This window comes from Vibrio sp. A11, from assembly GCF_013048705.1.
Classification (GTDB): Bacteria; Pseudomonadota; Gammaproteobacteria; order Enterobacterales; family Vibrionaceae; genus Vibrio; species Vibrio metschnikovii.
In genome coordinates this window covers 1-230,686 of record NZ_VHSI01000004.1, presented here as the reverse complement: position 1 = coordinate 230,686, position 230,686 = coordinate 1, and the positions used below count along the sequence as shown (strand labels likewise).

Here is a 230,686-nt window from a genome sequence, read left to right as displayed (position 1 = left end):
AGATAACGGTAAACACGAGCTACTTGCCACTTGTCCAAAGAAAAACGATTAACATCACGCTTTACATAACGTTAAACAGAGTATCAATAAATAAGCCCCATCAACCGATGGGGCGATGGGGCTTATTGTTTAATACGGCTGATATATCTCAATCTCTTGGAACTACGACTTACAATGGGAAAAGTGTACCCATGTTCGACATTTATTCGATAAGTTTACGCACCGCCGCTAAATCCTCAGGCGTATCAACACCGGCTGGCGGCGCTTCGAGCGCAACAGCCACATGAATTTTTTCGCCGTACCACAGTACACGCAGTTGCTCTAGATTTTCGATTTTCTCTAACACACTGGGCGACCAGTGTATGTAGGTATTGATAAACCCGGCTCGGTAAGCATAAATACCAATATGGCGCATTAATGGCTGAGTAATCGCCTTCGGTTCAAGAATAAAGTTATCGCGGTCCCATGGAATAGTCGCGCGACTAAAGTACAACGCATACCCATGTTGATCAGTCACTACTTTAACGGCGTTAGGATTGAAAACCTCTTGTGGATCATCAATTTCAACCGCTAAAGTCGCCATTGGCGCTTGGCTTGACGCTAAGTTTTCCGCGACTTGACGAATAATCACTGGCGGGATGAGGGGTTCATCCCCTTGTACATTAACGATGATATGATCATCGTCAATCCCCATTAAAGCAATCACTTCGGCTAAACGTTCCGTACCAGATTGATGTTCGGTTGACGTCATGCATACTGATCCGCCAAAACTGAGGACCGCTTGCTCGACTCGACTATCATCGGTAGCAACAATTACCCGCTCAGCGCCTGCTTGCTGCGCTTGCTCATAAACCCACTGAATCATTGGCTTACCGCCAATATCAGCCAACGGCTTACCTGGCAAGCGAGTTGATTGGTAGCGGGCCGGAATGATAACCGTAAAAGACATTAGCGTCCCTCATCCATGGTCATACTTCTCGCTTCAGGTTCGAGCAGTACTGGAATACCTTCTTTTATTGGATAAGCCAGACGATCTAATTTACAAATCAGCTCTTGGTTACTTTTATCGTAAGTCAACTTCCCCTTGCATACGGGACAAGCCACAATTTCAAGCAGACGGTGGTCCATAATGTTCCATAACCTCTTTAATTTTATCTAATATGCACTGTTGATCAGTTGGTGAAATCTCGGCCGATACGGGTAAATACCACCAGTTTTTTGCTGCAAAATCTGTACACTTAACGGCATCTTTCTCTGTCATGATCACGTTATCACCTTGGCTGGCTAATTCGCGCAATGTCGTTTCATCAAATGCTTGATGATCAGCAAAATCATGGGTAAGAATCAGTGATGCACCGAGTTGATGTAACGTATTAAAAAAGCGAGCCGGATGGCCAATGCCAGCCCAAGCCACTAAACGGCTCAGGGCAGCAACATCAATGCGCTCTCCGCTGATGACATTAACCGCTAAGCTGGGTTTGAGTGTCATGGCAAGTTCACCCATAACCGGTTCTCCGCCATTATTGATCACAAAGTCGACTTGCTGTAAACGCTCGACAGGTTCACGTAATGGCCCCAACGGAAGCAGTTGTTGGTTACCAAAGCGACGGACTCCATCAACAACCGCAAATTCAATATCTCGTTCCAACGCATAGTGCTGTAAACCATCATCGGTAACAATAAGATCAACCCCTTGGCTGAGCAATGCTTGAACCGCATGCGCACGTATTGGGTCAACGGCCACTGGAGCACCTGTACGTTGATAAATCAGCTTAGGCTCATCACCACATTCGGTCGGTAAGGTATGGTCAGTAACCAATAACGGATATTGAGCCGCCTTACCTCCGTATCCTCTTGAAACCACGCCCGGTCGATAGCCTTGACGTTGCAGTAACTCAACGAGCCAAACCACAACGGGAGTTTTACCATTACCACCAGCGGTAATGTTACCGACGACGAGCACTGGCACTGGCGCTCGGTAACGCGCTTTTTTACCGGACAAAAAGGCATGCCGGCGACGAGTACTGATCAGATAAAACAGTCGACTCAATGGCCACAAAAGTGGCCAAAGCAAAAAATAGAGCGGATGGCGTCCAAACCACAATTTGTCTATCACGGATTAATCGCCAAACTGAATACGATGCAATTGCGCATAAGCACCATTTTGTTTGATGAGATCAGCATGATTTCCGCGCTCAATGATCTCACCGTCATCAACCACTAAAATTTGATCAGCTTGTTCAATCGTTGAAAGTCGGTGAGCAATCACTAATACGGTTTTATTTTTCTGTAATTCGTCAAGCGCGGCTTGAATAGCTCTTTCTGATTCAGTATCCAATGCTGAAGTTGCTTCATCCAAAATAAGGACCGGAGCATCACGCAGCAGAGCGCGAGCAATCGCAATACGCTGACGTTGGCCACCAGAGAGACTGGCTCCGTTCTCGCCAATTATCGTATCTAAACCTTGTGGTAAATGTTGTATAAAGTCCATCGCATGGGCTAAGCGAGCAGCCTCTTCTATTTGCTCACGGCTGTATTGCTCTTGTGCAGCGTAAGCGATGTTATTGGCGATGGTGTCATTAAATAAATGAACATTTTGCGAGACTAAAGCAAAATGTTGCCGCAAATTGCTCAGCGTGTAATCACGAATATCGTGGTCATCAAGGTAGATGGCACCGGAATCGACGTCATAAAAACGGGTAAATAAATTAGCAATGGTTGATTTGCCCGAACCAGAACGTCCGACGAGTGCAACGGTTTTGCCTTGAGGAATGGTAAAACTCACATGCGATAATGCCGGTTTTTCTTTACCTTGATAAGTGAAAGAGACATCTTTTACGGCAATATCACCACGCACTTTATCTGTCACAAACTTACCATTATCGCGCTCAGTTTCCAGGTCCATTAACGCAAATAACGTTTGTGTTGCGGCCATACCTCGTTGAAACTCTGAAGTTACGTTGGTCAAAGCCTTTAAAGGGCGCATCAAACCAAACATCGCCGAGAAAATAACCGTGAAGGTACCAGGCGTTAAATCTGCACGAATAGAATCAACGCTAGCTAAGAATAAGACCGTCACCAAGGCTAATGAAGCAATCATTTGAATCACAGGGTCGGCTACTGCTTGAGCCGAGACTAACTTCATGGTCTGTTGGCGCATTTGATTGCTAACTTTATCAAAGCGTTTACGCTCAACCTCTTGTCCACCATAGCTTAAAACCACCTTATGGCCTTTAAGCATCTGTTCTGCCGACGAAGTGACATGGCCCATGGTTGTTTGCATATTTTTGGAGATTTTTCGAAAGCGTTTAGAGACCACTCGAATGCCAATCGCAACAATCGGAGCAACCACAATTAAAACTAGAGAGAGTTGCCAACTGTTCCAGAACATCAAGGTTAATAAACCAATGATACTGGCCCCTTCACGAACAATACTGACCATTGCTCGACTCGTCGCTCCTGCAACCTGTTCAGAATCATAAGTAATTCGCGATAATAAACCACCGGTTGACTCACGATCGAAAAAACTCACCGGCATATGCATAAACTGATTAAAAATCCGCCTACGCATCAGCATCACTACATTGCCAGATACCCAACTTAAACAGTAAGCAGAAACGAAGCCGCTACAGCCACGAATAAACATCAGACCAAGAATAATGAAGGGTAAGATCTGCAAAAAATTAGAGTCTGTACCACCAAAGCCTTCATCTAATAGCGGCTTTAGTAAGGAGATCATGTAGGTATCAGAGATCGCATTGATCACTAAAGCGATGGTCGCCAGCACCAATCCGACTTTATAAAGACGGATGTAAGTCCAAAGACGTTTAAAGGTTTGCCAAGTTGTTTCGTCAGAATTGAGTGACATAAAGCTGCTTTATCGATATTACAAAATTGACCTTATTCTACCTCTTTACGTAGCATCTGCCTATACCAAGGCGTGATTCGACCACCGCGTAAAGTGAAAAGCTGACGTTGAGATCCTTGGTAACGGAGTGTTATTTGTCCGACTTCTCCCGTATCAAGCCACGGAATGTCTAAAGATTGATAACGTGCGAGAACATCTGGATGAGGTAATTGCCATCGATGACCTTTCGCCAATGAGGCAATCGCCAACTGTGGATTGACCTTTGCTATAAACGCTTGTGTAGAAGACGTTTGACTCCCGTGATGAGGAACCACCAAAACATCACTTTCTAATAACGCATCCCGACTGAGTAACCACTCACCAATCGCCGTTACATCACCGGTCAACAACACACTATGCCCATATTGCTGATCAACCATACGAACCACACAAGAATGAGGGTTATCAGCGCGATCAACTAAACGGGGTGGCCACACAACTTCAAAAGTCAATTCTTGCCATTGCCAGAATTCACCTTGAATACACGGAGAGAAATGTTCATTGCGGTAACTAGCGCGAATCCAAGCTGGTTTTAGCCGCGAGTGAATATCGACTAATCCTCCCGCATGATCATTATCACTATGGCTAATGATCACGCCATCAAGAGCATGTACTCCTCCACGTCGAGTTAATAACGGAATAATCAGTGATGTCGCTACACTGCCCTCATCCCAACTACTCCCTGTATCGTATAAAACATAACGTCCGTTACGCTCAATGATCATCGCCAAGCCATGCCCAACATCCAACATATCCACTTGCCAGTAGGCCTTCGGTTGTATTGTTAGCCAAGTGGCGCTAAAGAGTAACCCAATCGCAATAAGAGATCGCGCTGTCAACAGTGACCGTAACATCATCACTAAAAATAAGGCCAACAAACTATATTGCCACGTTTGGTTAACCGGTAACCAGCTATGTTCAGCAAAGCCTAACGACCAGCTAAACGGCATTAAAGCCGCCTCAACCCAAGTCCAAAGCCACTGGACCTGATCGGCCATCAACACATTGCCGCACAAGACAATAAACAGTAAGGGAACAACCACAAAGCTGAACCAAGGAATAAACACGAGATTATAAAGCGCGGAATAAAGGCTAACGCCAGAGAAGAAGTAAGCCGTCACCGGAGCCATTAACATCACTAACAATAGATGGCCAGCAAGCACTTTCTTCCATAGCGGCCATCGACTATCGATGACGGAGACTTGGTAAATGACAAAGCTGACCGCTAAAAAAGACAACCAAAAACTTGTGCTTAATGAAGCGAAGGGATCCAAAGCCAATATCACAGCTAACGTTAATAATACCCGTTGAATAGCGGTCACTCGAACATTAAACATTACTAATAGAATATTTAACCAACACATCATCAATGCTCGCTGAGTCGGTAGCGTAAAACCTGCCAGCCAAGCATAACCAAGTGCAAACAATCCACCGCAAACAAAAGGTAGCCATAAGCCCTTTCTCAAAAGGCGGCTACACATCCCCCCCAACAAATAGCCAAAACCAAATGCCATACCGATGTGTAATCCCGAGATCGCAGTGAGATGGATTAAACCGCTATTACGTAATTCCAACCACTGCTGTTCAGTAATCCCGCTACGCTCACCAAAAGTGAGGGCTAAAATAAAGCCTTGAACCTCGCTGGATCGCGTTCGTTGCTCAATCTGTTGAAAAAATATCGCCCGCAAACTTGAACTGGGGATGATTTGATAAGCTGTATTGGGACGAACGGTCGCTTGTGCGCTCCAGCCTTGACTCAGAAAAAAGGCTTCTTGATCAAACCCGACTTCATTCAATCGCCCATAAATCGGCTTCGCCTGTACCACAAATTGAGCATGATCACCCAATTGTAAGGCGATCGGGGAATTTAAACGTACCGTGGGAGACAAAAATCGGGGTAAAGATTGACCATTGATTGATCTCACTACAAAAGAACCACTAAAACCGTAGCGATGAGCAGTAAAAAAGCTGTCAGCGACACCTTTTATGGTAATATCTGTCGCAAATTGTAAGATATTATTGGACTGTGCGGTTACTTTATTTCCGTGTGTTATTATCAACACTAAGGCCAGTGTAATTCCGATGCATCCCCTGCCTCGGCGTGTCACGAGACTCATCATCAACACAACAACAATGCCAATGATAATAGGCCATTTGGGCATCCAAGGCCAAAATGGGGCAGAGAGTATCGTTAACGAGAACGAAGCCAACGTCCAGTAATTCGATAAGAGAGCCATGTTTCCTTATGCCAAGAAAGTTTATTAAACGTTTTATGCCTGATCACGCTGTTATTAAGCGTCAAAAGGCATTACAAATTTTTGGCTCTGTCCTCTACAACCCGAATCTGTGGTGTTTAAATCGACGCTCTGCTGCTGGTGCGTTTGCTGTCGGTTTATTTATGGCCTTCGTACCACTACCTAGCCAAATGATCATGTCTGCTGGCGTAGCGATTATTTGTGGCGTGAACTTACCCCTTGCTGTTGCCTTGGTGTGGATAACCAACCCGATCACTATGCCATTTATCTTTTATTTCTCTTATAAAGTTGGCGCTTGGTTAATGAGTACTCCGCCGCAACCTTTTCATTTTGAATTAACGTGGGAATTTCTTCACCATCAGATGCACACCATTGGTCCACCCTTTTTGTTGGGTAGTTTAGTCTGTGGTATTGTCGCTGGCTTATTAGGTTACTTTGGTATTCGAGGTTTATGGCGCTATTCCGTTGTACGGAGCTGGCAAAAACGTCGCGTGACCAATACGATAAAATAAACCATATTGATTTTGTTCGTGACTGTGCAGCTCTAGCGAATCATCGTGCGAGTGATACAACATTTTTCTAGGTAACCAGCAGTATACAAAAGATGAAAAAGGACCATTAGGTCCTTTTTCTTTTTATTAACGAAGAGAATAACGGGGTTATTTACTGCTTAGAACCGCCGCAGGATGCAAACGGCTGGCGCGAGAAGCTGGATACCACGTCGCCAGTAAACTCAAAATAATCGCGGTACTCGAAACCAGTAATACATCTGACCATTCAAGTTGAGAAGGAAGGAAATCGACAAAATAAATATCCCCTGAAAGAAATTGATGGCCTAACAAAGTTTCTAAACTATGAATAATCGGTGTCAAATTTAGTGCCATAAACACCCCAACAATGCTGCCCAATAGACTGCCCATAACACCAGAAAATACCCCTTGCCAGACGAAAATGCGTTTAATTAAGCGATCATTCGCACCCATCGTGCGCAAAATGGCAATATCGGCAGCGCGATCTTTAACGGCCATCATTAAGGTAGAAACAATATTAAAGCTCGCGACCCCAATCACCAATACCATGACTAGATACATGATGGTTCGCACCATTTCAATATCACGATATAAAAAGCCATATTTTTGCTGCCAACTACGCAAATAGACATACTCTTCTAGTGTATTACCCACTTCACGAACAATTTGATTGGCTTTGAGGACATCGGAAACTTTAATCGACACCCCCGTGACTTTGTCGTTTAAATTGCTGTATTGCTGAGCGTCTTCTAAAGGTAACAGCGCGAGGTTATGATCAATTTGACCATTTAATTCCAGCAACCCCGCAACCTTTACCCGCACTCTTTTCGGGGCTTGGACCGCTTGCCCAGTATGACTACTTGGGATCAGCAAAGTGATCCAATCCCCCACTGCGGCTTGTAGTTGATCGGCAACACCTTTGCCTAAAATGACTTGCTGTTGAGCCGGAACAAAAGCTTCCCATACTCCTGGGGTAACATAATCAGCCAGTCGAGATACGGCACGCTCTCTTTGCGTATCCACCCCTCGTACTTCTATGGCTTTTAACTGCGCACCTCGCTCGACCAATGCGGTAAACTTCACGTATGGTGCCGCCGCTTGGACTTGAGGATGCTGAGTCGATTTTTGGACGATATCTGGCCAGTGTTCGATTGGCCCACGTACCCCTTCAAACTCGCCATGAGGAATAACCGACAATACACGTTGTTGCAGCTCTCTCTCGAAGCCATTCATCGCCGATAAACCAATAATGATCACCGCAACCCCAACGGCAATACCGAGTGTCGAAGATAAAGCGATAAACGACACCAGCTTATTACGCTGCTTAGCACGACTAAACCGTGCGCCAATCACTAGCGCCAAATCTGCAAACATTATGCCTCCGCAACGTTGAGCAATAGGCCATCTTGCATATGCAGTTGTCGATCCATTTTCGCTGCCAATTCGCCATCATGAGTCACCACTAAAAAAGCCGTATTAAACTCACGATTCAATTCACGCATCAAATCATAAATCGCCAGTGCCGTAGTGTGGTCTAAATTGCCAGTAGGCTCATCTGCGAGCACTAAATCCGGTCGATTGACCAACGCTCTAGCAATCGCAACACGCTGCCGCTCTCCACCCGATAACTCTGAAGGACGATGTTGCAAACGGTGACCGAGGCCGACTCGCGCCAACAAAGCCTGAGCCGAGCGTTTTGCTTCGCTGGCTTTTTTACCACCAATTAATAGTGGCATCGCTACGTTTTCGAGCGCGGTAAAATCAGCAAGTAAATGATGAAATTGATACACAAACCCGAGATGTTGATTACGTATTTTGGCTTGTTTATTCGAACTCATTTGATGTAATGGCTGGCCAAGAAATTCAACTTCGCCACTACTCGCTTCATCCAGCGCGCCAAGGATATGCAATAAAGTACTTTTTCCTGAACCAGAAGAGCCAATGATCGAGACCAGATCACCAGGTTGCATCGAAAAACTTACCCCTTTCAAGACTTGAGTCTGCAACTCACCTTCTTGATAGATTTTATAAAGCTGCTGACAGCGTAAAAGATCATTCATAACGTAAAGCCTCAGCGGGTTTAACTCTAGATGCGCGATAAGAAGGAAATAAGGTGGCTAAAAAGCTAAGCAATATTGCCAGCAATACGACAACCACAATTTGTATCGGGTTGATCAACACGGGCAACTCTCCGCCTAATGAAAACAGTGCGACGCCTAACGTGTTCATGATGCTATTCAAGTTCGCTGCCAGCAGAGCGCCCAACACTCCACCGACAACCGATCCAATTACACCACTGCTCGCGCCTTGCACCATAAAAATGGCCAAAACTTGTTGATCGGTCATGCCTTGGGTTTTTAAAATCGCAACTTCCGCCTGCTTTTCCATCACCACCATGATTAGGGCGGCGATAATATTAAACGCCGCGACTCCAACAATCAGTCCCAGCATTAGGCCCATGATGTTTTTTTCCATTCTGACCGCCTGAAATAACTCACCACGTTGTTCACGCCAATCGCTCCAATACCAACCATCCGGCAAAGAAGTCGTTGACAACGTCGCCACATCAAAAGGATCGGCCATAAAGAGTCGCCAGCCAGAAATCGTCTGATCGTCGAAACGCAGTAAGCGACCCGCATCTCGTAGATGAGTGATCATCAGTTGCCCATCAACATCTGAGCCAGTATTAAACAGTCCGGCCACCGTGAAATTGCGTTGGCTAGGAATACGTCCTAAAGGCGTAAATTGACTGGCGCGAGTCACCATTAAGCGAACCGTATCGCCAACGGAAACATTGAGATCACGAGCCAGAGTGTGACCTAAGAAAATATGATAGGCACCAGGTTGTAAATCGCTTAATCGACCAGCAATCAGATAATCGGCGATCGGGTCGTCAGCTTGCGGCGCAATACCGACCAATAAACCCGCCGATAATTGCCACGAGCTTTGCACCACCGCTTCGCTTCTTACCATCGGTTGTGGCGCTTTGTAAGTGGATAACTCTCTAATAAAATCGGGGGCTTGTGCTTGCCATTGGGTTTTTTCCTGCGCTTGTCCGATCACCGCTTGCGGCAAAACCCCCAAAATACGGTTTTTCAACTGCGATTCAAAACCATTCATCACCGACAATACCGTCACTAAAGCCATCACACCAATCGTGATCCCAGCGGTCGACATATAAGAGACAAATCGACTAAACCGATCACCTGAACGTCCGCGTAAATAACGTAAACCGATAAATATCGAAATAGGATGAAACATAATACAAACCAAAGCCATAATAGGCCGCTACTGTAACGAGAATCTGTCCAAGGTTGTAGTTTTTCTTTGCCAAATCTTTGTTAAACACCGTTATCACTCAAAGGTAATGGCGATAATTTATTCGTAATCACTCTGATTGATTTACAACAAAACTCTCACTTTGCTTGATTACTGATTCTTTATGACGATAATCAACAAAGGTGAGAAGGAAACCCAATATGACTGACCAAGACTTTTTTTCGGTATACCACGCACTGACAATTAACATCGAGCCGTTAGCGGCTAACTTTCGTTTGCCTTCTCAGATCGATTTTGAGGCGGAAATCCCCGCACCTTTTGTTGTGGCCAGTGAGTTTAGTCAACTTGATCAATTAAATGATGCTGCGCGGCTCGAACTCAAAAACAGCGATTTTAAACACGTTATCCAACTGCTAGAAACGCAGAATTCTAAGCTGAATCTATTACTGAGCTTTATGCTCGCCCAACAAGATGATCCCGCTCAACGTGCCTCAACCTTGTCGTTCGGTGCCAGTCAATTTACTTATCGAGCCAGAGACGCGCTCGTACTAGGTACACCACTACGCATTAAATTATTCCTAGAGCATCCCGCAGCAGCGATTTATTGTTATGGCGAAGTTATCGATTGTGAAACGGATCCCGACTCCACGATTATTAGCGTCAGATACACTCTCCTGCGTGATAATGACCAAGACCTACTCATTAAAGCTGCGCTTCATTGCCAACAGAAACTGTTGCGTCAACGCTCTTTAGATCGAGAAAAACCATAACGACCCACTCAATAATGATGACAAAAACTGTATTAACACTCCCACATCTGCGTGGTGCTGGGGATAAGAAACAACTGGGCAATTTACCCGGTGCCAGTCTCGCGCTAACCATCGCTGAATTCGCTAATCGTCACTCAAGCCACACCTTGTTGGCAGTACCCGATCCACAGACAGCATTAAAACTGGTTCAAGAGCTAGAGCAATTCAGTCAAGCTCCGGTCGGCTTATTTCCTGATTGGGAAACCTTACCCTACGATAATTTTTCACCTCATCAAGAGATTATTTCTGATCGCATCGCTCGCTTATATCAGTTGCCCTCTTTAGGAACTGGGATCACTGTTGTCCCGGTCAGTACCTTGTTACAACGCCAGACGCCACGTGATTTCTTACTTCAACACACCTTGATGGTCAAACAAGGGGATCGGTTCTCTTTAGCCAAATTACGCGTTCAGTTAGAAAACTCCGGTTATCGTCATGTAGATCAGGTGTTTGGGCCGGGAGAATACGCCAGTCGTGGGTCGATCCTGGATCTCTTCCCTATGGGCAGTGATTCCCCTTATCGAATTGATTTTTTTGATGATGAAATTGACACGATTCGAATTTTTGACCCAGAAAATCAACGTTCTATTCAGCAAATCGATCAAATTCGTCTACTTCCTGCTCATGAATTTCCGACCACCGAGCAAGCCATAGAAGCATTTCGTGCCCGTTTTCGGCAACGATTTGATGCCCGTCGTGAGCCTGAATCTATCTATATGCAGGTTTCTAAAGGCACATGGCCTGCGGGGATTGAATATTGGCAACCGCTATTTTTTGAACATACCGAAACACTGTTTGATTATCTCCCGGATCATAGTCAATTAATTTTATTAGGTCAGGTTGAAAGCGCCATTGACCAATTTCTCGCTGATGTCGCGTATCGTTATGATCAACGGAATATAGATCCGTTACGCCCATTGCTAGCGCCTGACGAATTGTGGTTAAAAAAAGACGATTTATTCGCACGCGCCAAAGATTTTGCTCAGTTACAACTGTCCATCGACCCGATTCAAGAAAAGGCTGGTAGAAGTAACTTAGCCATTACCGCACTGCCTGATTTAGCGATTCAACAGCAAAATAAAGAACCCCTCGCCGCCTTACGTCAATTTAGCGAGCAATTTACCGGTAAGATTATTTTCTCGGTTGAGTCTGAAGGACGACGCGAAGCGCTACTCGAGCTATTACAGCGAATTAAGTTACGCCCTACCGCATTCGCTTCTTTTGATGACGCTTGGCAAAGTTCAGAGCGATTGGCTTTGGTGATCGGCGCTGCCGAACGTGGTGCGATTTTCACTGATCCATCTCTCGCCTTGATTTGTGAAGCCGATTTACTCGGAGCACGGGTGGTTCAACGTCGAAAGAAAGAACGTAAATCCACCAATAGTGATGCGGTGATCCGCCATCTTGCCGAGTTAAAACCGGGACAGCCCGTAGTGCATATCGACCATGGTATTGGACGTTACTTAGGCTTACAAACCCTCGAAGCAGGAGGCATTACTACCGAATACGTTACGCTTGAATATCAAAATGAAGCCAAGCTGTATGTTCCCGTTTCATCACTGAACTTAATTAGCCGTTATTCCGGAGGTGCAGAAGAATCCGCGCCACTCCATAAACTGGGAGGAGAAAGCTGGGTTAAAGCACGCAAGAAAGCGGCGGAAAAAGTCCGCGATGTCGCTGCCGAACTGCTTGATGTCTACGCTAAACGCGAACTGAAACCAGGGTATCGCTTCCGTTTGGATCGTGACCAATACGCCACCTTTAAAGCCACCTTTCCCTTTGAAGAAACCGACGATCAAGCCATGGCGATCAATGCGGTACTGTCGGACATGTGTCAAGCCAAAGCGATGGATAGACTTGTGTGCGGCGATGTTGGTTTCGGTAAAACTGAGGTCGCGATGCGCGCCGCTTTTGTTTGTACCGATAACAATAAACAAGTGGCTATTTTAGTACCCACAACTTTATTGGCTCAGCAACATTTTGAAAATTTCCGCGACCGTTTTGCCAATTTACCGATCCGTGTCGAGGTGCTATCACGCTTTAAATCAGCCAAAGAGCAAAAGCAGATCATGCAAGATGTCGCCGAAGGGAAAGTCGATATTGTCGTGGGAACACACAAGCTCCTCTCCAGTGATCTCATCTTTGCCGATTTAGGGCTATTAATCGTTGATGAAGAACACCGCTTTGGGGTTCGTCAGAAAGAAAAAGTCAAAGCCATGCGTGCCGATGTAGATATTTTAACGTTAACGGCCACACCGATTCCACGCACACTGAATATGGCAATGAGTGGTATGCGCGATTTATCGATCATTGCAACACCGCCTGCTCGACGCTTAGCGATTAAAACCTTTGTCCGTCAACATGAAGACAGTGTTGTTCGAGAATCGGTTCTAAGGGAGATCATGCGTGGTGGTCAAGTTTACTTTTTACACAACCAAGTCGAAAGCATCGAGAAAGTTGCTGCCGATTTGGAAGCGCTTATCCCTGAAGCTCGTGTCACCGTCGCCCACGGACAATTACGTGAGCGTGAACTCGAACAAATCATGAATGATTTTTATCATCAGCGTTACAACGTACTGGTGTGTACCACTATCATTGAAACGGGGATAGATGTACCCACCGCCAATACCATTATCATTAATCGCGCCGATACTCTTGGATTGGCTCAATTACACCAATTACGCGGACGAGTAGGTCGCTCTCACCACCAGGCGTATGCTTATTTATTAACACCGCATCCTAAAGCGATGACCAAAGATGCGATTAAACGCTTAGAGGCCATTGCTTCGCTTGAAGATCTCGGCGCAGGATTTACCTTAGCAACCCACGACTTAGAAATTCGCGGAGCGGGTGAGTTACTCGGCGATGAGCAGAGTGGTCAGATCCAATCGATTGGTTTTAGCTTATATATGGAGATGCTAGAACAAGCGGTTGAAGCCTTAAAATCGGGTAAAGAGCCATCATTGGATGATCTACTGCGTGAACAAAGTGAAGTCGAGCTACGAATCCCAGCTCTGCTGCCTGATGATTATATCCCTGATATCAACAGCCGTTTATCACTCTATAAACAAATCGCCAGTGTCGCCGATGATACTGAATTGGCTGAACTTAAAGTCGAATTAATCGATCGATTTGGTAAACTGCCGGATGCGGCCTTGAATCTGTTGACTATTGCCCAACTGAAGCTCAACGCCGCCGCACTGAAAATTCGTAAAATCGAAGCGCATGAAAAAGGCGGGTATATTGAGTTCTACCCTAACGCTGACATTAACCCGATGTTTTTGGTTAAACTACTTCATGCACAACCGAAACAATTTGCGATGGAAGGTCCGACTAAATTGAAGTTTATCCTTCCACTGGTTGATAGAAGAGAAAGAATTCAATTTGTTACAGACATGCTGCAAGAATTCCAGCACAATCTACTACCTGCTGCCTAATATGGTAGGCTCAATAGAATCAAATACGTGCCCAGCACATTGACGGAGTCATAATGAAAAAACTGATCCCACTACTGCTTTTGCTCGTTGCCATGCCCAGCCTAGCGCAGCGACAATTCGATATTGAAGTGATCATCTTCCAGCGTGCGATTGATGCCGAGAAAACTCAAGAGTCATGGCCAAATAGTTTACCGGAGATTAATCTCTCTCGTGCCGGTAGCCTGAGTGATGCCCAATATCGGCAAAGTAAAGGCGTACGTATGCTCTCTCAAACGGACTATCAATTAACCGAGCAAGCTCAGCGCTTACGCAATCATGCTGGCTTTCAAGTGTTATTACATACCGCTTGGCGTCAAGGCGATCAAGGGAGAGCATCCGCTCCCGTCTTTCATATTCAAGCAGGGAAAGACTACTCGACCCAGTTTAATCCTAACGGCAGTGAACGAGTCGCACAAACCGAACAATACCGTCCCATTGATGGTGTTGTTGAACAGACCGTTACTCCACCGCTGTATGAGCTTGATGGCACCTTACAAATTTATGTCCAGCATTTTCTGTTTGCCGAAGCTAATTTTGACTTAAAAAAACCGAGTGTGCGTGAAGTTATCCTTCAAGATCCCTCTCTGGACTTAGATGAACTCGACCAAGATACACGCACCAATGTACAAGATGGACACCTCATCGCCATATCACCAACGATGGAAAAACAATCTTTTTTGAAAAGTTATCGCCTCGATCAAAAACGCCGCATGCGCAGTGGAGAAACCCATTATTTGGACCACCCTCTTATGGGCATGATTATCCAAGTTCGCCGAGTTCAATAATCCTATCCAACGCCCTATATGGGCGTTGAGTTGTTATATGGCACGATAGAGAATTCAACGGCAAAGACACACAGTGAAAATGAGGCAATCTGTCATGAGCCCAGAATTTTTAATCAATACTCAGCGTTTGCAATTACGCCTTTTATCGGTTGATGAAGCGGTCGAATTTGCAAGACTTATTCAACACTCGCCCTCCTTACATCGATGGATTGATTGGTGTCATGCCCACTTTAACCAACAAGAGGCTGAACGATTTATTCTGGCAACACGATTAAACTGGATAAAAGCTGACGCCTATGGCTTTGCGGTGATCGATAAAGCAACGCAGCAAATCGTTGGTATGGTCGCGATTAATGAATTTTCTACCACGTTTAATATGGCGAGTTTAGGCTATTGGATAGGAGACGATCATCAACAACAAGGGTTCGGGAAAGAAGCACTAGCTGCGTTGATAGAGTGGAGTTTTGCCCAGCTCAAACTGACTCGCTTAGAAATTATCTGTGACCCTAGCAATATTCCTAGTCAACAGCTCGCTCAAGCGTGCGAAGCGAAGCAAGAATGCCTTGCCCAAAATCGGTTTATTTTTCATGGTCAACCAAAAGCAGGACTGGTTTTTTCAATTATTCCAGAGCCAATCTCAAGTGGTTCACATCAGTACAGTAATCAATATCAGTTAAAACAATAAAATAAGTCCTGCTAAGCATACTCTCTATCTCAATGATATAGATTGACTCTGTAGCATAAGCCACCGATCACCAGATACTTTAAAAGCACCAACGTAATCAACATGACTGACTCAGTTATAATGTTATTGAAAATTGATCGATGTCAATCACACATCAATAAAAATAACCATGCGATGTTAATATGACATCTAACTGTTAGCATATTGAGCTCGATGATTAAACAGAGCTACTTATGTCCAAAGCGATCGATCAAGTTGTGCTTAACATAGCATTGAACTTAAGTTCCAACCTATCTAGTCAGCAACAATATCAATGTATGATTGATGGCGTCGCTTGCGTTTTTCCTTGCGACGCGGCCGCACTATTTGTTTTTGATCACGATGGATTTTTAACACCTGTCGCGGTAAAAGGCTTATCAACGAGTGTCTTGGGTCAACGCTATTTTCCTAAAGTGCACCCTCGTTTAGAACAAATTCTACATAGCCAACAAACCGTCCGCTTTGATGCCAATTGTCCATTACCCGATCCTTTTGATGGTGCTTTACTCAATGAACAGCCCTCACTCACCGTGCATGATTGCTTAGGGCGTAGCCTTTATGTTGATGGCCAGTTAGTCGGAGCGTTAACGATGGACTCACTGACCATCGGCGCTTTTGATCATCTTGACCCTATAATGATCGACACCTTCGCGGCACTGACCGCGGCCACCTTACGCAACATCGCTCAATTAAAAGCACTTAAAGCACAGAATAAAAAACAAAGCACCATCACCCAAACGTTGATTCAGCAAGCCCGCTCACAACAAGGTGAGATGGTCGGTCTTAGCCCACAAATCCAGCAACTTCGTCAGCAAATCGCTATCGTCGCCCCCTCAGACTATGCAGTATTGATTTTGGGTGAGACAGGAACCGGTAAAGAATTAGTCGCCCATCAAGTGCACGCTCAATCTCATCGTCGTGACCATCCGATGATTTATGTCAATTGCGCAGCATTACCCGAAAGCCTAGCGGAAAGTGAGTTGTTTGGTCATGTCAAAGGCGCCTTCACTGGTGCAAATCAGCACCGAGCGGGTAAATTTGAACTTGCAGATGGGGGAACACTGTTTCTCGACGAAGTCGGCGAATTGCCGTTAATCCTGCAAGCCAAATTGCTCCGTGTGATTCAGCAAGGAGAACTACAACGTGTTGGCAGTGATAAACACCTTTTGGTTAATGTCCGGATCATTGCAGCCAGCAACCGTAATTTAGCTCAAGAAGTCGCAGAGGGGCATTTTCGTGCGGATTTATTTCACCGCCTCAATGTTTTTCCCATAACGGTCCCCCCATTGAGAATACGTGAAGGGGATATTCCTGTACTGGCTGGTTACTTACTCGAAAAAGTACGTCACCAATTCAATACCCCAAATTTACATGTTCACCCCAGGCTGCTCAGTCAATTAGAAAGCTTGCCTTGGTATGGTAACGTGCGTGAACTGGAACATGCACTAACGCGAGCAGCACTTCATGCTATTCAGCAAGCTCATACGACGATTAATATCGACCATTTTGATATTTTACCCCACCGTTCGGATGTGAAAACAACATCAAGCTTTTTTCCTCTCCATCCAAAATCGATGCGCGAGCTGGTAGAAGTGCATCAAAAGCTCTTAATTGAACATGCATTAAGACAATCGGATGGAGTTTGGTCAAAGGCCGCCGATTTTCTGCATATGGATCGCGGTAATCTGTACCGAATGGGGAAAAAACTCGGTGTAGGCTCAAAATAGACCACTAAGCAGATGTCAATATCACATCCTGTCGGTGTCTTTTTTACATCAACCACAGTCCACTAGTTTGATTTTCCACTTTAAAATCAATAAATTACAAGTTGGCATAAATTCTGCTTTTCGGTAAAGGATTCTACCTTTAGCCCTTCCCTAGACATGAACTGTTTAGGGTTAACACACCGGAGATTTATTATGTTCTGTATTCAATGTGAACAGACTATCCAGACGCCAACCATAAAAGGCTGCTCATTTACGCAAGGTATGTGTGGCAAGACCGCGGAAGTTTCTGACTTACAAGACATCTTGGTCTATACATTGCAAGGCGTTTCATTTTGGGCAAACCAAGCCTACTCGTTCAATATCATTGACGATGAGATCAATCAATGGGCTCCTAAAGCTTTCTTTGCTACCTTAACCAATGTCAATTTCGATCCACAGCGTATTCTTGAGCTGACTCATCTAGCTGCAGAATATCAAGTGCGCTTAAAGGCACAAGTGCTGGCGGCCAGCCAACTCACTAACCAACCTATCACACCTCTACCCGCCGTTGCCCAATTTGAATTACCTGATTCGGTTGAGGCAATTTTAACTCTCGCACCACAAGTGGCGGTTAATCGGGGTAAAGAGATGCTTCACGAGGATGTGATTGGCTTACGTTTATTGTGTTTATATGGCTTAAAAGGCGCAGCTGCCTACATGGAGCATGCGCGTGTACTTGGTCAAACCAGCAACGATATCTACGCCCAATATCATGACATTATGGCTTGGCTTGGTACCGAACCTGACGACCTCTCAGAGCTACTCGATTGTTCAATGAAGATTGGCTTGATGAATTATAAAGTCATGGAGATGCTTGATCTCGGTGAAACGGACACATTCGGCCATCCACAGCCAACCGCTGTTAATGTTAAACCTATCAAGGGGAAGTGTATTCTAGTCTCTGGTCACGATTTACATGATCTAGAAAAAATCCTGCAACAAACGGTCGGTAAAGGCATTAATATTTATACCAATGGTGAAATGCTGCCTGCCCACGGCTACCCTGAGCTTAATAAATACCCTCACTTGGTTGGCAACTATGGCAGTGCTTGGCAAAACCAACAAAAAGAATTCGCTAATTTCCCTGGAGCGATTGTTATGACCTCCAACTGTTTACTCAACCCAAATGTAGGCCAATACGCTGAGCGCTTATTCACCCGCAGTATCGTTGGCTGGCCGGATGTTGCACATATCGAAGGTGACGATTTTAATCAGGTAATTGAGTGTGCATTAAACCAATCTGGTTTCCTGCATGACGAGATAGAGCAGATGATCACCGTTGGCTTTGGTCGCAATGCGCTCATGAATGCGGCTCCAGCCGTCATCGATCAAGTTAAACAGGGTAATATCAAACACTTTTTCCTAGTCGGTGGTTGTGATGGCGATAAAGCCGAACGCAGCTACTATAGCGACTTCACCGCTGCAGCGCCTGACGATACTTTAATCCTCACTCTTGCCTGCGGTAAATTCCGTTTTAATAAAAACCAGTTTGGCGACATCAATGGTATCCCTCGTTTATTGGATGTGGGCCAATGTAATGATGCTTACTCAGCCATTCAGTTGGCCTTGGCACTGGCAAAAGAGTTTGATTGCGATATCAACGAACTGCCTCTAACACTCGTGCTTTCTTGGTTTGAGCAAAAAGCGATAGTGATCCTATTGACCTTGTTCGCACTCGGTGTGAAAGGGATCTACACCGGTCCAACAGCCCCTGCATTTTTAACCGATAATCTACTCACTATTCTTCAAGATAAGTTCGATATGCGTAGCATTGGCAACGTAGCAGAAGACTTAAAAACGATTTTGGCCGCTTAAAATTTAATGCCCTCTTATGAGGGCATTAAATTTGATGATAGTAGGAGAGAATATTATGTATTTTAAATGGCAGGGTCAAACGCCAGTCACACTGCACTGCATCGATAAATTCTTTGAAACTGAAGATACGGTTTCTCTTCGCTTCGGTGAACCGAGCGAATCGTTACTGTTTGATTTTAAACCGGGACAATTTATCAATCTTGGAGTTAAGATAGCAGGAAAGATGGAATTTAGAGCTTATTCAATCAGTTCGTTGAACGCAGAGAATTACCTCAAAATTACCGTTAAACGTGTAGATGGCGGTAAAGTATCGAATTTTTTGATTGATCAATTACAGGTGACAGGTACTGTCCAAGCACTTCCTCCGACAGGTGATTTTAATTGTATTGATCATCCACCGAAAATTCACGATGGGCAAAGTAAAGTGCTACTTATCAGTGCAGGATGTGGGATCACCCCTGTCATGGCTATGATAAAATATTGGCTTCATCATGCGATGGAGATTGATATTGAGTTTTTGCACATTGCTCGTTCCCCCGAACAAACCCTCTACTTTGATACATTGGCAACCTATCACACCTTGTACGACAATTTTCATCTGAAATTGTTGTTAAAAGACGCAAAGAACAGTGGCTATCCGCAAGGAAAAATTGATATACACTGGCTGAAAACCCTAGTGCCAGATATGCATTCACGTAATATCTATTTGTGTGGCCCCGATAAATTCATGCGAGATATTGAAGGTTACTTACTCAAACTCGGCTTTGATATGGCTAATTTTTATCAAGAAAGTTTTAGTCCAATTCAAACTCAAAAACCTCTGATCTCAGACACCGAGGTCAAGGTTGGCGTGGCTAACTTTGCTCAAACCATCAAGGCTCAGAAAGGACAATTGCTTGCTGATGTACTTGAAAATGCAGGAGTCCCTCTGCTCATCGCTTGCCGCAGCGGTATTTGTGGCTCTTGTAAATGTAAAATTAGTAAAGGTCGTGTAACGACTTTGAATCAAACTGCATTAACCGCGAAAGAAATCGAGGAAGGTTATATTTTGACTTGTTCTTCTACCATAGAGTCAGATATAGAAATCAATCTTAATTAAAAATAAATTATTCATAACTGAAGTGAAAAAAGTCGCGTACTTAGCCATATCAATGGCAGATAAATCACCTAAATGTTCTTATCCTTATAAAAACAAACCGCTCACGGTTAAGTGAGCGGTATTCAGAGTTTTATGCTTCGGTTTTTTATTTAATTAGTGCAGTTTAAGATTCGGCCTAAGCACTCTGTTGATTCGTCCAACCAACATCATTAGCCCAGTTTTAAAAATACCATGCAAGGCCATTTGATGCATACGGTATAAAGAAATGTACACCACACGCGCAATACGCCCTTCAACCATCATTGAGCCTTTGGTTAAGTTGCCCATTAAGCTGCCTACAGTAGAAAAACGGCTTAGTGACACTAAAGAGCCATGATCTTTGTAGATGTAAGGCTTTAATTCTCGGCCATTCAGTTTAGCAACAATATTTTTGAACGCTTGTGACGCCATTTGATGGGCGGCTTGAGCGCGTGGCGGAACAAACTTACCATCCGCCTGTGTACACTGGGCCAAATCACCAATCACAAAAATATCATCATCACGAGTCGTCTGAAGGGTATCCTTGACGACTAACTGGTTAATACGGTTGGTTTCTAAGCCTGCGATGTCTTTCATAAAATCAGGCGCTTTAATGCCTGCAGCCCAAACCATGATCGTCGCCAAGATTTTTTCGCCCTCTTTGGTGGTTAAGCCATCTTTCTCAGCTTTAGTAACCATCGTCGTGGTGCGAACATTGACCCCTAATTTAGTCAGCTCGCTATGCGCGGCGGCAGAAATGCGCGGTGGCAATGCAGGCAAAATACGCTCGCCCGCTTCGATTAAATTAACATTGAGCTTGCTCGAGTCTAAATCACCAAAGCCGTAGCTGTGTAACTCTTTCACCGCATTATGCAATTCAGCGGATAATTCTACACCTGTCGCTCCAGCCCCCACAATCGCAATATCAACCGTTCCCTGACCATTTTTAGCATGTAGCTTTAAAAATTCATTATTCATTTCGGTACGGAAACGATGTGCTTGCTCTGGGCTATCTAGGAAAATACAGTGTTCTTTTACTCCAGGCGTGTTGAAATCATTAGATTTAGAGCCAATCGCTAAGACTAGAAGATCATATTCCAGTTCTCGTTTTGGCATCAATAACTCATCATGTTCATCTCTCAGTTCACTCAGCGTGATCCGCTTTGTCTCACGGTCAATTGCTTCTAGACTACCAAGTTGAAACTCAAAACAGTGATTTTTAGCATGGGCACGGTAACTCAATGCATCAACGCCTTCATCTAAAGAGCCAGTGGCGACTTCATGGAGCAATGGCTTCCATAGATGACTAGAATTACGATCCACTAAGGTGATGTTAGCGCGATTCTTTCGCCCTAACGTTCGACCGAGCTTAGTGGCTAGCTCTAGTCCACCGGCACCTCCACCGACAACAATAATACGTGTCACAATAACTATCCTCAAACAAATGGTAATAATCAGGGATCAGCACGACGAGTCACACTGAGAAAATTAGTCATACAGTTGTAAAGTCTATAGAGGTTTGCTGTTTATCACTTTTGAATAAAGGCGATGAATCAAATTGAGCTCTATTGGCAAGTTATTTATCTTGCTCTTCGTTTTTTGATGCTCATCAAGCTTTCTGAGCTGAAGGCCATTATATAGCGCTAAAATGGTGACGCAACCCTAGATTTTCATCGTTGTCGTCACCGCTATCGCTCAGTTAATCAGTCGCTATCTTGATTATTGATCGGAGTAATCATTTACAAAATTTCCCAACATAGCCATCAAAAAAAAGACCCTACCATAACTTATGGTAGGGTCTCGATTCGATTAGAGAAGCATCGTGCTAGCGAAAACCTCTCATTAATTCAGCTTACTTTTTCTTTGCTGGCTTTTGGTCATCTTTTTTCTTGATAACGGTCGTCCCTTCGAAGGTTTCACCTTCAACGAAAGCTTTACCGTAATAAGCACAAAGAAGGACTTCTTTAAGCTCAGAAATCAGTGGGTAACGTGGGTTCGCGCCTGTACATTGGTCATCGAACGAACGAACTGACAAATCATCAATTTTAGCTAGGAAGTCAGCTTCATTAACGCCCGCAGCTTGAATCGATAATGGAATATCGAGTTCTTTCTTCAGCTCTTCTAACCAAGTTAATAAACGCTCAATTTTCTGTGCTGTACGGTCGCCTGCTTGGCTTAAACCAAGATGGTCAGCAACTTCTGCGTAACGACGGCGAGCCTGTGGACGGTCGTATTGAGAGAATGCTGTTTGCTTAGTTGGGTTATCGTTCGCGTTATAACGTACAACGTTAGAAATCAATAGCGCGTTAGCAAGGCCATGTGGTAAATGGAACTCAGCGCCAATGTTGTGAGCCATTGAGTGACATACCCCAAGGAAGGCGTTAGCAAAAGCAATACCAGCAATCGTTGCAGCGTTGTGCACTTTTTCACGAGCGATTGGGTCTGCAGCGCCATTTTTGTAGCTTGATGGTAGATACTCTTTCAGCATCTTCAGTGCTTGCAGAGCTTGACCGTCTGAGTACTCATTCGCCAATACAGAAACATAAGCTTCTAGAGCGTGAGTTACCGCATCGTAACCACCAAAGGCTGTTAGTGATTTTGGCATATTCATCACTAGGTTAGCATCAACGATCGCCATATGAGGGGTCAATTCGTAATCCGCTAGTGGGTACTTAGCACCCGTTTTGTCATCGGTTACTACCGCAAATGGTGTAACTTCTGAACCTGTACCAGACGTTGTAGTGATACACACTAACTCTGCTTTTTTGCCCATTTTCGGGAACTTGTAAATACGTTTACGGATGTCCATAAAGCGCATAGCAAGCTCTTCGAAGTGAGTTTCTGGATGCTCGTACATCACCCACATGATCTTCGCAGCATCCATTGGTGAACCACCACCAAGAGCAAGAATCACATCAGGTTGGAAGCTTTGCATCGCTTCGGCACCTTTCTTAACTACAGATAGCGTTGGATCTGCTTCCACGTCAAAGAACGTTTGTACTTCCATACCCAATGCTTTGAGCATGCTAACCAATTCGTCAGTGTAACCGTTATTGAATAGGAAACGGTCTGTTACTAAGAAGGCACGTTTTTTACCTTCAAGATCGCTCAGTGCGATTGGCAAGCTACCACGACGGAAGTAGATTGATTTAGGGAGTTTGTGCCACAACATATTTTCAGCTCGCTTAGCAACAGTTTTCTTGTTGATTAGGTGCTTAGGACCCACGTTCTCAGAGATAGAGTTACCACCCCAAGAACCACAGCCCAGAGTCAAAGACGGTGCTACGTTAAAGTTGTACAAATCACCAATACCACCGTGAGTGGTTGGAATATTGATCAAAATACGAGCCGTTTTCATTTTGTCACCGAAGTAACGAATACGGTCTGCATTAATATCTTGGTTGGTGTATAAACCTGAGGTATGACCGATACCACCAATCTCAACCATTCGAACCGCTTGCTCTACGGCATTTTCGAAAGAAGAAGCACGGAACATGCCTAGTGTTGGCGATAGTTTCTCATGAGCAAACTCGTCATCGTAAGACACTTCACCGATACCTTCACCGACTAGAATTTTGGTATCCGCTGGTACTTTAACACCCGCCATTTCAGCAATCGCTGTCGCTGGTTGACCAACGATTTTCGCGTTTAACGCACCATCGATCAGGAGGACTTTGCGTACTTTATCTGCATCGGCTTTACTTAATACGTGAGCTTTATGAGTCGCGAAACGCTCTTTCACTTCATCGTAAACTTCATCCATAACGATAACCGCTTGCTCAGAAGCACAAACCACACCGTTATCAAACGTTTTTGACATTAAAACTGAAGCGACTGCGCGTTTAATATCCGCAGTTTCATCGATTACAACAGGCACGTTACCGGCACCAACACCGATAGCTGGTTTACCAGAAGAGTAAGCCGCTTTCACCATGCCTGGACCACCAGTAGCAAGGATTAGCGCAATACCATCGTGCTTCATTAAGGCGTTAGAAAGCTCAACTGAAGGTTGGTCAATCCAACCGATAATGTCTTTCGGTGCACCAGCAGCTACCGCTGCATCAAGAACGAGTTTCGCTGCGTCATTGGTTGAATTTTTCGCACGTGGGTGTGGCGAGAAGATAATACCGTTACGCGTTTTTAAAGAGATGAGTGATTTGAAAATCGCGGTTGAAGTCGGGTTAGTCGTTGGGACAATACCACAGATGATACCAACAGGCTCAGCAATCGTCATCGTGCCTAGACTTTCGTCTTCTTCAAGGACACCACAGGTTTTTTCATCTTTGTATTTGTTATAGATAAACTCTGAAGCAAAGTGGTTTTTAATCACTTTATCTTCAACAATACCCATGCCTGATTCTGCTACCGCTTGTTGCGCGAGAGGAATACGGGCTTGGTTTGCGGCTAAAGATGCTGCACGGAAAATTTTATCAACTTGCTCTTGAGAGTAAGTTGCAAATTCTGCTTGTGCCGCTTTAACGCGAGCCACAAGAGCATCAAGTTCAGCCAAATTAGTTACCGGCATAGTGAATCTCCTAAAATAGAAAAATGTTAAAAACTCTTTATTAAGCTTGCTGTCTCTCAGTTTTATTTTGGTCTCACAATAGCTTAAGTAACGACAGACTTAGTAAATTGCTTTCAGAACTGAGTATAATCTTTCACGGTTTGAAAAAAATTGACTCAGATCAGTTCTCAAAAACTAAATAGCACCGCCCAAGAAACACAGCCAGAAAAAAACACATAAGAAGTTGAATTAACAAAGAAAAACAACAAATTAACACATGATTAAAAAAGAGGCTATCAAACACAATAAACTAGAAAAAGTACAACATTTTGTAAAAAAGTTTCATTTTTGTACAACATTACCATTTGTAGCCAATGTTTTATGTGCCAGTTTGAGTATATAGACTCTTCAGCAACTCTCCAACCCCTGGGCTTTTTTTTACAGAAACTGTGTGGATGTTAACAAATCATCATTAAAAACCTATCTCGACCACATTATTTGTAACAGTGCATTATCACAATGATCCCATGATTAGTTTTTCTTAATCATGATGAGAGCCATGAACTAGTTTTTTTCATTCGTGATTTTGTTTCGATTAACATACATTATCTTAGCCTATCTACTTTACTCATCGTCAGAGACTGTTTTAATGCATTTTGAACTCGCCATTTTCCTGCAATTTTTTCTAGGACTGGTTGCCGCGGTTAACCCGGTTGGCATCATGCCTATTTTTGTGTCTTTAACCAGCCATATGACATTGGAAGAAAAGAACAAAACTGCAGCCACGGCCAATATTGCTGTCGCCGTGATCTTAATTACCGCCTTACTTGCAGGGCAAGTTCTACTCGATATGTTCAGTATCTCACTGGATTCATTCCGAGTGGCAGGTGGTTTGCTGTTACTGAGCATTGCTTTTTCAATGATGAGCGGAAAACTGGGTGAGGATAAACAAAACAAGCAAGAAAAATCAGAATACATCAGTCGAGAACAGATTGGTGTTGTTCCACTGGCGATGCCTTTAATGGCGGGACCTGGTGCAATCAGTTCAACCATCGTCTATAGCTCACGCTATCCAAGTATGTTTGATACGATAGGCATTGCCTTAACTATTGTGGTTTTTAGTCTGGGTTCTTGGTTGCTGTTTCGCTCCGCTCCTTACATCGTGCGTTTACTTGGCCAAACGGGTATTAACGTCATTACTCGGATCATGGGACTGATTCTTGGCGCACTTGGTATAGAGTTTATTGCTAACGGTTTGCGTAATTTATTCCCTGGTTTGGCCTAACGGGAATCACTGAACATCAATCAAAAAACATAAAAAAAGCGAAAGCACATAGGCGCTTTCGCTTGACGAAGTATGGTTTGATGACTTAACGCTGGCTTATTGTTTCTCTGCCAGAATAATTCGTAATGTACGACGAAGTGGCTCGGCCGCTCCCCATAACAACTGATCGCCAACGGTAAAGGCATTCAAGAAATCATCCCCCATCGACATTTTGCGCAAACGTCCAACCGGGATCGATAGCGTTCCGGTGACTTTCGCCGGGCTCAAATCACGCGCAGTGATATCGCGTTCATTAGGAACAACTTTCACCCATTGGTTATGAGAGGCAATAATCTCTTCAATTTCATCAAGTGGGATATTTTGTTTCAATTTAATCGTCAGCGCTTGTGAGTGACAACGCATCGCACCAATGCGCACACAAGTACCATCAATTGGGATCGGGGTATTCTGTAAGCCCAAAATTTTGTTGGCTTCAACGCCAGCTTTCCACTCTTCTTTACTTTGTCCGTTGTCACGTTTGACATCAATCCATGGAATCAATGAACCTGCGAGAGGTACACCAAATTGATCAGTGGGAAACGACGCTGAACGCATGGTTTCTGCTACTTTTTGATCAATATCTAGAATCGAGCTCGAAGGATTGGCTAATTCCGAACTAACCGCATCGTTAATCACACCCATTTGTGAAATTAATTCACGCATGTTTTGTGCACCTGCCCCAGAGGCTGCCTGATAAGTCATTGCACTGGTCCATTCAACCAAGCCTTTTTCATACAAGCCACCCAATCCCATGAGCATTAAACTAACCGTGCAGTTACCACCCACAAATGTGGTTGTTCCTTGATGAATACCTTGCTGAATCTGCGCTAAATTGACAGGATCGAGGGTGATAATCGCTTCAGGATCCATTCGTAGCGTAGAAGCCGCATCAATCCAATACCCTTTCCATCCCGCTTGGCGCAAAGCAGGATAAACCTTTTCCGTATAGGCACCACCTTGACAAGTGATGATGGCATCTAACTGCTTCAAACTGTCAATATCATAGGCATCTTGCAGCATTCCAGCGTCTTTCCCCAAGTTAGGGGCTGCAATACCAATTTGTGACGTACTGTAGAATACTGGCTCAATGACATCGAAATCTCTTTCTTCGACCATGCGCTGCATTAATACAGAGCCAACCATGCCACGCCAACCGACTAAACCTACTCTCATCGCACTACTTCTCCGTGTGTTCAAATAAAAACCTCATCTATCACTCCTAGCGGCAATGATAGAATGTCATGTTATCTACTGTGCTTTATCGTCGATTTAAGTTCAACCCCTGAAAAAGTCTAACTTGGCGTTTTTTAGTGTTTATTAATTAAAACTTCACTTAATCACTCACACCTTGCAACACAATAATTTCATGCTACAAACTGTTTCATTTCATTAATTTTTCGAAAAAACAACATTTAACACTACAGTAATGTTTTTAACTGATACAAATCACAACAACTCGCTTTAAGTTCGATATGTGACAACATTTCATGTAAAGTCGCAGCCAAATAATAAGGATGCTTACCTCTCCTTGGTAATATCATCGAACTCGAGGTTCTAAACATGACACAAGCCCCCACACGCTTACCCAGTTTGTTACAAGTTATTGTCGCACTGGGGCTGTTTTTATTATTAGCATTTTCTTTTACCGCTCAACTTGATTTACCCATTCAACTAGCACTTTATATTGGCTGGTTTATCATTATGGGATTAGGGGTTCGCCTAGGACACCAGTATAAAGAGCTAGAAAAAGCCGCGTTGACCGGTATCTCTAACGGCTTAGGAGCGGTATTAATTCTGCTTGCCGTCGGCGCTTTAGTCGGTACTTGGATTGCTGGCGGCATCGTACCAACCATTATCTATTATGGCCTACAGGCCATTCACCCTTCTATTTTCCTGCTTGCCACGATGGTGATCTGCTCTTTAACAGCATTGGCTACAGGGACATCTTGGGGGGCAGCGGGTACAGCTGGGATTGCGATGATGGGCATCGGTCAGGGTCTTGGCGTTCCTGCTCCCGTCACCGCTGGCGCAGTATTATCGGGCTGTTATTTTGGCGATAAAATGTCGCCACTGTCTGATTCGGTGATTCTGGCGTCTTCAATGTCGAACGTCGAAGTGATGGAACACATTAAAGGCATGCTACCGATTGCTCTGATCAGTTATGTGATTACCGGCATCATGTTTACCCTATTTGGTTTTCATTACGCGGGTAACGTCGATATGTCACAAGTGCAGTCGGTCATCACCGCAATGGAAACCCAGTTTTATATTACCCCTTACTCTTTCATTCCTGTACTGATTGTCCTTGGTTTACTCGCCTTGCGTATGCCTTCGTTTCCTGTGATTAGCTTTGGTTCATTGTTAGGTATTATCTGGGCAGTCATGATCCAAGAAGTCGATTTCTTACCCGCCTTTAATACTGCTTGGGCTCCATTTAGCATTACCTCGGGAGTTGATTTTATTGACTCAATTCTCAACCGAGGCGGTATGTCTTCGATGTTGGGATCCGTTGCAGTGATCATCTTTGGTCTCGGCTTTGGTGGCTTATTGGATAAAGTCGGCGTACTCGAAACGATTGCCAAATTATTTGAGCGCCGCGTCACCAATAGCGGTTCATTAGCAACCAGTACCATTGGTACGGCTTTTATGGGCAACGTATTTGGTTCCGCGATGTATGTTTCACTTATCCTGACACCAAAAATTTGTGCCAAAAATTATGACCGATTAGGCTATCAACGTAAAAATTTGTCACGTAATGCCGAGTTTGGTGGCACGCTAACGTCTGGAATGGTGCCTTGGAGTGATAATGGTATCTATATGGCCAGTATCTTAGGCGTCGCAACCTTATCTTATGCGCCATTCATGTGGCTAAGCTTTGTTTGCATTATTGTCACAATTTTTACCTCTTATATGGGATGGTTTGTCGACAAATGTGAGCCAACTGCGACGGCGAATGAGGTGTTAACTGACGAAGAGGTTGTGGTTCAACATCAATCGGTTTAAGGCTGCTGTCACTAATGCCCCAAAAAAACAAGGAGCACATTATGTGCTCCTTGTTTTTAGCGGTATCGACAGCTCACTCTATCAATACATAAGCAAACCAATACTCATCAGATGGTTAACCCTTTCGGGTTAGCTGATCGCGTAAATTTGGTGGCGTACCTTTAATGGTTAATGTATCCGTTTCCGGATCATAAAAGACACGTTCCCCCATTAACAAGCTATCAAAGCTGATGTTCAATCCACCACCCGCTCCTACATACTTGGTGAGTTTGCGTACCGTTGCGCGATCACCAGGAAAGCTTTCTTCCAGTTGGTAACCATGCTCACGAGTAAATTCCAAGAAGCTGGTCCCTTCATGACTGGCAGGTAATTCACTGGATAGCTCTTTAACTTGAACTTCATCGCCGGATTTGATCTGATCATTGCAGTAGTCATAGACCTGTTTTTTGTAGCTAATCGCTTCTTCTTTTTCAAGTTTGGCATCACTACAAAAGTCTTCTACCGCTTGCATCAATACTTGATTTTGCTGTTTCGGATCAAGTCCGACTTCCGCTTGTAAAAAATCCAAGAAAAAATCAGACACTTTACGCCCGACTCGCCCTTTAATATAAGACAGATAGCGATTAGAAGATTTATCCGTTTCAAAGCTCGACAAGTCGACCCGCGCAGCAATATCCATTTTATTGATATCAAGGTAATCGGTAGCGCTGATGTCTAAACCCTCTGTCACTTTTAAGCTTTGATTGAGCGGTAATAAACCAATAAACAAATAGTGAGTCGCTAAAGATTGGTATTCCGCCAACACCAAAATACCTTCGTCAGCAAAAGGATACTTAATCAACTCTTGTTTAAGACGCTCGGCGCTTTGTTGTGAGAAAGTGTAAAAGTCTTGTTCTCCTTTTCGCAACGCCTGTAACCAGCGTTGTACATCACTGTCCGCTTTAAAAGAGCCAAAGCCCTTTCCCGCTTTTGCATTAAACACGCGATGTAACTCAGAAACTAAGTTTTCGGTTGAGGTATCATTATCAAGCGATTGAGTTCGGTAATTAACCATTAACTCATCGTTATCGTTTTTGCATAATTGATGCAAAATGACATTGGAAAGGTGCAAACTCATAGTGAAATAATCATCGTACTGGTTTCAGTTGTCAGGCATAGTAGGTTATCATAAGCCGCTTTTACTATCATCTATAGAGTCTTTATGCCTATTACATCGAAATACAGTAACGAACAAGTTGAAACTATCCTAACCGAAATCGCTGCCGTGCTTGATAAACATAATGCGTCTTCGGAACTCACATTAATGATTGCCGGCAATATGGCGACTAATGTGCTTAACCAACATGTGGCAGCGGCCCAACGTAAAGTGATCGCAGAGAAGTTTGCTCAAGCTTTGACCTCTTCTCTAGAAAAATAATTTTACTGACCGAGCGGATAATAGAAAAATTCATGGTAGATAGCGGAAATACATATGGTGAACGAGTCTCACGTTTAGTGAGCTGGGGGCATTGGTTTGCTTTCTTCAATATCATTGCAGCGATGCTGATTGGTACCCGTTACATCACTCAAACACCTTGGCCAGATACTTTTTTGGGACAACTCTATTTAACTGTCTCTTGGGTAGGCCATTTCAGTTTTCTGGTTTTTGCTCTCTATTTACTGATTCTTTTTCCGCTCACCTTTTTAATCCCATCACGGCGACTGTTTCGTTTTTTTGCGGTCTGTTTTGCTGCCTTGGGATTAACCGTACTATTGATCGACACTCAGACTTATCAAACCATTAATCTACACCTAACACCTGTTGTCTGGGAGCTGATGTTCAGTGACGAAAGTACGGTTAGCGCTGATCTACAACATCTTTTTGTCGTGCTACCCCTAATTTTCCTCGTGCAATTGGCGCTCTCTGAATGGGTATGGCGTAAACAACGTAAACTGTCGCATAAACGAATTGGTCGCCCAATTGCAGCCGTCTTCTTTTTCAGCTTTATTGCTAGCCATTTAATTTATGTCTGGTCGGACGCTTATTTCTATTCTCCGGTCACCAGCCAAAAGTCAAACTTCCCTCTTTCTTATCCGATGACAGCAAAGTCATTCATGGAAAAACATGGCCTGTTGGATAGAGACGAATATTTAAAACGGCTACAAGAAAGCCAATACAACGTCGATTTAGTGCGCTACCCATTAGAAAAAATTGAGTTTGGTCGTCGTCCTAATCAACTCAATATCCTAGTAGTGAGTGTCGATAACTTACGTGCCGATGTGCTAAATGAATCGCTGATGCCAAACACTCATCAGTTTGCGGAAAAAGCATTAACCTTTAGCAATCATTACAGCTCAAGTAACGACATGTATGGTATTTTTGGGCTCTTTTATGGTCTACCAAGCAGTTATGCCAGTAGCATTAAAGTGCAAGGCACCTTACCAGTACTGATTGATGTATTAAAAAATCAAAACTATCAGTTTGGTCTATTTAGTAGCGATAACTTCTCTGAACCTCTGTTTCAAGAGTCGGTTTTCCGTGGACTCCCGTTAGTGAAAATACCGTTTGCAGAGACACCAAGCGTTGATCAACAAACGATTAGTCATTGGTCTCAATGGGCGCAGCAAACTCATTCACCTTGGTTTAGCTTCATTGAACTGACCACGGTTGATAAATTTAATCAGTTGCTTCCGCACGATAAACAAGCCACTACAACCGATAGATTTCGTCACAGCTACCATCATTCAGTCACTCAAGCTGATCTTGAGTTAGCGACTTTGTTTAACGAGCTGAAAACCTTAGCTTTACTCGATAATACTATTGTGGTCATCACGTCTAATCACGGCACCGAGTTTAATGAGACCAGAAGTAACAGCTGGGGCGCTAACAGCAATTTCAGTCGTTACCAACTTCAAGTACCCATGGTTATCTATTGGCCTGGTAAAGTACCGGCTGTCTTTACTCATCGTACTAGCCACTTAGATTTTTCCGTCACTTTACTGCAAGATCTACTCGGGGTATCGTCTAATCCCAGTGATTTTAGTAGCGGCAAAAACTTGTTTAACGAGAATAAAAGACGTTGGATTTTAGCCGGAGATACTCGCGAGCTTGCTCTCATTTCTGATCAGCAAACGACGGTCATCGATAAATTCGGTAACTTTAAACTCTATGATGAACACTATCAAAGACTGACTAACGAGAATCCTACGCTACCCATTTTGATGCAAGGTTTAACCGAATTGCAGCGTTTTTATTCAAAAGATAATTAAATCATGGCGTTAAACGTTTTTATGCTTGACGCTGTAATCAAAAGTCAGTAAATTACGCGCATCGGACTGTAGCGCAGCTTGGTAGCGCACCGTCATGGGGTGTCGGGGGTCGGAGGTTCAAATCCTCTCAGTCCGACCAAACACCTAGAAAAAGAGAGCTTCGGCTCTCTTTTTTGTTTTTACTGCTGAATACACCTGAGCTTAAGATCCTCCCTCAATTTTAGACCTTAGCCGTATCCTACATTACTGTTTTATCCGCCTATTGATTCACCGACATATTTGCCTCTTCTCATCGTTGCAATCACTAAAAGCTATCCAAGATAAATAACTGACCGACTAAAAAACCTGATTTTCATACATATCCATACAAACGATGACGCATTCAGACGGTGTCTGATCATAAAAACCTGTAGATTCCACTATTGATAAAACAAATGGCAAAACAACAACTATTTGTGAATCATTTCAACTTTTCTCATCAATTCGCAAGACTTGATCGGCATTAGAGCCGTCTTAAGGCTTGTCAAAAACTCTTTATCCTTAATGAGTTAACTTTATATAGGCTGCTTATTGTGAAACCTGGAAAAACTGGCCTCTCACGCCTCATTGACGCGACGGGCTATTCGATAAAAGGGCTAAAAGCCGCATGGCTTTACGAAGCGGCTTTTCGTCAAGAACTACTCGCCTGTGTTGTATTGATAATGAGCACTTTCTTCATGTCTGTTTCAAATATTGAACGAATCTTACTTATTTCTAGCTTACTTCTGGTACTGACAGTTGAGCTGATAAATTCAGCAATTGAAGCTGTCGTTGATCGTATTGGAGATGAGTGGCATGAATTAAGCGGACGAGCCAAAGATATTGGTTCTGCTGCCGTCTTTATCAGTTTATTACTGGCTGGTTTCGTCTGGCTTTCTATTTTAGTGAAATAATCATGAATAACATCAAGTCTCTGCTTAAAAAACAAATCTCGTACCATACTTTTACTTTATTTATTGCACTTTACTTTGCAACGATAATTAATCTTCCAGTTTATAAATCGTTATTTACTATCATTAATAATCTTGAAAGCGTTAAAATAGGTTTTATTATTTCTATTCCACTGTTTTTCTTGGCAGTTTTAAATTTTCTCTTTCAATTGTTTAGTTGGCCTTGGTTGAGTAAACCTTTTTTCATCATTCTATTATTGCTGTCATCGCTAGTCAGCTATGCAGGATACAATTACGGCACCATATTTGATACAACGATGATCGCCAATATTATAGAAACAGATAGTAGTGAAGCAGGATCTTATCTTAGTGGTTACTCTATCTTATGGACACTCATTATTGGCGTAATACCAGCCATTATTATTGCCAAAATCCGCTTAACGCTAGGCGGCTCATTCTTTAATCTGATAATAAAGAAACTAATCAGTTTATTAGTTTCGCTTTGTATTATTTCTCTTATCGCTGTATTTTATTATCAAGATTATGTTTCTGTTGGTAGAAACAATTCCTATCTCAATAAAATTATTATTCCGACACATTTTATTTATAGTACAGTAAAGTATTTAAATAATAATTACTTTATTACCCCCCTACCGTATCGAGAAATAGGCCAAGATGCGCAACAATCTGCTCAGGCTATAAAAAGTGCCGAGACTAAACCGACTCTTGTTGTTTTCATCATGGGTGAAACGGCGCGATCTCAAAACTATCAATTAAATGGTTATCCACGAAAAACCAACGCCTATACCGATGAACTGCCTATCATTTCATTCCAAGATGTTAGTTCATGCGGTACTGCGACCGCAGTATCTGTTCCTTGTTTATTCTCTTCAATGACACGCTCCAATTTTGACCGTCAAAAAGCGGATAACCAAGATAATGCTCTCGATATTTTAAAACGTGCAGGCATATCATTATTATGGAAAGAGAATGATGGTGGTGATAAAGAGGTGGCTAAAAACATTGACATTATCACTATTGATAGAACAGAAAACAACGAACTCTGTAATGGTAAAACCTGCTACGATATGGCTCTTCTGGAAAACTTTGAACAAGATTTAGAAAACATGCAGGGTAATCGATTAATCTCATTACATCTCATTGGAAGTCATGGACCAACTTATTTTCAACGCTATCCTGATGACAAAGCGGCATTTATGCCTGACTGCCCACGCGCTGATATTGAAAACTGTTCAGTAGAGCAAATCGTTAATTCTTATGATAATACGATTTTATACACCGATTATGTTTTACGCCAAACCATTGATAAGCTTAAAGCATTAGAAAAAAGCTATCATACTGCATTAATCTATGTTTCTGATCATGGTGAATCATTAGGAGAAAATGGGATATTTTTACATGGAATGCCTTATCGTTTAGCGCCTGAATATCAAACTAAAGTTCCACTAATGGTATGGATGTCACCTAGTTTTCAACACATTAAAAATATTAATTATGATTGTCTTCAAGAATCAGCAAATAAAATTGGAATGTACTCTCATGATAATATATTCCATTCTCTATTGGGAATTATGGATGTTAACACCGAAGTCTATCAGCCAGAACTCGACATATTTGAATCATGTAGAACATCACTTTGAATAATTTAGTAAAAAATAATATTCATATTCAAACTACTGGTTTTTTAACTGGCGATTTAATCGAAAGATATTAAATTTTCATACAAACCCCTATCATCATATCTATGACTAGATGATAGGGGTTTTTAATAATTAAGCTAACTGAGGCAAAGTTAATTTTGCAATTTCAAAATAGATAATCAAACCAGTTCCATCCACTAATGTTGCAATAAAAGGGGCAGATACAACCGCTGGATCAATATTCAAGCGACGTAATACCATTGGAATAATTGAAGAAACTAAAGCACTCCATAGTACAATCGCTAAAATAGTTAGCGTTACAACTAAACCTATTTCAAAACCGACGCCAAGTGACCAAGCACGGATCCAAGCGGCAACGGCCATTGCTGCGGCAATTAAAGTTCCTGTTGATAATTCTTTCCGTAATACTGTCCCTAAATTACGTAAACTGACTTCACCAACCGCCATTGCGCGAATAATAGTTGTAGTAATTTGTGTTCCACTATTACCACCAGTACCAATTAATAATGGAATAAAAAAGGCTAACGCAATTGCCGCTTCAAGTTGTTCTTCAAACGCTCGTAGCACCGTTCCGGTATAGGCTTCAGCAACAAAAAGTACTAATAACCATACAATACGTTTTTTCCATAACTCCCAAGGTGTAGTGTCTAAATAGCTACCATCAAGAGGAATCGTACCGCCTTGCATTTCAGCATCTTCTGTTGTTTCTTTTTCCAGAATCGCAGCAGCATCTTCTAGATAGAAAAAACCCACTAATTTGCCTTCATAAACGACAGGAAGTACTGGAACATTATGTTCAAGAAGCAAACGGGCTGCATTCTCTTGATCAACCATCGCATCAATCACGAGCTTATTTTGTTCAACCATCATCATTAGCGACTGTTCTGATGAAGCAACCAATAATGCTTTAGGACTAATTTCTCCTAATAATGCCCCTTGTTCGTTCACAACGTACATGTTGTGTAATAAGTTTGGCATATCCCAAGCTTCATAAAGGGTTTGCTTGGCTTGCTCTACCGTTTGAGTAATTTGTAAAGTGATGACATCTGAACGCATATGTCGGCCAACCGATTCATCAGGCCAAAACAAGGCTTCACGATGGTATTTTAAATCGTCTATTGGCATCGCTTCGAGCACAATCTCACGCTCCTGCTCATCGAGGGTACGCATTGCATTCTCAATAAACTTTGGTGCAACTAAAGGCAGTATTTCTTTTAGTTGCTGTGGTGTAATGCACAGTAATAATTCTCCTGTGGCATTGGCCGAAATCGTACTAAATAATTCAGAAACTTCATGATTAGATAATGATTCTAATACAAATTTAATTTCTGAATCAGAAAGTTTAACGAGTTTCTCAACCCATTTTTCACGGTAACGTGGCTGAATTAATTTTCTTGAAAATTCATTCAGTTGCTTAACTTGTGCGGTCTCAATAATTGAGTGGGTGTTTTTCATTACATTTACATTCATCACATTAACCTCATGTGACTCAGGAATATCCTGAATTGATTGATCTATGATGTAAGAAAACAGCCGTTATTTGACGAGCGAAAGGAAATGGTAGGATAATTCATCCCCGAGTCCCAGCTTCAGCACTATACAACGTATTCGCAAACGCGAAAGCCACTTGGGTTAACACCTTAATCCGATGAAAACTGTCCTGATCTTGGGCATCTCTGGATGTCGTGAGATCAGTGGCCTATGTTTGTACAGGAGCCTCGCCTAACGAGATGCTGTAATTACACAGTCTGTTCATTAACTGAACGGCGCGGATTATAGGAGGGTTAGTTAAAAAAGGTCAATGTAAATATGCTTAATCTTCAATAAAAAATAAAACATAGGACAATAAATATTTTTTATTAAAAATAAAAAATACAAATTATGAATACATTAAAAATACAGAAAAAGGAAAATATATTAGTTTTGCTGTGAATACTTATATTATTGATGCCTATAGGAAATAACTAATCCAGACTAGAACACATAATTCATTAACTATTAAAATAATAAAACCAATAAAAACACATCGACAATAACTAACTAAGTGCATATTTTAAAGATATCAATGATGATTGTTAACAGCTCTTAATCTATTTCGATTTGGTGTTATTAAGCCATCAGTGTAGCCTATATAAAAATCCTAACCACCGCTAACAATGGTGGCAAAGCAGCGATTAATAAGATAAGAGATTGAAAAATCTTAATACCGCTAGTTTCTGTTAGGATGGTTTATAATGTGATCTTCCCAATCAATAACATCGATTTCATAAACAACCTGATTACGGACACTTTGCCCTGCCGCATGCATCGCTGCTTTCGACCCCGTGATCAAAGGATGCCATTCAGGTAACGGCTGCTGATCCGCGAGTAACCGATAAGCACAGGTATCAGGTAGCCAATGAAATTCCGCTATCTTGTCTCGCGTAAGTTTTAAACACTCTTCGCCAGATTGAAAACGGTTAGGATAGTCTTTGCATGAACAGGTATCGCTATTGAGCCAACTGCAAGCAACATTGGTGTAATAGACTTCATCACTGTCTTCATCCATGAGTTTATGCAAACAACATTTACCACAACCATCGCATAGCGATTCCCACTCCGCTTCGGTCATTTGTTCTAAAGATTTACGTTGCCAAAATGGGATATTCATGAGGGTTTACTGCCTAGTTACGATTTCAGCCGGGTGTTATACCTTTCCCGTTTATAAACTGCAAGGTCACAAGGTAATAATTTCGCTGCTGAGAAAGAAAAGATCTGCTAGGATCAGCGCCCGCATTAAACGGGTAATCATCGAAAGGTATAAAATGGACTGTCGTCTCGGTTGTGGCGCATGTTGTATTGCACCCAGTATTTCTTCAGCTATCCCAGGTATGCCCAGCGGTAAGCCTGCAGGAGTGCGTTGTATTCAGCTTAATGAGGACAATCTATGCAAACTCTTTGGTAAACCAGAAAGGCCAACCGTCTGCCACCACTTCAAACCTTGCCCTGTCGTTTGCGGTGACAGCAATCAACAAGCTTTACAAAATCTAATCGAGCTAGAGCAACTAACCTGAATAACAACAAAGAAAAGAGTGAAAAGATAAAAACCTCAAAACAAAGCTAATCGGTCTGTTTCGAGGTTCTCAAAGGTAGGCAGTGGGAACTAAAAGGTCGTATTAAACTTTTGTCTTCCCAGTAGCGAGTGGGATAATGTTGTTCCATCGACCAATTCTAATTCTCCACCAACAGGAACACCGTGTGCAATGCGACTGGCACTGACCTGATGCTCATGACATAACTCTGCAATATAATGTGCCGTCGCTTCCCCTTCTACCGTAGGGTTGGTAGCGAGAATGACTTCAGAAATACCACCTTTTTGCAGTCGAAAATCCAGCGTATCAAGACCGATATCACTAGGACCAATACCATCTAACGGCGATAAATGTCCCATCAGTACAAAATAACGCCCTGAGAATTGTCCCGTGGCTTCTAATGCTGCAATATCCGCAGGACTTTCAACGACGCAAAGTTGGCCATTTTCTTGTCGTTTCGGATTACGACAAATATCGCACACTTCTTGTTCAGTGAACGTTCGACACTCAGCACAATGTCCCACTTCGACCATGGCTTGATTCAGCGCTTCCGCTAACTGCAAGCCACCTTTTCTATCTCGCTGTAACAAATGAAAGGCCATACGTTGCGCTGACTTGGGGCCAACCCCAGGTAAACAACGTAAGGCCTCCATCAAATGCTCCAGCATATGACTGGTTCGCATTACTAACCTACTTATTGATTAGAATGGCATTTTCATACCTGGTGGTAATTGCATACCCCCAGTGACAGCGGCCATTTTATCTTTTTGTGTTTCTTCCACACGACGAGCGGCATCATTGAACGCAGCTGCAATCAAATCTTCCAGCATCTCTTTGTCATCTTCCATTAAACTTTGATCAATCTCAACGCGACGTACGTTATGACTGCCAGTAATGGTCACTTTTACTAATCCAGCGCCAGATTCACCGACCACTTCCATACTAGCGATTTCTTCTTGTAGCTTTTGCATACGATCTTGCATTTGCTGGGCTTGTTTCATTAAGTTGCCCATACCGCCTTTACCAAACATAGATTATCTCTCTGGTTTTATTCAATTGTTCTACGATAAGTGGGGGTGAAAATAGAAAATCTCAACCCCACTGGTTAAACTGGCCTCACGCTGTCATGATCAAGCTGAGCATGAAAACGTCGCTCAATAAATTGTACATTGGTATCTTGTTTCAAACTTTCTAGCGCCTGAGTGAGCTTTGCTTGATAAAGACGTTCTCTCAGCTCAAGCGGTGTTTCACCGGATTCACCAATATGAATACTTAAATGACACTCTTCTTGTAATTGGTCATTGAGGGCTTGTAAAAGTTCACTCTGAGCCTTATCGGTATTCAAATGAGCATGAGAAGGACGAAGCGTCAGCTCAATATGGGTTCCCTGCTTATGAAATGTTGAATTCAAGGCAAGTTGTTCCACTAATTTAGCAGTCTCTAACTGAGAGATCAGCTTGGCCCATGAGTCCTGCTCCGCGGCTTCAATGATCAATTTCTCGATCATCTCTGGTGTTTTTTCGTGCTCTAACGCTCGCTTGATTTGTGTGGGCGTCAATTCATTGTGAGTGGATTGACTGGCACTCTCTACCGTACTGGTTGATGGCCGCCATTGATAAACGGACTCTTGCTCGGTTGGCTCTTGATGAGATATCAAAGACTCATTCGGCGGTATCGGCGTTGAAGTCGATTGAGCTCGCTGTGCTACACGATCTAAAATCGAAGTCGGCTTTGCAGATACCGCATCAGGCTTTTTTACTGGCGTACTTTTCGGAGTCAGCCCTTGCCGCTGAGAGCGCAACTGATGACGTAACCCGGCGACAGGTGGAACAACAACCGCTTGTTCTTGTGCTCGCGTCTCTGGCTGAACAACTGGCGGCTCTGGCTCTTTCATCGCGGGTTGAACATTCACTACCTGAGGTTGAGGTGATGTTGCCGGTGCAGTCACTGGACCCTGCATTTGAGCAACCGAACGCTGAGCTGTGTTATCAGAAACCGGTTCGGCGGTTGGCATTACTAAGCTATGACTCACCGTAACCGACGTTGGTCGAAACGCCATCATACGTAGTGCAACCATTTCAATACCAATTCGCGCCGTTGGAGCCAACGGAAGATCCGCCCGCCCTTTTAATACAATTTGATAATAGAGTTGCACGTCTTGTGGGGCTAGTATTTTAGCTAAATGTTCAATAGCATCGGCATCAGGCTGAGCTTTATCAACGCTACTGGGTAAGGCTTGGCACATAGCAATACGATGCAACTGGGTTGCTAATTGCTGGAGCAATCCATCCCATTCAACCCCATTACTGGCTAATTGTTCAATACACGCCATCATGCTCTGCGGTTGCTGGCTACTGATCGCTTGTAATAAATGCAATGCTTGATCGGTATCCAGTGTACCGAGCATATGCGAAACCACGCTGTGTTCGATAACACCGTTACCGAGCGCAATAGCCTGATCGGTTAAACTTAACGCATCGCGCATACTGCCATCCGCGGCATGCGCGATCATGGCGAGTGACTTACTATCGCTGTTTACATTTTCGGCTTGCAATACATGTTCAAGCTGTTGCCGAATATTCTCAACACTGATCGGCTTAAGATGAAATTGTAGACAGCGTGATAAAATCGTAACCGGTAATTTCTGTGGATCCGTCGTCGCCAGCAAAAATTTGACGTACTCTGGTGGCTCTTCTAATGTCTTCAGCAAAGCATTAAAGCTATGCCGAGAAAGCATATGAACTTCATCGATCAAGTAGACTTTAAAGCGTCCGCGCGCCGGCTTGTATTGGACGTTATCAAGCAGCTCACGAGTATCTTCAACTTTGGTGCGCGATGCGGCGTCAATTTCTAATAAATCAACAAAACGCCCCTGATCGATCTCTTTGCAGGTCGCACATTGACCGCAAGGGGTAGCGGTAATGCCTGTTTCACAGTTTAAGCCCTTGGCAAATAAACGCCCAATCGTGGTTTTTCCCACGCCACGAGTACCACTAAATAAATACGCATGATGCAAACGATTCTGCGTTAGTGCATTTTCTAAAGCGGTTAATACGTGAGCTTGCCCTACCACCGCTTTAAATGTGTTAGGACGCCATTTTCGTGCTAAAGCAAGATAACTCATGAAACCTTCCGTTATGGATATTTAGTGACCGTCAAACTCACAAATGCTGTACACATCTAACCCTAAAGCTTCAAGACGTTTATCACCACCGATTTCCGGCAGGTTAATCACAAATGCAGCGTGTTGAACAACACCACCTAATTGACGAATAAGCTGTGTTGTCGCCTCAATCGTGCCACCAGTAGCCAGTAAATCGTCGACAACTAACACTTTATCGCCTGGTTTGATGGCATCGACGTGAATTTCTAACGTATCCGTGCCATATTCTAAATCGTACGATTGGGCGAGCGTTTTACGCGGCAGCTTTCCAGGTTTACGAACAGGAACAAACCCTACCCCAAGCTCTAAAGCCAATGGCGCTCCAAACAAAAATCCACGCGCTTCCGTACCCACCACTTTGTTGAACCCCATGGCTTGATATTTTTCAACCAACAAACGAATGGTGGCTTGATAAGCGACAGCGTCTTCCAACAAACTGGTGACATCGCGAAAGAGAATCCCTGGCTTTGGATAGTCAGCAATGGTTTTAATGCTAGATTTGATAAGAGTAAGAGTTTCGGTTGTCATAGCTACATTAACTTCGATTGATTGACCATGATAAATATCACCATGATCTAGAATGAGAATTTATACGTGCACATCAAACTGCACGTCGATTAAAAAGCAAAAGCCCACTCGAAGAGCGGGCACACTTCCCAGTAATGCTAGTGATTTTCTTGTTGGTTAGCAACCAACTCATACGTAGGTAAGCGAAGAAACCAACTAAGCAGTATCACTAATAATCCCAAAAGCATTATTTTTAACCACATTAGAGGAACAATAGCAATAGACAAAGCAAAGCTCGCCATCATGCATAAAGCACCTCGCCATTTTACTCGTTTCGAGATGGCGCGATTCTGTTGCCAATTAAGTAACATTGGCCCTAGTGTAGCATGCCGATGTAACCATAAGTGAAACCTAGGGCTACTACGCACAAAACAAGCGCTAGCGAGCAATAAAAATGGCGTGGTTGGCAGCAGGGGTAATACCACACCCAGAAGGCCAAGTGCTACGCTAAGGCCACCAACAACATTGAGTAAAACATGACGAATATTGATGATGGGCCTCGCTGAACATTGAGTGAATATACCATCGGTAGAGGCTGTTAACTCTTATTACCTTGATAAATATCTAATGTAAAACTACTGGAACCAAGACAACTGATCGATACTTGACAAGCACTTTGGATAGGTAAGTCTTTGGTAATGAAGTTCTTTAAGCAATTATCCCCTAATTTCACACCGGGAGCAATTGACTGAGAGAGATAACCATTAGACCAATGGCATGCTAATCCCGCAGGTAAAATGGACAAAGTCTTATCGGTCAAATCAGCAATACCAAATAAGGCACAAACAGGCACGCCACCTTCAGAGCACTCGATACCTCGTTCAAAGATTTCGGCCAGATCTTTTAAATCAGCGCTGAAACTACGCAAGTTACGCAAATAGTCATTAAATAAAGCGCGGATCAATAATGTACTCGCGACCCCTAGTTGCTGATCACTCGACGAATCAACGATGTAAAAAGCAAACTGTCCATTGATTAACCAAGCGTAATCAAACACTAATGGCATGGCTTCTGTCGACTGTAATAATCGGTAGCTGCACTTCCAAGCACCTTGTGAAGTGTCATTATCGGGCAACAGTGCTTGTAGTAACTCTCTGGCCGTATTGGGGTTTTCTCGTAAATGCTCAAGATGCCAATGCAACTCTTGCTCTTCAGGAAGCTCGCCGCCACCGTCGACTCGAAACCACTGGCTCGAAAAGTCACGTTGATCATTAAGATGATGCATCGCATCTTCTAATGTATTTTCAATCGCGCAACTGAGATTTTCATGATTACCAATCGGTTTGGGTAAAAAATCTTTGATGCCATAGCGAAGCACTTTGGCCACATCCGACATTTCTCCCGTGGCTGACACGACAATCATTGGCAACGATGGATACTCCAAACTTACCTCTTCAACAAACTCAATACCGTTTAATACAGGCATAGAAAGGTCGCACAGTAATAAATCTGGCTCGTTTGAACGTAGCTTTTTCAATCCATCTAAGCCATCTTTAGCTTCAACGACTTTATACCCTTTAGCGGCCAGATAACCACTGGTCACTCGCCTGAAAATAGGGTCATCATCAACCAGCATGATCATTTTCTCTTGGCCAGCATTACCGTCCGATAGATTCCTAGCTTTAATGTAATCTTTATACATAGCACCTACTCCACTATGTGCTCACGATTCGTATGATTAGCTCATCAATCTCCATCAATGCTCAGGCTACCTAGCACCCATTTAAGCTACCTGATTGATTAGCCATGACTCACCGACGTTACCTGATTCATCTTCTACCAAACCCTACGAATAACATCGTGTACTTGCTCATTAAAAATAGTCTTGAAACGACATTTATACAAATATTCCACTTTTTATCTGCATCACATACTATATGTATGATTTACGAGATTTTACTGGTAAAAATAACCAGCCAGATACCATGCATAAATACGATAATTTACAAAATTAGTTACCATAACGCTAATCAATCTATCATTAGATGAACAAAAAAATAGAGCGAGTCGACAAATCGTTCTACAAGTTGATATGACTCAAGCCTTACTTGCTGATATCCGTATAAATTAACTAAAACGGTAAAATAATGTGTCAGGAACAATGAAATTAGATGACTTAAACCTTTTTCGACTGGTTGTTGAACACGGCAGCTATACCGCGACCTCGCGTAAAACCATGATCCCGGTTGCGACAATTACCCGACGCATTCAAGCTTTGGAGGATTCCTTAAATTTAAGATTGCTCAATCGGCACGCTCGAAAGCTGACTTTAACTGAAGCTGGGGAACGTTTTTTCAGAGATTGTTCACCGTTACTACAACGTTTAGCCAGCATGGCGGAAGCGATCACTGATGAATGTCGTGGAGCATCAGGCACAATTCGACTTTCCGCACCAGAGAATTTAACCAAGCGGATGATGATGCCGATGTTTAACGCCTTTATGCATCAGTATCCAGATATTAATCTTGAATTAACGACCAGTAATCATGCCGTTCAACTCGACCCTACCGAATGGGACGTTATTTTCCGAGTCGGGCCACAACGTGATTCCAGTTTGATCGCCAGAAAAATCAGTGAAGTTAAAGACATTTTAGTCGCCAGCCCTCTCTATCTAGCCAAACATCCCACACCCACTCACGCTGAACAACTCAGCCAATATTCCCTATTGAAAGGCGATCCATTACTCAAATGGCAACTGTGTAATGATAAAGGGGAAACGTGCATCAATAACGATGTGGGAAGGTTTCAAGCCAGTACCCTCAACGTGGTGCGCAGCGCTTGTTCGGATGGATTAGGTATTACTTTAATGCCTGATGTGATGTTAAAAGAATTTCTTGCAGATGGTAGTTTGGTGCGCGTCTTACCCGACTGGAGTGCTAACCCGCGAGACATTTATATGCTGTACAATCATAAAGATCATTTACCAGAAAAAGTCCGTCTATTTATTGATTTTGTTATTGCTTATCACATCCACTGATCGATGGTTAGAAATAAAGAGGAGAGTGGCGATTGACCACTCTCCTCTTTTTTCAGTTGTTAATCGAGCATCGCTTATGAGTAGAAACGCTTACCTACACTCGCTCGAGTAATTAACGCATCGCACGGTGCGAAATGGTCACCGTATTTTTGAGCGTGTTGCTTCATTTGCTCAATCAGTTTATCCAAACCAATTTGATCCATATAGCGGAAAGGGCCACCAAGGAAAGGAGGGAAACCAATCCCAAAAATCGCCCCGATATCGCCGTCACGTGGCGAGTGGATAATCCCCTCATCCAAACAACGAACCGCTTCATTGAGCATCGGTAACACACAACGCATGGCAATCTCTTGCTCATCCCACTTTGATTCTGGAGTTAGATTCAACAATTTGTAAACTGACTTATCGACCTCTTTTTTCTTGCTGCCTTTTTTGTAACTGTAGAAGCCTTTGCCTGTTTTTCGTCCTTTACGATTATCGTTTAATAAAACCTCAAATACGTCCGGTCCCTTAAAACGCGGCCCAAGCTCATTAACCAAAATAGGCATAATTTTTGAGCCAACATCGATCCCTACTTCATCCAATAACGTAATTGGCCCAACGGGGAAACCAAAGTTCAGTAACGCTTTATCGATTTTTTCTATCGTTTCTCCAGCCATCAGTACATTAGCCGCTTCATTCATATAAGGAGCTAGAATACGGTTAACATAAAAACCAGCGCGATCTTTGACTACGATCGGGGTTTTGCCCTGTTTTTTCGCTAACGCCACCACGGTCGCTATCGTTTCAGATGACGTCGTGCTATGTGGGATCACTTCGACTAATGGCATCTTTTCAACCGGACTAAAATAATGTAGGCCGACGATATTTTCTGGCCGAGTGGCTTTTTCGGCAATCTGCCCAATCGGTAAAGAAGAAGTATTGGTTGCAAAAATAGTACTAGGCTGAGCGTGTTGCTCGACATCGGCCACCATCTGCTGTTTAAGCGCCAAATCTTCAAAGACCGCTTCGATAACCACGTCCGTTTGCTGAAAACCTCTAAAATCGGTACCACCAGCCAATTGCATCATGCTATTTTGCAGTTGCGCTTTACTGATGATTTTGCGTTTACGCTGCTTCTCAAATAGACCGTAGTTATAGCTCAAAGCATTAAGAATGCCGTCGTTAGAAACATCTTTAATTCTGACCGGCAGTTTTGCTTTAGCCACGCTAACATGGCTGATCCCCGCCCCCATTAAGCCGCCACCTAACACGCTAACGTGTTTGACTGACTTAGGCTCAGCATCACTACCGTGCTCTTTTTTCATTTCCGTGGTAGCAAAAAATATCGAACGTAATGCTTTAGATTCATTGGTCATCACCAACTCACCAAAGCGTTTCGCTTCTTGCTCCAAACCTGCTTTCAACCCTTTATTCAGTCCATGCTCAATGACTTCTAAAATGGCCTTAGCCGCTGGATAATTGCCGCGCGTTTTCTGTTCGGTTTTTTTGCTCGCTTGGTCAAAAATAATTTTGCGGCCAAGGCCCGTATTAGCAAGCAGTTTTTCTTTTAAAGATGGTTTAGCTTGGCGACGTTTCTTACTATTGTCACCGACAAAACGTAACGCCACTTCTAATAAGACACTCTGAGGCACGCAAGCATCAACGACGCCTAGTTTATAAGCCTTTTTAGCGCGCAGTTGTTTACCGGTCAAAATTAAATCTAACGAAGGAAGTAGACCTATCAAACGAGGTAAACGCTGCGTTCCCCCCGATCCGGGCAGTAAACCCAACATCACCTCAGGTAAACCTAAACGTGTTTTATCATCATCCGTACACACACGATAATCACACGCCAGTGCCAGCTCTAATCCTCCGCCTAAGCAAGGGCCATGAATCGCAGCCACAACAGGGAATGGTAAGTCTTCTAGCTGTTGGAACATCTGCTGTCCTCGCGTGGCTAAGGCCTGTGCTTCTTGAGCAGAAGTGCAGGCATCCAGCATTCGAACATCCGCACCGGCAATAAAGTTATCTGGCTTTAACGAATGGATGACTAAGCCTTTAAGCTGTTTTTTCTGTTCATTAAGCTGCTTAAATACCGCCAACATCTCATCGGCAAATGCGGCCTGAAGAGTGTTCATTTTTTCACCGGGAACATCAATCGCGAGCCAAGCAATGTGCTGCTCATCAATCGTTAAGTGAAATGCTTTTGCCTCGCTCATTATTCAACCTCCAAAATCATTGCCGCACCTAAGCCACCAGCGGCACAAGCAGTATTCAATGCTAGCCCACCACCACGACGTTGTAATTCACGCAAGGTTTGCGTGATCATTCGCGCTCCCGTCGCCGCAAAAGGGTGACCATAAGCAATCGAACCACCAAGCACATTGAATTTATCCATATCAATTTCACCAATCGCTTTACTGCGGCCCAAGTATTGCTGAGCAAAACTATCGCTAGCGAACATTTTCACATTGGCTAAGGTCTGCGCCGCAAACGCTTCGTGCATATCGATTAATGTTAAATCTTTCAGTTCGATCCCAGCTCGCTCTAGCGCTAATGGCGTCGCGAAGGAAGGCCCCATCAACATATCTTTTTCAACGCCAATCGCCGAAAATGCATAAGAGCGAATGTAGCCAAGAATATCCAAGCCCAGCTCTTTGGCTCGCCCTTCACGCATTAACAGAATGGCCGCCGCACCATCAGTGAGCGGCGTACTGTTAGCCGCGGTCACACTGCCATATTGGCGATCAAAAGCGGGGCGAAGCTTAGCGTAACCTTCTAAAGTAGAATCAAAACGCACATTATTGTCTTTATCGAGCCACTTTTTATAAGGCTCAGGGAAAGCGGTCATCACCTCACCGGCTATCTTGCCTTCATTCCATGCTTGGGCAGCCAAGGTGTGAGAACGATGCGCTAAAGCATCTTGATCCGCGCGTGAGATACCATGCGACTTCGCCATTTGCTCGGCGGTCTGTCCCATCGATAACCCTGTCGAATATTCGGCAACGGCAGGCGGAACTGGCATTAAATCTTTAACCGATAATGACTTTAATACGTTGAATTTTTGGCTGAGTGTTTTCGTTTTACTGAGCGCTAATAAGCTTGCTGCCAGTTTTTTAGAAACGCCAATCGGTAAAACGGAAGAGGAATCCGCGCCACCAGCGATGCCAATATCGATAGTACCAGCCATAATGCTTTCAGCGACGTTAACCGCAGATTGAAAACTGGTTGCGCAAGCACGCGTCACACTGTAAGCGTCCGTATGAATATTCATCCCCGTGCCTAGCACAATTTCCCGAGCAATATTGGGTGCTTCTGGCATCTGAACCACTTGGCCAAAAACCAACTGTTCGATGAGTTGTGGATCAATGTCGGTTCGAGTGAGCAGTTCATTAACCACCATCTTGCCTAAATCTATCGCGGGTACTTGCGCAAACTCCGTACTTTGACGTGCAAAAGGGGTACGAATACCTGCAACAATAGCAACACGCTCTCCTGAGCGTGTTCTGACTTCCTGCTTGCCCATTATTTCTCCTTAGAATAAGAGGTCTGACCTGAGAAGCATTGTAATCAAATTGTTACATCAATCAAACAACTGTTTAAATAAACGTGATTGCGGCAGCGAAAGCAAGCAAAAAAAAACCACACAAAGCTGTGTGGTTGGAATGTTATACAAAGCAATTAACCTAAGCCAATTGAAATAATCAGTTTCCTGATTAGGAGAAAGTAAAGTCAGCCTTCAAAAGGAAGTGTCATCTTGCTCAACATGTTAGCTACTAGAGCTAACGAGATGACAAGAGGTAATATAGCGACTTAAACAAAGCGTAGTTTGCATTAGATCAAGTTTATGCTGGTTTAGCCCACCAATACCGGCGAAAAATTGTCCTAGATCAATTTTTTTCGAGTTATCACCTTGTGTAACACAAGGCAGTAACAGCCAAATAAGCGCCATTTTAATAGAGCCAAAACTCTACTTTTAACTTTTTATTTACAATTTAATGCCAAATTGCTAGCAATTTTAAAGATTTAATCGCGCCTTAGACAATGGTCGGATTTCTATCTCCTATACTTGCGACTAGTATCAGCCAGCCACTGAGCTTTTGCTCAACACAACGCCCATTAGAGGCGATATAACAAGGAAAAAGCACCATGAACAAGACGCGTCTGTTTAAAAAGTCACTGCTTGCTGTGACCATCTCTCTCGCTACTCAACAAGCTATGGCCGCCGGCTTTCAGCTTAACGCTCAATCAGCAACAGGCCTTGGCCGTGCGTTTGCCGGTGATGCCGTAATTGCCGATAACGCCGCCGTAATGTCACGTAACCCTGCCGCGATGGCTCTCTTTGACAAAATGGAGCTATCACTCGGTTTTGAAGCCATTATAACTGATATACGTGTTAAAAATGGAACCTATCAATCGCTCCCAGGTACACCATTTGCACAATCCAGAGATGCTAATTACGATGATGCTGGTGGTACTTCCATTGCGCCTAATATTCATTTGATCGTCCCAGTCAACGAGCAATTCGCTTGGGGGGTAAACGCCTATTCTAACTTTGGCACTCGTACCGATTTTGGCTCTAACTACGCTGGTGGTGAGTTCGGAGGGGAAACAGAAATTCTTAGCGTCAACTTTGGCGTTTCCGGCTCCTATCGCATTGACTCACAATGGAGTATTGGCGCAGGGCTTGATCTGATTTACGGTCAAGGAACATTAAAGCGCTCATTTCGTAACGATATCTACACTGGCCCTGTGGTGGATCAAACTACAGGTATGTTAAATGCTCTAAATGGCCGTAGTATCGTTGACATAGATAAAGCAGATGGCTTCGGGGTTGGTTTTAATATCGGTACCGTTTATGAATTGGATGAGAATAACCGCTTTGGTCTTTCTTATCGTTATAGCCCAACCATAACAGCTAAAGATGGCGATAAAGAAATCAAGTTACCGTTACCAGATATGGCCGAGTTTTCTGGTTACCACCGCATAGACAATACCCCCTTTGCTGTCCACTATAGTGTGCAATACATTGGTTGGAGTGCTTTTGATACTTTGGAATTTAAGAACCAAAATATCGATGAAAAAGATTATCAATGGAAAGACGGTTGGCACTACTCTATTGGCGGTACTTACTTCCTAAACCGCGATTGGACACTGCGTGCCGGCTATATGTACGATACCAGCGCGCAAGATAAAATCACCTCAATTTCAGTACCGGATTCCGATCGTCAATGGTTATCAGCGGGCTTCACCTATCAAATTGATGACAAGTCTAATTTTGACTTTGGCTTTACTTACTTAATGGGTAAAGATGTAAAGGTTGATGAAACAATTAACAATCCGACAACGGGCCAAACTATTTCGACAATTTCTGCGACTACCAAAGCAGATGCAATCTTAGTCGGCTTACAATATAGCCGTAGCTTCTAAGTTTAACTTAATTCAAACACGTATCTTAATGGGCTGAATCATCAGCCCTTTTTTTATTTATTCACCTCACATGTGCTCTTTTAAGCTTACAGCTGTGCTTAAAAAGGGCAGTTACATCCTACATCTGTTCGCTGAACTTTCACCCCACCAGAACACTAACCAGATTAATAGGTAAGTTAATAATAGAAAATCGATATAAAACTCTAAATATTGATGATTTATTGTTTTTATTTGTTAAGGCGACTCGCTATCTTTACACTTTTCGCCACTATTGACTAACCATTTCAGCGAACATAACCATGAACAATAATCAAAAAACGTTATCGATAGCCGTTGCGTTCGGCTTAATGGGACTACCAACCTACGCTCAAGCAGCGGGATTTCAACTAGCAGAATACTCAGCGACGGGCCTTGGTCGAGCGTACGCGGGTGAAGCAGCCATGGCTGACAATGCTGGCTCACAATGGCGTAACCCTGCGATGTTAACCTACCTGCCTGGCACGCAATTTTCTGCTGGTGCGATTTACGTTAACCCCAATATTGATGTTAATGGCACAGTGACTCATACCAATTTGGGCCAAACCAGCGCGACGGCAAAAGATTTCGCCCATGACGCTATCGTCCCAAATGCTTATTTCTCTCATCAATTGAATGACCGGACCTTTTTAGGTTTAGCTATCGGCACCAATTATGGAATGGAAACCGAGCTACCTAACTTTGCTGCTAGCCATTTTGGCGATCAGGCGAAAATCATCACCGCCGAAGCGAACGTTAACCTCGGCTATCAACTGACCGACGCAGTCAGTGTCGGGGCTGGTGTACGCTATGTGATCGGTGAAGGTCATTTTGGGGCCAGTGTGCCGGAAAAAAATATCGTTGGAATGGATGGAACAAACCCAATAAAGGCACCTCAAGGGACTATTTTAAAGTATATGGAAGGGGACGATACCAGTTGGGGCTGGCAGGCTGGTACCGCTTGGCAAATCAACCCAAATCATCGAGTGGCTTTTACCTATAAATCACAAGTCGTGATGGACTTTGATGGTCATGCTGAAGGGATCCCATACGGAAAACACAAACCGGGGCAACTCGCTGTGACTTTACCAGCGACGGCAGAGCTAGCTAGCTTTCACCAATTAACCGAACAATGGGCATTGCACAGTAGTATTAATTGGACGGATTGGAGTAGCTTTGATCAATTGGTGGCTAACTTTCATGATGGCACTCCTAATGACTTAATTAAGTTAGAAAACTGGAAAGATAACTACCGTTTTGCATTAGGGACCAGCTACGCTTGGGATCAAGATTTGACCCTACGTGCAGGCATTGCCTATGACTTATCCGCAGTAAGTACAAAATATCGTACAGCGACCATTCCAGAAACCGATCGTACTTGGTTAAGTATTGGTGCGGGCTATCGAGCCACGAAACAACTGACCCTTGATGCTGGCTTTACCTATATTTTTGCTAAAAAAGCTTCGCTGTATGAGCCTCGCGATGGATCCGACGACCAAGCCGCAGCGATTGGCGGCGCGTTTGCTGGAGAAGTGACCGGACACGTATGGTTAGTCGGTGTGCAAGCCAGCTATGCTTTCTAAACTTAAGTAATATTAAACCGTTAGTATAGCGATGCTGTTTAAGCACAAAGAGAAAGACTGAGGCAAAAGCCTCAGTCTTTGATTGGCAAGCAAAGGAGTTCATTGAATCGTTATTGTTGTTACTTTTTTACCATAGTGCTCCTCAGCCCGTTCTGCCACTGATTTTAAAAAATCTTCTTACACTCTGTAATTCCTCAACTATTTATGAAAACGATGAATTTGTTAATTACAAAAGCATCCAGCGATTTCAAAATTCTTTGTATTAGCCACTATCACGGTAACGAACAGGATGAATGCTTTCAGTAGAAAGCGATGAAAGACTTACGCTATGATGTGGTTCATTATTTTTCTAAAAAGAGCTCAACATAATGTCTAGTGAAAACATCAAGCAACAGCGTCATCAACAACGCCAACAAAAAGTAAAAGAACAGGTTGATGCACGGATTGCCAATGCTCAGCAAGAAAAAGGCTTATTGCTGGTGATCACTGGCAATGGTAAAGGCAAAAGCACATCAGGCTTTGGCACCATTGCACGCGCCGTCGGCCACGGTAAACAGTGTGCTGTTGCACAATTTATCAAAGGCACATGGGAAAATGGGGAACGTAATTTACTTGAAAAACTTGGTGTCGAGTTCCAAGTCATGGCGACAGGCTTTACCTGGGATACGCAAAATAAACAAACCGATACCGAAGCCGCTCAACAAGTATGGCAAGAGTGTCGACGCATGCTTAACGATGAATCCTTAGATGTCTTACTGTTTGACGAGCTGACTTATATGGTGAGCTATGGCTATCTTGATCTTGATGAAGTGGTTGAAGCGTTACAACAACGCCCCCCTATGCAATCCGTGATCATCACGGGACGTGGCGCTCATCGAACACTTATCGAACTCGCAGATACCGTCTCTGAAGTCAAAAACATCAAACATGCTTTTGATTCAGGCGTCAAAGCCCTAAAAGGCGTCGATTGGTAGTCGTGGATCACCCAATAAAAAAGCTGGAGTTATCCAGCTTTTTTAGACATCAATGAGCCTTTAACTCAAGGTTACCACGCTTAGCGTCGCAATAACCCTCTCAAGGCATCCACCGCTTGTTTCGCTTCTTCACCTTTCACTTTATCACCGAGCTTCTCAATACCGCGGTCAATCTCCTTTTGCGCTCTTTGCTTAAGCAGATCATCAAACACCAATCGGTATCTTGGTTCAGTCCATTGGCCAGAAATATGAATCGGGATAGTGACGTCTCGCAACTCGTCGATATCTTTACCGCCTTGCCCTTTCAGCGTCCCAACAATGGATGTGCGAACCACAAAATCAACCGTTTCGTTTAAGTAATTGGCTTTACCTTCACCACGAATTCGTAATAACGGCGATTGCATCGCTAAATTATTGGTCGACACTTCACCCTTATTCAGTTGCAGCGTCGCCGTCAGCGCACTAAAGTCAGTTTGCTTCACTGCCTCAGATTCGTCTAACGTTTGCCCTCTCAAACGCGCATGATTGGTGCGAATTAACTGAGCGATATTAATGCCATTGACAGCACCATCAGCGAAGTTAATCGTGACCGTTCCCAGCAAGTTTTTCTGAATACCGCTTGGGGTTAGGCTACGACCTTGCACATCTACCGTAATGTTACCCGTTCCCTGTAGTAAGTCATTGTCGGCCACATCAATCAATAATGGCTGAACTTGAACACCAGTAATGGTCTTCTTAACCTGATAGGTTGCGGGTGTTTTTCGTGCATCAACCTTGGCGCTCGCTTGGATCTTACCCTGATAAAGTTCAGCCGTTAGCGTATTAAGATCGATCACACCTCGGTTAACAACAAAACGAGTATGTACACGCTCAAGCTTGGCATTGCCTGCTTTAAACCGATCAATGGTTATCTCTCCAACCACATCTAAGTCTCGTAAAGCCGATAAATCTGGTTCAACCTCTACCGGTGGCGAAGTGGGTGCATTCACCGATGGCTGGGCAGCAGAGTTTGACGCCACTTGATCGAGCCCTAAAAATTCATCGAGATCAATCGCAGGGCTATGCAATTGAAAACGGATTTTAGGTATATCCGCCAAATGAATGTTCGCTTGTCCAGATAACGCTATTGCGTTGGCCATCAACCTATCTAACGCTACATCCAGCGTACTGTTGGTCACATCAAACACGATACGAGACGCCATTTCTACCTGCAGCGGTGATTGTGGTAAAGCCGCACCTTGTAATGTCGAATTCAGAAGTAACTTATCCAACGAAACAGTACTGATCGCCGCATCAACCTGCAACTGCGCTTGGCCGCTAACGTCAAATGTCATGTCGGCTGCGTTACCTTTCACAGCAAAAGTCAGCGCATTGTCTTGATCAAATTCAAAGGTCGCGAGCTTAAGTTGTAAAGCGTCTATCCGTACCGATGGGTCTTCGAACGTACTATTAAGCGTAATATTGCGTAGAGCATACTGTTTAAAGTCTGCAGACAGTTTTATCTCCGCCTTCCCGTGCACACTAAACTGTTGTTGGTTCGCACTTCCTTTGGCCGAAAAATCCACGCTGGTCCAACGATCGGCAGCAAATTCTGACACCGTAAGATCAACGTCATATAAGGTACTGTGTGTGCCCGTTTGCTGATCAAGCATTTCTAATCGTGCCTGACTAACAGTCACGCCAGCAAGACTCAAAGTCCAAGCTTGATCGGCGGTTGTCTCTTCTGGCTGGCTAGATGGTGAGTCGGTCAGCACCGCCTCCACCTGTGTGGATGGTTTTTGGTTTTGTGCTTGAGTCAAGCTATCTAAGTTAGAACGACCATTTGGTAACGTTTCTAGATAAAATTCGGCCCCTTCAAGGCGAACATTACCAATATGCAGTTGATGACGAAAAAGTGGCATGACCGCGATATCAATCCCAACACGATCGACCTTAAATAGGTTATTTTGAGTAAATCCGTCAGGATTTCTTAACTCGGTTTTACCAAGTTCGAAACCAATCGCCGGAAAGAACTGCCAGCTGATATCGCCTTCAATGACTAACTCAAGGCCCGTTTGTTGTCTGGTTTGCTCAATGATCAGAGGTTTAAATTGATTTGGATTGACGAAAACCACTAACGCGACCACTGCCGCGATAACCATCACCAGCAGCGCCGCAATGAATAGGGACAGTTTTTTCATCTGCTTTTTCCTTGCTTGACGAAAATAAAAAAAGTGGCATCTAAGGTGCCACTTTAATCGGAAAAGATAAAGTCAACGATCGGTAAATTTTATGATTTAAGCAATTTTGCGATATGGGCTTTCAAGACATCAATCGCAATGCGGTTTTTACCACCACGTGGAACAATAATATCGGCGTACTGTTTAGACGGTTCAATAAACTGCATAAACATCGGACGAACGGTTTTTTGATACTGTTTCAATACCGATTCCATAGTACGTCCACGCTCTTCAACGTCACGCTTGACTCGACGTAATAAACAGATATCGAGCGGTGTATCCATAAAAATGGTTGCATGCATTAAATCACGCAGACGAGGATCGGTCAGAAGTAAAATCCCCTCCAAAATGATCACTTTTTTCGGCGTCATAGTGCTGGTTTTAGCGGTGCGCGTATGTTCACTGTAACTGTATTCAGGGACTTCAACCGCTTCGCCACGAACTAAAGCTTGCAGATGATCACAGAGTAGATCGTGATCTAGGGCATTAGGATGGTCATAATTGGTTTTGACACGTTCGTCCATGCTCAGATGGCTTTGGTCTTTGTAATAGCAATCTTCCGTGATCACACCGATTTGATGGTCGCCTACTTTCGCGCGCAGTTCATTATAAATGGTACTGGCAATAAGGCTTTTCCCAGAAGCAGAAGCGCCAGCAATACCGACGATGACGCATTGATTATTATCAGACATGGTTCAGTGTACCCGATACGTGTATGTGAGGAGATAAGATAAACCGCCTGATTATAGGGAGTTCGTCGGTTAGATACCAGTTCACTCAACGGTAAATATCCGTATTTTCTGACAGTGAATAAAATTAACCCAAAGCAAACGATTACTTCTCTGGGCAAAAATAAAGGCAGTGATATTGGTTGCTTAACGTGTTGGCTGAACTGGCGACTGAACGCCGAATAAACTCAACGCGCTCAGTCGCTAAACTCAATTTTGCTATTCACTCACGAACGTCAGATCGATGGTCTGCGGCTTCGCTTTGCCTTGCCAATACAAGCTGGCACAAATCCGCTCGGCGAGCGCATAATATTGTTGGCTATGCTCACTGTCAGGACGAGCTATCACTGTCGGTTTGCCAGCGTCAATATCTTCCCTGAGTGTGACATGCAACGGAATTTGCGCCAGCAATGATAAACCATATTCAGTGGCTAACGTTTGCGCACCACCAACACCAAAAATCGCTTCTTTTTCACCGCAATGACGGCAAATGTGATAACTCATATTCTCAATTAATCCCACCACGGGCACGTCAACTTTAGCAAACATTGCCGCCCCTTTTCGTGCATCAGCCAAGGCGAGATCTTGTGGTGTGGTGACAATGACCGCGCCTGTCACCGGAATTTGCTGAGATAACGTTAATTGAATATCGCCGGTACCCGGAGGCATATCCACCACCAAATAGTCCAACTCAGGCCACTCAGTTTCATTAACAAGTTGAGCTAATGCTTTTGATGCCATCGGACCACGCCAGATCGCTGCATCCGCTTTATCGACTAAATAACCTATCGAATGGGTATAGATACCGTGCGCTTTCACTGGCTGCATCCATTTATTATCACGCACACTTGGCTTGGCATCTTGAGTGCCAAACATCATCGGTACCGAAGGGCCATAAATGTCCGCATCCAATAAACCAACTTTGGCACCACTGCCCGCTATCGCGAGCGCCAAGTTAGCGGCTGTGGTTGATTTACCCACCCCGCCTTTCGCCGACGTGACGGCAATAATATTTTTCACGCCTTTAACACCATGCGGAACTTTGGTGATCAAGGCCTTAGGAGTAACATTGACTGAATAATCAAAAGCGGCAACGGCTTTCGTTTGCTGCTGATTAGTTATCCAAGCTTGCAGCTCTTGGCGCAAAGCGTGAGCGGCAAATGGAATATGAATAGCAAATTGCCCAGATGCCGTTACTTGAACCACGCCCGGTGAATGCGCCCAATCACTAATTAAATTGGGGTGAGAAAACTGATTAAGCCAAGAACAAAAATCGTGTTTGGACGTAAATGTGAGCATAAGCCCTCCTTTTTTGTTCATGCTACCACTCAATCTGCCCACACTGAACCCCAAAAAAGTTAAGGCCTTATCATGACTCACGCCTTGGCGTGAGTAGCTTCATCAGGTAGTATTGAAGGCTATTTTCAATACCTATCAAACATAGCGAATAATTAAGTATGGCAACTGAACCAAGAAACGTTTCTCCAAGGAAACTGCTGGTAACTTGTGCCCTTCCGTACGCTAACGGTTCCATCCACTTAGGTCATATGCTTGAGCATATCCAAGCGGATATTTGGGTGCGCTACCAACGCCTACGCGGCAATATTGTAAATTTCATCTGTGCTGACGACGCTCATGGCACACCAATCATGCTTAAAGCGCAGCAGATGGGTATTACGCCTGAAGAAATGATTGCCGCGGTTAGCGAAGAACATCAGCAAGATTTCGCTGGGTTTGATATTAGTTTTGATAACTATCACAGCACCCACAGTGAAGAAAACCGTGAGTTGGCTTCGCATATTTATCTTGAACTGAAAAAAAATGGCTTTATTTCTAGTCGCACCATTTCTCAGTTATTCGATCCTGAAAAACAGATGTTCTTACCGGATCGCTTCGTCAAAGGCACCTGCCCAAAATGTAAGTCAGAAGATCAATATGGTGATAACTGCGATGCTTGCGGCGAAACTTACAGCCCAACGGAACTGATCAATCCTAAATCTGCGGTCTCAGGTGCAACCCCTGTGATGAAAGATTCTGAACACTTCTTTTTTGACTTGCCACAGTTTGAAAGCATGCTCAAAGAGTGGACTCGTTCTGGCTCGCTGCAAACCGAAACCGCTAATAAAATGCAAGAGTGGTTTGAAGGTGGCTTGCAGCAATGGGATATATCCCGAGATGCGCCCTATTTTGGGTTTGAAATCCCCGGTGAAACCAATAAATTCTTTTATGTGTGGCTCGATGCACCCATTGGTTACATGGGGTCATTCAAAAATCTTTGCAGCAAGCGCAATGATTTAGACTTTGACGAATACTGGCGCAAAGACAGTCAAACCGAGCTGTACCACTTTATTGGTAAAGACATTGTTTACTTCCACAGCCTATTTTGGCCAGCAATGCTTGAAGGCAGTGGTTTCCGTAAACCAACCAATGTTTTTGTGCATGGTTATGTTACGGTTAATGGCGCGAAAATGTCGAAGTCAAAAGGGACGTTTGTCAAAGCGAGTACTTACTTAAAACATTTAGATCCTGAGTGCTTACGTTACTACTACGCGGCAAAACTGAACAACCGTATTGATGACCTCGATCTAAACCTTGAAGACTTCACGCAGCGCGTCAATGCTGATGTGGTCAACAAGATTGTTAACCTCGCTTCACGGAATGCGGGCTTTATCAGTAAACGTTTTGATAATCAGTTATCAGCAACCTTTGCCGAGCCTGAATTGTACGCCGAATTTGCCGCGGCGGCTGAACGTATTGCTGAACTTTATGAAACTCGTGAATTTGGTCGTGCGATTCGTGAAATCACCGCATTAGCAGATAAAGCCAACCAATATGTGGATGAAAAAGCGCCTTGGGTTATCGCCAAGCAAGAAGGCCAAGAGCAAGCGCTGCAAGATATTTGTACCGTGGGCATTAACCTATTCCGCGTATTGATGACTTACCTCAAGCCTGTAATGCCAGCGTTAGCTGAGCGGACGGAAGCTTTCCTTAATCAAGAACTGACTTGGGATGGTATTCAAACACCACTGACTCGTCATGAGTTGACCCCATTTAAAGCGCTGTTTAATCGTATTGACTCTCAGCATGTTGAAGCGATGATTGAAACCTCAAAACAAGAAGCAGCACTGGAAAAAGCCGCGATAGAAAATGCTCAGCCGGTTAGTCAAGCAACAGAGTTAAGCAAAGATCCCATCGCCGCAGAAATCGAATTTGACGATTTTGCTAAAGTTGATTTACGGATTGCCAAAATCCTCTCTTGTGAAGCGGTGCCAAAGGCCGATAAGTTACTAAAATTCCAGTTGGATATTGGTGGTGAAACACGCCAAGTGTTCTCTGGAATAAAAGCCGCTTACTCACCTGAAGAGCTGGTCGGTAAATATACCGTGATGGTGGCTAACCTTAAACCACGCAAGATGAAGTTTGGTATGTCAGAAGGCATGATCCTCGCTGCAGGCCCTGGCGGTGACCAGTTGTGGATTCTTGAGCCTCATGAAGGTGCACAAGCCGGCATGCGCGTCATGTAGTCTGTCGATTTTAACTACGTGAAAGATGATTAGCCCTCTCCTCGAGAGGGCTTTTTTTTTCGCTTGTGTTCACACTTTTAGCGCAAATTGCACCTTTTTAGTGCACAAACACCAGCAAAGAAAACATAACCAATTGATTTTTAATACATAAAAACTTGGCATTAAGCATGCAATATCCAACTCAGGGGAATACTCAACCTAGGTGACGTCGTGATATCTGCTCATCAATAGTGATGACAATTCGGTTAACGCGTACAGCAACCTACATTGAGAAAGGAATCTCTGTTCTGAGCAAGCCACATACACAAGGAGTGGATTATGTTTGTCTTTATTTCCATGCTTATCTCTATCGCGATTCTTGGCGGATTATTTTTCTTTGCTAAACAGAAAGAATCCAGCCTACAACGTAAATATCAACTCTTAGTTGATTTACGCGAGTTACTTTATCTTTGTCGTCAACATCGTCAAGCAACCCATCACGAGTTGATGTTTGGCCAAGATCGTCAGCAAGAAATTAATCATCTTCAATCTGCTATCGATCAGACTTTATCTCATTTGATTGCCCATGCTCACTTTGATAACAAACCTCTGTATCGTATTTTCCAAGCTAAATTAACCGCCATTCGCCATGAATGGCCGGATTATAGCGTAGCAAGGAACCAAGTCGCTCACGGTAAAGCGATTCGTCATTGTCTATTTTTAATTGACGAAATTGTTCTCGCTTGGTTAGCTGAATCACATCGAGACGATCTGAGTGATGAATATCATATGAATTGGCAACAAGTCATCGATAGTATGGATTCACTGACCCAGTTACGTTTATGTATTGAAGAGATGGGGAGTCAAGAGGGGCGGCTTCGTCTCAGTCATTACAGTGAGCTCATGCGACGAAAACTGAGCCAGCTAGCACTAATAAGCCCTTTATCAATCGCCTCACCGACTTGCTCCGCAGCCATGCACCAACTCAGTGAGCTCCATGACAATCCGCATTTAGAGCTCGATGCGAAGCAGTTTTATCAACTGACTTCTGAATTATCGCTGACGATCGCTCAAGTGTACGACCAAATGCTCTCAGAAGTGACTGAAAGCTTATATTTACCGTTACCTCAACTCGCACTGGCTTAAATAACCTCACTAGGTATTAAGATTCAAATAGCAAAAGCGCCACGATTGTGGCGCTTTTTAATACTAACTCAATCAATGATAGCGATTATTTAAGCATCTTACGCGCTGCTTCAACCACCACTTTAATTGAACGAGCTTCGGTCTCTTTTAAGGTGGCGTGATCTGGGATCTCTTTTTGAGTACGGTTAATAATAACACCCGCTACACAGCCTGCTTTTAAACCAGAGCTAGCACACATGGTTAATAGCGTCGCAGATTCCATCTCAAAGTTCAGCACGCCCATCTCTTGCCACTCTTTCATTGATCCTTGGAAACGGCTAACAACACGACCGGTGAATGTGTCATAACGCTCTTGACCCGGGTAGAACGTATCGCTTGATGCCGTTACCCCCATGTGAACGGTAGCGCCGCTCTCTTCTGCGGCTTCTTTCATCGCGGTTGCTACTGCAAAATCCGGTACCGCAGGGAATTCCATCGGTGCAAAGTGTAAGCTAGCGCCATCAAGACGTACTGAGCCAGTGGTAACAATCATGTCGCCGACGTTGACGTGTGGTTGAATTGCACCAGTGGTACCAACACGTAAGAAAGAGCGCACACCTAATTGAGCGAGCTCTTCTACCGCAATCGACGTTGATGGACCACCAATACCCGTTGAACAAACCACAACAGATTGACCATCTAACTCAGCGCGATAAAGCGTGTACTCACGGTGACTAGCTAGAAAAACCGGGTTTTCCATTAATTCAGCGATTTTTTGCACACGGGCAGGATCACCAGGGATAATCGCCAACGTTGCACCATTTAGATCGGCTTGGGTCACTCCTAGGTGAAAGACAGCTTGAGACATAAGTTACTCCTTGATTGCGGCTTGTTCAGCTCATCATTAATTTCGGGTACCTAGTGACTCTATCCCAGTAACCAACAATATTTAGTGACAAGCATCACAACTACGTCAGCAATAAAATCCAGCATTTCAAAGAAAAACGGTTTGCATCACAAAAATGAGCAATTCAAATGCAACTCAACACTATTCGCTCGTGATTCAACTCAAATGGTTTTAATCCCTATGGCTCACTCTAATCCGCTACTGATGGCTTAAAGCGTAGTAAACGCAAAGCATTCAGAGTGACCAACGCCGTCGCACCACTATCAGCCAATACTGCCATCCATAAGCCTGTGATACCGAGTAAACTGGTCACCAATAAAATGGCCTTTAAGCCCAAAGCTAATGTCACATTTTGTCGAATATTATTCAGCGTAGCGCGAGATAATTCGATCATTCCTGCCAACTCAATGAGTCGATTATGGGTTAATGCTGCGTCCGCCGTCTCTAACGCGACATCGGTACCGCTGCCCATCGCAATACCGATACTGGCCTGCTTCATCGCAGGAGCATCATTAATACCATCCCCCACCATTGCAACCGGTTGAAGCTGTGATAATTGCTCGACCACTTGCACTTTATCCTCAGGCAATAAACTGGCTTGAAAATCCATGCCGAGCTTATCGGCGATAGCTGCGGCACTGCGTGGGTTATCCCCGGTCAACATGATGCTGTTAATGCCGATTTTTTTCAGTTGTGCAATCGCGACTTGCGCCTCATCACGTAATGTATCTTGCCAAGCAATAACGCCTATCGGTTGCTTATTTTGCAAAGCAACCGCGACCGTTTTCCCTTGCGCTTCGAGTTGCTCAATCGATTCAGTGACAGCGGCACTAACCACCACATCGAGCTGAGTTGGCGACAACAGTGAATAGCGTTGACCAGCAACTAAGCCTGTAATACCGCGGCCCGGTAACGCTTGTTGCTCAGAAGCTTGATGGATTGTATAGCCTTGGGCTTGCACTTTATCCACTAACGAAGTGGCTAAAGGATGACTAGACCCTTGCTCAATGGCCGCTACTGCCGCTAACCATTGAGATGACGGCAGATCCGTTAAGCTTATCATGTCCGTTACCTGTGGCTTTCCTTGTGTTAGTGTTCCGGTTTTATCAAACGCCATCATGGTCACTCGGCCAAGCTGCTCAAGTGCCGCTCCCCCTTTGATTAAAGCACCGCGTCTTGCTGCCGCGGCTAAACCAGAGGTAATCGCCGCTGGGGTTGAAATCACTAACGCGCAAGGACAAGCAATGAGTAATAACGCCAGTCCACGATAGGTCCAGGTTTCCCATGGCTGAGCAAACATTAATGGTGGAATGAGCACAACCAATAAAGCAATCAGCATCATCAGCGGGGTATACCAACGGCTAAATCGATCTAAAAACCGCTCTAAGGGCGCTTTACGAGATTCAGCTTGCTCAATGAGGTGTAAAATACGGTCAATGGCATTTTGTCCCGGTAATGAAGTGATCTGCACTTGGATCAAACGGTCAACCACTACAGAGCCTGCAGCGAGCGTGTCACCGACTTGCTTTTCAACCGGAATCGATTCTCCGGTTAATGCACTTTCATCAATGCTCGCCGCTTGATCCATCAACTGCCCATCAGCAGGTAAACGCCCTCCAGGAGCAACCTCAACGTGATCACCGGGTCGCAGATCTTGCACATCAACTAACACTCGCTGGCCGTGTTCTATTTTCGTCGCTTGATCAGGCACCAGCGCCATCAGCGCCTGTACACCAGAACGCGCTCGTGCAGCCGCAATGCCTTCTAAGCGCTCGCCAACCAAAAACAGTAATAACACCATCGCCGCTTCGGCCGTTTCACCAAGATACAAAGCGCCCAGTGCGGCGACAGTCATTAAGGTTTCAATCGCAAATGGCGTACCTGACCTTGCCAATTGCCAAGCTTTACGCGCAATCGGAACCAAGCCTAATAAACAGGTTAGTGTAAACATCCACTGCGCTAACTCACTCGACCACTGAGTCATTAGAGCGGCGACTAGCATCGCTGAACTGATCAAAACCAGACGTCGATTGTCCGCTTGTGTTAACCATGTTCGGAGGGAAGAGTGAGGAGATGCGACTTTAGAGGTCGAGTGCTGAATCTGAAAACCAGCACGACTAACGGCTTGTTCAACCGCCGCAACCGTTGCTTGCTGATTAAACTGCACCACCAACTTTTCTGTCGCAAACAGAACCTGGGCAGTGACAATATCTGGAATTTTCTGTAACGCCGTTTCTATTTTCCGCGCACACGATGGGCAATCCATCCCGACAACTTGCCAACTGCGTTGGAACTTAGCAACCGAGTCATGCACATTGTCCGCGGCACTGCGCGTGTTTTTATCTTCAGTTGGTTGAGCACAGCTGGCAACCTCAGGTTGCATGTGATGAGTGCTTGACGCTGCAGAACAACAAGACGCCTGACTATGAGTGGCATGAGAACCATGAGTGACACCGCACCCTGAATGCTTAACAGACATCAATCAATCTCCTAATTTGATGATGTGTTGAGCTTACACCTTGGAGCTAACTCCAAGGTCAAGTGTTTTTTGCGCATTTAACTATAGGCTCTTGAGCTAAGTTCAAAAAGAGAGAGCGAGTCTCTACAAAACCTTAATCCCACCCTATAAGCCAATGTTCTCACTTTAGTTGTTTAGCGATTAAACTGGATGTTTAAAACTGGTGGCGAGGTTTTTACCGATCGCTAACAGTACATTACGACGGGTAATGATACCCACTAACTTTCCTTGTTCTATCACCGGATAGACTTTCGGCTTACCGACTTTCATCATATCAGCCAGTTCGATGATTGACGTCTCCGGAGAAACCGACAGCACTTCTTGATGCATGCAGTCACTCACCGTATGAGAGTCATGGCAGAGGTAACTGGCTTTAACTAATTTATCGAGCAAATCTTGTTCAGAAAGAAAGCCGATCACTCTCTTTTGATCATCAATCACTGGCCCACCAAGATGTTCAGAACCACTTACGCGCTCTAAAGCCGCACTGAGTGACATCTCAGGACTAAAGGTTACCGCTTTGACGGTCATGTAATCTCTTACTTTGAGTGAATCCATTGCTATCTCCTTGGCGTTCTTAACCATCGCTATGCCATGAGCACTTCTCTGAGCTTAGTGATGGCTATCCCATAATGATTAAATAGACAAACAAGTCCTTAATGACACTCCGAGTCAATTAAGGTGCCTATAGTAAGTGTTGACTAATTTCTTGATTTTACTAGAGAGGAAGACGATTTTTTTGTAACAAAGCGAACGTTTTAAGCGAGGTATTAAGGCCGAGCCGTTTTAGAGAGGGAACGCCCCGAGTCAGCCAAACAAAAAGCTGGCTCGGGGTTTTGATTTACCAACGTTTAGCCGCCTGGTGATCGGATTCGCGCGATTCTATCCAGCGTTCAGAGTGTGTGGTGCGTTCTTTCTTCCAAAACGGGGCTTGAGTTTTTAAGCTATCCATAATGAATTCACAAGCAGCAAAACTCGCACCGCGATGGGCACTCGCAACGCCAACAAACACAATTTGCGCACCAACATCCAAATCACCAACCCGATGAATGATACGTACTTGTTGTAAGGGCCAGCGCTGTTGGGCTTGATCACACAGATGACTGAGCGCTTTTTCAGTCATTCCTGGGTAATGTTCAAGACGTAAGCCGATCACATCATCACCGAGGTTGAGATCACGAACTTTACCGACAAATGTGACAACTGCGCCAGCAGCACTATCTTGCGCTAACGCCGCATACTCATCGGCCAATGAAAAATCAGCCGTTTGTACAGAAACTCTGCTATCCATCGGTCTCACCCGCCAGTGACTGGTGGAAAAAAGGCCACTTCATCACCCGACTGCAAAGGATGAGTCATTGCCACAATGGTGTGATTAACAGCAACCAGTAACTTATCCGCATCTAACGCTAGTGACCACTTATCGCCTTGCAGCACAAGATGCTGCCTAAGAGCCTCAACGGTTGCAAAATTGGCTGGCATCTCGACCCGATCACAGCCAACCAACTCACGAGTCTGTGCAAAAAAAACAACGTTAATCATCGCGTAGCCTTAAAATGTCCGGACTTACCTCCGGTTTTTTCTAGTAAACGCACCTGTTCAATGACCATGTCTTTTTGTACCGCTTTACACATATCATAAATAGTCAAAGCGGCAACAGATGCTGCCGTTAACGCTTCCATCTCAACACCGGTTTTCCCTGCTAGCTTACACACAGATTCAATTCGTACACAGCTTTCAGCTTCGATAGCTTGTAAATGAACTTCAACTTTAGAAAGCAACAACGGGTGGCAAAGAGGAATTAAATCCCACGTTTTTTTAGCGGCTTGAATTCCAGCAATCCGTGCGGTAGCAAACACATCGCCTTTGTGATGCTGCCCAGAAATAATTAACTGCAATGTTTCTGGTGCCATACGAATATAAGCTTCTGCACGTGCTTCACGCACACTATCGAGTTTGGCCGATACATCGACCATATTCGCTTCACCGTTGGCATTAATATGGCTAAATTCAGTCATGTTTTTCTGTTACCCAGCGAGATGAGGCATAAAGTTACATGGACGATGGCTCGCATCTAATTGCTGCTGGATAATTTTCGTCCATCCCGTACGGCAAGCCCCCGTCGAACCCGGCATAGCGAATATCACCGTGTGATTGGCAAATCCCGCTAAAGCTCGTGACTGAATCGTTGAAGTACCAATCTCTTCATACGACACCATTCTAAACAGCTCACCAAAGCCCTCGACCTCTTTATCAAAAAGTGGTTTCAATGCTTCAGGAGTACTATCGCGAGCGGTAAAGCCGGTGCCACCAGTAATCAAGATGGCTTGAATCGCCTCATCAGCAATCCACTGTGACACGATGGCACGAATTTTATATTTATCATCGATCACAATTTGCTTATCGGCCAATAGATGTCCCGCGGCTTGCAATTGCTCAGCTAAATAGCCACCAGAGGTATCGTTTTCTTGCGTACGTGTATCGGATACCGTTAGTACCGCAATGTTAGCGGGTTGAAATTTACTTTCTGCATGACCCATGTCATCACCTTATCTTTTTTCATTATCTGTCCCCAAAGGTCTAGCCACCAATGGATGCCAAATGGGGAGTTATACCTGTATTACCGTCATGTAAAAAATGACTAACAGACTTATGTTGTAACTGGGTTTGAATACGTTCAATTAATGCTGATTGCTGGCTATCTTCTTGTAATAGATCACGTAATGAGAGACCTTGCTCACCAAACAGACAAAGATGTAGCTTACCTAACGCAGAGATGCGTAACCGATTACAACTGTGGCAAAAGTCTTTCTCGTAAGGCATGATTAACCCTACTTCGCCTTGATAATCAGGATGCCAATAAACTTGAGCCGGCCCATCATGGTGTGATCGTGCTTTTAGTAACCAGCCATCGGCTATCAGTTGATTGCGCAGGGCGACACCAGAAAGGTGATGGCGAGCAAATAAATCATCCATCTCCCCTGTCTGCATCAGTTCAATAAAACGCAGTTGGATCGGTCGATGTTTAATCCACGCCAAAAATTGAGGCATGGTGTGCGCATTAAGATCCTTCATCAATACGACATTAACTTTCACTTGCGCAAAACCAGCCTCAAAAGCTCGCTCGATTCCCTGCATGACTTGATAAAAACGATTTTCACCGGTGATCTGCTGAAACATCCTCGGGTCTAAACTATCGACACTCACATTAATATCGGTCAATCCCGCCTGCTTCCAAGCCATGACATGATCAGCCATCCGGTAACCATTGGTGGTGGTGGCAACTTTCTCTATCCCAGGCTGCCCAGCGACCGTCTGAATAATGTCGGTGAAATCTTTGCGTAAACTCGGCTCACCGCCAGTAATTCTCACTTTAGAAGTTCCACAACACGCAAACGCTTTCACCACGCGTTGAATCTCAGGCAGAGTTAGAAAAGCAGAATTTTTGGTTCCCGAGGGTCGGTACCCCCCTGGTAAACAGTAGGTACACTTAAAATTGCAGACATCAGTCACAGACAGACGTAAATAGTAAAATTTACGCTGATATTTATCTTCGAATGGTTGCGCCACGGAACACCTTTCCAAATACGGGAGGCAAAAAAGTTTCCCACTTTGCCCTTGTGGATCAATGCCACTGGCTTAAATGACTTATCTTCAAAAACGTTGCGCTTAAGAAAACTTAGTGCAGATAAGCTCGGAGTTATGGCAACAATAAGCGTACGCTCGACGCTTATCGGTTGCAGCGAACGGATAAAATACTTAAATATTGTGTGTGTTTCCAGCTTCTACTGAAAAAAAACCGTTTTGATGCATAAATTACCACAAAATGAGTACCATCCGCTTGAGCATTACTCTAAATTGTAGGCCATCAAAGAACAACTCGAAATATAAAACATGTCACTCTATGATGATAAAAAAGTGGTTGCGATTGGCGGCGGCCACGGATTAGGCAGAATACTCGCTGCATTAAAAGTCTTTGGTTCTAATGCGACAGGCATTGTTACTACTACTGATAATGGTGGTTCTACTGGGCGTATTCGCCACTGCCAAGGGGGTATCGCTTGGGGAGATACGCGCAACTGCATTAATCAGTTAATCACAGAGCCATCCATAAGTTCGATGATGTTTGAGTACCGTTTCAAAGGCGCTGGTGAACTGAACGGGCATAATCTTGGCAATTTAATGTTAACCGCCTTAGACCACCTCTCGGTACGCCCGCTAGAAGCGATTAACTTGATCCGTAACATGCTCAAAGTCGATGTCAATATTGTACCAATGTCAGAGCATCCAGCTGACTTAACCGCCCTATCGGTAGAGGGGAAATGGGTCACAGGGGAAACCAGTGTTGATGAAATGGCCCAAGATCTACTGAGGCTGGATCTTGATCCAGAAGTCCCCGCCACTAAGGAAGGCGTCCATGCTATCTCTCAAGCAGATGCGATTATTCTCGGTCCGGGCAGCTTTCTCACCAGCATTATGCCACCGCTATTATTACCTGAAATCGGCCAAGCGATCGCAGAGAATACCCGCGCCAAATTGATTTTTGTTGAGAACCTTTCCCCAGAATATGGCCCTGCGGGGCGCATGAGTTTGCAGCAGAAACTAGAATGGTGTGAACGTGCTTGTAGCGCTCGCCATATTGACGTAGTGATTGGTGCCATTGAGCATCCAGAACTCAACCATCAATGGAATTGTGTCACTCGCGATCTCGCTTCTCCCAATCGTGATTGGCGGCATGATCGCGTCAAGTTACGCAACGCAATTGAAGAACAATTGATCAGCTGAAAGCGATAATCCACTTTCATCAATTTCATCAATCACCAAGGTACGAGAATAAAAAAGGGCTGTCACAAAACAGCCCTTATCGAAGAAACTAACCACTTTGGTCACTCATGGTTAAAATTTGATTCTATCGGCTAAATGACTGACCGCTACCGCAAAGTAGTGCGAGCGGTTCCATTTCATCAGCACATTATAATTGTTATAAACCAAGTAAATCCGCCCACTTTCATCATCTGGCATAATAAGCCAAGCTTTGATGTCCTCTTTCAACTGTGGTAGCGGTTGACCATCATAACGAGTGATACCAAGCTCACTCCACTCGCGTAGTAACTTGCCTTTTTCAGCCTGACGGCCTTCCAAAGCTTTATCAAAATTAGCCGGAATTTTTACCTGACGCCCCCAAGTATAACGATCATCCCAACCGGATTTACTTAGATAATTAGCCGTTGACGCGAAAACATCCGCCTTGGTGCCCCAAATATCTTTTTTACCGTCACCATCACCGTCTGCGGCAAACGCTAAAAAGGAGCTAGGCATAAACTGACATTGTCCCATCGCCCCTGCCCATGAGCCTTTCATTTCATCAACCGTAATATGCCCTTGTTGCAAAATTTGTAACGCAGCCATGGTTTCCTTACGGAAAAACTCTTCACGCCGACCATCATAAGCCATCGTTGATAAAGCATCGATAACTGGAAAGTTGCCAGTAAAGCTACCGAAGTTACTTTCCACGCCCCAAAGCGCAACGATAAAACGCGGCTGAACACCATACTGCTTACCAATACGCTGTAGCTCATCATAGTGTTTTTCATACAATGCTTGAGCTTGTTTGACTTTCCAGTCCGGTACCGCACGAGGGATGTATTCATCTAAAGTTAAGCGTCTTTCCGGTTGATTACGATCTGCGGTGACCGCTCGAGGACGATACTCCACATTAGCAAACGCTTCTGCCAATATTTGCTCAGAAATGCCTTCTTGACGCGCCTGTTGCTTTAACCCTTCAAGATATTGCTCAAAACTCACCGTATTGGCCAGCAAAGGAGCCGATAGCGTTAACCCTAAAATAACTGACAGTAATTTTCTCAAGATGCCCTCCTCAAGCGATCCTAATCAGCAGTAGCTTGTCTACTTTGTGCTTTCTGCTGTTTATGTATATCCAATAAATTTTCTGTTGGCGGGGGAAGCTGTAAAAAGAATCCCGTTACTTGCAACGCTGTTTTTACCTTATCCACATCCACTCGAGCTAGCTGACGATTGGTCAAGTTGACTAACATGACAAAGATAGGTTTACCAAAGGTCTCGAGCAAAGTGTCAGGAACTTGTGAAAAGTCATCTCTTTTCGGAAGATACAGATAAGTTCCTTCTTTTTTCGAACTTTTATAAATAGAACAAAGCATGCCAACCCTTTTGTATTGTGTTATCTGCGTTATGTGCAGCCAGAGAGAGTATACACCCAAATGACTTGGATATATTTTGAATAACCACAGTGAAAATTGCGAGTAAATCACGCATTTGACCGCAAGATAACTTGCTGTCACTGAGCGCTGAATATAACATGACAGCCATCGTCTTCGACAACGCTAATTATTCTATACCCAAGTAACCTCAAAATAAGTATGTTCCTCTTTTTCGAGTGTTGTGAGCTGATTTGGGTATATAACCAGCGTTACCAACGTTTATTGAGGTCAACGTTATCATGTCTCATACACCTGACCTAAAAGGCAGCAGCTTCACTTTGTCTGTATTGCACCTTGCAGATCATCATGTTGCCAATGCGATCGATTTTCTCAAACAAAAAGCCGATCAAGCCCCCGCTTTTTTTGCTAATGCACCAATTGTACTTAATATTAATAAAGTCGGCGGTGAACTGGATTTTCATGCTCTGAAACAGGGCATTCGTGAAGCGGGTTTTGTCCCGGTTGGCATTACTGGCTGTAAAGATAAACGTTGTCAACGTCAAGCATTCGAAGCTGGCTTTGCCGTCATGACAGCAAGCAATACGCCAGCGAACGCTCCGGCAGCGATGGCCCCTACAAAAGTGATTCATACGCCAGTGCGCTCTGGCCAGCAAGTTTATGCCAAAGATGGCGACTTAGTGATTCTTAGTCATGTCAGTCCGGGCGCAGAAGTCATCGCCGATGGTTCAATCCATATTCATGGTACGTTACGTGGGCGAGCCATTGCTGGAGCGAGTGGCCAAAGAGAAGCAAAAATAATTTGTAATGATTTACAAGCTGAGCTGGTGTCTATTGCAGGAAACTACTGGCTAAGCGATCAAATTGACAGTCAGTTTTGGCAAAATAAAGTGATGCTAAGCTTAAACGATGAATCACTGCATTTTGAAAAATTGACAATTTAGATTCGAAAGGAAATTAATTAAATGGCACGCATTATTGTTGTAACGTCAGGAAAAGGCGGAGTGGGTAAAACCACCTCCAGCGCAGCCATTGCCTCAGGGCTGGCGTTGAAAGGTAAAAAAACCGCGGTGATTGATTTTGACATCGGGTTACGTAATCTCGACTTAATTATGGGTTGTGAACGACGGGTAGTGTATGACTTTGTCAACGTCCTCAATGGGGAAGCGACTCTGAATCAAGCGCTAATCAAAGATAAACGTAATGAAAACTTATTTATTTTACCGGCTTCACAAACGCGAGATAAAGATGCCCTGACCAAAGAAGGGGTACAGCGTATTCTCAATGAACTGAACGAGATGGAGTTTGAATTTATTATTTGTGACTCTCCAGCGGGCATTGAGCAAGGGGCGCTAATGGCACTCTATTATGCGGATGAAGCGATTGTCACCACCAACCCTGAAGTCTCTTCTGTGCGTGACTCAGACCGTATCCTCGGTATTTTAGATTCAAAATCGCTACGTGCCGAACAAGGCCTTCCGCCAGTTAAACAGCATTTACTGTTAACTCGTTATAATCCAACACGGGTTAACCAAGGCGAGATGCTCAGTGTTGAAGACGTTGAAGAAATTTTGCATATTCCGCTGCTGGGGGTTATCCCTGAGAGCCAAGCCGTATTGAACGCCTCAAACAAAGGCGTCCCAGTGATTTTTGATGAACAATCAGATGCCGGCCAAGCCTACGATGATACCGTCGAAAGACTGCTTGGCCAGCAAGTAGAGTTTCGTTTTCTTACTGAGCCGAAAAAAGGCATCTTTAAACGACTTTTTGGAGGCTAAATTAGTATGTCTTTACTTGAGTTTTTCCGCCCACAGAAAAAAAATTCGGCCAGTTTGGCTAAAGAGCGCTTACAAATTATTGTTGCCGAGCGCCGCAGCCAAAGCGATCCTGCGCCAACCTATTTACCACAACTTAAAGAAGACATTCTGAAAGTGATTGCTAAATACGTTGCGATTGATCCATCCATGGTTGAGCTCTCTTTTGAACATAAAGATGACGACATTTCTGTCTTGGAGTTAAACGTAAAACTCCCGGATGAAGAGAAGTAAGCCAGCGCACCAATACTGACGCAGCTTTATAGACAGGTCATCCCAACAGAGCAAAGGTTGGGATGACTACTGTCGACTGCCACTTAGTGGCCGATAAATGTTATCCGATCAGCTTATTGAGTCGCTCACCGAGTAAAGGTAAACGCCAATTTTGCATTAAGTCTGGCAGGTGATCCGGTTCACGTTGCTGGTTCCAAACCCAGCTCACTAACTGATTTAACTGTTTTTTTGATGCCAAAAACTCACTGGCTAAACCCGAGGTTTGCGATACCACTTTGACTTCATCTTTGAGTTTTTTGAATAGCTGCTTATAGCCAGGGTAATCCATTAACGGCACGATCGCCGCAGGGTAATTCTCTACAGGCGTCTGTTTAGCTTGTTTAACGATCGTTGCTATCGCATCACTGTGACGACGAATCACATGTGGATCGATCCCCTCTTCTTCCATTCGCTTTGGCGAACTCAGCGCTAAACGGGCAATAGTCAGTAAATCATGTTCACGGATCACAAAATTCAAAGCTAAATCACGTTTAACCGCCTGTTGATAACGCCAAGTGGCAAGCGGTTTTAAAATGGCTAACTCTTTAGGCTTTAATTGCCAAGCACCTTTGATCTCAAGGTAAGCGAATTGTGCATCAAAAACTCGAGTTCGTTTTTCAACTTGCAGTTGTGACTCTTGTAAAACCGCATCCCACCAGCCAGCTTGCGTGACTTTATCGAGTAGCTGTTCATACATCGGCAGTAAATAAAAAACATCCGCGGCGGCATACTCTAGTTGTTTTTCAGACAAAGGCCGAGCAAGCCAATCGGTGCGAGACTCGCTTTTATCTAGCTCAACATTGAGTAAATCATTCGCCAAAGCAGCAAAGCCGGTTGATAAGCCATAACCAATAAAGGCCGCCATCAATTGAGTATCCACCATCGGAAATGGCACACAACCCAAACTGTTGTGGAACACTTCCAGATCTTCTCCGCAGGCATGCAACACTTTTAAAACGGAAACATCTTGCAGCAGCTCAATAAATGGCGTCATATCCTCCATCGCCAACGGATCGATCAGCGACAGCGTCTCCCCATCAAATAATTGGATTAAGCCTAATTGCGGAAAGAAAGTCCGAGTACGGACGAATTCAGTGTCGAGCATGACAACGTCTGCTTGACGGGCAAGTGCACACACTCGCTGTAATTCATGCTGTTGATTAATGATTGTATAATTCACAAATGGCTCACTCTACCTGTGTTGATTTGGGGGCGCTAAGATAAAAAAATGCCGACGAGAATGGTCGGCATTGTAACATTAAAACGCTATTGCGCACTTAAGCACATTTCGACTTTTCTGCCAATTGCGCATCGTTTTCTTCGCGTAGTACGCGACGTAAAATCTTACCGACGTTAGTCTTAGGCAGCTCTTCTCTGAACTCAATCAGTTTAGGAATTTTATAACCCGTCAAGTGCTTACGACAGTGAGTAATAATTTCTTCTTTCGTTAAACTTGGGTCGCGTTTAACCACATAAATTTTAACGACTTCACCAGACACTTCATGGGCTTGACCAATCGCCGCCACTTCTAGCACTTTGCCATGCAGTGCAACAACATCTTCTATTTCATTCGGATAGACGTTAAATCCAGACACAAGAATCATGTCTTTTTTACGGTCAACGATGTAGATCATGCCCTCTTCATCAAAGCGCACAATATCCCCTGTCGACAACCAGCCATCTTCATTAATCACTTCTTTGGTGGCTTCAGGTCGCTGCCAATAGCCATGCATCACCTGTGGGCCACGCACTTGAAGTTCGCCGGTTTGATCATTGGCAACGACGTTCCCTTCATCATCAACCATACGAACTTCAGTCGAAGGCACGGGTAAACCAATCGCGCCAGAGTAATCGGACAAGTCATAAGGGTTACCAGTGACCAAAGGTGAACATTCCGTTAAACCATAACCTTCGAGTAAATGGATACCGGTGATCTTTTTCCATTTTTCAGCCACTGCGCGTTGTACGGCCATACCACCGCCAACCGACAATTGGAGATGACTAAAATCCAGTTCATGAAAATCTTCATTATTGACCAACGCATTAAACAGCGTGTTGACACCAGTAATCGCCGTGAATGGGTATTTTTGTAGCTCTTTGATAAAGCCGGGGATATCACGTGGGTTGGTGATCAGTAGATTACGCCCTCCCATTTCGATAAACAGTAGACAGTTTACCGTGAGTGCAAACACGTGATAAAGCGGCAATGCCGTTACCACTAACTCACGTCCTTCACGTAAAACCGGACCATATGCGCCCTTGGCTTGCAATACGTTAGCGACCATGTTGCGATGAGTCAAAATCGCGCCTTTCGCTACCCCCGTTGTCCCACCGGTATACTGTAGAAACGCAATGTCTTCACCGGACATAAAAGGCTTAACGTATTGTAAACGACGGCCCTTATGCAGCGCTTTACGCATTGATATGGCTCCCGGTAAATCATATTTAGGAACCATACCTTTGACATACTTGACCACAAAATCAACCAAGGTCCCTTTGGCGCGAGGTAACATTTGCCCAAGACTGGTCAAGATGACATGCTTAACTTGAGTGTTCGCGACTATTTGCTCTAGCGTATTCGCAAAATTGGAGACAATCACGATCGCACGAGCATCGGCATCATTTAATTGATGCTCTAATTCACGCGGGGTATATAACGGGTTGACATTAACCGCGATCATCCCCGCTCGTAATACGCCAAATAAAGCCACGGGATATTGCAATAGATTTGGCATCATCAGCGCTACTCTATCGCCCTTTTTAAGCTTTAGCTCATTTTGTAAATAAGCGGCAAATGCTCGACTGCGCTCTTCCAACTTACGAAAAGTCATTACCGACCCCATATTCATGAATGCGGGTTGGTCAGCGTATTTATGGACAGATTGTTCGAACATTTCGACCAATGATAAATATTGATCGGGATTAATCGTTTCTGGTACGTCAGTGGGATAACGTGAGAGCCAAGGTTTATCCACAGTAATACTCCTCGTAATAGGCTGGCATAATCAAGATTATCTTTGTTATAAAAATGATCACTATTACAGCACAGCCAGAGCGCTTGAGCACGAAAGACTCAAACACTTGTTTAAATTTTGTTAACTAAGCCAAGAATTAGTTCTGCGACCTGTAAAGGTTGTTGAAGATGACAATGATGTCCACCAGCAATGATCGATGATTGACCATTCTGCCCAATATAATGAGTCAGATCCGTTTGCAATGAAGCAAATCCTTGATCTCCTAAAATAACATGATGTGGACAGATAATATTGTTCATCACCGCTTGAGCGTGTTGCGGAGTTTGCCGATACAATGAATCGCACAATAACTTATTATCATGACGCCACTGCCACTGAGTGCCCACGTGATGAAGACCTCGTCTCACCACTGGTTCAATCAATTCAGCAGGCAGTTGATTCACCCGAGCACGATGCTCAATCGCTTCCTCGACGCTATAGTAATAGCGGGTGGGCTTGCGCCTCACTCGTTGCCGACTCAACACCCCTTGACGTAATCGTTGGACACTATCCACCGGATCTTCCGCTAAGGGTAAAAAACCTTCAATTTGCACTAATCCTGCGACTTGTTCAGGAAAGGCGGCACTATAGCAACTTGCGATTAAAGCACCAAGCGAATGCCCTACTAGCACCAGTCTGTTTGGCGAAAGATTGTGCAACACTTGATAAACATCATCGATATAATCATGAAAGGAGTAATAATTCGCCGCAGGTTTATGGCTTGACAAACCATGCCCAGGCAAATCAATGGCACAAAAATGCCCTTCAGGAGCAAGCTGCTGGAGAAATGAAATAACACGAATAAAGCTGGCGGCATTGTCTAACCAGCCATGTAAAAAAAGCACACTGTAGTCAGATTGCCGTACGTCACCTACCGTTAACCCAGCAATTTCACCATGAGCAATAGTAAAAGTTTCGCTGCGGAGCATCACTTCACTTCTTGGATCACTCGGCCACTACGCGGAAAGTCCTCAACGTGACGGCAATAGAAACTCCGACATGGGAAGACATAAGGCGTAATGTCATCAATAACGACGCGCTCTTCCACTCGCCATAAATGAGAGCCTCGTACCTTCATCACTGGAAACGTATACTCAAACTCACCTACGGTGCCCGTTTCTGGTTGAGCTGTGGTGCCAATAAAAGTCACTAGTCGACCTTGACCATAAGCAATCGGGTCGACAAAACCATCAATATAGCCAATAAAACGACCTTGAGGCTCATCCGTTAATAGAGGCTTACCAGCCTTATCTATCGGTAAATTGACCACTTCAATACGAGTTCTATCGACCAAATTTGTTACCTGAGCGATAACACCGCCTAAACGTACCTCATTAACGGTATCGCTGGGTTGAGCCAGCCACTGATGATAATCGGTGATCAGCGCATCGTTATCAGTCGCTAGCGTAGGGGGGAGTGACGAACACGCCGTCAATAAGCTAAGTAAAGTACAAGCAGGTAAGAATAACCAACGGTTGGATAACATAGAAAGCCCCTTAATTAGATATACAGATCGACACCGAGCATTTGTGTAAGTTCCTCTTTCTTAGCATGATTCATAATATCTAAATATTCTTCCATTGCCTTACGCGCTCGTCCTTCGGGTAAATCATAATGCAGTTGCGCGCGGTGAAGATCAGCAGAATCTATCTGGCGTATTGAATGAGCAACCGCCTCGGCGACTTTGCTGGTTGAAGCCCCCGAAGATGAAGAATGAGAGACTTGGTTTTTCTTCGCTTTTGACGCCCGTTGAGTATTGGTAATTCGTCCTGGCGGCAAGCCATTGATTGAACCATTAATTGCGACCATAATGCTCCTTATCTACCTTCACGGGCAGGAGAAGCAACGCGTCTTCTCCTTGAGTCATCGAATTGACGTTATTCTAATAAAGAATAGTGGTTATTCTCTTCCTGGTAGCTTTTTCCATGCCACCGTATCCCTTAAATAACACGGTGTGGCTTGCTCTACAGGCACATGCTGACCTTTTTTCCATGCCTGTTGTGCCAATACCACCATATCTTGCGCTTGAGGATACAACACCTCGCTTTGTGCTGTACGCAATGGCAAAGTCGCGAGGGTTTCGGCATAAGCTTGCCAACCGGTTCCTGCCATCGTCCAGCAATGTTCATCCTCAGATCGAGCAGCCATGTGTTCTAATAATAGGGACGGAGCAATGACACACTCAGCGTCAAGCTCAGACCAACTGCCGTCAGCTTGGCGGACAAAACGCCCCCAATAGACCTCACTCATTCGCGCATCAATCGCACAAGCAACGTGAGTGGCTCCCTGCTCTCGATACGCAGCCTGAGCCATCGCAGCTAAGGTCGAAATACCAATCATCGGCAAATCAGCACCAAAAGCTAAGCCTTGTGCAATTCCGATGCCAATCCGCACTCCGGTGAAACTCCCTGGGCCACGACCAAACGCCAGTGCATCTAACTCGTGCAATGTGATGCCCGCTTCTTTAAGTACTTCATCGACCATCGGCAGAATTTTTTTGGTGTGATCTCGAGGTGCCACTTCACTGCGTGAGTAAAGTTTATCTCCGACCATCAAAGCAACCGAGCACGCCTCGGTTGCGGTATCTAAAGCAAGAATGGTTGCACTCATGAATGTCTCTAATTAGTGTCTGTTACAGAAAGAGATAGCAGAAAGTCTTTTACCACCGCCAAATCACGTGTTCGTGGTATCGGAGGCAAACTGGCTAAAAATACGCCGCCATAATCACGGGTAACTAAACGATTATCACAGATAATCAATACGCCTTTGTCTTTCTGATCTCGAATGAGTCGTCCTACTCCCTGTTTAAGAGTAATGACAGCATCAGGTAATTGGACCTGAGCAAAAGGATCGCCACCGCGCAAACGACAATCCTCGATACGCGCTTTTAACAGCGGATCATCCGGGGAAGTAAACGGTAGTTTATCAATAATAACACAGCTTAGGGTATCGCCTCTAACATCAATCCCCTCCCAAAAAGCTCCTGTTGCGACTAAAAGCGCATTACCAAGTTCCATAAATTGTGCGAGGGTTTTCTGTTTACTGGTTTCCCCTTGTAACAGTACCGGAAGGCTCAAATGCTCACGAAATCGCTCACCCAACTCGCGCATCATAGTATGGGAGGTACACAAAAAAAAGCAGCGTCCTTGGTTTTGTTCAATCACCGGGGCGAGCATTTCGACCAACGTATCCGCTAACCCTGCGCTATTGGGTTCTGGCAAGTAACGCGGCACGCACAGTTTCGCTTGCTGCTGATAATCAAAAGGACTAGGTAAGGAAAATTGCTCACTGGGTTTTAGCCCTAAACGATGGGTGAAGTGTGCAAAATCTTCATTTACGGCTAACGTTGCCGAAGTAAAAATCCACGCACCGGATTTAAGATTAATTTGCTCTTGAAACTTATCAGCGATCGATAATGGCGTAATGTGTAAACTAAAATGCCGCGGCGTGGTATCAAACCAATAGGAGTATCCAGTAATAGAAACATCACAGACCCGAACAATACGTGCTTTTAAGGTATTCGCGCGCTCAAAAGCGGTATCAAGCAACTGACTTCGACCAAGGGCAAGCTTTAACACGTCGATAGCAAAAGTTAAACTCTCTTGCAATCGCTCCACTTGCTGAGCAATGCTAGCCACCGACAGCGCCTCTCGCCAGTTGCCACGAAAACCAGAGTCCCCTAATAATACGCGCAAATCCATCGCCGTTTGCTGGAGTTTATCGCCAACTTTTTGCAATTGGCGCATATCCTTCGCTTCGGTGCGATAACCAATTTCAATATCTTTGGCTAAATCTTGAATCTGTCGGCTTGAAACCGATTGACCAAAATATTGGCTTGCAATATCAGGTAACTGGTGCGCCTCGTCAAAAATAAACACCTCGGCGTCAGGGATAAGCTCACCAAATCCGGTCTCTTTGATGGCAAGATCCGCTAAGAAAAGATGGTGGTTAACGACCACGATATCCGCTTCCATTGCTTTACGCCGCGCTTTTGAGACAAAGCAATCTTGATAACTTAAACACTCTTTGCCTAAGCAGTTATCGTTGGTCGAAGTAATGGTCGGGATGATCATGCTATCTTCCGCCAACTCATCACACTCACCGAGATCGCCGCTTTTGGTCGATGATGACCAACTGCGTACTTTAACTAATTGGGTTAATAACGTTGGATCGCTTTGCGCGTGATGGCTTTCAACCATTTGTCGGCTCAACCTATCCAAGCAAAGGTAGTTAGCGCGCCCTTTCAGAAGCGCCACTTGGCCATAAAAGCCCAAAGCCTCGACCATTAAAGGTAAATCTCGATGAAATAGTTGCTCTTGTAAGTTTTTCGAGCCCGTACTGATGATGACCTTTTTGCCACTCAATAACGCAGGAACTAAATACGCAAAGGTTTTACCGGTTCCCGTGCCCGCTTCAACCACTAATTGTGATTGATTCTCGATCGCTTTAGCAACAGCTAACGCCATATCAACTTGAGCTTGACGCCCTTGAAAACCAGGAATGGCTTTGCCCAAAGCCCCATGTTGAGAAAAGGTTTTAGCGATCATGACAGCAATAATGACGATGAGGAATGCAGCGATTATGGCAGGTTTGTTGCGACAGCGCGAATCGAAATCCGCTTCGCGCTGATCGTGTCACTAGAAAAACGTTTTATTTGCGATTGAGATAACGGGCTAACCAAGGAGGAGCGTCGTAACCATTACTGGCTGTCGGCATCATGGCTTTTGCGGCATCCACAGGGGAAGCTTTACTTTCCCACATCGCGTCCAATAACGCTTCATCAATTGGATTTTCACCCATCAGAGCATGCACACGCTCTACGTATAATTTACGTGCAAGTAGTTCTTTGTCCATACACACCACCTTAAATGGTACTCAGCAAAAGACTGAAAGAGGAAGCCGTTAGTGTCTAGCCGTGATAGTTGTTGAATCCTTATTGATAATAGATTAATTATAGTCGCTACAGTGTGGTCTGCATCACCGTTCTTGCAGCCTTGATTTATTTTACAGACCGAGAAAAATACTCACGGAAGTTATCAATGGAAAAAAAAACCCTCCTGACGCATTGCAGTGATGCCCCAGGATTGATCTCAAAAATCACTAATATTTGTTATAAACATCAACTTAACATCATTCATAACAATGAATTTGTCGATAATACCAGCGGTCATTTTTTTATGCGCACCGAGTTAGAAGGGTATTTTAATGACACCACATTTCTCGCTGATCTTGATCAAGCTCTACCGTCTGGTACCAAACGCAAACTGATGGGTTCCGCTCGTAAACGAATCATTATTATGGTGACTAAAGAAGCACATTGTCTTGGCGATATTTTAATGAAGACTTACGATGGTAGCTTAGAAGTAGACATCGCGGCTGTGGTCGGCAATTACGATACTCTACAAGGCCTAACTGAAAAATTTGATATTCCTTATCATTATGTCTCTCATGAAGGACTTAATCGTCAAGAACATGAACAGAAAATTCTCGAAGTGATTGAACCTTATCACGTCGATTTTGTTGTGTTAGCTAAATATATGCGGGTACTCACGCCCGGTTTTGTCGAAAAATTTCATCATAAAATCATCAATATCCACCATAGTTTTTTACCGGCTTTCATCGGCGCAAAACCTTATCAACAAGCTTACGAGCGTGGGGTTAAAATCATTGGTGCAACCGCGCACTTTGTCACCAACGATCTTGATGAAGGACCCATCATTAAACAAGATGTGACTCCGGTTGATCATACCTTCAGTGCGCAAGACATGGCCCAAGCGGGACGTGATGTGGAGAAAAATGTGCTCAGCAAAGCTATCAACAAAGTGATTAATGATCACGTGTTTGTTTATGGCAATAAAACCGTCATTTTATAATCCACCAGCCTAAGTCACTGCTGGATTTCAATCGATACAGTAAGGGGCCTTATCAGCCCCTTATGTTTTCATATTTAAGTTATTGACAGTTCGCTTACAATTTCACTGCCAATTCAACGCCTTGGCGAATCGCACGTACCGCGTCAAGCTCTCCAGCGACATCGGCTCCGCCAATCACATGCAGTTTCTCACCCAAGCTTGCCCACTGTTCGGCAAAAGGCCGAACCGACTCTTGCCCAGCGCACACAATAACGGTGTCCGCGTCTAACAGTTTTTGTTGCCCATCCAGCGTGATGTGTAGCCCCTGTGCGTCTATTTTCTCGTAGCCAATACCACCTAACATATTGACACCACGTTTCTCTAGCGTACGTTTGTGGATCCAACCTGTTGTTTTACCTGGGCCTTTACCCACGCGTCCTTTACGGCGCTGCAACAGCCAAACTTGCTTATCACTAACCGCATCTGGGTATGGGTATAACCCGCCTGGGTGGGCAATCTCTTTATCAATTCCCCACTCATGTAACCAGTCATCTAAATCGTGATCCGTAGGCTCGGTTATCATTGTCGCTACATCAATACCAATACCACCAGCACCAATAATCGCCACTTTTTCTCCGACTGGAGTCTTTTCGCGAATCAAGGTTTGGTAATCAATGACTTTTTCAGGATGATCAATGCCCTCTAATTGAATACTTCTAGGCTCAACGCCCGAAGCCATCACGATATCATCGTAATCAGCGAGCATATCAAAGGTTACATTGCGATCTAAATGCAATTTCACCCCAGTTTCATCAATACGATTGGCAAAATAACGAATCGTCTCGCGAAACTCCTCTTTGCCTGGAATTTGCATCGCGAGCCTAAATTGCCCACCAATCCTATCGTTACGCTCAAAGAGATCGACCTCATGTCCCCGCTCGGCCAATGTCGTTGCACAAGCAAGGCCCGCGGGGCCTGCACCAACTACTGCAACTTTTCTCTTATGAGTTGCCGGTTGGATGCGAATTTCGGTTTCATAACAAGCGCGAGGGTTCACCATACAAGTGGCTCGCTTGGCTTGAAAAATATTATCTAAACAGGCTTGGTTACAACCAATACAGGTATTGATCAGTGCCGCTTTATTTTGCTCAGCTTTACGCACAAAATCAGGGTCAGCCAAGAAAGGACGCGCCATTGACACCATATCGGCTTGGCCACTAGCCAGAATTTTTTCGGCTTGTTCGGGCGTATTGATCCGGTTACATGTCACCACAGGCACCGTAAGATGCGATTTGATTTTTTCCGTCACCCAACTGAACGCCGCACGGGGTACTTGCGTAGCAATAGTCGGGATCCGCGCTTCATGCCAACCAATTCCGGTATTAATGATGGTCACTCCCGCTTTTTCTAATCCCTTAGCGAGCTGTAAGACCTCTTCAAAGGTACTGCCTTCTTCAACCAAATCGAGCATCGATAGACGGAAAATAATGATGAATTCTTTACCGACCGCTTCGCGTATCGCACGTACGACTTCAAGAGGAAAACGCATGCGATTTTCATAGCTACCGCCCCAATCATCGTAACGAACGTTCGTTCGTTTACAAATAAACTGGTTAATGAGGTAGCCTTCAGATCCCATGATTTCAACACCATCGTAACCCGCTAACTGAGCTAACTCAGCACTATGAGCAAAGGCTTGAATAGTATTACGTATCTGTCTAACACTCATTTCACTTGGGGTAAATTTCGCAATCGGCGCTTTAATCGCCGAGGCACTTTGTGCGAACGGATGCATCGCATAGCGTCCAGCATGCAGTAGCTGCAGCGCAATCTTGCCACCATGGCGATGCACCGCTTCAGTCACCACTTGGTGCGCTTTGGCATGCTTAGTCTTGCTAAACTCAGCACTAAATGGATGCAGTCGACCACGTAAGTTTGGCGAAAAACCGCCGGTGACGATTAAGCCAACGCCACCTTTCGCTCGCTCTTCATAAAAAGCAGCCAACTTACTTAGCCCTTCTTTATGTTCTTCAAGTCCAGTATGCATTGATCCCATTAATACGCGATTACGCAGTTGAGTAAATCCTAAATCTAAAGGCTGTAATAGGTGTGGGTACATGGTGACATCACTTTTTGTTATCTTTATGGTCCGACCAGAATAATCCTGCCAATAATAAAAATCAAACAAGTGTTTACAAGTTTGTAACACTGATCAATCTTGCAGTTGTTTGCCTTTCTGAGATCACGTAGGATGATAGGAATAATTATCGACACGCCGTCCTGCATTGCATCGGAGATACAATGAAACCACTATTTCGATTTATTGGGCTGATTTTTAAAGGGATTTGGAAAGTTATTACGTTTATTCGTCTCGCCATAACCAACCTTTTCTTTCTACTCAGTATTGCCGTTATCTATTTTCTCTATCTAAGTGCTGATTCATCCGCTCCAGTAGTCAAAAAACCGTCTGCCTTAGTCGTCAATCTATCTGGCCCAATTGTCGAGCAAAGCACCTCCCTGAACCCAATGGATTCTTTAACAGACTCTCTCTTCGGACGAGAAATACCTCGAGAAAATGTCCTATTTGAGATTGTTGAAACACTGCGTCATGCTAAAAACGACGACAACATCACTGGCTTAGTCTTAGCGTTACGTGACATGCCAGAGACCAATCTCACTAAGCTGCGTTATATTGCGAAAGCCATTAATGAATTTAAAGCTTCTGGTAAACCGGTTTATGCCGTGGGTGATTTTTATAATCAAAGCCAATACTATTTAGCCAGCTACGCCGACAAAATTTATCTTGCTCCCGATGGCGCTGTGCTGCTTCGCGGTTACAGTAGCTATAACCTCTACTACAAAAGTTTGTTAGACAAATTAAATGTTAATACGCACGTATTTCGAGTCGGTACTTACAAATCGGCCGTTGAGCCTTTCATTCGTGATGATATGTCAGAACAAGCTCGTGAATCTGCCTCTCAATGGTTGAGTCAATTGTGGGGCGCTTATATCGATGATGTTGCGACCAATCGCCATATTGACGCTCAAACCCTAAATCCGACGATGGACGAGTTTTTAGTGCTCATGAAACAGGCGTCAGGAAATCTTGCCGAACTATCGCTCAATATTGGTTTAGTGGATGAATTAGCAACCCGTCAACAAGTTCGCGCGCAATTGGCCGAAGTCTTTGGTCGTCATGGCGAAGACAGCTATAACGCGATCAGTTACGATCAATATCGTCCAACAGTGCAACCACGAACTCGACCTCAAGCAAAAGAGATCGCCGTTGTCGTCGCCAGTGGCGCGATCATGGATGGTAAACAATCACGCGGTAATGTTGGTGGGGATACCGTGGCCAGCTTACTGCGCCAAGCGCGCAATAATGATCAAGTCAAAGCGGTGATATTACGTGTTGATAGCCCTGGAGGCAGCGCGTTTGCCTCAGAAGTGATCCGTAACGAAATTGAAGCGCTTAAAGCCGCAGGTAAACCCGTCGTGGCATCAATGTCCAGTCTGGCGGCTTCTGGTGGTTATTGGATTTCGATGAGCGCTGACCATATTGTTGCTCAGCCAACCACCTTAACCGGCTCAATCGGCATTTTTAGTGTCATTACCACCTTTGAAAAAGGGCTTAACCATCTTGGTATTTATACTGATGGTGTTGGTACATCACCATTCTCTGGTGTAGGGGTAACGACTGGATTGAATGAAAAAGTCAAAGACGCTATTCAAATGGGCATCGAAAACGGCTATCAACGGTTTATCTCTTTAGTCAGTGAACAACGTGGCTTATCACTAGAAGAGGTCGATAAGATAGCTCAAGGCCACGTCTGGACGGCAAAAGACGCTCAACAAGCAGGTTTAGTCGATACCTTGGGTGACTTTGATGATGCGGTGCAAATTGCGGCGAATCTCGCCCAATTAGAACACTACAACTTATATTGGATACAAGAGCCACTCACTCCAGCACAACGTTTTATCAAAGGTCTGTTTAGCGAAGCGCATGCTCAGCTAGGGGTTAATCTTTCCGGTCTCATTCCAAATGCGTTACAACCAACCACTCAGCAACTATTGCAAGATGCTAATTTATTAAATCAATTTAATGATCCTAAAGGATATTATGCATTTTGTTTGCCTTGCCAAATAGAATAACTAGCACCTGTAAACGCGAAAGAGAACAGGAGTTAACCGCCTCTTTCTTGCGCAAAAACATCAAACCATAAAATAAGGGGCGCTTTGCAACAAGCGCCCCTTTTTATTGTAGTGGTTTTCGCTATAATTTTGGCTCTGTTCCCTACAATAAGCGTTGCCTCTATGACTAGAAAGCATATTTATATTGCCTACACAGGCGGTACCATTGGTATGAAAAAGTCGGATCACGGCTATGTTCCCGTGGCTGGATTTATGGAAAAGCAGTTGGCTGCCATGCCAGAGTTCCATCGTGATGAGATGCCAAAGTTCACCATTCATGAATATGATCCTCTGATTGATTCTTCCGATATGACTCCTGAAGATTGGCAATTTATTGCCGATGATATTCGTGATAATTATGACAACTATGATGGCTTTGTGATTTTGCATGGTACGGATACCATGGCTTATACCGCATCAGCACTGTCATTTATGTTAGAGAACTTAGGCAAACCAGTGATCGTTACTGGTTCACAAATCCCTCTTGCCGAACTGCGCTCTGATGGGCAAGCCAACTTACTCAATTCGCTGCATCTTGCGGCCAATTATCCGATTAATGAAGTCACCCTATTTTTCAACAATCAGTTGATGCGTGGCAACCGAAGTACCAAATCGCATGCCGATGGTTTTAGCGCCTTTACGTCCCCCAATTTACCTCCCCTACTGGAAGCTGGAATCAACATTCAAATTAGTAAAGAAGTGACAGTGGGGGCAAAACCGGAAGGCGCATTTCGTGTACATAACATTACACCGCAACCAATCGGTGTGATCACTATGTATCCGGGCATTTCACACGAAGTGATCCGCAATACGTTACTGCAACCTGTCAATGCAATGATTCTTTTGACCTTTGGCGTCGGTAATGCACCACAAAATCCACAGTTATTGGCGCACTTAAAAGAGGCCTCTGAACGCGGCGTGATTGTTGTCAACTTAACCCAGTGTTTGGCCGGAAAGGTGAACATGGGAGGATATGCGACAGGCTGTGCGCTCGCCGAGGCAGGAGTGATCAGCGGTTATGATATGACGCCAGAGGCCGCTCTAGCCAAACTGCATTATCTACTCAGTCAAAATTTATCTTATCAAGAAATTAAGCACAAAATGCAACAGGTGCTCCGTGGAGAGATGAGTTTATAAACTGATTTTATACTCTATCATTATGAGCAGGCAGTGACCTCCGAACAGGAGGTCACTGCTATGTCCGCAACGAGCAAGGGAACAAACAATAAAGACCGTTTTTATTCTTGGTTTGGATTGACGCGAACAATATCTTCTTGCCCATCTTGGAAACGTTTTTTCAATTCTCGTTTCGATTTTAAGACCATTTCACCACCAACGCCTATACTCATATGGTCAGCTTCTACATTATGCCGAGATTGATACAACATCACAGCTTGCATACAAGAATCTCGCTGCGATTGAGAAAGTGGTGTACCTTCTGGCCACTTACCGGTTTCAACGGCAAACAGCAGACGCTGGTAGGCTTCCGGGGTGATAGCATCAACTAACTGATGGGTATCCATTATTTTATCCTTGATGACGAAATGACTGAGCATAACTAGCACCACAACAATAGCGACCTAGCGTAGCGAGTCAACACCAGCCAAATAAATAAGCGTATTGGATCACAAGTGATGATAATGAATGGGATAAAAATTAGCATACTACTTTTGATGACCGTGTTATTGAGCGGTTGCCTAGAGAATCGCAATAATACCGATAAACTGTGTAACGATAACCCAGGCCTACAGTGTGAAAAACTCAATTTAAACGATGGTCAATGTCGCTTACCGCGGACTGATTTAATCTGGCACCGTTTTGAGGTACTCAAGAACCCGACCGTCGATAATAAGTTAGAAGAGTATCGACTCGTTCGGCTCTATCGCCAATGTTTAGAGTTAGCCTCACAAATTCAAGTCCTTAATGACCCACTACTAACACAAAATCGCTTCAATGCTTTGGTACATTCAGGGGAAGAACTCGATAGATTAACCAAAGATCTTCGACAGATGCGCACCCCCCATGCATTGTATTTTTTATGGAGTCAAACGGGTGATAATATTGCTCGCAGAGAATTTCTTCGTATGGAAGGCTCACCAGAATTAGACACGGCCGAGATGCAATACGCGCTTGCAACCTTCTATATTTCGCGCGATCGAGAAAAAACCATTCAACTGCTGACTCGAGCTTTAGAGCTCAGTTCACCAAGAGCGATCAACACTGAGATTTTTCAGTCACTGGCTAGTACCCATCAGGCGCTTGGCCATCAAGAACTGGCCTACTTATGGGCAATGGTAGGTAAGCAATTTGATGTCCCCGTCGCCTCTCCTGCCGAAATGGCGCTGCTTTATCCCTTTAATGCAGAACAATTTCGACAATTAGATAATCAAGCCAATCAGTTGGCACGGACGATTCGCCGGGGTGAGTTCTCTCGTCATAGCGTCCCAGTTTTTAATGAACGCTAACATTGTAATATTTCAACCATCGATGACGAATTTTTACCCATTATTGCGGCTTTTTGGTGAAATTTAACGACACAGAATTAACGCAGAAGCGCTCCCCCGTCGTCGGTGGACCATCGGGAAAAACATGCCCTAAATGACTATCACATTGCGCACAACGAATTTCAGTGCGCGTCATTCCGTGACTGCGATCCTCTAAATAGCGAATTGATTCTGTGGTTAAAGGCGCATCAAAGCTAGGCCAGCCGCAACCTGAATCATACTTGTTCTGAGAACTAAATAGTGCTGCTTCACAGCACGTGCAGTGATAAATTCCCGTTTGTTTGTTATGCAGTAACTGACCACTGAAAGGCGCCTCGGTTCCCTGCTGACGACAGACATAATAGGCCTCTTCACTTAGGGTTTCACGCCAGTAATCATCAGGCTTGATGTTTTTTTTGCTGGAATCATTGATCGCCATTCTTATTCCTCTTGGTTTCACTCAACGCTGTGCTTTTTTATCTGAAAAACTTGCCTATTTTACGCTTTGTAGCACATACTTTCTTTCCGAAATTCGAGTGGTATTTCACCTATAACACCCGAAGCTAGACTGACTATTCTACGTCAATTGGTAGGGATAAAAAGCAGCATCAAGTCTAAATATTAACCACTTGCAACTGATTGTTAAAAAAAACGATGCTTTTTTTTGACTTTAAACAAGTTAAGTCCGATTATCTGTTGCAGACATTTACTGGATTCTGTAATTTTACTACCAGTTATCTTTAATCAGAAATTAAGTTGTGGAGCAACTATAATGACTATCAAAGTAGGTATTAACGGTTTTGGCCGTATCGGCCGTTTTGTATTCCGTGCAGCACAAGAACGCAACGACATCGAAGTTGTAGGTATCAACGATCTTATCGACGTTGAATACATGGCTTACATGTTGAAATATGACTCAACTCATGGCCGTTTCAACGGTACAGTTGAAGTAAAAGATGGCAACCTAATCGTTAACGGTAAAACCGTTCGCGTTACTGCTGAACGCAACCCAGAAGATCTAAAATGGGACGCAATCGGTGTTGACGTTGTTGCAGAAGCCACTGGTCTATTCCTAGACGACGCGACTGCACGTAAGCACATCACTGCTGGTGCGAAGAAAGTAGTTCTAACTGGTCCTTCAAAAGACAAAACCCCAATGTTTGTAATGGGCGTTAACCATAGCAGCTACGCTGGTCAAGACATCGTTTCTAACGCTTCTTGTACGACTAACTGTCTAGCGCCTATCGCTAAAGTACTGAACGACAAGTTTGGTATCGTGTCTGGTCTAATGACAACTGTTCACGCGACTACAGCGACTCAAAAAACCGTTGATGGTCCTTCTGCAAAAGACTGGCGCGGTGGCCGTGGTGCTTCTCAAAACATCATCCCATCTTCAACTGGTGCCGCTAAAGCAGTAGGCGTTGTTCTTCCAGAACTAAACGGCAAACTAACTGGTATGGCTTTCCGCGTACCAACCGCTAACGTTTCTGTTGTTGACCTAACCGTTAACCTAGAGAAAGGCGCTTCTTACGCTGAAATCTGTTCAGCAATGAAAGAAGCTTCTGAAGGCGAACTAAAAGGCGTACTAGGCTACACTGAAGATGCTGTTGTATCTCAAGACTTCATCGGTGAAGTACAAACGTCTGTATTCGATGCTAAAGCTGGTATCGCTCTTACTGATAACTTCGTTAAAGTTGTATCTTGGTACGACAACGAAATCGGTTACTCAAACAAAGTTCTAGACCTAATCGCTCACATTTCTAAGTAATGTCGTGATTAGCGAAGTCATTCGTTGAGCAACAAAATTAGCTAAAAGGCGGCCACAGTGTCGCCTTTTTCGTCTTTTCTATTCACGAGATCTTGTTCGCCCTTTACCATCGATATTAAGTGCTGAATGTCTTAATATCCAAACATCAGGAGCTTATCTTTATGGATTTACTACCACTTCCTAGCCTAACGGTACTTTCTGACTGCGTCACGATTGTTGAACAGGATAATGTAAAAATCGTCCGCGTTATTCATGATAAAGCGGTAGCCGGTATTGCGCTGCACGGTGGTCATGTCGTGTCTTTTCGACCTACCGGTCAAGATGACCTACTCTGGATGAGCAAAAAAGCAATTTTTGATGGCAAAACGGCACTACGTGGCGGAATACCCATTTGCTGGCCGTGGTTTGGCCGCTTAGCGACTCCAGCTCATGGCTTTGCTCGCTCAAGTCAATGGCAACTCATCGAACATAGGGAAAACGAGCAAGGGGTGATCGTCGTCCTTGGTCTCGACAGTAACCAGCAAACTCGCTCAGTATGGCCGCATGAATTCCAACTTCGTCTGTCTATCGAAATCTCTGATAGCTTAACCGTGCGTTTAACCATTACGAATACCGACCAAAAGGCATGGGCCTTTTCAGGGGCTCTGCACAGTTACTTAAATGTGGCTGATGTACGGGAGACAACCATTACCGGAATGGGCAGTGATTATATTGATAGTCTGCAAAACGATCAGTGGTGCCAAGGAGAGGAAACACTAACCCTGCGCGACAGCATTGACCGGGTTTATACGAAGCCGCAATCTCACATTCAAGTGCAGGATCATCAACGTCAGCGTACTCTAGTGGTAGACAATCAAGGGCATAACTCTGCTGTGCTTTGGAATCCTTGGGCACAAGGAGCTCAATCGATGGGAGATATGCAAGACGATGGTTATCTGACCATGCTTTGTGTCGAATCAACTTGGCATGCACCGAGTCTTACTGCAGGTAAGGTCTTACAACCGGGTGAAACTCACTGTCTAAGTACACGGATTACCGCTTAATCTTGATTAGGGCGATAGTAACGCCCTTTTTATTTCGAATAAATATCGCTAAACTTGCCGACTTGATTTTCTCTTCGAGAGCGTTATGACTTATCAATGCCCCTTGTGCCACCACTCGCTAACTCTTCATCAACGCAGCTATCACTGTGCGAATCATCATCAGTTTGATCAAGCTAAAGAAGGCTATGTCAATTTGATGCCAGTGCAGCATAAACGATCCAAAGATCCTGGTGACAACAAAGCAATGATGCAGGCAAGACGACGCTTTCTCGATGGAGCTCATTATCACCCAATGCGCAGCGCAGTGAGCACTCTGTGCACTCGTTACTTAGTCAATACCAACCACCAATTACTCGATATTGGCTGTGGTGAAGGTTATTACACCCAATATATTGCTAGTGCGTTACTTGAACAACATCCACAAGCCAATGCCTATGGCCTAGATATCTCAAAAACAGCGATTCGTTTTGCTGCTAAACGTTACCCACAAGTGGACTTTGTTGTCGCCTCCAGCCATCGCTTACCGTTTGCCGATCAATCCTTAAATGCTATCGTGCGTATCTACGCGCCTTGTAAAACACAAGAGCTGCAGCGCGTTCTTGACGATAATGGCGTAGTCATAACCGTCACCCCTGCTGCTCGCCACCTTTATCAGCTCAAAGCGTTGATCTATCCGCAAGTGCAACTGCATGATGAAACAGCAGAAATCATCGATGGTTTTGAGTTAAAACATCAACAGCAATTGCACTATACTATGCCCCTTTCTGGGCCAGAGGCGTTTGATCTGCTACAAATGACGCCTTTTGCTTGGCGTGCGAGTGACCAACTACGCCACGATCTGCCATTAACGCCCCAGTTTGAATGTGAGGCTGATTTTATGATTCGAGTTTATCAAAAGGTTTAATTGATAATAATTATCACTACATTGATAATTAACTTAGCCTCCAGTAGACTGCTGACTCATTATTGGAGGCTTTATGCGTATTTTTATCACCCTTGCACTATCGATATGGCTCATCGGCTGTAGCGCTTCGAACTCTCGTCAAATCAGTGACTTTTACGACTATCAACTGGCTTCGCCTCAAGGGGAGTGGCTAGCATTGTCCAATCTTTCCGATGCGGTGAAACAAGCAGACGTGATCTTAGTCGGAGAATGGCATACCCACAGTGCTATCCATAAGTTTCAAGCCGATTTACTACGGTCTTTGATTGAGCACCACCACCCCATCGTCCTTTCTATGGAGCAATTTTCTCGAGATAGCCAACCTTATCTGGATCAATATTTACAAGGCGAGATTGGTGAACAATACCTTATCGAGCAAAGTAACGCTTGGCCAAACTATGCCAGTGATTATCGTCCACTTGTTGAATTAGCGAAACATCATCAAAGACCCATTATTGCCGCCAATGCGCCAAAAAATATGGTTCGTTGTATTGGTCAACAAGGCATTGAATATTTAGATAAGCTACCTACAGAACAACGTCATTGGGTCGCAAAAGAGATTAACCTCAGTGACTCCCCTTACAAAGCTCATTTTATGGCCTCAATGCATCATGGTACACCGACCCAACATGAACAACAATTTGCCGCCCAAATGACTTGGGATGAGACCATGGCGGAAAGTATTGTCGATTATCTTGCCGCTCACCCACAACAACAAGTGCTACACATTGCCGGCGCTTTCCATATTCAGCAAGGATTAGGTACTGCGGCGGCGATTCATCAACGTAACCCTAATTTAAGCATCGCGATCATCACCCCAACCAGTCAACTTACTGAACAATCAAGCGATTTTCAGTTACTCGTCCTACCCATGCCGATTCGTTATCTACAACCGGCTCACCAATGGCAAGCGATTGAAAGACTCAAAAATCGCAACACAGATCTCAGTTGTGATTAAAATATCGACCAATTAATTTAACAGGCATACTGTTTGCTTATTAATCAACATTCGCCAAGTGTGCAAAAAACGCACAAGTTTTTTTGCGCTTGGCCGATATGGATATTATCGACACGATTTCACGCTATCGACAGCGTGCCATGGTACATAAGTAGCACTTGCTTATGTACCATAAACTAAAGGTTAACGTCGTAAGGACACAAGTTAACCGATATAAAATCGGAGATCGACAAACTGCGTTGCTGTTGATTAAGGAGAATAGAATGAATCCTGTTACCTCTGGTGCTCCACAGACCTATTCCGCCAACGGGACGGCTTCCTCTGTCATGCCAATCACTACCGATAATGCTCATGATCTTCCAGCCAAAGCAGAACCGAATAAAGTCACCCTATCCGAAGAAGGCAAAGCGCTGCTTGCGGCTTTGCAACAGTTCAATGACTCGGAGCATCAAGAGCAACAACCTGAGACACAACCCAAATCGGGTACAGCAAAAGCCTTTACTTATGGTGCGCTAGGAATGGGACATCCTGATCAAACCACAGAACCAACGAATAAAGCCTATACAGCGGGAAAATACCTTTCTGCAGCAGCAAAAATTGGTGGCCTTGTACTTCTACTCGCTTGAATAGATTTGTGGCTTTATTTGCTCAACACGAGTCGGTACACTTAGCCGTTATTGATTAATAGTAACGAATTGAACGCCTCAGCTATCGCAAATAACCAGCGCTCGTTAAGAAAAGCCTCATCGGCTTAAAGTGCATAATGTAGTACTGAACTGCCGCCTTCAATTCGTATCGAAACACTACCTGATTGTATTGGACTAACCATGACACGACTATCTCTACAAGAGCAAATGCTCAAAGCGGGCCTTGTGAATGAAAAAAAACTTAAAAAAGCCCAAAAAAGTTCGAAGAAATCACGCGTACAAGCGCGAGAAGTAAAAGCCGCCGTTGAGGCAAATAAACAAGAGCAAATAGAACGTGATAAGGCGTTAAATAAACAGCAAAAAGAACAATTGCTGACCAAAGAAATTCGCGCTCAAGTGAAACAGTTAATTGAAATGAATAAATTGCCGCACAATAACGGCGATATTCAATATCACTTTACCGATGGAACCTTAGTCAAAAAACTCTACGTTGATAACCAGACTCGCGATCAACTCAGTAAAGGTCATCTCGCGATTGCTCGTTATGAAGAGAGCTACGCCATCATTCCTAATATCGTCGCTGAGAAAATTTGGCAACGTGATGAGAACAGTATTATTCCTCTACCAGAAGAAGATAAACAAGCCCATGATGAAGAAGATCCTTACGCCGATTTTGTCGTCCCTGATGATTTAATGTGGTAGAGCCGCAGAATAGACCCACTTATCGCCACCGTTCTTCGACTTTTAGCGATTACAATCACTCTCGATAATTAATCTATGAGGGTCAATCAAACCTATTGCAGAAAGGCTGCAATAGGGGCAGAATTTGGATAAAAAAAAGGGGCTCCGAGGAGCCCTGAATCGAAAAAAGTGATAGCAAAGGGGGAAAGGACTTTTGAGCTACAGGTGCGCTATAAGCTCTTTGGGTCTGAACCATTGCTGCCATTCAAACGCTGTAGTTCCCAACTCTACAGGTTTGAACTTTCACTTGACGCAGTACAACCCTTACAATACCGCGTATGACTTACATCCTGTATGTTATGTTGATCCGTCGACAAAAATGTACTGGTTATTACTCTGTGTTGTGTTTCGCAAACTATCCCACTATAGATTCACGCCCAACCTGTCTGAATACTTAACCCAAACCCACACCATCGAACCATAATGTGGGCATGTGATTACTATAAGTAATTCGATGTATCCATGTTGTATAGATAAAGCGTAGGCGTATATAATTTTTATAAAGAGAGATAATTAAGCATGATACATACGAGTCAATCTGATGCGAGTCAGTGCTTAACTATCAAACCTCATCCACCAAACGATAACCCACCCCTGTTTCAGTAATAATGTGTTTCGGTTGAGCAGGAATATCTTCGATTTTATGACGCAATTGAGCGACGTGAATACGTACATAATGGTGATGCTCAATATAGTTACTGCCCCATACTTCTTTTAAAATTTGTTTATGAGTCAAAACTTTACCCATGTTTTTGGTCAGTAATTTAAGAATGTTGTATTCGGTTTTCGTTAACTTAACCACTTGTCCATCTTTGGTCACACGCTGTAAAGCTAAATCAATCACGACTCGACCAAATTGATACTGCACTAACTCCTGCTGATCGGGTTGTTCAAATAGACGCAAGGCAACCCGAATTCTTGCCAGCAATTCCTCACTCCCAAATGGCTTAGTCAAGTAATCGTTAGCACCAGCATCAAGGGCGAGTACTTTGTCCGTCTCTCGCTCTCGAGCTGAGATGATAATGATAGGGGTCTGTGTCCAGCTACGCAGCTCTTTGGTCAGCTCAATCCCATCTTTATCCGGTAATCCTAAATCTAATAAAATAAGATGGGGATTCCAATTGGCGATCAACGCAACCCCCTGCTCTGCCGATGAGGCGGTTTTGACCTGATATTGATAACCCGTGATCAGGACATTTAAAAAACGCTGAATAGGTGCTTCATCTTCAATAATTAAGACTTTTATTTCACTGTTCATACAGTTCCTTTAAATCATACAATCGACAAGGAATACTCACATTAAAACAGATGCCTCCGCCCGCAAGGTTATGCGCGCTGATCTCACCTCGGTGAGCTAAAATAATCACCTGACAAATTGCCAAGCCCAACCCAGTACCATCTTTTTGCTGATCATTGAGTCGATAAAATCGTTCAAAAATACGTATTAATTCTGGCTCCGGCACGCCCGGCCCATTATCCGCTACCGTTAAAATAAACCGTCCGTTAGTATAATCGGTCGTGATCGTAATTTGACTGCCTCGCGGAGTATACTTAATGGCATTTTCAAGTAAATTTAAAATAACTTGCTCAATCAGCAAACTGTCCAATTCCACCAACATCGGCGTACTGGTAAACTGAATGTGATGGAATGTCAGTCGCGAGTTCAGACTCGCTAATACGCTGCCAATCAGCTCTTCTGGCTCAACCCAATCAAGCTTAGGGACCAAAGCACCTGTGGTATAACGGGTAATGTCGAGCAATTTAGTTAAACTACGATTCAACCTCCGCCCTTGCTCGGCAATGGACTGTAATAGCTCATCTCGAATCACCGAAGATAAAACAACACCGTTATCTGCTAAGGTCGTTGCCGCGCCAATAATCGTCCCTAAGGGTGTTTTAAGATCATGAGAAACTGACGCTAATAAGGTACTGCGCATCGATTCTAATTGATTGGTGGCCTCCACTTGAGCTAACGCTTGATTGGCCTGAGATCGCGCTAACGACAAACTCAATAAAGACAAAACCCAAGGCTCAACACGTTGTGGCGGCTGATCGGTTTGTATCACTAGTGCTCCCAACTCTCTCTCACGATCTTTTAGCCAATATACCGATGCCGCTGATAACGGCTGATTAGGCTGCCAACTGTCGATATCTGGCAAAGTCCATTTGTCATGCTGGGCGACCAGTCGCCAGTCTGGGGAAGATAAAAACACAGCGCCACGTAATGCTGACTCTTTATTCAAAAACTGTACCGTTGCTTGCGCGATTTGCTCACTAGTGCGCAGCGCTGAAAGATGGCAAGCTAACTGATAATATTTTTTATGCTTATATTGCAAGCGTTTATTTTTCTGTATTTCCTTCCGTTGTGACTGTGTTATATTGATCGCGAATATCCCACTAAAGACCATCACCGCATAAGTAATGATGTGCTGTGCATTCTGAAATCGGAACGAATGATAATCCGGTAACAGAAAGTAATGAAAGATAATGACCCCAGCTAAAGTCATTATATAAGCATAGCTAGGCCGAAGTACCGATGCGCTTAAGATGTTGAGTAATAAGAACAACATCGCCATATCGGTCTCTATCATAACTTGACGGTAAATCACCCCGATGACGGTTATCAAACCGTACAGCAATATCAGTATGATGATTTTATATCCATCGTACTTTTTCAGCATGTTCTGCATCTTAACCATTTTATTTCTCGTGTTTTCGTCACGTTATGTGAGGGAATCATACTTGTTTAGCCTTAAGTCACAACCATTGTGATTAACCAGAGGTTCCAGAGTGATGAATTGGATTACTGATGCTAATACCGCGGTAGCTCAAGTTGCTTACCAATTGAGTGAAGTGATCGCCGTTTACCCGATCACCCCAAGCACAACTATGGCAGAAAAATGTGAGTCATGGGCAGCACAAAAACGGCCTAATCTTTTAGGGGAAGTGCCTCAGCTGATTGAAATGCAATCGGAAACAGGAACCATTGCTGTTGTACATGGCAGCGCAATGAGTGGGGCGTTAGCAACAACCTTTACCTCATCACAAGGTTTATTATTGATGATACCAACCTTATATAAACTGGTTGGTGAACTCACACCATGTGTGATTCATGTTGCGGCGCGTGCTTTAGCCACTCATGCTTTATCAATTTTTTGTGATCATTCAGATGTGATGAGCGTGAGACAGACCGGTGTTGCCATGTTATGTGCAACGGATGGCCAGCAAGCGCAAGATATGGCGTTGATTGCGACGCTTTCTTCTTTGCGTTGTCGGTTACCGTTTATTCATTTTTTTGATGGATTTATCACTTCACATGCTCTGACTAATCTTATTCCTCTCGATGAGCAAACCATTAAGCAATTACTTTCCGGTGATGATCTACTTGCGTTTCGTCAGCGAGCCTTAACCCCTGATAGGCCAAGCCTACGTGGTGCAACCGCAGACAGTGATAGCTATTTCCAATGCCGAGAAGCGCAAAATAGCTATCATCAACAAACGCCATCTATCGTACAAAGCATCATGGATGACTTTGCCGCGCATACTGGACGACAATATCATTTAGTCAGCTATACTGGTCACCCACAAGCGACTCAGGTTATTGTGGCACTTGGTTCAGTCACCGAAACCCTGAAAAGCTATGTTGATCAACAGGTCAATCTCGGCCAGAAAATTGGCGTGATCAGCATACATCTTTATCGCCCCTTCCCCAGTGAAGCGCTATTAGAAGCCCTGCCAAATACCGTGCAACAAATCGCAGTGCTAGACAGAACCAAAGAGCCAGGATCGAGCGGAGAACCGTTATATCTTGATGTATTACATGCATTACAAACCCAGCCTCGCTCGATTACTTTATATCGTGGTCGATACGGGTTAGCCGGAAAGCCCTTTTATCCTGAAGATGCTGAGCAAATTTTTAATATGCTTTCGGCTCCTCAAGCGCAACAAAAAAGAGAATTTGTGATCGGTATTTCCGATGACAAGACACATCTCAACTTACCCATCGCCCAACTCACTCATAATGACGACCATTTACAACAAGTGCTGATGTATGGTTATGGGGGAGATGGCAGCGTTTCCGCTGGGAAAAATGTGCTTAAGGTTTTAGGTCAACATTATCAATCGAACGTCAATGCGCAATTTGAGTACGATTCAAAAAAATCACGGAATATTACCACCACTCACTTACGTTTTTCATCACAGCCGATTCGAACGCCTTATCCAATCCGTCAAGCGCAGCTCATTTCACTGAGCCAAGAAGGGTTATTACGGGATATAGACATTAGTACTCACCTCGCTCATCGTGCCATTTTACTGATCAATACCAATAAAACAGGCAGTGAGCTGTGGTATAAAATTCCGACGTCACTACAAGCCGTAATTCAAGCGAAACAAATTCGCGTGATCACCCTTGATGCCGATCAACTGGTGGCAAAACATCAGCTTAACAATAAAACCAGTGTGGTCATGCAGGTCGCCACTACCCTACTGTTAACCAATCAACAAGATAACCAAGCCCTGCTTACCCAACTGCGCAACCTATGTGAACAACAGTTGCAAGGAAAATCGGCCGAGCTGATTACACGAAGTATTGCGTGTATCGAAGCCACACCAGAGAATATTAATTACAATCCTTTTGCTGCTCATGTCGCCTCTAGCTTTATCGCCCCTACGCCATGTGCTTCTGCAGAGCCCTTATCGTTAGTTGAACAACTGCTCGCTAGACAAGGAAATAGCTTGCCAGTGTCTGCCTTTCCCGCAGATGGCTGCTGGCCAACCAACACATCGCATCTCGAAAAAAGAGACATTTCCGAGCAGCTACCTGTCTGGTCGGAAGATTTATGCACTCAATGCGGTTACTGCGTCGCGATTTGTCCGCACTCAGCCATTCGAGCGAGAATTGTCGAACCAATAGAAGGCGAAGATTTATCACCATTAAAAACCATGCCTTACCGCTCTCGTCATCAACCAGATGCTATCTACACTTTGCAAGTATCACCCAACGATTGTACTGGCTGTCAGCTATGCGCGAACGTTTGTCCGGGTAAAGATAAGAAAAATCCTGAACGTAAATCCTTGATGATGGTCGCCAAACCCGATTGTTACGATCAGGAGGTAGGTCAATTTGAACGCTTTGAAGCCTTACCAACACAAAATATTTATCAACAAGAACGTATTGATGTCAAAACGCTTCAACATGTTGAGCCTTACTTTGAATACCCTAATGCCTGCGCTGGATGTGGCGAAACCGCTTATATTCGAACCCTAACTCAACTGTTTGGGGATAGACTATACATTGCTAACGCAACCGGATGCTCTTCTATCTTTGGTGGTAACTTACCGACAACACCTTATAGTCAAAATGCGGATCGACGAGGGCCGGCATGGGCCAATAGCTTATTTGAAGATAATGCCGAGTTTGGTCTGGGTATGAAACTGGCTGTCAAAGCCCTTCAATCACGAGCAGAGCATGTATTAGCCCAACAAGGAGGTTCGGATAACATTCAAGCGTTGAATATTCCTGAACGTCGCCAGCAAATTCAAGCTTTGCAAAATCAGATTGAAGCACAACCTCAACATGCTGAGCTGCATCTTCTTTTGGATTACTTAGTCGAAAAACAAGTATGGCTAATCGGTGGTGATGGCTGGGCCTACGATATTGGATTCGGTGGACTCGATCATGTACTAAGAAGTGGCGAAAACATCAACATATTAGTGCTTGATACTCAATGCTACGCCAATACTGGGGGACAAAAGTCTAAATCAACCCCGCAAGGCCAAACGGCGAAATTATGCAGCGAGCCTAATCCAAATCCAGCGAAAGATTTGATTGAGCTTTACCGCCACGTCCCCGGTGTTTATGTGGCCAGAATTGCACTCGCGGCTAATATGAATCACACCATTAAGACCTTAAAAGCCGCGGGTGAACACCAAGGTCCATCTTTAGTGATCGCATACTCACCCTGTATTGAACACAATTATGACTTAGCACACAGCGCCGAGTTTACTCGCAACTTAGTTAAAAGTGGCGACTGGCCACTCCATGCCGAAGTCGGAGGAAAAGTTACTGAATAACAGCGATAAAACTCAAACCAGCCAGCATGAATATCACTTTACTGGTTGGTTTGAGCCAGTTAAGGAAATAAAAATGCCTTTTTTGCTCGTATTTTATTCACTTGAAATCAAAGGGACTTTACAAGCACTAAGAAGCCTTATATTATTCGCGCCACACGGAGAGATGGCTGAGTGGTTGAAAGCACCGGTCTTGAAAACCGGCGATGGTTAATAGCTATCCTAGGGTTCAAATCCCTATCTCTCCGCCACATTCAAGCCCTTGAGTAATCAAGGGCTTTTCTCTTTTTAAGACGATCAAATGTCACCTAATACAAGTAGGTGATACATATGTATTTGATTAAATTGAGCAATAACGTGTTTTATACACGTATTTCCATTCCTGTTGCACTACATCTTTATCAAGCATCTTTATCAAGGACACACACCTACATTTTTCTCTTGGCCATAATGCTGCCTGGCCGCTTAAAAGGACATACACTTATAAATACATTCGATAACGCTGTGATCGATTTAAAAACTAACCTTGATGTGCGATTCAGAAACGGCCTTACTTAGATATAAAAGTAAAACATCAAATAGTTGGGTGATTTCAAAAGAAGGGACTACCACCAGCACAATTACTGGCTCGTTTTTACTAGACTTTAGCAGTTGTTAGGTTGCTTATTCCAAGAGATAAAGCTGTACTCTTTGTTTTTTCAGAAGCACTTTCGCTATTACCGCCTGAGGCCGAGTACCGATAGCTGTCGCGCGCGACTTCTCTAGACTAGTGCAGATTTTTAGCCAATCCTTTGAATTAAAACTTAACCGTGACAGGATATTTGGCATTTTATCGCTCATCGACGCTTTGCCGTCTCGATATTGGCGAGCGGTCCAGTCAACCAACTCTAAATAATCCATCAGACGAAAAGGGATCCCCTCTCGCGGCTCATTAGTTGGGTTACCAATAAAGGGATGCAAACAAGGCGCTGTCGCTAAATTTTTATTTAGTGCATCTATTCTGGCTTTTATCGAAGTAAATTCACCGGTTTCTAGGGTATCAGCGATCCCCGCTCGAATCGGGTTTAAATCAACATAAGCCATTGCCGCTACCAATGCTTTTTCATCAAGTAGTGCTTGGCTTTTGAAACGGCTCTCCCAAAAGTGTCCAGTGCAATTGTCTTCTCGGTTAGCTTTACAAGCAATATCGTAATTGAGCTCTTTCATAAACCAGCTCAAGCTCGATAACCTTTCCCGCCAAACTTCAATTAGTTCAATGCAGCGCGTTTGTTCAGCTAGGCTAGTGAGTTGTTTATTTTGCCAACGTTGAATCAAAAACGGTAGCTTGTGCACTTGGCTCCAACGTTCAACGACTTCATGAAATGTGAGTTTTAATGCTCTATTTTGGTTAATATTTACAACCAGATGATAATGATTACTCATAATGGCGTATGCACAAATATCAATGCAATAGACGTTCGTTAACGAATAGATTTTTTGTTCTATCCATTCTCTTCGATGTTCATAACAACGATTGGTCAAGGTATCTTTACCGCATAAAAAGCTACGCCTCACGCAGCGAGAAACGCAGTGATAATAAGATGTTACATCCGTAGAAACCAGTTGTTGTCGAGCGGTGGTCAAAGTAGTGTCCTCCATTAAACGTGAAGGAACCTTAGCAATAAATGATGCATAAATGTGCTACCGAATCACCAAAAAACTAAAAATCATTCTTTTTTCATACTTTTGGTGTGTGTCCTTTTAAAGGAGGTATAGTGTGTGTCCTTTTAAAGGAGGTATAAGATCAATTTAAACGCGACTGACGAGAATACTTATGACGATAACCTTGGCCACGATTAACCTGTTTAACTACTTAGAGCCGCCCAACGCATTTTATCAATTTGATAATATATACACCAATGAACAGTGGCAGAAAAAAAACGCTTGGTTTGCAACTAAAATCCAGCAGTTGAACGCGGATGTGATTGGTTTTCAAGAAGTGTTCAGTTTTGCAGCGCTACGCCAACAAATGAATGCTCTGGGTTACCCGCACGTGGTGTGTGTCGATAGTCCAATGATTGAAGATGACTACATTTATCGCCATCCAGTGGTCGCGCTGGCTTCTCGTTACCCTTTAACCCAAGTAAGCCCATTACAAGCTGTTCTCCCTGAGCAAAACCAAGCGTTCAGTTTTCATCGTATTCCTCTGCACGCGACGATTGAAGTCCCAAAACTTGGGGCTATCGATGTGTATGTCGTGCACTTTAAATCTCAGCGCGCTACGGAAGCCGCCCAAGCTCCGAACAATCTGGTGGAAGAATGGCAACAAGAAACTCTTGGCCGTTGGTTATCTACCGTGCAGCGTGGCTTTGAAGTCAATTTAACCCATCAATATATTATTCATACTCGCCAAAAAACTCAGCGCCCGTTTGTACTAATGGGGGATTTTAATAAGCCTTTGCATCATGAAGAGTTTCAAGGTTTGATGTCTCAAGCTTTGTATCGTAAACCAGAAACGCAAGATCCTCTGAGTGATTATGTGTTTTACGACAGTTGGGATATCTATAGCGAAGCAACCGGGCAAATGCGCCAAGCGACTTATTATGCAGGGGCCACGGGATCGGTGCTCGACTACATTCTACTTTCCGCCGACTTTTCTCCCTTATCAACAGCCCCTAAAGGCAATATCAGCGGCTATACGGTTTTGGATCAGCATTTAGTTAACCCAAGTTTTGCTGATGATAGTTTTAGTACCGATCATGCTTTGGTGGCGGTGACAATCACAGTTTAGCTGTTAGTCACCCTCTATTAGGCAAAACCTAGCCCTGAGCGCTTTCTCTCCGACAAAAACCTCATACAAGCTTTGCTCTGCGGCGGCTTTTAGTCTTTAATATCGTCAAAGAAAATTTAAAGATAGGAATGCAATATGTCGTCGGATTTTTACGGTTCGAGTGCCAATTACGCACGTAAAGAAAGTGGTTACCGAGAAAAAGCGCTCAAACTTTACCCATGGGTATGTGGTAAATGTGCTCGGGAATTTGTGTACTCCAACTTGCGCGAGTTAACCGTGCACCATAAAGATCATGATCACACCAATAATCCGGAAGATGGCAGCAATTGGGAGCTGCTATGCTTATATTGTCACGATCATGAGCATTCAAAGTATCTCGAACATGAACGTTACGGCGTTGAGTCAACCGCTAAGCTTGATGAGCACCAAAGCGCGACTTACAACCCGTTTGCCGATTTAGCTAAAATGATGAAAAAATAACTAGACGACTGGTCTAGTTATTTTTATAGTGTCGTCATGAACATGAAAACCAATGATACTCGTCAACATATTTTAGATGTCGGCTACCAACTGGTGGTGAGTAAAGGCTTTACCAATGTTGGCCTATCTGAATTATTAAAAACCGCTGACGTACCAAAAGGCTCGTTTTATCATTACTTTAAATCGAAAGAGCAATTTGGCGAAGCATTAATCAATGATTACTTTGCTGATTACTCACAGCGAATTCATGACCTATTTGCCGACCAACACGGCACCGCTTACCAGCGATTAATGCGCTATTGGCAATACTGGCATGAGCAAAGTGAAGGTCAGTGCCATGCGCAGCGTTGTTTAGTGGTGAAGTTAAGTGCTGAAGTCGCTGATCTTTCTGATGCGATGCGCATCGCACTATTGAATGGGGCGAATGCCATTATCCATGCGATTGCTCAATGTATTGAGCAAGGGGTCAATGAAGGCTCAATTGACGTTCAGCACAGCCAGCTAACCGCTGAACTGTTGTATAATTTGTGGATTGGCGCGAGCCTACTGAGTAAACTTCGTCAAGATAATCAAGGACTTGATCAAGCACTTATTACCACCGAGCAAATATTACAAGGCAAACCTGTAAGTTAAACCAGTGGCTTGTCTATATAGAATACCGCTATTTCGATAGCGGTTTTTTACCCACGAAAATTAGACGACTGGTCTAATTTGATAACTGGAATTTGATGTATGACTCAAACGATCAACCGCCAAATCGTACTGGCTTCTCGGCCACATGGTGCCCCGACTGACAGTAACTTTCGTTTACAGCACGTGGCCAAACCAACTCCTGCGCAAGGTGAAGTATTACTGCGCACCATTTACCTTTCTCTCGACCCTTATATGCGTGGACGCATGAGCGATGCTAAATCCTATGCTGAACCTGTTGCGATTGATGATGTGATGGTCGGTGGCACTGTATGCCAAGTTGAAACCTCACATCACCCAGACTTTACTGTTGGTGAGTGGGTGCTTGCTTATACTGGTTGGCAAGATTACGCCATCTCCAATGGTGAAGGCATATTGAAACTGGGGCGAGATCCGATAACCCCTTCCTATGCATTAGGCGTGATGGGGATGCCCGGTTTTACCGCTTACATGGGACTACTGGATATTGGTCAGCCTAAAGCAGGGGAAACCTTGGTTGTCGCCGCAGCAACTGGCCCTGTTGGCGCAACCGTCGGCCAGATTGGCAAAATCAAAGGTTGTCGCGTAGTCGGTATTGCAGGCGGAAAAGAAAAATGCCGTTATGCCAAACAAGTACTGGGATTTGATGAGTGTCTTGATCACAAAGCGGATGATTTTGCTCAGCAACTCGCCCAAGCCTGCCCACAAGGCATCGATGTTTACTATGAGAATGTTGGCGGCAAAGTCTTTGATGCGGTATTACCGCTGCTGAATACTTCAGCTCGCGTTCCTGTTTGTGGTTTAGTTTCCCAATATAACGCGACCGCGCTACCTACTGGCCCCGACCGCTTACCACTACTGATGGGTACTCTACTCACTAAGCGCATTCGTATGCAAGGCTTTATCATCTTTGATGATTACGGCGATCGTTATAGCGAATTTGCCCGCGAGATGAGTCAATGGCTTAGCCAAGGAAAAATCCACTACCGCGAGCAAATCATCTCCGGTTTAGACAATGCACCACAAACCTTTATCGGTTTACTGGAAGGTAAAAACTTTGGCAAAGTGGTGATTGAAGTCAATCAACCACTTTCAATCTAAAAGGAAAAAATCATGATCATCCTGCATCATCTTAATCAATCACGCTCAAAGCGGATTATCTGGTTACTGGAAGAATTGGGACTCGACTATCAAATTGTCGCTTATCAACGGGATAAAGCGACGTTTCTCGCACCGCCCGAACTAAAAACCGTACACCCTCTCGGTAAATCACCTGTCCTTGAAGATGATGGACTGATCGTTACCGAATCGGGGGCGATCACCGATTATTTAATTGAAAAATACGGCCGACAATTTGCTCCGCAACGTGGCAGTGTTGATTACGTTCACTATCAACAATGGCTACATTTTGCTGAAAGCTCTGCAATTTTACCGTTATTATTACAGATGTTTGTCGCAAAAGATGGTTGTCAAACCAACTTTTTAAAAGGCTATGCTGATCACGAAGCAGCGCAAGTAATGCACTATTTTGACCAATCTTTAGCAGATAAAACCTATTTGGTCGCCGAGCAACTCACAGGGGCTGATATCATGATGTCATTTATTGCTGAGATTTTGGTCAAAGATGGTGTCATCGAACACTATCCAAATATTGCGCGTTATTTGCGTCAGTTGGCCACACACCCCGCTTATCAAAAAGCCAATCAACTCGAAGCGCAATACGCTTAGTCTTAGGGTAATCATCAACATCGCACGGCATAAATTAATGCGGTGCGATTTATCGATACTCGCTGATTTCTCGCCTATCCGCTCGACAATCGACTAAGCTAAGGATATCCGTAACAAGCTATTGAGAGCCGTCCTTAATGCATGAAAATTCGATATTAGAAAACCACATACCGCAACCTTATTCTAAGCCCCTCATGCCGCTCTCTGAACTGATGTTAGCCTTAACTGCCGCACTCGATATGACGGAAGGGCAACCGCCAGAGCATTGTATTCGTTGCTGCTGGATTGGCATGCACATTGGCCAAGCGATTGGCCTAGATGAGACACAACGCCACGATCTGTTTTTTACCTTATTACTCAAAGATGCGGGCTGTAGTAGTAACGCGGCGCGAATTTGTGAGTTATACATGACCGATGATCGTACATTTAAACGTAATTACAAAACCATCGGCACCAGCTTATCCAGCGCGATAAACTTTGTCATCAAACATGCAGGTGCTGGGCAAAGTTGGATAGAAAGGATCAGCACAACGCTGGATATATTGAAAAATGGCGGTGATTACGCACAAGAATTAATTCAAACTCGCTGCACGCGAGGCGCTGACATTGCTCGTGAGCTGCGCTTCTCTGAACCGGTTGCGCTAGGTATCCACAGTTTAGATGAACATTGGGATGGCAAGGGCAGACCCGAACAATTGCAGCAAGAACAAATTCCACTTTACTCTCGTATCGCCCTACTCTCTCAAGTGGTGGACGTATTTCAATACCAACACAATCTCTCAACCGCTTTACAAGAAGTGCAATCACGCAGTGGTCAATGGTTTGACCCAGCGTTAGTGGATACTCTGGTCTCTATTGCTAAAACTGAATCGTTTGTTGATGGGCTCAAAGCGCAAGATATACGCCAACGTATAATGGCAATGGCTCCGGCTCAAGCGAATATTTATCTCGATGATGATTATTTCGATGATATTGTTAGTGCCTTTGGCAAAATTGTCGACGCGAAAAGTCCCTATACCGCCGATCACAGCCAACGCGTAGCGATATATGCTGATTTGATCGCCGAACAGCTAGGTATTGACCCGCTCCAACGTCGTTGGCTAAAACGCGCGGCTTTGCTGCATGACTTGGGTAAACTTGGGGTCAGTAATACCATTTTGGATAAACCCGATAAGCTCAACGATCAAGAATGGGAAGCCGTTAAAGCTCACGCCTCACTTACTGAACAAATCTTAATCAACATCTCAGCTTTCCGCTCTTTGGCAACCATTTCAGCCGCTCATCACGAGAAACTCGATGGGACCGGTTATCCGCGACAATTAGCAGGCGAAGAGATTTCACTAATGACTCGGATCATCACTACCGCTGACATCTTCGATGCGATTACCGCTGAAAGGCCATATCGCGGTGCGATTCCTATCCCTCAGGCACTAGCAATAATGCAAGACAACCTACACACCGCGATTGATGTGGATTGCTTTAATGCATTAACCATCGCGATTAAAAAACTGCCTGAGTGGCAATCAATCGATCTTTAATAAGACTATAAAGATGAACCGCCACGATTATCTAACCATCGTGGCGATCGGTATAACAAACCTAAGCGGCGCTGAGTAGTTTTTCTTGATGGGCAAGATACTCGTTATAAGTGCCTTGAAAGACTTGCAGGCGCTGATCTTTAATTTCAATAATCGACGTCGCCAAAGAAGATACGAACTCTCGGTCATGACTAACAAAAATCAAGGTACCTTTATAACCTTTTAGCGCCGTGTTTAGCGCTTCAATCGCTTCCATATCCATGTGGTTGGTTGGTTCATCCATGACTAAAACGTTGACGTCTAACATCATCAATTTACCAAACATTAAGCGGTTTTTTTCTCCACCGGAGCAGCTTTTGGCTTTTTTGTTGGCATCATCAGCACTAAACAGCAAACGCCCCAAAATACCACGCACAATTAGATCATCATGCTTTGCGGTGCGCCATTGTGAAATCCACTCAAAGACGGTTAAATCGTTATCAAAATCGGCGGTGTTATCTTGAGGACAATAACCGATGGAGGCATTTTCTGACCATTTGACTACGCCTTGCGTTTGAGCCAATTCACCGACTAAACAGCGCAATAAGGTACTTTTACCGACACCATTTTCACCAATTACCGCCAATCGAGTTCCCGCTTCTAGCAACAAGTTACCTTTTTCAAATAATGGCCCTTCATCGAAGGCATGGGCTAACTCTTGTAGCTCAAGGGCTTGGCGATGTAGTTTTTTTCCTTCACCAAAGGTAATATGTGGACTTACTCGGCTACTTGATTTCACTTCATCAAGCTTAATTTTATCCATTTTCTTGGCACGTGAACTGGCTTGCTTAGCTTTTGAAGCATTGGCACCAAAACGGTTGACGAAATCTTGTAACTCGTTCAGCTCAGCGGTTTTTTTGGCATTCCCCGCTAGCAGTTGCTCACGAATCAAGCTTGATGCTTCTAAGAAATAATCATAATTACCCGGATAAATCCGTAGCTCACCATAATCAATATCAGCCATATGGGTACAGACGGCATTTAAGAAGTGGCGATCGTGAGAGATGATGATCATGGTACATTTGCGCTGCTTCAACTCTTCTGCTAACCAGTTAATGGTATGAATGTCCAAGTTGTTGGTCGGCTCATCAAGCAATAAAATATCGGGGTTAGCAAACAGAGCTTGCGCTAATAAGACACGCAGTTTCCAACCAGGAGCGACTTGCTGCATCAAACCAAAATGCAGCGATTCTTCAATGCCTGCTTGCAGTAGAATATCTCCCGCGCGACTTTCCGCAGTATAACCATCCATCTCGGCAAATTCGCTTTCTAGCTCAGCGACGGCCATGCCATCGGCTTCACTCATTTCAGGTAATGCGTAAATTCGTTCACGTTCTTGTTTAATTTCCCACAGCTTACGATCGCCCATGATCACGGTATCAATCACGCTAAATTGCTCAAAGGCGAATTGATCTTGACTCAACACGCCGAGCTTCAAACCTGGCGTCATCGACACGTTACCAGAGCTTGGTGTCAGCGCACCACTGAGGATCTTCATGAATGTCGACTTACCACATCCATTCGCACCGATTAACCCATAGCGGTTACCGTTGCCGAATTTAGCAGAAATGTTTTCAAATAAGGGTTCTGCACCAAATTGCATGGTGATGTTGGCAGTAGAGATCAAAGAAGTCTTCCTAGGTATGAATATGAACGAGCCGTTGGGTGACAACCGATAACGGTCACACACCAATTAATAGGTATTGATACCGTAATGATGCCCCGACATCGGACTGGCCATCGGTGAACATCATCAGGGTATAGATAGGCGGCGAATTATACAGGTTTATCACACAAATGATAGATATGAGAGATTAATCACAGAAGTCTTCCCATGGTGTAGCGTTAGATTCGCCAGTCCTCATCGGGATGCTCGGCTTGAGTTAAGTAGCTAAAAGCTTGAAATTGGCTGATAAAAATTTGCCCTGTGAAATGCTCTAAAAACGTTGAGCGTTGTATTTCATCCATCACGGGGCCTTTGACCTCAGACAAATGCATAGTAATACCCGATTGAGCAACACGCTCTGCGATTAAATGTAAGCTCTCCAAGGCACTGCTATCGATACGATTGACCCCAGAAAGCATCAACACTAAATGCTGGGTTTCAGGGTAGCTAGCTAAATACTCTGGGATTTTATCTTCTAAATAACGGGCATTGGCAAAATATAAGCTTTCATCGATGCGTAAAGTTAATACCGTTTTACTTTGCTTAACTTGAAAACGCTGCACATTACGAAAATGTTCACTACCTTCGATTAATCCCACCACCGCGATGTGCGGCTGACTGGTTCGCCATAAAAAAATCACTAATGAGAGCAGCACGCCAATGATGATCCCCCACTCAATATTGATAAAGAGCACTCCAACAATGGTACTTAACATCACCACGCCATCGCTTTTTGCGGCGCGCCAGGTGGTAAAAATGGCTTTGATATCAATCAAAGCCGATACTGCAACAATAATAATCGCCGCTAAAACCGCGTGAGGAAGATAGCTAAACAATGGAGTAAAATACAGTACCGTGATGCCAATCCCTATCGCGGTCAACATGCCCGCCAATGGCGTTTCCGCTCCCGCATCATAGTTAACCACTGAGCGAGAAAGTCCCCCCGTAACCGGAAACCCGCCCTGTATCGCAGAGGCAATATTCGCCCCACCCAAAGCAATCAACTCTTGGTTTGGTTCAATCCGTTGACGTCTTTTCGCCGCTAACGTTTGGCCAACCGACGCTGACTCAACAAACCCGACCACGCTGATCAGCAGCGCTGCAGGCAACAGTTGAACCATTAAGTTGGTTTCAAACACGGGCATAACCAAACTTGGTAACCCCGTCGGGATAGCGCCAACTACACTCACCCCTTGAGTGTGCTGTGGAAAGTAATCAATGATCAAGATGCTTGCGACCATGACCATCACCGGCAGTAATTTGGTGATATGGCCCGCCCACGATGCAGAGCAGCCAAGGTTTTGTAATAAAGAGGAGAAATAACGTCGGCCAAGCACCAATAGTACTAAACTCCCCAGCCCCAGCCATAAGGTCGGATAGTGCACAGCAGCCAACACTTCATTGAGCGAGCCATCGGCTACTGATAAGCCCAGTAACTTAGGTAATTGTCCCAAAATAATCACAACGCCAGAGGCGGTCATAAAACCAGATAGTACTGAATGACTTAAAAACGTCGTTAAAAAGCCTAAGCGAAACACCGCCATGATTAACAGCATCAGCCCAGATAAAAACGCCAGCGTCGCCGCAGCCGTTACATAAGCGTGTGTCCCAACATCATGTAAAGGCGCAATCGCTTCTGCGGTCATTAACGAAATCACCGCAACGGGGCCAACAGCCAACGTTTTGCTGGTCCCCAACAGGGTGTAAGCCACCAGCGGTAAAATACTGGCATATAGGCCATAAACTGGAGGTAAACCAGCCACAATCGCATAAGCTAAACTTTGTGGCACCAGCATCAAGGTGACAATGATCGCCGCCACTCCGTCTTTGCTGGCAGCCTGACGAGTGTATTCCGGCAACCAAGTCACGATGGGCAGATATTGACGCCAAGCTAGCTTCATTGGCTGATCCCTATTTACTTTAATTTCAACTCACCGCGCTTGTGCTTAACGCTGAGCAAATCGCTCGCCGAGACCATCAAGCTTAAAGCCTTGCTTGGTAGCAACCTGCAAACGCTCACTGAACATCGCGCTATCTTGACTTGCCAATGACCACAACATACTAGAACGGGTTCCCGTGCGACAAAAAGCTAAGATAGGTTGAGGGAGCGTCTGTAACAATTCACCAAATTGATGGATCTGAGCTTCGCTAATTTGGCCCCCCACCACAGGTAAATGAACATAAGCTAAACCAAGCTGATCGGCATGTTGTTCAATCACTTGATTCAATGGCTGGCCACTTTCCTCGCCATCGGGCCGATTATTGATCACCGATTTAAAACCTAAACCAGCGATCTGTTCGATATCACTTGGCTCAATTTGCGGTGCAACGGTCAGTTGTGGGGTTAATGTAATCAATGTCAACATCAGACTATCCTTGTTAGTTAAACTTTATTAAGCGGAATTTTTAGATACTGAACACCATTGTCTTCAGCCGGAGGTAATACGCCAGCACGCATATTGACCTGAACCGAGGGCAAGATCAAAGTCGGCATCGATAACGTCGCATCCCGAGCTTGACGCATGGCGACAAACGCAGATTCTTCCACGCCATGACCAACATGAATATTATGCACACGCTCTTCACCAATCGTGGTTTGGAAAAGAAATTCTTCTCGCCCCGGCGCTTTGTAGTCATGGCACATAAATACGCGCGTTTCATCGGGTAAGGTGAACAGTTTTTGAATGGAGTGATAGAGCGTTTTAGCATCCCCGCCCGGAAAATCACAACGTGCGGTACCGTAATCAGGCATAAACAGCGTATCACCAACAAAAGCACTGTCACCAATCAGGTAAGTCATACACGCTGGTGTGTGTCCCGGAGTATGAATCGCTTTGGCCTGAAGGTTACCTACCGTGAATGACTCCTGATCGGTAAATAAATGATCAAACTGGCTGCCATCTGCGGCAAAATCCTGTTCTGCGTTAAACAACTTTCCAAAGGTATCTTGAACCACGGTAATCTGTTGACCTATCGCCAGTTTACCGCCCAGTCGTTGCTTGAGGTAAGGCGCGGCACTTAAGTGATCGGCATGGACATGGGTTTCTAAAATCCACTCCACTGATAAGCCTTGTTGTTCAACAAAGGCGACCACTTTATCGGCGGACTCATAAGATGTTCTGCCTGATGCTGGTTGGTAATCCAGCACAGAGTCGATGATTGCACATTTCGATGAACTCGGGTCGACCACCACGTAACTGTAAGTAAACGTGTTAGCATCAAAAAATTCATGAACATTAGGTTTCATTACAATCCCCCCACCACAATGATTAGCAAATGCTTATTTAGATTATACTAATTCATCATCGCGCGTTTTGCCAGTGATACGAGTAAAATTTGTCCATTTACTGTTACTTCATCGATTTCCACGCCCAAATCGCCGCAGCAATCACCATACTCATCCCTGCGCCTAAATACAGCGTTTCAATACTGGCACCCACTTCCACCAAATGCTCAAGGAAAAGAATGATCATGATCACCACCGCCACTTGCAATAAAGTGATTTTTAAATCATGAAAATTTCTAATCGCGAGGGCAGAAAGAAAGGGACTCGCCTCCAAAGCTGATGGGCGAATAAAAAGACGATATAAACTGGCGGCAATGATTTGAAAGGTAATCGCAATCAGTGAGATATCTAAGACTTTTAGCAACCTCACCGCCAACATTTTGCCTTGAGTAACGCCAGATGGAATTCCGCCCCACAAATTACTGACAATACCGAACATAATCGACAGCACAACGAGATATAAGATCACCGCAGCAACAAAACTGGTCACGATAACCGCTAACACTAAAAATCGACTACTACCAAATAAACGATCCATCATAATGATTACTCTTTTTAACCCAGAGATAAGCAGCTCAGGTACATAAAACCGCTGTTTTTAAACTTACGTTGATAAGCAACTTATAATCTATCATAGCTGATCACTCGATGGGGAAAGCCAATGACGACCTTTGTGAGCATCGCAGCATCCCCCATCAAAAGTAAGTACAACGCCAGTCTTTTACCCATTACGCATCACTAAAAATAATCATTGTCATCAAGCCTTAACGGTTTATTCACATAAAAGTCACCTTTCCCTTCTACCGTGTACCAACTTGTTTAAGGACGACAACCTGAGGTTTTATCATGAAATTGTTAGCTCAATGCGTCGCACTGGCGTTAATCGCAACGCCACTTGCTCACGCACAATTCTCGCTCGATTCACGCTATAAAGATAATGATGGTGATCTGGTCGCCGATATCCCCAGTAATGCGTCAGCTTGGGTGAACCCATCAACATTGATTTTTGCTTATACGCCCGTCGAAGATCCCGCGGTTTACGCGGATGTCTGGAAACCATTTTTAGACCATATGGCTAAAGTGACTGGCAAACGAGTTCAATTTTTTCCAGTTAACTCTAACGCCGCACAAATTGAAGCCATGCGTTCAGGACGTTTACACATCGCTGGATTTAACACAGGTTCAAACCCATTAGCCGTCGCGTGCGCGGGTTTTCGTCCTTTTGCGATGATGGCCAGAGAAGACGGCAGCTACGGTTATGAAATGGAAATCATTACCTACCCAACGTCTGGAATTGAAAAGATTGAAGATCTGCGTGGTCGCACCTTGGCATTTACTGCAGAAACCTCTAACTCGGGATTTAAAGCGCCACAAGCGCTACTTGAAGCGAGTTATCAATTAACCGCAGGCAAAGATTATACCCCCGCCTTCTCGGGTGCTCACGATAACTCCATTTTAGGCGTGGTTAACCGCGACTATGATGCTGCTGCCATTGCCAATTCTGTTGCCAAGCGCATGGTCGCAAGAAACGTGATTAACCCAGACAGCTATAACACGATCTTTAAATCGGAAAGTTTCCCAACCACAGGTTATGGCGTGGTTTACAACCTACACCCAGATTTACAACAAAAAATCCGCCAAGCCTTTTTCAGTTTTGATTGGAAAGGTACAGCGATGGAAAAAGAATTCTCTCAGTCGGGTGAAGCACAGTTTATTCCTATTACCTTCAAAGAACACTGGTCTGTGGTGCGTGAAATCGATCAAGCCATGGGGGTTCAATACACCTGTCGTTAACCCTTAAACGCCAGATGATACTGATCATCTGGCGCTTTTTATCATCAAGGAGTGGATTCATGCTGACCATCAATGGATTAACCAAAACTTACCCAACGGGCGATAAGGCCCTCAATAACGTTTCATTCAGTGTGCCTAAAGGGCAAGTTGTTGGCTTAATTGGCCCTTCAGGAGCTGGGAAATCAACCTTAATTCGCTGTATTAATCGCTTAGTCGAGCCCAGTGACGGGCAAATTATTTTAAATGACTTAACGGTCAATCAACTTTCTCAAACTCAGTTACGACAAGCAAGACGAAAAATTGGCATGATCTTTCAAGAATATGCCCTCGTTGATCGCTTAACGGTGATGGAGAACGTCCTCTCGGGACGATTAGGTTATGTCTCGTTTTGGCGCAGCTTTTGGCGACAATACCCCGAACAAGACATCAGCAACGCTTATCGTCTACTGGATCGTGTGGGCTTACTTCAACATGCTGACAAAAGAGCCGATGCATTATCTGGCGGACAACGCCAACGGGTAGGTATTGCTCGTGCTCTAGCTCAAGATCCAGAACTGCTGTTGATTGACGAGCCAACCGCGAGCTTAGATCCTAAAACCAGTCGCCAAGTGATGCGTTTATTGGTTGAAATGTGCAACGAACGTGGCTTACCAGCGATCATTAATATTCATGATGTGGTTCTCGCTCAGCAGTTTACCGACCGAATTATTGGCTTAAAAGCCGGTGAGGTGGTGTTCGATGGATCTCCACAGCAGCTAACAGAAAGTGTATTGACTCGAATTTACGGTGAAGAGGATTGGACCAGCATGCGGCAGCCAGAATCATCCCTTGACACAGAACTGGCCTCTCAAGCTCATCGTTCATTGGTGAATGCATGAACCCAGTACCTTATTCAACTCAATGGCGCAAACCGCCACAGATCATTAAAAGTCGCGTTTGGCGATGGGTGATTACTCTTTTGTGCCTAATCTATTTATGGTTCGCGATTGGCAGTATAGATATTAACTGGCTAAGGATTTACGAAGGATTAGAACGGGCACAGCGCTTTATTGGTGGATTCTTACAGCCTGATTTTTCCACTCGCTGGCGAGATATTTCCGCTGGAATGATCGAAAGTTTAACCATGACTTTAACTTCCACTGTGGTGGGTATTGCTTTAGCGATTCCGGTTGGACTTGGCGCAGCTCGCAACTTAAGTCCAACTTGGGTTTATATGATTTGTCGCGCTTTTATTGCTCTTAGTCGCTCTTTACAAGAAATTATCGTCGCAATCTTTTTCGTCGCTTTATTTGGCTTTGGTGCTTTTGCTGGCTTTTTGACCTTAACTTTCGCCACGATTGGTTTTATCGGTAAATTACTGGCAGAAGAAATTGAGGGCATCGACCCCGCCCCTATTGAGGCGATTAAAGCCACTGGCGCATCATGGTTACAGTGGATTAATTATGCTATTCAGCCACAGGTGTTACCGCGTCTACTTGGGTTGTGCTTATACCGACTCGATATTAACTTTCGTGAGAGTGCCGTAATCGGCATTGTTGGAGCCGGTGGCATTGGCGCAACACTCAATACCTCTCTCTCGCGCTACGAATATGACAGTGCTGGCGCCATTCTCTTACTGATTATTGCGATAGTGATGCTCAGTGAATATGCTTCTGGCTATCTACGGAAATACGTGAAATGAATCCTCTCAACTCAAGCCTAACTTGGCAATATCGTACGCCAAAGACTCAATTGTTACTTTGGGTTGGTTGGATGTTACTGCTGGCTTTGTTTATTTATTGCTGGAATATCATGACAGAACATACCATGTGGGTGTTCGTCTACGATGCTCCTCAAGCCGCTGCTGATTTAATAGACAGAGCCTTTCCTCCCCGTTGGTCTTATATGGAGCGCTTATGGTCGCCATTGTGGGACACGCTCAATATGGCAACCTTAGGTACGTTACTGGGCGTCATTCTGGCTACGCCATTGGCTTTTTTAGCCGCCAGTAATACCACACCCTCTAGAGTATTGGTGAGACCAATTGCTTTGTTTGTCATTGTCGCCTCTCGCTCAATTAACTCTTTGATCTGGGCACTGCTGCTGGTTTCGATTCTTGGCCCTGGTCTACTGGCTGGCATTTTAGCCATTGCACTGCGATCCATCGGTTTTGTCGGCAAATTATTGTATGAAGCCATTGAAGAGACCGAACTGACTCAAATTGAAGCAATAACCGCCACGGGGGCAAGTCAAGCACAGGTTTTAAATTATGCGATTGTGCCGCAAGTATTACCTACGTTTTTTGGGATCAGTGTTTTTCGTTGGGATATTAATATTCGCGAAAGTGCGATCTTAGGTTTAGTTGGAGCGGGTGGCATCGGCATGCAATTGCAATCTAGTTTAAATGTCCTCGCTTGGCCTCAAGTCACCTTGATTATTTTAGTCGTCTTGGCAACGGTCGTCGTAAGTGAATGGATCTCTGCCAAGGTCCGTCAAGCAGTGATTTAATGGGGTTAGCTCTTAATATTCAACGTTAGGGCAATAACAAAGTGGAGAGCTCTTCTCCACTTTGTTGTCTTTATCCGACTCAATAACAACCGATATAAACTCGGTTGTTATACTTTAAAACGCTGTAACTGCTCATCCAATTGGTTAGCACTATCAGCCAGATGCTGGCTTTGTTCAGCCAAATCTTGCGCCGATTGGCTAATATGATCAGCCGACAGATTAATATGACTGACATTGCTGTTCATCTCTTCAGCTACGGTATCTTGCTGCTCTGCCGCGGTGGCAATTTGGGTCACCATGTCATTCGCTCGAGTCAGCTCTGTCACCATCTGTTTTAACATTTGCTTAGTTTCGGTTGCGGTTTGAACATTTTCTGTCACACGACTATGACACTGCTTCATTGCCTGTGACGCACTGCCCGCTCTGGCAATTAAGGACTCGATAGTTTGCTGAATTTGATGCGTCGATTGCTGAGTACGGCCAGCCAAATGACGCACTTCATCAGCAACCACCGCAAAGCCGCGACCTTGCTCTCCTGCCCGAGCGGCTTCAATCGCCGCATTTAAAGCCAACAAGTTAGTTTGTTCAGAGATGGCTTGAATCACATCAACAATTTCATTGATCCCCGCGACATCATTCCGCAGCGCTTCAACCAATTGATCGGTTTGCGAGACCTCTTGAGATAGCTGTTCGATATTTTGCTCCGTTCTCTCCATCATGCTATTACAACTTAACGCTTGATTGGCGACATCGTCGGTCGAAGCGGCGGTTTGCTCGGCATTTTGCGCCACATCGCGAATGGTCGCATTCATTTCATTCATGGCGGTCGCTAACTGCTCCAATTGCATGCGCTGCGATTGGGTACTGGTTGCGGTTTCTTCACTGGCCGAAGCGATTGACGACGCCATCTCAGCGGCATTCATCGCTGACTGCTTGGCGGTAATTAAAGCTTGATGGGTACTTTCGATCATTGAATTTATCGAACGCCCTAAACTAGCAATCTCATCCCGTCCTTTAGGATTAAAACGCACCGTCATATCCCCTTGCGCTGCCCGCTGTACTTTGGTGACAAACAGAGCCAGAGGGTCGGTAATGTTTTTACCGATAATGCTCGAAAACAGTAAAGTAATCACCACGCCCGCCAAAGCAAAGCCAACATAAAATAAGGCATTGTGATACACCGTTTGATTGATATCGTTAACGATAACGCCGGTACCAATGACCCAATTCCAACCATTGGCTTGTGCAACATAGGAAATTTTGTCCTCAATCGGACCATTCGGTGGCACAAAAGTGTATTCGACAAACCCAGCGCCTTGACGTTGAACAACCTGTGCCATTTGTTGCCAATGAAAACGACCAGAACCATCACGTACCTGACTCATATCTTGATTGGTCATTTCTGGGCGCAGAGGATGCAGTACTAGACGAGCATTAGCCGTCATCACCCAAAAATAGTTACCATTGTCATATCGGAGTGCCTTGATCGCTTCGATCGCTCGTTGCTTAGCTTCTTCTTCACCAATTCTTGGTGCTAAACGAGCATAATAATCAACTAAACTGACCACTGATTGGACTTGATTTTCAACACTTTGTTGGCGTTCTTGAAAGGCCATTTCTCGTAACTTACTTACCCCGTAGAGGCTGATAAGCACAATAATGGCCAGAGAAATGAGTTCGATCACCAAGATTTTCTGACGAACGTTGAGGGCTCTAAGTATCTTTAACATAGTGTATTCCTAGCGCAAGCGTAATGACGGGCATTTTTGCCTCTGTATGATGATTCCATCCTGATTCTTTGTGATATTCATCCAAGAACCGGAGCTTACTATGGAAAACATTTACCGCTTATGCAACAGGACCATTATTTTTATGTGGATTTATTCTAACTTTCACGCAACAAACCTTAAACGTCCTCATCAATCAATGGTGAATCACCGCGCGATAACGCCTTTATGGGGTTGAACAACGTGCAGGCGGGCTTTTTCTTTTACTGCTCGTCGACCTTTTCTTGGTTTTAAATGCAGGTCGCTTAACCGGCGGTAAAGCTCGCAACGAGGCGGGGACAGGTTGTTGTTTCACTTGCTCTATCCATTGGCTAATTTGTCGCTCAAGATCTTCAATAAAGGGTTGATAAGCTTGACCTCTTTCTGCCATCGCTTGCAGTTGATGCTCCCAATGAGCGGTCATATCAGGATAAGTGGCTTGCAGCGGTAGCGCCTCCACCAGTCCTTTGCCAGCCGGAGTACTTTTTATCTGTTTTCCTTCTCGTGTCAGTAATTGACGCTTGAATAACGTATCTAAGATGCCAGCTCGAGTGGCTTCAGTGCCTAACCCATCGGTCTCACGAAGAATTTTCTTAAGCTCTTTATCTTCAACAAAGCGGGCGATCCCCGTCATCGCTTGCAATAACGTTGCCTCAGTAAAATAACGCGGCGGTTCGGTCTGGCAAGTTTTCATCTCTCCTTCGCGACAGATCAACGATGTCCCCTTTGGTAGCGGCGGCACAGTATCAATTCCATCCTCAGGTTGCTCTTGTTGGCCTATGACACTTTTCCAGCCTGCGAACACCAATTGTCTGCCTTTAGCAATAAAGGTTCCTCCCGCAATGGTAAATACGAGTTTAGCTTCAGCGTATACTGCGGGAGGATAAAATTGCAGTACGTACTGGCGAGCAATTAACTGATAAATATTCTGCTCAGCAGCAGAAAGTCCATGTACAGCACTTTGCTTAGGGGTAGGAATAATCGCATGATGCGCATCAACTTTACTGTCGTTCCACGCTTTAGAACGGAATGTACGGTCTGCACCGGCGACCGCAGTTTGTAATGGCTGAAGATTATGAGCAATCGCCGTCAGTATCGTATCCGCCTGAGTTAAATGTTCTTTAGGTAAATAACGACTGTCGGAACGTGGATAAGTGATTAACTTGTATTTTTCATACAGTGACTGACAAATATCTAATACTTGTTGAGCACTCAAACCATAGCGCTTGGCAGCATCAATTTGTAAGGCCGATAATGAATAAGGCAGTGGTGCTGCTTGCTTAGTTTGCGTTTGTTCTGACGCCACAACAATCGCAGGCTGATGTTGAATACGACGGGCAACATTTTCAACCAAAGCGCGGTTTAACACTCGTCCCTCTTCATCTTGCCAAGGCTGGCAGGCGTCACTAGGCTGCCAGCGAGCTCGAATATCAAACTCATGCCCTTCGACTTGATAAGGGATCAATGCGTGTAAGGTAAAATAATCATGGGCGACAAAATGGGCTATCTCGGCATCACGACGGACCACCAAACCCAGTATAGGTGTTTGCACTCGACCAACGGATAATACCCCTTGATAACCCGCTTTTTGTCCAAGCAAGGTATAAGCACGAGACATATTCATACCGTATAACCAGTCAGCCCGAGAGCGTGCTAAGGCTGAAATCGACAATGGAATAAATTCACGATTACTGCGCATTGTTGAAAGTGCGCGTTTCACCGCAGGCAAATTGAGATCGCTGATCAGTAAACGTTGAATGGTTTGCTGCTTTTGTTTAGAGACCTGACAATAATCGATAACCTCATCAACCAACAGTTGACCTTCGCGATCTGGATCGCCAGCATGGACAATTTCTTGGCTACTTTTTAGTAACTTACGCACTACGGCCAATTGTTGACTCGCCGTTTTCCGCGGCTTCAATTGCCACTTTTCGGGTAGGATGGGTAAATCAGCCAAATTCCACTTTTTGTATCGCGGATCATAGCTGTCCGGTTCCACTTGCTCCAGTAAATGACCAATACACCAAGTTACCTTATCGCCATTGGCACATTCAATAAAACCTTGCTGCTTTTTATGGGGCTTGGGCAACGCATCAGCAATGGCTCGGGCTAAACTGGGTTTTTCAGCAATGAATAAGCGGCTCATAACAGTCTAAAATCAGAAAAAATTAGGGCCACATTAACCAATGTGACCCTAAAAAATCAAGCTAAACTGTTTTTTTATACAGTATTACGCTTCATCTGTCGCGTTACGTGCGGCCGCTTCTTTAATTAATGGCTGTAGTTCACCTTTTTGGAACATTTCCAAAATAATGTCACAACCACCAATCAATTCACCTTCAACCCATAACTGGGGAAAAGTAGGCCACTGAGCATAAACCGGTAGCTCTGCGCGAATATCTGGATTTTGTAAGATATCGACGTAGGCAAATTTTTCACCGCACGCCATTAACGCTTGAGCGGCTTGCGAAGAGAAACCACAGCTTGGCAGTTTAGGTGACCCTTTCATATAAAGAAGAATTGGGTTTTCGGCAAGTTGCTGTTTAATTTTATCGATGGTTTCCATTGCTTCCTCTTAATGGATGGCTAAGTTAATCCCTTCCATTCTAAATCATTAAGAGAGAATAAAAAGCACATTCTGTTTATGGATTTAGCAGAGTAAGTATCAAGTGATCGCGGTATATTGACTTAACTGAACTTTTTCTTTCACTTGGGGTGTTAATAAAGTAAAAACTTGCTAAAATGCATAGCAAGTCAGTTTTATCGACTCCATTACAATAACACTGGAAGCAATCAAAGAAGTGTCTACATCAGTCGTGGGCCGTAACCTGTATTTGACCTCGTCTGCTTAGTCGTTTCTTTCCTCTCAACAACGGAGAATTGAACAATGGCATTTGAACTACCAGCACTACCTTACGCAAAAGATGCGCTACAACCGCACATTTCAGCAGAGACTTTGGATTACCACCACGGTAAACACCATAATACTTATGTCGTAAAATTGAATGGTCTGATCCCGGGTACAGAGTTTGAAGGCAAATCTCTCGAAGAGATCATCAAAACGTCAACGGGCGGTATTTTTAATAATGCGGCACAGGTATGGAACCACACTTTCTACTGGCACTGCCTATCTCCAAACGGCGGTGGTGAGCCAACAGGCGCAGTGGCAGAAGCCATCAATGCAGCCTTCGGTTCATTTGCTGAGTTTAAAGCAAAATTCACTGATTCTGCGATCAACAACTTCGGTTCGTCGTGGACTTGGCTAGTGAAAAAAGCAGACGGTTCATTGGCGATTATCAATACTTCTAACGCAGCAACCCCAATCACTGAAGAGGGCGTAACGCCTTTATTGACCGTTGATCTGTGGGAACATGCTTACTACATTGACTACCGTAACCTCCGTCCAGACTACATGAACGGCTTCTGGGCTCTAGTCAACTGGGAATTTGTTGCACAAAACCTAGCGAAGTAATCTTGGTTGATTAAGAGGTGAGAGCCGAATAACGCTCCAACCGATAAGCCTACCTCAAATAAGGTAGGCTTTTTTTATTAAAGTTTTTCCTTCATGTGCCGTTATTAGTGGTGCATTGAGGAGAAACCATGCAAGTACATACATTAGACAAAGCCGGAATAATTAATGAATTACAGCTCGGAACTGGGGTCAACCAAGCAGTACAGCAAGGTCGTCATGCCGATTTCGCTCTATTCATGGCACTCTTCTCGAATGACGTTCGCGATACCACGCCCATCGAGCCGATCACCACTCACCGTACGACTGAAGATCAGCTACGTCAACGCTTTGAACTGCCAGCATGTCAAGCACTACGCAATGATCAAAGCTCTTACGCTATTTCGGCTCAGCAAGCAAAACTGTTTCACTCTGGCGGCATGGCGAGCGCCAAACTGTCGCACTATTTGCAACCTGAAGTGCTCACCTACCTCCCTGAAGACACTGAAAATTTCCCAGAAGACGTGTATTTAAATCTCTCTGGGCATGACCGCCGTCATCTCGCACAGCAAGAGAATAAGACATTGATGATAATGGATTTATATCCTCAGCTTAATCACGCCCTTAGGCAAGATCAACTACGAGCTCAGGTATAGGATATATCTCGACGGCGCTAAAAATAGCGAGTCATCGATCAAAAAGTTTCTCTTTTTATCCCCCCAAAAGCCAACCGCCCCTAGAGCAGCTGTGTATATTTTTGCTTAAGCCTTGTCGCCGAATGTGAATAAGCGCAAAGAAAAAACGATTGCTTTTCGAACAACTGGGTTTATTTGAAGCAATTCACACCATCATATCAAACCGTCAACCATGCTTAACGTACTCGATGGTCACGGCACCTCCAAGGAAGGCACACAATGAAAATTAAAAGTGCATTAATTTTAATTACTTCAGCTAATTCGCTACTGGGCAGCACGCTGGCGATGCATTTTGCTCGTTTGGGGGCTAACGTTATATTATGTGATACCAATCATAGTGCTTTAGTCACCACCTGGCAGCATTGCTACGCGATCAGTCATCGTGTTCATTACTACACGTTACCCGACCGCTCTCCAACGAGTATTCATCAGTTATTTGATTATATTGAAACCACCTACCACTCAGCCCCGGACGTGTTAATCAATCACTGGCCAAGCGTCAGTTTTCCTTCTTTGGTGGATGAACAGCCTACAGAGCGTTTTATTCAACAATTGGCCAATATGGCTTCATCCCTCTTTACCTTTGGGCAAACTTGCTCAGAAAGGATGCGTCAGCATCAAGCAAAAGGAGTGATTGTTAATCTCGTCTGGCACAATACCGCACAACAACAAGCCGGAATGGAAAATACCAATTCTATGGTTGCCGGCTTTACCCAAAGTTGGGCCAGAGAGTTAACGCCCTATAATATTCGTGTCGGTGGCGTGATCCCGATGGCGGGAGGCAATCATCACAATCTGCATTGGGCTGAAATTCAAGATGAGCTTATACGTAATACCGAATACATTGTGACTAATGACTATTTCAGTGGACGAGTCATGTCAGCATGATGGCAAAGAGAATACAGAAATAGAAAGTGCAGATCACTTTAGGGTCAAGTGACCTGCACTCATTGGATCTCAATAACAGATGGTATCAAGAAAAACTAGAATCCGCCGTCGAGGTAATCATCAAGGAAATCTTCTTGATCAGTGTCGTAATGTTCTGTGTCTCGTTCAGCTTTAAAGTCACGACGTTGTAAATAGACTTCTCGCGTTAATGCGTAAGGATCAGGAGAACGCTGTAGCATGGCTTCTTGAGGCACTAAAGCGGCTCGGGTTTCCATTCCTTGAACCGCCCATTTACCAATACTTCCCCAAATATTCAAATACGCAAGAGGAACATACCAACCATCAACCGTATCCGCCACTTCCCGCACAGTATAGGGTCCATAACCCGGTACCATTAAGTATGGTCCGTTACCGACACCGTAATAACCTATCGCATCACCAAATTGTTTGTCATCATGCTTACGAATTCCGGCTTCTGAGGCGATATCAATCAAACCTAAAAGCCCAAAAGTACTGTTTAACCAAAAACGGTTAAAATGATCGAGCGCTTTTTCGCCATTCCCCATGATCAGGTTATTAACCATACTGGCTGGCTCATCTAAATTAGATAAGAAATTCGCTAAACCGCGTCTTAATGGTGACGGGACATAATCGACATAAGCCAGTGAAACAGGACGAGCTAGGTAGGGATCTAGGTAATCGTAGTTAATTTTCCACATCGCGCGATTAAACCCCTCTAAAGGGTCATTAGGATGTGATTCATTATGTGCATTTTCAGGTACCGAGCTACATCCGGCCAGTACCAGCATCAATAAAAGCATTGCTATCCGTAACAAACGGCTGGGCATGGTCATAATCCAATTGGTGAAAAGTCATTGCGACATTGCTCGACTTTTACAATATAAAAATAGGGTGAATATAACAATATGAGCCTTAAAATATCATATTATCGTCGAATTTGTCTTATTGATGTAACCAGAATATTAACGCTCGGTCATCAGTAAACAAAAAGCGTCGATTGCTATTAATCATTTTCAGTAACCAATAAAAATGATTAATGAGTTATTCAAAACTGTTGATACTAACACAGCATCCCAGAGACAAAATAGAATTAGCGCTAAACTCGTTATTAACCTGAACATTATCGATGAAAAAACGGCCAAAATCCCGCCTATGAGACGATAGTAAGCAAACTTCTTATAATGGTTTACGAAAATAAAAGCCAAAAGAAAGTGTAACACTCTCATTTGGCTTTTATTTAAAGAGAAGATTTACGAGTCGGTCTTTTACCCGTATTAGAAGCAGGCATGCGCCCTTCCGGATCGCTACTTAAAGGTGGAATAGATTCTTTACCGGCCAACTTTTTTTGCAATGATAACATTAATTCCGCTTCGGCTTTAGGTAACTCACACTCTTCGATAAGCTCATCAATGTCAGCGCCTAACTTGACCATTTTACTTGCCCGACTGTATAGGCGGGCATCGGTATCAACATTTTCTAACTGCTTAAGACGCTCACTTAAGTGAACGATGATCTCTTGTTGCCCTGTGACTTTTTGCCCAAGGCCGATTGCAGCAGAACGCACTTCTAACAACTGCTTGGTGGCTTTTTGCAACTCTTTATCAAGCTGGCGAACTTGTTGACGAAAATAATCGCCTTGGCGAGTTAATGAACGGCGCAAAAACCACAACCCAAGCGTTAATAGTACAACAATGAACGCCGCTCCCCCTGCAAGGACAGAAGGCGTAAAGTGTAAAAAATCACTCATTAGAGATGAGCCATATCGTCCCACTCTTCTTGCGATAGCAGTTTATTGAGATCAACCAAAATAAGCAGTTTTCCATCACGATTACTCACGCCTTGGATAAACTTAGAACTCTCTTCTGTACCGACACTTGGCGTGGTATCAATTTCCGATGAACGTAAGTAAACCACCTCAGCAACACTATCGACTAAGATACCAATCACTTGACGCTCAGATTCAATGACAATGATTCGTGTATTGTCGGTGATTTCACCTTGCATCAGACCAAAACGTGAACGTGTATCAATAACGGTGACAACATTACCACGTAGGTTAATAATTCCTAAAACATAGTCAGGCGACCCTGGGACGGGTGCGATCTCGGTGTAACGTAACACTTCTCGGACTTGCATCACATTGACGCCATAAGTCTCTTCTTCCAATTGAAATGTTACCCACTGAAGCACTTCATCATTTGAGTGTTCTTTTCTCACTTCTACTTCAGACATACCTTTTCCTCTTTAAGTCGTGACCGACAAAATATGTATTATTTATCGAGCGCTTGGACATCAAGACCTGCATTAAGCATAGCGATTAATGCATGAACGTGTATCAAAGCACACATTTTTTCTTTAACCATTCCTGCGAGCCAAGGTCGTTTGCCCACTTGCTCTCGCCAGCGTACCTTATCGCTACTTAACCATTCAGTACCTAATAGTTTAGTACAAGCTAAGCCCCACAGGCTGTTATCTAACATGACTATATATTGATAGTCTTTTTTGTACGTATCATCCGCTAATTTATCAGACATTACCCATTTCGCCGTATCGACCACATCCAACTGTGAATCTCGGTTAGTTTGTAAGCCTAAATACCATGCTGGTCGTCCAATCAGATGGTTCAACGTGGCTTTACGATGAATACCACCTAACTCATCCAGTGGTACGGCGAAAGTCACTCCGTTAACATCAAAATACAAAACTTGAAAATTTTGTTCACGGATCGGACATTGCCACTGTCCAATGCCGAATGGATCAGGTTGTGTGTCCTCGGTCACTAACGTGTCATCTGCCATAACCGGCTCGATGATCACCTCAGGCTCTGCTTCCAAAGGCTGTAAAGAGGGTTCCTCAACAAACAGCTCTGGCTCTTCAATCGTGATAACAGGATCAGACTCAACAAGCGTCTCTTCAATATCCCATTCTTGAATTTCTTCCACTACCGTCTCAGTAACCGTTTGAGCAATTTGAGTGGTGTTTTCTGCCATAACCACTTCAAGATCAAGCTCAGCGACAGGATTACTGCTCTCTAATTGACTCAGCAAGCGTTGTACGTCATCTAAATTAGGCAACTCAAATTCGACTAATTCTTGATCGATATAGCTTTCTGCACTCCGCTGGCGAGCAGGTTGAGGTTGAGGATCATCTATTGAATGACTAATAAGCGTGGTCGAAAAAGGACCATCTTGCCAATTCGGCTCATCCAGCTCTTCCTCTAGTAGAGCCGCGAAGTAATCATCCAGGGCTTGTTCGCTAGATAGTAAGGAGTTACTCATCGATAGCCAACCTCTCTAAGAAGAGTAACAGCTGTTTGTAAGCAAACACTCCTCGGCTTCCTTCTGCAAAATGAGAAGCGGGTAGACGCTTCAAACTTGCGTCACGGAATTTAGTATCAATGGGAACGGCAGATGCCCATACCTGTTCAGGGTAATCTTTCTTTAGCTGAGTCAAAGTTTGTAATGACGCACGAGTTCGTTTGTCGTACATCGTAGGCACAATGGTGACTTTAAACTCGCGATTACGTGACTTTTGCATGATCGCTAATGTACGGACCATGCGTTCTAATCCTTTCATTGCCAAGAATTCAGTTTGCACTGGAATTAAAATACGGTCACTCGCCGCCAACGCATTCACCATCATCACCCCAAGAATCGGAGGGCAGTCAATTAATACGTAGTCATAACGATGGCGTAGAGCAAGCAATGAACGTTTAAGTATTAATCCCATACCACTGCGATTACCCATAACTCGATCTAAGGTAGCTAATGACATATGAGCAGGGATCAGATCCATATTTTCAATATCGGTACGTAAGATTAATGGCTCGACATTTTGTTCATTAAACTCGCGTAACTGAAATAGATCAAAAAGGCTCGTTGGCACGGCATCAGAATCATAGCCTAAATAAGTCGTTAATGATGCATGGGGATCGGTATCGACCAGCAAAACGCGCTTACCTTGTTGGCTTAATAAGCCAGCAAGGGTAATGGTCGTAGTAGTTTTACCTACGCCTCCTTTCTGGTTTGCCACACTCCAAACAATCATTAACGTTTCCTTAACTCAAGCCAACTTCAATCAGCATACGTTCTGCGATGCGATCCAAGGGCAAATCTTCAGATGAGATTCCCGCTTTGGAAACCGCTTGCGGCATGCCATAAACAACGCAACTCTCTTCATCTTGCGCCCAAACTGTTGCTCCAGCAGATTGCAACATACGAGCACCCTCGCGACCATCAGCCCCCATCCCTGTGAGGATCATCGATAAGACTTTATCCCCGAAAATCTTAGAGGCAGAACCAAATGTCACATCAACACACGGTTTGTAGTTCATCCGTTCTCCGCCATCAATAATGCGTAATCTGGCCGCTCCTGGGCGACCATCTAACATCATCTGTTTACCGCCAGGGGCGAGATAAGCGGTACCCGGTTTAAGAACATCACCATCTTCGGCTTCTTTCACCTGAATTTTACACAAAGAGTTCAGGCGACTTGCAAAAGCACCAGTGAAGGTGGCTGGCATATGTTGGATCAAAATGATCGGATGAGGATAATTAGCCGGCAATTTAGTTAAGATTTTCTGTAGCGCAACGGGGCCTCCGGTTGACGTACCAATCGCGGTTAATTGGTACTTTTTACCGGTTGCTTTAAAGCGTGATAATGCTGAAGGTGCAGTTGCCACACGTCCCTGAGCTGACGCTGATGAGTCAGATGACGAGCGCGAGGCAAGGTTCGAGGACGTGACACTACTGGTGACCACCGGACGACGCATAAAATTGCGTTTCGCCGCAATTTGTAATACTCGTTGCTGCAATAAAGTGACTGCATCTTCTCGATTGCGGGCTATATCTTCAAATTTTTTCGGCAGAAAGTCTAAAGCGCCAGCATCTAACGCATCCAGTGTCGCTTTGGCACCATCATGAGTCAGCGATGAAAACATTAGAATTGGCGTTGGATTATTAGCCATGATCTCACGTACGGCACTAATTCCATCCATCACCGGCATCTCAATATCCATGGTGATGACATCTGGTTTTAGACGCATGGCTTTATCGACAGCTTCTCGGCCATTAGTCGCCACATCAATCACTTCTAAGCGCGATTCAGCATTGATGATTTCACTCACTCGGCGTCGAAAGAAACTTGAATCATCAACAACTAAGACTTTAATCGGCATAGTTACCCTTATCATTTGGGTGGTCTATCGACCACTAGATACGCGAAGCAGCTGCGTATTTCTTAAGTAAATCAGAGACATCAAGTATCAAGGCTATATGACCATCACTGGTTATCGTAGCACCAGACATACCAGGCGTACCTTGTAACAATTTATCGAGAGGCTTAATCACCACCTCTTCTTGGCCAATTAATGTATCCACAACTAGGCCAACGCGTTGGTTACCAATTTGTACAATAACTACATGGCCATGGCCTTTACGAGGCTCGACTTTACCCGCCTGAGGGGCTAGCCAATTTTGTAGATAGAACAACGGAATGGATTTTTCACGCACAATAATCGTTAGCTGACCATCGACAATATTGGTCCGGCGTAAATCAAGGTGGAAGATTTCATTAACACTCGCGAGCGGTAAAGCGAATGGATGACCTGCCACTCCCACCATTAACGTTGGCAAAATAGCCAGAGTTAACGGAACTTTAATGGTGATTTTGGTCCCTTTCGTGAGTTCAGAATCAATATCAATCGAACCGTTAAGGGTATTAATCGCGGTTTTCACCACATCCATCCCTACGCCGCGTCCAGAAATATCAGAAATTTTCTCTTTACTGGAAAAGCCCGGCATAAAAATCAGGTTAAAACACTCTTTATTCGTCAATCGAGAAGCCGCATCTTCATCCATCATGCCACGTTTAACCGCAATCGCTCGCAGTTTATCGGGATCCATACCACCGCCATCATCAACGATCGCCAGCTCAATATGGTCGCCTTCCTGAGACGCAGAGAGGATAACTTTACCCGTACGCGGTTTCCCTGCCGCAACACGGTCGTCGGGCATTTCAATACCATGGTCAACGGAGTTGCGTACCAAGTGAATCAATGGATCGGCAAGCGCTTCTACTAAGTTTTTATCCAGATCGGTTTCTTCCCCTTTCAACTCTAAAACAATGTCTTTGTTCAAGGTTCGAGCCAAGTCACGAACAACGCGAGGGAAGCGACCAAATACTTTCTTGATCGGTTGCATGCGCGTTTTCATTACCGCGCCTTGTAAGTCTGCCGTCACCACATCAAGATTAGAGACCGCTTTAGACATCTCTTCATCATTACTATTAAGGCCAAGACTCAACAGTCGGTTACGCACTAATACCAACTCACCCACCATATTCATGATGGTGTCAAGCGTCGAGGTATCTACCCTAACTGACGCCTCTACTTGAGGTTTTTTAGCACCGCCAGAACCAGCAGCAACTAACTCGTTCTTGTCTGAGTTGGTATCCGTTGCCTTAGCGACTGGAGCAGGTTTAGCTGGTGCTGGCGCAGCGGCAGGGGCAGCAGCTTTAGGCTTAGGTTGTTCTACTGGTTTCTTTTCAATAGATGGACTGGCTGGTGCAGCGGCTTTTGCTGCCTGAGTAGTATTGGCTGCCGCTGGGCGCGTAGCCATTTCTAGCTCTTCGATCGATGGTCCTTTACCACTGCCGTGTAACTCATCTAATAAACGTTCAAACTCTTCATCGGTCATGATATCGCCATTAGCGTTCACATTCGATGGTGTTGCTTTTACCGCGGGTTGTGACGATACCGTTGGAGAGGGGGCTTCTCCAGAACCATGTAATGAGGGACTTTTGCCTTTTCCATGCAGCTCATCAAGTAATTTTTCAAACTCATCATCAGTAATATCACCTGAAGCAGCAGGTGCTGATGCTGGTGATGGCTGAGATTTGGCAGCTTCACTGGCCGCCTTTTCCGCACCAGGACTACGACCTTTACCGTGCAACTCATCAAGTAAGCTTTCAAACTCATCATCACTAATATCATCAATCGAGTTAGCATCGATATGAGCGTTACTCGAGGCTTGAGCGGTCACATCTTCAGAAGGCGCTGGTACATGAGATTCAGAGTCAGCTTCAGGTTCGATGTCTTCAACCGTGTCAGCCGACGCATCACCTTCAGGTTCATCCTCAGATTCAGGCTTACACATATCATGCAATTCTTGAATTAAGATCGGATCAGCTGGCTGCAATGGCTCTTGATTTTGTACCGCTTGAAACTGCTGATTCACCGTATCCAAAGCACGTAGCATCACATCCATCAAACGAGCGTTGACACTACGTTGACCATTACGTAAATAGTCAAACACGTTTTCTGCACCGTGACAGGTTTCTACCAGTTCGGTGAGCGAGAGAAAGCCAGCGCCGCCTTTTACAGTGTGAAAACCGCGGAAAATGGCATTAAGAAGTTCGCGGTCTTGTGGGTTATTTTCTAACTCTACTAGCTGTTCTGATAACAACTCGAGAATCTCGCCAGCTTCAACCAGAAAGTCTTGAAGAATGTCGTCGTCTAAATCGTAGCTCATACTTTACCCCTAAAATCCAAGACTCGATAATAAATCATCGACATCGTCTTGCGATGAAACTGCATCTGTACGCTCATGAGGATTAATGATTGGTCCCTCTGGCTCACAAGGTGCTTTTTCAACTTTTCCTGATTGTTGTAATTGATTTTTACCAAATACGGTCAAGATCTCTACTAAGCGACCTTCCACCTCATTGACTAAGGTGATCACTCGGCGGATAATTTGTCCCGTTAAATCTTGAAAATCTTGCGCCATCAAAATTTCGGTTAATTGCCCTCGAAGCTCACTACTATTGCCTTCTATTTGCGAAAGAAGATCATCAATACGATGGCAAAGTGCTTTAAATTCATTCAAGTCAATTTTACCGCGCATAAGCGCATTCCACTGTGGTCGAATGAGTAGCAAACTTCCATGTAGGTTGTCGGCTATCGGTAAGCAGCGATCAACCGCATCCATTGTTTTATTGGCAGCGACTTCAGTTTTATCAATGACATAATGCAATCTATCTCTGGCATCAGGCATTTCGTCGTTAGCAATTTGACTCATTCGCTCATCAACTTGAAACTGGCGCAAAGAATCATGCAGATCGCGAGTCAATACGCCGATCTCCTTTAGCATTGGATTGCCTTCAGATTCATACACTTGTTGAACCAGTGTATTGGCGCTATCTTGCTGACCATTTTCTAATAGTTGAACGAGTTCTTTTGCTTGTTCTAATGAAATCATCCTGTCTTAGCCTTGCTCACATAATGGATAAATACCTGTTCGCTGACTATTTTTTGTACGATTAACGTTGCCGCCTACATGCAAAAAATTCTCAATGAACTTTTGACCCGTGCTTTAAAATTATAGGCGGTCAAAAATCTTATCTAACTTTTCTTTTAGCGTAGCAGCCGTAAATGGTTTCACGATATAGCCATTAACCCCCGCTTGAGCAGCTTCTATAATTTGCTCACGCTTGGCTTCTGCGGTAATCATCAGTACAGGTAAGTGCTTAAGCTCTGCATCTGCGCGAATATTTTTCAGCAGATCAATGCCTTGCATACCCGGCATGTTCCAGTCAGTGACCACAAAATCAAAACCACCTTTTTTTAGCATTGGCAACGCCGTCAAACCGTCGTCCGCTTCTTGGGTATTATTAAAACCCAAATCACGAAGTAGGTTTTTTACTATACGGCGCATTGTTGAAAAATCGTCAACAATAAGGATTTTCATATTTTTATTCAAAATTGCCTCCACTGAGTTCAAAGTCAGTGATATTTAGTCGTTTTGTGTCCAAGAACTCAACTTAGTTCGCAGACGTTGCATAGATTGGCTCAGTATTTGACTCACGCGGGACTCGCTCACGCCAATTACTTCACCGATTTCTTTTAAGTTTAGCTCTTCATCATAATAGAGCGAAAGTACCAAAGCTTCACGTTCTGGAAGTGATTTTATTGATTCAACCAATGCTTTACGGAATAATTCGTCGGCCACCCCCTGAAAAGGGGCATTGTCCTCCGCATCATCCAATGGCGAAATAGCATCATCCGATACGCCAAGATCTTCGATACCCACTATCCTTGAGCAACTAATATCCGTTAATGCGTTGTGATAGTGTTCAAGAGACATCCCTAAATGCTGCGCAATTTCTGCATCACTTGGGTCGCGACATAATTCACCCTCTAATATCGCGATAGCTTGACTGATCTCTCGATTATGTTTGTGAACCGAGCGGGGAACCCAATCTCCGCGGCGAATGTCGTCCAACATTGCACCACGAATTCGAATCCCTGCATAGGTTTCAAAACTTGCCCCTTTACTTCCATCGTAATTTTTTTGCGCTTCAAGCAAGCCGATCATGCCAGCTTGCATTAAATCTTCAATAAGTACGCTAGGTGGCAAACGCCCGATTAAATGATGAGCTATACGCTTAACCAATACAGCATATTTTTCCAGAAATAGCTTCTGGCTAGTCATATTACCGTATTGATCGTAAGTCAGCGCTTTATTCACCAAAAGGTTCCTCTACTGGTTCAGTTCGATTAAGCAGTCGCTCTACAAAAAACTCCAAATGACCACTTGGCGTACGTGGTATTGGCCAAGTGAGTGCTTTATTGGCTAATGAATTAATGGCCAATGAAGCTGGAGAGCGAGGATAAGCATCAACGACAATTTTCTGTCTTTTTACTGCCTGTCGTACATTATCGTCTAAAGGAATGCAGGCGACGAGTTCTAACCCGACATTTAAAAATCGCTCTGTGACTAAAGTCAATTTTGCGAATAACTCTCTCCCTTCACGATAGCTTCTCACCATGTTAGCGACAATTTTAAATCGCTCAACTTGATGTTCTCTACTCAAAAGTTTGATCAAGGCATATGCATCGGTGATAGAAGTCGGTTCGTCGCATACTACCACAACCACATCCTGCGCCGCACGAGAGAAACTCACGACCATGTCAGAAATCCCTGCTGCGGTATCAACCAGTAGAATATCCATCTCATCTTCAAGTGAACCAAACGCTCTGATTAACCCGACATGCTGAGCATGAGTTAACTCGGTCATCGATTGAGTACCGGATGTCGCAGGAATGATTTTTATACCATGCGGACCTTCAACAATGGAGTCTTTTAATTCACATTCACCTGCTAATACGTGACCTAAGTTACGTTTAGGCCGAATCCCTAGCATAACGTCAACATTAGCTAATCCTAAGTCGGCATCCAACACCATGACTTTTTTTCCTTGGCGGGCCATACAGATAGCCATACCAAGCGCTACGTTAGACTTGCCAACTCCGCCTTTTCCACCGGTTACGGCGATCACTTTCGTGACTGAAGGTTGAGTTAAACGGCGTAGGCCGCTTGCTTGATCATATATCATTTTATTCGTCATATTTGTCCGCCGCCTAGAATCTCTCTGAATCGCTATTCCAGTAATGAGGTTCATTCTCTGTCGACTTCTCTAGTAACTCATTTGCTTTTGCCACCATGTACTTTGGCTGAGCAATCACTATGTCTTCGGGTACGCGTTGTCCGTTGGCAATATAAGCAACGGGTAACGCATTTTGAACGACAACACTGACAAACTCTCCCAAGCTCAAACACTCATCGAGCTTAGTCATAATGCACCCAGAAAGAGGAATTCTTCGAAAGTGCTCAATGGTTTCCTGTAGCACTTTACGCTGTGCTGTAGCGGGTAATACAAGGTAGCTGTGAATCACTTCATCACTCTCTTGCATTAAGGTATCCAATTGTTCAGATAAACGTACATCACGCTGGCCCATTCCCGCAGTATCAACAAGGATCAAGCGTCGATTACGTAACTGATGAATTACATCGGCTAACTCTTTGGAATCTTTAGCAACTCTTACTGGACATCCCATAATTCGACCATAAATCGAGAGTTGTTCATGAGCGCCTATTCGGTAAGTATCGGTGGTTATTAATGCCACATTATCTGAGCCATACTCCATCGCCGCACGAGCTGCCAATTTAGCGACCGTTGTGGTTTTACCAACCCCAGTGGGGCCAAGTAAAGCAACGACACCACCGCGTTGTAAGATGTCTTTTTTCACCACAGGAATTTGATCGGAGACTAAACCAAGTAACGCCTTCCACGCTTTCGGTGGCGGTGTTTCTTCAGGGATATAACAGGCTAATTGGTCGGCCAATTCCAAAGAGAGGCCCATTCGCTCTAAACGTTTAATCAGCATCGCTCGCAGGGGTTCGCGACGTTCCACTTCTTGCCACATTAATCCCGACACTTGGTGCTCAAGCAAGCGACGAATCGAGTTCATCTCTTCGCGCATGCTCTCTAACTCTTGTTGAGTTAATGTTGGCTCATTATCTCGTTTCGGTTCGTAACGCGAAGAGTCTAGACGTGGGCGCTGACGAGCAGTAGGACTCTCTTCGGCCATTAACTTTGCGAGTGCGCTTTCATTCGCCAATTGTCGATTAGGGGCCGTTTTAGTCTGGTTGCGCTGCAATAAGGCCGTTAATGAGTCTTCATTTTCGGCGCGATGTTCAGTATCTGGTGTTTGGCTGTACTGTTTCAGCATGCTGGCAAAGCGCTGAGTCATGGAAGCGCCATTCGCATTGCTGGCTTTTAAGCTGACTCGGTCGTCTTCCAGCTCTCTTGCGCTATTGCGTGTTGATGGGCTTGGCTTACGATTATCATACTGAGCAGGCGAAGCACGATACTGTTTCGTCGCTGCAGGGGCAGATGAAGCTGAATCCGCATCGACCGCGGCGACAATTTCGACACCTCCTGCGACTTTTTTATTCGACATGATCACCGCGTCCGCTCCAAGCTCTTCTTTCACTTGCAGCAGCGCCATTCGCATGTCTTTCGCAAAAAATCGTTTAATTTTCAAGGCAGATATCCGTACTGTTGGTTAAAGTGGTTAGTTACCCACTGCCTGTACAATCCGAATCTGTTTCTCATCCGGGATCTCTTGATAGGAGAGAACTCTGAGATTTGGAATCGTATTTTTGACAAACTTGGCTAACGTTGAACGCAAGACGCCAGAAGTCAATAATACAGCGGGTTCCCCTTTAAGCTCTTGCTCTTGAGTCGCTTGGCTAAGCGCCATTTGTAAACGTTCCGCCAAACCAGGTTCAATGCCTGCAGACTCTCCGCCTGAAGCTTGCATAGTTTGATGCAATATCTGTTCCAGCTCAGGAATCAGCGTAATAACCGGCAATTCTGGTTCTATACCATTGATTTCTTGAACAATTAATCGTTTCAATGCGATACGCACCGCAGCGGTCAAAATGTCAGGTTCTTGACTCTTACTCGCATATTCAGACAAGGTTTGAACAATCGTGCGGATATCTCGAATCGGGATCGCTTCATTGAGTAAGTTTTGTAATACTTTAACCACAACGCCTAACGATAACTGATCAGGGACAAAACCATCGACTAATCTCGGTGCAGTCCGTCCAAGTAGCTCAAGTAAGTTTTGTACTTCTTCATGACCAATTAATTGTGCAGCGTTATTGGTGAGCAATTGACTTAGATGAGTCGCTAATACCGTAGAGGCGTCAACTACCGTGTAACCCAGTGCTTGAGCATGCTCTCGCTGCTCTTCACGTATCCACACTGCTTCTAAACCAAAAGCGGGATCGTAAGTGTGTTCACCGTCGATCATTCCATACACTTGCCCTGGGTTAATGGCGAGTTCTTGATCGGGTCTAATTTCAGCTTCGCCCACCGCGACGCCCATGAGGGTAATTCGATAGCTATTTGGTGTCAGCTCAAGATTATCGCGAATGTGTACCGGAGGAATTAGAAAACCAAAATCTTGTGACAGTTTTTTGCGTACCCCTTTAACACGCTCCAGCAGTTCGCCCCCTTGATCTCTATCGACTAAGGGGATCAAACGGTAGCCAACTTCCAGACCAATAACATCGACAGGCTGTACATCATCCCACGATAATTCACGTAATGTCGGAGCGTCGCCTTCGGCTTTAACGGGCAACTTCGCTTCTTCTTTCTCTCTTGCCTGTTTTCGTTGCAACCAATAAGCCGCGCCCCCTGCTAAAACAGCAAGTAGTAAAAAAGAAAAATGAGGCATACCAGGAACAACCCCCATTATGCCAAGTATGCCCGCGGTGATGGTTAAGGCTTTAGGATTATCAAACAGCTGGAAAATGAGCTGTTCACCCATATCTTCATCGGTATTTTGGCGAGTAACCATAATGGCCGCACCGATAGAAAGCAGTAACGAAGGGATCTGTGCCACTAAACCGTCACCAATGGTCAACAAAATATAGATTTCCATTGCTTGGCTAAAGCTCAGGTCGTATTGGATCATCCCGATAATTAAGCCACCGACAATATTGATGAACAGAATCAAGATCCCGGCGATGGCATCACCTTTAACAAATTTTGAAGCACCATCCATTGACCCGTAGAAATCCGCTTCTTTGGTGACTTCAAAACGACGAGTTCTCGCTTGCTCTTGATCAATCAGACCAGCGTTTAAATCGGCATCAATGGCCATCTGCTTACCGGGTAAAGCATCAAGAGTAAAGCGTGCACTCACCTCTGAAATCCGTCCCGCACCTTTGGTGACGACCATAAAGTTAATGATCATTAGAATAAGGAACACCACCAAACCAACCGCGTAGTTACCACCAATAACTACGCTACCAAAGGCTTCAATAACGTTACCAGCGGCACCAGAACCTTCATGTCCATGCAATAACACCACACGAGTTGAAGCCACGTTTAAGGCTAAACGTAATAACGTGGCAATTAACAATACGGTTGGAAAGGCAGCGAAATCGAGTGGGCGTCGGGTATAGACCGTCACTAATAACACGACCATCGATAACGCAATGTTAAAGGTAAAAAATAAATCGAGTAAAAACGCAGGTATCGGTAAGACCACCATGGCCAACGTAGCCAGTACCATGACTGGCGCACCAATCGCAGGAAGACTGCGTTGTGGAATCTTAGGTAATTTATGAGCAAATGGCAGCGTAAATTTCATAGGCCTGCAAGTAATAAGTTAATGGAAAGTTACGACAAAACGGTGTACGAGATCCTACCGAGCAGCAAAGATGCAAGTTTTAGTCCAGTTGTATATGTCAAGAATATGACGATTTATCTTAATAACGATCTTCTTCACCATAACCATCAGAATAGATCTGCCTCATCAGCATAGTGAATGATAAAAAAAGCTGCCTGAAACCCAAGGCAGCTTGCTACCCAAACAACATGAAGTTTCAGCGTCCAGTTGTTTGGGTGATAGATAACAATTATTGGTGCCGATTAGGGATAAACATTCCACAATACACTGGCTTGCCTTGTCTCAGGGTCAAACTCTAAACCGATCGCACCAGAGGTAGGAAACATCGGCGCAGGGAGACCGGCGACCAATTCCGCCACTAAATAACCGACCAAAGGCAAATGAGAAATAATCAGCAGTGTCTCGAGTTGTTCCGTTTGAATCAGAGCCACAAGATACTCAAACACATCTTCAGCTTGACCATAAGGCGTAATATCGTCACAGGTCTCTACCTTAGCCACCGAAAAATATCCCGAGATGGCCTGCCAAGTTTGCTGAGCGCGTAAGTAAGGACTCACCAATACTTTATCAAATTGGTCTAATCCTGACTGCTTAGCAAACACACGAGCAACCGCAGCAGACGCTGTTTGTCCTGCTTCGGTTAACGCTCGTTCTGCATCACTGTCCGCATAATGTTCAGCTTCCCCATGACGCATAATCACAATTTTCATATTTTTACCTATTAACCTATTGTCGGCATGCTCTTTTTTGCTAGGGCATATTGACCATAGTCATGATTATAACAGTCTACGGCTTAAAGACATCGATGAAGCTAACACTCTGCTAAAAAGTTGTTATCACGATGAAAATGACCGTTTGTTCAAAAATTTACTCACCGTCAATTGGCAGGCTGTGGTTTCAGCGCCATACTTACTGTTCATTTCCCGTTTGGAGACCCTCTGTGCATATAAGCCCCAATGATAATCATCATTATCGTTATCTCACGTTAAACAATGGATTACGTGTTTTACTGATCCATGAACTTGATGCACAGAAATCCGCAGCGGCATTGGCGGTTAAAGTGGGTCATTTTGATGATCCTAGTGACCGACCTGGCATGGCACATTATCTAGAACATATGCTGTTTCTAGGGACTGAAAAATACCCTAAAGTAGGCGAGTTTCAAAATTTTATTAGTCAGCACGGTGGAAGCAACAACGCCTGGACAGGAACAGAGCATAGTTGCTTCTTCTTTGATGTCGATCCTAATGCCTTTGCCAAAGCACTGGATCGTTTCAGTCAGTTTTTTTTAGCTCCACTATTCAATGCTGAAGCCCTAGATAAAGAACGTCAAGCGGTTGATTCTGAATTTAAGATGAAATTAAACGATGACTCCAGACGTTTATATCAAGTCCACAAAGAAACCATTAATCCAGTTCACCCTTTTGCTAAATTTTCCGTCGGTAATCAACAGACTCTCGCCGATAGAAACGGCCAATCCATTCGTGATGAAGTGATCGCTTTTTATCAAGCTTATTACTCAGCTGATATCATGACACTAGCAATCGTTGGCCCACAATCACTGGATGAGTTACAACACTCGGTAGAACAAGGTTTTGCCACCATTATTAATACTCAACAAGCCGATAAAAATATTCAGCAACCCTTTGTTGAACAAAAACATACCGGATTATGGCTGTATGTTGAGCCATTAAAAGAAACCCGCAAGCTGATCTTAAGTTTCCCAATGCCGAGTACGGATGCCTATTATCAATACAAACCCCTCTCCTATTTTGCCCATTTATTGGGTTATGAAGGGGAAGGCAGCTTATTATTGGCATTAAGAGAGCGCAATTGGATCACATCCCTCTCTGCGGGAGGCGGAGCCAGCGGCAGCAATTACCGAGAGTTTGCTATCAGTTGCACCTTAACTCAGCAAGGCATTGAGCACGTCGATGATATTATTCAGATGCTGTTTCAAACTTTAGCGCTGATTGGCCGTGAAGGGCTTAATGAGTGGCGCTATCTAGAAAAAAGAGCCGTTCTTGAATCCGTCTTCCGTTTTCAAGAAACCTCACGCCCTCTCGATATTGTCAGCCACTTAGTGATCAATATGCAACATTACCAGCCTGAGGACATCATGTATGGTGATTACATGATGCAAGCCTATGATGAACCTTTACTGAACACTATTCTCAGCTATCTGGTACCAGAGAACTTACGAGCAACCTTAGTCGCTCAAGGACTCAGCTATGATCGTAATGCACAGTGGTATGGAACGCCTTATGCTTGTCTCCCCTTTACTCAACAGCAATTAACTAAATACCACACGATCGTCACTGATTTTCCAGTGAGATTACCCGGTAAAAACCCATTTATTTGCGAACAATTAGAACCCAAGCCGTTCGTCAATCCTACTGCGCAACCACAGATTATTGAAGAATTACCCGGCTTTAGATTATGGCATCAACAAGACACTGAATTTCAGGTTCCGAAAGGTGTGATCTATATGGCTATCGATAGCCCTCATGCCGTATCAAGCACTCGTCACATCGTTATGACTCGCTTATGTGTAGAGATGTTCTTAGATAGTTTAGCCACCCAAACCTATCAAGCGGAAATCGCCGGTATGAGTTATAACCTCTATGCCCATCAAGGCGGTGTTACCCTCTCTCTTTCTGGCTTTAGTCAAAAGCAACCGCAACTGATGAAGATGATTTTGGATAAATTTTCTCAACGTGACTTTCAGCCAGCGCGTTTTGCTACGATTAAACAGCAATTACATCGTAACTGGCGTAATGCAGCGCATGATCGTCCTATTTCACAGCTATTTAATGCGATGACCGGATTACTGCAACCGAATAATCCTCCCTATAGTGATTTACTTAACGCTCTCGAAAGTATCAAGCTTGAGCATCTTGCGCCCTTTGTTGAGTTAATCCTCTCCAAGCTGCATGTTGAGATGTTCGTGTATGGTGATTGGTTAGCCCAAGAAGCGCTGACCCTGGGCGAAATGCTAAAAACGGCCTTACGAGTGAACGATCAAGCTTATCAAGAAGCGTTACGCCCATTGATCACGCTGGGCAATCATGGTTCTTTTCAACATGAAGTTCATTGCAATCAAGATGATTCAGCCGTGGTGGTGTATTACCAATCGTCAGATAGTCAGCCCCGTAGCATCGCCCTGTATTCACTCGCTAATCATCTAATGTCAGCGACATTTTTTCATGAAATACGGACCAAGCAGCAGCTCGGTTATATGGTGGGTACTGGCAACATGCCCCTTAACCGTCACCCTGGCATTGTCCTTTACGTTCAATCTCCACATGCAGCACCGATTGAACTGATCAATTCAATCGATGAATTTTTAAACGCTTTTTACATGGTATTGCTCGAATTAAACGAATATCAATGGCACAGCAGTAAACGAGGGTTATGGAACCAAATCGCCGCTGCCGATCCAACCTTAAGAAGCCGAGCGCAACGATTATGGGTAGCAATCGGTAATAAAGACTGGAGCTTTGATCAACGAGAGACGGTCCTAGAAGAGCTCAAACGCCTCAGTCGTTCTGATATGATCCGCTTTGTGGTCAATCAATTAAAACCCAGAACGGCCAACCGTTTAATTATGCATACCCAAGGACAAGCCCACCACCACGCTCCGCCTTTCACACTAGGGCAACCAATTGATTCAATAGCAGAGTTTCAATTACGCCCAAAAGTGTATGATTTAGGTTAATCTTTCGGACTCAATCACTTGCCTTAAACTGTGAGGATGCAGTTTAAGGCACACTCCCTGCCATTTAAAAGCAACGGTTGGGTTTGCAAGCCGCTCACCTTCACCTTGTGGATGAGAAAGTTTTGTCTTAACCCCTAATGCCGCTAATGAATCCCAATGTTCCGCTAATTCAGGAAAGTGCTGCAAAATAACCTGCAGATACGCCTGCGCGGTTGTAGCATTAGCATGAAAAACACATTCAACGTGCTCCCAACCTTGTGTTGGATAACATTTTCCTTCGGCAGGATAAGGCAGTTCTAAACACGCTATCGACCAATGCTTATGAACGATAGGTTGATACAAATCCAATACGACGATGGGTCGACCGTTGATCTTCGCTTCAGAGAGTAAGGAACCATACTCTAACCAAGCTTGATGAGCGGCTTGCGCCAATGGCCACTGATTGATTCTAAGCGCGATATGATCAATCGCTAATGATGAGATATCAATGTGTAAGATCTTGCATAATTCATGAATTTTATCCATGAAATCATCAACTTCACTTTTCATCTGCTCAGGGTGAAGGCCAGAATTGATGAGTAATTCAGACATAATAATCATCCAAAATCGGTATTTTCAGCTGATAGTATCAAGATTCCTCGTTAAAGTAGAAAAATACCTAATTTTCGCCCTATGTGCCTCCCCATAAAATTGTTATTATGGGCCGTAAATTATCAACAGAATCGAGATATGCACTCGCTACCCCGTAGTGAATAAAATGCATACCAAACCAGTTTCCAGAATCAAAGGACACGCGTGTGAATATTCAAGCACTGATTAATGATAAAGTCTCTCAGGCTCTTGAAGCCGCTGGTGCACCTGCAGGAAGCCCTGCAGCAGTTCGTCAATCTGCAAAACCACAATTTGGTGATTATCAAGCTAACGGCGTGATGGGCGTCGCTAAACAGTTAGGGATGAATCCGCGAGAATTCGCACAGAAGGTCATTGATGTCTTGGATCTCGATGGCATTGCCAGTAAAACCGAAATCGCGGGCCCGGGCTTTATTAACATTTTCTTGAGTGAGACCTTTCTTGCTCAGCAAGCCGAATTAGCCCTCGCTGATGCTCATCTCGGCGTCAACAAAGCGGAACCACAAACTATTGTCGTTGATTACTCTGCCCCTAACGTGGCAAAAGAGATGCACGTGGGTCATTTACGCTCGACAATCATCGGTGATGCCGTCGTTCGTACGCTGGAGTTTTTAGGCCATAACGTGATTCGAGCTAACCATATTGGTGACTGGGGTACTCAGTTCGGTATGTTGATTGCCAACCTTGAGCGAGTCCAGCAGCAATCGGGTGAGGTTTCAATGGAGCTGGCCGATTTAGAAGCTTTCTATCGCGAATCAAAAACGCTCTACGATGAAGATGAAGAATTTGCCGCTAAAGCACGTAACTACGTGGTGAAACTGCAAAGTGGTGATGCTTTCTGCCTAGAGATGTGGAAGAAGCTGGTCGATGTGACCATGATTCAAAACCAACAAAACTATGACCGCCTCAATGTCTCATTATCACGTGATAATGTCATGGGCGAAAGCATGTACAACGATATGCTACCGGGTATCGTCGCTGATCTAAAAGAAAAAGGCATTGCTCAAGAAGATGACGGCGCTCAAGTTGTCTTTTTAGATGAATACAAAAATAAAGATGGTGAGCCAATGGGCGTTATCATCCAGAAGCGTGATGGTGGTTTCTTGTATACCACTACCGATATTGCTTGTGCAAAATATCGTTATGAAACACTTGGCGCGGACCGAGTGCTGTACTTCATCGACTCCAGACAACATCAGCACCTCATGCAAGCGTGGACTATCGTACGTAAAGCGGGCTACATTCCTGAACATGTGTCACTTGAACATCACGCGTTCGGCATGATGCTGGGTAAAGATGGGCGTCCGTTTAAAACTCGTGCGGGCGGAACCGTGCGTCTTGCCGATCTTCTCGATGAAGCGCAAGTGCGTGCAGCGGCACTGATTGAAGCGAAAAACCCAGATTTAACGGCTGATGAGAAAAACAGCATTGCAACCACTGTCGCTATGGCTGCGGTAAAATATGCCGACCTCTCTAAGCATCGCACCACCGATTACATTTTCGATTGGGATAATATGCTGGCATTTGAAGGTAATACCGCGCCTTATATGCAGTACGCTTACACTCGCGTTGCCTCTATCTTCGCTAAAGCGGGTATCTCCATGGATGCGCTTAGTGGCCAGATCATCATTGGTGAAGAAAAAGAGAAAGCCTTAATTGCTAAACTGCTGCAGTTTGAAGAAGCGGTACAAGCGGTGGCCCGCGAAGGTCAGCCGCACATCATGTGCAGTTACTTATTTGAATTAGCCGGTCAATTCTCTAGTTTCTATGAGGCTTGTCCAATCTTGGTTGCCAGTAATGAAGAGAGCAAGCAAAGCCGCTTGAAACTCGCCGCGCTGACGGCAAAAACCATCAAACAAGGTTTGGACCTATTAGGTATTAATACTCTAGAGCGGATGTAACTAGAAACTTATCGTCAACGACAAAGATGACGGATTAAAATACATCTAAAAAAGGCTGGCGTGATGTCAGCCTTTATTACATCGAAAAATCATCTCTAATGGAGAATAGCGATGCCGTTTGAACTTCACCCACAACTGGCAAAAGATACTGATATTATTGGCCACTTCCCACTGTGTGTTGCGTTATTACATAAAGAATCAGCGGTACCTTGGGTGATCCTAGTACCTAAAAGAGAACATCTGAAAGAGCTGCATCATTTACCGATGCCCGAACAACAGCAGTTTTTACTGGAATCTCAAGCCGTCAGTCAAACGCTTGAAGCTTTGTTCCAACCCGATAAAATTAATCTCGGTGCACTCGGTAATATTGTGCCTCAATTGCATATCCATCATATTGCACGCTTTACCAGTGACTGTGCTTGGCCAGGACCAATATGGGGAAATACCAACGGGCAGCAACGCGACGCTGTTGAGCAACAAGCAATGTTAACTCGTTTGCAAGGTATCTTAGCGCTGAGTCACTTATTCTCTAAAGCTTAACCTCAAAACATTCATTGACAAAAAAGCCGTACATCGACAGTACGGCTTTGTTATTTCATTCGCGATGGCGTTCATCCATTACATCGTGACCGTCATCGATAATCCATTGACTCGGTTTGGGCAATAGCGCACACGAGTAACGTAATTAGCCGCATTGGTATCAATTAAGCGTGAAATCACTCCTTTTTTTATCCACACTTCAAGCATCGCATCGACACCATCTTCACTTAAAGCAAAACGTTGGGCGAGCTCTTTACGAGTCACATAACCTTGTTGTTCAATGCATTGCTTTAGCTCAGATAAAATCATGCCATTTGTACCTGTAGTGATTGCGACTCTCGGCCGACTTTCTTAAGCCAATAATAAATCGCTAACGATGAACCAATGATCCCGATAATCCATAGCGAACTGGTGACAGGATGATCATTGAAATGAGTCGCCTGATAAAAGAGCGCAGCAGCACCATACGCCAAGCCCATTGTCCAAACCGCAATAAACCTTGCAAACTTAGCGCCAAATTCTCGAACATAAGCTCCCATCGCCGCAACGCAAGGCGTATACAACAAAATGAAAATTAAGTAAGAAAAGGCCGCATAACCACTTACAAAGTGATGTTGTAGATTACCAAAAATTGAAGCATCGACAGCTTGCTCTTCCGCTAAGGCGCTAGTGTCGGACAAATCACCGACTTCAATACCCAGAGGATCAGCAAAATTAAGTCCCATTAAGTTTTCAGGAATCGATAACACCGCTTCTTGTAAGCTTGCCCATAAATCGAACTCTTCGTCTTCGGCATCTACCGAGGTATAAAGATTATTCAGCGTCCCGACGACTGCCTCTTTAGCAAAAATACCAGTGATGATCCCAACGGTCGCTGGCCAGTTATCTTGATTAATTCCAATTGGAGCAAATAAAGGCGTTACGACTTGGGCAGCACTAGACAACACCGAGTTATCACTGTCTTCATTACCAAATGAACCATCGGTACCGAGTGAATTTAAAAAGCTAAGAATGGTCACAACGATAACGATGGTTTTCCCAGCGCCAAGCACAAAACGTTTCAGTTTCTGCCAAGTTTTGATCAGCACATTTTGTAACGTCGGTAATTCATAATCAGGCATCTCCATCAATAAACTGTCACTTGAGCCCGGATATAAGGTCTTTTTCAATACCCATCCTGTGAAAACCGCGGCGACAATACCAAGCAGATAGAGTGCAAAAACAATATTTTGTCCACTTTGTGGGAAAAATGCCGCAGCAAACAAAGCATAAACTGGTAAACGAGCACCACAAGACATAAAAGGAGCCATCGCAGCAGCGAGTTTACGCTCACGCTCTTGATCTAAGGTTCGTGTCGCCATTATCGCTGGAACGTTACAACCAAAACCTAATACCAGTGGCACAAAGGCTTTACCTGGCAAGCCTATTTTCTGCATCACTTTATCCAGTACAAAAGCGGCACGAGACATATAGCCAGAGCTTTCTAAAATAGCCAAGAACAGATACAAACAAGCAATTACAGGGATAAAAGTCGCTACCGTTTGGATACCACCACCTAGACCATCGGCGATTAATGTCACTAACCAAATAGGAAGATGATCATCGAGCAAATAATGACCGCCATCAACCAAAAGTGCACCAACCCCAATATCAAAGAAGTCGATAAATGCACTACCAATGTTGATGGAGAACATAAACATCAAGTACATGACGACAAAAAAGAAAGGCACGCCGACCCATTTATTTAAAATGATCTGGTCTGCTTTTTCCGTGAAACTGTGGCTCAGCTTACCCTCACTACGGCGCACTTGTTGACAACAGTGGTGTAAAAATGTGTATTTAACATCCGCGACATGTAAATCAATATCAAATTGACACTCTCGCTGTACATCAACCACCGTTAAACGTTCTGATTCTGAGACACCATTGATCACCATCAGATCGTTTTCTAACGCTCTTATCGCCAAAGAACGAGCCGAGACTTCTTGTCCCTCAAATAGAGGCAATAGTGCACTAATCGCTTGTTCAAAAGCTTGGCCATAGTCTAATTCTAACTGCTTTAAGGCAATGCCTTGCACAACCTTCTTATGCAGCTGTTGTTTGAACTGTATCACCTGCTGTTTATTATTAGCAGAAAGCGCCAACACTGGGCAGCCCAATACTTGCTCTAGTTTTTTAACATCAATGGTTTGCCGCTCACGCTTAAGCGCATCCATTTTATTCAAAACCACAACCATTGGACGACCCAACTCACGTAGCTGCAGTGTCATGTATAAACTGCGCTCTAAACTGGTGACATCGACTACATTGATAATTACATCCGCAGGATGAGTCAGCACGGCTCGTGAGGCAATGGATTCATCAATACTATTGCTATCATTGCCACTATCTAGAGCATAAATGCCTGGTAAATCGGTAATATAAAATTCATCACCTGAGTGTGTGTAACGCCCCGTCTTTTTCTCAACCGTGACGCCTGCCCAGTTACCAACTTGCTGTTTTGCTCCCGTTAACCCATTAAATAGGGTTGTTTTACCGCTATTGGGGTTACCTACGGTCAAAATTTGATATTGCATTAGGCTTTCTCCACCTCAACCGCAGCAGCGATACTCTCTCGAACGGCCATTGACACACCCCGAACTTCAATTTGTAAAGGGTCGCCCATCGGGGCACGACGGATTAATGTCACTAATGTATTGGGCAGTATCCCCATTACCATTAATTTTTTACGTACATCGATCGACAGTTCATTCAATGCCGTGATGAGTCCAGACTCACCTGCTTTTAATTCAGACAATTTCATTAGGGGCCACACAAACAATATTGTTAATGAGAAGGATTGCTATTACTGGATAATACGCTGTAAATAAGTGCTAATCATTGTGTGAAATCAAAGATTGCATTAATTGATATTGGCCTACAGAGCATCGATAAACGTTCAAGATTGTCATTTCCGCTAAAAATTGACTCGTTAAAAACGTCAAAATTATTTTCTTGCCACAAGGACGACTCAACCATTAAAGATAAACACAATAAAAGTGAGGAGGATAATCCATAAAAAACAACATGATAGAGAGATAATCTTAATAATGGCGCTTTTATTAGGTGAGATTGGCGTTAATTTTATAAGCAAAAAAAGCAGAGGTTATTATATTGAACAGGTCAGCGGGAATTGACCCGAAGATAGAACTCCAGAGGTGATATGGCACTGCCCATATCACTCCGGCAGCAAGCGAAGGTGTCATTGACACCCGTGGTATAGTCCCCCGGCTATACCACGATATTTTTTTCTTCATTGACACTTCAACCCCACTCTCCTCGCTTAACCTCTAATGAAAAAATCACTCAACGGTATCTCCACATCTCTCAACACAGCCTAGTAACTCATAGATAAGCGCTCCTACCCGTCGATAACGCTCTGCAGAGCGAAACAGAAAGCCGCTAACGGGACGTGATGCTAAGCCAGTCGCAAGCGCCGCCGTTTCGATCATTGTGACTCTTCAGCAAATTGAGAGGGAGATAATCCATATTGATGTTTAAAACGTTGACTAAAATAAGACGGATCATTAAATCCACATAAAAAGGCAACTTGCGCGACTTTTTCACCACTCATCAATAAACTACAGGCTTGCTCTAAGCGATATTCCGTTAAATATTCTTTAAATGTTTTGCCCGTTAGATACTTCATCCGTCGTTGTAAACTGCGCTCCGACAGATACATTCTTTTCGCAATATCAGACGTTGTAAATTCTGCGTCAGCATAGCGCTCAGCAACAATATGATTGAGTTTTCGTAGCCACTCTAACTCACTGTCACTTTGTGGCTTTGCTGATAATAGCGCCGCAGGTGTCGATTCGACAGAGATAACTTGTGGCCACATCAGCTCGATTAAGTTTCGTTCACTGGACGAGTGAATCGATAAATTTCCGCCTGATAAAGCCACCAGCTCATCAAGGGAAAATTGAACATTACCGTTGGAAATCACCATCAGTTTATCCAGTAAGCCGGATGCCGAGCCATAGTCTTTGATCAGCACCACAACATGTCCTTCACGTTCTATTGTCTCAATGGTCAATGTCTGATGGGCATACAAACGCTTTAATGCATCCGATAACAATGCATTAAAGATAACATCCAATCCCGCTTGTTTGACCAACACATCCGGCAAAAGATCACTTGGATGATAATCAATTTTAATGTTGGCTCGTGCAAATTCACTGTGCCAACCATGCAGCACCGTCTCAAGCACTAAAGATAACGAACAGCTGATGGTCATTGACTCGCCTGATGAATTAAAGGCGCCGATTTGCACTATTTGCTCCGTCAGTTGATCAATCAACGCAGTTATCTCGGGAGAATAGTGCTGGTGAGTTTGAACGCTTAACTGTTTAAGCAGTGGCTGATTTTGACGTTGCCAACGCTCTAACCACAAATGACGAATCTGTATCTGTTTGCGTAATAATAAGTTATGACTTAGTAGCATCTTACTTTGCTGTTGTAACTGACGTGTTTTATCTGCAATCTGCTGTTTAAGATCCTGATTCACTCGATCCATCACTCGAGAACGCCATCCTGTCAATAAGCCACCAACCAACAATAAACTAGAGGCATAGCCAACTATCGCCCAGTTGGAGAAATACCACGGTTTTAATACTTGAAAATTTAATGTTTTATCAACTCTCTCTTCTCCAATATGTCGCAATGATAGGGTGTAGTGGCCAGGTAAAAGATGATCAAGCGTTAGCTGCGGCCCTTCAAATCGCTGCCATGGATCATTATTGAGACTGAATTCTAACGCTTGCCCTCTGGCATCGGGTAATGCACCAAATTGAAAACTGATGGCTTGTCCATAGGCCACGTGTAACGGCACCAAAGTAGCGCCACCAATCTGTATCGGTTGATAGTTGATACTGACCTGACTAAAAATGAGTGAGGAATGAGGAGGCTCGGCATTTGCGAGTGGCGTCGTTTGAATAGCCAAGAGCCCAAACATCGATGAAAAGAGTATCTGCTCTTGAGTATAAGAAGCGGAACAAACGCCGCTTTCTAGCTCATTATTGATTAAGCCATGAGGAGAACCAAAATGTTTATCAATCGAACCATCCGCATGATAGAGAGTGAGACCTTTAGAGGAGGCTAACCACATCCCTTGTCCACTGTTCACAAGGCATTTAAGACGAATATTATCGTCAATCAAAGGCACAGCGAATAACGATAGTTGATCGTTTAAACGTCGAAATACCCCCCGCTCACTGACAAACCATACCTCTCCCGTTGCAGTTTCGCTGATACCAAGGTTGGTACCATAGTTGGCCGTTCGTTTGTCATAAGTAATTTGGCCATTTCTTAAGGTATAAATACCATGCCGAGTCCCAATCAATAAGCCATGTTCACGGCTGCTGTATAAAGCCGTAACCGCTATGTCTTGCTTATTATCCAGCAACCAATTGTGACCAAAATCCGTGTAATGCTGCGAATCAGGATGATAAGACCAAAGCTGATTGTTTGAGACCCCCCATAACCGCCCCTCATTATCGACGGTCAAATGCTGAATCGGTGAATGACGTAAGATAAAGGGCAACGGCTCTGGCTGATCACGATTTTGCTTGAATGAACGTAATATTAAGCCTTGTTCGCTGGCGATCCATAGCTGATCTTCTAGCAATAAGACATCATTAACCTGCCCTGAGTACACCAGTGATTTTTTGCCCTGTTGCTGCCCATCAAATAGATATAAGCCATCCTGAGTGACCATTAAATATTGGTTACTACTTGGTATAGGACGCAAGCGTTTCAGTTTGCTATTGAGACGTTCATGAGTAATGTCATCGGCTAAATAGCGCGTAAATTTCTGACTGAAAAGAGAAAAATAGCGAACACCTTGATGAGTCGCAATCCAAACCCCCCCATGCTGATCATTAGCGAGAGCGTAGATTCGCCCTTCAGGTAAGCCATAAGGCCCCTGCCCATTACTGATCAGTTGGGTCGTTTTCTCCGTCGCTAAGGAATAGACAAATAATCCCTTATCACTACCAATCCAATACTCTCCTTCGGCTTCAATGATCGCAAAGACTTGACCATCACCTATTTTTTTTAATGGGTATTCGGAGTGAAAAATATCAATCAATAAAGCCCCTTTATGAGTACCTACTAATAGATGATTTTTTTGGGGAGAAAAATAGAGCGTCTGGACTGGATTTTTTCCAGAGGGACGAATATGTGAAAAGGCTTGAGCCTCAGAGATATACGTACCGACATTGGTGGCTAACACCCACTTATAATGCACCAATTCGGCGTCATTAATCTCCACTTGGCTGGCTTGATTAAGCTGATACAGTTTCGCTAATGAGTAAATTTTGAGTTGCTTGGTTTGTAAATGATACGTATAAAAATACGCCCCATCGCTGAGCCAAATATAACCATTTGAAGCACCAATTTTTTCTATGGATACCCCCGGGGTTAAACTCAGCACCAATTCTGACTCAGAACCGGGTCGTGTTTGGTACAGTTCATTATCGATAAAAGTCCAAAAACGCCCTTGTGCGTAAGCCAGTTGCTGTTGCTTATCACGAAACAGCGATCCTTGCTTAGGCAACATCGTTTGCCCATCAAAAAACATGACGTTTCCGTGTACATCGTGAATCCATAGCCCTCCTTCGTCACCAAGAAATAAATTCTGTGCAATAAAGGTTTTACCTTGAACAAGCGTTGGTAACGGATAAAAAACCGCAGGCGCGCTATCTCGCGCGTGAGCGGGTAAAAGACTCCAACTAAAAATAGAAAATATAAGCAGAATAATGTGCTGCAAAATGCGTCCTTTACTGAATCGTAGACAGGCAAACCGACACGACACTGCAAGGTTATTTCTCAGAGAAAATTAATTAACCAAAACAGCCTAACCACTGTTCAATTAATGACAACTGAACCACGACCTTGTTATTGTGGGATCGGTAATTTGGTGCGTTGATTTCGGCAATATGTCGCTCCGAAAATCATCAGCATCAAGAAAAGTAATGGGCATTTTATACCGAACACATGTCAATAGACAGATTTTGGCTACTGATATGAAGCGTAATTATCAGCCAACTTCCAAAAGTGCGAGATCAGTAAGCATCTATAAACAAAAGATCAGCGGATATCAGCATCAATCATGCTTATCGGCGATATAGAGGGTAATTAGCATAGTCACAGATCGCTAATACTACTGACGCGTTAAGTCAAAAAAGAGACGGTTTAGTCACAGAAGCTGCGGGGTAACACCTCGACAGCTTCTTATCATAAGCAATCGTTATTGAGATAAGCAGTTATAAAAACTATTCGATAACTGGTGTAGAAACTCAAAATAACTCCCTGATTGAACGGGAATGTTAGAGCCTAAAGGATCAAGCACACCAATATGAACGTTACTACCACGGACAACGGTTTCGATCACGGCAGGTTGAAATTGTGGCTCAGAGAAAACACATTTGGCTTGATTATCAGTTAATGAACGGCGAATGCTGATCAACGTTTTAGCGCCCGGTTTACGCTCTGGGCTTACGGTAAAATGACCAATATTATTTAAGCCATAATGCTGCTCAAAATAGGCATAGGCATCATGGAAAACATAATATGATTTAGATTTAACCGCCGCTAACTGCTTAGCGATCGATTGATCCGTCGTATCGAGTTGGTCAAGAAAGCGAACTAAATTCGCCTCATACTGTGGACGATGCTCTGGATCCATTTCGCTTAAACGCTGCGTGATCGCTTGAGCCACTTGTTTTACTTGCGCTACTCCAAGCCAAAAATGAGGGTCATGAGTACCATGACTGTGTCCATCATGATCATGGTGATGATGCTCCTCTTCTCCATAAGCTCGGAGCTCTAAATTAGGGATCTGACTGAGAGTTAGTACATTAGGATGCTGGCTTAAAGAACGCTCTAAGAAAGGTTCAAGATCTGGACCAAACCAAATCACTAATGAAGCTTCACGAATCCGCTTTACATCTGAAGGACGCAGGGCATAATCGTGCGGCGACGCATTCGCAGACAGCAATACCTCCGGTTGACTGACGTTTTCAGTAAGCTCATAAGTAATCATTTGAATCGGTTTAATACTGGTCAAAATGCTGCTCGCCCAACCCGAGAAGGGAAAAGCAATGAGCAAAGTACACAGTGTGAATCGAGATAGCATGGTAATTTCCTGCTGGTAGCGTTGATGACTGCGAAATGTTACATTATAACATCACCCAATTGCAAACGAGTTTCTTTCATGTCAACACTCATTGAAATGCATGACATCTGTGTTGATTTCAATCAGCGCCGAGTTCTAGATAAGGTTAGCCTGTCTCTATCCAGAGGTAAAATAACCACCTTAATAGGTCCGAATGGCGCGGGAAAATCGACGTTAGTCCGTGTGTTACTTGGTTTACATCAACAAAATTCTGGCACTCTTTCACGAGATAAGACTCTCAAAATTGGCTATGTGCCACAGAAATTGAAGTTAAACGATACGCTCCCCCTCAGTGTCAGTCGCTTTCTTCGTTTGGCTGGAAAATACAGTCAACAAGAACAATTAGAGGCGCTACGTTTAGTTGGCGCTGAGCATCTTATTAACCACGATATGCATAAATTATCTGGTGGTGAGAATCAGCGTGCGCTATTAGCACGAGCTTTGCTACAACGTCCTGATTTATTAGTGCTTGATGAGCCAGCGCAAGGAGTCGATGTTCAAGGACAAATCGATTTGTATGATCTTATCGACACCATTCGCTTGCGATTTAACTGCGCCGTTTTCATGATCTCGCACGATTTACATTTAGTGATGGCCAAAACCGATGAAGTGATCTGTTTACATCACCATATTTGTTGTTCGGGTTCACCAGCGGATATTTCTCAACATCCAAGCTATCTCGCATTATTTGGTCATCGTAGCAGAGAAACCCTCGCTTTTTATCAACACAAACATCAGCATCATCATGATTTAGCTGGACAACCGGTTAAGGGTGACGCTCAAGCCTGTTCACATCATTCACACGGTCATCATCACCATGATTGAGTTTTTACTTCCTTCTATCGCTGCTGGAATTGGCATCGCGATTATTGCTGGCCCTCTCGGCTCTTTTGTCGTCTGGCGGCGTATGGCTTATTTTGGCGACACTCTCGCTCATGCGTCATTGCTTGGTTTGGCACTCGGTTTTTTACTCGATATCAACCTCTATTTGGCACTGCTGGTGTGCAGTCTAAGTCTGGCTGTTATATTAGTGACCATGCAACGCCAGCAATTAATTGCCACCGATACCTTACTGGGAATTCTTGCTCATAGCTCTCTCTCACTAGGGCTCATTGCCGTGAGCTTTCTCGATAATGTACGTATTGATTTGATGAGTTATCTATTTGGCGATTTACTGGCCGTCAGTCCTGCGGATTTATGGTTTATTTGGAGTGGCGTCGCTGCGGTGAGCCTTGCGGTTTATCTCTTTTGGCGACCGCTACTTTCCAGTAGCGTTAATGAAGAATTGGCCAGTGTTGAAGGGGTGAACATTGAATTAATGCGACTGGTATTGATGCTACTGATTGGATTGGTCATTGCCGTCGGGATGAAGTTTGTTGGCGCGTTAATCATGACTTCATTAATGATTATCCCAGCCGCTACTGCCAGACGCATCGCCAAAACGCCAGAGCAGATGGCCCTATTGGCCTCGCTAATCGGCATTATTTCTGTATTGATTGGAATCTCGCTCTCATGGCAATTTGATACCCCAGCAGGCCCTTCTGTGGTGGTTAGCGCAACCATGATGTTTATGCTCAGTCAAACACTTGGCCGCCGTTCATCTTAACCCGTATGCTTAACCAAAATATAAAGGCCTGATAAAACAGGCCGTTATATTACCCCTACCAGCTACCTAAAAAGGCAAAAAGAACACAGCTTATCAAACCAATCACAAGGATATAAGGAAACTGGGTACGGATATGGTCAATATGGTCATTGCCCGTCGCCATAGAAGATACAATACCAGTATCACTGATCGGAGAGGTCATATCGCCAAATATCGCACCTGATATCGAAGCGCCAATCAATAAATGTGGGTCGAGATCGGCTGCAACACCAATTTGAATGCCAATCGGAATCATGATCGCAAATGTTCCCCATGACGTTCCAGTTGCCAGAGACATCACCGCCGCAATCAGAAATACAAACGCTGCCGAAAGCTCTGCAGGTAATACTCCATCAATCAATTGGGTAATGTATTGCCCGGTTTGCAAATCGGCAGATAAATCCCCGACCAAAAAAGCCAATGACATGATGGCTCCCAATGGGATCATATCCGAATATCCAGCGAGTAAGTGGCGAAAAAAAGCATCCAACGATAAAACTCGACCACCGACAAAATAAACCAGTGAAATCAAAGTACCCGCCATCACCGCCCAAAAGACAGCTGTCGATCCTGAGCCTGCGGTAATATTGCCATTTCCGGTAACCCATAATCCCAATGGAACCATAAAAATAATGGTCAGTAGTGGTACGATAAAATAGCTTGCTTTACCGTTAACAGTGACAGGTTCAACTTGTTGGTTACCAGCAATCGGTAAAGCACCTTGTCTCAATACTTGTCCTTGCAATGCCCGCTTGTCAGCCTTGGCCATCGGCCCCCAACTCACTCCCGAAAAAATATAAAACAGCACACCGAGTAACGATAACCACGCCATCAAGTTATAAGGCATCGAAGCAAGCAAGATAGAAAAAGGCTCCCCCTCTAAATAGCCTCGACTGATTTGTACGCCGATGATCGCCATCATTGCCGCCCCCCAGCCATTGATCATTACACTTGAACAGGTGGCCACACACGAAGATTGAATCACATAGGCCATTTTCTCGCGTGATACTCGATAATGATCGGCTAAGTCACGACTCACCGTTCCTGCTGACATTAAAGAAATTGAGCTTTCAATAAAAATAACCATGCTGGTTAACATGGCTAACAACTGTACCGCGATAGGGCTTTTGACCAGTTGGGCTCGCTCTGTTAATCCGTGAATAATCGCTTGCGTTCCCCCTGTAATTTGAATCAGCCGAATAATCCCCCCGACCATAAAGCAGAATAAAATGGTGCGAGTATTCCCTGCGCTAGCAAATACATTGATATAACTGTCTAATGCATCGGCAATACCGACTAAGGGGTTAAAACCAGCAATCACCGTATAACCAACCACAGCACCGATCAATAAAGACAAAATCACTTGCCGAGTCAGCACTGCTAGAGCAATCGTTACCAGCGGTGTCAATAATGTCCATACACCGTAATCCGTCATACGGGCTCCGCGGAAAGCGCATTAAGCAAATCAGCAATTAAGTCATCACTGTCTTCAATTCCTACCGATAAACGAAATGTAGTATCAAAAATCCCCATCGCTTGACGCTCTGTTTCACTCATCGAACCATGGGACATTGATGCCGAATGGTTGATCATACTTTCTACACCACCCAGTGATTCAGCCAAAATGAAATAACGTAATCGACTTAAAAAGCGTTGGCTATCTGTGCGATTACCTTTGAGTTGAATGGTAACGACGGCTCCTCCTGAACGCATTTGTGATTGGCATAATGCATAGTGAGGATGCGTTGCTAAACCTGGGTAATAGACTGCTTCTATCGCAGAATGACCACTGAGCGCTTGTGCTACTTTCAATGCATTATCACACTGACGCTGCATACGTAAATCGAGAGTTTTTAAGCCGCGTAAAGCAAGATAAGCATCGAAAGGTGACGCGATGGCGCCTACCGTTGTTTTGGCAAAATCTATCCGTTTCGCTAGCTCAGGATCTGCAGTAATCAACGCACCACCAATCATATCCGAATGACCACCAATGTATTTACTGGTCGATAGCATCACCAGATCGGCACCGAGAGTTAATGGCGTCTGATTCCAAGCGGTAGCAAAGGTATTATCAACGCAGGTCAATACACCATGACGACGGGCAAAAGCACACACTTGCTGGATATCCACCAGCTCTAATAATGGATTGGTTGGCGTTTCTATCCAAATCATCGCGGTATTGTCTTGCATCACCGATTCAATGGCAGCTAAGTCGTTCAAATCGACATAATCGACCGTTAAACCATTGTTATGCCTACGTAGTTTTTCAAATAAACGATGTGTACCACCATAAACACCACGCATGGCAATGATGTGCGCATTTTGAGTTAACAGTTCAAGCGCTAATGCGGTCGCTGCCATACCAGAAGCCGTTGCTGTCGCATAAGTTCCTTGCTCTAAGGCAGCAAGTGCACTTTCGTAAGCGTAACGCGTTGGATTTGCCACTCGTGAGTAGCCATAATCAGCAGACTGTTCGAGATCGGTTTGAATAAAACTACTCGCGGTGTAAATAGGGGGGAAGGCTGCATTGTGACCAGCATCATGCTGATCGCCACCATGGACTGCCAATGTAGCAAAGCTTGGTTTTTTCATGATTTCATCCACATAAGATTTGATGAGTTTTAAACAATACATTACTGATAATGCAAAAGAAGGCAGTGAAATTATTCTATTTGATAGCTCGTTCTAGCTCATAAAAAGGCATAGAGTTTCCAAATGAGACAAGAAGTAACATTGTATTACTTTTCTGCTCAGTGCAGAAAATAGAATTCGCTTCTATGTTATATCCTTACGATTGAAACGTCAGCGGTGTTGGCTATATTCGACACCGTTACCTTTAGCTATAAGGGCTCACTTACTTGCCGTCGACTCACTATTCCTAGTGGTTTGGGAATATTCTAAAAATAATAAAAAAGCCTCCGCAGCAGGGAGGCTCTATATAAGCAACGGAAGTTTACGTCTTTACCAACCGGTGACTTCACGTAACGCTTGACCAATATCCGCCAAACTTTTTACTGTTTTAACGCCTGCCGATTCTAGCGCAGCGAATTTCTCTTCTGCGGTGCCTTTACCACCAGAAATAATCGCACCAGCATGGCCCATCCGCTTACCCGGAGGTGCGGTCACACCGGCGATATAAGAAACAACAGGCTTAGTCACATGCTGTTTAATAAACGCAGCCGCTTCTTCTTCTGCTGTACCACCGATCTCACCGATCATAACAATCGCTTCCGTCTCAGGGTCGTCTTGGAACAGTTTCAGAATATCAATAAAGTTAGAACCAGGAATAGGGTCACCACCGATACCAACACAAGTTGATTGACCAAAACCTTCATCTGTTGTCTGCTTAACCGCTTCATAAGTTAAGGTACCTGAGCGAGATACAATGCCCACTTTGCCTTTCTTATGAATGTGTCCTGGCATGATACCAATCTTACACTCATCGGGAGTGATCACACCTGGGCAGTTTGGACCAATCATCCGTACCCCAGTTTGCTCCAACTTAACTTTAACATCGATCATGTCTATGGTCGGAATGCCTTCAGTAATGGTCACGATCAGCTCGATACCAGCATCAATGGCTTCTAAAATCGCGTCTTTACAAAACGGAGCAGGAACATAGATCACAGTGGCAGTTGCACCGGTCGCTTCAACCGCTTCACGTACGGTATTAAATACCGGTAGACCAAGATGAGTTTGACCGCCTTTACCTGGAGAAACACCACCCACCATTTGTGTGCCATAAGCTAGTGCTTGTTCAGAATGGAAAGTACCTTGACCACCCGTAAATCCTTGGCAAATGACTTTGGTGTCTTTGTTAATTAATACCGACATTATTTGCCCTCCGCAGCAGCAACAACTTTACGCGCAGCGTCAGTCAACGACTCTGCTGCAATGATATCTAAACCCGATTTTGCCAACACATCACGACCAAGTTCAGCGTTAGTCCCTTCAAGACGAACAACCACTGGCACTTCAACACCGACTTCTTTCACCGCGCCAATAATTCCTTCGGCAATCATGTCGCAGCGTACAATACCACCAAAAATATTCACCAATACGGCTTTAACATTGTCATCAGACAAAATGATCTTAAACGCTTCAGCCACACGCTCTTTGGTTGCGCCACCACCAACATCTAAGAAGTTAGCAGGTTTACCACCATGCAGATTAACAATATCCATGGTTCCCATCGCTAGGCCAGCACCGTTAACCATACAACCGACGTTGCCATCGAGAGCGACGTAGTTCAACTCCCACTGAGCGGCATGAGCCTCACGAGCATCTTCTTGAGTCGCATCGTGCATTTCACGCAATTTAGGCTGACGGTATAAAGCATTGGAGTCGATATTGATCTTGCCATCGAGACACAATAAGTTACCTTCACCGGTAATCACCAATGGGTTGATTTCTAGCAAAGCAAGATCATACTGCGTAAACATCTCGCTTAAGCCCATGAATATTTTTACAAACTGCTTAATTTGGTCACCTTGCAGACCAAGCTTAAATGCCAATTCACGACCTTGATAAGCTTGCGCACCGACTAATGGATCGATAGCCGCTTTATGGATAAGCTCTGGTGTTTCTTCTGCAACTTTCTCGATTTCTACTCCGCCTTCTGTTGAAGCCATAAACACGATTTTACGTGTCGCGCGGTCAACAACCGCGCCTAAGTAAAGCTCATTGGCGATACTTGATGCTTCTTCAACTAGGATTTTAGACACGGGCTGGCCATTAGCGTCCGTTTGATAAGTTACTAGGTTTTTACCAAGCCACTTTTGAGCAAAGGCTTTCACTGCATCTTTACTTTCATGCAGTTCGACTCCACCCGCTTTACCACGCCCACCGGCGTGAACCTGACACTTGACGACTTTCTTTACTGTACTAATCCGTCCTGCTGCTTCAAAGGCTTCTTGTGGGGTATCACAGGCATAACCTTCAGGGACTGGCAAACCGAATTCGGCAAATAGCTGTTTTGCTTGGTATTCATGCAAATTCATTGTGTTATTCCATTTATGTATTTTTATTCCATAGAGCCCAATACATGGTTGGACTTTACGTCTGTAGGGGTACTCTGAGTGAGTAGCCAAATGGCTTTAAACAAGGCCGGGCGTTGAGCTAGCCCGGCTTTTTACGAGTTAATGATGAGGACGAAGCCCTCACCGACTAACATTACACGTCTAGAAGCAGACGTGCAGGATCTTCAAGTAGCTCTTTGATTGTCACTAAGAAGCCAACCGACTCACGACCATCAATTAAACGGTGATCGTAAGACAGTGCGAGATACATCATTGGTAAGATTTCAACCTTACCATCAACCGCCATTGGGCGATCTTGGATTTTATGCATCCCCAAAATTGCCGCTTGTGGTGGGTTAATGATCGGCGTTGACATTAATGAACCAAACACACCACCGTTAGTGATGGTAAAATTACCGCCCGTTAACTCTTCCACGGTCAACTTACCATCACGGCCTTTCAGCGCTAGTTCTTTAATACCCTTTTCAATTTCCGCCAGACTGAGCATATCGCAATCTTTTAGAACTGGCGTCACTAAACCACGAGGGGTTGATACTGCCATACTGATGTCAAAATAATTATGATAAACAATGTCTTGACCATCAATTGATGCATTGACTTCAGGATAGCGTTTTAAGGCTTCAGTTACCGCTTTAACGTAGAAAGACATAAAACCAAGACGAATGCCGTGTTTTTTCTCAAACAGATCTTGATACTGTTTACGCAGTTCCATAATCGGCTTCATGTTGACTTCATTGAACGTCGTCAGCATCGCGGTACTGTTTTTCGCTTCTAACAGACGCTCAGCAACGCGTTTGCGTAAACGAGTCATTGGTACACGCTTTTCACTGCGAGCGGCCACTGGTAGTGGCGCACTTACTGGTTGTGCTGTTGGAGCTGCCGCTTGGTTTTTCGCTAAGTAGGCGTCGACATCTTCACGTGTAATGCGACCACCCACACCTGAACCTTTGACTTGATCGGGCTCTACATTATGCTCCGCCAGCAAACGGCGTACCGCTGGGCTTAACGCATCATTAGACTCTTCACTGAGTACGGCTTTATGGCGTTTATCCGGAGACGGCTCTGTCGATGCGGTCGAGTCTGCTGTTGGTTCACCAGCAACGGCACCTGGTTTAATTCGCGCCAGTAGCTGCTTAGACAGCACGGTGGCACCTTCTAACTCTAAAATCGACTCAAGTATCCCCGCTTCAGGAGCGGGTACTTCCAACACTACTTTGTCGGTTTCAATTTCAACCAGCACTTCATCACGAGCGACAGCATCACCTGGCTGTTTATGCCATGTCGCTACGGTGGCGTCTGCTACTGATTCAGGTAGATCTGGAACCAGAATTTCAACTGTCATATCGGTCTTTTCCTTTTACTTCTTGTTCTTAGGCTAGGGTCAAAGCGTCTTCAATTAACGCTTTCTGCTGTTTCAAGTGTACCGACATATAGCCCACCGCCGGTGATGCTGATGCTGGTCGACCCGCATATTTTAAATCCGCCCCTACAGGAATAGCGGCGCGGAAATTGTGTTGGCTACTGTACCAAGCGCCTTGGTTTTGTGGCTCTTCTTGACACCAGACATAATCAACGACATTGGTATAAGGTGCGATTGCCGCTTGTACTTCTTCAATCGGGAACGGATACAGTTGCTCGATACGAACAATAGCCACATCATCTTGCTGATTATTTCTGCGTTGCTCGAGCAAATCGTAATAGACCTTGCCAGAGCAGAAAACAACTCGCTTAACTTTTGCTGCATCCAACGGATCAATCTCACCAATCGCTGGTAAAAACGAACCGTTAGCCAACTCTTCCATACTTGAGGTACAAAGTGGATGACGTAGCAAAGATTTCGGTGACATGACAATCAATGGACGGCGCATTTTACGCACCACTTGACGACGTAGCATGTGATAAACCTGAGCTGGCGTTGAAGGAATCACCACCTGCATGTTTTGCTCCGCGCAAAGCTGTAAGTATCGCTCTAAACGCGCAGAAGAGTGCTCCGGTCCTTGACCTTCATAGCCGTGAGGTAACAACATGGTCAAGCCACACAATCGGCCCCACTTTTGTTCGCCTGAAGAGATAAACTGGTCAACGACAACTTGTGCACCATTAGCAAAGTCACCAAACTGCGCTTCCCAAATGGTTAAACCGCCAGGCTCCGCTGTTGCATAGCCATACTCAAAAGCCAATACTGCTTCTTCTGATAACACAGAATCGATGACTTCAAATGGACCTTGTTTGGTATGAATGTTCGCCAAAGGAACATAAGTGCTGGCATCGGCTTGATTATGTAAAACCGAGTGACGATGGAAGAATGTTCCACGACCAGAATCCTGACCAGAAATGCGAATACGTTTACCATCGTCAACCAATGTTGCATAGGCAAGAGTTTCAGCCATTCCCCAATCGAGCATTTTTTCACCAGAAACCATGCTCATTCGATCATGGTATATTTTCTCAACTCGACTTTGCAGCTTATGACTGTCTGGATACTGGCAAATTTTTTCTCCCAACTCTTTTAGGCGAACAAGAGGGAATTGATTGTCCCAATTTTCATTCCATTCACGATTAATATAGGGAGACCAGTCCACAGAATGCATGGTCATTGGTCGCCACTCTTTAACCACCACTTCACCATGATCCAGCGCATCACGGTACTCATTCACTAATTGAGTCGCGGTTTCTAAATCACACTCGTTGCGCTCAGTTAGAATGTCCGCATAAATTTTACGTGGCGTCGGATGCTTCTTAATTTTCTGATACATCAACGGCTGAGTCGCATTAGGCTCATCCGCTTCGTTATGGCCATGACGACGATAACAAACCAATTCAATCACTACATCACGCTTAAACTCATTACGGTAATCGAGCGCCATACGTGTAACAAAGGCAACCGCCTCTGGGTCATCCGAGTTAACATGAAGAATCGGAGCCTGAACCATCTTCGCAATATCAGTGCAGTACATGGTTGAGCGCGTATCGCGAGGATTGGAGGTGGTAAAACCGACTTGGTTATTGATAACAATTCGAACCGTTCCACCGACACAGTAGCCGCGAGCGAGAGACATGTTAAACGTCTCAGCAACGACACCTTGTCCAGCAATCGCTGAATCACCATGGATAGTAATTGGTAACACTCGACTCCCCTCAGAATCGCCTAGACGATCTTGACGAGCACGAACCGAACCAATCACCACCGGATTAACAATTTCTAGATGCGAAGGGTTAAATGCCAACGCTAGATGAACATCACCGCCAGGGGTTGCGAAGTCTGCAGAGAAACCTTGGTGATACTTAACATCACCGGTGCCCCACGTTTCATCATGCTTACCAGCAAACTCGTCAAACAGATCCTGCGGCTTTTTACCTAATACGTTAACCAACATATTCAGGCGTCCGCGGTGAGCCATACCGATTACCACTTCACGCATACCATGAGTACCCGCATGACGAATTAACTCTTTCATCATCGGAATTAACGCATCGCCACCTTCCAGTGAGAAACGTTTTGCGCCGGGGAATTTAGCGCCAAGATAACGCTCCAAACCTTCTGCAGCCGTTAATTCATCTAAGAACGTACGCTTTTCTTCTAAAGTGAAAGTCGGCTGACCTAATACAGGCTCTAGACGTTGTTGAATCCATCGTTTTTGCTCAGTATCAATGATGTGCATGTATTCCGCACCCACTGAGCCACAGTAGATTTTATTTAACGATTGGTAGATATCTTTCAACTTCATGGTATCCGCGCCAACGGCAAAAGAGCCGACGTTGAACGTTTCTTCCATGTCATCTTCAGTTAAGTTATGGAATGAGGGATCGAGTTCCGCCACTGGTGGGCGTTTCCATAAACCAAGAGGATCTAATTGGGCAGCTTCATGACCGCGGAAACGGTAAGCGTTAATAAGCTGTAGAACTTTTACTTGTTTTGCATCGACTTCAGGATCACTAACTTGGACATTGTAATGCTTTGTCTCTTGGGCAAGCCGACGGAAGTAGTCACGGACACGCGAGTGTGGTTGTTCAACCACATGATCAGGCTGCATAGGCAGACCATCAAAAACACGTTTCCACTCCTCACTCACCAGATCGGGATCACTTAGATACAGTTCGTAGAGATCTTCTACATAAGTTGCATTGGCGCCAGCCAAGTGTGAAGACTCGAGCCATGCCTTCATCACGCCGTTGTGCATTATTTTCCCTTAACCAGTAGTTTTCACGTTTGCTGCGGTCTATGCCGAGCTATAAAGGCAGGCCCGAAGGCCTGCAATTTTTCATCTAAACCGAGCGGTTGACCAACATCGACTTGATATGGCCAATTGCTTTTGTCGGGTTTAATCCCTTAGGACAAACACTTACACAATTCATGATGCCATGGCAACGAAAAACGCTAAATGCATCATCAAGATTTGACAAGCGCTCATCTGTTGCCGTATCGCGGCTATCAATTAGCCAACGATAAGCCGCCAACAATCCCGCCGGACCGATAAATTTATCCGGATTCCACCAAAAAGAGGGGCAAGACGTTGTACAACATGCACACATAATACATTCATACAATCCATCCAAATGTGCGCGATCTTCCGGTAACTGGAGATGCTCACGAGAAGGAGGAATTTCACCATCAGAAATCAAAAATGGTTTCACTTTGGCGTAGTTATCGTAGAACTGTGTCATGTCGACGATTAAATCACGCACAACCGGCAAGCCCGGCAATGGGCGAATAACTATTTTACTGCCTTTCAAAGCGGAAAGCGGGGTAATACAGGCTAAACCGTTTTTACCATTCATGTTCAAGCCATCAGAACCACACACACCTTCACGGCAAGAACGACGAAAAGCAATCGATGGGTCCTGTTCTTTCAGTAAGATCAGTGCATCGAGCACCATCATGTCTGAACCTTCTGCGACATCGAGCACATACTCTTTCATGTATGGCTTACTATCAACATCAGGATTGTAACGATACAAAGAGAAGTTAAGTTTCATAATTGAGTCCTCCCTTAGTATGTACGTGCTTTAGGTGGAAAAGCATCACGATGAATCGGCGTCATATTGACATCACGCTTATTCATTTGTTCGGTTTCTGGATCGTAAATCGAGTGGCACAACCAATTCGCATCATCACGTTCTGGATAATCAAAACGAGCATGCGCACCTCGGCTTTCCGTACGATAATTGGCTGCAACTGCGGTAGAAAACGCCGTTTCCATTAAGTTATCTAACTCTAAGCATTCGATACGCTGAGTATTAAATTCTTTTGATTTATCGGCCAAGTGTCCGTTTTTCAGACGTTCACGGATCACTTTTAACTCTTCAAGTCCGGTTGCCATCGCATCACCTTCACGGAATACCGAGAAGTTGTTTTGCATACAACGTTGCAGATCTTTACGAATTTGTACTGGGTCTTCGCCACCGGTACTGTTTTCCCAACGCATGGTTCGCGCTAATGACGCTTCAATATCTGACTCGGTTGCTGGGCGAGCTTCACTTTGTGCGGCTAGCGTTTCACCAAGGTGTAATCCTGTCGCGCGGCCAAAGACCACTAAATCTAATAATGAATTACCACCAAGACGATTTGCACCATGTACTGAAACCGAGGCAATTTCGCCACAAGCGAACAGACCTTGCACTTCAATATCTTTGCCGTTTCTATCTTGTTTGATGGCTTGACCAGAGACCTGAGTCGGTACTCCTCCCATCATATAATGACAAGTAGGAATGACAGGAATCGGCTCTTTAACCGGGTCAACATGGGCAAAAGTCCGAGACAATTCGCAAATACCTGGTAGACGGGATTCAAGAACATCTCGACCTAAATGGTCTAGTTTCAGCTTAATGTGTGGACCCCATGGGCCATCACAACCACGGCCTTCACGGATTTCAATCATCATTGAACGAGCAACCACATCACGGCCAGCCAAGTCTTTCGCATTAGGTGCATAGCGTTCCATGAAACGTTCACCATCTTTATTTAATAGATAGCCACCTTCTCCACGACACCCTTCTGTTACTAACACACCAGCGCCAGCAATCCCTGTTGGGTGGAATTGCCACATTTCCATATCTTGCATGGGTACACCAGCGCGTAAGGCCATGCCTACACCGTCACCAGTATTGATGTGCGCATTGGTCGTTGACGCATAAATTCGCCCAGCGCCGCCAGTAGCCAGTACCGTCGCTTTCGATTTAAAGTAGCAAATTTCACCACTTTCCATACACAACGCTGTACAACCTAACACCGCACCATCTTGGTTCTTCACTAGGTCCAGAGCATACCACTCGGAGAAAATCGTCGTTTTATACTTAATGTTCTGCTGATATAGGGTATGTAATAACGCATGACCCGTACGGTCAGCAGCAGCAGCGGTACGAGCAGCTTGCTCACCACCAAACTCTTTCGATTGGCCACCAAATGGGCGTTGATAAATCGAACCGTCTTCAAAACGAGAAAATGGCAACCCCATGCGCTCAAGTTCAATCACCGATTGAGGACCATTTTTACACATGTATTCAATCGCGTTCTGATCACCAATGTAATCTGAACCTTTGACGGTATCGTACATGTGCCACTGCCAATCGTCTTTGTGCGAGTTACCCAAAGCAACGGTAATGCCACCCTGAGCAGAAACCGTGTGTGAACGAGTTGGGAACACTTTAGACAACAAGGCGCAGGTTAGGCCTTGTTCAGAAATTTGAAGTGCAGCACGCATGCCTGCACCACCAGCACCGATAACCACGGCATCGAATTCACGAACAGGAATAGTCACTTACACACCCCACAGTACAAATAGGCCAGAGAAAAAGTATCCAAATAACACGGCAATAACGACCAATTGCAAAACACTACGTAACTTTGAGCACTTTACGTAATCGGTCAATACTTGCCAGAGCCCTATCCAACCATGAATCAGAATGCAAACTAAGGTCAACATGGTGAACACTTTAGTGAAAGTGCTAGAGAAAAATTGGGTCCATGTTAAATAGGTAATATCAGTGAAAGCACAAAACAATACTACGTAAAGGGTATAAAGAGTCATAATAATTGCAGTAGCACGAATTAAGAGATAATCGTGTACCCCATTACGACCAAATGAAGAAACATGCTTTACCATACTAATACCCCCGCTAGCACTGATAACACTAACGTGATTACCAATGATATCTTGGCACTCAATGCGCCACTTTCTAACTCTTCAAAATACCCCATATCCATAAGAAGATGACGTATACCACCGACAATATGATAGGCCAACGCCGTTAAGATGCCCCAAAGAACAAACTTGACGAAGAAGCCATTAACGATATGACTTGCCTCCATAAATCCCATTGGTGATGACAAAGAGAGGGACAGTAACCATAACAATATACCGACCGCCACAAACGTTATGATCCCAGCGATACGGTGCAGGATAGAAACGATGGCGGTGATCGGAAAGCGTATAGTCTGCAGATCTAGATTAACCGGTCTTGACTTTCTTTCTTTCACGGGCTTGCTCACTCAGCTCTAATTGAAGCATTTATAGTTATCAATGAAATTTGGCAACAAACCGACAAAACTTAACATTTAATCAACATATAAGCCAAGATAAGCCCACCTTAATTGTAAAATAAATGTTAACAACAAGGTTGAGTATTTTTACCTTGAATTGTTTTGAGCTTTGAATTTATAAGGTTTTTACCAAAATTTGCTACGCCTTTATACGGCTGGCAACATTATACAACAAATGATGTAACAAATTTTGCTACACAGAACAGATTTTTAACTTTATATGTATAAAAAATCAAAGTAAGTGCACACATCGGAGGAGAAAAATTGACTTTAATAACGATCGGACGTACAAGAATGACACACAAACATCCTGGACGGATTAAATAATAAACAAAGGAGATTGTCTATGGCAGATAAGAAAGCGACCCTTCACATTGAAGGTAAAGCGCCCATTGAGCTGCCGATTATGGATGGGACAATAGGTCCTCAAGTAATCGACGTTCGTCAATTAGGTTCAAATGGCTACTTTACTTTTGACCCGGGTTTTCTTGCCACTGCATCTTGTGAATCTCAAATCACTTATATCGATGGTGACAAAGGCATTTTGTTACATCGCGGCTTTTCTATCGAACAGTTAGCCAATAATGCTGATTATTTAGAAGTGTGTTACATCCTTCTTTATGGTGAAGCCCCTAACCGTGAACAATACGAAGAGTTTAAGAAAATCGTTACTCGCCATACCATGGTTCACGAGCAAATTGCTAGCTTCTTCCATGGTTTCCGCCGCGATGCACACCCAATGGCGGTGATGTGTGGGGTGGTAGGTGCGTTAGCGGCTTTCTATCACGATTCACTGGATATCAATAACGATACACACCGAGAAATTGCTGCTTATCGTTTATTATCAAAAATGCCAACCTTGGCTGCAATGTGTTACAAATACTCGATTGGTCAGCCATTTATCTATCCACGTAACGATTTAACCTACGCAGAAAACTTCCTGCACATGATGTTTGCTAATCCGTGTGAAGAATATGAAGTCAATCCTGTCGTCGCTCGTGCTATGGATAAAATCTTCACTTTGCATGCAGATCATGAGCAAAACGCATCAACATCAACCGTTCGTTTAGCCGGTTCTTCAGGTGCCAACCCCTTTGCCTGTATTGCCGCAGGTATCGCATCACTGTGGGGTCCAGCCCATGGCGGAGCCAACGAAGCTTGCTTACGCATGCTAGAGGAAATTGGCTCTGTCGATAAAATTCCTGAGTACGTCGCCCGAGCAAAAGATAAAGATGATCCGTTCCGCTTAATGGGCTTTGGTCATCGGGTGTACAAAAACTACGATCCACGTGCAACGGTGATGCGCGAAGCGTGTCATGATGTTCTTAAAGAACTCAATATTAGTGATCCGCTACTTGATGTAGCGATGGAGCTTGAGCGTATTGCGCTCTCTGACCCCTACTTTGTTGAGAAGAAACTCTACCCGAACGTTGATTTCTATTCTGGGATTATTCTCAAAGCCATCGGTATTCCAGTCTCCATGTTTACCGTTATCTTTGCCATGTCACGCACCATTGGCTGGATTGCGCACTGGAATGAAATGCATTCAGACGTCAACAACAAGATAGGCCGTCCTCGTCAGCTTTATACAGGTCAAAAACTTCGTGAGTTTGTGCCATTACATGAACGCCAATAAGTGAGGCACCAACTAGGCTAGCCTATCGTTCTTGCCTAGTTAATCAGTAACACAATAAAAAGCGAGATCGACTCTCGCTTTTTTTATTTATACCGGATTATCAATATCGATAAACTCAACAGAAAGGCCATGCGCTTTGCTCAACCACTCACCTAATGCTTTAACACCATAACGCTCGGTAGCATGATGGCCTGCAGCAAAATAATGAATATTTAATTCTCGTGCCGCATAAGTAGTTCGTTCAGAAATCTCACCCGAGATGAACGCATCCATTCCTTGCTGAGCAGCCAGTTCGATATAGTCTTGCCCGCCCCCCGTACACCAAGCGATCTTTTTAATCGGTTTATCCGTTTGCTCTGGAGCAATATGCAATGGCTGACGGTGAAGTACCGTTTGCAGATGCTGGGCAAACTCATCACCAGAGTAATGGCGATTGAGACAACCGTACATAGCGACAGATTGTGCATGCCCTTCTAGGCCGCCCTCCACTTCAATCCCAAGTAACTGAGCGAGCTGAGCGTTATTACCCAATTGCGGATGAATATCCAGCGGTAAATGATAGGCAAACAAATTAATGTCATGTTTAATCAGCTGTCGTAATCGCTGCCCTTTCATGCCACGAATCGCTTCTGGCTCGCCTTTCCAAAAATAACCATGATGGACAAGTAAAGCATCAGCTTGATGCTCAATGGCTTGTTCAATGAGCGCTTTCGACGCCGTCACTCCAGTAATGATTTTTTTTATCTCGGCTTTACCTTCCACTTGCAAGCCGTTAGGACAGTAATCTTTCACTAATTGTGGAGACAAGATCTCATTTAACAACGCTTCTAACTGTAAGTTGTTCATATTTCGTTCCATTACACTATTGTTATGACGTGTTTATAACAATTTCAGGCTAGAATGTCGAAAACGGAATGGTAACCGTAGATGGTGCTCACAATGGATATAAAACAGCTTATGCAATGGGTGGTAACCACTCCTCCACTCTTTCAAGGGTCAGAGCCAATAGTCTCTAAAGTTCCTTTCATTCAACCGTCTTATCAGCAGTGGCCAACTTATCAAGGTAATCAGCGACTGGGATTTATTTATCAATTTTTATGTCAACAACTATTCACTGCCACGCCTCGCTATAACGCCGTTTCAGAAGAGATTCAGCTAAATCAACAAGGCACAACGTTAGGTTCGATTGATTTTATTGCCAAAAACCGCAAAACAGAGCAATACGAACATTGGGAAGTGGCCGTTAAATTCTATCTTCTTCATCAAGGGAATTGGTATGGGCCCAATGCAGAAGATAGACTTGATCTCAAGTTAAATCATATGCTCAACCATCAACTTCCCCTTTCAAGCAACGAAGCGTTTTGTAAACATTATCCGTTATGGGCTAATGCGAAGCCCCATTTGCTCATGCAAGGTCGTCTTTATACTAACCCTTTTCAACCAGAACCCGTACCCAACGAATGTTTAGGCCACCCGCTCAATCCTTCTCAAATTCAGGGTCATTGGTGTTATCAACATCAACAGTCATTGATTGACGAGCCCTTGTATCGATTAGAAAAACCACAATGGTTAACGGGCCGAGATAAACAAAGCCCACGTTACCAAGGTGAAGACTTAGGTTTTGTTCATTGCCAAAGTCAGTCAGGAATATTTTGGTTTATTATGCCCAATGACTGGCCTGCCACCACATAATAAAAAACAGGCCATGAACGTTAATTCATGGCCTGTCTTAAGCTAAATTCGAGATATGATTAATTATAATCCCGCATTTTTAAAGACTTGATTAACAATCTCTTGCGCTTCATGCTCGATCTGTTTTAAATGCTCTGCACCTTTAAAACTCTCACAGTAGATTTTATAAATATCTTCTGTCCCTGATGGACGAGCCGCAAACCAACCGTAATCAGTTGTCACTTTTAAACCACCAATCGCAGCTCCATTACCTGGAGCATGGGTTAAACGGGCGGTGATCATATCTCCGGCTAAGGTTTGAGCGGTCACCATCTCGGCGGAAAGCTGACTCAAGATCGTTTTTTGAGGTCCATTGGCTACAGCTTGAATTCGGCTGTAGTGCGACTCACCATGTTTCGCTGCTAATTGATCGTAATATTGCTGAGGGTTTTTACCCGTCACCGCGGTTATTTCAGCCGCGAGTAGACATAAAATAATCCCATCTTTATCGGTTGACCAAGCGGTGCCATCTTGACGTAAGAAAGAAGCACCAGCACTCTCTTCTCCACCAAAACCAAAACGACCGTTATACAAGCCATCAACAAACCATTTAAATCCGACTGGCACTTCACACAATTTGCGGCCTAAATCCGCAACGACTTTATCAATCATCGCACTAGAAACAAGAGTTTTGCCCACAGCAACATCAGATTGCCAAGCAGAGCGGTGACGGTAAAGATAGTCAATACAAACCGCCAGAAAATGGTTAGGGTTCATTAAACCTTGTGGGGTAACAATCCCATGACGATCATAATCAGGGTCATTACCAAACGCTAAATCGTATTGGTCTTTCAGTGCTAATAAACCAGCCATCGCATAGGGAGATGAGCAATCCATACGCACCACGCCGTCTTTATCCAGTGACATAAATTGGAACGTAGGATCAATCGCTTCACTGACTAACGTTAAATCTAAATCGTACGTTTGAGCAATTTGTCGCCAATAATCAATTCCGCTGCCACCTAATGGGTCGACACCTATCTTCAGTTTGGCTTTCTGAATCGCGGCCATATCGACAACATTCACTAAGTCGTCAACATAAGGTTTCACTAAATCAACCTGCTTCAATAAAGGTGACTGCTTCGCTTCAACAATAGCCACGCGTTTCACCCCGCGCAAACCATCGGCAATTAGCTGATTAGCTCGATTTTCAATCGCTTTGGTAAGCTCACCTTCCGCGGGCCCACCATGAGTCGGATTGTATTTGATGCCGCCATCTTGAGGTGGGTTATGTGATGGGGTGATCACGATACCATCTGCTTTATCGGCATGTTGCAAGTTATAGGTCAAGATAGCATGAGAGATACCCGGCGTTGGCGTATAACCGTTATCCTGTTGAATAATGACTTCCACCTGATTGGCAATGAGCACTTCGAGCACACTGCTTAAGGCTGGTTCAGATAAAGCATGGGTATCTTTACCGACAAAAATAGGTCCGGTCGTACCCAGCTCTGTACGCAGATCAACGATCGCTTGCGCGATAGCTAAAATATGGTGTTCATTGAACGTGAATTTATCAGCCGACCCTCTATGGCCGGAAGTACCAAATTCAACCTTATGCTGCGGGTTATTCGCATCGGGTTGTAAAAGGTAGTAATGAGAAACTAAAGCCGGAATATTATGTAAATCTTGTTGCTGTGCTTTTTGTCCTGCACGAGGGTGCATAGCCATAATGACATCCTTTTAAAAATAATAATCAATAAAAAACCTCATAATACGCATTTTTACATGCCCAGTATGAGGTTCTAGTCAGACTTTTCGCTGCTGATCGTGCCACGTTAAATAGACAAGGTCACTTTTTCAATAATATCCGCAGGGAAATTCATTTTCAGCATCACTTGCTCAACCATTTGCTGTTTACGGCTGGTATTGTTGTTCGTGATAACCCATAACGGCGTATTTGGAATCGCTTTTGGTTTCGTCGTTTGCCCGTTCGCGAGCAACGTCGCTTCATTGTCGGCAAAATAAACTCGCTTGCGTCCCTTAACGATCATGGCATCTGAGAAGCTCGCCGGATCGATACGATAGAGTGTGGATAGGACTAACATAAAACGATCAACGGCTTTTTTCAGTGCAGAATATTCATCTGAAATCAGTAACTCGCGCATCGCCTTAACGCTATCAACTTTTGTCTCTTGAGCCGCATCTTTACTGACCACTAACCCTTTAGGAGCAGTGATAGCAGGCATCGCCGAAAAACGCTGACTATCAACCTTCAATAAGCGACGTAAAATATCGGAAGCGCTCTCACCAATATGTAGGGTTTGACTGGCAATATAACGGTATAGATCTTCATCAACCTCAATTGTTTTCATTCGCTTTTCACAATCTCTATGTTTAAACTCTGAGGGATTATAGCGAGATCTTTACCGATACTCTACGTTAAACCCATTACTAATAAGATAAAATGTCAGCACTGCTTAATTACAAACTAGAAGGTGAGGGTCACACCGTCGTTCTGATCCATGGTTTATTTGGTAATTTAGACAATTTAGGGCTACTCGCAAGAGATCTGAAACACGATCATCAAGTGCTGAGTATTGACCTACGTAACCATGGACAATCGTTTCACGCTTCAGAACATAACTACGCGTTAATGGCGCGCGATGTCGATCAACTGCTCACCGAGTTGGCTATCACTCAAGCGACAATCATTGGTCACTCCATGGGCGGTAAAGTAGCTATGAAATTAGCCGATCTTGCCCCCGATATCGTTCAACGGTTAATCGTGCTAGACATGGCCCCCGTTGCCTATAGCGTGCATCGTCATCAACAGGTGATTGATGGTCTCGATGCAGTGTTAGAACAAAAACCATCCTCTCGCAGTGAAGTGATGACCCTTTTAGCCCAGCATATCGATCAGGAAGGCGTTCGCCAATTTCTGGGGAAATCCTTGGTCAACCAAGATAGCGTCATGACTTGGCGATTTAATGTACCTGCAATTAAAGCCAACTACTGGAATATTCTTGGTTGGGAACCGATTGCCTGTAACTCAACCCCTACCTTATTTATTAAAGGGGCAGATTCAAACTATTTAATGGCAGAGCATCAACCCGCTATCCAGCAACAATTTAGCCATGCCAAAGCACATGTTATCGCCAATACTGGCCACTGGTTACATGCTGAAAAACCAGCAGAAGTACTCCGTGCGATTCGTAAGTTTATCGCCTAAAGCGCTTAATCCATAACAAGTTAAGGGAAATTTGAAAGTCAATAGGTGGATTAACTTTAACAAATAACAGTGGTATAGTTCGCGCAAGCAGATTGATTTAAAGGTAAAGACTCTATGGCAAGTGTAGGTATCTTTTTTGGTAGCGATACAGGTAACACCGAAGCTATTGCAAAAATGATTCAAAAACAACTCGGCAAACAACTGGTTCACGTACAAGATATCGCGAAAAGTAGTAAAGAAGATATTGATAACTTTGATCTTTTACTGCTTGGCATCCCCACTTGGTACTATGGTGAAGCACAGTGTGATTGGGATGATTTCTTCCCTGAATTAGAAGCCATTGATTTTTCGACGAAACTCGTGGCTATTTTTGGCTGTGGTGATCAAGAAGACTACGCAGAGTATTTCTGTGATGCTATGGGCACCGTTCGAGACATCATCCAAGCCAAAGGCGCAACGATTATTGGTCATTGGCCAACGGAAGGTTATGAATTTGAAGCGTCTAAAGCATTAGTCGATGATAATCATTTTGTTGGTCTATGCATTGATGAAGACCGTCAACCAGAGTTGACCGAGCAACGTGTGACCGCTTGGGTTCAGCAAGTATACGAAGAAATGTGCTTAGCTGAGCTAGAAGACTAAACCAGCAACCGCCCTCACTTGGGCGGTTTCTTTTAACACAAACTCTTTATGAATTATTGGATCTATTTACCACAATAGCTGGCCTAAAAAGGGCGCAATCAGTACCGTTACCATACCGGCTATCATCATGACGACACTCGATACCACCCCTTCTGCATTTCCCATTTGATACGCTTTCGCGGTGCCTGCACCATGGGCAGAAGCTCCTAAGCTCGCCCCACGCCCAAATCGAGAACGAATCGATAAGAAAGTTAATATACTTTCACCAACCGCCATTCCAATAACACCCGTGAGTACCACAAACAGGGCCGTTAAGTCACTTTCACCGCCAATGGCACGTGTTGCTTCCACCGCAAAAGGGGTCGTTATCGAGCGCATGGCTAAGCTACGCTGCAGTAACTCTGGTAATTCAAACCAGCGTGCCAGCAAGACGGTACTGCTCACAGCCACAATCACTGAAACCACCACACCAACCGATAATGACAACCAATGACGACGAATTAAAAGCCGATTATCGTACACAGGAATCGCAAAGGCGACGGTGGCAGGCCCAAGTAACCATAATAGCCAGCGAGACTCTTCCATATACGATGGATAAGGAATATCCATACCAATAACAATCAGCACCAACAGTAATGGGGCCAGCAATAAAGGCATCAAAAAAATTGTTCGTTTGCGCTGATAGAGCATTTTACAGACGTAATAGAGTACTAAAGTCAGTACCAAACACGTCATGCCGAGTAATGAGACCGAGTGCAACATTATAAGGCTCCCGATAACTTATTACTTTTTCGGCGCGCTAATGTAAGCTCCAAGCGGTATAATTTATCCACGACCCACGCAGTCACCGCTATCACTAAAACCGTACTCAGCACTAATACTAAGATAATTCGTCCGCCCTGTTCACGCACCAGCGGCTGATAATTGACCACGGCAACGACCGCCGGAACAAAAAACAGTAACATTTCTGCTAAAAGCCAAGCCGCACCTCGTCGCAGCCATTCAACATTAACAATCTTACTGAATACCAACGTCAGCAATAACAGCATACCAGTAAGATTGGCAGGGATAGGCAAGTGTAAGTAATTAACCAAACGATCGGCGATTACCCATATCAAACCTAACGCAACAATTTGCCCAATGGTCAGCAAAACAGTTTCAATCTTCCTCATGGCATCATTCGCTCATTGTGTGAAATTAATCACAGTATAGAGAGCATTAAAATTTCATAAAATGAATTTTTATTATAAAAATTATGCCAATATGGAATCAATCGAACACAGAGAACCGCTTTCTTATGGATATTAAAGCCCTACGCTATTTTGTTGAACTCATCAATCAACAGAGCTTTACCCGTGCCTCGGAGAAACTTTTTGTTACCCAACCGACGATCAGTAAAATGATCCGTAGCCTTGAACAAGAAATTGGTCAGCCATTACTCCATCGTCAAGGCCATCGATTTTGGCTAACCGATGCAGGACACATTGTGTATTTACGTGCACAAGAGATTTTGACTCACTTTACTCAGCTAGAAGCTGAACTGATCGATCTTAACCAGCTCCAAGGAGGGCAACTGCGTCTAGGTATTCCTCCTATGGTGGGGCATCTTTATGCTGGCTTGATCAGACAATATCGACAAACCTACCCAGCCGTAGAAATGACGATCGTCGAGTATGGCGGGAGAAAAATAGAACAAGCGGTACTTGATGGAGAATTGGATGTTGCCATTACGATGCTATCGCGCCACGCAGAGCAACATCTCAGCACTTTAGTATTAGACAGTTACCCAATTTATGCTGTATTACCGCAAACCATGCCTTGGACTGCCATGACAACGATTGATTGGCCATCACTCAAAGAAGCGCCTTTTTATCTTTACACTGAAGAGTTTACTCTTAGTGACTATGTCCATCAGCAATGTCTAGCACATGGATTTACCCCACAAATTGCGGCGCGAAGTAGTCAATGGGATTTTCTCGTTGCGCTTGTAAAAAGTGGCATCGGAGTCGCCTTTTTACCCGAGCCACTCTGCTTAAGAATCCAAAATGAAGGCGTTTTAATTAAGCCGCTCAATCCCAGTATTGATTGGACATTAAGTGTTATTTGGCATAGTGAACGTTACGTCTCTCGCACTGCAGAAGCTTGGATACAACTTTGTCATACTCATCCATCGTCTCGCTGAACACCATTATGCAGCGTTATCGGTTTGATAATCACTCTCTTGACGATACTTAGGCTTTTTACGAACATACAACTTACGATGCACTTCAGAAACCACATCACCCTGTTTGTCTTTGACGTGAATAATAAATTCAGGAAAGCATTTATCGCCATTTGCCGTCGCCACTAATATCGCATCCAGTTGAGCTTGAGAAATCAAAAACTCAGCATACAAATCACTGTGTCCCGGCTTAATGAAATTAATGCTCGCCTCTTTATCCCAAACATAATACTGGCGACCTAAAATCCCCATCAGCATTAATGAATATACGGGGTCCGTTAAAGAGAAGATGCTGCCACCATATTGGGAACGATTGGCATTTTTATTCCACCAACGAAGCTTTAAACGCAATCTAGCTTCACGAAAGTCTTCGCTGATTGACTCGATTTTTATCCCAGATCCCCAAAAAGGTGGCCAACTATTTAATGCCCACTTCACAATATTAGGTTTATACAACTTCTCAAGTGTTTTATTCATGCTATCCGTGCCTTAGACTCTATCTCATCTTCACTGATCGTGATGCTCAATGAGCACCTCACTCAGCGAAGCTACACACAAGTTAATGTTGCATAATTGTAACTGGTCAGATCAGATTTCTCCGTGATGAAACTCGATTTTGTAGTAATTACAGTAACCCTTTGAAGTTCGTGGTTTATTGTTTTAATCGAGTGGCCTATAATGTGGAACAACATTGACCTCTGTTTACGACTGCAGATCATCAACGGGAAAGTATATGTCAGACAATAACCAAGCGCTAAAGGATGCAGGTCTTAAAGTAACCCTTCCACGGCTAAAGATTTTAGAAGTATTGCAGCAGCCTGAGTGCCAACATATTAGTGCTGAGGAGCTGTACAAAAAGCTGATTGATCTCGGTGAAGAGATCGGCCTTGCGACCGTTTATCGCGTGTTAAACCAATTTGATGACGCTGGTATCGTGACTCGTCATCATTTTGAAGGTGGAAAATCAGTTTTCGAACTCTCAACCCAACACCATCATGACCATCTCGTCTGTCTTGATTGTGGCGAAGTGATTGAGTTTTCTGACGAGGTAATCGAACAGCGTCAAAAAGAGATCGCTGCGCGTTACAATGTTCAGCTAACTAATCACAGTTTATATCTTTATGGCAAATGTGCTGATGGCGGTTGCAAGAACAACCCTTCCGCGCATAAAGCTCGATAAGATAACCAAAAAAACCACCGCAAGGTGGTTTTTTGTTCACTCAATATCGACGAGGGTATCGATAACGCCGCGACTATTTACAGATAATCTCGGATCAACACTTCCGCAATCTGTACCGCGTTGGTTGCCGCCCCTTTACGAACATTGTCTGCCACCACCCACAAATTAATTCCGCTATGATGGCTAATATCATTACGGATGCGTCCAACCAACACCGTATCTTTACCACCGGAATCACGCACCTGAGTCGGGTAGTCTTGCCCTTGGAAAACTTCAATCCCTGCCGTTTGTTCCAATAAGCTGATGACTTGCTCGGCATCAATTGGGCTACGAGTCTCAATATGCAATGCTTCGGCATGACCATAAAATACCGGGACGCGAACACAGGTTGGATTAACCATGATCGAAGGATCATTGAAGATTTTTTGGGTTTCCCATACCATCTTCATCTCTTCTTTAGTGTAACCATTATCCATAAACTGATCGATTTGCGGGATACAGTTAAAGGCAATTTGCTGACTAAAAGCATGCGTCTCAGCTGGAATGCCACTCAATAGTTTTGCAGTTTGTCCTGCTAGCTCATCAATTCCTGCTTTACCGGCTCCAGATACAGACTGGTAAGTCGTGACATTAATACGCTCGATCCCAACCGCATCATAAATGGGTTTTAACGCCACCAACATTTGAATGGTGGAACAATTTGGGTTAGCAATGATGTTGCGGTTACGAAACTCGGCAATCGCCTGTGGATTGACTTCTGGAACCACTAAAGGGATATCGTAGTCATAACGAAAATGAGAGGTGTTATCTATAACGATTACACCCGCCTCGGCAGCGATCGGTGCCCAATGAGCAGAAAGCTCACCACCTGCCGAAAAAAGCGCAATATGCACCGAGGACCAATCAAACTCTTCAACATTTTGTACTCGTACGGTTTTTCCATTAAAGCGATAGGTTTTCCCTTCACTACGTTCACTCGCGAGTAAAAAAAGTTCACCAACAGGAAATTTACGCTCTTGCAATACTTCCAGCATGGTTTCACCGACCGCACCCGTTGCACCGAAAATCGCAACATTAAATTCTTGGCTCATTTGTAACCTCTATTGTAAATCCGAGTTGCGCTAGCGGTTCTAATTGACACGATGCCTCACCCACTAGCTTAATTGCGCTATATTCACGCCTATCCCAATACTGTTTGCGCATTTTATCAAACGCGTCAGGTTGATGTATTTGACGACGAAACAAAGCATCGTCTCGTCGAACATCATAAATAAGTTGCGTTAAGTTGAGCAACGTTGCTTCATCCCAAGCACGATTCAGAACCACTTCAGGTACAGGAGCCGTCGGCAATAAACTGGATGGATTAGCCCAATGCGCTTGACCTAAAAACTCACAGTATTGGTTAAACACCATGGTGGTACCGCGTGCTTTCCCTTCCAAGCCATAACCAGCAACATGAGGCGTCGCAAACGCTAACAACGGCAGGAGCTCTAAATCCACCTGCGGTTCAAATTCGAACACGTCTAAGGCCGCGGTAAAACCATCGCCTTGTCGTAAACGAGCTTTTAATGCGTCATTGTCGACGACTGGACCTCGCGCGGCATTAATCAAAATTTGATCACCTCGTAAACCAGCCAACACCTGCTCATTAATTAAATGGTGAGTAGGCCACTCACCTTGCTGGGTGATCGGCGTATGCAAGGTAATCACATCCGCTTCAGTTAATAGTTGCTCCAGTGGTGTAAATGCTCGCGTATCCCCTTGTGCTTGCTTGGGTGGATCATTGATCAAAACGTTGAGTCCTAACCCAGTCAAACAATGGGCTAAGTAGCTACCGACTTGGCCTGCACCAATAATACCAATCGTTTTATCAAAAATAGAGAAACCTTGCTGCTGAGAAAGCACCATTAAAACACTAAACACATACTCTGCAACGCCGACTTTATTGCAGCCTGGCGCTGCGGTAAAAAATATCCCTCGCTCAGCCAATAGCGCTTGATCAACATGATCCATTCCAGCCGTTGCCGTACCGACAAAAGCCAATCGATTCGCTTTACTTAATAGAGCAGCATCTACTTTTGTCACCGAACGAATCATTAACGCATCAATGTCGATCAAATCGTCAGCGGTTAATGTGCGACCTGGTTTAAGAATTACCTCACCGAGCTGACTAAACAGCTGCTCAGCGTAAGGCATATTTTCGTCGATCAAGATTTTCATAGCCGAATTCACACTATTGGGTTGTCTTTAGGATCATGATAGGCCAAAAACCATGGGGGTCTTATTTGCCAACACGTGATGGGTATTTTGTTGGGCATTGTGCAGAAAAGCATTCTGTGTGTCGAGCATAAAAATACCCGGAGCCAAAGGCTACCGGGCAAATACCCAGAACAAAAGGATCTCGTCCTGCTCTCAATAGGACAGAGTCTGCGTCTGTGTGATCGGCTACGCCGATCGGCTCTGGAAACGGTTCACCTCAAATGGTGATTATGCTTGGTACTTTTTGATCACCAATGTGGCGTTGGTACCACCAAAGCCAAAACTGTTTGACATAACGCTATTGAGCTCTTGTTCACGTGGTTGCGTGACAATATCTAGCCCCTCTGCAGCCGGATCCAGAGTATCAATATTAATACTCGGTGCGATAAAATTATGATGCAGCATCAAGGTCGAATAAATCGCTTCATGAACCCCTGCTGCGCCTAATGCGTGACCAGTCATGGCTTTAGTCGCAGAAATAGCAGGGCTATTACCGCCAAAAATTTCTTGAATCGCGCCCAGTTCTTTTACATCACCGACTGGTGTTGACGTACCATGGGTGTTGACATAATCAACACTATCGACATTTTGCATCGCCATTCGCATACAACGAGCCGCACCCTCACCAGATGGCGCAACCATATCGTAACCGTCTGAGGTAGCACCATAGCCAACAATCTCACCATAAATTTTTGCACCGCGTGCCAAAGCATGCTCTAACTCTTCAATCACCAGCATGCCGCCGCCGCCTGAAATCACAAAACCATCGCGATCAGCGTCATAGGTGCGAGACGCTTTCTCTGGTGTGTCATTGTATTTGGTGGATAACGCGCCCATGGCATCAAACATCATCGTCAATGTCCAATCCAGTTCTTCACCGCCACCAGCAAAAACAATGTCTTGTTTGCCGAGTTGAATCAGCTCCATCGCGTTACCAATACAGTGTGCTGAAGTCGCACAGGCTGAGCTAATCGAATAGTTAACGCCACGAATTTTAAACGGTGTTGCCAAACAAGCCGACACCGTGGAAGACATGGTACGAGGCACCATATACGGCCCAATACGCTTAACGCCTTTCTCACGTAGCGTATCCACGGCAATGGATTGGTTAAGTGAAGATGCACCGCCAGACCCCGCAATGATGCCGGTACGGTCATTCGACACTTGCTCAGGCGTCAATCCAGCATCAGCAATCGCTTGCTCCATAGAAAGATAAGCATAAGCCGCCGCATCGCCCATAAAACGCATCTGTTTGCGATCAATATGCTCAGCAGGGTTTATCTTTAAATCACCCCAAACTTGTGAACGTAGCCCCTGCTCTTTAAATTGCTCGGAAGCAGTGATGCCTGATTTGCCGGCTTTAAGAGACGCTAAAACTTCTTGGACGTTGTTACCGATACTGGAAATAATTCCCATCCCGGTGATGACGACTCGTTTCATGTGACATTCCTATAATTCAAAATTCCGCTAAATGATAACCAAGATAAGTAACAGAAGTGGTCAGCTTTCCTATAAATCCGTACAATCTTGCTCTATAAATGCCTTATTTGCTAGAAATCATCGCTTATGACTTCCATTACTCACGCACAATTGGCGTGGAATGACGCCGGAACGCCGGTCTCAGACCAATTTGACGACGTCTATTTTTCCAATGCCAATGGCTTAGAAGAGACACGCTACGTCTTTCTCAATCAGAATCATCTCCCACAAAGATGGCGAGAATATGACCAACGCCATTTTGTGATTGCTGAAACGGGTTTTGGCACTGGACTCAATTTTCTCGCTACGTGGCAATGTTTTGACCAGTTTCGCCACCAAAATCCTGATGCAACCATTAAGACCTTGCACTTTATCAGCTTTGAAAAATATCCGCTCAATAAAAGCGATCTGATCAAAGCACATCAAGCTTGGCCAGAGCTCGCTCACTACGCCGAGCAGTTGCATCAAGCCTATCCTTTGGCACTACCTGAATGCCATCGAATTATTTTGGCGGATGGGGCGATTATTTTAGACTTGTGGTTTGGCGATATCAAAACCAGCTTACCTCAAGTAGCCGTTTCCGAACGTGGCTTGGTTGATGCGTGGTTTCTCGATGGCTTCGCGCCCAGTAAAAACCCAGACATGTGGAGCCAAGCTTTATTTGATGGCATGAGCCAATTGGCTAAAGAAAATTGTACCTGCGCTACCTTTACCGCCGCAGGATTCGTTCGCCGAGGGCTCAGTCAAGCTGGCTTTACGATGAAGAAGGTCAAAGGGTTTGGCACCAAGCGAGAAATGCTCGCCGGAAGGATTGAGCATAAAAAACCATACCGCAATATTAAACCTTATTATCAGATTGAAGCGACAGAATCTGTCCACGATGTGGCGATCATCGGCGGTGGTATTGCCAGCGCCGCGCTCGCCCATGCCTTAACTCAACGCGGCATTTCTGTGACCTTATATTGCGCCGATAAAGCGCCCGCGCAGGGGGCTTCTGGCAATCGACAGGGAGCCATTTATCCGCTATTAAATGGTCAACATAGCAATGTGTCCCGCGTCTTTGCGCCAGCGTTTCTGTTTACTCGTCAATTTGTGCAACGTCTCGCTCAGCAAATTGATTTTGAATACGATTGGTGTGGCGTGACTCAATTAATGTGGGATGAAAAATCCACCGATAAATTAACGCGTCTTACCCAAGGTGAATTCCCAAACGAACTCGTGCATTATCTGACTGCAGAGCAAACCAGTCAGCACATTGGCCTTGCGGTGGATATGCCGAGTATCCATTATCCACTGGGTGGATGGTTATGCCCAGTAGAGCTCACTCAAGCACTGTTAGACGATTTAGTCAGCAAAGGATCCGTTACCGCCCATTATCAACAAGCGATTGACTCGTTAGCGTGGCAAGCCGAAACGAGGACGTGGCAATTGAATGCTCAAAGTCAGCAGTTTCAGCATCAATGTGTGGTGATCGCTAATGGCCATCAATTTGATGCCTTTGCTCAAACTGAGCATTTACCACTAGGCAAAGTCAAAGGCCAAGTCAGTCATGCGCCAACCAATCACACTTTACAAGCGCTGCGTTCAGTACTGTGCTATGACGGCTACATGACCCCAAGCAGCCCGCGTCATGGCACCCATTGTATTGGAGCCAGTTACGATAGACAGCATCTTGACCAAGCCTTCGATGCCAAAGCACAGCAAGAAAATAGCGCGCGTTTAACCCGTTGCCTAGCGAATCAAACTTGGCCGATGGCAGTGGACACATCAGACAACCAATCACGTCAAGGGGTTCGCTGTGTCAGTCGCGATCATTTGCCTTTTGTGGGTAATGTCGGACAACGTGATGCAATCATTGATCAATACGCTGATTTGCCACAAAAAAGAGAGCATCAAATCCCAACTATTAGCCAATACCCTCAGTTGTACGCTTTACTGGGTTTAGGTTCCCGTGGTTTGAGTTCTGCACCACTGATGGCCGAAGTCTTGGCCGCGCAGATCTGCGGTGAACCACTGCCTTTGCCTGTCGATGTGCTAGCCTCACTGCATCCAAGCCGGATGTGGGTACGAAAATTAAAGAAAGGTAAGGCAATCACAGAAAAAGGGGCTTAACTTTATACGCTGCGGTTTCAGCGCCTGAAGCCGATTTTTGCACCCTTAAAATCATGAAGCCTCGCTTATCCAGCGAGGCTTCATGATTACAATGGAGAATAAAAAACTTAACCGAGCAACGCTACTGTAGCTTTAATTTTTTCGGCAATCTCTGAGTTGGTCACTTCACCGGCCGCTAAGTCGAAATTATCATAAAAGCTAGGGACAGAAAGCGAACCTTTAACATTACCACCGAAAAATGGCGCTGAGGCAACGGCGGCAGCTAACACCGACTGAGCACCACCGGGGCCTGGTGACGTAGCAAGATACACCGCTGGCTTACCTTTAAACAGCTCACGATCAATACGAGTCGTCCAGTCGAACAAATTTTTATAAGCGGCAGGATAATGTCCATTATGCTCGGCAAAAGAAATCACAAAAGCATCGGCTTGTGCTAAATCACGTAAAAAGGCTTGTGCCCCTTCCGCTTGCCCTAGCTCTTTCTCTCGATCTTCGCTAAACATCGGTACAGAATAATCATTAATATTCAATACCGTAACTTGCGCCCCCTCAATTTGCTTTGCCGCGTAGGTGGCTAACGCTTGGTTGATGGATTGAGAGCTGGTACTTGCGCCAAATGCGATAACTTTCATAGGATAACCTCATTGTTTATATAATAAACACAGAGTAAACATTGGTCATTGTTATCGCAACTACAAAAATTATACGATGATATTCAAATTTTCCGAATAAGAACTGTCATCAAGAATATCAAGCGCTCAATTCACGCCATAACGCATAAACGATCGCCCGGTCAGCAGGCGTCAGCTCCGAACGTGCTTCTTCAAGGCTTTGCTCGATAAGAGCTTTTAAGTGCTCAATATCATCAATACCTTGCTCTTCACAAACCGCGGCCGATAAAGAAATATGCCCGCGTAAATAACCACCAGCAAATAACTCATCATCAGACGCCGACTCAATACGGGCATCAATTCGGTCCAATAATTGTTCTTCAAATTCAATAATCATCGTCTTCTCATTATTTCACTATAAATTGATCGGCACTCAACGGCGGAGTGTGATAAAACGCCCGTAAAGCCTGTGATAATCGCGCCACTCGAGGCGGTAAACCGGTTTTTAGTATCCCCAACACCTGTTGATGAACCTTGTGCATAAACGCCAACCTATCAGGCTCATGATCACCATGCAGATTGTCACAACTGACGCTAAAGGGAAATCCAGCACTTTGCGCTAAAATCCACTCATAAGCCTGTGGCTTTACTTCTACCCGCTCAAACTCCGCTTGCACTTGTGCTGAACGACCATCCGGCTCATACCAATAGCCAAAATCTTCTAGTAAGCGGCGCTCAGGCCCAGCAACGCACCAATGAGCGATCTCGTGCAGTGCCGACGCATAAAACCCGCGCGCAAAAATGATCCGATGATATGGCGTCTGTTCATCGGCGGGTAAATATACTGGCTCATCACCACCTAGCTCAAGTTGAGTCTGGTAGTCGGCAAAAAAAGTTTGATTAAAAATAGCGATTAAATCTTGATACTGATGCGTCATCAACAGCTACTCTCGTCGGCTTAATGGGCTGCATTCTCGCGATTTTTCTCTTTAGGGTAAAGCATTCAAACAAAATTATTAGATTAAGTAATCTGGCTGCCCTTTTCACCCTATAAAAACTCATTCGTCAAAATGCTCAATTCGCTCTACACTTGCGCCTTTTTCGGCTCAAGTAATCAATACGTAATAAGGTTAATTATGCTACTTAGCGTTCTATACATTATTGGCATCACAGCAGAAGCGATGACCGGGGCTCTTAGTGCTGGACGTCGGAAAATGGATTGGTTTGGCGTTATGTTAGTAGCAAGCGCAACGGCGATTGGTGGTGGTACGGTGCGTGATATTCTTCTCGGCCATTATCCGCTTGGCTGGGTAAAGCATCCGGAGTTTCTGGCGATTACTTGCTTAGCCGGTGTTTTAACCACGGGGATTTATCGTTGGGTGATTAAACTCAAAGGCTTATTCATTCGCTTGGATGCATTGGGGTTGATCGTGTTCAGCATTATCGGCACCAAAGTCGCCTTAGAAATGGGGCATCATGTGATGATCTGTATGGTCGCAGCCTTAGTTACTGGGGTATTTGGTGGCTTGTTGCGTGATTTGATCTGCCGCCAGCCGCCACTGGTACTGCACGATGAGCTTTACGCTTCTGTAGCGTTGATTGCATCCGGGCTTTATCTCACTCTATTAGAACTTGGCCTCAATGAGACAACCAATACCATTGCAACGTTAGTGGTCGGTTATCTTCTGCGTATGGCCGCGGTGCGTTTTAAATGGCGCTTACCATCGTTCCATTTAGTAGAAACCGATAAACCACTGCACTGATCGTAATAGTCTAAAAATGTAGACGATCAAAAGCAATTAACAAGAGTATCAGCGTCTTATAGCGGGCGCTGATACTCTGTTGATGCACATTATAATATAGGCGTTTCAGTGTGTACTGCTTGATTTTGACCACGATGACGCAGTAAGTGATCCATCAGCACAATGGCTAACATCGCTTCAGCAATCGGTACCGCGCGAATGCCTACGCAAGGGTCGTGTCGCCCTTTGGTGATGAGCTCCGTTGGCTCACCTTGACGGGTAATCGTTTGTCCAGGCACGGTAATGCTCGACGTCGGCTTTAAGGCGATATTGGCAACAATATCTTGCCCCGAAGAGATTCCACCTAAAATACCGCCAGCATGGTTGCTTGCAAAGCCGTCCGGGGTAAGCAAATCACGATGTTCGCTGCCTTTTTGGCGCACCACATCAAAGCCATCACCAATTTCCACCCCTTTGACCGCATTAATGCTCATCAGTGCATGAGCAATATCGGCATCGAGTCGATCAAATACCGGTTCACCTAAGCCTACGGGTACTTTGGTTGCCACGACTTGAATTTTGGCACCAATCGAATCACCTTGCTTTTTTAAATCGCGGATTAATTGATCAAACTGAGCGACTTTATCGATATCAGGACAAAAAAAGGCATTGTTTTCGATTTCATTCCAATCCACTTTTTCAATGGCAATATCACCCATTTGTGAAAGATAAGCGCGGATCTCAATACCAAATTCTTGTTGGAGGTATTTTTTCGCAATACCACCAGCCGCCACACGCATCGCGGTTTCCCGGGCAGAGGAACGGCCACCACCCCGATAGTCACGTAAACCGTACTTTTGATGGTAGGTATAGTCCGCATGTCCAGGACGAAATTTATCTTTAATATCTGAATAATCGGTCGAACGCTGATCGGTATTTTCAATCAATAAGCCGATAGAAGTCCCTGTCGTTTTACCTTCAAAAATACCAGAAAGAATTTTCACTTCATCCGCTTCACGGCGCTGAGTAGTATAACGCGATGTACCCGGACGACGGCGATCCAAGTCTACTTGTAAATCAGCGGCACTGATTTCAAGACCAGGAGGGCAACCATCGATGATACACCCTAATGCAACACCATGACTTTCGCCAAAAGTGGTGACTCGAAAATGTTGTCCAATACTGTTTCCTGCCATGTTTTCCTCAAACTTCCCATCAATAAGTAAATCCGTATTGACTTACCAGCATCCTTATTCCTAGCTATCCCTTTGCTACTTGAAGCTACAGTGGTGTTGGCTACGTTCGTTGCCCAAATCGCATCGTTACCTATGCTCATGGAGAGTCGCTCACCGGCCGCCTACCTACCACGCCCAATAGCTTGGGGATCATCTCATCACGGAAGGAGCTTTTGTTAATCATGAAATCATACTCGCTTGATTAGCCAATGATGTAAAGTCCCGACTGACGTTTTCCTTAAAATGCGGCTTTGCTTTACTCCATCGCTCATGTCATAAAAATTGCCCCAGACACTATCTCACTCCGCGCTACCATCCATAAAAAACGCCGACATCGCGTCGGCGTAGATAGAGCATGATTAATGAAAAAATGATTAAGCTTTAATCTCAGCTGGGTTAATCACGATACAGTGAGAATTCACCTGCGCAATCAAGTAACTGTTGCTTGGTTAATAAAAAGACCCCGTGACCACCATTTTCAAACTCTAACCAAGTAAACGGAATATTAGGATACTGATCCACCAAGTGGATCATTGAGTTGCCCACTTCACAAACTAAAATCCCATTATCCGTTAGATAATGAGGCGCATTAGCCAAAATACGTCGTGCGAGTTTTAAGCCATCCGTTCCCGCCGCAAGCCCTAACTCTGGTTCATGCTTGAACTCATCGGGTAAACTGTTCATATCCTCTTGATCGACATAAGGAGGATTAGTAACAATAATGTCGTATTGCTCTTTTGGTAAATCGCGAAATAAATCTGAACGAATCGGGAACACTTGCTGCTCTAAACCGTGATCTTGAATATTTTGCTCAGCCACCTGCAAAGCGTCAGCAGAGATATCAATCGCATCCACTTCAGCTTCAGGGAAAGCATAGGCACAAGCAATTGCAATACAACCACTGCCCGTACATAAATCCATAATCCGAGTCGGCTCATCAAGTAACCAAGGTGAAAATTGCGCTTGAATCAATTCACCAATCGGTGAACGAGGCACTAAGACTCGCTCATCAACGAAAAACTCTAGACCACAAAACCACGCTTTATTGGTTAAATAAGCAATAGGCGTGCGCTCATTAATCCGCTTAATGACTCGCTCCACCACACGTAATCGCTCACTGCCCGTTAAACGGGAATTCAGTACATGAGGCGGAACGTCAATCGGTAAATAGAGTGTCGGTAAGATTAACTGAACGGCTTCATCCCATGCATTATCGGTTCCGTGACCATAAAATAACTGTGCCGCATTGAAACGACTCACCGTCCAACGGATCATGTCCTGAAGGGTATGCAGTTCAGAAACCGCCTCATCTACAAAAATCTTATCCAAAATTGCCTCCGAAAAGCGCTACAATACTGCCAATACCGAAAATAACTGATAATTTAACTTTCATGAACAAAAAAAACACCGACATCAGTCACTGTCATGATCTCGATGCGAATGATGATTTTGCTCTGTTTCACGAGGCAGTAAAAGGCGTAAAAAAGTTATCTCAGGATACCATAACCCAATCGCCAAACAGAAATCCCAAGCAAAAAGAAATTCGCCGTCACTCACGAGAAGCCAGTGATACCCATTTTTATTTTTCCGATGAATTTGTGCCGCTACTTAGTGAAGAAGGGCCAACCCGTTATGCTCGGAGTGATATCTCTAAGTATGAAGTTAAAAAACTGCGCCGCGGTGTGTATTCGCCTGAGGTGTTTCTCGACATGCATGGTATGACTCAACAGGAAGCCAAACGAGAACTCGGTGCAATGATTGCTTATTGCCTAAAAGAAAAAGTTCACTGTGCTTGCGTACAACATGGGATTGGTAAACATATTCTTAAACAGAAAGTGCCGTTGTGGTTGGCTCAACATCCTGATGTCCTCGCTTTTCATCAAGCGCCATTAGAGTTTGGTGGCAATGGTGCTCTGTTGATCTTATTGTCGGTTCCCGATAAGTAATGCGGTATTGGTCTGGAATAACACGGAACCACTGGCAATAATACGGCTCAACGAGAGAGAGTCTCCGCTAGTAGCGCATGTCCGGTGGTATTGGCAACTCTTGCGTTTTCAACACTGGGCGCTGACCTCCTTTGCGGCGATATTGCTTAATCTGGAACACATAAGCCAATACCTGAGCGACGGCCACGAATAAACCATCTGGAATTTCTTGCTCTAGCTCTGTGGTGTAGTACAGCGCCCGCGCTAGCGGAGGAGCGGCAACAATTATAATCTCGTGCTCACGGGCAATTTCACGGATTTTAAGGGCCAGAAAATCGCCGCCTTTGGCAACCACAATGGGGGCTTTATCCGTTCCTTGCTTATAACGTAGCGCCACTGAAAAGTGATCGGGGTTGGTGATAATAACGTCCGCTTGAGGGACATCAGCCATCATCCTGCGTTGTGCCGCTTCACGCTGCAACATCCGAATTCGCCCTTTGACTTCAGGTTTACCTTCCGTATCTTTGTATTCGTCTTTAATCTCTTGCTTAGTCATTTTCAGTTTTTCAGCGTGTTGCCAAATCTGAAAAGGCACATCAATCGCGACGACTACCAGCAGTGAACAACTGATCAACAAAATAAAATTGAGTAGAATTTCTAAAGCATGGAAAATATTTTGTGGATAAACATCCATACTGAGTTGAAAAAGATCATTTTTCGAAGCGTCAATCAGATAGAAAGCGACTCCAGCCACTAAGAGTACTTTGAGTATCGACTTAAACAGCTCAACTAAACTCTGCATACCAAACATGCGTTTAAAGCCGCTCAACGGACTGATCTTTGATAACTTAGGTCTTGCCGCTTCAGCAGAAAAACTGACTCCGCCAACACCAGCAGCCCCGATCAGCGCAGCCACAAATAAGGTGACGAGGATCAGTAGTAGTGGGAAAATTAAATGGGTCAGCGTACCAGCAATAATATCGAACAGTTTGCTGCTATCGAAAATCTCTTCACGACTCAGAGAAAACAACCGTCCCATCGTGGTATACAAGCGACTGGCTAACATTTCGCCAAACCACATTAGGGCTACCGAACCAATGATTAATACCGATACCGACGCTAACTCTTTCGACCTTGCAACCTGCCCTTTTTCTTTGGCTTGTTGCAAGCGCCTGGGGGTCGCCTCTTCGGTTCTTTCTTGTCCATCAGACTCTGCCACGGGTTTCTCCTAACAGTTCAGGCGGATCAAACGACACAGTTGCTGCTCACCCTCTGCCCAAAACAGATCATAGTGCGCAAATAGACCACTGACAATATAACCACAAATCAGTAATCCGACCAAAAGAGCAAAGGCAAAACCTAGCGAAAAGATATTCAATTGTGGTGCAGCCCGAGTCATTACCCCAAAGGAAAGGTTAACGGTTAATAACGCAATGATCCCAGACAGTGACATACTCAACGCCACTTTAAACATAATCCCTAACCATTGAGAGAGCTCATAATAATCGACATTAGTCAGCGATCCTGCGCCAATCGGTAAACTGGTGAAGCTCAGCACCACCAACTGAATCATAGTTAAATGGCCATCCGTCGCCAAAAAAAACATCGTTGCTAAAAACATAAACAATTGGCCTAACAGCGGCGTATTCTGTCCATTAGCAGGATCAACCATAGAAGCAAACCCCAAACTGGCTTGCATACCGAGTATTTGACCAAGAATAACAAAGGTTTGAATTAAAAACTGAGTCACCATACCCATCGCCACGCCAATAATGATTTGTTCTAGTGTGGTTAAAAAGCCTTGAAAGGAGAGGAGTTGCAAATCATCGGCAATCACTGGCACTGCTGGCATTACGGCGAGTGTGATCGCTAAACCAAGATATAGGCGAATACGCGGCGACACAAACCGCGCGCCAGTGACGGTCATCACCATCAACATGGCTGAAATACGTGTAAAGGGCCAAAAGTAGTGTGCAATAAAATCTAGGACTACACTGGCTGGGTATTCCATCGCAGCTCCTAAAATAAAACTTGTGGCAAGCGCTCAATCATGGCGAAGAAAAACTCCATCAGCATTTGAGTCATCCAATGGGCAAACATCATTAATGCTAATAGAGTCACAATCAAACGTGGTAAAAAGCTTAGTGTCTGTTCGTTGATTGAGGTTGCGGCTTGAAACACCGCCACAACTAAACCAATTATTAGGCTAGGTACAATGATGGCGCAAACCATGATCAGCACTAACCATAATGCTTCACGAAATAGCTCAACAAACAGCTCAGGTGTCATTTGTCTCTCCCGCTATAAAGCAAAACTGCCCGCTAAGGTCGATAAAATTAGGTTCCATCCATCAACTAAGACAAATAACATCAGCTTAAAGGGTAAGGAAACGATCATCGGTGACAACATCATCATACCCATCGCCATTAATACCGAAGCCACCACTAAATCAATAATAAGAAAAGGCAAAAAGAGCATAAAACCGATTTGGAATGCCGTTTTCAATTCAGAGGTAATAAACGCAGGAATAAGAATCGCCATCGAGACATCTTCCGGATTTTGCGCATTCGAACCGGCAATGTTAACAAACGTCTCTAAATCTTTAAGTCGTGTTTGTTTAAGCATAAAAGATTTCATCGGATCCTGGGCTAAATCAAATGCCTGCCGAGCACTGATCTGCTCATTAAGATAAGGCTGTACCGCTTGGTCATTAATCTGATTGAGCACTGGCGACATAATGAAAAACGTTAAAAAAATCGCAATACCAATAATGACCTGATTCGAGGGAGTTTGCTGCAAGCCCATCGCCTGACGCAAAATCGACATCACGACAACAATCCGCGTAAATGACGTCATTAAAATAACCATCGCTGGCAAAAAGCCCAGCATGGTCATTAGAGCGAGAATTTGTAGATTAATCGAATAATCTTCACCGCCATCCGCATTAGTTGTCATCGTGAATGCGGGAATCCCACCGCCACCACTACGGCTGGATAAGGCCAAACTCCTTGAACCGGCTTGTTCACTCTCCATTGCTGATACGGTAACACCTTGCGCACCGGCAGCAGTGGGAGGAATGGCCGTTGCAAGCTCTTGCTGAGCATAAAGTGGGGAGGAAAACGCCCAAATAAGTAAACTGAGCAGCATCATTGCTTTACAGAGTAAATGGGTGAGTCGGTGATATTGGCGATTATTTGTCATGTTTTTTTAGCAGCTGCGTCAATTGATGAGCAAAAGGCGTTGGATCTTGCGCCTCCTGAGTTAATGGTGAGTCTAATTTAGCAATCAATTGGATCGAATGACTGGTCACCCCAATCAAAAACTGCTCCTCCCCTGCTTGGACTATCATGATTCGTTCTTTGGTCCCAACAGGAAGCTGGCGAATGATCTGAAATCCTTTTTGCTGACCAAAAACCGGGACTTTCATCCGTTTAAGTAACCAAGCTAGAAACAGAATAAAACCCAGGACGAATAAAAGCGACCCTAAGGTGGTCGCTATATCCAACGAACTGCTGGGAGCGGCAAAAGCTGGGCAACTGAGCAAGGCTAGCCCTAAGATTTTTTTCATCCGCTATCTCAGCTTCTTAATCCGTTCTGTTTGACTAATAACATCCGTGAGACGGATACCGAACTTATCATTGACGACAACGACTTCACCATGAGCAATTAAGGTTCCATTGACCATAACATCAAGTGATTCTCCGGCAATTCTATCCAATTCCACGACTGAACCTTGGTTTAATTGCAACAAGTTACGAATACTAATTTTAGATCGGCCCACTTCCATCGAAATGGTCACCGGAATATCCATGATAGTATCTAACTTGCGCCGCTCATCTTCAGTGATCGGCGGTGAAGTATCTTTTAATTCATCCAATGGGGCTGCTAATATTTCATCGACATCAACATCAGGAGCATTTGGATCTTCGCCCAATGCTGCCGCCCATTCATCTGCCAATTTTTGATCATCTGATTTTGACATCTTTGCTACCTATTCTTACGCTTAAGATTGTTCTTCATCGGCTAATTCGTCATTTTCTAATTCAGCAATGATATCTTTACCTAAAAAGGCCAAATCGGTTTTCATTGCTTCAGGACGTTTGATTTTTTGCGAAATTTGCACCGCGAGTTTGTCACCTGAGCGTCCCATTTTAACGCGATAAGTGGGTAGCTCTTCGACAAACATAATGGCATGTTCTGGCATTTTTATCGGGATAATATCGCCAACCTGCAAATCCATTAGATCTCGCAGCGCGATGTCTTGCTCTAATAAATTGACTCGAAAATTAATCGGCACGTCCATAATTTCGTCGCGTAGTGCTGAGCTCCAGCGAACATCGGTTTCCATTTTATCCGATTGAACCCCTGCATCGAGCAATTCTCGAATCGGTTCAACCATCGAATAAGGCATGACCATATGGAAATCACCGCCTCCACCATCCACTTCAATATGGAATGAACAGACAACGATTACCTCGGTTGGACTGACGATGTTCGCCATACTCGGATTCACTTCCGAGTCTAAATATTCAAACTCGACCCCCATTACTGGTGACCATGCTTCTTTATAATCGGCAAAAACGATTTTCAACAATAATTGGATAACTCGTCGTTCGGTTGGTGTAAATTCTCGACCTTCAATTCGCGCATGATAGCGGCCATCACCACCAAAAAAGTTTTCAACCAGAATAAATACCAGTCGCGCTTCCATTGTCACCAGCGCTGTCCCCTTTAATGGACGAAAACGCACCATGTTAAGACTGGTCGGAACGTATAGTGTATTTTGGTATTCACCAAACTTCATCATCTGTACGCCGTTAATCGAAACTTCGGCGGTTTTACGCAGCATATTAAACAGACTAATCCTCATATGCCGTGCAAAGCGTTCATTAATCAGCTCAAGCGTCGGCATTCGTCCACGAACGATACGATCTTGTGACGAAAAATCAAATGAAGAGGCAGTCGACGAATCTAACTCTTCTTCTTCGTCATCCACTCCATCAACGCCATGAAGGAGCGCATCAATTTCGTCTTGGCTTAGTAAATCGGTCACGGACTCACCTACTGCATTACAAAATCGGTAAATAAAACACGTTCAATAACGGGTTCTCCCACCACTTGTGTCATGGCGGCTTTAATATCTTCGGTGGCTTTATCTCGTAATTCAACCCGCCCCGATGGAGTACGCAGTTGTTCAACCGTCGCTGAAGCAAACGTCGCCAATAAGGTACTTTCTACTAACGGGGAGTGAAAACGAGCTAGGTTTTCGTTATTAGTACCACGAACCATCAGTTGGACTTTAACTTGGACCATACGTCCCCGAGTATCACCACTGACATTAAACACAAACGGCTGAGCAATGTTAACGTAAGAAACTGGAGCAACGCTAGGTGCCGCTCGGCGATTCGCTGTATCGGCACTTTGCTGATCACTGCCAGATCCCATTAAAAAGAACGCTGCACCGCCGCCACCTAACAGCAAAACCGCCGCCGCAACGATAATGATCAGCAGTTTCTTTTTACTCTTCGGTGCATCTTGTGAATTTTCATCAGCAGCCATAACATCCTCTACGTGGTTTTGTTTATTTTTATTAGTTTAAGCGTAATAACTGATTCCATCACGCTTTGTTGTCACATTCAAATCAAGTTTGACGTTAGCATCAATGTTTTCATCGCCTAATAGCGTATCATCGTCACTTAAATGACCAGACTGGCCTCGCTCAGCAGCATAACCTTGTTGCTGACCCGAGCTCTGCTGTTGCACTGATGTATCCGCCAATTGTACACCTTGTTGGGCTAACATTTCCCTTAAACGAGGCATCGCGCCCTCTAAAGCATCTCGTGCTTGAGCATTGGTTACCGTAAATTGAATACTAGCTCCATCAGCGTGCATATTCATACGAATATGCAATCGGCCTAACTCTGGCGGATCCAACCTGATATCAATATTTTTTAAATTCTTCGACATCATCATTTGGATCCGCTCAGCCATCTCATCCGCAACCAATCCTTTATTGAGCATCAAAGGCAGTGGTTGAGCTTGAATCGGCGTCGCTTCATGACGCAATGGTGTCGAACTACTTACCCCAGACTGGGTCGCGGTTGCCGCTATTTGTTGAGCTAATGAGGTATCATCGCTATCACTCGCCGAACGCGTTTTTCCTGCTGCTCCGGCAAGCAACATTGAACTCGCTAAGGCGGCGTTAGCCGCTTGAGTATTTACTAAATCTGGCTGAGCCATCGCTTGACCAGCCGCTCGATTAACGGCCGTTGTACTACTCATCTCAGCATCCAGTGAAGTAGCGTTGCTCATCGCTGTACTAACAGGAGCAGCTATTGTTTGAGATGCTCCAACAGGAGAAGCAGCGGCGGACTGTGTCGCCAATGCCGCAGAGACCCCGACCGCAACCGCTTTTTTGGTACGTTGCCCATCTTGAAGCTCTATATGACCTTCAACTTTAGAGAGATCTCCATCAATTGATCCAGAAGAAGATTGACTATGTGGGTTCGCCGAGAAATGGGTGGCTTGAGTAACCAAGCTCGGATCGATATCAAGTTCATCGGTTAATAAAGTGGGTTGACTATCGATTGGAAGATGAATATCGGTCGTTAACGCTGTATTACTGATAGCGTCTCGCTCCGTCAATTCTGGATGAGCAACCATTGACGCGAGATCAGTCTCAAGTTCAGTGACCCGATGAGATACGACTGTGTTGTTCCGCTCATTCTCACCATCATCGCCATATTGATGACGAGTGCTATTGTCTAAAGTGCTCGCGCCATACATCACCTGAGTTTGTATTGGTGATGTCCAGTCATCTGAGTGCGAGTATTGGTCAGCAACAACCGGCACTGCTATCTCAGCATCGTCATGCTTAGCGGAGAGACTATGAGGCAAAGGCTTGCCGTTATGCCCAGTGAGCACCTGATTAGCCTGCTGTAAACGTACCAGCAAGTCATCGCCTTCATTCATCACTTGCGTGCTTTTATTCTCCAGGAGCGGTTCAGATTGAGGTTCAGCGATTGCACGTGTGAGGCCAACATCGACAGCGGCGTCAAATGAAGCCGTGTGCTCAGAATCAGACTCGGCGAAAGTCTGTCGTTCATCAGAGGGTTCTGATGCTGAAAGTTCAGAGCTAGTTTCATCACTCGATACCACCGTCGCTATCGAAGCCTCATTGTGCTTAGCCGTTTGAGTATCACTTTTGGCGCTAAACAGCAGTGCGGTTAACTTATCGAGAAAACTGCTTGGCTCAGCGCTTGCTGAATCTTGACCACTTTGCCCAACGGAGCCTTTTGCCAGATTGGCAATAGAAGTGTTATCGACAGAAGAAGTTGAATTAATATTCATAGGCACATCGCTCGCATTGATACTGAATCATAAAGCCACGCGCGATAGTTATCGTGTGTAGCATGAGATGATCGGATTCTGTGCCTAAATAAATGCAAAAACTACGCCACAATAAGATCTATTTATTGGAATGGATAAAGTATTGGAACGGATAACATTTAGAAGCACCAAGCACCAGTATCGCGGTCGGACAAAGAACAATCTGAACGGGATAATTACTTAGGAATATTCCGTTGACGATTAAAATTGAGCGTCGAAAATTCATCCATTTGCTTTTGTTCTCTTCGCTCTTGAATGCGCCGTTGCTCCGTGCGTTTTTTGTCAATTAACCATTCGTATGAACGACGTTGCTGCCGAATATGTAACCAATGTTGCTGACTATTCTCAACTTGCTGCTTAAAATGATTTTCTGCGCCACGTTGTTTAGCTAGGGTTTCATCAAGCTGAGTAAGAAATCGGTTTAAATGACCATATTGACTGGCGGACAATCCCGCTTGACCCCGCTCGACAAGCTGTTGGCAATATTCAAGTCGATACTGCTCAATTTGCTTTAATTGTTGATAGTAACCTTCAAGCTCATTACGAGCCTTACTCAATACCATTATTGCTTGGCTTTCTTTCTCTTTGGCTTGGTCTAATAAAAATTCCAACGCATTGTCCATAGCAAGACTACTCCATGCTCAAGACATTTTTTAACATACCAACGCACATCTCATAAGGTACCGACTCTTTCATTTCTTGTTGAAGGTACTGATCCAACCTTGGTTTGAGAGTAAATGCACTATCAATCGCTTTATCGGTGCCAGGTTTATAGGCGCCAATTGAGACTAAGTCTTGGTTTTTACGACAAATCGATAAGATTTGTCGTACCGCTCGAGACATCAACATGTGCTCATCTGTGGTGATTTGTGGCATTACCCGACTGACGGATTTTTCAACATCAATCGCGGGATAATGACCAGCGTCTGCCATTTCTCTTGAGAGAACAATATGGCCGTCCAGAATGGCGCGCGACGCATCAGCTATCGGATCTTGTAAATCATCCCCTTCGGTCAACACCGTAAAAAAGGCGGTGATCGAGCCTTGGTTCGGACCACCATTGCCCGCTCGTTCAACCAATGCGGGTAATTTAGCAAACACCGAAGGTGGATAACCTTTAGTCGCTGGCGGCTCTCCCACCGATAGTGCGATCTCCCGTTGCGCTTGAGCAAAACGAGTTAATGAGTCCATCAATAAGAGTACATCGAGCCCTTGATCGCGAAAATATTCCGCGATAGCCAATGCCGTTTGGCAACCTTTCAAACGCATCAGTGGCGAGGAATCTGCGGGCGCTGCGACTACAACCGCGCGTTGACGGCCATCCACGCCAAGTATTTCTTCGATAAACTCTTTTACTTCTCGGCCACGTTCACCAATTAGTCCCACCACGACCACTTGCGCAGTCGTGCCACGAGTCATCATCCCTAAGGTAACCGATTTACCGACACCAGAGCCTGCAAAAAGACCGATACGTTGGCCTTTACCAACCGTCAGTAACCCATTAATGGCTTTGATTCCAACGTCTAATGGTTCGGTGATCGGTTTACGCAATAAAGGGTTTATCGGTTGAGCATTAAACGTGGCCTGTTGATCGGTGTAAATCGGTCCAAGTCCATCCAAAGGATTGCCGACACCATCAATCACTCGACCCAGTAGCTCCATCCCTACCGCTAATCCTGCCTCTTCGGTCAGTGGGGTTACTTTGGCTCCCGGCAAGATACCGTTGACTTGCTCACTGGGCATCAGAAACAGACTGTCACCAGAAAACCCAACCACTTCCGCTTCCATTTCACCAGACATGGTGTCGACTTTACATAAACTACCAATTGGTGCTCGGCACCCCGTTGCTTCTAACGTCAGTCCAACGACGCGTACCAGCTTGCCTGACGCGACAGGTCTGGTTGTTAAGCCTTGTGTTTTGTACTGTGCTAATCGTTCGGCCAGTGACAACATTACTCTTGTCCTACTTGGTGGCGATTTGTGCCACAAAAGCGTTGTAATACGCTACGAATACGTTCTTCCATACGGTAACTCACACTCGACTCACCGGCTTCGATTTGTACATCACCGCGATTTAAGGCAGGCTCACTACTGAGTGTCCATTGACGTGAATTTAACTCCGCTTCACCATAAGCATTTTTAACCAATTCATAATCTTCAGGATGGAGTTTTAAATGAATGGCATGTCCAGTAACAGGGAGCGCTTCGACTGACTCTTTCACCGTATCTAAAATCACTTGTGGATTGGTTTGAACTTCCACATGCACCACTTCTTTGACTAAAGTCAGTACCATATCCACAAGCTGCTTTTCAACTTGTGCATTCATTAATTGTAATGGTTGAGCAAATTGATCGGCCAACTCAATCAAAACATTCACCTGCTCTTGAATGGCTTGTTGCCCCGCTTCAAGCCCTTCTGTTTTACCCGTTTGTAATCCTTCTTGGTGGCCAACCTCAAAACCACCTTGTTTACCCAGTTCAAATCCTTGTTGATACCCTTCTGCTTTGCCCTGCTCGATGCCTTCTTGATAAGCGGAACGTTTGATTAACTCAATTTCTTCATCCGTTAAGGTTTGTGGTAGCTCAGGTTCAGGATCATCAAAGCTTGGCATCCAAGCGGGATCATAATTCATTGCCGTTTCTTTGGCTTTCTTACCCAGCTCTGCGCCATAATCTGGTAATCCCCATTTTTTGGGTGGCTCAACATTCTCATCCGAGCCTAAACGGATAAAACCCCGTTTTCTTTGTCCAGTCATGAAACATCCTATCGCGAACTAAAAAGGCCGCTAGTTCATTAAGAAAGACATCGAGAGCACAAGGTAACAAACCACCGTCTCTCGATTACAAGAATTCGTCTGCGCCACCAGACAACATCAACTCGCCACTGTCTGCCATCTTACGAGCAATCGCCAAGATTTCTTTTTGAGCCGATTCGACATCCGACACTTTAATCGGTGCCATCGCTTCCAAGTCATCTTTCATCAGTTCAGCGGCACGCTTAGACATGTTCTTAAAGATTTTATCTCGTAGCGCTTCATCGGCACCTTTGAGCGCTTTCAACAACACATCCTGTGGTACATCTCGAAGTAGTTTTTGGATACCTTGGTCATCCACTTCGACCAAGTTTTCAAACACGAACATCAGGTCTTCAATCTGGGTAGCGAGATCTTCATCTTGCTCACGCATCTGCTCCATAGCGATGCTTTCAATGCTATTATCTAGATAGTTCATAATATCCGCAGCCGCTTTCAAACCACCAATTTTCGCCGCTTGAGCACCTGCTTGTCCCGCAAACTGTTTCTCCATGATCTCGTTCAACTCAGCCAGTGCTGAAGGTTGAACTTCCTCAAGATTAGCGATACGCATTAATAATTGAAGCCTATCTCGCTCAGAAAATTGCGCGAGAATTTCTGCTGATTGGTCTGGCTCAAGGTAGGAGAGAACAATGGTTTGAATTTGTGGGTGTTCATTAACAATGATCGTCGCCACTTGTCTAGGATCCATCCATTTCAGCGAATCTAACCCTTTCGAACCGGTCCCTAGGAGAATTTGGTCGACTAAGTTATTCGCTTTATCCTCACCTAATGCGGCAATAAGTGCATTACGCATAAAGTCTTCACTGCCCATACCAATGTTGGTATATTTTTGAATATCTTCTAAAAATGCACGATGGACGGCACTGACTTTATCTTGACTGAGATCTTTTGCTTTTGCCATCGCACTGCCCACTCGCTGCACTTGCTTGGGTTCTAAGTGACGAATAATCCCAGCCGCATCATCTTCATTGAGGCTCAGTAATAAAATGGCCGCGCGCTCTTCACCAGGAATCGTTGAAATATCAATCCCTTCTTCAGCACCGTCTTTTTTGACTATATCGTTAGGCATTTTGCATCCAATTCTTCACTACTTGAGCCGCAAGTTCAGGCTCGTTAGCCACTAGAGCACGTACCGCTTTGAGTACATCCTCATCCTTATGTAGGTTAGGTAAATCTATTCCTGAGCCAAACTCGAAGAGATCGCCCCCTTCAATATCGCTGCCAATTAAGCTGGTTTCACCATCAGCTCCTATCGGTAAACCATCAGGTCCATATAATTGATCGTCATCATCAACCACTGGATTAAGTAGTTTCTTCATCGCGGGGCGCACCAAGACCAGAACAATCACAATGATCACTAGCGCACTGGCTAACCAACGTACCCAATCGTTAAAGTGTGGGTTTTCCCAAATAGGAATATCAATCAATGGATCAGTTTCTGGTTCAGCAAACTGCATACTGAGTACTTTAAGTAAATCACCACGATTTTCATTAAACCCAACCGTACCTATCAATAAGGTACGAATTGCATTGATTTCACTCTCGCTTAATGCTTGATAAGTCACCTGTCCTGTTTCAGGATTAACTACAGCGCGATTTTTAATTGCCACCGCCACCGTCTGACGATTAATCACCCCTGTTTGACGCCGCTCATGGCTGATCGTGGTGTCGAGTTCAAAGTTGCGTGTCGCTTCACGATGAACAGAACCTCGCCCCAAAATAGAGCCATCTTTCATTTGGGCGATATCTTGTGGGATAGAAGCATCGGCGGGGGGTTGATTGCTCAATGCGCCAGGAATTCCGGCCACAACATTACCGTTATTATAGTCTTCTAAGGTATATTCGCTGCGCGTAGCTGGAGTATTTGGGTCAAAAACTTTACGGGTTTGCTCAATCGCACTGAAGTCCAATTCAATATCAACTTGGGCCGTGTAATTGCCTAAGCCTAAAATTGGGATCAAGACTGAATCAATTTTATTGCGTAAATTTTCTTCTTGACGGCGCTCAAGCTCTTGCTCTTTGCGACGAGCCGTGGCGATTGGATCTTGTGAACCTGAGCTGAGTAAGCGTCCGTGTTGGTCAGTGACCGTCACTCGAGTCGGACGCATACCGGGTACCGCACTGGCAACCATATCAACAATAGAATCAACCTCTTCTTGCTTCAAGTTCATTCCTGTACGTAAGGTTAATGATACCGAGGCAGAAGCTTCTTGGTTATGGCGCACAAAGACGCTTTGTTGTGGTAAGGCAAGTAAGACTCGAGCGCGGTTGACTTGACGCATCTCTTCAATCGCTTTAGCTAATTGCCGCTCGCGACTGAGTTTTAGTCTTTCTTGTTCAAGACGCTGAGATACGCCAAAGCCCATATCTTGTAATAAAATATCATCCCCAGCATGACGAGTTTGATGCAACCCAGAACGAACCATATTGAGTCGAATACTATTGAAATCTTTGCTGGGTACTAAAATCGTATTGCCGTCTAATCGATAGTTCTGTTTTTGCTGATCGAGATAATCCAAAACGGGGATCAACTCTTCAGTTTCAAAAGCACCCAGCGGACGCATTTCCGGCTCTTTGACCCAGAAAAACAACATCACGATTAATGAGACGCAAATAGAGATAGATAGGACAAGTACAATTTGTCGCAAGAGATCTAAATCGCCCATGGCAAAATCAAGCTTAGAAGTACTTTTTTCTTCTAAATCGGGATTTTGTAAGCCATCATCTAAGCTCATCGAGGTAGAAAGCGCCTGCTCTCCACCAGAAGATATTGCCAGATCGGTTGTTTGTTTATCTTCGGCCACAGTTTACATCCTATGGTTATACTGGCATGTTCATCAGCTCTTTGTACGCATCAACGAGCTTATTACGTACCTGAATAGTCGCTTCAAACGCCACACTCGATTTATTACGAGCAATCATCACATCAGACAAAGAGATACCTTCATCTCCGCGATCAAAGCGTGTCTGTAGGTTACTCGATGACTGCTGTAATCCATTAACAGTATTGATGGCTTGAGTCAGCATTTGGCTAAAATCAGCGCCAACTTTTTGTCCAGTTGCCGCCGGACGAGCATTCGCTGCTTCCGCCATCATTGCTTGCATCTCACTGTTTAAGCCATCTAATCTCATAACCACCTCTAAATGCCAATTCTTTGACTCTCTCATCCATATTGAGTAAATGAGCAATTAATATGCCACGTCAAATTAACCTGGAATATCGATCCCTGCATCACGCATTTTCGCTAATTTATAGCGTAACGTTCGCGGGCTAATGCCTAATTTTTCCGCCATCTCTTTACGCCGACCGTGACACTCAACTAACGTCTCCATAATAATGGTAAACTCTTGATCACGTAGCTCATCACCTAATCCGACGGGACTCGCTGGAGTGTGGTTGATCGGCGAACTTTGCGCAACAGGCTTAATCTGGGGGCACGAGACTTCTTCTTGCTCAACCAACTGCTGTAAACCTGACGCATCTTGCCAATCAAGTCCCTCAAGTAATATATGTTGCTGAGTAATGTCCGCCTGTTCACTTAAAATTAACGCACGCTGAATCACATTATCAAGCTCACGGACATTACCAGGCCATGTGTATTGATGAAGCTTTTCCATGGCTGCGGGAGAAATGCTGGGAACCGGTAAACCGAGTTTTTTGCAATGGCGCTCCACGAGGTGTGTCGCTAATGGCGCAATATCTCCTTTTCGCTCACACAATGCAGGCCATGTGATCGGAAACACATTCAATCGATAGTATAAATCTTCGCGAAATTTGTTTTCTTTAACGTAAGCTTTTAAATCTCGGTTGCTGGTCGCAAGAACTCGTACATCAAGTTGAATACTTTTCCGACTGCCCAGCCGCTCAACCTCTCGCTCTTGGAGGACCCTAAGCAATTTAGCCTGTAGATTTAAATCCATCTCACTGATTTCATCCAATAAGATGGTGCCACCTTGAGCTTGTTCGAATTTACCTGGGCAGGCTTGCACCGCCCCCGTAAAAGCTCCCTTTTCATAACCAAAGAGTGTCGCTTCTAACATGTTGTCTGGGATAGCAGCACAATTAATGGCAATAAATGGTCCATCTTTACGGGGTGAAGCGTTATGAATATAACGTGACATAATCTCTTTACCAGAACCACTTGGGCCAAGAACCATCACGTTGGCGTCGGTTCTCGCCACTTTTTCCGCTAGCGCTAACAGCTTCAAGCTTTTCTCATCCGCCACCACCGCATCACCGTCATCATCGGATTTTACTGGTGCATAACGGCTGATCATATTAAGCAGTACTTCGGGCGCAAAAGGCTTCGCCATATAGTCGATGGCCCCCTCTTTCATCGCCGCCACGGCATCTTCGATATTGGCATAAGCGGTCATTAATAGCACCGGAACATTTGGCCAATGCTGTTTAATATTGCGAAGTAGCGCTAACCCGCCCATTCCGGCCATCTGTACGTCAGAGACGACGATATCGACTGGATGTGTTTTAAGTTTGATAAGTGCATCTTCAGCGCTGTCAGCTTCTAACCACTCATATCCGGCTAAGGCCAGTGTATCCACTAAGGCTTCACGGAGCCCTTCATCATCTTCAACGATTAAGACTTTACTTTGCGCCATGATCATTCTCCGTTATCTGATTGAGGTGAGGGCGATTGACGTTCGATGGGAAGGCACAGAGTAAAACAGGCTCCTTCACCAGGCTGCGACAATAACTCTAATCGCCCATCATGGGCACGACAGACCATTTGGACTACCGCCAGCCCAAGCCCTGTTCCTTGTGAACGCGTCGTAAAAAAAGGCTCCATTATTTTATGATGCAGCTCTGGTGCGATACCGGGACCGTTGTCTTGAACGGATATTTTTAATTCACCGTTGACGGCACGAAAGAAAACATCAATTTGCGCCCCTTTACCAATGATCTGAATAGCATTCATCACTAAATTACTGATCGCCGAAGCCAATGCGTTAGCATTCCCTAACAATACGGTATCGTCTTGCTCAACCTGTAGATCATAATCGATTTGATTGTTTTTTAATGCCGTTTCAATCATAGGTGAGAACTCTGCCACCAATTCAGCCACAGAAAAAGGCTGGATGACTCGGTTATCGCCGCCCTTAGCAAACAGCAACATATCGTTCACTTGCTTTTCTAGGTCGTGTAATCGATCAACCAATTTAGATTGAAATCGTTCACGGGTTGCAGTCGGTAAATTCGCCGCGGCTAAGTTAGAAGCATAGAGCATCGCGCTCGATAATGGCGTTCGAACTTGATGGGCTAACGATGCCACCATCCGCCCCAAAGACGATAAGCGCTGTAAATCACCGATCCGTGATTGTAAGAGGCGAGTTTCGGTTAAATCGGTTATTAGGATAAGTTGGCCCGTTGTTGAAGCAGAAATGGCTAAGCGAACTTTTCGGCCATTACGTAATGAGATTTCATGTCCATCATCCTCACGAGGTGCGAAAGCGACTTGAATCACGCTGTACCATTTTTCACCGACTAACGGAACTTGCAATAGCCGTTGCGCTTCAGGATTCGCTTCACGAACGATCCCTTGAGTATCCAGTAATATCACGCCAGCAGGCATTACATCGAGCACTTGTTTATAACGCTCAACTTGATCTTCCAATGAGTCTAAGTGCGACTGTTGTTTGTGTACGGGATCATTCATCGTCGAAAATTTGCCTTAATATACAACAATAGTCTGAAATGCAAAATGCAAGCCAGACTATTATTCAATAATTTCAATGCGTTAACGACAGTCAATATATTGACCACGCCAGAAAGTCGCTTTAGCGTTGCATATTATACTTACGCATTTTCTCGACCAATGTCGTACGACGCATACCTAGCATGTCCGCAGCACGAGCAACAATGCCACTGTGGGCATCAAGCGCTTGATTAATTAGACTCACTTCAAGATCGGCGAGCAGCTCTTTTAAATTCACCCCTTCTGGCGGTAATGACTTTGCTGCGTCAAAATGACCATTAAGATCATCATGAGATTCGAACGTGAAGTTTTCTGAAAAAATATCTTCTAACACATCACGCTCTTGCTCTTCCACGGAACTAAACCGACATGGTTCAGGCTGAAACTCAGGTATATCACTATAACGATATTTGGTCGGTAAATGATTCACATCGACCAAATTATTGGGATACAGAATCACCATACGTTCAACTAAATTCGCTAATTCACGAACGTTACCTGGCCAATCATGCTCCATTAATGAATTGATCGCCCGAGGAGTAAAGCAAATCGGCGCTCCGCCTTCTGCCTCCATACGGGTCATCAACTCTTGCAGCAATAAAGGAATATCTTCTTTACGATCCTTTAATGCTGGCATCTCAATAGGAAAAACGTTTAAACGATAGTAAAGATCTTCTCGAAATCGCTGCTCAGTGATCATGCTATCTAAGTCTCGATGAGTGGCGGCAATAATCCTCACATCCGCCTTGATGGTTGTATTTCCACCAACTCGCTCAAAACAGCGTTCCTGTAACACTCGCAGTAACTTAACCTGCATATTAGTTGGCATATCACCAATTTCATCGAGAAATAAGGTTCCGCCTTCAGCGAGTTCAAAGCGCCCTTTACGTGAGGTGATCGCCCCAGTAAACGATCCCTTTTCATGGCCAAACAGTTCACTCTCTAATAATTCAGCGGGGATCGCTCCGCAGTTAATCGGTACAAAAGGGCCTTTACGACGTGAAGAGTGATAATGAATGTTGCGCGCTACCACCTCTTTACCAGTACCAGATTCACCTAAAATCAATACATTTGCTTCTGTATTCGCCACTTGCTCAATCAAATGACGCACATCTTGAATACCAAGACTCTGTCCGACTAAGCTACGAAATAAAGCGTTATTTCGCGAAGGCGTTGACAGCGCTATCCCTTTACGCCCTAAAAACTCTTTACAATGACGCAATGCGTCACTGAGTTGTGGATAGTTAAGGGGAAACTCCAATTCACCAACAAATTGGGGGAAATATTCAACAGAAAAATGGTGTTGGTTAGCTACCAATAACGGTATATGGTTAGCTTGACTCAACGCCTGCGTAAGCTCATCCGATAGCAAAGGCGTAGTAATCGAGCCCAAAATACACCCAGACCAAGGCGCAGACCAATCGATACGGTCAGCTTGAGAAGAATCTATGACCTCACATTGCTCCCCGACAAATTCCAATATAGTACGAAAACTTTGACGAATTGCAGGATCGTCTTCAATGACAAGTAGTTGTGCTAAACCTTGCATAGGTGAGAATATTTGCCTTAATTTAGGGACGTTGTGGTTACACCATTACCAATTATTTACTCATTCTGACTAAAATTGTATGTCAAATTCAGTAAACAATAGACAACGTGTGAAATTCAGCAACAAAAAAAGCCACTCGGCTAGTTAGTGGCTTCTATTCTATTTAATTAAAAAAATAAGGCAACCAAGCATTTAGCTGATGTGATATTGGTTAAAAGTTTAAGATAAAACTTATATCCCTACATCAGTCGCGGTCAAATTATGATATTCAGTAGGGATTTGATCCCATGCAGACTTGATTTCACGCAGAATATCTATCACATCGTCTAATGGTTGAGGCTCGTTTTTATGGTTAGCGGTGGTGATTTGCGTGATCATAAATTCATACAATTGATCAAGGTTTTTTGCAATATCCCCGCCATCGTCCATCGATAAACAGCCACGCAGACTAATAATAATGTCCAGTGCTTTGCCTAAACGCTCACCTTTAACAGGGATATTACCTTGCTGCATTGCCGCTTTACCTTGGATCAAACGTTCTATGGCACCGGCCATCAGCATCTGGACGATTTTATGCGGTGAGGCCGCACTGAGCTGGCTATCCACTGATACTTTTTTGTACGCTTGTAAAGAACCACGCATAGTCTTCCTCTTTATAAAAACTTTTTGTATTGTTGAAGCGATTTATTACCGTATCGATATTGTCGCAATGATTTACCGATAGACAGGGTTTTAGACTGCATCAGTTCAACAAGATGTTGTGTCTCTTCGATCGCGCTCTGCCATTCTGGTGATTGCGCAAACTGCGGATTGTCTACGATATAACTCAGCAATACCGCTAACCGTTGTTCCCTATTATCGACCAAGCGATGAATTTCTTCAGTGTTAATGTCGTCAATAGTTAACTTTTCTTTTATTTGTTGATTTATATCAAATAACGCTTGTAGCTCAGTCTGCATATCACTAACCCAGAGCATTCATCATACCAGCAAGTTGAGACTGCATCTTACCCGTTGCATCTTGCATAGCCGAAAATTTAGCGTGAGTTCGCTTCTCTAAACCGTCCATACGACGATCCAAGGCGTCTTGATCATTGACCAAGCGACGATTTTGTTCGGTGATGCTGTTCTCGCGAGTGCGGATCGATCCCGTTGCCCCAGTCAATCCTTGAATGGCTTCTTCGACTCGTCGAGCAAAGCCTTGATTGCCACCAAAAAAATCACCCAGTTGATTAAAATTATTATTTAGCTGACGATTGAGCATAGCATAGTTAATTTCTAAGTTCCCTTGGCGAGTGGTAGTAATACCTAATTCCGTCAGGCTTTTTAGCTGCTCAGGCCCTTGCTCAATCGGCGATGAAAAGACTGATTTCAATCGCGTATCGGCACTACGAACAATACTATCTCCAGCGAGTGGTCCAGCACGGCCCGTCCTTGGATCGACACCCGATAATTCTTTACTAATTTGGTAAAATTGATTGTAAGCCGCAACGAACTGCTCAATATCTTGACGAACACTATCTCTGTCGTACTCAATGCCAATTTCTGCAGGCCGTTGATTGGCGTCATGTCGACCTTTAAGAGTAAGATTAACGCCATCGATAGCGTTTTCAATGATGTTATTTTCACTGGATAATGTCGCAATACCATCCAGCAAGACCAACGAATCTTGCCCCGCTTGAACTTGGATCATCCCTTGATATTCATCAAAAGAGTGCTGCGCCGCTTTTAATTGAGCTTGAACTTGTTCCATTTTTTCAAGCACCGCGAGCTCTTCAGCAGATAATTTTGCTCTTTCAGCGGCTTTTGCCTCCTCCGGAGTCATATTGCCGCTTTTTATCGCTTCTTGTATTGCAGCTTGCTCTTGGGCAAGTTTGGCATCAATTTTAGCTTGGGCTTCTTTGGGGGTCACATAAGAATCAAGCAACGTGCCTGACGCGGTATTACTCCAACCAGGAATATCGGCGGCCTTTGCTAAGCCATTTTCATCGAGTTCCGGTTGAGGTTCGGAATAAGAATCAAGTAAGGTGCCTGACGCGGTTTCTGTCCAACCGGGAATGCGCTCTTCAGGTCTTAGATAACGATTGACTTCTTCTGCAGCTTTGATCCCTTCGCCAGAGATATCATCAAGATCTTGTGTTGTTGATACCGCTTGTTCAGCTTGGGCCGCGAGCTCTTTATCCACTTCACGTGCAGCCGCACCAATTTTTTCAGCGACTTGGGCCGCGACTTCTTGTTGCTCCGCTGTCAGAGGGGCAATGATTTGTTGCGCTTCAGCTCGTGCTTTCTCTAAATCTTTAACCCTTTGTTCTAAGGTTTTATACTCTAAGCGTTTTAATGGGTTACCTGACTCAGCTTGCGCTTGAATTGAAATTTGCTGTTTTTCACCCGATAGATTAGAAGCAATGATCAGCCGAGGTCCTTCGACATCATTGATGATTGATGCTCGCACACCGGGATTATTTTTATGGCCATTAATCTCTCGTATCACATCTGTCAGCCGAGAATTATTGGCGACATCAACCGTGAATTGTCTCTTACCCAGAGAAATTTGCAGCTTACCCTCACCAAATCTTGTGTCACTCAGTATAACCTCTGACGCAATTTTATGGCTTTGAGCAAGCTGCAACACATCGACTGAGTATCTCCCAGCAATCGCATCGGTTGAAGCGGTTGCAGAAACAATCTGGTCATCAGAAGTGTCAACTTTGCGCACAGCAAACGCTTTCTCTTGACGAAAATTCGCCATGAGATTTCGCATGGTATCCAGTGATTCCCTGAGCCTGCCATAGGCACTAATACTGGCTTCATTATCATAGCGCTTATTATCAATGCTTTGCTGTTTTGGTACACGCTCAGCATCAACAATCGTCCTTACGACGCTATTGATATCAAAACCAGTGTTCATCCCCATTGGGCCTAAACTCATCCAATCACCTCAATCATACGATTACGCCTTAATCACCAGCAAGCCTGACTTTGGACTCTGCTCACGAGAGAGACGTCGTAATACTTCAAGCATTTCTTCTTCAGGGATCTGCCGAATAATGTCGCCCGTAGAGGCTTCATAAATCGTCACAACATCCCGTCCGGATTCTTCATCAACCCGAAACGCCAAACCTTTATTGATCGAATTAACAAACTCGTCCATTTTCTCAATAACCACTGCGCGTTGCTGCTCGTTTATCCGCTCTCTTTGTTGAGATTGTTTAATCGCGGCTTGCAACGCTTGTTCTTGGTTGCGTTTTAGTTGTTCAGACACTTGCGCATTGACTTTTTCTGTCTTGCGCACCGAACGGTGACTCTCCTGCGAAGAAGCACTTACCACGCTGTCGTTTCCTGAAGCAAGTTTAGTGCCACTTTGCGAGCCGTAAGGCTGGATGTTCGATGTGTAGGATGGTACTTCCATAACAATCTCCCTTCCACCTTATAGGTAGCTTAATCGCTAATTGCGCGTTCAGCTACCCATGCTGCCCATTGCACCGTCAGTTAACCTAACAGGCTAAGAGCTGCAGATGGTGACTGCTTCGCTTGAGCTAATACTGAGGTACTCGCTTGCTGCAAAATTTGTGCTTTAGTCATTGCCGTTGTTTCACGTGCGTAATCCGTATCTTGGATACGACTGCGCGAGGCATTAACGTTTTCATTGGTATTCTCTAAGTTATTAATCGCATGAGAGAATCGGTTTTGAAAAGCACCTAGTGAAGCTCGCTGACTATCCACCGATTTTAACGCGCCATCAAGGATAGCAATCGCTTCTTGTGAGCCAGCCACGGTAGTCACATCGATGTTTTTCACGTTAACATCTTGCCCTGTACCAAAACCAATTTCGGTAGCAAGATCGCCACCTATCGTCACATCACCGGTTACTTTTTGCGAAGAGGCATACAGTTGAAGCTTGCCATCTTCACCGACTGACGCGTTGATATCTTCACTTTGACCATTAATGTAAGTCGCAACCTCCTCAAGGTCATCACCGACTTTCGCGTTAATAGTGATTTCTCGCGCTTCACCCTGCTTATCTGTGTAGTTAAGCGTGAGTTCGGTCGCAGTGGTGACTCTCCAATCCGGCGTTTGGCCTGTTTCTGCTCGATACGCTTTTCCGCCCATCTCAGCCGTATCAGAGCGCAAACTTCCCATCGTTAGCAGCACCGCTTCCCCTGATTCGGCACCAATTTGGAAAGATTTGCTACCAAAAGTGCCGTTCAGCAGCCGGTTACCACCAAAGGAGGTACTTTCTGCAATCCGGTTAAGTTCTTGGTTAAGGGCCGTAACTTCTTCTTGAATCGCGACACGCTCAGAGCGTGAGTTTGAACCGTTAGAAGATTGCAGAGCAAGATCTCGCATACGCTGCAAAATATTGGTACTTTCGCCCATCGCACCTTCTGCGGTTTGAGCAATAGAGATCCCATCATTAGCATTGCGTACCGCGACATCAAGCCCACGGCTTTGCGAAGTCAATCGGTTTGAGATTTGTAAGCCTGCTGCATCATCACGAGCACTGTTAATACGATACCCCGATGATAGGCGTTCCATTGATTTTTGCACACCGTCAGCCGCACTATTCAGGTGGCGCTGTGCGGTCATCGCCGACACATTGGTGTTTACGTTAATTGCCATAGTTTGATCTCCTTAGGCGGATAGTTGGCATACCTTCAAGTCTCTCACCTCTCGTCGGTATACCTCATTTCTCTCGTATCCTTTAACGGCCTCAATTAAATATCCTTTAGGGAAATAGTCGACATTTTTCTATTTTTTTTCTTCTCATCGCTAAAAAGCGATCCAGCTCAAAAAATAACGCTCGTCTATGGCTAAAGATTACAAGCAACCGCCGCACCTAACTCAATTTCAAACATAAAAAAATCCAGCCGAAGCTGGATTCTTTGTAAAGGCAGAGATTGATTAGCCAAGTAAACTTAATGCGGCATTCGGTGCCTGTTTGGCTTGAGCTAAGATAGAACTTGAGGCTTGACCAAGGATTTGCGCTTTGGTTAACGCTGTGGTTTCCTTCGCAAAATCAGTATCTTTAATGCGGCTCTTCGATGCGTTAACGTTCTCGTTAATATTATCCAAGTTGTTGATAGCATGGTTAAAGCGGTTTTGGAAGGCACCAAGCTCGGCTCGATGACTATCGACATACTGTAACGCGGCATCCACGATAGCAACAGACTCTTGAGCTCCACCAACACTGGTGACATCAATCGTATTCACCGTCACCGCTTGTGCTGGGCCCATCGCCAACTCAGTCGCTAATGCGCCACCAAAGGTCACATCACCAGTAACTTTATGCTCCCCACTAAAGATCTGTAGTTGCCCTTTTTCATTGACCGATGCTTGAACCATATCAGTTTGGCCATTAATGTAAGTGGCCAGCTCTTCGATATCATCGCCAACTTTAGCACTGATATTAATGGTTTGCTCTACGCCATTGACATCATTAAGCGTTAAGGTTAGTTCATTATTACCATCACTAACGGTCCAATCTTTATCGGCTTCAGTTGCAGCGACATAACTCGTACCACCCATTTTAACGTTATCACTACGCATATCATTGAGTGTTAACATAACGGCTTCACCACTGTTCGAACCAATTTGGAATGCCTTGGTTTGGAAGGTGCCGTTAAGTAAGCGGTTACCACCGAAAGACGTGGTTTCAGCAATACGATTGAGCTCATCATTCAGCGCGGTTACTTCTTCTTGAATCGCGACACGCTCTGATTTTGAGTTAGAACCGTTAGCTGATTGCAATGATAGATCACGAATACGTTGTAAGATATTAGTGGTTTCTTGCATCGCGCCTTCAGCCGTTTGTGCCATTGAGATACCATCATTGGCGTTACGTACTGCGACATCTAAACCACGGCTTTGTACATTTAAACGGTTAGAGATTTGTAGACCAGCAGCATCATCTTTAGCGCTGTTGATCTTAAAGCCTGAAGACAGACGCTCCATCGATGTTTGTTGCGCATTAGTCGCGCTATTTAGGTAACGTTGTGCGGTCATTGCGGCTACGTTGGTATTTACATTCACTGCCATGGTAATTTCTCCAATTGATTTTCCGATGTTTCCGGTTTTCGACGTCTCGTAAAACCAAGGTAGTTCTCTCAAAGTTATTTTCTTAGCGGCGTGTTTTGAAAAACCTTTAGATTTTTTTTGCTTTTCTTTAAAAAAACTCACTTTGTGGTTAAAAATGCACCAAACTAGGAAAAATAACAAAAATAGCGTTTTTTTTTACTCAAGCTTTTAAATGACCTGTCGATAACGATCGTTTTTTTAATTATTCAGTAAAGACAATGCAAGATGAGGCTGCTTTTTCGCTTGGCTAAGAATAGATGTGCTGACTTGTTGCAGTATTTGCTGTTTAACCATTTGAGTAGTTTCTTTAGCAAAATCAGTATCTTTAATCCGACTATTTGAAGCAGCCAAATGCTCATGCATATTATCAAGATTATTAATGGCATGATAAAAACGATTTTGGAGAGCACCTAATTTAGCCCGATGGCTATCGACATACTGCAATGCAGTATCAATCACAGCGACAGCACTTTGCGCACCACCAACGGAAGTGATATCAAGATCATTAACGGTTTCATATTTTCCAAAGGTAAGCTGTAACTGGTCAGCCAAACCACCTGAAAAATAAGGCTGGCCGTGAATAAAATGACTATGTTGATTTTCGAAATAAATCTGTAATTGTCCATTTTCGTTAACTGAGGCGGACAGTTTATCGGTTTGACCATTAATATAAGTGGCTAAAGACTCGATGTTATCACCGACTTTAGCCTGAATATCGACAGTTTCTGTTATGCCTGCGCGATTCATAAACGAAATAGAAAGCTGATGATTACCTTGTTCAACTTGCCAATCGGGATCTTTAGGAAGAGAAACATATTTAAAGCCACCCATTAGCAACTGGTCACTCCGCATCGATTTCAAACCGACTTGTACCGCCTCTCCAGAGGCCGCACCAATCTGAAAAGAAGCCGAACCAAAACGTCCATTGAGTAATTTTCGCCCAGCAAAAGAGGTGGTTTCTGCAATTCGGTTTATTTCATCATTCAAAGCACTCATTTCTTCTTGTAGTGCTTGTCGCTCAGCTTGGCTATTCGAGCCATTCGCTGACTGTAAGGAGAGATCGCGCATTCGCTGCAAAAGGGTTGTTGTCTCTTGCATCCCACCTTCTGCGGTTTGCATGATCGAAATACCGTCATTCGCATTACGCGCTGCGACGCCTAAACCTCGCATCTGTGTTTCTAATCGATTGGAGATTTGCAACCCAGCGACATCATCTTTCGCTCGATTAATTCGTTTACCGGAAGATAATCGATCCAGTGATTGCTGAAGGGCTACTGACGCTTGATTAAGATGGCGCTGAGCGACTAAAGCCGAAACATTGGTGTTGACCGAAAGAGACATGCTGTTTTATCAAATTGCTCTGTGAACAAATACTTAACTAGCGTATCGGCAAAATGAACAGAATCTTGAGTCATGATACCGATCATCATTGATGATCGGTAATGAAATAAGAAGAGCGCCCGACAAGATAGATTTGGGTACGTAATCAATAACCGTTTAACTCAACGGGCCAGTAGAATCAAAGCACGCTTTAACTCGACGACTACGTATCAAGTAAAAACCAAACCACAGTAAGATGAGCAGCGTCAATGCATTAGCCCACTGGAATGCGCCATGATCTAAATAAACATGATAAACCGTTTGTACTAATTGGATAATGAGTACACAAAGGGTCATGGCGCGTCCTAAACGGAAACCGGCGATAAGTAAACGTCGCTGCTCTTGTCTAAGGTGAATAAGCCACATCAATAGTAAGCTAGGTAAACCAGTCATTAACCCTAAGTACAGCATATCGTGATCGGGATACACAAAACTCAGAATGGTTGAACCATGTTCTCGGCTTACTCCTGCCACCACAAAAACGACCCAAGCGCGAGCTAAAAACAACCAGCACAACCAGAGCCATAACGAAGCATTAAGGTAACCATAACGGTCATAGTGTTCGATCGGATATCGCATAATACATCATAAATTCATACTATTATGCCTGCTACTTTAACGTAATCCTTATTCATCGCCTATGCCTTAACAACTCAAGTTTTAACCTTACTCGTCCTCAGTTGAGGAAATGAATCAAGGCATGTTAATCTGATCAATATTGAAAAGGGGTTATTAATGAAACAGACCATTATTCCGTCACCACAAACTCAGCAAGAAGCACAAGCCATTGCTAAAGCCTCACAAAAACCGGGCCAAACGAAAGAACAAACCAAGTTAATTGCGCAAGGTATAGAAAAAGGTATCGCACTCTATAAGAAACAACAAAAAGAGAAAAGCCGTCAGGCTGATAGAGCCAAAAAAAAGTCTCAGCAATTAAGGCATACGGCAGAGAATACGACGAAAGAAGTCATGCCACTCCCTCCCAAACCCAGCGCAAAATCAATACCATGGTTACCATGGGGACTGTTAATCATCAGTTGGATGGGGTTTATTATTTATCTCTCAACAAAAACCAGCTGATAAAAAAAGCCAGCATAGACTGGCTTAAGCATGAAATCCAAGGCTTGCTGCAATCGCCGCTTTACGTTGGATGACCCATTGACTATCAAACGGTCCCCAATCCGATAACCGATAATAGCCATCATTATGACGACGTCCATCTTGAACAAAGCTGAGCTCAATTCCGATCCCCGGCATCGCTTTGATCACATCCTGAATGGTGCGACGCGGCCATCCGGTTTTTTCAATCAACTTAGGGACATTTGGCCGTTCAAGGCTTTCAACTAATAAGGCGAGATACAAACGCCTTGCAAAAACAGGACTCAATTCCATTGATACCTCCTAAATGGTGCAGAGCACATTATTTCTGTTTTGTCAGTTAAGATGTTGCGTTCGATCAATAACAAGCCAATCGGTGGTGCTAACGAACCACTTTCTTATCCTTAACCTGTCATCCGTATGTTTTTTGTACATGCACAGCCAAATCATCTTAACAATAGCAAACCGCCAAATAGGTTTTTTTGTCACCGCTTACGCTTCCTGTTAGGATTTAGACACTGAATTCACCCCTATTGTTAACGGGCCAATAATCACAATAAATTGGCACCAGAGCGAGGAAAAGGAATCTTATGCTTATTACTCTTTACGGCATCCCCAACTGTGACACCATCAAAAAAGCGCGAAAATGGTTAGACGCCAAAGGGGTCGAATATCAATTTCATGATTACCGAAAAGATGGTATTACTGCTGAGTTAGTGAATGAGTTTTTTCAAGCACTCGGTTGGCAGAATGTGATCAATAAACGGGGAACGACTTATCGCCAATTGAGCCCACAGCAAAAAGAGAACCTCAATGAAACGACCGCTCTCCCTTTGTTGCTTGACCAACCTGCGATGATTAAACGCCCTATTTTACGTATCGAGAAGTTACTCTATGTCGGTTTTAGTACCGATGATTACGCTACTCTTTTTCCATCACCACAAGGACAATAAGGATGATAGATAGCCCCGTACTCGCGCTGGCAAAAGATTTGATTAGTCGCGAATCCGTCACCCCAAATGATGCAGGTTGCCAACAGGTGATGATTGAACGCCTTATCGCGCTGGGCTTTAATATTGAGCCGATGATCTTCGAAGATACGACCAACTTTTGGGCTCGTAAAGGAACCGAAGGTCCTTTGTTTGTGTTTGCAGGTCATACCGATGTAGTCCCAGCAGGACCTCTTTTTCAGTGGCACACACCGCCCTTTGAACCAACCGTCATTGATGGCTATCTGCATGGTCGTGGTGCCGCGGATATGAAAGGCTCATTAGCTTGCATGATAGTGGCGGTGGAACGCTTTTTAGCGAAACATCCCAATCACAAGGGGTCCATCGGTTTTTTAATTACCTCTGATGAAGAAGGCCCTTTTATTAACGGGACCACTAAAGTGGTTGATACGTTAATGGCTCGCAATGAGCTGATTGATATGTGTATTGTCGGCGAACCTTCTAGTACCTTAAAGGTCGGCGATGTTGTTAAAAATGGGCGTCGTGGTTCGATCACCGGTGATCTGACCATTAAAGGAACACAAGGCCATGTTGCTTACCCTCATTTAGCCAGTAACCCCGTACATCAAGCGCTACCCGCTTTAGCGGAACTCGCGGCAACCACGTGGGATAACGGCAATGCTTACTTTCCGCCAACCAGCTTCCAAATCCCGAACTTGCAAGCAGGAACGGGCGCGTCAAATGTGATACCTGGCGAATTTAGCGTGCAATTCAATTTCCGATTTAGTACCGAATTGACCGAGCAAGAGATCAAACGCCGCGTTCACTCGGTATTGGATGCGCATGGTTTAGACTATGAGCTAAAATGGACATTGAGTGGCGATCCTTTTCTGACTGATGCCGGCTCGCTACTTGATGCGGTTGTTTGCGCTGTCCAAGAGGTCAATCATCAACAGCCCCAGTTATTAACCACTGGAGGCACTTCTGATGGCCGCTTTATTGCTAAAATGGGCGCACAGGTCGTCGAGTTAGGACCTGTCAATGCCACCATTCATAAAGTCAATGAATGTGTCAGCATCGCAGATTTAGAAAAACTCACGGACATGTATCAAAACGTGCTGGAGCACCTTTTCGGCCAATGATGTCACCTGAACAATTAACCGGAAAAACCGACGATCACCTCAATGCGGTGATCGTTGGCCAAAAAAACTTTTGGGTTCACCCAGAGGTAAGCCAAGATCTGCTTGCTTTAAAACAAGCGGTCGATTCAGCTGGATTTAATTTTAATATCGCCAGCGGCTTTCGATCTTTTGCACGTCAGCAGAGTATATGGAATCGTAAAATGAGTGGCGAACTCGCGATCTTAGATGAAGCAAGTCAGCCTATTGATACCGCTCATTACTCAGAAGAACAACGAGTATGGGCTATTTTACGTTGGTCAGCGTTACCTGGCGCAAGTCGCCATCACTGGGGAACCGATTTTGACGTTTTTGATCGTCATGGATTACCAGCCGGAGAGTCATTACAGCTAGAACCTTGGGAATATTTGCAGGCTCATCAACACCCTTTCTATTTATGGTTAAAAGCACATATCGAACCGTTTGGATTTTTTTTCCCTTACCAACAGAATGGTATCGGGGTCGCCTTTGAACCTTGGCATATTAGTCACCGACTGACCGCGGAAAGGTGCTTAACACAATTAACCCTTGACGTACTCGCCGAACAATTAGCACCAGAACAGCTATTAGGCAAACAAACCGTATTACAAAACCTAGAGACGATCTACAATCAGTACATCATCAATATTGCATAGGCAGGACGGATATGGACTTTTTATTCAACCCATGGGTGATTTCAATTGCTGCCATGAGCCTGATTATTGGTAATTTAGCGGCGCTCAAATACCTCTCCAAAATCAAATTCCAACCCATGAGCAAAAAAAAGGACTTTGAAAAGCTCAGCGAGCTAGACAAAAAACTGCAATCGATGACTGCCGAACTTGATTCCTCAGAACCGACGCCATCAGAGCAGGAAACAGAAAAAAAAGAACAAGCTAAAAAAGAGAGGGATACTGATCATTAGTATCCCTCATCGCTATAATTGGTTACTTAGTATCAAACTATTTCTCTGCAATCGCAGCCAGTACCGGAGCCATCTCTTTCAGTAGCTCTTCCTCAACAGGTTTACCTGCCGAGTTGGTTACGTTGACTGACGTTCGGTTGCCTAAATCACCAAATAAGAAGGTATAAGTGCCCGCTCTTAGATTCATTGGCTTGACACCTATGTGATTCCAAAATTGATCATCGGGGGACGCGTACTTCGCTTTGATGGTGCCCTGTGACTGATTGCGCTCTTCAATAGTAAAGCCCATCTCAGGTAATAAAGTCGGTAAACGCTGCCATAACACATCATAAGGCGTACGAGCAATGATCACCGGTAAACCACTACGGTCGGAGCCCATCGTGATGGGTATCTGCTTGACTAACTCTTGCGCTCGACGCGTCGCTTCTTCTCGTACTTGCTGATCATAGCGGCTGGTGACTAAATTGGTCATAAAAGCGTTATAACGTTCTTTATTACTTGCGGTCACCGGCATTGACTTGCCATCTTCCCGCCAATCTATCAGGGAAATTTTAAAACCAAAGCGATTATTAGCCTCAACGCGAGTTAACTCATAGCGGCTACCAAGCGTGGTGTCCTCATCTTCAGAGACCCAATTAATCCAACTGGTTTCGACACGATTATCGCTCTGCTCTACCGCGCCAATGCCTCGCTCTTCCATCATGGTTAATGCCGTTTGCCATACTCTATCGGCTTCATCTTGACGAATCATCCACAACGTCACTTCACCATTTTGCCGTTCCGCACGAGCGCCAGGAATTAACTCAAGAATTTGTTGAGGTGGACGAATATCCACTTTCCGGCCAATTTTTCCAGGAAATTGTCCTTCGGGAATCGTATAGTTAGGGTAAAACTGAGGTAACGCACCTTCAGGTAATACCCAAGGCGTTAATGGTTTGGTCTCTAAGTAGGCAAAATCATTTTTTGCTTGACGCCGCTGTGCCGGACTACTTGAACAAGCACTCAACACCAATACAGCCAGCGAACCAACAACCAGCTGGTGGGATAACTTCATTGAAACTCCTAAGTTGCTGAGAAGAGACTCAGCCGTAAAACGTTATAGAATACAAGCTTCTGTCATAGCTTGGGCAACGAACGGGCGAGCAGATTCTGAAAGCTCAGTCAAAGGCAAACGTAAATGACCGTGTGCAATTAAACCCAATTTATGGGCGGCCCACTTCACCGGAATGGGGCTAGACTCAACAAACAACCCCTTATGGAGAGGCATTAAACGTTGATTGATGACCTCCGCTTCCGCAAACTGACCGGAAAGCGCAAGTGACATCATTTGAGCCATATCTGCAGCGGCAATATTATTGGTAACCGAGATAACTCCTTTACCACCCAGTTTAACAAACTCAAGCCCAGTCGCGTCATCGCCACTCAGCAAAATAAACTGGTCACCGCACAACTCACGATGCAACGCAATACGACTTAAATCACCCGTTGCGTCTTTGAGTGCAACAATATTTTTTAGTTCCGCTAAACGAGCAACCGTTTCTGGTTTTAAGTCAACAGCCGTTCGGCTCGGCACGTTATAAAGAATAACCGGAATATCCGTTTCTTGACTGATCGCTTTATAGTGCTGAAATAGCCCCTCTTGAGTCGGCTTATTATAATAAGGAGTGACACTCAGATAACCCGCGATTCCAGTATTATTCAGTAAACGACTAAACGTCACGGATTCATGAGTCGCATTGGCACCGGTTCCAGCAATGACTGGTATACGCCCAGCAGAAAACTCGACCGTTTTCGCCACGACTTTGACATGTTCTTCTACCGAAAGGGTCGATGACTCACCAGTAGTACCCACAGAAACAATCGCGTCGGTTCCTGCTGCGACATGATAATCGACTAATTTTTGTAAACTAACGTAGTCTACTTCACCGTCATGGTCGAAAGGCGTAATTAACGCGACGATACTTCCTGAAAACATGTCTATCTCCCTAAATTGATAACTTTTGCATGGTACTGCATGGCACTTAAAAAACACAAGGGGGGAAATCTGCTTAAATGACACCTAACCGTGAATATTTATCAAATCTTATACCAGCGCCACTGAACCTTACTTGATCTTAGTTGGGTTATATACCTAAACGACTTAGCGTTGCAAGTGGGCGGTCAATGAATGATCTCTATACGCAAAGCAAACGATATGGTTATGGCTAAGCAAACGTCGAGAATGCCATGACAGCGTCGGATAGGCATGATCTACACCGGTTTCACCTACTTGTTGTCAAACTTAAGTAAGAAGGTTATCAGCCATGATTAACTCATGACCATTCACCGGATGTACGATTTTTATATCGCTTATTAACTGTGTTAACATCAATGAAAACATTCAACTCAAGTGGCCTTATGATTCAACATCTCGTGATAACCGCTATAGGCTCTGACCGTGCGGGTATTTGTAACCAAGTTATCCAGCTGGTGACTCAAGCTGGTGGTAATATTATTGATAGCCGGATTGCTTTATTTGGCAATGAATTTACTTTAATTATGTTGGTCTCTGGCAATACAAATAGTATTACTCGTATCGAAAGCACCCTTCCGTTGCTCGGACAACAACACGATCTTATCACAATGATGAAACGAACCTCTCCGCATCATCAGCCACATTATGCTTATAGCGTTGAAGTGTATGTCGAATCTGACGATAAACTTGGCTTAACTGAAAAATTCACTCATTTTTTTGCCGAACGGCATATCGGCATGGCTTCATTGAGTGCACAAACAATTCACAAATCAAAGCTCAGCACAGAGCATGACCAATTTCATATCGCGATTACTGCTCAAGTCAATGCCGACTATAATCTTATGCAATTACAAGAAGAGTTTGCTGCACTCTGTCATCAACTGGCTGTACGTGGCTCGCTCAATTTCATAAAAAACAGTCAATAAAAGGAAAAGAATCACCATGACTCCTCTACACGTAGGTTCAACGGCACCGACGCTGACTCGCCTTGATCAACATGGCAATCCCATCTCACTGGCTGACTTTGCAGGAAAAAAAGTACTGCTGTATTTTTATCCAAAAGCCATGACTCCAGGTTGTACCGTACAAGCGCAAGGTTTACGTGATATTCAAGCAGAACTTGCCGCACACAATGTGGTGGTACTTGGTGTCAGTGTTGACCCTGTTGCTCGGTTAGGTAAGTTTATCGAGCGTGATAAGCTTAACTTCACGTTATTATCCGATGAAGATCATCAGTTAGCGGATCAATTTGGCGTTTGGGGGGAGAAAAAATTCATGGGTAAAACTTACGATGGCCTGCATCGGATCAGTTTTTTAATTGATGAACAAGGTAACGTCGCCCATGTGTTTGATAAGTTTAAAACCAAAGATCATCATCAGGTGGTTCTTAACTACTTAAACCAGCACTAAGCCTACCTGAAAACTCTCCTCGGCAACGAAAAAAACCGCCCCGTTATTAACGAAGCGGTTTTTTATTACGACTGACTATCGATAAACGATATCAGACAATAAATTTACCTAAAATGGCGTCTTGCTCACGCACGTTCTCAGCTTGAACTTGCATGGCAATATTTGCTTCTTCTGCAGAATCAGAAACTTGGGTTGATAAATCTTTTATCTTCACCGTATTGCTGTTAATTTCTTCGGCCACCAAGCTTTGCTGCTCTGCTGCAGAAGCAATCTGTAAGTTCATGTCACTGATTTGCTGAATGGCATGACGGATACGCTGTAATGCACCATCGGCTAACTGTGCTTTGGCAACGACATCTACCGCGGTATCTTTACTCTCTTTCATTGCTTTCGAGACCGAGCTAGAGCCGATTTGCAGTTGCTCAATCATACCGCGAATTTCAGTGGTCGATTGCTGAGTTCGTTGCGCTAACGTACGTACTTCATCAGCAACAACCGCAAAACCACGCCCCGATTCACCCGCACGCGCTGCTTCAATCGCCGCGTTCAGTGCTAATAGATTGGTTTGATCCGCAATATCGTTAATCACTTTTAAAATCGTTTCAATATTAGCCGTTGCCGACTCCAAGCCTTGAACTTCTTTAACGGCCATTTCAATATGCGCGGATAACTTATCAATCGATTGTGTCGTCACACTCACGACTTGCGAGCCCTCAATGGTTGCTTCATCGGCTTCTTTTGCGGCAGAGGCGGCCCCTTGAGCGTTATTGGCGACTTCCGTCGCGGTTACTGACATTTCATGCATCGCTGTCGCTAATTGCTCAAGCTCTTGTAACTGAGAACGCATCGCTGAAGATGAACCTTCAACGCTCATGATGGTTAATTCAGCACCACGCATGATCTCCTCACCAATCGCTTTCGATTGTTTGATTTGCGTTTGTAACGTCTCAGTAAAGGTATTAAAGCCGTGAGCAAGCTCTGCGAACTCTTGATCGGTATTGGTATCTAGACGCTTAGTTAAATCACCTTGTCCTGAAGCGACATCTTTTATTGCTTGATTAAGCACGCTCAGCGGGCGCATTAATACATTAATTAGTAAGGTTAAACCTATAATACTGACAATCACCCCAATCAAAGTATAAATAATCGAGCTATTGCGTAATTTAGTCAGAGCAACGAATGCGAGCGACTCATCAATCACCGCCCCCACATACCAATTTTCACTGGGTACATGACTAAAATACACCAAATGTGACTGACCATTAATATCAACCTGTTTTAGTCCCTCTTTTAATTGAACATCGGGCAAATAAGCGGTCAACTTCTGACCGTTATACCGAGTCTCAGGGTGAGCAATAGTTGAGCCATCGGCAGTCACAATAAACAGGTAACCCGCATCAAACAGGTTGATCCGATTGACCATTTCCGCTAATTGAGTGAGCTCTAAATCATAAAACATCGCGCCGATAAAGCGTCCGGCATGGCGTACAGGCGTACCAATAGAAATGATAATGTTATTGGTCGATGCGTCAGCATAAGGCGCAGTAACGACGAGTGAATTCTGAGCTTTAGCGCCGATATACCATGGGCGACGTCTTGGATCGTAATCACTCCCTGGCTCCCAGCCATCGTCATTTTCGACCATTGAACCATCAGATTCATACCCTAAGCCAATGGATAAAAAGCTACCTTTGAGCGTTGGTTTTTCTAGCACATTGGTTACATATTGACGATTTAAAGGATCAAGTTCTAAGGTTTCGGTGATGGTTTTGGCCATTCCCTTCTTACTGCCCATATCTAAGGTAATGGTGTTTTTTACCCCTGCAACCATCTCTTTTAAACTGCTGTGCACCAATGCTTGAACTTCTGAGCGAACCGTCGTCAACTGTTGCACAGACAATGAAACGACAATGACCAACAATAATGCAGATGAAGCTGCCACAATTTTTTGACTAAATTTCATAATTTCCCTCTACTAATCTTCCTAATGTTATTTTTATTTTTTATTCGGGTGAAGTTGGCCTTAATCACTGTATCGCCAAGTTCAATCAAAACTTAAACGAGGATATTAAGAGTGTAAGCAAAAGTTAACGCTTTTGCCGCAACGACAACATAAACAGCGCTTAATTATCTTTAAACAAAAAGCCTCATTAACGACAATGAGGCTTTGCAATCAGATAACGAGTAAAAAACACATCGTCACTTAACTATCAATCGAGACTGTTTCATCGTCATTACTGGGTAGAGCATGCCACACGGCTTTGACTAATGTGGCCAGAGGAATAGCAAAAAAGACGCCCCAAAAACCCCATAATCCGCCAAAAACTAAAACCGCAATGATGATGGCAACCGGATGCAAATTGACCGCTTCAGAAAATAGAATAGGCACCAGCACGTTGCCATCTAAAATTTGAATAATAAAATACGCAATCAACAAGGTATAGTATTGAGGCGTTAATCCCCATTGAAACAAACCAACAATCGCGACTGGAATGGTGACGGCTGCCGCACCGATATAAGGGATCAGAACCGAGAAACCCACCGCAACAGCTAACAGAGCAGAATAACGTAAATCCAAAATCGCAAACGTCACATAACTCACGCCACCGACGATGAGAATCTCCAACACTTTACCACGAATATAATTAGAAATTTGTTGATTCATTTCTAACCATACCTTAGTCGCCAAACGTCGATTTCGAGGTAGAACGCCGCTGGCAATCGACATCATTTCTTGTTTATCTTTAAGTAAAAAGAACACCAACATCGGCACTAAAATCAAATATACCGCCAGCGTTGCTAAGCTAACTAATGACGCTAGTGACCCTTTGACTACCGACTCTCCCATGCTTAGCGCTTTATTTTTTGCATTATTAACTAATGACTCAATGATTTGTAAGTTGGCCAGTTCTGGGTAGCGCTCCGGTAAACTGGCAATAAAGTTTTGCAAATCGTTATACATATTAGGGATATCATTAATTAAATTAATGACTTGCTGCCAAATGGTCGGAACAATACCAAATAACGCAACTAACATGAGTCCAAGAAACAATGACACGATGACCAAAACCGATAAGGTTCTCGGAATTCCTAAACGGCATAGCTGGGTTACTGGCCACTCAAGCAAATAGGCTAAAACAATCGCAACCAATAATGGGGCGATCAGATGACCAAAAAAATAGATGATGATAAAACCAAAAAATAAGATAGCGACCAAACTAACCGCATGAGGATCGGAGAATCGTCTTTGATACCAACGATTGAGCATTTCAAACATCGAGCGGGCTCCCCTTAACAATAGAACGAGAAAAATAACGATTATTTGGCAAATTCATGTGCTGAACAGCAATGGTATTGAGATAATATGGAGCATCAACCGTATCTTGCCTGCCAATCAGAATAGTGTGATTTTTTCTATCATCAAGCGTCAAGATGTGACGGTTTGCAAGTAATAATGTCATAGGACAGCACGACTTAGGTAAATCAACAATCTTGGGTTCCATTTTAGGGTTCAATCCTTAATATAGACTCAAACTACTGATGGATGGAGCGGTCAGCCTCATCATCGCCATTGAGAAGAAACCGCAACACAGGGTGAAAAATAAATCAGCCTCAATCATACCACTGCCGGAGTGAGTAAACGAGATGACTTTCTGCGGTGGAGGAAACCAATGGCATCGCGCAGTGTCTTAGAGAAAGATAAGCTTGGAGCATTACCTATCACTATGAAAATAAAACGTTCTCTTGTTTACCTCTGCCTCGCGGCAACCTTAAGTCCACTTTCTGGCGCGTATGCGAATCGTTTTGGGAGTGATAGCATAGAGCTGCCCGATATTGGTACCGTGGCAGGCTCAACATTAACGATTGATCAAGAGCTTATCTATGGTGATGCGTATATGCGCATGTTACGTAACAGCCGTCCGATCATCAACGATCCTGTCATCAATGAGTATATTGATGCGCTAGGTTATCGCCTAGTAGCTAACTCAGATGATGTCAAAACGCCGTTTACCTTCTTTATGATCCGCGATCGTAATATTAATGCTTTCGCGTTTTTCGGTGGTTATATTGCACTGCATTCTGGTCTACTGCTGCATGCTCAATCAGAAAGCGAGCTCGCGTCGGTCATGGCGCATGAAATTGCTCACGTCACTCAACGTCATTTAGCGCGTAGTATGGAAGAGCAAGCTCGTCGCTCCCCAGCCACAATTGCCGCTTTAGCTGGCTCACTGCTATTAGCCATCGCAGCGCCTCAAGCGGGAATTGCAGCGATCACCGCGACGACAGCTGGCAGTATGCAAAGCCAAATTAACTACACGCGCAGTAATGAAAAAGAAGCGGATCGTTTTGGGATTGCGACTTTAGCTAAAGCTGGGTTTGATGTGCATGCCATGCCACGCTTTTTTGGTCGTCTTGCTGACGAATATCGTTATGCCAGTACGCCGCCACCGATGCTCCTCACCCACCCTTTACCCGAAGATCGTATTACAGATAGTCGTTCTCGAGCACAACAATTTCCTAGTGTTAGCGTTGCTCCATCTCTGAATTATCATTTAACGCGCTCGCGAGTTGTCGCTCGTTATGCAGGAATCAACAGTGAAGCCGCATTAGATTGGTTTAAGCGTAACCAAAGAAAAGCTGATCCGGGTATGGCCGCCGCCTTTGATTATGGTAAAGCTCTCGTTTATCTTGATACTAAGCAATACGACGAAGCCGAAAGTCGCTTGAAAAAGTTGCTACAAAGCCATCCTGATAATAATTTTTATCTCGATGCGATGAGTGACCTTTTGGTTGATACTGAACGCGCCACAGAAGCACAATCCATGCTGGCTCAAGCACTGCAACGAAAACCCAATAATCCTGTATTGGTGATAAACTACGCCAATGTCTTGATCAAAGATGAAAAATTTTCAGAAGCCATTCGTATTTTACAACGCTACACCCATGAGCGCCCCAATGACGTCAATGGATGGCATTTGTTAGCAGAAGCGAATAGCCGAAGCGGTAATAGCGCAGAAGATTTGGCAGCCAGGGCTGAAATTTTTGCTTTAGGTGCGAACTGGAATAAAGCGATTCAATTTTATACCCAAGCCAGTCAGCTTGCTCCTTTGGGTAGTTTGCAACAAGCTCGCTATGATGCACGACTCGATCAACTCATGGTACAAAGAGATCGATTTTTAGCCCTACGATAAACTTAGCGACTCAAGGCGATTGTTAGCCAACAATGACTGGGAGTAATTGATGATTGGTAAGCGAGTGAAACCCTAATCATATCGACAAACTATGTGATTGGGGAAAATGACGCAGCCAATACCACAGCCTCGTCAACTCGCAGAACAATAAGCAACTTAAATAATAAACCATCTTTATTAAGGAGAGAGGATGTCCGTTACCATTTATCACAATCCACGCTGCTCTAAAAGCCGCGAAACGTTAGCTCTATTAGAAGCACGTAACCTGCAGCTGAACATTATCCACTATTTACAAACCCCATTGACCATTGAACAACTCAAAGCCATTCATGCAAAGTTACCTCATAGTCAGGTTCGAGACATGATGCGTTGTAAAGAAGCCTTATATAAAACCCTGAATTTAGCCGATCCTACCCTCTCTGACGAGGCGTTATTTTCAGCCATGGTAGAACACCCCATTCTGATCGAACGCCCTATTGTGATTGCCAATCAACAAGCGCGTCTCGGTCGTCCACCAGAACAGGTACTGGATATTTTATGACTCGTCTGATCGTTCTGTACTACAGTCGTCACGGAAGTACCCGTAGCTTGGCTCGGCATATTGCCCGAGGTATTGAGTCGGTCTCTGGATGTGAGGCAATTTTACGTACTGTTCCTGAGCTAGAACCTGCGCAAGGAAACGTGAGTGATCCTTACTTAACCTTCGATGAGTTAGAACAGTGTCATGGCTTAGCCGTCGGTAGCCCCGTTTGGTTCGGAAATATGGCGGCACCATTAAAACATTTTTGGGATCAAACCACCCCACTATGGGTAAAAGGTTCGTTAATTGATAAACCAGCCTGCGTATTTACTAGCTCGGCAACATTACATGGCGGACAAGAGACGACTCAACAGACCATGATGCTACCTTTGCTGCACCATGGCATGTTGATTATGGGGATTCCTTATTCAGAACCCAAGCTGCATACCACTCGATCTGGTGGCACCCCTTACGGCGCCAGTCATGTGGCTGACTCTGCAAATAGCACCTTAACCCATGATGAGAGTGAATTAGCCCAACGTCTTGGTCAACGCCTTGCTCAACTCGCCGTTGCCTTAAACGAGGGTGATAATCATTAATTGAAAACGTGAGTCCCAACCTCTAAAAAGGGCTGGGACAAGTCAATTAAATCGGTGGGAGGGATTTTGTCTGACTTTACCGATTAACATCTTCAGCAACCATCAATCCCCTTAAACAGGGGGAAGTTAATCTTGCCAAGAAAAATAAAGCTGGGTTCTTTTAGGTGGTGTCACCACCGGTCGCTTATCCTCTGGTTCACGATATTCTTTCTCCTGTTCTTGCTCAATATTTTCACGCTCAACGAGTTTCGGTACCGCTCTCTGCGTTACTTGGCGCAGACGAAGCACTTCCTGAGCGAAATCAGCTTCGCTAGCTAATAAATGCACATTGAAGATAACTTCATCCCCTCGAATACTCACAATATCCAAAGAGGCGACTGAGCTTAAGCGTCTCACGCTCTCCTCCAAGGTAAAGAAAGCCTGAGCATTATTAATCGGTTTAAATGCCGCCCACAGCGTTTGTGAAGACTCGCTACCCACTAACACCGCACTTTTTTTAGCGTAGTGATTAGCCAATACATCGATGAATGTGTTCATTGCCTCCTCGCCAGAAGTCTGACCACTGACTGGGACTTTAGGAGAGGTTAGCATCTGTTCGGCGGATTGATCGTACAACGCCCAACGCAAAGTGGAACCTTGAGCTCGTAGCACTAAAATGGCATCGCTGGTATAGCGTTGACTCGCCGTCGCAATTGACTCCGTAAAGCCGCCCCAAAGATCGGAGCTTTGAATACTCGTCACATCCTCAAAATCACCGACAGGAAAAGTAAGCGGTAAACCACGTTGCTCAGCCTGCATTTTTAATTGCGATACAACGTCGGTTTGTGAATGCTCCCAAATGATACGCCGCTCATAGTCAGATTCTTCTACCAACCACACTAAAATATTGGCCCGGTCTTCTGGCCAGAATGCTAAATGCGCTTGAGTTAACAGAGCTCGGATGCGTGGTCCACTAAAGGCAATTCTTAATGTTCTTTGATCATTGAGTTGTCCATAGCTGATCTGATTCGCGTATTGAGCACTTTGACGCAGCGCTTTACTGACAACGTCATTGTTCAATGAGTCCTGACTCCCCGTGGCTCGAACAATCACCTCTTGCATGGCACGAATTCGAGCTTCAGCTTCTGGGTTATTGTGCTGCTCGTCGATCACAACTTCAGCTTGGTACAGATTGATTTTGGTTAACGCCAATACAGGCAGACTGATTAACCCCATCAACAACAAAACGAAATAGCGCATACGATTACCATAAATTCCAAGTGAGCATTGATGATAAGCAACTATCTAGGTCGGGGCAAGGCGCAGTACCAGAGCCAGTGTCAATTTTCCGCAGTTTTTCCTTCCTGATTCCTGCCTCATCAGTCGCAATGCCAAACCTTTTCAGCTTATTAATGATCAGAAACCAGAAAAAGTTTGATCCATAACCCATAGCAATCGTTTGCAAAGATGATAGAATCCCGCGAATTTTATTTTGCTTCAGGGAAAACACGATGAAAAATGCCATTCAAGGTGCACAAATGCTATTTGTCGCATTTGGTGCTCTGGTTCTGGTTCCATTGCTGACCGGGCTTGATCCTAACGTTGCTCTGTTTGGGGCTGGTGTAGGCACCTTAATCTTCCAAATCATTACTCGCCGCTCTGTACCTATCTTTCTCGCCTCTTCTTTCGCTTTTATTGCTCCCATTATGTATGGCGTACAGACCTGGGGAATTGGGGCAACAATGGGGGGCCTAATGGCCGCAGGCGCAGTCTATGTCTTACTCGGCGCTATCATTAAAGTTCGAGGCGTGGGCTTTGTACATACGCTATTACCCCCCGTGGTCGTTGGGCCAGTTATCATGGTGATTGGATTAGGTCTCGCACCTACTGCGGTCAATATGGCACTGGGCAGAACGGGGGATGGTTCAGTACAGTTGATTGATGCACAAGCTGCGTTATGGATTTCAGCGATTTCACTACTGGTGACCGTTGGTGTCAGTGTCTTTTCGAGAGGTTTTTTTAAACTCATTCCTATTTGTGCAGGGATTGCCGCCGGTTATAGCGTTTCTCTGTACTTTGGTGTGGTAAGTTTTGTTCCGGTTCAACAAGCCGCGTGGCTAGCATTGCCAAACTTCACCTTTCCTGAATTTAACATTAATGCCATTTTATTTATGATTCCGGTCGCGATTGCTCCAGCCGTTGAGCACGTCGGCGATATGCTCGCAATTTCTAATGTCACCGGAAAAGATTATCTTAAAAAACCGGGGTTACATCGTACCATTGCGGGAGATGGATTTGCGACCATAGCAGCCAGTATGGTCGGTGCACCACCAAATACAACCTACAGTGAAGTCACTGGCGCGGTAATGCTAACCAAAGCCTTTAACCCGGTGATCATGACTTGGGCGGCAGTAACGGCGATTGTATTAGCCTTGGTCGGCAAGCTTGGAGCATTGTTACAAACCATTCCAATCCCGGTGATGGGCGGAATTATGATTCTATTATTTGGATCGATAGCCACCGTTGGACTTAATACCTTAATCCGGAACCAAGTCGACTTACACAAATCTCGTAACCTTGTGATTGTCGCCGTCACTCTGGTTTTCGGGATTGGTGGTATGGCGTTTGGCATTGGTGAATTTAGTTTACAAGGTGTGAGTTTGTGTGGAATTGTGGCAATTATTCTCAACTTAGTGTTGCCAAAAGATCTCGGTGAAAACCACGTGGTCGACAATACGCAAATGGATAAGCATTGATCATGTCGCCAGATGGCGACAAATTAAAATAAGAAAATGATCAGTGACGCTCTCGTTCATCCGATGACCATCAATAGACTTCATCAAGATAAACGAGGGCCTCCCATATCACCACTTGCAACCACAAATCGACAGATTTATTGGCACAAATCAACAAACTGTCCATCAGTGAGCTTAGTGAGATCTTGTGGACTAAGCTCTATCTCTAAACCACGCTTGCCTGCACTAACACACAGAGTGGTCAATGTCTCGGCACTGCTGTGAATAAAAGTCGGCAAGCGTTTCTTTTGCCCTAACGGACTGATCCCACCCACCACATAACCCGTGATCTTTTGAGCGATCTCTGGATCGGCCATCTCAGCTTTTTTCGCTTTGGCCGCTTTTGCCGCGAGCTTTAAGTTGAGTTTTTTTTCAACGGGGATCACCGCAACGGCCAAATGCTTAGCTTCGCCATTGAGACAGAATAATAACGTTTTGAATACCGTCGCGGGGTCCTGACCTAAAGCTTGCGCAGCTTCTAAACCATAACTCGGATGACTAGGATCATGCTCATAGTGATGAATCGTGTGGGCGATGTGCTTTTTTTTCGCTAAATCAATGGCTGGGGTCATGCTTAACTACTCCTTATTGCCCAATCGAGTAGGAGGCGGGATCACTCCCGCCGTCCTCTCACACCACCGTACAAGCGTGGATCGCATACGGCGGTTCCGAATAGATTTTCAATGTTTCATACCCTTCCAACAATGAGTATAACCCCAAC

Annotated in this window: 209 protein-coding genes, 2 tRNA genes, 1 pseudogene and 2 riboswitches (1 of these 214 cut by a window edge); of the genes and pseudogenes, 77 read left to right on the top strand and 135 right to left on the bottom strand. The window is 44.4% G+C overall.

The window, feature by feature from the left end; genetic code table 11:
- Positions 1-52, top strand: partial view of a SpoVR family protein gene (locus FKQ60_RS06560; RefSeq protein ID WP_115152650.1) — the 3' portion only. 1,481 nt of this gene lie to the left of the window's left edge; only the last 52 of its 1,533 coding nucleotides appear in the window; its start codon lies beyond the left edge, outside the window; the stop codon is at positions 50-52.
- 150 nt (positions 53-202) lie between these two features.
- Here the strand turns inward: FKQ60_RS06560 and kdsB are convergent, their stop codons facing one another.
- The 5 genes from kdsB to FKQ60_RS06535 are packed head-to-tail and all read right to left on the bottom strand — an operon-like array spanning position 203 to position 6,144.
- Positions 203-949: a 3-deoxy-manno-octulosonate cytidylyltransferase gene (gene kdsB / locus FKQ60_RS06555; RefSeq protein ID WP_004394934.1), complete on the bottom strand. Its 747-nt coding sequence runs from the start codon at positions 947-949 to the stop codon at positions 203-205.
- A complete protein-coding gene (locus tag FKQ60_RS06550; protein ID WP_004394933.1) occupies positions 949-1,128 on the bottom strand; it encodes a Trm112 family protein in 180 nt (59 codons plus the stop codon). The genes kdsB and FKQ60_RS06550 overlap by 1 nt, the downstream gene beginning before the upstream one ends.
- Positions 1,109-2,116: a tetraacyldisaccharide 4'-kinase gene (lpxK, locus tag FKQ60_RS06545; protein WP_170906201.1), complete on the bottom strand. Its 1,008-nt coding sequence runs from the start codon at positions 2,114-2,116 to the stop codon at positions 1,109-1,111. Before lpxK ends, FKQ60_RS06550 begins: the two co-directional genes overlap by 20 nt.
- A 3-nt stretch (positions 2,117-2,119) precedes the next feature.
- Positions 2,120-3,868 carry a lipid A ABC transporter ATP-binding protein/permease MsbA gene (gene msbA, locus FKQ60_RS06540; protein WP_004394931.1) on the bottom strand — a complete coding sequence of 583 codons (1,749 nt, stop codon included), beginning with the start codon at positions 3,866-3,868 and terminating at the stop codon, positions 2,120-2,122.
- Positions 3,869-3,900: 32 nt separating this feature from the next.
- Positions 3,901-6,144 carry a DNA internalization-related competence protein ComEC/Rec2 gene (locus FKQ60_RS06535; RefSeq protein ID WP_004394930.1) on the bottom strand — a complete coding sequence of 748 codons (2,244 nt, stop codon included), beginning with the start codon at positions 6,142-6,144 and terminating at the stop codon, positions 3,901-3,903.
- A gap of 8 nt (positions 6,145-6,152) precedes the next feature.
- Here FKQ60_RS06535 and FKQ60_RS06530 point away from each other — a divergent pair, with 8 nt between their 5' ends.
- Entirely contained in the window at positions 6,153-6,674 is a 522-nt protein-coding gene (locus tag FKQ60_RS06530; protein ID WP_040904202.1) for a DUF2062 domain-containing protein, read from the top strand.
- Between the two features lie 147 nt (positions 6,675-6,821).
- Here the strand turns inward: FKQ60_RS06530 and lolE are convergent, their stop codons facing one another.
- The 3 genes from lolE to lolC are packed head-to-tail and all read right to left on the bottom strand — an operon-like array spanning position 6,822 to position 9,953.
- Positions 6,822-8,066, bottom strand: coding sequence for a lipoprotein-releasing ABC transporter permease subunit LolE (gene lolE / locus FKQ60_RS06525; protein WP_004394929.1), 1,245 nt, complete (start codon positions 8,064-8,066; stop codon positions 6,822-6,824).
- Positions 8,066-8,752, bottom strand: a complete 687-nt coding sequence (gene lolD, locus FKQ60_RS06520) for a lipoprotein-releasing ABC transporter ATP-binding protein LolD (protein WP_004394928.1) — start codon at positions 8,750-8,752, stop codon at positions 8,066-8,068. Before lolD ends, lolE begins: the two co-directional genes overlap by 1 nt.
- Positions 8,745-9,953, bottom strand: coding sequence for a lipoprotein-releasing ABC transporter permease subunit LolC (gene lolC, locus FKQ60_RS06515; RefSeq protein WP_004394927.1), 1,209 nt, complete (start codon positions 9,951-9,953; stop codon positions 8,745-8,747). Before lolC ends, lolD begins: the two co-directional genes overlap by 8 nt.
- A gap of 218 nt (positions 9,954-10,171) precedes the next feature.
- On the opposite strand from lolC, the gene FKQ60_RS06510 reads away from it, so the two are divergent.
- From FKQ60_RS06510 to FKQ60_RS06480, 7 genes are all read left to right on the top strand, one after another.
- Complete coding sequence (locus FKQ60_RS06510) at positions 10,172-10,741, top strand: PilZ domain-containing protein (RefSeq protein ID WP_040904201.1); 570 nt, start codon at positions 10,172-10,174, stop codon at positions 10,739-10,741.
- A 14-nt stretch (positions 10,742-10,755) separates the two neighbouring features.
- Positions 10,756-14,217, top strand: coding sequence for a transcription-repair coupling factor (mfd, locus tag FKQ60_RS06505; protein WP_040904200.1), 3,462 nt, complete (start codon positions 10,756-10,758; stop codon positions 14,215-14,217).
- A gap of 53 nt (positions 14,218-14,270) precedes the next feature.
- Positions 14,271-15,041: a peptidoglycan binding protein CsiV gene (locus FKQ60_RS06500; RefSeq protein ID WP_004394925.1), complete on the top strand. Its 771-nt coding sequence runs from the start codon at positions 14,271-14,273 to the stop codon at positions 15,039-15,041.
- A gap of 94 nt (positions 15,042-15,135) precedes the next feature.
- A complete protein-coding gene (locus FKQ60_RS06495; protein ID WP_170906200.1) occupies positions 15,136-15,726 on the top strand; it encodes a GNAT family N-acetyltransferase in 591 nt (196 codons plus the stop codon).
- A 233-nt stretch (positions 15,727-15,959) separates the two neighbouring features.
- Positions 15,960-17,492: a nitric oxide reductase transcriptional regulator NorR gene (gene norR, locus FKQ60_RS06490; protein ID WP_170906199.1), complete on the top strand. Its 1,533-nt coding sequence runs from the start codon at positions 15,960-15,962 to the stop codon at positions 17,490-17,492.
- A gap of 192 nt (positions 17,493-17,684) precedes the next feature.
- Positions 17,685-19,346 carry a hydroxylamine reductase gene (gene hcp, locus FKQ60_RS06485; RefSeq protein ID WP_170906198.1) on the top strand — a complete coding sequence of 554 codons (1,662 nt, stop codon included), beginning with the start codon at positions 17,685-17,687 and terminating at the stop codon, positions 19,344-19,346.
- A gap of 55 nt (positions 19,347-19,401) precedes the next feature.
- Positions 19,402-20,445 (top strand): hybrid-cluster NAD(P)-dependent oxidoreductase, encoded by a 1,044-nt coding sequence (locus FKQ60_RS06480; protein WP_170906197.1) that lies wholly within the window; start codon positions 19,402-19,404, stop codon positions 20,443-20,445.
- A gap of 153 nt (positions 20,446-20,598) precedes the next feature.
- Here FKQ60_RS06480 and FKQ60_RS06475 read toward each other — a convergent pair whose 3' ends face one another.
- Together FKQ60_RS06475 and adhE are read right to left on the bottom strand one after the other, a co-directional pair.
- Complete coding sequence (locus FKQ60_RS06475; protein ID WP_154167540.1) at positions 20,599-21,888, bottom strand: NAD(P)/FAD-dependent oxidoreductase; 1,290 nt, start codon at positions 21,886-21,888, stop codon at positions 20,599-20,601.
- Positions 21,889-22,315: 427 nt separating this feature from the next.
- Positions 22,316-24,988, bottom strand: a complete 2,673-nt coding sequence (adhE, locus tag FKQ60_RS06470; protein WP_170905093.1) for a bifunctional acetaldehyde-CoA/alcohol dehydrogenase — start codon at positions 24,986-24,988, stop codon at positions 22,316-22,318.
- A gap of 628 nt (positions 24,989-25,616) precedes the next feature.
- Here adhE and FKQ60_RS06465 point away from each other — a divergent pair.
- Complete coding sequence (locus FKQ60_RS06465; RefSeq protein ID WP_004394918.1) at positions 25,617-26,252, top strand: YchE family NAAT transporter; 636 nt, start codon at positions 25,617-25,619, stop codon at positions 26,250-26,252.
- Between the two features lie 96 nt (positions 26,253-26,348).
- Here the strand turns inward: FKQ60_RS06465 and asd are convergent, their stop codons facing one another.
- On the bottom strand, positions 26,349-27,464 hold the full coding sequence (gene asd / locus FKQ60_RS06460) for an aspartate-semialdehyde dehydrogenase (protein ID WP_110166635.1): 1,116 nt from the start codon (positions 27,462-27,464) through the stop codon (positions 26,349-26,351).
- Between the two features lie 387 nt (positions 27,465-27,851).
- Between asd and nhaC the strand changes: the two genes are divergently transcribed.
- Positions 27,852-29,294, top strand: coding sequence for a Na+/H+ antiporter NhaC (gene nhaC / locus FKQ60_RS06455; RefSeq protein ID WP_072669713.1), 1,443 nt, complete (start codon positions 27,852-27,854; stop codon positions 29,292-29,294).
- Positions 29,295-29,409: 115 nt separating this feature from the next.
- Here the strand turns inward: nhaC and yejK are convergent, their stop codons facing one another.
- Positions 29,410-30,411: a nucleoid-associated protein YejK gene (gene yejK / locus FKQ60_RS06450; protein ID WP_161425128.1), complete on the bottom strand. Its 1,002-nt coding sequence runs from the start codon at positions 30,409-30,411 to the stop codon at positions 29,410-29,412.
- Between the two features lie 84 nt (positions 30,412-30,495).
- Between yejK and FKQ60_RS06445 the strand changes: the two genes are divergently transcribed.
- The 5 genes from FKQ60_RS06445 to FKQ60_RS06425 all read left to right on the top strand — a co-directional run bounded on the left by FKQ60_RS06445 (position 30,496) and on the right by FKQ60_RS06425 (position 35,133).
- Positions 30,496-30,711 (top strand): YejL family protein, encoded by a 216-nt coding sequence (locus FKQ60_RS06445; protein ID WP_004394913.1) that lies wholly within the window; start codon positions 30,496-30,498, stop codon positions 30,709-30,711.
- 32 nt (positions 30,712-30,743) lie between these two features.
- Entirely contained in the window at positions 30,744-32,543 is a 1,800-nt protein-coding gene (locus FKQ60_RS06440) for a DUF3413 domain-containing protein (RefSeq protein ID WP_170906196.1), read from the top strand.
- A 62-nt stretch (positions 32,544-32,605) separates the two neighbouring features.
- Positions 32,606-32,682, top strand: a tRNA-Pro gene (locus FKQ60_RS06435).
- A 433-nt stretch (positions 32,683-33,115) separates the two neighbouring features.
- Entirely contained in the window at positions 33,116-33,475 is a 360-nt protein-coding gene (locus tag FKQ60_RS06430) for a diacylglycerol kinase (protein ID WP_040904196.1), read from the top strand.
- A gap of 2 nt (positions 33,476-33,477) precedes the next feature.
- Positions 33,478-35,133, top strand: coding sequence for a phosphoethanolamine--lipid A transferase (locus FKQ60_RS06425; protein WP_170905095.1), 1,656 nt, complete (start codon positions 33,478-33,480; stop codon positions 35,131-35,133).
- A 132-nt stretch (positions 35,134-35,265) separates the two neighbouring features.
- Here the strand turns inward: FKQ60_RS06425 and mgtE are convergent, their stop codons facing one another.
- Together mgtE and FKQ60_RS06415 are read right to left on the bottom strand one after the other, a co-directional pair.
- Positions 35,266-36,609 (bottom strand): magnesium transporter, encoded by a 1,344-nt coding sequence (mgtE, locus tag FKQ60_RS06420; protein ID WP_083797742.1) that lies wholly within the window; start codon positions 36,607-36,609, stop codon positions 35,266-35,268.
- A 112-nt stretch (positions 36,610-36,721) separates the two neighbouring features.
- Positions 36,722-36,891: riboswitch (M-box (ykoK) riboswitch) on the bottom strand.
- A 472-nt stretch (positions 36,892-37,363) separates the two neighbouring features.
- Entirely contained in the window at positions 37,364-37,804 is a 441-nt protein-coding gene (locus tag FKQ60_RS06415; RefSeq protein ID WP_170904352.1) for a YcgN family cysteine cluster protein, read from the bottom strand.
- Between the two features lie 154 nt (positions 37,805-37,958).
- On the opposite strand from FKQ60_RS06415, the gene FKQ60_RS06410 reads away from it, so the two are divergent.
- Positions 37,959-38,207 (top strand): YkgJ family cysteine cluster protein, encoded by a 249-nt coding sequence (locus tag FKQ60_RS06410; protein WP_154167469.1) that lies wholly within the window; start codon positions 37,959-37,961, stop codon positions 38,205-38,207.
- An 89-nt stretch (positions 38,208-38,296) separates the two neighbouring features.
- Here FKQ60_RS06410 and recR read toward each other — a convergent pair whose 3' ends face one another.
- The 6 genes from recR to FKQ60_RS06380 form a co-directional block, all read right to left on the bottom strand.
- Entirely contained in the window at positions 38,297-38,908 is a 612-nt protein-coding gene (recR, locus tag FKQ60_RS06405; protein WP_004394900.1) for a recombination mediator RecR, read from the bottom strand.
- An 18-nt stretch (positions 38,909-38,926) separates the two neighbouring features.
- Complete coding sequence (locus FKQ60_RS06400; protein WP_170904351.1) at positions 38,927-39,256, bottom strand: YbaB/EbfC family nucleoid-associated protein; 330 nt, start codon at positions 39,254-39,256, stop codon at positions 38,927-38,929.
- Between the two features lie 74 nt (positions 39,257-39,330).
- The gene (gene dnaX / locus FKQ60_RS06395) at positions 39,331-41,349 is read right to left on the bottom strand and encodes a DNA polymerase III subunit gamma/tau (protein ID WP_170904350.1); all 2,019 of its coding nucleotides are present in this window, start codon (positions 41,347-41,349) and stop codon (positions 39,331-39,333) included.
- Between the two features lie 21 nt (positions 41,350-41,370).
- Positions 41,371-41,916 (bottom strand): adenine phosphoribosyltransferase, encoded by a 546-nt coding sequence (apt, locus tag FKQ60_RS06390; protein ID WP_170904349.1) that lies wholly within the window; start codon positions 41,914-41,916, stop codon positions 41,371-41,373.
- A gap of 137 nt (positions 41,917-42,053) precedes the next feature.
- Positions 42,054-42,449, bottom strand: a complete 396-nt coding sequence (locus FKQ60_RS06385) for a YbaN family protein (protein WP_170904357.1) — start codon at positions 42,447-42,449, stop codon at positions 42,054-42,056.
- Positions 42,450-42,493: 44 nt separating this feature from the next.
- Positions 42,494-43,597, bottom strand: coding sequence for a response regulator (locus tag FKQ60_RS06380; RefSeq protein WP_154170611.1), 1,104 nt, complete (start codon positions 43,595-43,597; stop codon positions 42,494-42,496).
- A 459-nt stretch (positions 43,598-44,056) separates the two neighbouring features.
- Between FKQ60_RS06380 and FKQ60_RS06375 the strand changes: the two genes are divergently transcribed.
- A complete protein-coding gene (locus tag FKQ60_RS06375) occupies positions 44,057-44,932 on the top strand; it encodes a LysR family transcriptional regulator (protein ID WP_004394894.1) in 876 nt (291 codons plus the stop codon).
- Positions 44,933-45,006: 74 nt separating this feature from the next.
- On the opposite strand, the gene fadJ is transcribed toward FKQ60_RS06375, so the two are convergent.
- Positions 45,007-47,133 (bottom strand): fatty acid oxidation complex subunit alpha FadJ, encoded by a 2,127-nt coding sequence (fadJ, locus tag FKQ60_RS06370; protein WP_170904348.1) that lies wholly within the window; start codon positions 47,131-47,133, stop codon positions 45,007-45,009.
- Positions 47,133-48,440 (bottom strand): acetyl-CoA C-acyltransferase FadI, encoded by a 1,308-nt coding sequence (fadI, locus tag FKQ60_RS06365; protein WP_161426565.1) that lies wholly within the window; start codon positions 48,438-48,440, stop codon positions 47,133-47,135. Before fadI ends, fadJ begins: the two co-directional genes overlap by 1 nt.
- Positions 48,441-49,063: 623 nt before the next feature.
- On the opposite strand from fadI, the gene FKQ60_RS06360 reads away from it, so the two are divergent.
- The 3 genes from FKQ60_RS06360 (at position 49,064) to cobO (ending at position 52,916) form a co-directional block, all read left to right on the top strand.
- Positions 49,064-50,344: an outer membrane protein transport protein gene (locus FKQ60_RS06360; RefSeq protein WP_170904347.1), complete on the top strand. Its 1,281-nt coding sequence runs from the start codon at positions 49,064-49,066 to the stop codon at positions 50,342-50,344.
- A gap of 299 nt (positions 50,345-50,643) precedes the next feature.
- Positions 50,644-51,942: an outer membrane protein transport protein gene (locus FKQ60_RS06355; RefSeq protein ID WP_154170607.1), complete on the top strand. Its 1,299-nt coding sequence runs from the start codon at positions 50,644-50,646 to the stop codon at positions 51,940-51,942.
- Positions 51,943-52,310: 368 nt separating this feature from the next.
- The gene (cobO, locus tag FKQ60_RS06350) at positions 52,311-52,916 is read left to right on the top strand and encodes a cob(I)yrinic acid a,c-diamide adenosyltransferase (protein ID WP_004394889.1); all 606 of its coding nucleotides are present in this window, start codon (positions 52,311-52,313) and stop codon (positions 52,914-52,916) included.
- A gap of 80 nt (positions 52,917-52,996) precedes the next feature.
- On the opposite strand, the gene FKQ60_RS06345 is transcribed toward cobO, so the two are convergent.
- From FKQ60_RS06345 to apbC, 3 genes are all read right to left on the bottom strand, one after another.
- A complete protein-coding gene (locus FKQ60_RS06345) occupies positions 52,997-55,096 on the bottom strand; it encodes an AsmA family protein (protein WP_170904346.1) in 2,100 nt (699 codons plus the stop codon).
- Between the two features lie 89 nt (positions 55,097-55,185).
- Complete coding sequence (gene udk, locus FKQ60_RS06340) at positions 55,186-55,827, bottom strand: uridine kinase (protein WP_004394887.1); 642 nt, start codon at positions 55,825-55,827, stop codon at positions 55,186-55,188.
- Positions 55,828-56,082: 255 nt separating this feature from the next.
- Positions 56,083-57,162 carry an iron-sulfur cluster carrier protein ApbC gene (gene apbC, locus FKQ60_RS06335; RefSeq protein WP_170904345.1) on the bottom strand — a complete coding sequence of 360 codons (1,080 nt, stop codon included), beginning with the start codon at positions 57,160-57,162 and terminating at the stop codon, positions 56,083-56,085.
- Between the two features lie 158 nt (positions 57,163-57,320).
- Between apbC and metG the strand changes: the two genes are divergently transcribed.
- Complete coding sequence (gene metG / locus FKQ60_RS06330) at positions 57,321-59,387, top strand: methionine--tRNA ligase (protein ID WP_170904344.1); 2,067 nt, start codon at positions 57,321-57,323, stop codon at positions 59,385-59,387.
- Between the two features lie 318 nt (positions 59,388-59,705).
- Positions 59,706-60,512 (top strand): hypothetical protein, encoded by an 807-nt coding sequence (locus FKQ60_RS06325; RefSeq protein WP_170904343.1) that lies wholly within the window; start codon positions 59,706-59,708, stop codon positions 60,510-60,512.
- A gap of 85 nt (positions 60,513-60,597) precedes the next feature.
- Here FKQ60_RS06325 and udp read toward each other — a convergent pair whose 3' ends face one another.
- The 8 genes from udp to moaA form a co-directional block, all read right to left on the bottom strand.
- Positions 60,598-61,359, bottom strand: a complete 762-nt coding sequence (gene udp / locus FKQ60_RS06320; RefSeq protein WP_004394883.1) for a uridine phosphorylase — start codon at positions 61,357-61,359, stop codon at positions 60,598-60,600.
- Between the two features lie 229 nt (positions 61,360-61,588).
- On the bottom strand, positions 61,589-63,877 hold the full coding sequence (locus tag FKQ60_RS06315) for a zinc/cadmium/mercury/lead-transporting ATPase (protein WP_170904342.1): 2,289 nt from the start codon (positions 63,875-63,877) through the stop codon (positions 61,589-61,591).
- 180 nt (positions 63,878-64,057) lie between these two features.
- On the bottom strand, positions 64,058-64,474 hold the full coding sequence (locus tag FKQ60_RS06310) for a CBS domain-containing protein (RefSeq protein WP_170904341.1): 417 nt from the start codon (positions 64,472-64,474) through the stop codon (positions 64,058-64,060).
- Positions 64,475-64,757: 283 nt separating this feature from the next.
- Positions 64,758-65,207: a molybdopterin synthase catalytic subunit MoaE gene (moaE, locus tag FKQ60_RS06305; RefSeq protein ID WP_170904340.1), complete on the bottom strand. Its 450-nt coding sequence runs from the start codon at positions 65,205-65,207 to the stop codon at positions 64,758-64,760.
- 5 nt (positions 65,208-65,212) lie between these two features.
- The gene (gene moaD / locus FKQ60_RS06300; RefSeq protein ID WP_004394879.1) at positions 65,213-65,458 is read right to left on the bottom strand and encodes a molybdopterin synthase sulfur carrier subunit; all 246 of its coding nucleotides are present in this window, start codon (positions 65,456-65,458) and stop codon (positions 65,213-65,215) included.
- Positions 65,455-65,934 carry a cyclic pyranopterin monophosphate synthase MoaC gene (moaC, locus tag FKQ60_RS06295; protein ID WP_072669801.1) on the bottom strand — a complete coding sequence of 160 codons (480 nt, stop codon included), beginning with the start codon at positions 65,932-65,934 and terminating at the stop codon, positions 65,455-65,457. Before moaC ends, moaD begins: the two co-directional genes overlap by 4 nt.
- Positions 65,935-65,943: 9 nt before the next feature.
- A complete protein-coding gene (gene moaB, locus FKQ60_RS06290; protein WP_004394877.1) occupies positions 65,944-66,456 on the bottom strand; it encodes a molybdenum cofactor biosynthesis protein B in 513 nt (170 codons plus the stop codon).
- A 40-nt stretch (positions 66,457-66,496) separates the two neighbouring features.
- On the bottom strand, positions 66,497-67,486 hold the full coding sequence (gene moaA / locus FKQ60_RS06285; RefSeq protein WP_004394876.1) for a GTP 3',8-cyclase MoaA: 990 nt from the start codon (positions 67,484-67,486) through the stop codon (positions 66,497-66,499).
- Positions 67,475-67,628: riboswitch (molybdenum cofactor riboswitch) on the bottom strand. It overlaps the preceding gene by 12 nt.
- Before the next feature lie 182 nt (positions 67,629-67,810).
- Here moaA and FKQ60_RS06280 point away from each other — a divergent pair.
- The gene (locus FKQ60_RS06280) at positions 67,811-68,701 is read left to right on the top strand and encodes a YvcK family protein (protein WP_004394875.1); all 891 of its coding nucleotides are present in this window, start codon (positions 67,811-67,813) and stop codon (positions 68,699-68,701) included.
- Positions 68,702-68,812: 111 nt separating this feature from the next.
- On the opposite strand, the gene FKQ60_RS06275 is transcribed toward FKQ60_RS06280, so the two are convergent.
- Together FKQ60_RS06275 and FKQ60_RS06270 are read right to left on the bottom strand one after the other, a co-directional pair.
- Positions 68,813-69,784, bottom strand: a complete 972-nt coding sequence (locus FKQ60_RS06275) for a lytic murein transglycosylase (protein WP_040904182.1) — start codon at positions 69,782-69,784, stop codon at positions 68,813-68,815.
- A gap of 20 nt (positions 69,785-69,804) precedes the next feature.
- A complete protein-coding gene (locus tag FKQ60_RS06270; protein WP_040904181.1) occupies positions 69,805-70,095 on the bottom strand; it encodes a YcgL domain-containing protein in 291 nt (96 codons plus the stop codon).
- 299 nt (positions 70,096-70,394) lie between these two features.
- Here FKQ60_RS06270 and minC point away from each other — a divergent pair, with 299 nt between their 5' ends.
- The 3 genes from minC to minE are packed head-to-tail and all read left to right on the top strand — an operon-like array spanning position 70,395 to position 72,161.
- Complete coding sequence (gene minC, locus FKQ60_RS06265) at positions 70,395-71,057, top strand: septum site-determining protein MinC (RefSeq protein WP_154170582.1); 663 nt, start codon at positions 70,395-70,397, stop codon at positions 71,055-71,057.
- Positions 71,058-71,078: 21 nt separating this feature from the next.
- A complete protein-coding gene (gene minD, locus FKQ60_RS06260) occupies positions 71,079-71,891 on the top strand; it encodes a septum site-determining protein MinD (RefSeq protein WP_004394872.1) in 813 nt (270 codons plus the stop codon).
- 6 nt (positions 71,892-71,897) lie between these two features.
- On the top strand, positions 71,898-72,161 hold the full coding sequence (minE, locus tag FKQ60_RS06255) for a cell division topological specificity factor MinE (RefSeq protein WP_004394871.1): 264 nt from the start codon (positions 71,898-71,900) through the stop codon (positions 72,159-72,161).
- Positions 72,162-72,261: 100 nt separating this feature from the next.
- Here the strand turns inward: minE and rnd are convergent, their stop codons facing one another.
- The 8 genes from rnd to FKQ60_RS06215 all read right to left on the bottom strand — a co-directional run bounded on the left by rnd (position 72,262) and on the right by FKQ60_RS06215 (position 80,068).
- On the bottom strand, positions 72,262-73,380 hold the full coding sequence (gene rnd, locus FKQ60_RS06250; protein WP_154170580.1) for a ribonuclease D: 1,119 nt from the start codon (positions 73,378-73,380) through the stop codon (positions 72,262-72,264).
- Positions 73,381-73,477: 97 nt separating this feature from the next.
- Positions 73,478-75,175 carry a long-chain-fatty-acid--CoA ligase FadD gene (gene fadD / locus FKQ60_RS06245; protein WP_154170578.1) on the bottom strand — a complete coding sequence of 566 codons (1,698 nt, stop codon included), beginning with the start codon at positions 75,173-75,175 and terminating at the stop codon, positions 73,478-73,480.
- Between the two features lie 110 nt (positions 75,176-75,285).
- Positions 75,286-76,143, bottom strand: coding sequence for an alpha/beta hydrolase (locus FKQ60_RS06240; RefSeq protein ID WP_170904339.1), 858 nt, complete (start codon positions 76,141-76,143; stop codon positions 75,286-75,288).
- On the bottom strand, positions 76,143-76,700 hold the full coding sequence (locus tag FKQ60_RS06235; protein WP_158144845.1) for a Slp family lipoprotein: 558 nt from the start codon (positions 76,698-76,700) through the stop codon (positions 76,143-76,145). Before FKQ60_RS06235 ends, FKQ60_RS06240 begins: the two co-directional genes overlap by 1 nt.
- Before the next feature lie 14 nt (positions 76,701-76,714).
- A complete protein-coding gene (locus FKQ60_RS06230) occupies positions 76,715-77,023 on the bottom strand; it encodes a chromosome partitioning protein ParA (protein ID WP_170904338.1) in 309 nt (102 codons plus the stop codon).
- A gap of 90 nt (positions 77,024-77,113) precedes the next feature.
- Positions 77,114-77,824: a tRNA (adenosine(37)-N6)-threonylcarbamoyltransferase complex dimerization subunit type 1 TsaB gene (gene tsaB / locus FKQ60_RS06225; protein WP_170904337.1), complete on the bottom strand. Its 711-nt coding sequence runs from the start codon at positions 77,822-77,824 to the stop codon at positions 77,114-77,116.
- Between the two features lie 8 nt (positions 77,825-77,832).
- On the bottom strand, positions 77,833-79,761 hold the full coding sequence (locus tag FKQ60_RS06220; protein ID WP_170906195.1) for an ATP-dependent DNA helicase: 1,929 nt from the start codon (positions 79,759-79,761) through the stop codon (positions 77,833-77,835).
- A gap of 103 nt (positions 79,762-79,864) precedes the next feature.
- Positions 79,865-80,068, bottom strand: coding sequence for a hypothetical protein (locus FKQ60_RS06215; RefSeq protein ID WP_004394863.1), 204 nt, complete (start codon positions 80,066-80,068; stop codon positions 79,865-79,867).
- A 185-nt stretch (positions 80,069-80,253) separates the two neighbouring features.
- On the opposite strand from FKQ60_RS06215, the gene purU reads away from it, so the two are divergent.
- Complete coding sequence (purU, locus tag FKQ60_RS06210) at positions 80,254-81,087, top strand: formyltetrahydrofolate deformylase (RefSeq protein WP_170906194.1); 834 nt, start codon at positions 80,254-80,256, stop codon at positions 81,085-81,087.
- A gap of 94 nt (positions 81,088-81,181) precedes the next feature.
- Here purU and FKQ60_RS06205 read toward each other — a convergent pair whose 3' ends face one another.
- Positions 81,182-83,185, bottom strand: a complete 2,004-nt coding sequence (locus FKQ60_RS06205) for an NADPH-dependent 2,4-dienoyl-CoA reductase (protein ID WP_170906193.1) — start codon at positions 83,183-83,185, stop codon at positions 81,182-81,184.
- A gap of 182 nt (positions 83,186-83,367) precedes the next feature.
- Between FKQ60_RS06205 and sppA the strand changes: the two genes are divergently transcribed.
- A complete protein-coding gene (gene sppA / locus FKQ60_RS06200; protein WP_170906192.1) occupies positions 83,368-85,218 on the top strand; it encodes a signal peptide peptidase SppA in 1,851 nt (616 codons plus the stop codon).
- A gap of 162 nt (positions 85,219-85,380) precedes the next feature.
- On the top strand, positions 85,381-86,394 hold the full coding sequence (gene ansA / locus FKQ60_RS06195) for an asparaginase (RefSeq protein WP_154170562.1): 1,014 nt from the start codon (positions 85,381-85,383) through the stop codon (positions 86,392-86,394).
- 101 nt (positions 86,395-86,495) lie between these two features.
- Here ansA and FKQ60_RS06190 read toward each other — a convergent pair whose 3' ends face one another.
- The gene (locus tag FKQ60_RS06190; protein WP_004394858.1) at positions 86,496-86,780 is read right to left on the bottom strand and encodes a YeaC family protein; all 285 of its coding nucleotides are present in this window, start codon (positions 86,778-86,780) and stop codon (positions 86,496-86,498) included.
- A 117-nt stretch (positions 86,781-86,897) separates the two neighbouring features.
- Between FKQ60_RS06190 and FKQ60_RS06185 the strand changes: the two genes are divergently transcribed.
- Positions 86,898-87,722 carry a DUF2989 domain-containing protein gene (locus FKQ60_RS06185; RefSeq protein WP_161439002.1) on the top strand — a complete coding sequence of 275 codons (825 nt, stop codon included), beginning with the start codon at positions 86,898-86,900 and terminating at the stop codon, positions 87,720-87,722.
- Positions 87,723-87,762: 40 nt separating this feature from the next.
- Here FKQ60_RS06185 and msrB read toward each other — a convergent pair whose 3' ends face one another.
- Positions 87,763-88,179: a peptide-methionine (R)-S-oxide reductase MsrB gene (gene msrB / locus FKQ60_RS06180; protein ID WP_154170560.1), complete on the bottom strand. Its 417-nt coding sequence runs from the start codon at positions 88,177-88,179 to the stop codon at positions 87,763-87,765.
- Positions 88,180-88,512: 333 nt separating this feature from the next.
- Here msrB and gap point away from each other — a divergent pair, with 333 nt between their 5' ends.
- The 6 genes from gap (at position 88,513) to FKQ60_RS06150 (ending at position 93,801) form a co-directional block, all read left to right on the top strand.
- On the top strand, positions 88,513-89,508 hold the full coding sequence (gap, locus tag FKQ60_RS06175) for a type I glyceraldehyde-3-phosphate dehydrogenase (protein WP_154170558.1): 996 nt from the start codon (positions 88,513-88,515) through the stop codon (positions 89,506-89,508).
- 161 nt (positions 89,509-89,669) lie between these two features.
- Positions 89,670-90,551 (top strand): D-hexose-6-phosphate mutarotase, encoded by an 882-nt coding sequence (locus FKQ60_RS06170; RefSeq protein WP_004394855.1) that lies wholly within the window; start codon positions 89,670-89,672, stop codon positions 90,549-90,551.
- A gap of 85 nt (positions 90,552-90,636) precedes the next feature.
- A complete protein-coding gene (rlmA, locus tag FKQ60_RS06165) occupies positions 90,637-91,455 on the top strand; it encodes a 23S rRNA (guanine(745)-N(1))-methyltransferase (RefSeq protein WP_154170554.1) in 819 nt (272 codons plus the stop codon).
- A gap of 73 nt (positions 91,456-91,528) precedes the next feature.
- Positions 91,529-92,452 carry a ChaN family lipoprotein gene (locus FKQ60_RS06160; protein WP_170904332.1) on the top strand — a complete coding sequence of 308 codons (924 nt, stop codon included), beginning with the start codon at positions 91,529-91,531 and terminating at the stop codon, positions 92,450-92,452.
- A gap of 263 nt (positions 92,453-92,715) precedes the next feature.
- Entirely contained in the window at positions 92,716-93,078 is a 363-nt protein-coding gene (locus tag FKQ60_RS06155; protein ID WP_154170550.1) for a hypothetical protein, read from the top strand.
- A gap of 201 nt (positions 93,079-93,279) precedes the next feature.
- Positions 93,280-93,801, top strand: a complete 522-nt coding sequence (locus tag FKQ60_RS06150) for a DUF2058 domain-containing protein (RefSeq protein ID WP_158138733.1) — start codon at positions 93,280-93,282, stop codon at positions 93,799-93,801.
- A gap of 601 nt (positions 93,802-94,402) precedes the next feature.
- Here the strand turns inward: FKQ60_RS06150 and FKQ60_RS06145 are convergent.
- Both FKQ60_RS06145 and FKQ60_RS06140 read right to left on the bottom strand, forming a co-directional pair.
- The gene (locus FKQ60_RS06145; RefSeq protein WP_154170546.1) at positions 94,403-95,098 is read right to left on the bottom strand and encodes a response regulator; all 696 of its coding nucleotides are present in this window, start codon (positions 95,096-95,098) and stop codon (positions 94,403-94,405) included.
- Positions 95,088-96,521: an ATP-binding protein gene (locus tag FKQ60_RS06140; protein WP_170906191.1), complete on the bottom strand. Its 1,434-nt coding sequence runs from the start codon at positions 96,519-96,521 to the stop codon at positions 95,088-95,090. The genes FKQ60_RS06145 and FKQ60_RS06140 overlap by 11 nt, the downstream gene beginning before the upstream one ends.
- A 112-nt stretch (positions 96,522-96,633) precedes the next feature.
- Between FKQ60_RS06140 and nifJ the strand changes: the two genes are divergently transcribed.
- Together nifJ and FKQ60_RS06130 are read left to right on the top strand one after the other, a co-directional pair.
- Positions 96,634-99,915: a pyruvate:ferredoxin (flavodoxin) oxidoreductase gene (gene nifJ, locus FKQ60_RS06135; protein WP_170906190.1), complete on the top strand. Its 3,282-nt coding sequence runs from the start codon at positions 96,634-96,636 to the stop codon at positions 99,913-99,915.
- 157 nt (positions 99,916-100,072) lie between these two features.
- Positions 100,073-100,163 (top strand) — tRNA-Ser (locus tag FKQ60_RS06130).
- Between the two features lie 412 nt (positions 100,164-100,575).
- On the opposite strand, the gene FKQ60_RS06125 is transcribed toward FKQ60_RS06130, so the two are convergent.
- Complete coding sequence (locus FKQ60_RS06125) at positions 100,576-101,550, bottom strand: transposase (protein ID WP_170906189.1); 975 nt, start codon at positions 101,548-101,550, stop codon at positions 100,576-100,578.
- Positions 101,551-101,725: 175 nt separating this feature from the next.
- On the opposite strand from FKQ60_RS06125, the gene FKQ60_RS06120 reads away from it, so the two are divergent.
- The 6 genes from FKQ60_RS06120 (at position 101,726) to FKQ60_RS06095 (ending at position 107,097) form a co-directional block, all read left to right on the top strand.
- Complete coding sequence (locus FKQ60_RS06120) at positions 101,726-102,682, top strand: endonuclease/exonuclease/phosphatase family protein (protein WP_004394846.1); 957 nt, start codon at positions 101,726-101,728, stop codon at positions 102,680-102,682.
- Between the two features lie 135 nt (positions 102,683-102,817).
- Entirely contained in the window at positions 102,818-103,162 is a 345-nt protein-coding gene (locus FKQ60_RS06115; RefSeq protein ID WP_004394845.1) for a YajD family HNH nuclease, read from the top strand.
- A gap of 36 nt (positions 103,163-103,198) precedes the next feature.
- Positions 103,199-103,795, top strand: a complete 597-nt coding sequence (locus FKQ60_RS06110) for a TetR/AcrR family transcriptional regulator (RefSeq protein ID WP_170906188.1) — start codon at positions 103,199-103,201, stop codon at positions 103,793-103,795.
- Positions 103,796-103,894: 99 nt separating this feature from the next.
- On the top strand, positions 103,895-104,932 hold the full coding sequence (locus tag FKQ60_RS06105) for an NADP-dependent oxidoreductase (RefSeq protein ID WP_170906187.1): 1,038 nt from the start codon (positions 103,895-103,897) through the stop codon (positions 104,930-104,932).
- 12 nt (positions 104,933-104,944) lie between these two features.
- Positions 104,945-105,559 (top strand): glutathione S-transferase, encoded by a 615-nt coding sequence (locus tag FKQ60_RS06100; protein WP_170906186.1) that lies wholly within the window; start codon positions 104,945-104,947, stop codon positions 105,557-105,559.
- A gap of 137 nt (positions 105,560-105,696) precedes the next feature.
- Positions 105,697-107,097, top strand: a complete 1,401-nt coding sequence (locus FKQ60_RS06095) for an HD-GYP domain-containing protein (protein WP_272870379.1) — start codon at positions 105,697-105,699, stop codon at positions 107,095-107,097.
- 61 nt (positions 107,098-107,158) lie between these two features.
- On the opposite strand, the gene FKQ60_RS06090 is transcribed toward FKQ60_RS06095, so the two are convergent.
- The 5 genes from FKQ60_RS06090 to FKQ60_RS06070 all read right to left on the bottom strand — a co-directional run bounded on the left by FKQ60_RS06090 (position 107,159) and on the right by FKQ60_RS06070 (position 112,629).
- Positions 107,159-108,763 carry an ABC-F family ATPase gene (locus FKQ60_RS06090; protein WP_004394840.1) on the bottom strand — a complete coding sequence of 535 codons (1,605 nt, stop codon included), beginning with the start codon at positions 108,761-108,763 and terminating at the stop codon, positions 107,159-107,161.
- Positions 108,764-108,981: 218 nt separating this feature from the next.
- Complete coding sequence (sulP, locus tag FKQ60_RS06085) at positions 108,982-110,703, bottom strand: sulfate permease (protein WP_154170529.1); 1,722 nt, start codon at positions 110,701-110,703, stop codon at positions 108,982-108,984.
- A gap of 45 nt (positions 110,704-110,748) precedes the next feature.
- Positions 110,749-111,168: a TIGR01244 family sulfur transferase gene (locus FKQ60_RS06080; protein WP_170906185.1), complete on the bottom strand. Its 420-nt coding sequence runs from the start codon at positions 111,166-111,168 to the stop codon at positions 110,749-110,751.
- A gap of 17 nt (positions 111,169-111,185) precedes the next feature.
- Complete coding sequence (locus tag FKQ60_RS06075; RefSeq protein ID WP_170906184.1) at positions 111,186-112,049, bottom strand: MBL fold metallo-hydrolase; 864 nt, start codon at positions 112,047-112,049, stop codon at positions 111,186-111,188.
- 103 nt (positions 112,050-112,152) lie between these two features.
- Positions 112,153-112,629 (bottom strand): YqhA family protein, encoded by a 477-nt coding sequence (locus tag FKQ60_RS06070; RefSeq protein WP_040904169.1) that lies wholly within the window; start codon positions 112,627-112,629, stop codon positions 112,153-112,155.
- Between the two features lie 305 nt (positions 112,630-112,934).
- Between FKQ60_RS06070 and phnD the strand changes: the two genes are divergently transcribed.
- The 4 genes from phnD to phnE (FKQ60_RS06050) are packed head-to-tail and all read left to right on the top strand — an operon-like array spanning position 112,935 to position 116,369.
- Entirely contained in the window at positions 112,935-113,882 is a 948-nt protein-coding gene (gene phnD, locus FKQ60_RS06065; RefSeq protein WP_161426435.1) for a phosphate/phosphite/phosphonate ABC transporter substrate-binding protein, read from the top strand.
- A 59-nt stretch (positions 113,883-113,941) separates the two neighbouring features.
- Entirely contained in the window at positions 113,942-114,760 is an 819-nt protein-coding gene (gene phnC, locus FKQ60_RS06060; protein ID WP_004394834.1) for a phosphonate ABC transporter ATP-binding protein, read from the top strand.
- The gene (gene phnE, locus FKQ60_RS06055) at positions 114,757-115,563 is read left to right on the top strand and encodes a phosphonate ABC transporter, permease protein PhnE (protein ID WP_004394833.1); all 807 of its coding nucleotides are present in this window, start codon (positions 114,757-114,759) and stop codon (positions 115,561-115,563) included. The genes phnC and phnE (FKQ60_RS06055) overlap by 4 nt, the downstream gene beginning before the upstream one ends.
- On the top strand, positions 115,560-116,369 hold the full coding sequence (gene phnE, locus FKQ60_RS06050; RefSeq protein WP_170906183.1) for a phosphonate ABC transporter, permease protein PhnE: 810 nt from the start codon (positions 115,560-115,562) through the stop codon (positions 116,367-116,369). The genes phnE (FKQ60_RS06055) and phnE (FKQ60_RS06050) overlap by 4 nt, the downstream gene beginning before the upstream one ends.
- 107 nt (positions 116,370-116,476) lie before the next feature.
- Here phnE (FKQ60_RS06050) and FKQ60_RS06045 read toward each other — a convergent pair whose 3' ends face one another.
- The 3 genes from FKQ60_RS06045 to FKQ60_RS06035 form a co-directional block, all read right to left on the bottom strand.
- A complete protein-coding gene (locus FKQ60_RS06045; protein ID WP_158144828.1) occupies positions 116,477-118,099 on the bottom strand; it encodes a methyl-accepting chemotaxis protein in 1,623 nt (540 codons plus the stop codon).
- A 223-nt stretch (positions 118,100-118,322) separates the two neighbouring features.
- Positions 118,323-120,281 (bottom strand): DNA topoisomerase III, encoded by a 1,959-nt coding sequence (locus tag FKQ60_RS06040; RefSeq protein WP_161439368.1) that lies wholly within the window; start codon positions 120,279-120,281, stop codon positions 118,323-118,325.
- 84 nt (positions 120,282-120,365) lie between these two features.
- Positions 120,366-120,701 carry a Grx4 family monothiol glutaredoxin gene (locus tag FKQ60_RS06035; RefSeq protein WP_072669841.1) on the bottom strand — a complete coding sequence of 112 codons (336 nt, stop codon included), beginning with the start codon at positions 120,699-120,701 and terminating at the stop codon, positions 120,366-120,368.
- A gap of 321 nt (positions 120,702-121,022) precedes the next feature.
- Between FKQ60_RS06035 and sodB the strand changes: the two genes are divergently transcribed.
- The 3 genes from sodB (at position 121,023) to FKQ60_RS06020 (ending at position 123,166) form a co-directional block, all read left to right on the top strand.
- On the top strand, positions 121,023-121,607 hold the full coding sequence (gene sodB, locus FKQ60_RS06030; protein WP_158138747.1) for a superoxide dismutase [Fe]: 585 nt from the start codon (positions 121,023-121,025) through the stop codon (positions 121,605-121,607).
- 128 nt (positions 121,608-121,735) lie between these two features.
- Positions 121,736-122,239, top strand: coding sequence for a VC2046/SO_2500 family protein (locus FKQ60_RS06025; protein ID WP_154170514.1), 504 nt, complete (start codon positions 121,736-121,738; stop codon positions 122,237-122,239).
- 258 nt (positions 122,240-122,497) lie between these two features.
- Positions 122,498-123,166: an SDR family oxidoreductase gene (locus FKQ60_RS06020; protein WP_158144826.1), complete on the top strand. Its 669-nt coding sequence runs from the start codon at positions 122,498-122,500 to the stop codon at positions 123,164-123,166.
- Between the two features lie 95 nt (positions 123,167-123,261).
- On the opposite strand, the gene FKQ60_RS06015 is transcribed toward FKQ60_RS06020, so the two are convergent.
- The 14 genes from FKQ60_RS06015 to sixA form a co-directional block, all read right to left on the bottom strand.
- Complete coding sequence (locus tag FKQ60_RS06015) at positions 123,262-124,014, bottom strand: MlaA family lipoprotein (RefSeq protein ID WP_154170509.1); 753 nt, start codon at positions 124,012-124,014, stop codon at positions 123,262-123,264.
- 410 nt (positions 124,015-124,424) lie between these two features.
- Positions 124,425-124,934 (bottom strand): DUF2802 domain-containing protein, encoded by a 510-nt coding sequence (locus FKQ60_RS06010; RefSeq protein WP_040904167.1) that lies wholly within the window; start codon positions 124,932-124,934, stop codon positions 124,425-124,427.
- Positions 124,934-125,419 (bottom strand): chemotaxis protein CheW, encoded by a 486-nt coding sequence (locus FKQ60_RS06005; RefSeq protein ID WP_004394823.1) that lies wholly within the window; start codon positions 125,417-125,419, stop codon positions 124,934-124,936. The genes FKQ60_RS06010 and FKQ60_RS06005 overlap by 1 nt, the downstream gene beginning before the upstream one ends.
- A gap of 38 nt (positions 125,420-125,457) precedes the next feature.
- Positions 125,458-126,465 (bottom strand): chemotaxis protein CheW, encoded by a 1,008-nt coding sequence (locus tag FKQ60_RS06000; protein WP_004394822.1) that lies wholly within the window; start codon positions 126,463-126,465, stop codon positions 125,458-125,460.
- A complete protein-coding gene (locus FKQ60_RS05995) occupies positions 126,458-127,234 on the bottom strand; it encodes a ParA family protein (RefSeq protein ID WP_004394821.1) in 777 nt (258 codons plus the stop codon). Before FKQ60_RS05995 ends, FKQ60_RS06000 begins: the two co-directional genes overlap by 8 nt.
- A gap of 10 nt (positions 127,235-127,244) precedes the next feature.
- Positions 127,245-128,363, bottom strand: a complete 1,119-nt coding sequence (locus tag FKQ60_RS05990) for a chemotaxis response regulator protein-glutamate methylesterase (protein ID WP_004394820.1) — start codon at positions 128,361-128,363, stop codon at positions 127,245-127,247.
- Between the two features lie 34 nt (positions 128,364-128,397).
- Positions 128,398-130,716, bottom strand: coding sequence for a chemotaxis protein CheA (locus FKQ60_RS05985; RefSeq protein WP_170906182.1), 2,319 nt, complete (start codon positions 130,714-130,716; stop codon positions 128,398-128,400).
- Between the two features lie 9 nt (positions 130,717-130,725).
- Entirely contained in the window at positions 130,726-131,442 is a 717-nt protein-coding gene (locus FKQ60_RS05980; protein WP_004394818.1) for a protein phosphatase CheZ, read from the bottom strand.
- Between the two features lie 120 nt (positions 131,443-131,562).
- The gene (gene cheY / locus FKQ60_RS05975; RefSeq protein ID WP_040904166.1) at positions 131,563-131,931 is read right to left on the bottom strand and encodes a chemotaxis response regulator CheY; all 369 of its coding nucleotides are present in this window, start codon (positions 131,929-131,931) and stop codon (positions 131,563-131,565) included.
- Positions 131,932-131,976: 45 nt separating this feature from the next.
- Positions 131,977-132,711 carry an RNA polymerase sigma factor FliA gene (locus FKQ60_RS05970; protein ID WP_040904165.1) on the bottom strand — a complete coding sequence of 245 codons (735 nt, stop codon included), beginning with the start codon at positions 132,709-132,711 and terminating at the stop codon, positions 131,977-131,979.
- On the bottom strand, positions 132,704-133,591 hold the full coding sequence (locus FKQ60_RS05965; RefSeq protein WP_040904164.1) for a MinD/ParA family protein: 888 nt from the start codon (positions 133,589-133,591) through the stop codon (positions 132,704-132,706). The genes FKQ60_RS05970 and FKQ60_RS05965 overlap by 8 nt, the downstream gene beginning before the upstream one ends.
- A gap of 13 nt (positions 133,592-133,604) precedes the next feature.
- On the bottom strand, positions 133,605-135,071 hold the full coding sequence (gene flhF, locus FKQ60_RS05960) for a flagellar biosynthesis protein FlhF (RefSeq protein WP_170906181.1): 1,467 nt from the start codon (positions 135,069-135,071) through the stop codon (positions 133,605-133,607).
- A gap of 30 nt (positions 135,072-135,101) precedes the next feature.
- Positions 135,102-137,195, bottom strand: coding sequence for a flagellar biosynthesis protein FlhA (flhA, locus tag FKQ60_RS05955; protein WP_158138749.1), 2,094 nt, complete (start codon positions 137,193-137,195; stop codon positions 135,102-135,104).
- A gap of 281 nt (positions 137,196-137,476) precedes the next feature.
- Entirely contained in the window at positions 137,477-137,944 is a 468-nt protein-coding gene (sixA, locus tag FKQ60_RS05950) for a phosphohistidine phosphatase SixA (protein ID WP_154170503.1), read from the bottom strand.
- A 230-nt stretch (positions 137,945-138,174) separates the two neighbouring features.
- On the opposite strand from sixA, the gene FKQ60_RS05945 reads away from it, so the two are divergent.
- A complete protein-coding gene (locus FKQ60_RS05945) occupies positions 138,175-140,952 on the top strand; it encodes an insulinase family protein (protein WP_158138750.1) in 2,778 nt (925 codons plus the stop codon).
- Here FKQ60_RS05945 and FKQ60_RS05940 read toward each other — a convergent pair.
- Positions 140,944-141,543: a VOC family protein gene (locus FKQ60_RS05940; protein WP_158138751.1), complete on the bottom strand. Its 600-nt coding sequence runs from the start codon at positions 141,541-141,543 to the stop codon at positions 140,944-140,946. The two genes, FKQ60_RS05945 and FKQ60_RS05940, sit on opposite strands and share 9 nt — an antisense overlap.
- Positions 141,544-141,749: 206 nt before the next feature.
- Here FKQ60_RS05940 and argS point away from each other — a divergent pair, with 206 nt between their 5' ends.
- Together argS and FKQ60_RS05930 are read left to right on the top strand one after the other, a co-directional pair.
- Positions 141,750-143,483 carry an arginine--tRNA ligase gene (gene argS, locus FKQ60_RS05935; protein ID WP_154170497.1) on the top strand — a complete coding sequence of 578 codons (1,734 nt, stop codon included), beginning with the start codon at positions 141,750-141,752 and terminating at the stop codon, positions 143,481-143,483.
- A gap of 111 nt (positions 143,484-143,594) precedes the next feature.
- Positions 143,595-144,023, top strand: a complete 429-nt coding sequence (locus tag FKQ60_RS05930; RefSeq protein WP_170906180.1) for an HIT domain-containing protein — start codon at positions 143,595-143,597, stop codon at positions 144,021-144,023.
- Positions 144,024-144,101: 78 nt separating this feature from the next.
- Here FKQ60_RS05930 and FKQ60_RS05925 read toward each other — a convergent pair whose 3' ends face one another.
- The 5 genes from FKQ60_RS05925 to znuA form a co-directional block, all read right to left on the bottom strand.
- On the bottom strand, positions 144,102-144,332 hold the full coding sequence (locus FKQ60_RS05925; protein WP_154170493.1) for a FeoC-like transcriptional regulator: 231 nt from the start codon (positions 144,330-144,332) through the stop codon (positions 144,102-144,104).
- Entirely contained in the window at positions 144,329-146,599 is a 2,271-nt protein-coding gene (feoB, locus tag FKQ60_RS05920) for a Fe(2+) transporter permease subunit FeoB (RefSeq protein WP_170904312.1), read from the bottom strand. Before feoB ends, FKQ60_RS05925 begins: the two co-directional genes overlap by 4 nt.
- Positions 146,599-146,826: a FeoA family protein gene (locus FKQ60_RS05915; protein WP_154170489.1), complete on the bottom strand. Its 228-nt coding sequence runs from the start codon at positions 146,824-146,826 to the stop codon at positions 146,599-146,601. Before FKQ60_RS05915 ends, feoB begins: the two co-directional genes overlap by 1 nt.
- 684 nt (positions 146,827-147,510) lie before the next feature.
- Positions 147,511-150,831 (bottom strand): AraC family transcriptional regulator, encoded by a 3,321-nt coding sequence (locus tag FKQ60_RS05910; RefSeq protein ID WP_170906179.1) that lies wholly within the window; start codon positions 150,829-150,831, stop codon positions 147,511-147,513.
- A gap of 480 nt (positions 150,832-151,311) precedes the next feature.
- Positions 151,312-152,199, bottom strand: coding sequence for a zinc ABC transporter substrate-binding protein ZnuA (gene znuA, locus FKQ60_RS05905; RefSeq protein ID WP_158138755.1), 888 nt, complete (start codon positions 152,197-152,199; stop codon positions 151,312-151,314).
- Positions 152,200-152,277: 78 nt separating this feature from the next.
- On the opposite strand from znuA, the gene znuC reads away from it, so the two are divergent.
- Complete coding sequence (gene znuC, locus FKQ60_RS05900) at positions 152,278-153,063, top strand: zinc ABC transporter ATP-binding protein ZnuC (protein WP_170906178.1); 786 nt, start codon at positions 152,278-152,280, stop codon at positions 153,061-153,063.
- Positions 153,056-153,844 carry a zinc ABC transporter permease subunit ZnuB gene (gene znuB, locus FKQ60_RS05895; RefSeq protein WP_158138756.1) on the top strand — a complete coding sequence of 263 codons (789 nt, stop codon included), beginning with the start codon at positions 153,056-153,058 and terminating at the stop codon, positions 153,842-153,844. Before znuC ends, znuB begins: the two co-directional genes overlap by 8 nt.
- Before the next feature lie 55 nt (positions 153,845-153,899).
- Here the strand turns inward: znuB and FKQ60_RS05890 are convergent, their stop codons facing one another.
- The 10 genes from FKQ60_RS05890 to sdhC all read right to left on the bottom strand — a co-directional run bounded on the left by FKQ60_RS05890 (position 153,900) and on the right by sdhC (position 166,411).
- Positions 153,900-155,318: a Na+/H+ antiporter NhaC family protein gene (locus FKQ60_RS05890; RefSeq protein WP_170906177.1), complete on the bottom strand. Its 1,419-nt coding sequence runs from the start codon at positions 155,316-155,318 to the stop codon at positions 153,900-153,902.
- Positions 155,315-156,475 carry an aminotransferase class I/II-fold pyridoxal phosphate-dependent enzyme gene (locus tag FKQ60_RS05885; RefSeq protein ID WP_161425575.1) on the bottom strand — a complete coding sequence of 387 codons (1,161 nt, stop codon included), beginning with the start codon at positions 156,473-156,475 and terminating at the stop codon, positions 155,315-155,317. Before FKQ60_RS05885 ends, FKQ60_RS05890 begins: the two co-directional genes overlap by 4 nt.
- A 369-nt stretch (positions 156,476-156,844) precedes the next feature.
- A complete protein-coding gene (sucD, locus tag FKQ60_RS05880) occupies positions 156,845-157,717 on the bottom strand; it encodes a succinate--CoA ligase subunit alpha (RefSeq protein WP_004394800.1) in 873 nt (290 codons plus the stop codon).
- Positions 157,717-158,883, bottom strand: coding sequence for an ADP-forming succinate--CoA ligase subunit beta (gene sucC / locus FKQ60_RS05875; RefSeq protein ID WP_154170483.1), 1,167 nt, complete (start codon positions 158,881-158,883; stop codon positions 157,717-157,719). The genes sucD and sucC overlap by 1 nt, the downstream gene beginning before the upstream one ends.
- A gap of 172 nt (positions 158,884-159,055) precedes the next feature.
- Positions 159,056-160,264: a 2-oxoglutarate dehydrogenase complex dihydrolipoyllysine-residue succinyltransferase gene (gene odhB / locus FKQ60_RS05870; protein ID WP_161425577.1), complete on the bottom strand. Its 1,209-nt coding sequence runs from the start codon at positions 160,262-160,264 to the stop codon at positions 159,056-159,058.
- 28 nt (positions 160,265-160,292) lie between these two features.
- The gene (sucA, locus tag FKQ60_RS05865) at positions 160,293-163,103 is read right to left on the bottom strand and encodes a 2-oxoglutarate dehydrogenase E1 component (RefSeq protein ID WP_170904307.1); all 2,811 of its coding nucleotides are present in this window, start codon (positions 163,101-163,103) and stop codon (positions 160,293-160,295) included.
- Positions 163,104-163,188: 85 nt separating this feature from the next.
- Positions 163,189-163,899, bottom strand: a complete 711-nt coding sequence (locus tag FKQ60_RS05860; RefSeq protein ID WP_004394796.1) for a succinate dehydrogenase iron-sulfur subunit — start codon at positions 163,897-163,899, stop codon at positions 163,189-163,191.
- A 14-nt stretch (positions 163,900-163,913) separates the two neighbouring features.
- On the bottom strand, positions 163,914-165,680 hold the full coding sequence (sdhA, locus tag FKQ60_RS05855) for a succinate dehydrogenase flavoprotein subunit (RefSeq protein WP_154170478.1): 1,767 nt from the start codon (positions 165,678-165,680) through the stop codon (positions 163,914-163,916).
- Positions 165,681-166,025 (bottom strand): succinate dehydrogenase, hydrophobic membrane anchor protein, encoded by a 345-nt coding sequence (sdhD, locus tag FKQ60_RS05850; protein WP_040904157.1) that lies wholly within the window; start codon positions 166,023-166,025, stop codon positions 165,681-165,683. It lies immediately after the preceding gene.
- Entirely contained in the window at positions 166,019-166,411 is a 393-nt protein-coding gene (gene sdhC / locus FKQ60_RS05845; protein ID WP_040904155.1) for a succinate dehydrogenase cytochrome b556 subunit, read from the bottom strand. Before sdhC ends, sdhD begins: the two co-directional genes overlap by 7 nt.
- Positions 166,412-166,808: 397 nt before the next feature.
- On the opposite strand from sdhC, the gene FKQ60_RS05840 reads away from it, so the two are divergent.
- A complete protein-coding gene (locus FKQ60_RS05840) occupies positions 166,809-168,098 on the top strand; it encodes a citrate synthase (RefSeq protein ID WP_115152656.1) in 1,290 nt (429 codons plus the stop codon).
- A gap of 87 nt (positions 168,099-168,185) precedes the next feature.
- Here FKQ60_RS05840 and FKQ60_RS05835 read toward each other — a convergent pair whose 3' ends face one another.
- Positions 168,186-168,944, bottom strand: a complete 759-nt coding sequence (locus FKQ60_RS05835; RefSeq protein ID WP_161438117.1) for a Nif3-like dinuclear metal center hexameric protein — start codon at positions 168,942-168,944, stop codon at positions 168,186-168,188.
- A gap of 93 nt (positions 168,945-169,037) precedes the next feature.
- Between FKQ60_RS05835 and FKQ60_RS05830 the strand changes: the two genes are divergently transcribed.
- Positions 169,038-169,790 (top strand): DUF1853 family protein, encoded by a 753-nt coding sequence (locus tag FKQ60_RS05830; protein ID WP_170904306.1) that lies wholly within the window; start codon positions 169,038-169,040, stop codon positions 169,788-169,790.
- Positions 169,791-169,853: 63 nt separating this feature from the next.
- Here FKQ60_RS05830 and pgm read toward each other — a convergent pair whose 3' ends face one another.
- Positions 169,854-171,500, bottom strand: a complete 1,647-nt coding sequence (pgm, locus tag FKQ60_RS05825; RefSeq protein WP_154170472.1) for a phosphoglucomutase (alpha-D-glucose-1,6-bisphosphate-dependent) — start codon at positions 171,498-171,500, stop codon at positions 169,854-169,856.
- A 107-nt stretch (positions 171,501-171,607) separates the two neighbouring features.
- Positions 171,608-172,144, bottom strand: coding sequence for a replication initiation negative regulator SeqA (seqA, locus tag FKQ60_RS05820; protein ID WP_004394790.1), 537 nt, complete (start codon positions 172,142-172,144; stop codon positions 171,608-171,610).
- A gap of 92 nt (positions 172,145-172,236) precedes the next feature.
- Between seqA and FKQ60_RS05815 the strand changes: the two genes are divergently transcribed.
- On the top strand, positions 172,237-173,001 hold the full coding sequence (locus FKQ60_RS05815; RefSeq protein ID WP_154170470.1) for an alpha/beta fold hydrolase: 765 nt from the start codon (positions 172,237-172,239) through the stop codon (positions 172,999-173,001).
- Positions 173,002-173,115: 114 nt separating this feature from the next.
- Positions 173,116-173,643: a flavodoxin FldA gene (fldA, locus tag FKQ60_RS05810; RefSeq protein WP_004394788.1), complete on the top strand. Its 528-nt coding sequence runs from the start codon at positions 173,116-173,118 to the stop codon at positions 173,641-173,643.
- Between the two features lie 66 nt (positions 173,644-173,709).
- Here the strand turns inward: fldA and FKQ60_RS05805 are convergent, their stop codons facing one another.
- Entirely contained in the window at positions 173,710-174,405 is a 696-nt protein-coding gene (locus FKQ60_RS05805; RefSeq protein ID WP_154170468.1) for an LrgB family protein, read from the bottom strand.
- Positions 174,405-174,815: a CidA/LrgA family protein gene (locus FKQ60_RS05800; protein ID WP_154170466.1), complete on the bottom strand. Its 411-nt coding sequence runs from the start codon at positions 174,813-174,815 to the stop codon at positions 174,405-174,407. The genes FKQ60_RS05805 and FKQ60_RS05800 overlap by 1 nt, the downstream gene beginning before the upstream one ends.
- Positions 174,816-174,940: 125 nt before the next feature.
- Here FKQ60_RS05800 and FKQ60_RS05795 point away from each other — a divergent pair, with 125 nt between their 5' ends.
- The gene (locus FKQ60_RS05795; RefSeq protein ID WP_154170464.1) at positions 174,941-175,825 is read left to right on the top strand and encodes a LysR family transcriptional regulator; all 885 of its coding nucleotides are present in this window, start codon (positions 174,941-174,943) and stop codon (positions 175,823-175,825) included.
- 6 nt (positions 175,826-175,831) lie between these two features.
- Here the strand turns inward: FKQ60_RS05795 and FKQ60_RS05790 are convergent, their stop codons facing one another.
- Complete coding sequence (locus FKQ60_RS05790; RefSeq protein ID WP_040904148.1) at positions 175,832-176,341, bottom strand: DUF4442 domain-containing protein; 510 nt, start codon at positions 176,339-176,341, stop codon at positions 175,832-175,834.
- Between the two features lie 256 nt (positions 176,342-176,597).
- Here FKQ60_RS05790 and fcrX point away from each other — a divergent pair, with 256 nt between their 5' ends.
- Complete coding sequence (gene fcrX / locus FKQ60_RS05785; RefSeq protein ID WP_004394784.1) at positions 176,598-177,044, top strand: ferric iron uptake transcriptional regulator FcrX; 447 nt, start codon at positions 176,598-176,600, stop codon at positions 177,042-177,044.
- A 77-nt stretch (positions 177,045-177,121) separates the two neighbouring features.
- On the opposite strand, the gene FKQ60_RS05780 is transcribed toward fcrX, so the two are convergent.
- The 3 genes from FKQ60_RS05780 to fabB all read right to left on the bottom strand — a co-directional run bounded on the left by FKQ60_RS05780 (position 177,122) and on the right by fabB (position 180,743).
- Positions 177,122-178,135, bottom strand: coding sequence for an aspartate-semialdehyde dehydrogenase (locus FKQ60_RS05780; RefSeq protein WP_154170462.1), 1,014 nt, complete (start codon positions 178,133-178,135; stop codon positions 177,122-177,124).
- Positions 178,119-179,264, bottom strand: coding sequence for a 4-phosphoerythronate dehydrogenase (locus FKQ60_RS05775; RefSeq protein ID WP_161438867.1), 1,146 nt, complete (start codon positions 179,262-179,264; stop codon positions 178,119-178,121). The genes FKQ60_RS05780 and FKQ60_RS05775 overlap by 17 nt, the downstream gene beginning before the upstream one ends.
- 267 nt (positions 179,265-179,531) lie before the next feature.
- Entirely contained in the window at positions 179,532-180,743 is a 1,212-nt protein-coding gene (gene fabB, locus FKQ60_RS05770; protein WP_154170458.1) for a beta-ketoacyl-ACP synthase I, read from the bottom strand.
- A 126-nt stretch (positions 180,744-180,869) separates the two neighbouring features.
- On the opposite strand from fabB, the gene mnmC reads away from it, so the two are divergent.
- Entirely contained in the window at positions 180,870-182,894 is a 2,025-nt protein-coding gene (gene mnmC, locus FKQ60_RS05765; RefSeq protein WP_170906176.1) for a bifunctional tRNA (5-methylaminomethyl-2-thiouridine)(34)-methyltransferase MnmD/FAD-dependent 5-carboxymethylaminomethyl-2-thiouridine(34) oxidoreductase MnmC, read from the top strand.
- A 107-nt stretch (positions 182,895-183,001) separates the two neighbouring features.
- Here the strand turns inward: mnmC and FKQ60_RS05760 are convergent, their stop codons facing one another.
- The 3 genes from FKQ60_RS05760 to FKQ60_RS05750 form a co-directional block, all read right to left on the bottom strand.
- Entirely contained in the window at positions 183,002-183,526 is a 525-nt protein-coding gene (locus tag FKQ60_RS05760) for an NADPH-dependent FMN reductase (protein ID WP_004394779.1), read from the bottom strand.
- 118 nt (positions 183,527-183,644) lie between these two features.
- Positions 183,645-183,902 (bottom strand): YfcL family protein, encoded by a 258-nt coding sequence (locus tag FKQ60_RS05755; protein ID WP_170906175.1) that lies wholly within the window; start codon positions 183,900-183,902, stop codon positions 183,645-183,647.
- A gap of 10 nt (positions 183,903-183,912) precedes the next feature.
- Positions 183,913-184,443 (bottom strand): elongation factor P hydroxylase, encoded by a 531-nt coding sequence (locus tag FKQ60_RS05750; RefSeq protein ID WP_154170454.1) that lies wholly within the window; start codon positions 184,441-184,443, stop codon positions 183,913-183,915.
- A gap of 198 nt (positions 184,444-184,641) precedes the next feature.
- Here FKQ60_RS05750 and FKQ60_RS05745 point away from each other — a divergent pair, with 198 nt between their 5' ends.
- Entirely contained in the window at positions 184,642-185,268 is a 627-nt protein-coding gene (locus FKQ60_RS05745; protein WP_154170452.1) for a trimeric intracellular cation channel family protein, read from the top strand.
- Between the two features lie 89 nt (positions 185,269-185,357).
- Here the strand turns inward: FKQ60_RS05745 and aroC are convergent, their stop codons facing one another.
- Both aroC and prmB read right to left on the bottom strand, forming a co-directional pair.
- Positions 185,358-186,443, bottom strand: coding sequence for a chorismate synthase (gene aroC / locus FKQ60_RS05740; protein ID WP_154170450.1), 1,086 nt, complete (start codon positions 186,441-186,443; stop codon positions 185,358-185,360).
- 435 nt (positions 186,444-186,878) lie between these two features.
- Positions 186,879-187,811: a 50S ribosomal protein L3 N(5)-glutamine methyltransferase gene (prmB, locus tag FKQ60_RS05735; RefSeq protein ID WP_170906174.1), complete on the bottom strand. Its 933-nt coding sequence runs from the start codon at positions 187,809-187,811 to the stop codon at positions 186,879-186,881.
- A gap of 62 nt (positions 187,812-187,873) precedes the next feature.
- Here prmB and smrB point away from each other — a divergent pair, with 62 nt between their 5' ends.
- Complete coding sequence (smrB, locus tag FKQ60_RS05730; protein ID WP_170904299.1) at positions 187,874-188,428, top strand: endonuclease SmrB; 555 nt, start codon at positions 187,874-187,876, stop codon at positions 188,426-188,428.
- 67 nt (positions 188,429-188,495) lie between these two features.
- Here the strand turns inward: smrB and flhB are convergent, their stop codons facing one another.
- The 26 genes from flhB to FKQ60_RS05600 form a co-directional block, all read right to left on the bottom strand.
- Positions 188,496-189,626, bottom strand: coding sequence for a flagellar biosynthesis protein FlhB (gene flhB, locus FKQ60_RS05725; RefSeq protein ID WP_170904298.1), 1,131 nt, complete (start codon positions 189,624-189,626; stop codon positions 188,496-188,498).
- A gap of 9 nt (positions 189,627-189,635) precedes the next feature.
- Entirely contained in the window at positions 189,636-190,418 is a 783-nt protein-coding gene (fliR, locus tag FKQ60_RS05720; protein ID WP_170904297.1) for a flagellar biosynthetic protein FliR, read from the bottom strand.
- An 8-nt stretch (positions 190,419-190,426) separates the two neighbouring features.
- A complete protein-coding gene (fliQ, locus tag FKQ60_RS05715; protein ID WP_170906173.1) occupies positions 190,427-190,696 on the bottom strand; it encodes a flagellar biosynthesis protein FliQ in 270 nt (89 codons plus the stop codon).
- Positions 190,697-190,708: 12 nt separating this feature from the next.
- Positions 190,709-191,557 (bottom strand): flagellar type III secretion system pore protein FliP, encoded by an 849-nt coding sequence (fliP, locus tag FKQ60_RS05710; RefSeq protein ID WP_224215257.1) that lies wholly within the window; start codon positions 191,555-191,557, stop codon positions 190,709-190,711.
- 40 nt (positions 191,558-191,597) lie between these two features.
- Positions 191,598-191,975 (bottom strand): flagellar biosynthetic protein FliO, encoded by a 378-nt coding sequence (gene fliO, locus FKQ60_RS05705; RefSeq protein ID WP_040904140.1) that lies wholly within the window; start codon positions 191,973-191,975, stop codon positions 191,598-191,600.
- Between the two features lie 3 nt (positions 191,976-191,978).
- Positions 191,979-192,389 carry a flagellar motor switch protein FliN gene (fliN, locus tag FKQ60_RS05700; RefSeq protein ID WP_004394768.1) on the bottom strand — a complete coding sequence of 137 codons (411 nt, stop codon included), beginning with the start codon at positions 192,387-192,389 and terminating at the stop codon, positions 191,979-191,981.
- Positions 192,390-192,410: 21 nt separating this feature from the next.
- Positions 192,411-193,460: a flagellar motor switch protein FliM gene (fliM, locus tag FKQ60_RS05695; RefSeq protein WP_040904139.1), complete on the bottom strand. Its 1,050-nt coding sequence runs from the start codon at positions 193,458-193,460 to the stop codon at positions 192,411-192,413.
- A gap of 8 nt (positions 193,461-193,468) precedes the next feature.
- Positions 193,469-193,966 carry a flagellar basal body-associated protein FliL gene (gene fliL / locus FKQ60_RS05690; protein ID WP_115152657.1) on the bottom strand — a complete coding sequence of 166 codons (498 nt, stop codon included), beginning with the start codon at positions 193,964-193,966 and terminating at the stop codon, positions 193,469-193,471.
- Between the two features lie 36 nt (positions 193,967-194,002).
- Complete coding sequence (locus FKQ60_RS05685; RefSeq protein ID WP_004394765.1) at positions 194,003-195,757, bottom strand: flagellar hook-length control protein FliK; 1,755 nt, start codon at positions 195,755-195,757, stop codon at positions 194,003-194,005.
- A 215-nt stretch (positions 195,758-195,972) separates the two neighbouring features.
- The gene (gene fliJ / locus FKQ60_RS05680) at positions 195,973-196,419 is read right to left on the bottom strand and encodes a flagellar export protein FliJ (protein ID WP_004394764.1); all 447 of its coding nucleotides are present in this window, start codon (positions 196,417-196,419) and stop codon (positions 195,973-195,975) included.
- Between the two features lie 7 nt (positions 196,420-196,426).
- Entirely contained in the window at positions 196,427-197,749 is a 1,323-nt protein-coding gene (gene fliI, locus FKQ60_RS05675; RefSeq protein ID WP_004394763.1) for a flagellar protein export ATPase FliI, read from the bottom strand.
- Positions 197,749-198,552, bottom strand: coding sequence for a flagellar assembly protein FliH (gene fliH, locus FKQ60_RS05670; protein ID WP_004394762.1), 804 nt, complete (start codon positions 198,550-198,552; stop codon positions 197,749-197,751). The genes fliI and fliH overlap by 1 nt, the downstream gene beginning before the upstream one ends.
- 85 nt (positions 198,553-198,637) lie before the next feature.
- The gene (gene fliG, locus FKQ60_RS05665) at positions 198,638-199,681 is read right to left on the bottom strand and encodes a flagellar motor switch protein FliG (protein WP_115152658.1); all 1,044 of its coding nucleotides are present in this window, start codon (positions 199,679-199,681) and stop codon (positions 198,638-198,640) included.
- Positions 199,674-201,416: a flagellar basal-body MS-ring/collar protein FliF gene (gene fliF / locus FKQ60_RS05660; RefSeq protein ID WP_040904138.1), complete on the bottom strand. Its 1,743-nt coding sequence runs from the start codon at positions 201,414-201,416 to the stop codon at positions 199,674-199,676. Before fliF ends, fliG begins: the two co-directional genes overlap by 8 nt.
- 16 nt (positions 201,417-201,432) lie before the next feature.
- Entirely contained in the window at positions 201,433-201,744 is a 312-nt protein-coding gene (fliE, locus tag FKQ60_RS05655; RefSeq protein ID WP_040904136.1) for a flagellar hook-basal body complex protein FliE, read from the bottom strand.
- Positions 201,745-201,819: 75 nt separating this feature from the next.
- Positions 201,820-203,229, bottom strand: coding sequence for a sigma-54 dependent transcriptional regulator (locus FKQ60_RS05650; RefSeq protein ID WP_004394758.1), 1,410 nt, complete (start codon positions 203,227-203,229; stop codon positions 201,820-201,822).
- Between the two features lie 2 nt (positions 203,230-203,231).
- On the bottom strand, positions 203,232-204,284 hold the full coding sequence (locus tag FKQ60_RS05645; RefSeq protein ID WP_004394757.1) for an ATP-binding protein: 1,053 nt from the start codon (positions 204,282-204,284) through the stop codon (positions 203,232-203,234).
- Positions 204,285-204,405: 121 nt separating this feature from the next.
- Entirely contained in the window at positions 204,406-205,872 is a 1,467-nt protein-coding gene (locus FKQ60_RS05640; protein WP_004394756.1) for a sigma-54 dependent transcriptional regulator, read from the bottom strand.
- A 231-nt stretch (positions 205,873-206,103) separates the two neighbouring features.
- Complete coding sequence (gene fliS, locus FKQ60_RS05635; RefSeq protein WP_004394755.1) at positions 206,104-206,514, bottom strand: flagellar export chaperone FliS; 411 nt, start codon at positions 206,512-206,514, stop codon at positions 206,104-206,106.
- A gap of 11 nt (positions 206,515-206,525) precedes the next feature.
- Positions 206,526-206,831 (bottom strand): flagellar protein FliT, encoded by a 306-nt coding sequence (locus tag FKQ60_RS05630; RefSeq protein ID WP_040904736.1) that lies wholly within the window; start codon positions 206,829-206,831, stop codon positions 206,526-206,528.
- Positions 206,832-206,835: 4 nt separating this feature from the next.
- Positions 206,836-208,800, bottom strand: coding sequence for a flagellar filament capping protein FliD (gene fliD, locus FKQ60_RS05625; protein WP_170906172.1), 1,965 nt, complete (start codon positions 208,798-208,800; stop codon positions 206,836-206,838).
- Positions 208,801-208,821: 21 nt separating this feature from the next.
- Positions 208,822-209,280 carry a flagellar protein FlaG gene (flaG, locus tag FKQ60_RS05620; protein WP_040904131.1) on the bottom strand — a complete coding sequence of 153 codons (459 nt, stop codon included), beginning with the start codon at positions 209,278-209,280 and terminating at the stop codon, positions 208,822-208,824.
- A gap of 80 nt (positions 209,281-209,360) precedes the next feature.
- Entirely contained in the window at positions 209,361-210,491 is a 1,131-nt protein-coding gene (locus tag FKQ60_RS05615; RefSeq protein ID WP_004394752.1) for a flagellin, read from the bottom strand.
- A gap of 282 nt (positions 210,492-210,773) precedes the next feature.
- Positions 210,774-211,907, bottom strand: coding sequence for a flagellin (locus FKQ60_RS05610; RefSeq protein ID WP_004394751.1), 1,134 nt, complete (start codon positions 211,905-211,907; stop codon positions 210,774-210,776).
- Positions 211,908-212,144: 237 nt separating this feature from the next.
- The gene (locus tag FKQ60_RS05605) at positions 212,145-213,287 is read right to left on the bottom strand and encodes a flagellin (RefSeq protein ID WP_154170427.1); all 1,143 of its coding nucleotides are present in this window, start codon (positions 213,285-213,287) and stop codon (positions 212,145-212,147) included.
- 156 nt (positions 213,288-213,443) lie between these two features.
- Positions 213,444-213,905, bottom strand: a complete 462-nt coding sequence (locus tag FKQ60_RS05600) for a DUF2919 domain-containing protein (RefSeq protein WP_170904292.1) — start codon at positions 213,903-213,905, stop codon at positions 213,444-213,446.
- A gap of 156 nt (positions 213,906-214,061) precedes the next feature.
- Here FKQ60_RS05600 and FKQ60_RS05595 point away from each other — a divergent pair, with 156 nt between their 5' ends.
- Complete coding sequence (locus tag FKQ60_RS05595; RefSeq protein WP_170904291.1) at positions 214,062-214,406, top strand: DUF2956 domain-containing protein; 345 nt, start codon at positions 214,062-214,064, stop codon at positions 214,404-214,406.
- 24 nt (positions 214,407-214,430) lie between these two features.
- Here the strand turns inward: FKQ60_RS05595 and FKQ60_RS05590 are convergent, their stop codons facing one another.
- On the bottom strand, positions 214,431-214,718 hold the full coding sequence (locus tag FKQ60_RS05590) for a helix-turn-helix domain-containing protein (RefSeq protein ID WP_004394748.1): 288 nt from the start codon (positions 214,716-214,718) through the stop codon (positions 214,431-214,433).
- 296 nt (positions 214,719-215,014) lie between these two features.
- Between FKQ60_RS05590 and FKQ60_RS05585 the strand changes: the two genes are divergently transcribed.
- Genes FKQ60_RS05585 through FKQ60_RS05570 form a run of 4 tightly spaced genes read left to right on the top strand, consistent with a single transcriptional unit; the run spans position 215,015 to position 217,456 of the window.
- Positions 215,015-215,377: an ArsC family reductase gene (locus FKQ60_RS05585; RefSeq protein WP_004394747.1), complete on the top strand. Its 363-nt coding sequence runs from the start codon at positions 215,015-215,017 to the stop codon at positions 215,375-215,377.
- 2 nt (positions 215,378-215,379) lie between these two features.
- Complete coding sequence (gene dapE / locus FKQ60_RS05580) at positions 215,380-216,516, top strand: succinyl-diaminopimelate desuccinylase (protein WP_004394746.1); 1,137 nt, start codon at positions 215,380-215,382, stop codon at positions 216,514-216,516.
- Positions 216,516-217,187 (top strand): M15 family metallopeptidase, encoded by a 672-nt coding sequence (locus tag FKQ60_RS05575; protein ID WP_170904354.1) that lies wholly within the window; start codon positions 216,516-216,518, stop codon positions 217,185-217,187. The genes dapE and FKQ60_RS05575 overlap by 1 nt, the downstream gene beginning before the upstream one ends.
- An 11-nt stretch (positions 217,188-217,198) precedes the next feature.
- Entirely contained in the window at positions 217,199-217,456 is a 258-nt protein-coding gene (locus tag FKQ60_RS05570) for a DUF2897 family protein (protein ID WP_040904127.1), read from the top strand.
- Between the two features lie 37 nt (positions 217,457-217,493).
- On the opposite strand, the gene bamC is transcribed toward FKQ60_RS05570, so the two are convergent.
- A complete protein-coding gene (gene bamC / locus FKQ60_RS05565) occupies positions 217,494-218,510 on the bottom strand; it encodes an outer membrane protein assembly factor BamC (protein ID WP_004394743.1) in 1,017 nt (338 codons plus the stop codon).
- Between the two features lie 42 nt (positions 218,511-218,552).
- Positions 218,553-219,431, bottom strand: coding sequence for a 4-hydroxy-tetrahydrodipicolinate synthase (dapA, locus tag FKQ60_RS05560; RefSeq protein WP_004394742.1), 879 nt, complete (start codon positions 219,429-219,431; stop codon positions 218,553-218,555).
- 422 nt (positions 219,432-219,853) lie between these two features.
- Between dapA and FKQ60_RS05555 the strand changes: the two genes are divergently transcribed.
- On the top strand, positions 219,854-220,396 hold the full coding sequence (locus tag FKQ60_RS05555; RefSeq protein WP_040904125.1) for a glycine cleavage system protein R: 543 nt from the start codon (positions 219,854-219,856) through the stop codon (positions 220,394-220,396).
- Between the two features lie 16 nt (positions 220,397-220,412).
- The gene (gene bcp, locus FKQ60_RS05550; RefSeq protein WP_004394740.1) at positions 220,413-220,880 is read left to right on the top strand and encodes a thioredoxin-dependent thiol peroxidase; all 468 of its coding nucleotides are present in this window, start codon (positions 220,413-220,415) and stop codon (positions 220,878-220,880) included.
- Positions 220,881-220,971: 91 nt separating this feature from the next.
- Here bcp and FKQ60_RS05545 read toward each other — a convergent pair whose 3' ends face one another.
- The gene (locus FKQ60_RS05545; RefSeq protein ID WP_004394739.1) at positions 220,972-222,843 is read right to left on the bottom strand and encodes a methyl-accepting chemotaxis protein; all 1,872 of its coding nucleotides are present in this window, start codon (positions 222,841-222,843) and stop codon (positions 220,972-220,974) included.
- A 240-nt stretch (positions 222,844-223,083) separates the two neighbouring features.
- Positions 223,084-224,157, bottom strand: coding sequence for an AI-2E family transporter (locus tag FKQ60_RS05540; protein WP_004394738.1), 1,074 nt, complete (start codon positions 224,155-224,157; stop codon positions 223,084-223,086).
- A 448-nt stretch (positions 224,158-224,605) separates the two neighbouring features.
- Here FKQ60_RS05540 and FKQ60_RS05535 point away from each other — a divergent pair, with 448 nt between their 5' ends.
- From FKQ60_RS05535 to wrbA, 3 genes are all read left to right on the top strand, one after another.
- Complete coding sequence (locus tag FKQ60_RS05535) at positions 224,606-226,072, top strand: M48 family metallopeptidase (RefSeq protein WP_040904734.1); 1,467 nt, start codon at positions 224,606-224,608, stop codon at positions 226,070-226,072.
- 190 nt (positions 226,073-226,262) lie between these two features.
- Positions 226,263-226,613 carry an arsenate reductase (glutaredoxin) gene (arsC, locus tag FKQ60_RS05530; protein WP_161439426.1) on the top strand — a complete coding sequence of 117 codons (351 nt, stop codon included), beginning with the start codon at positions 226,263-226,265 and terminating at the stop codon, positions 226,611-226,613.
- Positions 226,610-227,191, top strand: a complete 582-nt coding sequence (gene wrbA, locus FKQ60_RS05525) for an NAD(P)H:quinone oxidoreductase (protein ID WP_154170411.1) — start codon at positions 226,610-226,612, stop codon at positions 227,189-227,191. Before arsC ends, wrbA begins: the two co-directional genes overlap by 4 nt.
- A gap of 126 nt (positions 227,192-227,317) precedes the next feature.
- Here the strand turns inward: wrbA and FKQ60_RS05520 are convergent, their stop codons facing one another.
- On the bottom strand, positions 227,318-228,430 hold the full coding sequence (locus FKQ60_RS05520) for a DUF2066 domain-containing protein (protein WP_170904290.1): 1,113 nt from the start codon (positions 228,428-228,430) through the stop codon (positions 227,318-227,320).
- Positions 228,431-228,681: 251 nt separating this feature from the next.
- Between FKQ60_RS05520 and FKQ60_RS05515 the strand changes: the two genes are divergently transcribed.
- Positions 228,682-229,926 (top strand): uracil-xanthine permease family protein, encoded by a 1,245-nt coding sequence (locus tag FKQ60_RS05515; RefSeq protein WP_004394733.1) that lies wholly within the window; start codon positions 228,682-228,684, stop codon positions 229,924-229,926.
- A gap of 137 nt (positions 229,927-230,063) precedes the next feature.
- Here FKQ60_RS05515 and ybaK read toward each other — a convergent pair whose 3' ends face one another.
- Together ybaK and FKQ60_RS17780 are read right to left on the bottom strand one after the other, a co-directional pair.
- On the bottom strand, positions 230,064-230,537 hold the full coding sequence (gene ybaK / locus FKQ60_RS05510) for a Cys-tRNA(Pro) deacylase (protein WP_170904289.1): 474 nt from the start codon (positions 230,535-230,537) through the stop codon (positions 230,064-230,066).
- Between the two features lie 58 nt (positions 230,538-230,595).
- Positions 230,596-230,686, bottom strand: a pseudogene (locus tag FKQ60_RS17780) (RNA-directed DNA polymerase); the annotation flags it as partial.

What these genes read in the sequence shown, in the direction of transcription:
- FKQ60_RS05780 (WP_154170462.1), bottom strand. Translation starts at nt 178,135, where the DNA reads ATGAGCCAAGAATTTAATGTTGCGATTTTCGGTGCAACGGGTGCGGTC.
- FKQ60_RS05610 (WP_004394751.1), bottom strand. Translation starts at nt 211,907, where the DNA reads ATGGCAGTGAATGTAAATACCAACGTAGCCGCAATGACCGCACAACGT.
- gap (WP_154170558.1), top strand. Translation starts at nt 88,513, where the DNA reads ATGACTATCAAAGTAGGTATTAACGGTTTTGGCCGTATCGGCCGTTTT.
- cheY (WP_040904166.1), bottom strand. Translation starts at nt 131,931, where the DNA reads ATGAAAATCCTTATTGTTGACGATTTTTCAACAATGCGCCGTATAGTA.
- FKQ60_RS06270 (WP_040904181.1), bottom strand. Translation starts at nt 70,095, where the DNA reads ATGCTTTGTTCTATTTATAAAAGTTCGAAAAAAGAAGGAACTTATCTG.
- ansA (WP_154170562.1), top strand. Translation starts at nt 85,381, where the DNA reads ATGACTAGAAAGCATATTTATATTGCCTACACAGGCGGTACCATTGGT.
- yejK (WP_161425128.1), bottom strand. Translation starts at nt 30,411, where the DNA reads ATGAGTTTGCACCTTTCCAATGTCATTTTGCATCAATTATGCAAAAAC.
- FKQ60_RS05915 (WP_154170489.1), bottom strand. Translation starts at nt 146,826, where the DNA reads ATGAAATTGTCTGAATTAAAAGCAGGTGAGTCTGGACTCATCACGGCA.
- FKQ60_RS05630 (WP_040904736.1), bottom strand. Translation starts at nt 206,831, where the DNA reads ATGCAGACTGAGCTACAAGCGTTATTTGATATAAATCAACAAATAAAA.
- FKQ60_RS06315 (WP_170904342.1), bottom strand. Translation starts at nt 63,877, where the DNA reads ATGTCTGTTAAGCATTCAGGGTGCGGTGTCACTCATGGTTCTCATGCC.
- fliN (WP_004394768.1), bottom strand. Translation starts at nt 192,389, where the DNA reads ATGTCAAAATCAGATGATCAAAAATTGGCAGATGAATGGGCGGCAGCA.
- FKQ60_RS06115 (WP_004394845.1), top strand. Translation starts at nt 102,818, where the DNA reads ATGTCGTCGGATTTTTACGGTTCGAGTGCCAATTACGCACGTAAAGAA.
- udk (WP_004394887.1), bottom strand. Translation starts at nt 55,827, where the DNA reads ATGTCTGATAATAATCAATGCGTCATCGTCGGTATTGCTGGCGCTTCT.
- fldA (WP_004394788.1), top strand. Translation starts at nt 173,116, where the DNA reads ATGGCAAGTGTAGGTATCTTTTTTGGTAGCGATACAGGTAACACCGAA.
- FKQ60_RS06150 (WP_158138733.1), top strand. Translation starts at nt 93,280, where the DNA reads ATGACACGACTATCTCTACAAGAGCAAATGCTCAAAGCGGGCCTTGTG.
- asd (WP_110166635.1), bottom strand. Translation starts at nt 27,464, where the DNA reads ATGAGAGTAGGTTTAGTCGGTTGGCGTGGCATGGTTGGCTCTGTATTA.
- FKQ60_RS06425 (WP_170905095.1), top strand. Translation starts at nt 33,478, where the DNA reads ATGAATAACATCAAGTCTCTGCTTAAAAAACAAATCTCGTACCATACT.
- sodB (WP_158138747.1), top strand. Translation starts at nt 121,023, where the DNA reads ATGGCATTTGAACTACCAGCACTACCTTACGCAAAAGATGCGCTACAA.
- phnE (WP_004394833.1), top strand. Translation starts at nt 114,757, where the DNA reads ATGAACCCAGTACCTTATTCAACTCAATGGCGCAAACCGCCACAGATC.
- FKQ60_RS06190 (WP_004394858.1), bottom strand. Translation starts at nt 86,780, where the DNA reads ATGGATACCCATCAGTTAGTTGATGCTATCACCCCGGAAGCCTACCAG.
- udp (WP_004394883.1), bottom strand. Translation starts at nt 61,359, where the DNA reads ATGTCTCAAGCTGTCTTTCACCTAGGAGTGACCCAAGCCGATCTAAAT.
- FKQ60_RS05545 (WP_004394739.1), bottom strand. Translation starts at nt 222,843, where the DNA reads ATGAAATTTAGTCAAAAAATTGTGGCAGCTTCATCTGCATTATTGTTG.
- fliG (WP_115152658.1), bottom strand. Translation starts at nt 199,681, where the DNA reads ATGCCTAACGATATAGTCAAAAAAGACGGTGCTGAAGAAGGGATTGAT.
- FKQ60_RS05540 (WP_004394738.1), bottom strand. Translation starts at nt 224,157, where the DNA reads ATGTTTGAAATGCTCAATCGTTGGTATCAAAGACGATTCTCCGATCCT.
- phnE (WP_170906183.1), top strand. Translation starts at nt 115,560, where the DNA reads ATGAATCCTCTCAACTCAAGCCTAACTTGGCAATATCGTACGCCAAAG.
- norR (WP_170906199.1), top strand. Translation starts at nt 15,960, where the DNA reads ATGTCCAAAGCGATCGATCAAGTTGTGCTTAACATAGCATTGAACTTA.
- FKQ60_RS06535 (WP_004394930.1), bottom strand. Translation starts at nt 6,144, where the DNA reads ATGGCTCTCTTATCGAATTACTGGACGTTGGCTTCGTTCTCGTTAACG.
- FKQ60_RS06480 (WP_170906197.1), top strand. Translation starts at nt 19,402, where the DNA reads ATGTATTTTAAATGGCAGGGTCAAACGCCAGTCACACTGCACTGCATC.
- mfd (WP_040904200.1), top strand. Translation starts at nt 10,756, where the DNA reads ATGATGACAAAAACTGTATTAACACTCCCACATCTGCGTGGTGCTGGG.
- FKQ60_RS05815 (WP_154170470.1), top strand. Translation starts at nt 172,237, where the DNA reads ATGTCAGCACTGCTTAATTACAAACTAGAAGGTGAGGGTCACACCGTC.
- FKQ60_RS06440 (WP_170906196.1), top strand. Translation starts at nt 30,744, where the DNA reads ATGGTAGATAGCGGAAATACATATGGTGAACGAGTCTCACGTTTAGTG.
- FKQ60_RS06500 (WP_004394925.1), top strand. Translation starts at nt 14,271, where the DNA reads ATGAAAAAACTGATCCCACTACTGCTTTTGCTCGTTGCCATGCCCAGC.
- moaB (WP_004394877.1), bottom strand. Translation starts at nt 66,456, where the DNA reads ATGGGTCATGCAGAAAGTAAATTTCAACCCGCTAACATTGCGGTACTA.
- FKQ60_RS05965 (WP_040904164.1), bottom strand. Translation starts at nt 133,591, where the DNA reads ATGACGAATAAAATGATATATGATCAAGCAAGCGGCCTACGCCGTTTA.
- moaE (WP_170904340.1), bottom strand. Translation starts at nt 65,207, where the DNA reads ATGGATAGCAGAGTTTCTGTACAAACGGCTGATTTTTCATTGGCCGAT.
- FKQ60_RS05885 (WP_161425575.1), bottom strand. Translation starts at nt 156,475, where the DNA reads ATGAAAAAACCAAGCTTTGCTACATTGGCAGTCCATGGTGGCGATCAG.
- fliI (WP_004394763.1), bottom strand. Translation starts at nt 197,749, where the DNA reads ATGTTGTCACTGGCCGAACGATTAGCACAGTACAAAACACAAGGCTTA.
- FKQ60_RS05980 (WP_004394818.1), bottom strand. Translation starts at nt 131,442, where the DNA reads ATGATTTCATTAGAACAAGCAAAAGAACTCGTTCAACTATTAGAAAAT.
- FKQ60_RS06040 (WP_161439368.1), bottom strand. Translation starts at nt 120,281, where the DNA reads ATGAGCCGCTTATTCATTGCTGAAAAACCCAGTTTAGCCCGAGCCATT.
- FKQ60_RS05940 (WP_158138751.1), bottom strand. Translation starts at nt 141,543, where the DNA reads ATGTCTGAATTACTCATCAATTCTGGCCTTCACCCTGAGCAGATGAAA.
- FKQ60_RS06160 (WP_170904332.1), top strand. Translation starts at nt 91,529, where the DNA reads ATGCGTATTTTTATCACCCTTGCACTATCGATATGGCTCATCGGCTGT.
- dapE (WP_004394746.1), top strand. Translation starts at nt 215,380, where the DNA reads ATGATAGATAGCCCCGTACTCGCGCTGGCAAAAGATTTGATTAGTCGC.
- FKQ60_RS06240 (WP_170904339.1), bottom strand. Translation starts at nt 76,143, where the DNA reads ATGCTCCGCAGCGAAACTTTTACTATTGCTCATGGTGAAATTGCTGGG.
- moaD (WP_004394879.1), bottom strand. Translation starts at nt 65,458, where the DNA reads ATGATTAACGTTGTTTTTTTTGCACAGACTCGTGAGTTGGTTGGCTGT.
- FKQ60_RS06145 (WP_154170546.1), bottom strand. Translation starts at nt 95,098, where the DNA reads ATGAACAGTGAAATAAAAGTCTTAATTATTGAAGATGAAGCACCTATT.
- FKQ60_RS06400 (WP_170904351.1), bottom strand. Translation starts at nt 39,256, where the DNA reads ATGTTTGGTAAAGGCGGTATGGGCAACTTAATGAAACAAGCCCAGCAA.
- FKQ60_RS05645 (WP_004394757.1), bottom strand. Translation starts at nt 204,284, where the DNA reads ATGAATGATCCCGTACACAAACAACAGTCGCACTTAGACTCATTGGAA.
- FKQ60_RS05535 (WP_040904734.1), top strand. Translation starts at nt 224,606, where the DNA reads ATGAAAATAAAACGTTCTCTTGTTTACCTCTGCCTCGCGGCAACCTTA.
- FKQ60_RS06170 (WP_004394855.1), top strand. Translation starts at nt 89,670, where the DNA reads ATGGATTTACTACCACTTCCTAGCCTAACGGTACTTTCTGACTGCGTC.
- fliH (WP_004394762.1), bottom strand. Translation starts at nt 198,552, where the DNA reads ATGACTGGACAAAGAAAACGGGGTTTTATCCGTTTAGGCTCGGATGAG.
- fliL (WP_115152657.1), bottom strand. Translation starts at nt 193,966, where the DNA reads ATGGCTGCTGATGAAAATTCACAAGATGCACCGAAGAGTAAAAAGAAA.
- FKQ60_RS06280 (WP_004394875.1), top strand. Translation starts at nt 67,811, where the DNA reads ATGTCACTCTATGATGATAAAAAAGTGGTTGCGATTGGCGGCGGCCAC.
- FKQ60_RS05840 (WP_115152656.1), top strand. Translation starts at nt 166,809, where the DNA reads ATGGCAGATAAGAAAGCGACCCTTCACATTGAAGGTAAAGCGCCCATT.
- seqA (WP_004394790.1), bottom strand. Translation starts at nt 172,144, where the DNA reads ATGAAAACAATTGAGGTTGATGAAGATCTATACCGTTATATTGCCAGT.
- cobO (WP_004394889.1), top strand. Translation starts at nt 52,311, where the DNA reads ATGTCTAGTGAAAACATCAAGCAACAGCGTCATCAACAACGCCAACAA.
- FKQ60_RS05835 (WP_161438117.1), bottom strand. Translation starts at nt 168,944, where the DNA reads ATGAACAACTTACAGTTAGAAGCGTTGTTAAATGAGATCTTGTCTCCA.
- bamC (WP_004394743.1), bottom strand. Translation starts at nt 218,510, where the DNA reads ATGAAGTTATCCCACCAGCTGGTTGTTGGTTCGCTGGCTGTATTGGTG.
- fliJ (WP_004394764.1), bottom strand. Translation starts at nt 196,419, where the DNA reads ATGGACAATGCGTTGGAATTTTTATTAGACCAAGCCAAAGAGAAAGAA.
- FKQ60_RS06230 (WP_170904338.1), bottom strand. Translation starts at nt 77,023, where the DNA reads ATGGTCGCAATTAATGGTTCAATCAATGGCTTGCCGCCAGGACGAATT.
- hcp (WP_170906198.1), top strand. Translation starts at nt 17,685, where the DNA reads ATGTTCTGTATTCAATGTGAACAGACTATCCAGACGCCAACCATAAAA.
- flaG (WP_040904131.1), bottom strand. Translation starts at nt 209,280, where the DNA reads ATGGAAGTACCATCCTACACATCGAACATCCAGCCTTACGGCTCGCAA.
- minE (WP_004394871.1), top strand. Translation starts at nt 71,898, where the DNA reads ATGTCTTTACTTGAGTTTTTCCGCCCACAGAAAAAAAATTCGGCCAGT.
- phnC (WP_004394834.1), top strand. Translation starts at nt 113,942, where the DNA reads ATGCTGACCATCAATGGATTAACCAAAACTTACCCAACGGGCGATAAG.
- FKQ60_RS06550 (WP_004394933.1), bottom strand. Translation starts at nt 1,128, where the DNA reads ATGGACCACCGTCTGCTTGAAATTGTGGCTTGTCCCGTATGCAAGGGG.
- FKQ60_RS05795 (WP_154170464.1), top strand. Translation starts at nt 174,941, where the DNA reads ATGGATATTAAAGCCCTACGCTATTTTGTTGAACTCATCAATCAACAG.
- FKQ60_RS06410 (WP_154167469.1), top strand. Translation starts at nt 37,959, where the DNA reads ATGGACTGTCGTCTCGGTTGTGGCGCATGTTGTATTGCACCCAGTATT.
- FKQ60_RS05985 (WP_170906182.1), bottom strand. Translation starts at nt 130,716, where the DNA reads ATGAGCTACGATTTAGACGACGACATTCTTCAAGACTTTCTGGTTGAA.
- fliS (WP_004394755.1), bottom strand. Translation starts at nt 206,514, where the DNA reads ATGCGTGGTTCTTTACAAGCGTACAAAAAAGTATCAGTGGATAGCCAG.
- lolE (WP_004394929.1), bottom strand. Translation starts at nt 8,066, where the DNA reads ATGTTTGCAGATTTGGCGCTAGTGATTGGCGCACGGTTTAGTCGTGCT.
- FKQ60_RS05925 (WP_154170493.1), bottom strand. Translation starts at nt 144,332, where the DNA reads ATGATTTTATCTGAGCTAAAGCAATGCATTGAACAACAAGGTTATGTG.
- FKQ60_RS05605 (WP_154170427.1), bottom strand. Translation starts at nt 213,287, where the DNA reads ATGTCTCTTTCGGTCAACACCAATGTTTCGGCTTTAGTCGCTCAGCGC.
- fliD (WP_170906172.1), bottom strand. Translation starts at nt 208,800, where the DNA reads ATGAGTTTAGGCCCAATGGGGATGAACACTGGTTTTGATATCAATAGC.
- FKQ60_RS05615 (WP_004394752.1), bottom strand. Translation starts at nt 210,491, where the DNA reads ATGGCAATTAACGTAAACACCAATGTGTCGGCGATGACCGCACAGCGC.
- FKQ60_RS05590 (WP_004394748.1), bottom strand. Translation starts at nt 214,718, where the DNA reads ATGGAATTGAGTCCTGTTTTTGCAAGGCGTTTGTATCTCGCCTTATTA.
- FKQ60_RS06045 (WP_158144828.1), bottom strand. Translation starts at nt 118,099, where the DNA reads ATGTTAAAGATACTTAGAGCCCTCAACGTTCGTCAGAAAATCTTGGTG.
- fliO (WP_040904140.1), bottom strand. Translation starts at nt 191,975, where the DNA reads ATGAAAAAAATCTTAGGGCTAGCCTTGCTCAGTTGCCCAGCTTTTGCC.
- pgm (WP_154170472.1), bottom strand. Translation starts at nt 171,500, where the DNA reads ATGGCTATGCACCCTCGTGCAGGACAAAAAGCACAGCAACAAGATTTA.
- FKQ60_RS05860 (WP_004394796.1), bottom strand. Translation starts at nt 163,899, where the DNA reads ATGAAACTTAACTTCTCTTTGTATCGTTACAATCCTGATGTTGATAGT.
- FKQ60_RS05790 (WP_040904148.1), bottom strand. Translation starts at nt 176,341, where the DNA reads ATGAATAAAACACTTGAGAAGTTGTATAAACCTAATATTGTGAAGTGG.
- nhaC (WP_072669713.1), top strand. Translation starts at nt 27,852, where the DNA reads ATGACACAAGCCCCCACACGCTTACCCAGTTTGTTACAAGTTATTGTC.
- FKQ60_RS06310 (WP_170904341.1), bottom strand. Translation starts at nt 64,474, where the DNA reads ATGGATTCACTCAAAGTAAGAGATTACATGACCGTCAAAGCGGTAACC.
- FKQ60_RS06220 (WP_170906195.1), bottom strand. Translation starts at nt 79,761, where the DNA reads ATGATCGCTAAAACCTTTTCTCAACATGGGGCTTTGGGCAAAGCCATT.
- fliR (WP_170904297.1), bottom strand. Translation starts at nt 190,418, where the DNA reads ATGGAATACCCAGCCAGTGTAGTCCTAGATTTTATTGCACACTACTTT.
- purU (WP_170906194.1), top strand. Translation starts at nt 80,254, where the DNA reads ATGGAAAAAAAAACCCTCCTGACGCATTGCAGTGATGCCCCAGGATTG.
- lolD (WP_004394928.1), bottom strand. Translation starts at nt 8,752, where the DNA reads ATGAATGATCTTTTACGCTGTCAGCAGCTTTATAAAATCTATCAAGAA.
- arsC (WP_161439426.1), top strand. Translation starts at nt 226,263, where the DNA reads ATGTCCGTTACCATTTATCACAATCCACGCTGCTCTAAAAGCCGCGAA.
- FKQ60_RS06355 (WP_154170607.1), top strand. Translation starts at nt 50,644, where the DNA reads ATGAACAATAATCAAAAAACGTTATCGATAGCCGTTGCGTTCGGCTTA.
- FKQ60_RS06235 (WP_158144845.1), bottom strand. Translation starts at nt 76,700, where the DNA reads ATGTTATCCAACCGTTGGTTATTCTTACCTGCTTGTACTTTACTTAGC.
- FKQ60_RS06075 (WP_170906184.1), bottom strand. Translation starts at nt 112,049, where the DNA reads ATGAAACCTAATGTTCATGAATTTTTTGATGCTAACACGTTTACTTAC.
- mnmC (WP_170906176.1), top strand. Translation starts at nt 180,870, where the DNA reads ATGACTTCCATTACTCACGCACAATTGGCGTGGAATGACGCCGGAACG.
- FKQ60_RS05750 (WP_154170454.1), bottom strand. Translation starts at nt 184,443, where the DNA reads ATGACGCATCAGTATCAAGATTTAATCGCTATTTTTAATCAAACTTTT.
- FKQ60_RS06325 (WP_170904343.1), top strand. Translation starts at nt 59,706, where the DNA reads ATGTTTGTCTTTATTTCCATGCTTATCTCTATCGCGATTCTTGGCGGA.
- minD (WP_004394872.1), top strand. Translation starts at nt 71,079, where the DNA reads ATGGCACGCATTATTGTTGTAACGTCAGGAAAAGGCGGAGTGGGTAAA.
- fcrX (WP_004394784.1), top strand. Translation starts at nt 176,598, where the DNA reads ATGTCAGACAATAACCAAGCGCTAAAGGATGCAGGTCTTAAAGTAACC.
- sixA (WP_154170503.1), bottom strand. Translation starts at nt 137,944, where the DNA reads ATGAAAATTGTGATTATGCGTCATGGGGAAGCTGAACATTATGCGGAC.
- msbA (WP_004394931.1), bottom strand. Translation starts at nt 3,868, where the DNA reads ATGTCACTCAATTCTGACGAAACAACTTGGCAAACCTTTAAACGTCTT.
- sdhD (WP_040904157.1), bottom strand. Translation starts at nt 166,025, where the DNA reads ATGGTAAAGCATGTTTCTTCATTTGGTCGTAATGGGGTACACGATTAT.
- FKQ60_RS06380 (WP_154170611.1), bottom strand. Translation starts at nt 43,597, where the DNA reads ATGTATAAAGATTACATTAAAGCTAGGAATCTATCGGACGGTAATGCT.
- lolC (WP_004394927.1), bottom strand. Translation starts at nt 9,953, where the DNA reads ATGTTTCATCCTATTTCGATATTTATCGGTTTACGTTATTTACGCGGA.
- FKQ60_RS05890 (WP_170906177.1), bottom strand. Translation starts at nt 155,318, where the DNA reads ATGACGGATTACGGTGTATGGACATTATTGACACCGCTGGTAACGATT.
- FKQ60_RS06360 (WP_170904347.1), top strand. Translation starts at nt 49,064, where the DNA reads ATGAACAAGACGCGTCTGTTTAAAAAGTCACTGCTTGCTGTGACCATC.
- dapA (WP_004394742.1), bottom strand. Translation starts at nt 219,431, where the DNA reads ATGTTTTCAGGAAGTATCGTCGCGTTAATTACGCCTTTCGACCATGAC.
- FKQ60_RS05600 (WP_170904292.1), bottom strand. Translation starts at nt 213,905, where the DNA reads ATGCGATATCCGATCGAACACTATGACCGTTATGGTTACCTTAATGCT.
- FKQ60_RS05995 (WP_004394821.1), bottom strand. Translation starts at nt 127,234, where the DNA reads ATGATTGTTTGGAGTGTGGCAAACCAGAAAGGAGGCGTAGGTAAAACT.
- FKQ60_RS05745 (WP_154170452.1), top strand. Translation starts at nt 184,642, where the DNA reads ATGCTACTTAGCGTTCTATACATTATTGGCATCACAGCAGAAGCGATG.
- FKQ60_RS06510 (WP_040904201.1), top strand. Translation starts at nt 10,172, where the DNA reads ATGACTGACCAAGACTTTTTTTCGGTATACCACGCACTGACAATTAAC.
- FKQ60_RS05755 (WP_170906175.1), bottom strand. Translation starts at nt 183,902, where the DNA reads ATGATTATTGAATTTGAAGAACAATTATTGGACCGAATTGATGCCCGT.
- fadJ (WP_170904348.1), bottom strand. Translation starts at nt 47,133, where the DNA reads ATGAGCGAGGCAAAAGCATTTCACTTAACGATTGATGAGCAGCACATT.
- feoB (WP_170904312.1), bottom strand. Translation starts at nt 146,599, where the DNA reads ATGCAATATCAAATTTTGACCGTAGGTAACCCCAATAGCGGTAAAACA.
- FKQ60_RS06025 (WP_154170514.1), top strand. Translation starts at nt 121,736, where the DNA reads ATGCAAGTACATACATTAGACAAAGCCGGAATAATTAATGAATTACAG.
- apt (WP_170904349.1), bottom strand. Translation starts at nt 41,916, where the DNA reads ATGACAACCGAAACTCTTACTCTTATCAAATCTAGCATTAAAACCATT.
- FKQ60_RS06000 (WP_004394822.1), bottom strand. Translation starts at nt 126,465, where the DNA reads ATGAGTAACTCCTTACTATCTAGCGAACAAGCCCTGGATGATTACTTC.
- apbC (WP_170904345.1), bottom strand. Translation starts at nt 57,162, where the DNA reads ATGCTCACATTTACGTCCAAACACGATTTTTGTTCTTGGCTTAATCAG.
- fliP (WP_224215257.1), bottom strand. Translation starts at nt 191,557, where the DNA reads ATGATGCTGCTCAGTTTACTTATTTGGGCGTTTTCCTCCCCACTTTAT.
- tsaB (WP_170904337.1), bottom strand. Translation starts at nt 77,824, where the DNA reads ATGAGTGCAACCATTCTTGCTTTAGATACCGCAACCGAGGCGTGCTCG.
- dnaX (WP_170904350.1), bottom strand. Translation starts at nt 41,349, where the DNA reads ATGAGTTATCTTGCTTTAGCACGAAAATGGCGTCCTAACACATTTAAA.
- kdsB (WP_004394934.1), bottom strand. Translation starts at nt 949, where the DNA reads ATGTCTTTTACGGTTATCATTCCGGCCCGCTACCAATCAACTCGCTTG.
- FKQ60_RS06445 (WP_004394913.1), top strand. Translation starts at nt 30,496, where the DNA reads ATGCCTATTACATCGAAATACAGTAACGAACAAGTTGAAACTATCCTA.
- FKQ60_RS06010 (WP_040904167.1), bottom strand. Translation starts at nt 124,934, where the DNA reads ATGAGTGATTTTTTACACTTTACGCCTTCTGTCCTTGCAGGGGGAGCG.
- FKQ60_RS06215 (WP_004394863.1), bottom strand. Translation starts at nt 80,068, where the DNA reads ATGGACAAAGAACTACTTGCACGTAAATTATACGTAGAGCGTGTGCAT.
- FKQ60_RS05930 (WP_170906180.1), top strand. Translation starts at nt 143,595, where the DNA reads ATGCCGTTTGAACTTCACCCACAACTGGCAAAAGATACTGATATTATT.
- odhB (WP_161425577.1), bottom strand. Translation starts at nt 160,264, where the DNA reads ATGACAGTTGAAATTCTGGTTCCAGATCTACCTGAATCAGTAGCAGAC.
- minC (WP_154170582.1), top strand. Translation starts at nt 70,395, where the DNA reads ATGTCTCATACACCTGACCTAAAAGGCAGCAGCTTCACTTTGTCTGTA.
- recR (WP_004394900.1), bottom strand. Translation starts at nt 38,908, where the DNA reads ATGCGAACCAGTCATATGCTGGAGCATTTGATGGAGGCCTTACGTTGT.
- FKQ60_RS06070 (WP_040904169.1), bottom strand. Translation starts at nt 112,629, where the DNA reads ATGATGGATCGTTTATTTGGTAGTAGTCGATTTTTAGTGTTAGCGGTT.
- fadI (WP_161426565.1), bottom strand. Translation starts at nt 48,440, where the DNA reads ATGGGCAAGCAGGAAGTCAGAACACGCTCAGGAGAGCGTGTTGCTATT.
- FKQ60_RS06005 (WP_004394823.1), bottom strand. Translation starts at nt 125,419, where the DNA reads ATGTCTGAAGTAGAAGTGAGAAAAGAACACTCAAATGATGAAGTGCTT.
- FKQ60_RS05650 (WP_004394758.1), bottom strand. Translation starts at nt 203,229, where the DNA reads ATGGCGCAAAGTAAAGTCTTAATCGTTGAAGATGATGAAGGGCTCCGT.
- FKQ60_RS06100 (WP_170906186.1), top strand. Translation starts at nt 104,945, where the DNA reads ATGATCATCCTGCATCATCTTAATCAATCACGCTCAAAGCGGATTATC.
- FKQ60_RS05830 (WP_170904306.1), top strand. Translation starts at nt 169,038, where the DNA reads ATGGATATAAAACAGCTTATGCAATGGGTGGTAACCACTCCTCCACTC.
- ybaK (WP_170904289.1), bottom strand. Translation starts at nt 230,537, where the DNA reads ATGACCCCAGCCATTGATTTAGCGAAAAAAAAGCACATCGCCCACACG.
- adhE (WP_170905093.1), bottom strand. Translation starts at nt 24,988, where the DNA reads ATGCCGGTAACTAATTTGGCTGAACTTGATGCTCTTGTGGCTCGCGTT.
- FKQ60_RS05685 (WP_004394765.1), bottom strand. Translation starts at nt 195,757, where the DNA reads ATGAATATTAATTCAACTTCTTCTGTCGATAACACTTCTATTGCCAAT.
- FKQ60_RS06105 (WP_170906187.1), top strand. Translation starts at nt 103,895, where the DNA reads ATGACTCAAACGATCAACCGCCAAATCGTACTGGCTTCTCGGCCACAT.
- fliE (WP_040904136.1), bottom strand. Translation starts at nt 201,744, where the DNA reads ATGAGATTAGATGGCTTAAACAGTGAGATGCAAGCAATGATGGCGGAA.
- FKQ60_RS06020 (WP_158144826.1), top strand. Translation starts at nt 122,498, where the DNA reads ATGAAAATTAAAAGTGCATTAATTTTAATTACTTCAGCTAATTCGCTA.
- moaC (WP_072669801.1), bottom strand. Translation starts at nt 65,934, where the DNA reads ATGACTGAATTTAGCCATATTAATGCCAACGGTGAAGCGAATATGGTC.
- FKQ60_RS05805 (WP_154170468.1), bottom strand. Translation starts at nt 174,405, where the DNA reads ATGTTGCACTCGGTCTCATTACTCGGCATGACGTGTTTGGTACTGACT.
- FKQ60_RS06125 (WP_170906189.1), bottom strand. Translation starts at nt 101,550, where the DNA reads ATGGAGGACACTACTTTGACCACCGCTCGACAACAACTGGTTTCTACG.
- FKQ60_RS06345 (WP_170904346.1), bottom strand. Translation starts at nt 55,096, where the DNA reads ATGAAAAAACTGTCCCTATTCATTGCGGCGCTGCTGGTGATGGTTATC.
- FKQ60_RS06415 (WP_170904352.1), bottom strand. Translation starts at nt 37,804, where the DNA reads ATGAATATCCCATTTTGGCAACGTAAATCTTTAGAACAAATGACCGAA.
- metG (WP_170904344.1), top strand. Translation starts at nt 57,321, where the DNA reads ATGGCAACTGAACCAAGAAACGTTTCTCCAAGGAAACTGCTGGTAACT.
- FKQ60_RS06205 (WP_170906193.1), bottom strand. Translation starts at nt 83,185, where the DNA reads ATGTACCCACACCTATTACAGCCTTTAGATTTAGGATTTACTCAACTG.
- znuC (WP_170906178.1), top strand. Translation starts at nt 152,278, where the DNA reads ATGTCAACACTCATTGAAATGCATGACATCTGTGTTGATTTCAATCAG.
- FKQ60_RS05800 (WP_154170466.1), bottom strand. Translation starts at nt 174,815, where the DNA reads ATGAGGAAGATTGAAACTGTTTTGCTGACCATTGGGCAAATTGTTGCG.
- sulP (WP_154170529.1), bottom strand. Translation starts at nt 110,703, where the DNA reads ATGAAGCTAGCTTGGCGTCAATATCTGCCCATCGTGACTTGGTTGCCG.
- msrB (WP_154170560.1), bottom strand. Translation starts at nt 88,179, where the DNA reads ATGGCGATCAATGATTCCAGCAAAAAAAACATCAAGCCTGATGATTAC.
- fliQ (WP_170906173.1), bottom strand. Translation starts at nt 190,696, where the DNA reads ATGACACCTGAGCTGTTTGTTGAGCTATTTCGTGAAGCATTATGGTTA.
- FKQ60_RS05520 (WP_170904290.1), bottom strand. Translation starts at nt 228,430, where the DNA reads ATGCGCTATTTCGTTTTGTTGTTGATGGGGTTAATCAGTCTGCCTGTA.
- aroC (WP_154170450.1), bottom strand. Translation starts at nt 186,443, where the DNA reads ATGGCAGGAAACAGTATTGGACAACATTTTCGAGTCACCACTTTTGGC.
- sucC (WP_154170483.1), bottom strand. Translation starts at nt 158,883, where the DNA reads ATGAATTTGCATGAATACCAAGCAAAACAGCTATTTGCCGAATTCGGT.
- FKQ60_RS05570 (WP_040904127.1), top strand. Translation starts at nt 217,199, where the DNA reads ATGGACTTTTTATTCAACCCATGGGTGATTTCAATTGCTGCCATGAGC.
- FKQ60_RS06110 (WP_170906188.1), top strand. Translation starts at nt 103,199, where the DNA reads ATGAACATGAAAACCAATGATACTCGTCAACATATTTTAGATGTCGGC.
- znuB (WP_158138756.1), top strand. Translation starts at nt 153,056, where the DNA reads ATGATTGAGTTTTTACTTCCTTCTATCGCTGCTGGAATTGGCATCGCG.
- phnD (WP_161426435.1), top strand. Translation starts at nt 112,935, where the DNA reads ATGAAATTGTTAGCTCAATGCGTCGCACTGGCGTTAATCGCAACGCCA.
- znuA (WP_158138755.1), bottom strand. Translation starts at nt 152,199, where the DNA reads ATGCTATCTCGATTCACACTGTGTACTTTGCTCATTGCTTTTCCCTTC.
- fabB (WP_154170458.1), bottom strand. Translation starts at nt 180,743, where the DNA reads ATGAAACGAGTCGTCATCACCGGGATGGGAATTATTTCCAGTATCGGT.
- FKQ60_RS06185 (WP_161439002.1), top strand. Translation starts at nt 86,898, where the DNA reads ATGAATGGGATAAAAATTAGCATACTACTTTTGATGACCGTGTTATTG.
- FKQ60_RS05595 (WP_170904291.1), top strand. Translation starts at nt 214,062, where the DNA reads ATGAAACAGACCATTATTCCGTCACCACAAACTCAGCAAGAAGCACAA.
- smrB (WP_170904299.1), top strand. Translation starts at nt 187,874, where the DNA reads ATGAACAAAAAAAACACCGACATCAGTCACTGTCATGATCTCGATGCG.
- flhA (WP_158138749.1), bottom strand. Translation starts at nt 137,195, where the DNA reads ATGAAATTTACGCTGCCATTTGCTCATAAATTACCTAAGATTCCACAA.
- FKQ60_RS05760 (WP_004394779.1), bottom strand. Translation starts at nt 183,526, where the DNA reads ATGAAAGTTATCGCATTTGGCGCAAGTACCAGCTCTCAATCCATCAAC.
- FKQ60_RS05585 (WP_004394747.1), top strand. Translation starts at nt 215,015, where the DNA reads ATGCTTATTACTCTTTACGGCATCCCCAACTGTGACACCATCAAAAAA.
- FKQ60_RS06035 (WP_072669841.1), bottom strand. Translation starts at nt 120,701, where the DNA reads ATGGAAACCATCGATAAAATTAAACAGCAACTTGCCGAAAACCCAATT.
- FKQ60_RS06140 (WP_170906191.1), bottom strand. Translation starts at nt 96,521, where the DNA reads ATGCTGAAAAAGTACGATGGATATAAAATCATCATACTGATATTGCTG.
- mgtE (WP_083797742.1), bottom strand. Translation starts at nt 36,609, where the DNA reads ATGAAAAACACCCACTCAATTATTGAGACCGCACAAGTTAAGCAACTG.
- FKQ60_RS05990 (WP_004394820.1), bottom strand. Translation starts at nt 128,363, where the DNA reads ATGCCGATTAAAGTCTTAGTTGTTGATGATTCAAGTTTCTTTCGACGC.
- sppA (WP_170906192.1), top strand. Translation starts at nt 83,368, where the DNA reads ATGAAACCACTATTTCGATTTATTGGGCTGATTTTTAAAGGGATTTGG.
- sucA (WP_170904307.1), bottom strand. Translation starts at nt 163,103, where the DNA reads ATGCACAACGGCGTGATGAAGGCATGGCTCGAGTCTTCACACTTGGCT.
- FKQ60_RS06155 (WP_154170550.1), top strand. Translation starts at nt 92,716, where the DNA reads ATGAATCCTGTTACCTCTGGTGCTCCACAGACCTATTCCGCCAACGGG.
- FKQ60_RS05575 (WP_170904354.1), top strand. Translation starts at nt 216,516, where the DNA reads ATGTCACCTGAACAATTAACCGGAAAAACCGACGATCACCTCAATGCG.
- nifJ (WP_170906190.1), top strand. Translation starts at nt 96,634, where the DNA reads ATGAATTGGATTACTGATGCTAATACCGCGGTAGCTCAAGTTGCTTAC.
- sucD (WP_004394800.1), bottom strand. Translation starts at nt 157,717, where the DNA reads ATGTCGGTATTAATTAACAAAGACACCAAAGTCATTTGCCAAGGATTT.
- FKQ60_RS06495 (WP_170906200.1), top strand. Translation starts at nt 15,136, where the DNA reads ATGAGCCCAGAATTTTTAATCAATACTCAGCGTTTGCAATTACGCCTT.
- wrbA (WP_154170411.1), top strand. Translation starts at nt 226,610, where the DNA reads ATGACTCGTCTGATCGTTCTGTACTACAGTCGTCACGGAAGTACCCGT.
- FKQ60_RS06095 (WP_272870379.1), top strand. Translation starts at nt 105,697, where the DNA reads ATGCATGAAAATTCGATATTAGAAAACCACATACCGCAACCTTATTCT.
- FKQ60_RS06375 (WP_004394894.1), top strand. Translation starts at nt 44,057, where the DNA reads ATGAAATTAGATGACTTAAACCTTTTTCGACTGGTTGTTGAACACGGC.
- FKQ60_RS06080 (WP_170906185.1), bottom strand. Translation starts at nt 111,168, where the DNA reads ATGTTGACATTGATTACATTAACCCCACAACTGACCGTTGCACCGCAA.
- FKQ60_RS06120 (WP_004394846.1), top strand. Translation starts at nt 101,726, where the DNA reads ATGACGATAACCTTGGCCACGATTAACCTGTTTAACTACTTAGAGCCG.
- FKQ60_RS05555 (WP_040904125.1), top strand. Translation starts at nt 219,854, where the DNA reads ATGATTCAACATCTCGTGATAACCGCTATAGGCTCTGACCGTGCGGGT.
- FKQ60_RS06465 (WP_004394918.1), top strand. Translation starts at nt 25,617, where the DNA reads ATGCATTTTGAACTCGCCATTTTCCTGCAATTTTTTCTAGGACTGGTT.
- FKQ60_RS06015 (WP_154170509.1), bottom strand. Translation starts at nt 124,014, where the DNA reads ATGCCCAGCCGTTTGTTACGGATAGCAATGCTTTTATTGATGCTGGTA.
- rlmA (WP_154170554.1), top strand. Translation starts at nt 90,637, where the DNA reads ATGACTTATCAATGCCCCTTGTGCCACCACTCGCTAACTCTTCATCAA.
- FKQ60_RS06530 (WP_040904202.1), top strand. Translation starts at nt 6,153, where the DNA reads ATGCCAAGAAAGTTTATTAAACGTTTTATGCCTGATCACGCTGTTATT.
- FKQ60_RS05640 (WP_004394756.1), bottom strand. Translation starts at nt 205,872, where the DNA reads ATGCAAGGTTTAGCACAACTACTTGTCATTGAAGACGATCCTGCAATT.
- bcp (WP_004394740.1), top strand. Translation starts at nt 220,413, where the DNA reads ATGACTCCTCTACACGTAGGTTCAACGGCACCGACGCTGACTCGCCTT.
- FKQ60_RS05515 (WP_004394733.1), top strand. Translation starts at nt 228,682, where the DNA reads ATGAAAAATGCCATTCAAGGTGCACAAATGCTATTTGTCGCATTTGGT.
- FKQ60_RS05775 (WP_161438867.1), bottom strand. Translation starts at nt 179,264, where the DNA reads ATGAAAATCTTGATCGACGAAAATATGCCTTACGCTGAGCAGCTGTTT.